The organism is Ensifer sp. ENS03 (genome assembly GCF_014852035.1).
In the GTDB taxonomy this organism is placed as follows: Bacteria; Pseudomonadota; Alphaproteobacteria; order Rhizobiales; family Rhizobiaceae; genus Ensifer; species Ensifer adhaerens.
This window is the reverse complement of record NZ_JACVAV010000006.1, coordinates 170,326-401,011: the sequence shown is the minus strand read 5'-3', so window position 1 is coordinate 401,011 and position 230,686 is coordinate 170,326. Positions and strand designations below refer to the sequence as shown.

Annotated in this window: 195 protein-coding genes and 4 pseudogenes (1 of these 199 cut by a window edge); 76 read left to right on the top strand and 123 right to left on the bottom strand. The window is 60.9% G+C overall.

The features are described from left to right. Positions 1–84: 84 nt before the first annotated feature. Positions 85–351 (top strand): DUF2277 domain-containing protein, encoded by a 267-nt coding sequence (locus tag IB263_RS22145; RefSeq protein WP_034798165.1) that lies wholly within the window; start codon positions 85–87, stop codon positions 349–351. A gap of 30 nt (positions 352–381) precedes the next feature. Here IB263_RS22145 and IB263_RS22140 read toward each other — a convergent pair whose 3' ends face one another. From IB263_RS22140 to IB263_RS22115, 6 genes and pseudogenes are all read right to left on the bottom strand, one after another. Beyond that, positions 382–1,401 carry a sulfate/molybdate ABC transporter ATP-binding protein gene (locus IB263_RS22140; RefSeq protein ID WP_034798163.1) on the bottom strand — a complete coding sequence of 340 codons (1,020 nt, stop codon included), beginning with the start codon at positions 1,399–1,401 and terminating at the stop codon, positions 382–384. Beyond that, complete coding sequence (gene cysW / locus IB263_RS22135; RefSeq protein WP_034798161.1) at positions 1,398–2,276, bottom strand: sulfate ABC transporter permease subunit CysW; 879 nt, start codon at positions 2,274–2,276, stop codon at positions 1,398–1,400. Before cysW ends, IB263_RS22140 begins: the two co-directional genes overlap by 4 nt. A gap of 2 nt (positions 2,277–2,278) precedes the next feature. Beyond that, positions 2,279–3,100, bottom strand: coding sequence for a sulfate ABC transporter permease subunit CysT (gene cysT / locus IB263_RS22130; protein ID WP_060607811.1), 822 nt, complete (start codon positions 3,098–3,100; stop codon positions 2,279–2,281). A gap of 83 nt (positions 3,101–3,183) precedes the next feature. Next, positions 3,184–4,170, bottom strand: a complete 987-nt coding sequence (gene cysP / locus IB263_RS22125) for a thiosulfate ABC transporter substrate-binding protein CysP (RefSeq protein WP_192439003.1) — start codon at positions 4,168–4,170, stop codon at positions 3,184–3,186. Between the two features lie 165 nt (positions 4,171–4,335). Next, positions 4,336–4,626 (bottom strand): annotated as a pseudogene (locus IB263_RS34180) (type II toxin-antitoxin system RelE/ParE family toxin). Further along, on the bottom strand, positions 4,623–4,898 hold the full coding sequence (locus tag IB263_RS22115; protein ID WP_168711270.1) for a type II toxin-antitoxin system ParD family antitoxin: 276 nt from the start codon (positions 4,896–4,898) through the stop codon (positions 4,623–4,625). Before IB263_RS22115 ends, IB263_RS34180 begins: the two are co-directional and overlap by 4 nt. A 135-nt stretch (positions 4,899–5,033) precedes the next feature. Here IB263_RS22115 and IB263_RS22110 point away from each other — a divergent pair, with 135 nt between their 5' ends. Both IB263_RS22110 and IB263_RS22105 read left to right on the top strand, forming a co-directional pair. Further along, entirely contained in the window at positions 5,034–5,486 is a 453-nt protein-coding gene (locus IB263_RS22110; RefSeq protein WP_034798155.1) for a hypothetical protein, read from the top strand. Between the two features lie 33 nt (positions 5,487–5,519). Beyond that, positions 5,520–5,966 (top strand): MEKHLA domain-containing protein, encoded by a 447-nt coding sequence (locus tag IB263_RS22105; RefSeq protein ID WP_060643654.1) that lies wholly within the window; start codon positions 5,520–5,522, stop codon positions 5,964–5,966. 43 nt (positions 5,967–6,009) lie between these two features. Here IB263_RS22105 and IB263_RS22100 read toward each other — a convergent pair whose 3' ends face one another. From IB263_RS22100 to IB263_RS22085, 4 genes are all read right to left on the bottom strand, one after another. Then, positions 6,010–7,452 carry a TRAP transporter large permease gene (locus IB263_RS22100; RefSeq protein WP_110819801.1) on the bottom strand — a complete coding sequence of 481 codons (1,443 nt, stop codon included), beginning with the start codon at positions 7,450–7,452 and terminating at the stop codon, positions 6,010–6,012. Beyond that, the gene (locus IB263_RS22095) at positions 7,449–7,961 is read right to left on the bottom strand and encodes a TRAP transporter small permease (RefSeq protein WP_060607804.1); all 513 of its coding nucleotides are present in this window, start codon (positions 7,959–7,961) and stop codon (positions 7,449–7,451) included. The genes IB263_RS22100 and IB263_RS22095 overlap by 4 nt, the downstream gene beginning before the upstream one ends. Before the next feature lie 78 nt (positions 7,962–8,039). Then, on the bottom strand, positions 8,040–9,095 hold the full coding sequence (locus IB263_RS22090; protein ID WP_110819802.1) for a TRAP transporter substrate-binding protein: 1,056 nt from the start codon (positions 9,093–9,095) through the stop codon (positions 8,040–8,042). Positions 9,096–9,384: 289 nt separating this feature from the next. Then, complete coding sequence (locus tag IB263_RS22085) at positions 9,385–15,087, bottom strand: alpha/beta fold hydrolase (RefSeq protein WP_192439002.1); 5,703 nt, start codon at positions 15,085–15,087, stop codon at positions 9,385–9,387. Positions 15,088–15,433: 346 nt separating this feature from the next. Between IB263_RS22085 and IB263_RS22080 the strand changes: the two genes are divergently transcribed. Beyond that, a complete protein-coding gene (locus IB263_RS22080) occupies positions 15,434–19,447 on the top strand; it encodes an AAA family ATPase (protein WP_192439001.1) in 4,014 nt (1,337 codons plus the stop codon). 8 nt (positions 19,448–19,455) lie between these two features. Here IB263_RS22080 and IB263_RS22075 read toward each other — a convergent pair whose 3' ends face one another. The 4 genes from IB263_RS22075 to IB263_RS22060 form a co-directional block, all read right to left on the bottom strand. Further along, complete coding sequence (locus IB263_RS22075; RefSeq protein WP_060520287.1) at positions 19,456–19,959, bottom strand: NUDIX hydrolase; 504 nt, start codon at positions 19,957–19,959, stop codon at positions 19,456–19,458. A 202-nt stretch (positions 19,960–20,161) separates the two neighbouring features. After that, positions 20,162–21,115, bottom strand: a complete 954-nt coding sequence (locus IB263_RS22070; RefSeq protein WP_034798145.1) for a substrate-binding domain-containing protein — start codon at positions 21,113–21,115, stop codon at positions 20,162–20,164. Positions 21,116–21,178: 63 nt separating this feature from the next. Next, positions 21,179–22,189, bottom strand: a complete 1,011-nt coding sequence (locus IB263_RS22065) for an ABC transporter permease (RefSeq protein ID WP_110819806.1) — start codon at positions 22,187–22,189, stop codon at positions 21,179–21,181. Between the two features lie 70 nt (positions 22,190–22,259). After that, positions 22,260–23,786 carry a sugar ABC transporter ATP-binding protein gene (locus tag IB263_RS22060; RefSeq protein WP_110819807.1) on the bottom strand — a complete coding sequence of 509 codons (1,527 nt, stop codon included), beginning with the start codon at positions 23,784–23,786 and terminating at the stop codon, positions 22,260–22,262. A gap of 162 nt (positions 23,787–23,948) precedes the next feature. On the opposite strand from IB263_RS22060, the gene IB263_RS22055 reads away from it, so the two are divergent. Both IB263_RS22055 and IB263_RS22050 read left to right on the top strand, forming a co-directional pair. Further along, the gene (locus IB263_RS22055) at positions 23,949–24,971 is read left to right on the top strand and encodes a LacI family DNA-binding transcriptional regulator (protein WP_060520289.1); all 1,023 of its coding nucleotides are present in this window, start codon (positions 23,949–23,951) and stop codon (positions 24,969–24,971) included. A gap of 116 nt (positions 24,972–25,087) precedes the next feature. Continuing rightward, positions 25,088–25,387 (top strand): PRC-barrel domain-containing protein, encoded by a 300-nt coding sequence (locus tag IB263_RS22050; protein ID WP_110819808.1) that lies wholly within the window; start codon positions 25,088–25,090, stop codon positions 25,385–25,387. 167 nt (positions 25,388–25,554) lie between these two features. Here IB263_RS22050 and IB263_RS22045 read toward each other — a convergent pair whose 3' ends face one another. Continuing rightward, the gene (locus tag IB263_RS22045; RefSeq protein ID WP_110819809.1) at positions 25,555–25,917 is read right to left on the bottom strand and encodes a helix-turn-helix domain-containing protein; all 363 of its coding nucleotides are present in this window, start codon (positions 25,915–25,917) and stop codon (positions 25,555–25,557) included. 337 nt (positions 25,918–26,254) lie between these two features. On the opposite strand from IB263_RS22045, the gene IB263_RS22040 reads away from it, so the two are divergent. Beyond that, positions 26,255–26,605, top strand: coding sequence for a GFA family protein (locus tag IB263_RS22040; RefSeq protein ID WP_234852828.1), 351 nt, complete (start codon positions 26,255–26,257; stop codon positions 26,603–26,605). An 81-nt stretch (positions 26,606–26,686) separates the two neighbouring features. Here the strand turns inward: IB263_RS22040 and IB263_RS22035 are convergent, their stop codons facing one another. Next, positions 26,687–27,970 (bottom strand): TolC family outer membrane protein, encoded by a 1,284-nt coding sequence (locus IB263_RS22035; RefSeq protein WP_181432643.1) that lies wholly within the window; start codon positions 27,968–27,970, stop codon positions 26,687–26,689. Positions 27,971–28,251: 281 nt separating this feature from the next. Between IB263_RS22035 and IB263_RS22030 the strand changes: the two genes are divergently transcribed. Together IB263_RS22030 and IB263_RS22025 are read left to right on the top strand one after the other, a co-directional pair. Continuing rightward, entirely contained in the window at positions 28,252–28,461 is a 210-nt protein-coding gene (locus IB263_RS22030) for a DUF2892 domain-containing protein (protein ID WP_060520293.1), read from the top strand. Next, positions 28,458–28,976: an RNA polymerase sigma factor gene (locus tag IB263_RS22025; protein ID WP_110819811.1), complete on the top strand. Its 519-nt coding sequence runs from the start codon at positions 28,458–28,460 to the stop codon at positions 28,974–28,976. The genes IB263_RS22030 and IB263_RS22025 overlap by 4 nt, the downstream gene beginning before the upstream one ends. Positions 28,977–29,028: 52 nt before the next feature. Here IB263_RS22025 and IB263_RS22020 read toward each other — a convergent pair whose 3' ends face one another. The 6 genes and pseudogenes from IB263_RS22020 to IB263_RS34170 form a co-directional block, all read right to left on the bottom strand. Beyond that, complete coding sequence (locus IB263_RS22020; protein WP_110819812.1) at positions 29,029–30,414, bottom strand: HAMP domain-containing sensor histidine kinase; 1,386 nt, start codon at positions 30,412–30,414, stop codon at positions 29,029–29,031. Further along, on the bottom strand, positions 30,414–31,085 hold the full coding sequence (locus tag IB263_RS22015; RefSeq protein ID WP_060530510.1) for a response regulator transcription factor: 672 nt from the start codon (positions 31,083–31,085) through the stop codon (positions 30,414–30,416). Before IB263_RS22015 ends, IB263_RS22020 begins: the two co-directional genes overlap by 1 nt. Positions 31,086–31,521: 436 nt before the next feature. Next, complete coding sequence (locus IB263_RS22010; RefSeq protein ID WP_246811063.1) at positions 31,522–32,367, bottom strand: DUF3313 domain-containing protein; 846 nt, start codon at positions 32,365–32,367, stop codon at positions 31,522–31,524. Between the two features lie 471 nt (positions 32,368–32,838). After that, positions 32,839–34,956: a carboxy terminal-processing peptidase gene (locus IB263_RS22005; protein WP_034798128.1), complete on the bottom strand. Its 2,118-nt coding sequence runs from the start codon at positions 34,954–34,956 to the stop codon at positions 32,839–32,841. A gap of 129 nt (positions 34,957–35,085) precedes the next feature. Further along, positions 35,086–35,382 carry a helix-turn-helix transcriptional regulator gene (locus IB263_RS34175; RefSeq protein ID WP_371814179.1) on the bottom strand — a complete coding sequence of 99 codons (297 nt, stop codon included), beginning with the start codon at positions 35,380–35,382 and terminating at the stop codon, positions 35,086–35,088. A 48-nt stretch (positions 35,383–35,430) separates the two neighbouring features. Continuing rightward, positions 35,431–35,712 (bottom strand): annotated as a pseudogene (locus tag IB263_RS34170) (ArsR/SmtB family transcription factor); the annotation flags it as partial. Between the two features lie 175 nt (positions 35,713–35,887). On the opposite strand from IB263_RS34170, the gene IB263_RS21995 reads away from it, so the two are divergent. Beyond that, entirely contained in the window at positions 35,888–36,589 is a 702-nt protein-coding gene (locus IB263_RS21995) for a DUF899 domain-containing protein (protein WP_034798126.1), read from the top strand. Positions 36,590–36,789: 200 nt separating this feature from the next. Continuing rightward, positions 36,790–38,268 carry a hypothetical protein gene (locus IB263_RS21990; protein ID WP_110819815.1) on the top strand — a complete coding sequence of 493 codons (1,479 nt, stop codon included), beginning with the start codon at positions 36,790–36,792 and terminating at the stop codon, positions 38,266–38,268. A 102-nt stretch (positions 38,269–38,370) separates the two neighbouring features. Here IB263_RS21990 and IB263_RS21985 read toward each other — a convergent pair whose 3' ends face one another. Then, positions 38,371–38,871, bottom strand: a complete 501-nt coding sequence (locus IB263_RS21985; protein ID WP_034798121.1) for a DUF1801 domain-containing protein — start codon at positions 38,869–38,871, stop codon at positions 38,371–38,373. 665 nt (positions 38,872–39,536) lie between these two features. Here IB263_RS21985 and IB263_RS21980 point away from each other — a divergent pair. Beyond that, positions 39,537–40,166: a flavodoxin family protein gene (locus tag IB263_RS21980; RefSeq protein ID WP_034798119.1), complete on the top strand. Its 630-nt coding sequence runs from the start codon at positions 39,537–39,539 to the stop codon at positions 40,164–40,166. 30 nt (positions 40,167–40,196) lie between these two features. On the opposite strand, the gene IB263_RS21975 is transcribed toward IB263_RS21980, so the two are convergent. Together IB263_RS21975 and IB263_RS21970 are read right to left on the bottom strand one after the other, a co-directional pair. Beyond that, positions 40,197–40,634 (bottom strand): helix-turn-helix domain-containing protein, encoded by a 438-nt coding sequence (locus IB263_RS21975; RefSeq protein WP_210207592.1) that lies wholly within the window; start codon positions 40,632–40,634, stop codon positions 40,197–40,199. 113 nt (positions 40,635–40,747) lie between these two features. Beyond that, positions 40,748–41,650 carry a LysR family transcriptional regulator gene (locus IB263_RS21970; RefSeq protein WP_060520301.1) on the bottom strand — a complete coding sequence of 301 codons (903 nt, stop codon included), beginning with the start codon at positions 41,648–41,650 and terminating at the stop codon, positions 40,748–40,750. A gap of 165 nt (positions 41,651–41,815) precedes the next feature. Here IB263_RS21970 and IB263_RS21965 point away from each other — a divergent pair, with 165 nt between their 5' ends. From IB263_RS21965 to IB263_RS21945, 5 genes are all read left to right on the top strand, one after another. Further along, positions 41,816–43,021, top strand: a complete 1,206-nt coding sequence (locus tag IB263_RS21965) for an MFS transporter (protein WP_110819816.1) — start codon at positions 41,816–41,818, stop codon at positions 43,019–43,021. 293 nt (positions 43,022–43,314) lie between these two features. Beyond that, positions 43,315–44,655, top strand: a complete 1,341-nt coding sequence (locus IB263_RS21960; RefSeq protein ID WP_192438999.1) for a sugar ABC transporter substrate-binding protein — start codon at positions 43,315–43,317, stop codon at positions 44,653–44,655. Positions 44,656–44,721: 66 nt separating this feature from the next. Next, a complete protein-coding gene (locus IB263_RS21955) occupies positions 44,722–45,753 on the top strand; it encodes an aldo/keto reductase (protein ID WP_034798112.1) in 1,032 nt (343 codons plus the stop codon). Beyond that, on the top strand, positions 45,750–46,694 hold the full coding sequence (locus IB263_RS21950; protein WP_110819817.1) for a carbohydrate ABC transporter permease: 945 nt from the start codon (positions 45,750–45,752) through the stop codon (positions 46,692–46,694). The genes IB263_RS21955 and IB263_RS21950 overlap by 4 nt, the downstream gene beginning before the upstream one ends. Continuing rightward, positions 46,691–47,506 carry a carbohydrate ABC transporter permease gene (locus IB263_RS21945; protein WP_051659395.1) on the top strand — a complete coding sequence of 272 codons (816 nt, stop codon included), beginning with the start codon at positions 46,691–46,693 and terminating at the stop codon, positions 47,504–47,506. Before IB263_RS21950 ends, IB263_RS21945 begins: the two co-directional genes overlap by 4 nt. A 17-nt stretch (positions 47,507–47,523) precedes the next feature. On the opposite strand, the gene IB263_RS21940 is transcribed toward IB263_RS21945, so the two are convergent. The 3 genes from IB263_RS21940 to IB263_RS21930 all read right to left on the bottom strand — a co-directional run bounded on the left by IB263_RS21940 (position 47,524) and on the right by IB263_RS21930 (position 50,598). Beyond that, complete coding sequence (locus IB263_RS21940; protein WP_060530564.1) at positions 47,524–48,411, bottom strand: DUF3313 domain-containing protein; 888 nt, start codon at positions 48,409–48,411, stop codon at positions 47,524–47,526. 178 nt (positions 48,412–48,589) lie between these two features. Continuing rightward, positions 48,590–49,927: a HAMP domain-containing sensor histidine kinase gene (locus IB263_RS21935; RefSeq protein WP_110819818.1), complete on the bottom strand. Its 1,338-nt coding sequence runs from the start codon at positions 49,925–49,927 to the stop codon at positions 48,590–48,592. Continuing rightward, positions 49,927–50,598, bottom strand: a complete 672-nt coding sequence (locus IB263_RS21930; protein WP_034798107.1) for a response regulator transcription factor — start codon at positions 50,596–50,598, stop codon at positions 49,927–49,929. Before IB263_RS21930 ends, IB263_RS21935 begins: the two co-directional genes overlap by 1 nt. Positions 50,599–50,860: 262 nt before the next feature. On the opposite strand from IB263_RS21930, the gene IB263_RS34495 reads away from it, so the two are divergent. Continuing rightward, entirely contained in the window at positions 50,861–50,983 is a 123-nt protein-coding gene (locus IB263_RS34495; RefSeq protein ID WP_255382254.1) for a hypothetical protein, read from the top strand. Positions 50,984–51,093: 110 nt separating this feature from the next. Here IB263_RS34495 and IB263_RS21925 read toward each other — a convergent pair whose 3' ends face one another. Continuing rightward, on the bottom strand, positions 51,094–51,426 hold the full coding sequence (locus IB263_RS21925) for a hypothetical protein (protein ID WP_060581389.1): 333 nt from the start codon (positions 51,424–51,426) through the stop codon (positions 51,094–51,096). Positions 51,427–51,823: 397 nt separating this feature from the next. Between IB263_RS21925 and IB263_RS21920 the strand changes: the two genes are divergently transcribed. Next, positions 51,824–53,014, top strand: coding sequence for a DUF882 domain-containing protein (locus tag IB263_RS21920; RefSeq protein ID WP_110819819.1), 1,191 nt, complete (start codon positions 51,824–51,826; stop codon positions 53,012–53,014). A gap of 198 nt (positions 53,015–53,212) precedes the next feature. Here IB263_RS21920 and IB263_RS21915 read toward each other — a convergent pair whose 3' ends face one another. The 11 genes from IB263_RS21915 to IB263_RS34165 all read right to left on the bottom strand — a co-directional run bounded on the left by IB263_RS21915 (position 53,213) and on the right by IB263_RS34165 (position 67,380). Further along, the gene (locus IB263_RS21915; protein WP_192438998.1) at positions 53,213–55,783 is read right to left on the bottom strand and encodes an SH3 domain-containing protein; all 2,571 of its coding nucleotides are present in this window, start codon (positions 55,781–55,783) and stop codon (positions 53,213–53,215) included. A gap of 236 nt (positions 55,784–56,019) precedes the next feature. Next, positions 56,020–56,871 carry a CoA ester lyase gene (locus tag IB263_RS21910; RefSeq protein ID WP_034798098.1) on the bottom strand — a complete coding sequence of 284 codons (852 nt, stop codon included), beginning with the start codon at positions 56,869–56,871 and terminating at the stop codon, positions 56,020–56,022. Beyond that, positions 56,868–58,085, bottom strand: coding sequence for a CaiB/BaiF CoA-transferase family protein (locus IB263_RS21905; protein ID WP_192438997.1), 1,218 nt, complete (start codon positions 58,083–58,085; stop codon positions 56,868–56,870). The genes IB263_RS21910 and IB263_RS21905 overlap by 4 nt, the downstream gene beginning before the upstream one ends. Then, a complete protein-coding gene (locus IB263_RS21900; protein WP_034798094.1) occupies positions 58,082–59,131 on the bottom strand; it encodes an ABC transporter ATP-binding protein in 1,050 nt (349 codons plus the stop codon). The genes IB263_RS21905 and IB263_RS21900 overlap by 4 nt, the downstream gene beginning before the upstream one ends. 30 nt (positions 59,132–59,161) lie before the next feature. Further along, on the bottom strand, positions 59,162–61,261 hold the full coding sequence (locus IB263_RS21895) for an ADP-ribosylglycohydrolase family protein (protein ID WP_192438996.1): 2,100 nt from the start codon (positions 61,259–61,261) through the stop codon (positions 59,162–59,164). A 16-nt stretch (positions 61,262–61,277) separates the two neighbouring features. Continuing rightward, a complete protein-coding gene (locus tag IB263_RS21890) occupies positions 61,278–62,483 on the bottom strand; it encodes an ADP-ribosylglycohydrolase family protein (RefSeq protein ID WP_060520311.1) in 1,206 nt (401 codons plus the stop codon). Then, positions 62,473–63,894, bottom strand: coding sequence for an extracellular solute-binding protein (locus IB263_RS21885; protein ID WP_110819822.1), 1,422 nt, complete (start codon positions 63,892–63,894; stop codon positions 62,473–62,475). The genes IB263_RS21890 and IB263_RS21885 overlap by 11 nt, the downstream gene beginning before the upstream one ends. A gap of 49 nt (positions 63,895–63,943) precedes the next feature. After that, positions 63,944–64,846 carry a carbohydrate ABC transporter permease gene (locus IB263_RS21880; protein WP_034798191.1) on the bottom strand — a complete coding sequence of 301 codons (903 nt, stop codon included), beginning with the start codon at positions 64,844–64,846 and terminating at the stop codon, positions 63,944–63,946. After that, positions 64,846–65,775: a sugar ABC transporter permease gene (locus IB263_RS21875; RefSeq protein ID WP_051659403.1), complete on the bottom strand. Its 930-nt coding sequence runs from the start codon at positions 65,773–65,775 to the stop codon at positions 64,846–64,848. The genes IB263_RS21880 and IB263_RS21875 overlap by 1 nt, the downstream gene beginning before the upstream one ends. A 38-nt stretch (positions 65,776–65,813) precedes the next feature. Beyond that, positions 65,814–66,863 (bottom strand): LacI family DNA-binding transcriptional regulator, encoded by a 1,050-nt coding sequence (locus IB263_RS21870; RefSeq protein ID WP_192438995.1) that lies wholly within the window; start codon positions 66,861–66,863, stop codon positions 65,814–65,816. 202 nt (positions 66,864–67,065) lie between these two features. Further along, the gene (locus tag IB263_RS34165; RefSeq protein WP_234798824.1) at positions 67,066–67,380 is read right to left on the bottom strand and encodes a hypothetical protein; all 315 of its coding nucleotides are present in this window, start codon (positions 67,378–67,380) and stop codon (positions 67,066–67,068) included. Here IB263_RS34165 and IB263_RS34160 point away from each other — a divergent pair. Then, a complete protein-coding gene (locus IB263_RS34160; protein WP_246811058.1) occupies positions 67,361–67,768 on the top strand; it encodes a GNAT family N-acetyltransferase in 408 nt (135 codons plus the stop codon). The genes IB263_RS34165 and IB263_RS34160 overlap by 20 nt on opposite strands. Positions 67,769–67,855: 87 nt before the next feature. Here IB263_RS34160 and IB263_RS21860 read toward each other — a convergent pair whose 3' ends face one another. The 3 genes from IB263_RS21860 to IB263_RS21850 form a co-directional block, all read right to left on the bottom strand. Then, the gene (locus IB263_RS21860) at positions 67,856–69,073 is read right to left on the bottom strand and encodes an ABC transporter substrate-binding protein (protein ID WP_034798086.1); all 1,218 of its coding nucleotides are present in this window, start codon (positions 69,071–69,073) and stop codon (positions 67,856–67,858) included. 10 nt (positions 69,074–69,083) lie between these two features. Next, positions 69,084–69,449, bottom strand: coding sequence for a hypothetical protein (locus tag IB263_RS21855; protein WP_034798085.1), 366 nt, complete (start codon positions 69,447–69,449; stop codon positions 69,084–69,086). A 72-nt stretch (positions 69,450–69,521) separates the two neighbouring features. After that, complete coding sequence (locus tag IB263_RS21850) at positions 69,522–77,738, bottom strand: S-layer family protein (protein ID WP_192438994.1); 8,217 nt, start codon at positions 77,736–77,738, stop codon at positions 69,522–69,524. A gap of 489 nt (positions 77,739–78,227) precedes the next feature. On the opposite strand from IB263_RS21850, the gene IB263_RS21845 reads away from it, so the two are divergent. After that, positions 78,228–79,154 (top strand): transglutaminase-like cysteine peptidase, encoded by a 927-nt coding sequence (locus IB263_RS21845; RefSeq protein WP_246811057.1) that lies wholly within the window; start codon positions 78,228–78,230, stop codon positions 79,152–79,154. Between the two features lie 59 nt (positions 79,155–79,213). Here IB263_RS21845 and IB263_RS21840 read toward each other — a convergent pair whose 3' ends face one another. From IB263_RS21840 to IB263_RS21815, 6 genes are all read right to left on the bottom strand, one after another. Further along, positions 79,214–79,822, bottom strand: coding sequence for a ribbon-helix-helix domain-containing protein (locus IB263_RS21840; protein WP_110819401.1), 609 nt, complete (start codon positions 79,820–79,822; stop codon positions 79,214–79,216). Positions 79,823–79,825: 3 nt separating this feature from the next. Beyond that, complete coding sequence (locus IB263_RS21835; protein ID WP_060516593.1) at positions 79,826–81,106, bottom strand: HlyD family type I secretion periplasmic adaptor subunit; 1,281 nt, start codon at positions 81,104–81,106, stop codon at positions 79,826–79,828. Between the two features lie 61 nt (positions 81,107–81,167). Further along, on the bottom strand, positions 81,168–83,345 hold the full coding sequence (locus IB263_RS21830; protein ID WP_192438993.1) for a type I secretion system permease/ATPase: 2,178 nt from the start codon (positions 83,343–83,345) through the stop codon (positions 81,168–81,170). A 34-nt stretch (positions 83,346–83,379) separates the two neighbouring features. Further along, positions 83,380–84,741, bottom strand: a complete 1,362-nt coding sequence (locus IB263_RS21825; protein WP_110819400.1) for a TolC family outer membrane protein — start codon at positions 84,739–84,741, stop codon at positions 83,380–83,382. A 448-nt stretch (positions 84,742–85,189) separates the two neighbouring features. Next, positions 85,190–85,951, bottom strand: coding sequence for a GGDEF domain-containing protein (locus tag IB263_RS21820; protein WP_110819399.1), 762 nt, complete (start codon positions 85,949–85,951; stop codon positions 85,190–85,192). Between the two features lie 281 nt (positions 85,952–86,232). Then, on the bottom strand, positions 86,233–87,723 hold the full coding sequence (locus IB263_RS21815) for a PLP-dependent aminotransferase family protein (RefSeq protein ID WP_060607970.1): 1,491 nt from the start codon (positions 87,721–87,723) through the stop codon (positions 86,233–86,235). A 109-nt stretch (positions 87,724–87,832) separates the two neighbouring features. On the opposite strand from IB263_RS21815, the gene IB263_RS21810 reads away from it, so the two are divergent. The 5 genes from IB263_RS21810 to IB263_RS21790 all read left to right on the top strand — a co-directional run bounded on the left by IB263_RS21810 (position 87,833) and on the right by IB263_RS21790 (position 94,276). Next, positions 87,833–89,065 (top strand): benzoate/H(+) symporter BenE family transporter, encoded by a 1,233-nt coding sequence (locus tag IB263_RS21810; RefSeq protein ID WP_034794687.1) that lies wholly within the window; start codon positions 87,833–87,835, stop codon positions 89,063–89,065. 378 nt (positions 89,066–89,443) lie between these two features. Then, entirely contained in the window at positions 89,444–90,676 is a 1,233-nt protein-coding gene (locus IB263_RS21805; RefSeq protein ID WP_192438992.1) for a metallochaperone AztD, read from the top strand. A gap of 252 nt (positions 90,677–90,928) precedes the next feature. Next, positions 90,929–92,737, top strand: a complete 1,809-nt coding sequence (dsbD, locus tag IB263_RS21800) for a protein-disulfide reductase DsbD (RefSeq protein ID WP_192438991.1) — start codon at positions 90,929–90,931, stop codon at positions 92,735–92,737. Further along, positions 92,734–93,558: a TlpA disulfide reductase family protein gene (locus IB263_RS21795; protein WP_060530530.1), complete on the top strand. Its 825-nt coding sequence runs from the start codon at positions 92,734–92,736 to the stop codon at positions 93,556–93,558. Before dsbD ends, IB263_RS21795 begins: the two co-directional genes overlap by 4 nt. 109 nt (positions 93,559–93,667) lie before the next feature. Beyond that, positions 93,668–94,276 (top strand): DsbA family protein, encoded by a 609-nt coding sequence (locus tag IB263_RS21790; RefSeq protein ID WP_060581378.1) that lies wholly within the window; start codon positions 93,668–93,670, stop codon positions 94,274–94,276. Positions 94,277–94,504: 228 nt separating this feature from the next. On the opposite strand, the gene IB263_RS21785 is transcribed toward IB263_RS21790, so the two are convergent. From IB263_RS21785 to IB263_RS21750, 8 genes are all read right to left on the bottom strand, one after another. Beyond that, positions 94,505–94,738, bottom strand: a complete 234-nt coding sequence (locus tag IB263_RS21785) for a hypothetical protein (RefSeq protein WP_034794697.1) — start codon at positions 94,736–94,738, stop codon at positions 94,505–94,507. Between the two features lie 130 nt (positions 94,739–94,868). Then, entirely contained in the window at positions 94,869–95,573 is a 705-nt protein-coding gene (locus IB263_RS21780; protein WP_192438990.1) for a gamma-glutamyl-gamma-aminobutyrate hydrolase family protein, read from the bottom strand. A 103-nt stretch (positions 95,574–95,676) separates the two neighbouring features. Further along, a complete protein-coding gene (locus IB263_RS21775) occupies positions 95,677–96,639 on the bottom strand; it encodes an ATP-binding cassette domain-containing protein (protein WP_192438989.1) in 963 nt (320 codons plus the stop codon). Further along, positions 96,636–97,547, bottom strand: coding sequence for an ABC transporter ATP-binding protein (locus IB263_RS21770; protein WP_192438988.1), 912 nt, complete (start codon positions 97,545–97,547; stop codon positions 96,636–96,638). The genes IB263_RS21775 and IB263_RS21770 overlap by 4 nt, the downstream gene beginning before the upstream one ends. Beyond that, positions 97,544–98,365, bottom strand: a complete 822-nt coding sequence (locus IB263_RS21765; RefSeq protein WP_110819404.1) for an ABC transporter permease — start codon at positions 98,363–98,365, stop codon at positions 97,544–97,546. The genes IB263_RS21770 and IB263_RS21765 overlap by 4 nt, the downstream gene beginning before the upstream one ends. 5 nt (positions 98,366–98,370) lie before the next feature. Continuing rightward, positions 98,371–99,306 (bottom strand): ABC transporter permease, encoded by a 936-nt coding sequence (locus IB263_RS21760; RefSeq protein WP_060517351.1) that lies wholly within the window; start codon positions 99,304–99,306, stop codon positions 98,371–98,373. A gap of 81 nt (positions 99,307–99,387) precedes the next feature. Further along, positions 99,388–100,980, bottom strand: coding sequence for an ABC transporter substrate-binding protein (locus tag IB263_RS21755; RefSeq protein WP_192438987.1), 1,593 nt, complete (start codon positions 100,978–100,980; stop codon positions 99,388–99,390). Positions 100,981–101,035: 55 nt separating this feature from the next. Then, the gene (locus IB263_RS21750; protein WP_060516619.1) at positions 101,036–102,661 is read right to left on the bottom strand and encodes an amidohydrolase; all 1,626 of its coding nucleotides are present in this window, start codon (positions 102,659–102,661) and stop codon (positions 101,036–101,038) included. Positions 102,662–102,865: 204 nt separating this feature from the next. Between IB263_RS21750 and IB263_RS21745 the strand changes: the two genes are divergently transcribed. Continuing rightward, positions 102,866–103,807: a LysR family transcriptional regulator gene (locus IB263_RS21745; protein ID WP_034794728.1), complete on the top strand. Its 942-nt coding sequence runs from the start codon at positions 102,866–102,868 to the stop codon at positions 103,805–103,807. Between the two features lie 54 nt (positions 103,808–103,861). On the opposite strand, the gene IB263_RS21740 is transcribed toward IB263_RS21745, so the two are convergent. Next, positions 103,862–106,312 (bottom strand): FAD-dependent oxidoreductase, encoded by a 2,451-nt coding sequence (locus tag IB263_RS21740; RefSeq protein WP_034794731.1) that lies wholly within the window; start codon positions 106,310–106,312, stop codon positions 103,862–103,864. A gap of 78 nt (positions 106,313–106,390) precedes the next feature. Then, positions 106,391–107,182, bottom strand: coding sequence for a DeoR/GlpR family DNA-binding transcription regulator (locus IB263_RS21735; protein WP_090299829.1), 792 nt, complete (start codon positions 107,180–107,182; stop codon positions 106,391–106,393). A gap of 204 nt (positions 107,183–107,386) precedes the next feature. On the opposite strand from IB263_RS21735, the gene IB263_RS21730 reads away from it, so the two are divergent. Further along, positions 107,387–108,424 (top strand): GlxA family transcriptional regulator, encoded by a 1,038-nt coding sequence (locus IB263_RS21730; protein ID WP_060643676.1) that lies wholly within the window; start codon positions 107,387–107,389, stop codon positions 108,422–108,424. A gap of 73 nt (positions 108,425–108,497) precedes the next feature. Here IB263_RS21730 and IB263_RS21725 read toward each other — a convergent pair whose 3' ends face one another. From IB263_RS21725 to IB263_RS21695, 7 genes are all read right to left on the bottom strand, one after another. Beyond that, on the bottom strand, positions 108,498–110,507 hold the full coding sequence (locus IB263_RS21725) for a putative 2-aminoethylphosphonate ABC transporter permease subunit (RefSeq protein ID WP_034794741.1): 2,010 nt from the start codon (positions 110,505–110,507) through the stop codon (positions 108,498–108,500). A gap of 2 nt (positions 110,508–110,509) precedes the next feature. Continuing rightward, positions 110,510–111,691 carry a putative 2-aminoethylphosphonate ABC transporter ATP-binding protein gene (locus tag IB263_RS21720; RefSeq protein WP_060643691.1) on the bottom strand — a complete coding sequence of 394 codons (1,182 nt, stop codon included), beginning with the start codon at positions 111,689–111,691 and terminating at the stop codon, positions 110,510–110,512. An 86-nt stretch (positions 111,692–111,777) separates the two neighbouring features. Then, positions 111,778–112,800 carry a putative 2-aminoethylphosphonate ABC transporter substrate-binding protein gene (locus IB263_RS21715; RefSeq protein WP_034794747.1) on the bottom strand — a complete coding sequence of 341 codons (1,023 nt, stop codon included), beginning with the start codon at positions 112,798–112,800 and terminating at the stop codon, positions 111,778–111,780. Between the two features lie 362 nt (positions 112,801–113,162). Beyond that, positions 113,163–114,617, bottom strand: coding sequence for a phosphonoacetaldehyde dehydrogenase (gene phnY / locus IB263_RS21710; protein WP_110819394.1), 1,455 nt, complete (start codon positions 114,615–114,617; stop codon positions 113,163–113,165). A gap of 10 nt (positions 114,618–114,627) precedes the next feature. Continuing rightward, a complete protein-coding gene (phnA, locus tag IB263_RS21705) occupies positions 114,628–115,890 on the bottom strand; it encodes a phosphonoacetate hydrolase (RefSeq protein WP_110819393.1) in 1,263 nt (420 codons plus the stop codon). A 15-nt stretch (positions 115,891–115,905) separates the two neighbouring features. Then, positions 115,906–117,108 (bottom strand): 2-aminoethylphosphonate--pyruvate transaminase, encoded by a 1,203-nt coding sequence (locus IB263_RS21700; protein WP_060516642.1) that lies wholly within the window; start codon positions 117,106–117,108, stop codon positions 115,906–115,908. A gap of 102 nt (positions 117,109–117,210) precedes the next feature. Continuing rightward, entirely contained in the window at positions 117,211–118,863 is a 1,653-nt protein-coding gene (locus tag IB263_RS21695; RefSeq protein ID WP_034794759.1) for a Na/Pi cotransporter family protein, read from the bottom strand. Between the two features lie 117 nt (positions 118,864–118,980). On the opposite strand from IB263_RS21695, the gene IB263_RS21690 reads away from it, so the two are divergent. Then, positions 118,981–119,856, top strand: a complete 876-nt coding sequence (locus tag IB263_RS21690; RefSeq protein WP_034794762.1) for a LysR substrate-binding domain-containing protein — start codon at positions 118,981–118,983, stop codon at positions 119,854–119,856. Between the two features lie 27 nt (positions 119,857–119,883). On the opposite strand, the gene kduD is transcribed toward IB263_RS21690, so the two are convergent. From kduD to IB263_RS21655, 7 genes are all read right to left on the bottom strand, one after another. Next, positions 119,884–120,648 carry a 2-dehydro-3-deoxy-D-gluconate 5-dehydrogenase KduD gene (gene kduD, locus IB263_RS21685; RefSeq protein ID WP_034794766.1) on the bottom strand — a complete coding sequence of 255 codons (765 nt, stop codon included), beginning with the start codon at positions 120,646–120,648 and terminating at the stop codon, positions 119,884–119,886. Then, the gene (gene kduI, locus IB263_RS21680) at positions 120,645–121,481 is read right to left on the bottom strand and encodes a 5-dehydro-4-deoxy-D-glucuronate isomerase (protein ID WP_060581367.1); all 837 of its coding nucleotides are present in this window, start codon (positions 121,479–121,481) and stop codon (positions 120,645–120,647) included. The genes kduD and kduI overlap by 4 nt, the downstream gene beginning before the upstream one ends. A gap of 37 nt (positions 121,482–121,518) precedes the next feature. Further along, on the bottom strand, positions 121,519–123,375 hold the full coding sequence (locus tag IB263_RS21675; RefSeq protein ID WP_370689670.1) for a DUF2264 domain-containing protein: 1,857 nt from the start codon (positions 123,373–123,375) through the stop codon (positions 121,519–121,521). Positions 123,376–123,459: 84 nt separating this feature from the next. Beyond that, the gene (locus IB263_RS21670) at positions 123,460–124,743 is read right to left on the bottom strand and encodes an ABC transporter substrate-binding protein (protein WP_063894955.1); all 1,284 of its coding nucleotides are present in this window, start codon (positions 124,741–124,743) and stop codon (positions 123,460–123,462) included. A gap of 44 nt (positions 124,744–124,787) precedes the next feature. Continuing rightward, positions 124,788–125,870: an ABC transporter ATP-binding protein gene (locus IB263_RS21665; protein ID WP_034794772.1), complete on the bottom strand. Its 1,083-nt coding sequence runs from the start codon at positions 125,868–125,870 to the stop codon at positions 124,788–124,790. A 34-nt stretch (positions 125,871–125,904) separates the two neighbouring features. Continuing rightward, positions 125,905–126,798, bottom strand: a complete 894-nt coding sequence (locus IB263_RS21660) for a carbohydrate ABC transporter permease (RefSeq protein WP_034794776.1) — start codon at positions 126,796–126,798, stop codon at positions 125,905–125,907. Continuing rightward, positions 126,791–127,717, bottom strand: a complete 927-nt coding sequence (locus IB263_RS21655) for a carbohydrate ABC transporter permease (RefSeq protein WP_110819387.1) — start codon at positions 127,715–127,717, stop codon at positions 126,791–126,793. Before IB263_RS21655 ends, IB263_RS21660 begins: the two co-directional genes overlap by 8 nt. 143 nt (positions 127,718–127,860) lie before the next feature. On the opposite strand from IB263_RS21655, the gene IB263_RS21650 reads away from it, so the two are divergent. The 3 genes from IB263_RS21650 (at position 127,861) to IB263_RS34755 (ending at position 130,735) form a co-directional block, all read left to right on the top strand. Beyond that, positions 127,861–129,051, top strand: a complete 1,191-nt coding sequence (locus tag IB263_RS21650; protein ID WP_051659314.1) for a glycoside hydrolase family 88 protein — start codon at positions 127,861–127,863, stop codon at positions 129,049–129,051. A gap of 68 nt (positions 129,052–129,119) precedes the next feature. Continuing rightward, positions 129,120–130,184 carry a LacI family DNA-binding transcriptional regulator gene (locus tag IB263_RS21645; RefSeq protein WP_127890390.1) on the top strand — a complete coding sequence of 355 codons (1,065 nt, stop codon included), beginning with the start codon at positions 129,120–129,122 and terminating at the stop codon, positions 130,182–130,184. Positions 130,185–130,435: 251 nt separating this feature from the next. Beyond that, a complete protein-coding gene (locus IB263_RS34755) occupies positions 130,436–130,735 on the top strand; it encodes a hypothetical protein (protein WP_034794785.1) in 300 nt (99 codons plus the stop codon). Between the two features lie 92 nt (positions 130,736–130,827). Here IB263_RS34755 and doeB read toward each other — a convergent pair whose 3' ends face one another. The 10 genes from doeB to IB263_RS21595 form a co-directional block, all read right to left on the bottom strand. After that, positions 130,828–131,838: a N(2)-acetyl-L-2,4-diaminobutanoate deacetylase DoeB gene (doeB, locus tag IB263_RS21640; RefSeq protein ID WP_034794788.1), complete on the bottom strand. Its 1,011-nt coding sequence runs from the start codon at positions 131,836–131,838 to the stop codon at positions 130,828–130,830. A gap of 3 nt (positions 131,839–131,841) precedes the next feature. After that, the gene (gene doeA / locus IB263_RS21635) at positions 131,842–133,023 is read right to left on the bottom strand and encodes an ectoine hydrolase DoeA (protein ID WP_060608010.1); all 1,182 of its coding nucleotides are present in this window, start codon (positions 133,021–133,023) and stop codon (positions 131,842–131,844) included. A 34-nt stretch (positions 133,024–133,057) separates the two neighbouring features. Next, a complete protein-coding gene (eutC, locus tag IB263_RS21630) occupies positions 133,058–134,050 on the bottom strand; it encodes an ectoine utilization protein EutC (protein ID WP_060608013.1) in 993 nt (330 codons plus the stop codon). Next, positions 134,047–135,048, bottom strand: coding sequence for a hydroxyectoine utilization dehydratase EutB (gene eutB, locus IB263_RS21625; protein ID WP_192438985.1), 1,002 nt, complete (start codon positions 135,046–135,048; stop codon positions 134,047–134,049). Before eutB ends, eutC begins: the two co-directional genes overlap by 4 nt. A 2-nt stretch (positions 135,049–135,050) precedes the next feature. Then, positions 135,051–135,827, bottom strand: coding sequence for an ectoine utilization protein EutA (gene eutA, locus IB263_RS21620; RefSeq protein WP_371814174.1), 777 nt, complete (start codon positions 135,825–135,827; stop codon positions 135,051–135,053). Then, positions 135,827–136,489: an ectoine/hydroxyectoine ABC transporter permease subunit EhuD gene (gene ehuD / locus IB263_RS21615; RefSeq protein ID WP_034794801.1), complete on the bottom strand. Its 663-nt coding sequence runs from the start codon at positions 136,487–136,489 to the stop codon at positions 135,827–135,829. The genes eutA and ehuD overlap by 1 nt, the downstream gene beginning before the upstream one ends. A 2-nt stretch (positions 136,490–136,491) precedes the next feature. Beyond that, a complete protein-coding gene (ehuC, locus tag IB263_RS21610) occupies positions 136,492–137,151 on the bottom strand; it encodes an ectoine/hydroxyectoine ABC transporter permease subunit EhuC (RefSeq protein ID WP_110819382.1) in 660 nt (219 codons plus the stop codon). Between the two features lie 68 nt (positions 137,152–137,219). Next, positions 137,220–138,062, bottom strand: a complete 843-nt coding sequence (gene ehuB / locus IB263_RS21605) for an ectoine/hydroxyectoine ABC transporter substrate-binding protein EhuB (protein ID WP_371814178.1) — start codon at positions 138,060–138,062, stop codon at positions 137,220–137,222. A 72-nt stretch (positions 138,063–138,134) separates the two neighbouring features. Further along, the gene (ehuA, locus tag IB263_RS21600; RefSeq protein ID WP_034794806.1) at positions 138,135–138,920 is read right to left on the bottom strand and encodes an ectoine/hydroxyectoine ABC transporter ATP-binding protein EhuA; all 786 of its coding nucleotides are present in this window, start codon (positions 138,918–138,920) and stop codon (positions 138,135–138,137) included. A 122-nt stretch (positions 138,921–139,042) separates the two neighbouring features. Further along, positions 139,043–140,464, bottom strand: a complete 1,422-nt coding sequence (locus IB263_RS21595; RefSeq protein WP_226020914.1) for a PLP-dependent aminotransferase family protein — start codon at positions 140,462–140,464, stop codon at positions 139,043–139,045. Positions 140,465–140,531: 67 nt separating this feature from the next. Here IB263_RS21595 and IB263_RS21590 point away from each other — a divergent pair, with 67 nt between their 5' ends. The 5 genes from IB263_RS21590 to IB263_RS21570 all read left to right on the top strand — a co-directional run bounded on the left by IB263_RS21590 (position 140,532) and on the right by IB263_RS21570 (position 145,500). After that, entirely contained in the window at positions 140,532–141,014 is a 483-nt protein-coding gene (locus tag IB263_RS21590; RefSeq protein ID WP_192438983.1) for an Lrp/AsnC family transcriptional regulator, read from the top strand. 118 nt (positions 141,015–141,132) lie between these two features. Beyond that, a complete protein-coding gene (locus IB263_RS21585) occupies positions 141,133–142,629 on the top strand; it encodes an NAD-dependent succinate-semialdehyde dehydrogenase (RefSeq protein ID WP_112985847.1) in 1,497 nt (498 codons plus the stop codon). Between the two features lie 37 nt (positions 142,630–142,666). Beyond that, on the top strand, positions 142,667–144,055 hold the full coding sequence (locus tag IB263_RS21580; protein ID WP_113293849.1) for an aspartate aminotransferase family protein: 1,389 nt from the start codon (positions 142,667–142,669) through the stop codon (positions 144,053–144,055). Between the two features lie 274 nt (positions 144,056–144,329). Further along, positions 144,330–144,794, top strand: coding sequence for a transposase (locus IB263_RS21575; RefSeq protein ID WP_060516660.1), 465 nt, complete (start codon positions 144,330–144,332; stop codon positions 144,792–144,794). Positions 144,795–144,927: 133 nt separating this feature from the next. Next, on the top strand, positions 144,928–145,500 hold the full coding sequence (locus tag IB263_RS21570; RefSeq protein ID WP_063891210.1) for a hypothetical protein: 573 nt from the start codon (positions 144,928–144,930) through the stop codon (positions 145,498–145,500). Between the two features lie 314 nt (positions 145,501–145,814). Here IB263_RS21570 and IB263_RS21565 read toward each other — a convergent pair whose 3' ends face one another. The 7 genes from IB263_RS21565 to IB263_RS21535 all read right to left on the bottom strand — a co-directional run bounded on the left by IB263_RS21565 (position 145,815) and on the right by IB263_RS21535 (position 155,384). Further along, complete coding sequence (locus IB263_RS21565) at positions 145,815–146,183, bottom strand: response regulator (RefSeq protein ID WP_210188555.1); 369 nt, start codon at positions 146,181–146,183, stop codon at positions 145,815–145,817. A gap of 35 nt (positions 146,184–146,218) precedes the next feature. Then, on the bottom strand, positions 146,219–147,733 hold the full coding sequence (locus tag IB263_RS21560; protein ID WP_192438982.1) for a sensor histidine kinase: 1,515 nt from the start codon (positions 147,731–147,733) through the stop codon (positions 146,219–146,221). A 335-nt stretch (positions 147,734–148,068) separates the two neighbouring features. Further along, positions 148,069–149,127, bottom strand: coding sequence for a response regulator (locus IB263_RS21555; RefSeq protein ID WP_060516671.1), 1,059 nt, complete (start codon positions 149,125–149,127; stop codon positions 148,069–148,071). 8 nt (positions 149,128–149,135) lie between these two features. Further along, entirely contained in the window at positions 149,136–149,702 is a 567-nt protein-coding gene (locus tag IB263_RS21550) for a chemotaxis protein CheB (protein WP_192438981.1), read from the bottom strand. After that, positions 149,699–150,538: a protein-glutamate O-methyltransferase CheR gene (locus IB263_RS21545; RefSeq protein ID WP_034794888.1), complete on the bottom strand. Its 840-nt coding sequence runs from the start codon at positions 150,536–150,538 to the stop codon at positions 149,699–149,701. The genes IB263_RS21550 and IB263_RS21545 overlap by 4 nt, the downstream gene beginning before the upstream one ends. Beyond that, positions 150,535–153,981, bottom strand: coding sequence for a response regulator (locus IB263_RS21540; RefSeq protein ID WP_192438980.1), 3,447 nt, complete (start codon positions 153,979–153,981; stop codon positions 150,535–150,537). The genes IB263_RS21545 and IB263_RS21540 overlap by 4 nt, the downstream gene beginning before the upstream one ends. 377 nt (positions 153,982–154,358) lie before the next feature. Then, positions 154,359–155,384 carry a PAS domain S-box protein gene (locus tag IB263_RS21535; RefSeq protein ID WP_110819379.1) on the bottom strand — a complete coding sequence of 342 codons (1,026 nt, stop codon included), beginning with the start codon at positions 155,382–155,384 and terminating at the stop codon, positions 154,359–154,361. Between the two features lie 315 nt (positions 155,385–155,699). On the opposite strand from IB263_RS21535, the gene IB263_RS21530 reads away from it, so the two are divergent. The 7 genes from IB263_RS21530 (at position 155,700) to IB263_RS21500 (ending at position 159,566) form a co-directional block, all read left to right on the top strand. Next, a complete protein-coding gene (locus tag IB263_RS21530) occupies positions 155,700–156,557 on the top strand; it encodes a TIGR02587 family membrane protein (RefSeq protein WP_110819378.1) in 858 nt (285 codons plus the stop codon). 8 nt (positions 156,558–156,565) lie between these two features. Beyond that, positions 156,566–156,973, top strand: coding sequence for a TIGR02588 family protein (locus IB263_RS21525; RefSeq protein WP_060516686.1), 408 nt, complete (start codon positions 156,566–156,568; stop codon positions 156,971–156,973). Between the two features lie 80 nt (positions 156,974–157,053). Beyond that, the gene (locus tag IB263_RS21520) at positions 157,054–157,506 is read left to right on the top strand and encodes a pyridoxamine 5'-phosphate oxidase family protein (RefSeq protein WP_110819377.1); all 453 of its coding nucleotides are present in this window, start codon (positions 157,054–157,056) and stop codon (positions 157,504–157,506) included. Between the two features lie 245 nt (positions 157,507–157,751). Next, positions 157,752–158,003, top strand: coding sequence for a hypothetical protein (locus IB263_RS21515; protein WP_034794901.1), 252 nt, complete (start codon positions 157,752–157,754; stop codon positions 158,001–158,003). Between the two features lie 168 nt (positions 158,004–158,171). Continuing rightward, positions 158,172–158,492: a PepSY domain-containing protein gene (locus IB263_RS21510; RefSeq protein WP_060530546.1), complete on the top strand. Its 321-nt coding sequence runs from the start codon at positions 158,172–158,174 to the stop codon at positions 158,490–158,492. Positions 158,493–158,513: 21 nt separating this feature from the next. Then, positions 158,514–159,113: a general stress protein gene (locus IB263_RS21505; RefSeq protein WP_060530547.1), complete on the top strand. Its 600-nt coding sequence runs from the start codon at positions 158,514–158,516 to the stop codon at positions 159,111–159,113. A gap of 246 nt (positions 159,114–159,359) precedes the next feature. Further along, positions 159,360–159,566 carry a CsbD family protein gene (locus tag IB263_RS21500; RefSeq protein WP_034803410.1) on the top strand — a complete coding sequence of 69 codons (207 nt, stop codon included), beginning with the start codon at positions 159,360–159,362 and terminating at the stop codon, positions 159,564–159,566. 77 nt (positions 159,567–159,643) lie between these two features. Here the strand turns inward: IB263_RS21500 and IB263_RS21495 are convergent, their stop codons facing one another. From IB263_RS21495 to IB263_RS21475, 6 genes are all read right to left on the bottom strand, one after another. Beyond that, positions 159,644–160,864, bottom strand: coding sequence for an FAD-binding oxidoreductase (locus IB263_RS21495; protein WP_110819375.1), 1,221 nt, complete (start codon positions 160,862–160,864; stop codon positions 159,644–159,646). 180 nt (positions 160,865–161,044) lie between these two features. Beyond that, the gene (locus tag IB263_RS21490) at positions 161,045–161,680 is read right to left on the bottom strand and encodes a BA14K family protein (RefSeq protein WP_110819374.1); all 636 of its coding nucleotides are present in this window, start codon (positions 161,678–161,680) and stop codon (positions 161,045–161,047) included. A gap of 327 nt (positions 161,681–162,007) precedes the next feature. After that, positions 162,008–164,152 carry a response regulator gene (locus IB263_RS21485; protein WP_082566423.1) on the bottom strand — a complete coding sequence of 715 codons (2,145 nt, stop codon included), beginning with the start codon at positions 164,150–164,152 and terminating at the stop codon, positions 162,008–162,010. Beyond that, the gene (locus IB263_RS21480; protein ID WP_246811056.1) at positions 164,145–166,745 is read right to left on the bottom strand and encodes an HWE histidine kinase domain-containing protein; all 2,601 of its coding nucleotides are present in this window, start codon (positions 166,743–166,745) and stop codon (positions 164,145–164,147) included. Before IB263_RS21480 ends, IB263_RS21485 begins: the two co-directional genes overlap by 8 nt. After that, positions 166,732–167,286: a biliverdin-producing heme oxygenase gene (locus IB263_RS34155; protein WP_244546832.1), complete on the bottom strand. Its 555-nt coding sequence runs from the start codon at positions 167,284–167,286 to the stop codon at positions 166,732–166,734. Before IB263_RS34155 ends, IB263_RS21480 begins: the two co-directional genes overlap by 14 nt. Positions 167,287–167,651: 365 nt before the next feature. After that, complete coding sequence (locus IB263_RS21475) at positions 167,652–167,960, bottom strand: hypothetical protein (RefSeq protein WP_090299791.1); 309 nt, start codon at positions 167,958–167,960, stop codon at positions 167,652–167,654. A 153-nt stretch (positions 167,961–168,113) separates the two neighbouring features. On the opposite strand from IB263_RS21475, the gene IB263_RS21470 reads away from it, so the two are divergent. From IB263_RS21470 to IB263_RS21460, 3 genes are all read left to right on the top strand, one after another. Continuing rightward, the gene (locus IB263_RS21470; RefSeq protein WP_034803402.1) at positions 168,114–168,674 is read left to right on the top strand and encodes an NADPH-dependent FMN reductase; all 561 of its coding nucleotides are present in this window, start codon (positions 168,114–168,116) and stop codon (positions 168,672–168,674) included. 982 nt (positions 168,675–169,656) lie between these two features. Then, positions 169,657–170,883 (top strand): low temperature requirement protein A, encoded by a 1,227-nt coding sequence (locus tag IB263_RS21465; RefSeq protein WP_192438979.1) that lies wholly within the window; start codon positions 169,657–169,659, stop codon positions 170,881–170,883. A 297-nt stretch (positions 170,884–171,180) separates the two neighbouring features. Continuing rightward, on the top strand, positions 171,181–172,053 hold the full coding sequence (locus tag IB263_RS21460; protein ID WP_060609818.1) for an alpha/beta fold hydrolase: 873 nt from the start codon (positions 171,181–171,183) through the stop codon (positions 172,051–172,053). Positions 172,054–172,530: 477 nt separating this feature from the next. On the opposite strand, the gene IB263_RS21455 is transcribed toward IB263_RS21460, so the two are convergent. After that, complete coding sequence (locus IB263_RS21455; RefSeq protein ID WP_192438978.1) at positions 172,531–172,788, bottom strand: hypothetical protein; 258 nt, start codon at positions 172,786–172,788, stop codon at positions 172,531–172,533. A gap of 236 nt (positions 172,789–173,024) precedes the next feature. Here IB263_RS21455 and IB263_RS21450 point away from each other — a divergent pair, with 236 nt between their 5' ends. Further along, on the top strand, positions 173,025–173,492 hold the full coding sequence (locus IB263_RS21450) for a sigma-70 family RNA polymerase sigma factor (RefSeq protein ID WP_371814170.1): 468 nt from the start codon (positions 173,025–173,027) through the stop codon (positions 173,490–173,492). Positions 173,493–173,523: 31 nt separating this feature from the next. Here the strand turns inward: IB263_RS21450 and IB263_RS34750 are convergent, their stop codons facing one another. From IB263_RS34750 to IB263_RS34745, 5 genes and pseudogenes are all read right to left on the bottom strand, one after another. Further along, complete coding sequence (locus IB263_RS34750) at positions 173,524–174,162, bottom strand: HD domain-containing protein (protein ID WP_063894978.1); 639 nt, start codon at positions 174,160–174,162, stop codon at positions 173,524–173,526. Positions 174,163–174,164: 2 nt separating this feature from the next. After that, positions 174,165–174,590, bottom strand: coding sequence for a CBS domain-containing protein (locus tag IB263_RS21440; RefSeq protein ID WP_060609849.1), 426 nt, complete (start codon positions 174,588–174,590; stop codon positions 174,165–174,167). A gap of 102 nt (positions 174,591–174,692) precedes the next feature. Beyond that, positions 174,693–174,749: pseudogene (locus IB263_RS34490) on the bottom strand (DUF2934 domain-containing protein); the annotation flags it as partial. Between the two features lie 1,296 nt (positions 174,750–176,045). Continuing rightward, positions 176,046–176,636, bottom strand: a complete 591-nt coding sequence (locus tag IB263_RS21430) for a DNA-3-methyladenine glycosylase (protein WP_371814169.1) — start codon at positions 176,634–176,636, stop codon at positions 176,046–176,048. A gap of 459 nt (positions 176,637–177,095) precedes the next feature. Further along, on the bottom strand, positions 177,096–177,326 hold the full coding sequence (locus IB263_RS34745; protein ID WP_034798762.1) for a DUF2934 domain-containing protein: 231 nt from the start codon (positions 177,324–177,326) through the stop codon (positions 177,096–177,098). Positions 177,327–178,116: 790 nt separating this feature from the next. Here IB263_RS34745 and IB263_RS21420 point away from each other — a divergent pair. Then, positions 178,117–178,437 carry a hypothetical protein gene (locus IB263_RS21420; RefSeq protein WP_146243023.1) on the top strand — a complete coding sequence of 107 codons (321 nt, stop codon included), beginning with the start codon at positions 178,117–178,119 and terminating at the stop codon, positions 178,435–178,437. 796 nt (positions 178,438–179,233) lie between these two features. Here the strand turns inward: IB263_RS21420 and IB263_RS21415 are convergent. The 3 genes from IB263_RS21415 to IB263_RS21410 all read right to left on the bottom strand — a co-directional run bounded on the left by IB263_RS21415 (position 179,234) and on the right by IB263_RS21410 (position 180,502). Continuing rightward, the gene (locus IB263_RS21415; protein ID WP_051659462.1) at positions 179,234–179,851 is read right to left on the bottom strand and encodes a response regulator; all 618 of its coding nucleotides are present in this window, start codon (positions 179,849–179,851) and stop codon (positions 179,234–179,236) included. Between the two features lie 30 nt (positions 179,852–179,881). After that, positions 179,882–180,082, bottom strand: coding sequence for a hypothetical protein (locus IB263_RS33975; RefSeq protein WP_034798756.1), 201 nt, complete (start codon positions 180,080–180,082; stop codon positions 179,882–179,884). A gap of 198 nt (positions 180,083–180,280) precedes the next feature. Beyond that, positions 180,281–180,502, bottom strand: a complete 222-nt coding sequence (locus tag IB263_RS21410; protein WP_082566427.1) for a BON domain-containing protein — start codon at positions 180,500–180,502, stop codon at positions 180,281–180,283. Positions 180,503–180,767: 265 nt separating this feature from the next. Between IB263_RS21410 and IB263_RS21405 the strand changes: the two genes are divergently transcribed. The 4 genes from IB263_RS21405 (at position 180,768) to IB263_RS21390 (ending at position 183,441) form a co-directional block, all read left to right on the top strand. Further along, positions 180,768–181,043 carry a DUF1236 domain-containing protein gene (locus IB263_RS21405; protein WP_246811055.1) on the top strand — a complete coding sequence of 92 codons (276 nt, stop codon included), beginning with the start codon at positions 180,768–180,770 and terminating at the stop codon, positions 181,041–181,043. A gap of 99 nt (positions 181,044–181,142) precedes the next feature. Then, positions 181,143–181,298 carry a DUF3309 family protein gene (locus IB263_RS21400; RefSeq protein WP_110819370.1) on the top strand — a complete coding sequence of 52 codons (156 nt, stop codon included), beginning with the start codon at positions 181,143–181,145 and terminating at the stop codon, positions 181,296–181,298. Then, positions 181,299–182,333 carry a DNA topoisomerase IB gene (locus IB263_RS21395; protein ID WP_060609823.1) on the top strand — a complete coding sequence of 345 codons (1,035 nt, stop codon included), beginning with the start codon at positions 181,299–181,301 and terminating at the stop codon, positions 182,331–182,333. An 895-nt stretch (positions 182,334–183,228) separates the two neighbouring features. Continuing rightward, entirely contained in the window at positions 183,229–183,441 is a 213-nt protein-coding gene (locus tag IB263_RS21390; RefSeq protein WP_146243022.1) for a hypothetical protein, read from the top strand. 242 nt (positions 183,442–183,683) lie between these two features. Here the strand turns inward: IB263_RS21390 and IB263_RS21385 are convergent, their stop codons facing one another. Then, positions 183,684–184,175: a ferritin-like domain-containing protein gene (locus IB263_RS21385; RefSeq protein WP_034798750.1), complete on the bottom strand. Its 492-nt coding sequence runs from the start codon at positions 184,173–184,175 to the stop codon at positions 183,684–183,686. A gap of 582 nt (positions 184,176–184,757) precedes the next feature. Here IB263_RS21385 and IB263_RS21380 point away from each other — a divergent pair. Next, on the top strand, positions 184,758–184,931 hold the full coding sequence (locus tag IB263_RS21380; RefSeq protein ID WP_034798746.1) for a DUF1328 domain-containing protein: 174 nt from the start codon (positions 184,758–184,760) through the stop codon (positions 184,929–184,931). Positions 184,932–185,174: 243 nt separating this feature from the next. Here the strand turns inward: IB263_RS21380 and IB263_RS34135 are convergent. After that, positions 185,175–185,365 (bottom strand): annotated as a pseudogene (locus IB263_RS34135) (hypothetical protein). A gap of 490 nt (positions 185,366–185,855) precedes the next feature. Between IB263_RS34135 and IB263_RS21375 the strand changes: the two are divergent. The 3 genes from IB263_RS21375 to IB263_RS21365 all read left to right on the top strand — a co-directional run bounded on the left by IB263_RS21375 (position 185,856) and on the right by IB263_RS21365 (position 190,371). Next, positions 185,856–187,802: an ABC transporter ATP-binding protein/permease gene (locus IB263_RS21375; RefSeq protein ID WP_246811054.1), complete on the top strand. Its 1,947-nt coding sequence runs from the start codon at positions 185,856–185,858 to the stop codon at positions 187,800–187,802. Positions 187,803–187,922: 120 nt separating this feature from the next. After that, positions 187,923–188,183, top strand: a complete 261-nt coding sequence (locus IB263_RS21370) for a DUF982 domain-containing protein (protein ID WP_082936617.1) — start codon at positions 187,923–187,925, stop codon at positions 188,181–188,183. A gap of 391 nt (positions 188,184–188,574) precedes the next feature. Beyond that, a complete protein-coding gene (locus IB263_RS21365; protein WP_192438976.1) occupies positions 188,575–190,371 on the top strand; it encodes an adenylate/guanylate cyclase domain-containing protein in 1,797 nt (598 codons plus the stop codon). A 219-nt stretch (positions 190,372–190,590) separates the two neighbouring features. On the opposite strand, the gene IB263_RS21360 is transcribed toward IB263_RS21365, so the two are convergent. The 8 genes from IB263_RS21360 to IB263_RS34125 all read right to left on the bottom strand — a co-directional run bounded on the left by IB263_RS21360 (position 190,591) and on the right by IB263_RS34125 (position 201,873). Then, positions 190,591–191,310: a hypothetical protein gene (locus tag IB263_RS21360; RefSeq protein ID WP_090302440.1), complete on the bottom strand. Its 720-nt coding sequence runs from the start codon at positions 191,308–191,310 to the stop codon at positions 190,591–190,593. A gap of 257 nt (positions 191,311–191,567) precedes the next feature. After that, on the bottom strand, positions 191,568–192,737 hold the full coding sequence (locus IB263_RS21355) for a porin (protein ID WP_089045952.1): 1,170 nt from the start codon (positions 192,735–192,737) through the stop codon (positions 191,568–191,570). Positions 192,738–192,870: 133 nt separating this feature from the next. After that, positions 192,871–194,562 carry an aspartate-alanine antiporter gene (gene aspT / locus IB263_RS21350; protein WP_090302438.1) on the bottom strand — a complete coding sequence of 564 codons (1,692 nt, stop codon included), beginning with the start codon at positions 194,560–194,562 and terminating at the stop codon, positions 192,871–192,873. 148 nt (positions 194,563–194,710) lie between these two features. After that, on the bottom strand, positions 194,711–197,437 hold the full coding sequence (locus IB263_RS21345; protein ID WP_034798734.1) for a decarboxylase: 2,727 nt from the start codon (positions 197,435–197,437) through the stop codon (positions 194,711–194,713). 260 nt (positions 197,438–197,697) lie between these two features. After that, positions 197,698–199,389 carry an aspartate-alanine antiporter gene (gene aspT / locus IB263_RS21340; RefSeq protein WP_034798732.1) on the bottom strand — a complete coding sequence of 564 codons (1,692 nt, stop codon included), beginning with the start codon at positions 199,387–199,389 and terminating at the stop codon, positions 197,698–197,700. Positions 199,390–199,779: 390 nt separating this feature from the next. Beyond that, complete coding sequence (locus tag IB263_RS21335) at positions 199,780–200,232, bottom strand: DUF2721 domain-containing protein (protein WP_034798730.1); 453 nt, start codon at positions 200,230–200,232, stop codon at positions 199,780–199,782. Positions 200,233–200,806: 574 nt separating this feature from the next. Then, on the bottom strand, positions 200,807–201,346 hold the full coding sequence (locus tag IB263_RS34130) for an ABC transporter substrate-binding protein (RefSeq protein WP_246811053.1): 540 nt from the start codon (positions 201,344–201,346) through the stop codon (positions 200,807–200,809). Next, a complete protein-coding gene (locus tag IB263_RS34125) occupies positions 201,343–201,873 on the bottom strand; it encodes an ABC transporter substrate-binding protein (RefSeq protein WP_246811052.1) in 531 nt (176 codons plus the stop codon). The genes IB263_RS34130 and IB263_RS34125 overlap by 4 nt, the downstream gene beginning before the upstream one ends. A gap of 529 nt (positions 201,874–202,402) precedes the next feature. Here IB263_RS34125 and IB263_RS21325 point away from each other — a divergent pair. Beyond that, positions 202,403–203,404, top strand: coding sequence for a DUF4105 domain-containing protein (locus IB263_RS21325; RefSeq protein ID WP_034798802.1), 1,002 nt, complete (start codon positions 202,403–202,405; stop codon positions 203,402–203,404). Between the two features lie 286 nt (positions 203,405–203,690). Here the strand turns inward: IB263_RS21325 and IB263_RS21320 are convergent, their stop codons facing one another. Then, entirely contained in the window at positions 203,691–203,837 is a 147-nt protein-coding gene (locus tag IB263_RS21320) for a DUF1127 domain-containing protein (RefSeq protein ID WP_064817045.1), read from the bottom strand. Between the two features lie 472 nt (positions 203,838–204,309). Between IB263_RS21320 and IB263_RS21315 the strand changes: the two genes are divergently transcribed. From IB263_RS21315 to IB263_RS21280, 8 genes are all read left to right on the top strand, one after another. Continuing rightward, positions 204,310–205,056, top strand: coding sequence for a GntR family transcriptional regulator (locus IB263_RS21315; RefSeq protein ID WP_034798725.1), 747 nt, complete (start codon positions 204,310–204,312; stop codon positions 205,054–205,056). 69 nt (positions 205,057–205,125) lie between these two features. Beyond that, positions 205,126–205,812, top strand: coding sequence for an N-acetylmannosamine-6-phosphate 2-epimerase (locus tag IB263_RS34120; RefSeq protein WP_244546904.1), 687 nt, complete (start codon positions 205,126–205,128; stop codon positions 205,810–205,812). 2 nt (positions 205,813–205,814) lie between these two features. Continuing rightward, positions 205,815–206,687, top strand: a complete 873-nt coding sequence (locus IB263_RS34115; RefSeq protein WP_051659466.1) for an ROK family protein — start codon at positions 205,815–205,817, stop codon at positions 206,685–206,687. Then, positions 206,684–208,018 carry an extracellular solute-binding protein gene (locus tag IB263_RS21300; protein WP_090301586.1) on the top strand — a complete coding sequence of 445 codons (1,335 nt, stop codon included), beginning with the start codon at positions 206,684–206,686 and terminating at the stop codon, positions 208,016–208,018. The genes IB263_RS34115 and IB263_RS21300 overlap by 4 nt, the downstream gene beginning before the upstream one ends. A gap of 247 nt (positions 208,019–208,265) precedes the next feature. Beyond that, positions 208,266–209,153: a carbohydrate ABC transporter permease gene (locus tag IB263_RS21295; RefSeq protein WP_060516727.1), complete on the top strand. Its 888-nt coding sequence runs from the start codon at positions 208,266–208,268 to the stop codon at positions 209,151–209,153. Next, complete coding sequence (locus IB263_RS21290) at positions 209,150–209,971, top strand: carbohydrate ABC transporter permease (RefSeq protein ID WP_060516729.1); 822 nt, start codon at positions 209,150–209,152, stop codon at positions 209,969–209,971. The genes IB263_RS21295 and IB263_RS21290 overlap by 4 nt, the downstream gene beginning before the upstream one ends. Before the next feature lie 17 nt (positions 209,972–209,988). Next, positions 209,989–211,050, top strand: coding sequence for an ABC transporter ATP-binding protein (locus IB263_RS21285; RefSeq protein ID WP_090301584.1), 1,062 nt, complete (start codon positions 209,989–209,991; stop codon positions 211,048–211,050). Between the two features lie 318 nt (positions 211,051–211,368). After that, positions 211,369–211,770, top strand: coding sequence for a hypothetical protein (locus IB263_RS21280; protein ID WP_060644495.1), 402 nt, complete (start codon positions 211,369–211,371; stop codon positions 211,768–211,770). Between the two features lie 240 nt (positions 211,771–212,010). Here the strand turns inward: IB263_RS21280 and IB263_RS21275 are convergent, their stop codons facing one another. The 5 genes from IB263_RS21275 to IB263_RS21255 all read right to left on the bottom strand — a co-directional run bounded on the left by IB263_RS21275 (position 212,011) and on the right by IB263_RS21255 (position 217,241). Next, positions 212,011–212,250 (bottom strand): tautomerase family protein, encoded by a 240-nt coding sequence (locus IB263_RS21275; protein ID WP_060609394.1) that lies wholly within the window; start codon positions 212,248–212,250, stop codon positions 212,011–212,013. Between the two features lie 183 nt (positions 212,251–212,433). Beyond that, positions 212,434–213,321 carry a branched-chain amino acid ABC transporter permease gene (locus tag IB263_RS21270; protein WP_176960447.1) on the bottom strand — a complete coding sequence of 296 codons (888 nt, stop codon included), beginning with the start codon at positions 213,319–213,321 and terminating at the stop codon, positions 212,434–212,436. Positions 213,322–213,345: 24 nt separating this feature from the next. Next, on the bottom strand, positions 213,346–214,083 hold the full coding sequence (locus tag IB263_RS21265) for an ABC transporter ATP-binding protein (protein ID WP_226020830.1): 738 nt from the start codon (positions 214,081–214,083) through the stop codon (positions 213,346–213,348). Between the two features lie 91 nt (positions 214,084–214,174). Then, complete coding sequence (locus IB263_RS21260; RefSeq protein ID WP_051659459.1) at positions 214,175–215,338, bottom strand: ABC transporter substrate-binding protein; 1,164 nt, start codon at positions 215,336–215,338, stop codon at positions 214,175–214,177. A gap of 22 nt (positions 215,339–215,360) precedes the next feature. Next, positions 215,361–217,241: an ATP-binding cassette domain-containing protein gene (locus tag IB263_RS21255; RefSeq protein WP_090301582.1), complete on the bottom strand. Its 1,881-nt coding sequence runs from the start codon at positions 217,239–217,241 to the stop codon at positions 215,361–215,363. Between the two features lie 180 nt (positions 217,242–217,421). Between IB263_RS21255 and IB263_RS21250 the strand changes: the two genes are divergently transcribed. The 7 genes from IB263_RS21250 to IB263_RS21220 all read left to right on the top strand — a co-directional run bounded on the left by IB263_RS21250 (position 217,422) and on the right by IB263_RS21220 (position 225,622). Beyond that, positions 217,422–218,303, top strand: coding sequence for a MurR/RpiR family transcriptional regulator (locus IB263_RS21250; RefSeq protein WP_034798710.1), 882 nt, complete (start codon positions 217,422–217,424; stop codon positions 218,301–218,303). Between the two features lie 47 nt (positions 218,304–218,350). Beyond that, the gene (locus tag IB263_RS21245; protein ID WP_082566430.1) at positions 218,351–219,013 is read left to right on the top strand and encodes an isochorismatase family cysteine hydrolase; all 663 of its coding nucleotides are present in this window, start codon (positions 218,351–218,353) and stop codon (positions 219,011–219,013) included. Between the two features lie 38 nt (positions 219,014–219,051). Beyond that, the gene (locus tag IB263_RS21240) at positions 219,052–220,395 is read left to right on the top strand and encodes a glutamine synthetase family protein (protein ID WP_192438975.1); all 1,344 of its coding nucleotides are present in this window, start codon (positions 219,052–219,054) and stop codon (positions 220,393–220,395) included. Positions 220,396–220,413: 18 nt separating this feature from the next. Beyond that, positions 220,414–221,232: an N-formylglutamate amidohydrolase gene (locus tag IB263_RS21235; protein WP_051659457.1), complete on the top strand. Its 819-nt coding sequence runs from the start codon at positions 220,414–220,416 to the stop codon at positions 221,230–221,232. Further along, positions 221,229–222,533, top strand: a complete 1,305-nt coding sequence (locus IB263_RS21230) for an aspartate aminotransferase family protein (protein ID WP_192438974.1) — start codon at positions 221,229–221,231, stop codon at positions 222,531–222,533. Before IB263_RS21235 ends, IB263_RS21230 begins: the two co-directional genes overlap by 4 nt. Positions 222,534–222,711: 178 nt before the next feature. Beyond that, positions 222,712–225,009, top strand: a complete 2,298-nt coding sequence (locus IB263_RS21225; protein WP_192438973.1) for a PBP1A family penicillin-binding protein — start codon at positions 222,712–222,714, stop codon at positions 225,007–225,009. Between the two features lie 385 nt (positions 225,010–225,394). Next, positions 225,395–225,622, top strand: a complete 228-nt coding sequence (locus tag IB263_RS21220) for a hypothetical protein (RefSeq protein WP_192438972.1) — start codon at positions 225,395–225,397, stop codon at positions 225,620–225,622. 375 nt (positions 225,623–225,997) lie between these two features. Here the strand turns inward: IB263_RS21220 and IB263_RS21215 are convergent, their stop codons facing one another. Together IB263_RS21215 and IB263_RS21210 are read right to left on the bottom strand one after the other, a co-directional pair. Next, positions 225,998–226,993: an ABC transporter permease gene (locus IB263_RS21215; protein WP_060516753.1), complete on the bottom strand. Its 996-nt coding sequence runs from the start codon at positions 226,991–226,993 to the stop codon at positions 225,998–226,000. A gap of 46 nt (positions 226,994–227,039) precedes the next feature. Beyond that, the gene (locus IB263_RS21210; RefSeq protein WP_226020917.1) at positions 227,040–227,831 is read right to left on the bottom strand and encodes an ATP-binding cassette domain-containing protein; all 792 of its coding nucleotides are present in this window, start codon (positions 227,829–227,831) and stop codon (positions 227,040–227,042) included. Positions 227,832–227,978: 147 nt separating this feature from the next. Here IB263_RS21210 and IB263_RS21205 point away from each other — a divergent pair, with 147 nt between their 5' ends. From IB263_RS21205 to IB263_RS21195, 3 genes are all read left to right on the top strand, one after another. After that, positions 227,979–228,959, top strand: coding sequence for an NAD(P)-dependent oxidoreductase (locus IB263_RS21205; protein WP_060516755.1), 981 nt, complete (start codon positions 227,979–227,981; stop codon positions 228,957–228,959). A gap of 48 nt (positions 228,960–229,007) precedes the next feature. Further along, a complete protein-coding gene (locus IB263_RS21200) occupies positions 229,008–230,000 on the top strand; it encodes a sugar-binding protein (protein ID WP_060516756.1) in 993 nt (330 codons plus the stop codon). A 179-nt stretch (positions 230,001–230,179) separates the two neighbouring features. Then, on the top strand, positions 230,180–230,686 hold the 5' portion of the coding sequence (locus tag IB263_RS21195) for an NAD(P)-dependent oxidoreductase (RefSeq protein WP_192438971.1). The gene runs 390 nt beyond the window's last position; 507 of the gene's 897 nt are visible here — the first part of the coding sequence; the start codon lies at positions 230,180–230,182; its stop codon lies beyond the right edge, outside the window.

The following is a 230,686-nucleotide window of genomic DNA, read 5'->3' as shown; positions in this document are numbered from 1 at the left end:
GGTAAAGGTCTTTCGCTGACGAGGAACGGGCACTAAGATCCGGCCCTCGACAGGAGCGAGAACGAAGAGGACCGGGAGCCCGTCATGTGCCGAAACATCAAACCCCTGTTCAATTTCGAGCCGCCGGCGACGAACGCCGAGATCCATGACGCTGCGCTGCAGTTCGTGCGCAAGTTAAGCGGAACGAGCAAGCCGTCCAAGCGGAACGAAGCGGCGTTCGAGCACGCGGTCAATTCGATTGCGGCATGCGCGCAAGAACTGCTCGATGCGCTCGAGACGTCACAGCCCCCACGCAACCGGGAAGAAGAAGCAGCCAAGGCGCGCGCTCGGTCCGCCCTCCGCTTCGCCTGACGGCGGCAAGAGGCTGGCCGCGCGCTCAGCCTAAATCGCAAATACCGTTGCCCGCCGCAGCGTCACGTAACCGGTGTCGCCGGCCTTCACGATCCGCTCCGGCTCCAGGTCCAACTCCAGCGGCACGCCACGCTCGGTCGTCGCGACCACTCGGCGGCCGCCAGGGCGATCCATCACCCGGCTGATATTGGCCGCGATACCCGGGCCTCCCGCCGCCCAGTCGAGGTCGACCGGCCGGGCGTAAAGCTCGGCCTTGCCGTCGGCAATCCCTGCGGCATCGATGACCGCGCCATCGGCATAGGCCCGACCATCGCGCACCTCGGCGGGAAGCATGTTGGCATCGCCGAGGAACTTCATGACGAAGGCCGATTTCGGCTCGCGGCAGACCTCCTCCGGCGTCCCCTGTTGAACGATATGGCCATCCTTCAGGATCACCACGCGGTCGGCGAGATCGAGCGCCTCTTCCTGGTCGTGCGTGACGAAGAGCGTGGTGATGCCGAGCTCACTATGGATTTCGCGCAGCCAGCGTCGCAGCTCACGCCGGACATTGGCATCAAGCGCGCCGAAAGGCTCGTCCAGCAGCAGCACCTTTGGATCGACGGCAAGCGCGCGGGCAAGTGCGACGCGCTGGCGCTGACCGCCGGAGATCTGCGCCGGAAACCGTTCGCCGAGCCCTTCGAGGCGAACCAGGCGCAACAGTTCAGCGACCCGCGCATGGATGGCCGCCTTGTCGCGCTTGACCTTCGAGACCTCCATGCCGAAGGCGATGTTCTGCGCCACGGTCATATGCGGGAAAAGCGCGTAGTGCTGGAACACGAAGCCGACGCCGCGATCGCGCACCGGGATGTCGGTCGCATCCTGGTCGCCGAAATAGATGTGACCGCCATCGGCGAATTCGAGGCCGGCAACCATGCGCAATATCGTCGTCTTGCCAGAACCGGAGGGCCCAAGCAGCGCGACGAGCTCGCCGCTTTCGATCTCCAGGGAGACGTCCTTGACGGCACGGAAGGTTTGGAAAGTCTTGACGACGTGGTCAAGGCGGATCTTCATGATGCATTCTCCGCGGAATTGGCAACTGGGCGGACGCGGCCCGCCCCTTGGCGCTCCAGAGCGACCTTGGCGATGATGGTGAAGACGGCGATGAGCGCCAGAATGGACGCCGACGCAAAAGCGCCCGCCGCCTGATAGTCGTGATAGAGCAGCTCGATATGGAGCGGCAGGGTGTTGGTCTGGCCACGGATGTTACCAGAGACGACCGAAACCGCGCCGAACTCGCCCATCACGCGCGCATTACAAAGGACGACGCCGTAGAGCAGCGCCCACTTGATGTTGGGCAAGGTCACCGAAAAGAAGGTGCGGAAGCCGGAAGCGCCGAGGGAAACGGCCGCCTCTTCGAGATCGCGCCCCTGGGCCTGCATCAGCGGAATGAGCTCCCGGGCGACAAACGGCGCGGTGACGAACATCGAGGCGAGCACGATGCCTGGAATGGCAAACAGGATCTTGATGCCATAGGCATCAAGTGTCGGACCAAACAGGCCCTGCAGCCCGTAGACGAAGAGATAGGCAACACCCGCGACGATCGGTGAAACCGAGAACGGGATCTCGATCACCACCAGCAGGAAGCCCTTGCCGCGGAAATCGAATTTGGTGATCGCCCAGGCGGCGGCCACGCCGAAGGCGGTGTTGATGGGTACGGCGATCAGCGCCGCAAGCACGGTCAGCATGATCGCATGGCGCGTGTCGGGATGCAGGATCGTGTCGCGATAGACCTGCCAGCCTTTGGCAAAGGCTTCGACACCGATGATCAGCAGCGGCGCGAGAATGAGGAATGCGCCGATGATCAGCACGATACCGATAAGGGCGCGGCGGAACACGGGGCCGTCACCGACCCGCGGCAGCGTGCGTACGGTCTTTTTGAAACTCATGGTCAAGACCTCCGCGTGTAGCGCAGCGCCCGCGCCTGCAGCCAGTTGGTTACCGCGAGCATGAGGAACGCCGTGAGCAGCAGGACGGACGCGATCGCCGCCGCTGCCTGATAGTCGTATTCCTCAAGCCGGATGAAGATCAGCAGCGCGGTGATCTCGGTCGACATCGGCTGGTTGCCGGCGATGAAGATGATCGCGCCGAATTCGCCGAGCGAGCGGGCGAAGGACAAAGAGACGCCGGCGAGAAGCGCCGGTGTCAGCAGCGGCAGAATGACCTTGCGGAAGATCGCGAGGTCCGAGCCTCCAAGCGACTGGGCTGCCTCCTCCAGCGCCGGATCGAGATCCTCCAGTACCGGTTGCACCGTGCGCACGATGAAGGGCAGCGAGGTGAAGCACATGGCGATCATGATGCCGATAGGCGTATAGGCAACCTTGATGCCGTAGTCTTCGAGGATTGAGCCAAACACGCCGTTGGTCGTGAAAAGTGCGGTCAGCGAAATGCCGGCAACGGCCGTCGGCAAGGCAAACGGCAGGTCGACCATGGCATCGACGATGCGGCGCCCCGGAAAGCGGTAGCGCACCAGCACCCAGGCGAGCGCCAGGCCGAAGAAGAGATTGAAGAGCGTCGCGCCAAGGGCGGCCGTCACGGTGACGCGATAGCTTGCGAGTGCCCGCGGCGACGAGACGATCTGCCAGTAGTCGAGAGGGCCGAGGCTTGCGGCCTTGAACACGAGGGCTGCCAGCGGCAGAACGACGATCAGGCTCACATAGAGCAGCGTCACCCCCAGCGACAGGCGTAACCCGGGCAGGACATTGCGTCTCAAGCGTTCACTTCCTTGTCATGTCATGGTGAAACCCGGCAGACGGTTCGTCTGCCGGGCTGACTGAATGCGAGTTTAAAGAGCGATCAGCGGCTGCCGTAGAGCTTGTCCAGAACGCCGCCCGAGGCGAAGTGCTCTGCCTGGATCTTGCTCCAGCCGCCAAAGACGTCATCGACATTGACGAGGCGAATGTCGGGGAACTGCGCCTTGAATTCGCCGGCAACCTTTTCGTTGCGGACGCGGTGGCCGAACTCGGCGGCGATGCGCTGGCCTTCCTCGGTATAGAGGAAATCGAGATAGGTCTTGGCGAGCGCCTGAGTGCCGTGCTTCTCGGCGACCTTGTCGACGACCGCGACCGGGAACTCGGCGAGCAGGCTGACCGACGGGATGACGGCCTCGACCTTGTCGGCGCCATACTGTTTGGCGATGCTGCGGGTCTCTGCCTCGAAGGTGATCAGGACGTCGCCGGTTTCGCGCTCGACGAAGGTGGTTGTCGAGGCGCGGCCGCCGGTGTCGAACACCGGAACGTTGTCGAAGATCTTGGTAATGTAGGCTTCGATCTTCGCCTCGTCGCCTTCATAGGCCTCCTTGGCCCAGGCATAGGCCGCCAGATAGGTGTAGCGCGCATTGCCCGACGTTTTCGGATTGGGGAAGACAGCGTGAACATCGTCACGGGCGAGATCGGACCAGTCCTTGATGTTCTTCGGGTTGCCCTTGCGCACCAGGAAGGACGGGAAGGAATAGAAAGGCGAGGCATTGTTCGGGAACGCCTTCGCCCAATCCTTGGAGACAAAGCCGTTCTTGGCCAGGAACTCGATATCGGTGGTCTGGTTGAAGGTGACGACGTCGGCTTCCAGGCCTTCGAGGATCGAGCGGGCCTGCTTCGACGTGCCGGCATGCGACTGGTCGATGGTCACGCCCGGATGCTGCTTGGTGAAGGCCTCGTTCTCGGCAACGAAGAGCTCGCGGGAAACGTCGTAGGAGGCGTTGAGAAGCTTCGTCGGCTCCTGTGCCAGCGCAGGGGTCACAAAGTGCGCGACAAGGGTGGCGCCGAGAATGAGGAGGCGTTTCATGCGGTTCTCCGGTGTTGATGCTGACCCAGAACCTATCGGCAGGCGTGTGGGAGCGCGAGGGAACGCGGACCCTGGTTGTGCCAAGCCTTAGAAATTTCGTCTCGTTTCCGCTCAGTTTCGCGGAGTTTTTGCCTCAGCTTTCCCAAGGCAACCAATAGCTTACAGTCAGGGCTTATTCAGCACGCGCCACACGTCGATATGGTCGGCCCGTTGACGATAGAACACGAGGTATGGGTACCTCTTCAGACCGACACTTCGCCAATGAGGGAGCGCCAGTTCGTAGGCAAAGCGCAACGAACCGGATTCCGGACGCGCAACAATCAACGCATAGGCAGCCTGAAACGCGTCGCCAAAAGCGTGAGCGACGTCAGCCCCAGCCTACGTTGCATAACACTCGATCGCCGCCTCGACGTCGCTGCTGGCCGGTTGACGCGAAATGACCGGCTTGTTGCTCACTTGGCCGATCGACCACGAACTCGGTCACGCAAATCGGCGAAGTAGCCAGCGTCGGTCGGGTCGGCTTGTGCGGAAGAGGCACCATCGAGCAATAGCCGACGCAGATTGTGCCAGTCCTGATCCCGGCGGATCAACTCCCGGATAGACTCGCTGCTCGTACCATAGCCTCGCCGGGCGACCTGCTCGTCGACGAAGCTTTTGAGAGAGTCCGGGAGGGAAATGTTCATGGTGTTCATGGGTGGCAGAATAGCGCATTCGGCAAAAACTGGCATGAATGGTGATCTTTAACACCAGAGCCGATCGCCTTACGCGGGGAACCTCTCGGCCGCAGCAATATGACAATCGGGGACTAGATACATCCTTAGCGCTTTGACTAGATAGGCGTTCAAGGCAGGGTTGGCGATTCGATGACGATATACTTCAAGGCAGGAATTTCCGATGAAATGGCGCTCGGGATGATCGAGCGTTGTTTCTCCGATGCGAACGACTATGACGGCTATCTCGACATTTTTGCCGACTACACCGAAAAGACCGTCTCGTGGAGCAAGGGCAGATCCGTCGAGGAGTTCAAGGACCAGATCACCGAGGCGCTGCGCGCGGCCTGGGAAGCTTCGCCCTTCTGGCAGGTCTATGAGCGCCGCGAAGAGCGGGACGACGCCGGCACCAACGAAATTCGAAGGGCAGCGATCGCCCTGACCCGCACCTATGGCGGCGTGGTCGTGATCACGCTCAGCCTGCTTGGAAGGCGCAGCAGCGCAAATGACCTCGAGCTGGTGTTCGTCTGCTTCCAGGAAGATGCGCAACGCCGGAATTTCCGCGTGCGTTATGACGGGAAGTTCATTCCGTCCTTGAACGCCTGACGCCCCTACCCTGGGCCATGGAGTCGAAGGGCGATGACAACCGAATATGATGCCGATGACGCCTTCGCCCTGATCGTTGCAAGTTACCGCCAGGTGACCGGCAAAGAGCTGGTCGACCATCCGTTCGACGGCCGCTGGCTCTACGAGAGCGCACCCTTTGCGCTTTTGGCGCACGACCGGTCGGAGGACCCGCGTTTCTTCTACGCGAACAAAACCGCCCAGGCCTGCTTCGGCTACAGTTGGCAGGAGTTCATCGGCATGCCGTCGCGCCTCTCGGCCGAGGCGCCGAACCGCGAGGAACGGCAGCGTCTTTTAGACAGCGTCTCCACCAAGGGCTTCATCGACAGCTATCGCGGCCTTCGGATCGCAAAATCCGGACGCCGCTTCTGGATCGAGAACGCCATCGTCTGGCAATTGGTGCGGGCCAACGGCGAACATGCCGGCCAGGCCGCCATGTTCCACAGCTGGAAGGATTTGTAAGCGCGCTGCCCAAGGCGGAGGGTGTGCTCCTGTCTGCTTCCTCTCAATTCAACAGCCGGACCAGTGCCAAAGCGACACCGGGCGACAGCGTGATGATCGCCAATCGGATGAGGTCGGCAATGACGAAGGGCATGACGCCACGATAGGTCTCAACGATCGGAACGTCGGTCGCCAGCTTGTTGATGATGAAGACGTTGAGGCCGATCGGCGGGGCGGAAAGACCGATGCCGACGACGATGAGCACGAGAATGCCGAACCAGATGGCAACGTCCTCGGTCGGCATGCCCAAGTCCAGCCTCAGGATGATCGGAATGAAGACCGGCAACGTCAGCAGGATCATCGCCAGTTCATCCATGACGGCGCCGAGCACCAAATAGGTGACGAGCATGCCGCAGATGACGACATAGGGCGGCAGGCCCGACTGTCCGACCATTGAGGCCAGCGTCGCCGGCATCTGCGTTAGCGCCAGAAACGCGCCAAAGACCTCGGCGCCGAGCAGGATCAGGAAGATCATCCCGCTCGTTTCAGCCGTCTGCAGCAGCGCGTTTTTCAGGGCGCCAAGGCTCAGGGTCCGTTGCAGCAGCCCCACCAGCAGCGTTACGGCGGCACCCACCGCGGCACCTTCCGTCGGTGTGAACACTTCGCCATAGATGCCGCCGACCACCGTGACGGCAACCGCCGCCGCGGGCACGATCGCAAAGTCCGCAGCCAGCAGCAGCAGGCCGAATATCGCCAGCAATACGCCCCCTACCGTCCCGAGCGAGCCGAGCAGCCAGCCGATCGCGCCACCGGCAAAGATGATCAGCCCTACGGGCCTCGCCCAGAAAGGACGGGGGGTTCGAACCGCCTCGGTCGCTGTGACCGGCGGTGCGAGATCGGGTTTGCGCCGGACGACGACGGCGATCGCGATCAGATAGAAGGCGGCCGCCAGCAGCCCCGGCACCAGGGCGGCCTGAAACAGCTTGGCGATGTTCTGCTCGGCGGTGATCGCATAGATCACCAGGATGACGGATGGGGGAATGAGGATGCCGAGCGTGCCACCAGCGGCAATCGTCCCGGTGCCAAGACCGACATCGACGCGCGCCCGGCGCAGTTCCGGCAGGGCCGCACGCCCGAAGGTCGCCGTGGTTGCGACCGACGAGCCGCAGATCGCGCCGAATCCGGTGCAGGCGGCGATGACCGCCATTGGCATTCCGCCCTTGAACCGTCCGAAGCCTCGCTCGGCGACGCGAAAGAGCGTTGCGGCGATGCCCGATTGCTCGGCAAGCGCGCCCATCAGGATGAAGAGCGGTATCACGGAAAGCGTGTAGCTGGCAAACTGGCTGTAGGTGTTGGTCTGCAGATAGTAGACCAGCGCATGCGGGCCAGAGAGATAGGCATAACCGGCAGCGCCCACCGCAAGCATGGCAAGGGCGATCGGCATCCGGATGGCGATCAAGAGCAGCATGGCTGCGAATCCGACGAAGGCAATGGCAAAACCGCTCATCGGCCGCCTCCGATTTTCAAGAGGGAAACGGAAACTCCGATGATGGCTGCGAGCGCCGCCAGCGCCGCACAGGTCAGATAGACTGGCCAGATCGGCCAGGGCAGCTGGATCAGCGTCGTCCCGTATCCCCTCGCCTCCAGGCCACCGGTAAACAGACCCCAGGCAAAAAACGCCAGGCAGCCGGCCAAAAGCAGGTCCCAAAGGCCGTCGATGACCCGCGTGACGCGTGCGGGGAGAGCCAACGTGAAGGTATCGACGGCAATATGGCCGTTGCGGGCCTGTGTGTATGCGAGAAAGGAGAAGGCGGCGACGCCGACCGCCACCTCCACCAGCTCGTAGTCGGCCGGCACCGGCCGATTGAACAGCCATCGGCCCAGCACGCTGACGGTGACCAATCCCGCCGCAAGGCAAAGAAGCGTGCCGCCGATCAGTGCCAAACCGGCCGCGAGGCGTTCGACTTCCCTGCGGCGCGGCACCCTCACCGCGTCCTCGTATCCTACGTCTTCCATTGTTGAGGCCTCGAGCTGTTGGTTCATGCAGCGGCGCGTTCAGGCGCCACGTTCAGGCGAGTACGGCCGGCAGTGCGCTCAGGCGCTCGAATATTTCTGCACAAGCGCCTGCGCCGTGGCGATCAGCGCCTTGCCGTCGAGGTCCTTGGCCTTCATGTCCTCGATCCACTTGTCGTGGACGGGTCTGGTTGCCTCCACCCACTTCGCCTTTTCGTCCTCGCTGATCGTGCTGATTGTTCCTTCACCGGATGTCTCGATTGCCGCGCGCACTTCGGCACCGACGCTGTCCCACATCTCGCCGGCCTTCTTGGCGAAGGCCATGCCGCTGTTGGCGTCCAGCACGGCCTTGAGGTCGGCCGGCAACCCGTCATACTTGCCCTTGTTCATCGCCAGGAAGAAAGTTGCGGTATAGAGCGTCGGCGAGCCCGGGATTTCGGTATGGAACTTGGTGAGCTCGTTCACCTTGATCGAGGGAACCACTTCCCACGGGAGCACGCAGCCGTCGATCGACCGCTGGGCCAGTGCTTCGGGCACCTGCGGAATGGGCATGCCGACCGGCGTCGCCCCCAGTGCCGCCAGCGCCTCACCGGCAAGGCGCGTCGGACTGCGAAGCTTCAGCCCGGCGAGGTCCGCTCCGGTCTTCACTTCCTTATTGGTGTGGATCAGGCCCTGATCATGCGCCCAGAAGCACAAGAGCTGGGTATCGCCAGTTTCCTTCAGTACGTGCGTCTGGCCATATTCCTGGCAGGCTTGCGCGTTGACGGTCGCCTCCTTGGCGGCGACGAATGGCAGTTCGAACACTTCCGTGGACGGGAAACGTCCGGGCGTGTTGCCGGGCAAGGTCCAGACGATATCGACGACGCCGTTCGACGCCTGATCGTAGAGCTGCGGCGGCTTTCCGCCGAGTTGCATGGCCGGGAAGATGTCGACCTTCAGCGCACCGCCGCTTTGTTCTGCCAGCAATTTCGCCCATGGCGTCAACAGCCGCTGATGAACGTTGGATGCCGGCGGCAGGAAATGGTGCAGCTTCAGCGTGACTGTTTCCTGGGCGCGCGCCGCACCGATTTTCAGAACGAAGGGCGCTGCAAGCAGAGCGCCGCCGGTCTTCATCAAATTCCGTCTGCTCAGTTTCATAGGTTCCTCCCTGTCGACCCCACATTCACGCGCGGCGAACATCGCATGCACGCACCTGATCCTTCACGGCCATCCGGCGGGCAGATCTCCCCGGTCGCTTGAAACTTCCCTTTGCTCCTCATCGGAAAGCTTCAATCCATTAACATGTTAAGTTTATTTTGAACCGACTGTCAAGCGACGGCATCGGGCGACAAAACGGCATGGCGGATCACCCGGACACGTCCTCGTGAACGGGCCCGCTCGAGCCTTCCCGTAAGGATTTGAACCAGTAACGCGCCAGGAGATGGGATCAGAGCGTGAGCGTCTGCACAGTCCCCGCATATTCGCAGTCGAGCTTCCAATCGGCGCCATCCTGCCGGACGTGGAGAAAAGTCGCACCGTCGCCGGGAGCCGGCCGGGTCGCGTCGACGATGCAGTGATAGCGCTTGGCCTTGTAGTCGAACTCGAACGTCTCCTGCTCGACGATATCCTCGTCGATCCCGTTTGCAAAAGGATAAGGCGCATACATTGCCGCGGTGTGGATCGAATGCACGGTCGTGATCGGCGTGCCGTCCATTTCCGTCAGAAGCGCCGTTGCAATGCAGCCCCGGTGTTCATCACCGGAGAGGAGCACGACATGCTTGATCTTTCCGGCGGCGATGGCGCCGAGAACATCACGCAGACTGTTCGGATAGCCATCCCAGCCATCGGAACGCAGCGCACTCAGGTTGTCCGGGCTGAGGCTGGCATCGCGCTGGATCGCCCGGCGATGACGCGGGAGAAACATCGATGGCGACGCTATGAACTTCGGGCCATTTTTTAAAAGCCACGTCTCCAGGTCGCTCATCGTCTCGCCGACGCCCGTCTTGAACAGGGTCGCATTGGCAAGCCCGGCGCCGATCTTGCGGTGCGTCCTTTCGCTGCGCGTGTCGAGCAGGAAGAAATGGAAGCCCTCGTAGTCGAACGTCTTCAGCTTGGGATCCACTCCACGCTGGTATTTCTCGAAGGCCGCGAAACCCTCCTTCTTCAGCTTGGCATTCGTATCGATATCGTTCGGAGAGGCAAGCGGCTCCCAGTTGTCGTCGATCTCATGGTCGTCGAGCAGCATGAACGACGGTATGCGGCGCAGGACCTCGCGCACGCTGCGTTCCTGCAACCAAGCTTCGTAAGGGAGGCGATACCTGTCATCGCTCGCGGCCGGATCGTAGAGCCCTGCGGTCGGATCCACATAGACCTGATCGCCGACGAGGAGCGCGAACTTCGGCTGGATACCCACCCCCGCCCCTATTCTGTCAGCGACCTCGGCATAGGAGCGATAGGCAACCTTCCTGTCGATGAACCCGGCCGGGTACTGGCACGAAGCCAGGATGAAGCTGGTGCCGGCGGGCGAAGGCTGAACAGGAGGAGCGAGCGGGGAATCGTAGGGGATAACGCCGTCCATCATTGCCCGGTCCTGCTCGACCAGATTTTCCAGAACCGACGCTCCCATAAGGAAGTTGAGGTTCATCGAGGAACTTGCAGGCGTCGCCATCTGCGGAGCGGCGCCGACCGTCAGGTTGGTCGTCGGGGTCGTGTCCTTGTAGACGAGGCGGTTCGGCGAAAATTTCACAGCCTTGCCCGGATTGATGTCGGGCTGCGGCGCATCCATCATCCGCGAGGCGGCCTGCGAGATCCGCTCGAAACGCTGATAGGGAAGTATCTCCAGCACCCTCTCCGGGTTCTCGTTCGACTCGCGAAGCAGCGCCCGATAGACGACGCCATTCTTGGCGAGCGCGTAGTATGTCTCCTCAATGAACGGCGGCAGAAGCTTGTCTTCCGCGTAGGCAAGCAAGACGAGCAACGCGTTTCCCGGGAAGTTCGGATCATACCCCGGCATCGATGTCGGGAGCGGCGCCTTGAACGCATCCCAGTGGTTGTCGCGCAACGCCGGGGACCAGTAGACCATCATGTGGCTGACGATGTAAGGCAGATCCCAGGGTTGGCCATCCGGGCGCTGGATGTCGTCGCCGTTTACCAGCACGCGCAGCATGATCACGCCCTCGGTCTGGCGGATCGACGGCAGCGTGCCAAGGCGAATGGTCAGCTCGCCGTTCTCCTCGGTAATGATCGGCCCGATCCAGGGCGGGTAGGCCGTCATCTCGGTGTCTGCGGCCACAGGCTGGCGTTGGATGTTCTGGTCGAGGAAAGCTTCGATCTTCTGCAAGGTCGCATGCCGGGTCGTCCCGATAAGGGCGTCCTGGTGACCGGCGCCAGGGTTGAGATAGGGTTCCAGGTAGACACGACCTGCATCGTCGAAGACGCGGCGCATGCGGTCGACGGTGGCAGGATCCGTGAGACCGTTGCCCGATCCATGGACGCTGAAGGTGGGGAACTTCCACTTATCCTGCAGGACTTCTCGTGACACCAGTCGGTTTTGCCCCCGGAAGTCGGTGAGCATGGCATTACGCACGAAATGCACCGTCGTGGAGACCGTATTGAGGCTGAGCGCGCCGAAATGCTCGTTGATGAAGCGCAGCATTTCGGGCTCCATGTTGGCGACGTTGAAGTCGCGTCCGTAGAGCGCGTCCATCCGGTGCCGGGTTCTTGTCCACGGCGTCCGCTTCCATGGCCAGATCGGATTTTCCACGTCGAACTCCTCGACCGGGTAAGGAAGCGTCGAAAGCACGCGGTCCCAAAGGTCGTCGGCGAGCGTCGGCTTATCCGGATTGAAGCTGTAGCTGTCGGGCAGGAAGCCGAGAAGGTAACGCACCGCATAGGCGCGGAAGATGTTGGCAGGCGTAAAGACCACCAGCGGACCGACCTGCGTGAAGGCCACCCGGTCGACGAGGTCCTGGATCTTACCCTCCAGTGTGGCGATGCTGAAAACCATCGTGCCCATGCAATGGGCGATGACGTCGAGTTTCGGCACACCGGTCTGTGTGGCGATTGTCCGCAACACCAAGGGCACGTCTTCCTTGCCGATTTCGTCGAAGCTCCAGGCCGCACTTGCGGTCGGGTGCGCCGGGCTGGTTCTGAGGTCGGCGATCCAGACATCACGCCCCGTCTTCCAGAAATGGCTGGCGAAGTTGGGATTGACGGCGTGGTGGGCAAAGGTCGTCCCGCCGGCGCTGTATCCGTGGATCATCACCAGCGGCCGCTTCGTCGTGCCCGGATAGGGATAGCGGGTTAGCAGTACTTTCCCGACAACCGGCGGGCCGCCGAGTTGAGGCTTGCTCGTTCCGACGACGAGCGTCTGTCGTTGCGCCGCGACCGTGCCGCCGCCCTTGATCTTCAACTGCGCCGGCGGGCGGAAATCCACCGCGTCGTTTGCCGGGTCCTTGTCTTTATCGGGTGCACGGAAACTCCAGATATGCATTCCCAAAAGCAGCCGGAGAAAATACCCGAGGAAAGTCAGGAGCGCTCCGATCGCGGCGACGCCGTCGCGCTGTTCCGTGATGCGCACGAGCGGCACGCCGATGCGGGCGAGATAGTCGAGGTCGAGCGTCAGCACGCGCCCGCCGGACGCTGCCTCCAACCCCGGAAATTGCTCCAGCGCGACTTCCATGAGCTGACGCCAGGGATTGGAACGCCGATCATAGGTGAAGCGCTTGGTGCCGACGATACGATCGCCCGCAAGCGAGATGCCACCGGTGATCGGGTCCGGCGCGCCGACCTTCAGATCATAGACGAAGGCGCGGATCTCGCCGGACCGGCTGGCGATGGCAAGACCTGAGCGGACGCGCTCAAAGAAGCCGGGCCCACCGTCGCCGTCGACGATCGCCTGATAGCTGTCGCGCAGGCCTCGGTTGAGCACCCATGCCTTGCCGGCACGCCAAATCCTGCCGCCGACCCACGTCGACTGGCGCTCGAGGACCCGCAGGCTGCCGGTCAGGGGCGCCGTAAAGACGGCGATCGCCTGGAGCTTCTGCTCCTTCAGACCGGCGGGCGCCCATGTCTGATGGAGATTGTCCCACTGATCCGCGGGAAAAATTCGGATCATGCTACGGGCCAACGGCACGGAGGCGTCGGTCGCGACCTCAAGGGTTCCATCGCCACCATTGCTTGGCGCCAAATCGGCCAGCGCCTTCGGCTCGAAACGCAGTGTGAGCTCGACAACTCTCGTTTCAGAGGCCGTCCCGGGCGCTGAAAACCTGAGCCGGCCGGCAAGGCGCTCGATGATCTCGGCGTCGGTATCAGGGGCAGATGCAGCGGCATCGGTTTCACGAAACACCGGGCGGACCAAAGCTAGGCCGGGCGCCGCAGGGGCCGGGGCGACATAATTCCAGGCGGCCGCGAGTGTCTCCGAGGCGCGCAGGGCCACTGCCGCTATGGTGAGCGCCGGATTGGTGCCAAGCGCCGTCGGGATAATCGAGCCGTCGAGGACCACGAGGCCATTATGGAAGTCGTTCGGGAGCTCCGATTTGAAAACACGCCCCAAATGATCGACGACGCCCGTCGCGCCGGTGTTGCCCATCACGCAGCCACCGAGCGGATGCACGGTCGTGAGCGGACCGCGCTTGTTTTGCAGCAGCCAGTTCAGGCTGGCCGGCAGGAGCTTCCAGACGGGATTGGCGATGACGCGCCCGCCCGTATTCTTCGCCAGCCGCGCCAGCGCCTCAACCTCGGTGTCGAAGACCGGCAGGGACGGCAGATCGTCCCAGCGCATCCGCGCCGCGCCGTCATCGCTGTCGGAAGCCGTTTCATCCAGTTCCATACGACCGGCGGCGCCGTCATCGGCCATGACGGCATAGACGGCGGAATGTTCGATCCTGGCGGTCGGCGCCACATAGGCGTCGTCGTCCGGAAAGCCCCGCGTATGCGTCGACCAGTCGAACCGGTCGAGCCCGTGAAGCGTGTTGAGCGTTGCAAAGATCTCGGTGAAGGCGAGGCGCAGGCCAGCTGGAACGGAGAGTTCCTCGATCAGAACACCGGCCGTTTTTCGAAGATCGAGCACGCCGGTGATGGTGGGTCCGATCGCACGCTTGGAGGGCTGCACGGCCTCGTCCGAGACGGTATTGACCGGATTTGACGTGGCATAATCGGTCACCAGCATGTCGCCATTGGTCGAGCAATGGTTGCCGAAATGCACGGAGAGGCTGAGGCCTTTGGCCTGTGAGCGCTTCAGGATTTCGAACGAGCCGAGCGTGCCCGCCGCCAGCACGACCTTGCCTGCGCGCACCTGCAGCACCTCGCCGTCGCGTGCGCGCAGGGCCGCGTCGGTGTAGACGCAATCGACGATCCAGTTGCCGCCGTCCGGCTTGACGCTGAGCACGGTCGCGCCGCTGAAGATCTCTGCCTCGTTGCGCAGCGCCGTCACGAGCAGGTTGACGTCGAGCGAGTTCTTTGCGCCGAAATTGCAGCCCGTCGCGCAGTCGCCGCAGCGCACGCATTTATTGAGCCTGACATTTCCCGAGCTCACCGTGTCGGTCATCGCGACCGTAATCGCTGCCTCGCGAAAACCCGTCGACGCGATGCTGCGGAAGGACTTGTGTTTCTGGGGAATGCCGTCGGGATGTTTCGAGATGCTGTTCGGGACGCCGTTTGCGGTGCCGCCCAGAAGCTCGCCCGCACGATCATAATACTGCCGCCAGGTCGTCAGGTCCTTGAGGTCGTCGGGCCAGCGCGTGTGAAACACGCGCTCGTCGGGAACTTCCATGACGCCGGCATTGATCAGCGAACCGCCGCCGACGCCGTTTGCGACCACCGTGACGACCTCCGGGCCGATCCGCACGTCGACCAGCCCTTCCTTGTTGCGATCGCGGCGGATATGGCGAGGCAGTTCGGCAAGACCTGTTGGAAACGCGCCCGGCAGATACTCCTTGCCCCGCTCGAGCACCCCGACCTTGATCGGAGCGCCTCCCTTCGTGCGGCCGGCCATGGTGGCGGCAGCGATTGCGCCGCCATAGCCACTGCCGACGACCAGAACATCAAAGTGGAGCGCCGCCGGCGTCTTCCGAACCCGGTCGACCAGCCTTTCGAAACCCTGGGAAATCCACGCGGTGTGCGAGGTGTTGTCGAAGTCAATGCTGGCCATGGTCGCCTCCGGGACGTCGGTCTCGGGCACGGTGCGGGTATCCGTAGCTCCAATCGGACATAACGCTCTCCATAAGATGCGTCTGACGCCTGAACTCGGTGTGCGAGCCGCGATGGCTCATGTCTTTCGGTGATCCCCAACAGGGGGCATCGACATCCGGGAAGAATGCAAAAATCCGAAACGTGTGCGGTTTCCGCCAAAGCCGATCGATCGAAGTCGGCTAGCCCTCTTAGCGATTGCTAAATAATATGCGAGAGTCAGCAAATCGGCGAGGGATAAATGCACTTCTGCGCGAAGATGGCCCCTGTTTCGCGCATTTCGTGATCAATCACCGCGCGAAGGAAACATGGAGACGATCGCAAAATCGCTCGAAGGGTTTTTGCCGCTGAACTTGCTTGGCCGGCTTCACGGCTCTCACGGAGAGCGGCCGTCGGCGGTAGAGTTTCCGGCCGCCGTGATCTTTGTCGACGTCTCGCGCTATACGGCCCTCGTCGAGCAACTGGCGCGGCGCGGCAAGGAAGGGCTGGTGCAGATCCCGAAGCTGCTCAGTATTTCCTACGCGCGTTGCGCCGACCATGTCTGCGACCGGGGCGGCGAAGTCCTCCTCTTTGCGGGTGACTCGCTTCTGGCCTATTGGCCCGCCGACGAAACGGGTCTGGCGCGCGCGGTCAAGAGTGCGGCCGAGTGCGCCGAAGCGATCTGCAAGGAGAGCCGCGAGCAGCGAAATCCGGGTGCAGGCGAAATCGGACCTACCCTACATATCGGCATCGGCGCCGGGCAGCTCTGGGCGGCCGCCATCGGCGGCCAGCCGGTCTGGAACCTTGTGGCTGGGGGCGATGCCGTCGTTCAGGCCGCAAGTGCGCAGACACTTGCCCATCGCTGGGAAGTCGTTCTGTCACCAGAGGCGGCAAATGCCCTGACCGATGGCGAGGCAAATGCGCGCGCGCCCGTCGCCGCTCCAGCGCATCCGCACATCGCGCACGAATGGCTCGTCGCATTCCTGCCGATGCAGCTTCAGGAGTTGCTTGGCCCCTCGCCGACGATGATGGGCATCGAGCCCGCATCCCCCAACGCCTTAGCCGAAGGCAATGTCCATCGCGATGCACGGCTGGACACGCTTGCGGAGATCAGACCAGTGTCCGTCATTTTCGTCCGGATAATCGGTCTGCAACATCAAGATGCCCAAGCGCTCGTCCGACACCAGAACCTCTGCGCAACGCTTCAGGCGATTTCGCACCGCTACGGCGGTCCTCCGGGCGAACTCCTCTTCGACGACAAGGGGCTCGTTTACCTTTGCGCTTTCGGGACACGCGGGACGTTTCACCGCGACGACCCGGCCCGCGCCGTGGATGCCGCCCGCGCCATCGGTCGCCATATCACGGAGATGGGGCTTGCCGTCTCGGTCGGCGTGGCGACGGGCGAAGCCCTGTTTCGAGTCGTCGGCAGCACGCGCCGCCGACAGCTGATGGTTCTCGGCACGCCGGTCAATCGCGCCGTGCGCCTCGTCACGACCGTCTCCAATGATGTGCTGTGCGATGCGCCGACCGAAAGGGCAAGCCGGGCGTCCTTCGATTTCGAGCAACGCGGAACCGTCCAGCTGGCGGGACTTGGCGACGTGGCGCCCGTCTTTCGGCCTCTTGAGCCGAAGTCGCGGGCCCTGTCTGCGGCAACGCTGATTGGCCGAGAGCGGGAACTTGCTTTCCTGCAGCATGCTTTCGAGGAGACGCGCGGCGGTTCGAGCCGTCTTGTCGTCATCCTGGGCGAACCCGGCATCGGCAAGAGCAGGCTGGCTGCCACCTTTACCGACAATCTTCACGCCGCGGGAGTGGCGATTGCCGTGACGCTCGCCGAACGGGACGACCGGCGAAGCTCGCTTCTGGCCTGGCGACGCGTTCTTGAAACGCTTTTGGGATTGCCCGTCGAAAGCGATGGCCTCGTCCTGCTCGAAAGCATTACCGCGCGCATCCGCACGGCGCCGTGGATCGCAGACCGCCTGCCCCTTCTTAACGACCTGCTGGCGATCGAGATTGAGCAGAACGAGGGAACGCGCCACCTGGAAGGTGCCCACCGCGCCGATGCGACCATGCGCCTCCTCGGCGATATCCTCGGCGTCTTGGCGCCACGGCCGTTCGCCCTCGTACTCGAAGACAGCCAGTGGCTGGATTCCGCCTCCTGGCGGCTGGTCGAATGGGTGCTCGGTTCTGTGCCTTCGCTGCTGCTCGTGCTCTGCGTGCGCTCCGAAGAGGTGCCCGAGGATCTGAAGCAATTGCGACGACGGGTCGAGGCGGCAGGCGAAGCCGGGACCGAGACAGAGGAGCCGGCCCGGCGCTACCGCATCCTCGAACTCGAAGAGCTCGACGACGGCACTGTTTGCGAACTCGTTTCGCGCACCCTTGGCGAGGTTCCGCCACAACAGGAACTCGCGCGCAGGGTCGCTGCCCTTGCCGGAGGCAATCCGTTCTTTGCCGAGGAGATCGCGCTGACGCTGAAGAGCGAAGGCTTGATCGCCGTGCGCGATGGCCTCTGGCGCTCGATCCGCCCCCTTGAGGACCTCCAGTATTTCGAGGGAGTCGAGCGCGTTATCCGAGAGCGAGTGGATCGCCTCGATTCGACATCGCAGGACGTGATCAAAGCGGCGGCCGTCATCGGACGCTCGTTCACCTTTGCCGAGCTGGAGGCATTGCTGAAAGAAGAGCTGAATGCGGAAGGGCTCGGCTCCGCCGTCGAAAGGCTGGTCGATGCCCATCTGGTGCGCCGGCTCGGCCAAGCCGGAAGCTACGAATTCCGTCACGACCAGACGCGCGATGTGGTCTACGGATCGATGCCGGGCGACCTGCGCAGCCGCCTCCACGCATCGCTCGCCCACTGGCTGGAGCGCAGCCGCATTGAAGCAATGGGTGGAGATCTGGCGGTTCTCGTTCAGCATTTCGAGGCGGCGGACAACAAGGAGAAGGTCGTGAAATACGCGGACCTGGCGGCCGCGAGGGCTTTGCAGGTCGGCGCCTTCCGCGAGGTCGAGTTCTTTCTCGGCATTTGCATGGCGCACGAGCCGAAGCCGCAGGACTGGACGCCCGAACAGCGACTGCAGGCGGTTCGCTGGCGGCGCAAACTTGCCGAAGCGCACTACAGTCGCGGCGACATTCACGCGCAGGGCATTGCCGTCAGGAATGCGCTGAAAGCGGCCGGCCAACCGGTTCCCGTCTCTTCGTCTGCGACGCTGGTACGGCTTGCCGCGCGCAGCTTGCGGCTTGCGGCGCAGCAGATGCTGCCGGAAACAGCGAAGCTTGCCCGCCGCGAGGACCGGCTGTCCTGGGAGAGGGAAATGGCGCGGTGCCTGAACCAGGCAGCGCTGGTTGACTACTTCGAGCTGCGCTTCACCCGTGGAATGTGCAATCTCGTTGGCGCGGTGGCGCGCGCCGAACGGACCGGACGGACGATCGAAATGGCCGTCGCCGCCTCGCAGCTCGGCTGCGGCTTCGGTATGATGGGCTGGCGCTCCGGGTGCCGCTATTTCATGGAAAGGGCGGAGCGGATCGCGACCGAGCTTTCAGACACCGCGATCCATGCGCATGTCTGCAATCTCGACGCGCTCTGGCAGCTCGGGCGCGGAGAATGGGCGGGGGTGGACGCAAGGCTGGAACAGGGCCAGCAGTTCTGCCTTCGAGCCGGCGACCAATTGCGGTGGTGCAATGCCCAGGGCATGCGCTTCTGGTCGCTCTATTACCGTGGCGAGCAGGCCGCGCTCGAACCAACGGCGACCGCCCTGCTCTCGCGCGCGCAGAATGCCGGCAATATCCAGCAGGAAATCTGGGCGTTGCGGTGCAAGGCGTTGTGCGTGCTTCACACGGATCAGCCGCGCGAGGCCGTCGACATTCTCCGGCTGATCGGCTCGGCGATGCTCGGGTCGGTCGATCTGGCCGCGCAGATCTCGGCGAAGGGTGCGCTGGCGCTGGCGCTCGCGCGCACGGGGCGGCATGCGGAGAGTGTCCAGGCGGCCGCCGAAACCTTGCAACTGGTCAAATTGATGCGCCGGCCTTCGTCCCACAGCACTTTGGTTGGCATCTCCGGCGCCGCCGAGGTTTTCCTGCGGGGCCGCGAGGCCGGCCTCGCACACGCTTACGACGAATGGCCGCGCTGGGAGGCCCAAGCGCTACGCGAACTCAAACGTTATGCCCGAGCCTTTCCGATCGGCGTGCCTCAACTCGCGCTGTGGTCGGGCGTATCGCTCTGGCTGGAGGGCAAGGAGGCCGGCGCAATGTCGGTGTGGAAGGATGGCATGGCGGCCGCGCAACACCTCAGTCTTCGGCGCGACGAGGCCATGATCGCCGCCGAGCTGCGTCGCAGGCGGGACCGGCTTTAGGGACGTGACTAATCGGCGCAACTCGCGAGACTATCGTTTCCAAGCCCGCCCAGCCGTTCGGTGAGAAGCGTTTTAAGGCCAGGCTGCCCGACAAGCGACGCCGCGAGGGATGCCGGCACCCAGCGCATCGCGCGCGCGCCCTTTTCCGGAAAGTCGGGCGCCATGGACACAACGGCGATCAGGTGAACCTGGACGTGATAGACGGCGGTCTTGCCGACCTTGCTGTAGGTGTAGCCGCCGATTTCGTCGTTTAACGCCGTTCCGATAACACCGGCCTCTTCGAACGCTTCCCGGACGGCAGCGCCAGGGGTGTCTTCACCATACTCCAGGTGCCCCTTGGGAATGCCCCAGAGCCCGGTGGTGCGGCCGCAAATGAGCAGCACCTCGAACCGGTCCCCGCCGCTTTCCTTGCGAATGCAGATCGCACCAGCCTGGTCGACGACGACCGGCTCTGCGTCGGAAGCGGCTATCGCGTCAGATGACAGACGTGACACAGCGGGTGTTTGCATCATCGCTCTCATGTTGAACTGACTGGAAGCCAAGGGAAGGTCAGGCGGCTATGTGACGGTTTTATGACGATTCATAGTGAAATTCAACAGCATGCTAATGCAATTGAAAGGCCGGCAAGATGGCCGGCCGCGGGGCAGTATTTTCAGCCTCGCCGAGCCTGATGACGGCCCACAAATCGCGGGCCGTCATCACATCAAAGCTTAATCAGAACGGCGAATCCGGGAAGTAGAAGTCCTTCGCATTGTCCTTGGTCACGAGCGTTGCATCGATCGTGTAGACGCCACGCACCGGAACCTGGCCGTAGAAGTTGGCGACGGTCATTTCGAGCGCCGTGCCGACCATTGCCGGCGGATAGAGCACGTCGACCGGGATCATCTTGTCGCCGTCCATGACCTTCTTGATCATTTCCTTCGAGCCTGCGCCGGCGACGACATACTGGATGTCGGTGCGCTTGGCCTGCTCGATCGCCTGCAGCACGCCGACGGCCATGTCGTCGTCCTGGCACCAGACAACATCGATCTTCGGGTACTTGGTCAGGTAGTCCTGCATGACCTTGAAGGCATCGTCGCGGTTCCAGTTGCCGTACTGGCGGTCGAGAACCTTGACCTTCGAGCCTTCGATGCCCTTGTCGAAGCCGTCCTGGCGCTGCTGGTCGATCGGGATCGGCAGGCCGCGGATGACGACGACTTCAGCTTCCGGCGTCGTTGCCTTGATGTACTCGCCAGCGACCTGGCCAAGCGCCGGATTGTTGCCGGCAACGTAGAGGTCACGCACCGAGTTGTCGTTGACACTCGGGGCACGGTCGACGAGAGCGACGAAGGTCCCCTTGCCCTTCACTTCCTTGATGGCGTTGACCAGTGGATCCGGATCGGTCGGCAGGATGACGAGCGCGTCGATGCCTTGCGTCTCAAGATCCTGCACGGCGTTGGCCTGGCTTGCCGGATCGGGTGAGGTCTTGACGATGACGTTCAGGCCGGGATTACGCTCCATCAGGATCTTGGCGACCCGTTCGGCATGGAACACCACGCCGGCCGTCCAGCCATGGTCGGCCGCCGGGATTGAGACGCCGATGGTTACTTTCTTTTCCTCTTGCGCGTGAGACACGCCGGCAAAGGCGGTCATCGCGGCAAGGGTCAGGCCGAATAGCTTCTTGTGCATTAAGTTCCTCCCAAATTTCAGGTCAGCCTGTTCAAGGCCGGGAGACCTGTAGGCCCGGCCGTCTCACGACTTCCGCACCAGCGAACGCTGGACGAGCATCGCAATGATGATGATCGCGCCCTGGATGGCACCGATCAGATATTCGCTGATGAAGTTGGAGAGCAGCATGATGTTGCCGACCAACTCGAGGATGAACGCGCCGCAGATCGTGCCCCAGACGCGCCCTGCGCCGCCCTTCAGCGCCGTGCCGCCGACGACGACGGCGGTGATCGCCTGCAGCTCCCACAAAATGCCCGTCGTGGCCGAGGTCGAGCCGAGGCGCGGCACATAGAGGAGAACAGCGACCGCAACGCAGAGCCCTTGAATGACGAAGGCGATGGTGCGCACGCGATTGACGGAGATGCCCGAATAGCGGGCAACGTCGCGGTTGGAACCGACAGCAACGACGTGGCGACCGTAGCGCGTGCGGTAGAGGACAAAGGCAGCAACAGCAGTCACCACAAGGATGACGACGATCGGAACCGGCACGCCGGCGATCGTGCCGAAATAGGCTGGCCGGTACATTTCCTGCAGCTCAGGCTCCTTGAGCGTGATCGCTCCGCCCTGCGAGAGCCAGGTCGTCAGCCCGCGATAGATGCCCATGGTGCCGAGTGTCGCGATGAAGGGCTCGATCTTGCCGACGGTGGTGATCAGGCCGTTGGTGAGGCCGCAAAGCGCACCGGCGACGATGGCAAAGAGGATTGCCGCCAGGAGCATGAGAACCGGATCGGCAATGACGCCGGAGTTCATGAACAGGATCATCAGGCTGGCGATGAACGCGACCATGGCGCCCACGGAGAGGTCGAGATCTCCGGACGAAATCACGAAGGTCGCGCCAACCGCGATGATCGCAATGAAGGCGCTTCGGGTGGCGACATTGGCGAGGTTGGTGATGCTGATGAAATTGGGATTGACCAGCGCGCCGACCACGAGAAGCAACGCCAGCGCAACGAATGGCGCCACTGCCCTCAGATCAATGTCACGCCAGCTGCGGCGGCGGATGGCTTCCTGGCTGCCTTCCTGGTTCACGCTCATGTCCAATCGAACCTCCCCCATCTGTCGGGAATCTTGTTGTTGTTGCCGTCGGCCGCGCCGCTGATGCGGCTCAAGCCGCCGTCTTTTTCTTCAGGCCTGCGGCGTAACGCATGATCTCCTGTTCGGAGATCTCGTCGCCTTCGAGAATGCCGGCGATATGGCCTTCCCGCATGACCGCGACGCGACTGCAAAGGCCAATGATCTCCGGCATCTCGGAGGAGACGACGATGATCGAGCGGCCATCCCGGGCGAGCGCCGAAATGAAGTGATAGATCTGCTGCTTGGTGCCGACGTCGATGCCCCGCGTCGGCTCATCGATGATGATGATGCTGGGGTCAGTTTCCATGACCTTGGCGAGAAGCAGCTTCTGCTGATTGCCGCCGGACATGCGCCCGGCTACGATCTTGTCGTCCCGCACGCGAATGTCGAAGCGACGCCGCGCCTTGACCAGGGCCGCCTCTTCGCTGCCGGGATCGAGATAGCCGAGGCGGCTGTGGCGGCCGAGCGATTGCAGCGTCAGGTTCGCCATCATGCCGGCATTGAGCAGGAGCCCCTTGGCCTTGCGGTCCTTGGTCATATAGGCAAGGCCAGCCTTGTTGGCCGCATGCACGTCGCCGGATGGCACCGGCTCGCCACGCACCAGCACCTCGCCGGCCGTGCGCGCGCGCAAGCCGACGATCGCCTCCATCAGCTCCGTCCGGCCTGAGCCGATCATGCCGGAAAAGCCGAGGACTTCGCCGCGGCGCACCTCGAAGCTCGCGTCGCGGACATAGCCGGTCGATACCGCATCGACGCGCAGAACCACGTCTTCGTCGACATCCGGCTCGTTCTTTGCGGGATAAAGGCTCGACAGCTCACGCCCGACCATCAGCTGGGCGATCGCCTCGCCGTCGAGAATGGAGGTCGGCGACGTCTTGATCCACTGGCCGTCGCGCAGCACCGTCACGCGGTCGGTCAGTTCCATCACCTCGTCGAGCTTGTGCGACACGAAGACGAAGCTCGTTCCCTTGTCGCGCAGCTTGCGCACCAGCCGGAACAGGAAGTTCGTCTCCTCGCGCGACAGCACAGCCGTCGGCTCGTCCATGAACACGACGCGCGCATCGCGGCTGATGGCCTTGGCGATCTCGACCATCTGCTTTTCGGCAATCGAGAGCGATCCGATCATCGCGCTCTCATCGACATGCGAACCGAGGAGATCGAGCACACGACGGGTCTCGGCGCGCATGAACTTGCGGTCGAGCACGCCGAAACGGGTTACCTCGCGGCCGAGAAACAGGCTCTCGGTAACGGTCAGATGTTCGGCAAGATTGAATTCCTGGTGGATGATGACGATGCCGAGCGCTTCCGCAGCGCCATTGGCCGGCAGCTTCGTCGACTTCCCGTCAAGCAGGATCTCGCCCGATGTCGGCTGCTCGAAGCCCGACAGGATCTTCACCAGCGTGGATTTTCCAGCCCCGTTCTCGCCCATGAGCGCATGGATTTCGCCCTGGCGAAGCTCGAAATCGACGCTGAACAGGACCTGCACGCCGCTGAACGATTTGCTGATGCGGCGCGCCGACAGCACGACGGGAGCCCCGTCGACATGCTCCGTGGTCATTATCCCCTCCCTGCGGCCTCCACCGCTATTTCAATGATGTAAACCTTTACACTCACCGATGTAAAGGTTTACATCGTGATTGCTCGACAATTTTTTTGGCTTCTTCGTTTGACCGTCGGGCGAACCTGTGTAACGTCCTCGCAGCAAATCCCGAGGTCAAGTGTGTCCAATTCCCAGCCCGCAACCATTGAAGACGTCGCACGGATCGCCGAAGTGTCGATCGCGACCGTATCGCGGGCCATTCACATGCCGGAAAAGGTAGCCAAATCGACGCGCCTCAAGGTCAACCAGGCGATCGCGATTACCGGCTACACACCCAATGCGATGGCGCGCAGCCTGCGGCTCGGGCGGTCGAACATGATCCTCGTTGTCGCACCGGATATCGGTGATCCGAACTTTTCCAGCATTCTGGTGGGTCTCGAAAACGAAGCGCGCGCGCATGGTTACGGCGTCCTGATCGGCCATACGCAGAACGACGCCCAGCGTGGCCTGGAATATTTGAAGTTCTTCAATTCCAACCAGGCGGCGGGCATGATCCTGTTTACGGGCATCCTTCCCTTCGGCCATCAGACGCTAACGGCGCGGCTGCCGCCGACCGTCGGCGTTTTCGAGCCGGTCTTTAACGGCGGCATCCCCTATGTCGGGGTCGATGACGTCGAGGGCGCTCGCAAAGTCGTCGATCTCCTGATTTCCGAAGGCCACCGGCGTATCGCCTTCATCGGCGATTCCAACACCCGCCTTGCCTATGGTCGCCGGCGGCAGGGATATGAAGCGGGGCTTGCAGCGGCCGATATTGCCATCAATCGCCGTCTGATCATGGAAGGCGACGGCACCGTGGAAAGCGGCAGGCTGGCGCTCGAACAACTCTTCATGCGTGACGACCTGCCGACCGCCTTCATGTGCGTCAACGACCAGACCGCACTTGGCGTGACGCTTGGCCTGCGCGCCCGCGGCTACGACATCCCAGATGATTTTTCCGTCACAGGCTTCGACGATGTCCCGCAGGCGAGTTTCATGACGCCTTCGCTGACGACCATCCGCCAGCCCCGCACCGCCATCGGCAAACACGCGATGGCGCTGCTTCTGGAACTGCTTTCAGACCAGGCCCCTTCCGAAACCGAAATCCTGCTGCGACCGGACCTCGTCATCCGCAACTCCGTCGGCCCGCCGCCGGCACGGCGATGACGCGACATTCGCAGCCCTTCTGGAAACGACCGCCCGTGCTTCAGCCTGTGACACGGTGATGGAACCGTTTGCGCTCGAGTCGGTTCTCCCCCTATCAAGTCAAAGGAGCAACGAAGATGGATCACACTGGTCACGTACGCCTTGCAGCCACGGAACTGACACCGGCGATTTTGGAAGGGGCAACGGTTTACGGAGCGGACGACGATAAGGTCGGCACGGTCGACCACGTCCACGGCGCCGGCACAGCGAGCACCGTCGTCATCGACGTCGGCGGGTTTCTGGGCATCGGAGCAAAACCCGTTGCCGTGCCGCTTGCCGATCTCGATTTCATGCGTGACGAAGACGGCGACGTCCACGCCGTAACGACGTGGACCAAGGATCAACTCAAGGAAATGCCCGAGCATTACGACTCGTAGCTTGTCCGACATAAAGGCCTGAGGCTTCCAGTACCCAGGCTCACATTAGGATTGCGGCGGCGGCCAAAACATATCCGGCCGCCGCATACGGCTGAACACCCCGTCTCGCTGCGCCATCACTCCTGGAGCGAATGCCAGCCATTCCTCATCACCCAAGGGCTGCAGTTTCAGTTTCGGCCGGGATCGGCGCCATATCCTTCGCCCTTCGCGGCAAGCCTTGCCTGATGTTCCTTGCCCCACGTCGACAGGACCGTGACCGCCTCGTTCAGGGTCTTGCCGAACTCCGTCACCGAATACTCGACCCTTTGAACGGCGCCCGGAAAAACCTCGCGGCGAACCAGACGATCGGCTTCCATTTCGCGAAGTTGTTGTGCCAGGACCTTTTCGCTGATCCCCGGCAGAAGACGTCGCAACTCGCCGAAGCGACGCGGTTCGATGTTGATCTCCCACAATATCAGGGTCTTCCATTTGCCGCCGATCGCGTTCAGCGCCGATGCGAAGCCACAATCGTCCTGCTGCAACCGTTTCACGCGCCCCGCTCCCTACTTTCGAGTTACCGCTTACTTTAAAGTGCGTAATTTACAGGCTCCGAAAGCCGCTCCTATTAGACGGCAGCTTTCAATCGGAGTTGTCGTTCATGACCAATATAGGTGTTGCCGGCGGCGGGCGCATTGGCCCCGCGCGCGCCCGGATATTTCTGAAGCCTGGCGCGTTTGCTTCAAGTTATCTGCCGAGTGAACGCGCGGCCCTGGCCAGGTCGGTGCCATGACCACGAGCGATCGCCTGCAAGACAATGGACGGCCGCAGGCGCTAGAACGTGCCTGCAAGAGAACGGCAAGCTGTGCCTGCGGTGGCCTGAAGATTACCGTGAACGGACCCCCTGCCCGTGTCTACGCCTGCGCCTGTCTGGAATGCCAACGCGCAACGGGATCGGGCTTCGGCTATCGCGCCCGATTTTCCAGAGCGTCCGTCATCGGCATCGAAGGGGAACGCCGGGTGTGGCGACGCGGCAGCGACGCCGGCCGCTGGGTGGACCAGACCTTCTGCCCGACATGCGGAACGCTGGTCTACATGGAGGCGGAGGCGCTGACGGACGCGGTGATGATCTCCGCGGGCTGCTTTGCCGACCCGGACTTCCCGCCGCCCGCCGCCGTCTTCTGGGCCTCGCGCCGACATACCTGGTACGACCTGACGGAAGGCATCGAGACATTTGGATAGGTGGCCGATTTCCCCTCAGACGCAACATGTCGCAATCCACCGCGGCGAGGGCCACGGCGCAACATTAGGGAGCTTGTCCGCTCATCGTGTCTCGGTATCCGCCCGTCGGGCCACGAGGCCCAGGTCCTTGGCCCCGAGCCTGCCGATGGCCGACAGGATGCGGTAGCCTCCGACGACGGTCTCCCGCTCAGCGGTGGCGAGCTTCACCTGCGCCTTCACCACGTCGGCCTGGGCTTCCAGTACGTTGAGTAGCGTGCGCTGGCCGATCGCTTGTTCTGCCATCATGCCGTCTTTGGCCATTTTTGCCGCCTTGACGGCGGCCCGGTTGGCGGACGCGGTTGCGAGCGCTCCCTGGTATTGCGCCCAGGCAGAGGCCGCCTTCGACTGAACTTCGGCGTGCTGAACGTCGACGGTGAAGTTCGATTTCCCGAGGTCCTCCTTCGAGCGCCGTACCTCGGCCGCCGCCTTTCCTCCCTGATAGATGGGTACCTTGAGCTCGATGCCCGCCTTTTGCTCCGTCGCCGATCCGTCGAACGCCATTGCGTCGATCGCGCTCACGCGCTCACCTCTGCCAATCCCGATCGCCCCCTTCACGGTCGGCAGGAGCTTTCCCTCGCTGACGGCAACATTGAACATGGCGCCTTCGGCGAGGTGCCGTTTCGCCAGAAGAGCGGGATGCTGCTTGGCGGCAATCGCCAGCGCCTTATCGATGTTGGCGGGCAGCATTTTCACGGGAACTTTTCCACCGGTTAAATTGCCCGGTTCGTCGCCGATGACCTGCCTGTAGGTCGCTTGGGCACGCTTGGCTTCGGCATGGGCGAGGCTCAGTTCCGCCTGCGCCGCAGCGCGGCGCGCCTCGGCCTGAGCGATGTTTGTTCGGGTCCGTTCGCCTGCTTGGTGGCGGGCGATCTCGGATCGCGTGAGCTCCTTGAGGAAATCCAGATCCTGTTTGCGTAGCGCGACGATGCGGCGCGTCAGCACCACGTCCATATATGCCTCGGTCGCCTCGAACAGGATGTTCTGCTCGGTGTTGCGGGTGTTTTCCTCGGCGGCGCGCTGTCGCGCCTTATTGACCTCGACATTGTTGGTCGTCTGCAGGCCGTCGAAGACGGTCTGATCGAGAACGATACCAAACGTGCCGCGATTGGTCGCCGCACTGGAATTGTACCCGATCCCGCTGCGCCAGGTGATTTTCGGATGCATCGCCGACCGTGCGATGTCGATGTCGTACGCGCTCGCGCGCACTCCGGCCCGCGCTGCATTGAGCGTCGGGTTGTTGTGGTAGGCCTTCGCCAAGGCACTTGAAAGCGGCTCGGCATGAGCCTCAGCCATGGCAATCGGCGCAATCATTGCAACCAGGGTCACCAGTATTCGTTTCATCGAACAGGAATCTCCGTTGGGAACCCGGATGGCTCGCAAGCGAGATAATCCGGATCGAGGGCACGGAGACGCTCGGCGGACGGCGTCAAGGGACGGCCAACGGCCGAACAGCACTTGGCCGGCGCCATGGCAGAAGTACAGCGGCCCAAATTTGGTACCGATGGATCCGCCGTCACGAAAAAAGTCGTGCCGTCGCGAATCCTTTTCCGGGTTCCGCGCCTCTTGTGACTGAGACGATGGGTCTCGGTTTGCACCGGAGGTGTTGCATGACATTTTTTCGCAAGAATATAGGTAAGGGGCAGCAGATCGTGCGGATTGGCCTTGGGGTTGGCGCGGCTGTGATGGCATACAGTTTCCTGAGCGGGTGGATCGCCCTCTTGGTGGGCGTATCGGCCCTCACCTTCGTCCTCACCGGCCTCATCGGCTATTGCCCGGCCTGCGCCGTTGCCGGGATCCATGATCGGATCAAGCCATGAACACAAAGGCGGTGACGACTGAAATTTTCGAAGCCGCCCGCCACGGCGATCGCAATGCGATCGTCCGGCTGCTCGAGCGGACGCAGCCGGATATTCGCCGATATGCCCGAGCAACCTGCCGGACCGCCGATGTCGACGATGCGACACAAGAAACGCTTTGGCTTCTGTCGCGCCATGTCGGCGCGATCCGGGCACTCGCGACCCTGTCGAACTGGTTTTTCAGCGTGGTGCGGCGGGAGTGCCTGAGGCTCGCCCGACGTACCGGCATGATCGCCGCCGTAGACGAGGACGCACTTGAAACAAGTCTGGTGCAGCGGCCCGAACATGTGTTGCGGCTTGATCTGGCAGCGGCCTTCGAGGCTCTGCCGCCGCACTATCGCGACGTGGCTCTGATGCGCGACCTCCAGGAGATGACGATCGACGAGATCGCCGCGGCTCTCGATCTTTCGCGACAGGCAGTGAAAGCGCGGCTGCACCGTGCACGCCTGCTGTTGCGCGAATATTTGGCGGAGTGAGCGAGCCGAAGAGATTGTGCGCGAGCGGCTTCAAGGAACAATGGCGCGGCTATCACGAAAACGCGGATTCCTTCGCAGTTTTCGGAAACGCCAGATCGACGACCAAACCGCCGTTCGCTGCTTCTCCGAGCGCCACGGAGCCGTTGTGTGCCGTCATAATCTGGGCAACGATGGCCAGTCCCATGCCTGTTCCCTCACTCGCGCTGGTATTGCCCCGCACAAACGGCCTCAGCATTTTCTCGCGCTCCGCGGCCGGGATTCCTGGGCCCTCATCGCTGACCCGCACGATCCGGGCTTGCAGAACCTCGACTACAAGCACTTCCGTTCCGCGTGCGTGTCGCATCGCATTGATGATCAAGTTGTCCAAGGCCAGGCGAATGGCCGGTTCGGAACCGGGGACAATGACCCGCCCCTCTGCTTTGAACTCGATGTCCATGCCCTGCTTCATCACGGATGGCACATGCTCGGCAATGGCCGCGCGCGCGATGGCTGCGAGATCTACCATGGTGAAGGTCAGCGCCTGGCCTGACAAACGCGCCAACTGCAACGATGTCGTGACGATTGATGCAAGCCGCGCCGTGTCGCGAACAAGGACCTCCCGCACGTCCGGGTCCTGAACAAGGTCGAGCTTCAACCGCAATTTGGTCAGCGGCGTCCGCAATTCGTGGGATGCGTTGGCAAGAAAGTTTCGCTGCGCTTCGAACGCGTTGTCGATACAACCGAGCGCCGTGTTGAACGCGGCAACCATCGGCTTCAGTTCTATCGGAGTGTCGCGATCCGATATCCGGCGACCATTGGGAAGCCCGTCGATCTGCTCGGCTGAATCGACAACCCTTCTTACAGGGGTTGCGATCGTGCGCTTGACAGCAACGACAGCGATCGTGGCCGTGGCAACAAGAACAATACCCAGAAGATGGTAAAGCCCCTGCGGCCAAATTTCGCGCAGGACCACGAGCAGCGTTTCAGCATTCGAAAATGTCACTCCGCCGACCACAACGAGTTTGGGTGGATCCTCCGCGTTCAGTTTTCGGAGCCCGAGAAATCGCTGCTGGCCCGCCATGTAAGAAAACTCAGAGGAAAATACCTGGGGAGAGGTCGTATCGATGATGTCTTGAACCGATGCCGGCACGGCGCCGTGTATGATGGTTTGGGTTCCGTCACTGACAAAGTACCAGAATTCGGACTGCTCTTCAGAAAGCCTGATAATCTTTTCCGCAATTACGCCTTCGACCTCGAGCACAAACTTGCCGGTGTGATCGTAGCTCACACCATCCTGGAGAAGTTCGACGACACTTTCGACTGCGATTTTTTTCCTGCTCTGCCCATCCGTCAACAGGAACACCGCGACGGTGAGGACGGTGCTGATCACCATCATCAGCGCCATGCCCAAGATGAGCACAATGGCCACCGGAAACGCGATTGAATTCGGACGCCTCATTACTCTTGCACCAGCATGTAGCCGATGCCGCGAATGGTCCGGATCGTTGCGCTGCAATTGCCCTCGCGCAGACGCTTGCGTAGCCGCGAGACATGGGAATCGAGCACGTTGGACTCGATCTCCTCGTCGATATTATAGACGGCAGCTTCAAGATTGTCGCGCTGCACGACGCGCCCTGCCCGCCGGATCAGCGCTTCCAGAACGGCGAGTTCGCGTCTCGGAACGCTCAGCGCGTTCTCACCGATCATGGCGGATCGATTGATGAGATCAAACGATAGATTGCCGAATTGCGTGCAGCCGGTCTCGTCCAGGCTGTAGCGACGAAGAACCGCGCGCGCCCGTGCAATAAGCTCCATGGGCTCGAATGGTTTGCCGACATATTCGTCTGCGCCCTTGTCGAGCGCAGACACGATATCGGTCGGATCGTCCAATGCCGTCAGAACGAGCGTTGCCGGCCTCGGGCGGAGTTGCCGCAGCGTCGGCAGCAGCGACAGGCCGTCACCATCAGGTAGGTTGCGGTCGATGACCACGAGATCGAACTTGAACGCAAGCAGTGCCGCCTCGGCATCCGCAAGCGTTTCGAATACATCCGCAACGCCGATCGCGGCTTCCAGCATGGTCTTGAGCGAAGACGCCAGCTCACGATCATCTTCTACGATCAGAATTCGCATGTTGCCTGCCAGTGTCGACTAGAATTGAGTTTTGAAGATGCGAATATTCATGAAGGAAACAAAAGAGGATTCTAAACAACACGACGTAAGTCAGGTCGCAATCATCCTAATCGAAACAGCCCTCGCTAAAACATCCGTCATCCCTGCGGAATTACTCGTAAGAATACACGGGAGGATCGTAATCGCGTCCTCTACGGCGTTCATCGGACATATCAAGACGTTGTACGCAATTAGCATAAGCATCGGTTCCCGGCACGAATCCGTACTCGGCACAACGGTTTCTGTATTCTACGGTTTCGCATCCCGCCAGCACGATCAGCAGGCCCGCTGCAATGAAAAGACGCATAAAATGACCTCGGTTTATTTCTCGTTTTGTCGATACCTGGATCCCATTGCCACCTTGCGACAATGTTACGAGACACAAGCGTAGTCCGCCTCAGCGGCTGCCAATGGAAGGGATTGTTTTTTCGGCTGAAACGGCTGTTCCGGTTGCCGCGACGGCGAGCTTGCCTCCCCTGTCCGTCCAGGACGGCGGCGCTCCGATGGAGGCGCCGATCATGCCGACCACACCCGGCGCACGCCCGAAGTCCTCACAGATCGCAGAACCGGGTTTCCCACCAAGCGACGTGCGAATGTCATAAACGGACGGCAAGTACAGATCGAAATCTCCAGGTTCTTTGCCGGCGACGACCATTCTTGAGAAATCCTTGCCGAAAGCCGCGGCCAGGTCATAGGCGTCACCAACCTGCGAAACGCGCGCTTCACTCGTAAACGAGTTCGCGCCCTTCGACCAAACGATCGCCGCCGTTTGTTTGCCGGTTCGATCGACGGCCTCCGCTTCGACGGCCAGCCCGCCGAGCCCGAAGGGCAGTCGTGGTATGCCGACCGGCAAGGCAAGCGAACTGCCGATGGAAATCGCCTTGGCGGCACCAGCGACGGACGGCTCGGTCGGGACAATGTCGGTAACAACCGTTCGGACCGTCAGATCTGCGGGCGTACCGAACGGGACGATCCGATACTTCTCGCTCATGGTGATGCAGATCGCGCGGTCAATCGCGTTCGTTACCAGCAGGCGGTCCTTCTGCTTCTCGACACGCTGCAGCGCAGGCGGGGCCAGAGACGTCGGCGCGATGCTCACCGTTTTGACGTCCTTCAGGCCATCCTTGCTGAAATAGACTCTCTTCTTCTCGAACTTCCCCTTCGGAGCACTGAGGTTGCTGTAGGAGGTAAGCGTTCCTGCTTCCTTCAAGGGAACGGTCGTACATCCCCCAAGAGTGAGCATGATCGGCACTATTCTTGCGATTCCCCGACCCCCTGCCACGCCCCTTCTATGGCTGTTCGTCTTCTCATTGCATGTCATTCGCCCAGAACCCTCGTTGTCAAAGACGAGCGCCGATTGGGGTCCTGCACCTTGTGAAAACATTACGAATTCAGCTCAAACGCGCTGACTACCATTTGAATTCAATATCCGGGAAAAATCAGGTCTCTTGCAGCGTAATGTTCCTGCAAAAGAACAATAGGACAAGGATGTACGGTGATTTTACTCGGAGCACATTGATGTACCTTTTTATGTTTTTTAGCGCGATAATCGTATTCAGCATTCTGTTCCTGAGCGCATACTCCATTTACTCGCAGCTCAGCGACGCCAACGATATAGGCTTGTACGTCTGCGCTGAGCGCGGGAAACAAAAAAGGTCGACAAAAGAGTGCTTTGTCGACCTTTCCTCAAGTACCCGCGCATCGGCCGAGCAGACTACTTTCTGGTGGCACTTGCCGGTGGCTGCGTGGCCGCCTTCAACCCACCTTCCTGCAAATCCGCCTCATCGGCCAGAATGGCGGTCGCCTCAGCAAGGAGAACGTCCTTTGCGTTCTTGCGGGCGTTTTCCATTGCGATATCGGCACTCAGGCTGCGTTCGTCCGCATTCAATCCATCGTCCTCACCGGTATCCTCGCCATCGCTTCCCTGAGCTCGAGCCTTAAGACGATTTTCGCGATCCTTCATTTCCTTGCGACGTTCGGCTTCGTTGAGGGAGACAACGCCTTTTTCGCGTTGCGCCTTGATGTCGGCGATGTCTTCGAGGAGGCGCTGGAAATCGGGGTCGCTTGCAATGCGCGCATTATGGCGGTCCTGCAGTGCCGGCAGCAGCGCCGTGACGGTATCGGCCGGCATATAATCCGCAGGCTTGATCTCTGACCACGGCAGGGCGTTATCATAGCTCGTTTCGCCAAAGCGCGTCGGGTCGGAAAGCCCCGGCAGACTGATATCGGGCGTTACGCCGTGCAGCTGCGTAGTGCCGCCATTGACCCGGAAGAACTGGGCGATCGTCACCTTGAGTTCGCCAAACGCAGGCTTGCTGTTGCGGACCATCTGGTCGAGGTCGACGACGGTTTGAACCGTGCCCTTGCCGAAGCTGGGCTCGCCGATGACGACACCGCGGCCGTAGTCCTGGATGGCCGCAGCAAAAATCTCAGAGGCCGAAGCCGACCCGCGATTGATCAAAACACCGACAGGCCCTGACCAGAGAGGCTCAGGAAACTCCGAGCTTGTCACCACGACCTTGCCGTCGCCACTGCGTTGCTGAACGACCGGTCCAGAGCCGATGAACAGGCCGGTCAGGGCAATCGCCTGGTCCAGCGAACCGCCGCCATTGTTGCGAACGTCGATCAGAACGCTGTCGACCTGTTCCTGCTTCAGCTCTTCGAGAAGCTTTGCGACGTCGCGGCTCGCGCTGCGATAATCCTGCTCTCTTTTGCGCCGGGCTTCGAAATCCTCATAGAAGGCCGGAAGAGTGATCACCCCGATCTTGCGGGTGGTATCGCCCGCCTTCACAGACAGAACGCTCTTCTGCGCCGCCTGCTTTTCGAGGCTGATCTTGTCGCGCACGAGGGTGACGATGCGATGGGCGGCGTCTGCTCCCGCATCGGCCGGCAGAACGTCGAGGCGCACGACCGACCCCTTCTTCCCGCGGATCAACTGCACGACTTCATCGATGCGCGTGCCAACCACTTCCTTTATCGGGCCGTCGTGACCCTGCCCAACGCCGGTGATGCGGTCTCCGACCGCAAGCTTGCCGGACAGCTGCGCCGGCCCACCAGGCACGAGCTCGCGGATCGTCGTGTAGTCGTCCCGTTCCTGCAGCACCGCGCCGATTCCAACCAGCGAGAGCTTCATGGCGATATCGAAGTCGGCCGAAGCCCGGGCGCCAAAGTAATCCGTGTGCGGATCGACCGACGTCGTGTAGGCGTTCATGAACGACTGGAAGACGTCGTCACTCTTGTACTTGGAGGCACGCTCGAGCGCGTTTGCATAGCGCTTGTCGAGCGTTTCGCGAATGGCCGCATCAGTCTTGCCACTGAGCTTCAAGCGTAGCCAGTCGCTTTTCACACGTTTGCGCCACAGCTCGTTGCTCTCGGCTTCCGACTGCGGCCAGGGCGCCTTCTCGCGCGACAGGGAATAATCCTCCTGCTTCGTGAAATCGAAGTCCTGCTTCAGCAGTTCGCGCGCGTAGTTCATGCGGTCGACGACACGCTTTCCATAGACGTTGAAGATCGCAAACGGGATCTTCAGGTCCTTCTTCTTGATGGCGTCGTCGATCTCGTTGCGGTCAGGTTTGAAACTGTCGATGTCGGCCTGCAGGAAGAGCCCACGATCCGGATCGAGGGACTCGATGAAGCTGTCCATGATCTTGGCCGACAAGGCGTCATCTAGCGGAACGGGCTTGTAGCTGTAGCGCGTCAGAAATTTTGCGCTCAACTGTGCGGCCTGTGCCTGCTGCTTCAGCGGCTCCAGAACAGGAGGCGAGGCAACGTCGGCATAGGCGGACGGCGCGATTGCAAGAAATGCACCAAGGAAGACGTATGAAATGCGCATTCAGCGTTGACCCAATTCTTAATGCCGAGTGTCGAAGAGGGATCTAGGTGAAGCAATTATGGCTTTTTGGCAACCGGATTGATCCGACGCCGAGGCCGGCCTTACGTCAAGGCAGGCATCCGCCCGGGACTAATGGAGCGAGCCTGCCGCCCGGAATTCGCCCGGCGCCATCCCGTAAGCGCCCGTGAAAAGTCGGTAAAACCTTGCAAGACTATCGAATCCGCAGGCATAGGCGACCTCGGTGACGGGCAAGGCGGGCCGCTCGACGAGAAGCCGCCGCGCCTGCGAAGTCCGCATCGATGCCAGCGTGCGAGCGAAGGTCAATTCCGCGTGTTCGAACAGGACATGCACCTGGCGCACGGAAATACCGAGCTCGAGCGCGACCTTTGCCGGCGTCAGTTTCTGCTGGTATTTGTCGCGCGCCATGATCTCTTCGGCGGCATAGCGCAGGCCCGAACGAAGGGCCGCACGCACTTCGGGCATGCCGGGTTTCAGTCTGTCGAGAATGGTCACCGGGTGGGTGGCATGTTCACTGATCCAGCGGCCGTGAATGCGCTTGATCGGCAGCGCATTGAGATAGTTCCAGCGCTCGCGTCCTGGCCGGCTGACGATGATCAGGTCGGCCTCTTCCAGCACCTTCAGATGCTGCATGACGGTACAGCGATCCATGTCTGAAAAGGCGGCGCAGAGCATGTCGGTGGTCTGCGCCTGGGCCAATGCCCAGAAAACCGAGACTTCTTCCCGCTTGCTTGACATGTTATGGTTTTACAACACATTGCAGCCAGATGCGACGGAGACCGCGCCGGTAAGATCGGATTGAGAGCTTTTCGGGAGCAATCGAACCGAGCCGGTTGGCTGGACGTCGCCGACCGGAGTTCAGCGTTGCAACGATGCCCCCACGCAAGTTGCCCAAAAAGGGAGATCATTGAGAATGTTGCCTAAGATCGTTTCAATGGATGAGTGGCAAGCCGCAATCGAACAACAGATTGCCAGGGAGAAAGCCCTCACCCGCGCACGCGATGACTTGAGCGCCGAGCGACGGCGCTTGCCGATGGTCAGGATCGACAAGGACTATTCGTTCGAAGGCCCCACGGGCACTTTAAGCCTTGCCGACCTCTTCGATGGTCGGCGGCAACTGATCGTCTATCACTTCATGTTCGCGCCCGGATGGAAGGCGGGCTGCGACGGCTGTTCCTGGGTCGTGGACGCGATGACCCACCCGGCGCATCTCAACGCACGCGATACGTCCATCGTGCTGATCTCGCGCGCGCCGCTCGAGAAGCTGCAGAAATATCAGGCTCGGATGCAGTGGCAGCACCCGGTCTGGTACTCGTCCATGGCGAGCGACTTCAACCACGACATGGGGGCCACGGTCGCCGACCCGGATGACCCGACCAGGACCAGCGAGCGTCATGGCGTCAGCGTTTTCCTCAGGGACGGCGACGATATCTACCGCACCTATTTCAACGGTGCGCGTGGCGTGGAGTATCTCGGCAGCATGTGGACGTATCTGGACCTGACGCCCTACGGTCGCCAGGAAACATGGGAAGTGTCTCCCGCGGGATGGCCACAGACCGAACCCTACGTTTGGAACCGGCGCCACGACGAATACGGGACCGAACCGGCCTTCTGATTTTCCCCGGCGGCGAGCATGGAATTGTCGTGCTGCCGTTCCTATGTCTTGTCTTGCCGATCGTCCGACCTCCGTCATTGCTGCGGGCCGGAACAGGGCTCGGGCGCGATGCTGAAGGAATATCGCCGGCCCTGGCTGGAGCGCCGAATTTGTGGATGGATCGCGCCTTGAAGAGGGGCGCTGTTGGGGGCCGTCAATCGATGGGAAACGAGACTCAAATCGGCAAGGAAGGTCCGGCGCCGAGAGGCAAGAGGTTTTGGCGGCGGCGCGGCGTTCGGATTGCATCGATCGCGCTTGCCGCCTTGCTTTTCCTGCTGGTCGCGCCGCTTGCGGCTATTCTCTATCCGACGCTGAAGAGCTATCCCCGAAGCGACTTTCCGGCCGCGACCTTGCAACTGGAGCGCAACAGGCAGGACCTTGCCCATCTGCGGCGCCTGATCGAGGTCGACCGCAGCTTCTCGCCGACCGCCCAGGCCGCGTTTGCCGCCGCCCTCGAAGTGATCGAACAACGGGCCGGTGATCTCGACCGCGCCGGTCTGGCGATCGCGGCTGCAAGAGCGGTCGCGCTCGCCGACAATGGGCACACCAGCGTGGTCGGCCTCGTCGGCGGCCACAGCTTCAATGCGGTTCCCATCCGGCTTGGCTGGTTTGCCGACGGCCTGTTTGTGATCGCCACGACAGGCGAGCAATCGCACCTTTTGGGCGGAGAGATCCTTGAGGTAAATGGAAGAGCGACGGAGGCCTTTGTCGATGCGCTTCGGCCCTATTTCGGCGGCCCCGCCAATCTCGCCAAGGAATTCGTCCCGAATGTCGCGATTTCGCCGGAATTGCTCCATGCCGCCGGCCTTACCGAAAGCCCGCAGGAAAGCGCCTATTTCATCCGTCGCGAGGATGGAAGCGCTGCGCAGATCGCTCTTGTCGCCACGTCCGGTGCGCCGGAACCCTTGAACGCCCATGTCTGGCCACGACGCGATTTCAGTCCCTTGTCACAGACCGGTCGCGGCGCCGGGTGGCGGCACGTGCTCGACGATGTCACGCTACCGGCCTATCTCACGCGCCCCGACGCCAATGTCTGGCACCACTATCCCTTGCCCGATCTTCTCTACATCCAGATCAACCGCATCAGGGATGCGACGCCGGAGGGCCTGTCGCAGGGGCTCGCCAAGGTGCTGGACGAAGCTGAGAAAAAACCGATACGCAATGCAGTCGTCGACCTGCGGTTCAACAATGGCGGCAATTACGAACTGACCGCCGATTTCTCGCGAAGGCTCCCGGCCATCCTGCCGCCGGAGGGACGGCTGTTTGTGCTGACCAGCGCGAACACGTTTTCGGCCGCGATCAGCACGGCGGCGCGACTGAAGTACTTCGGCGGCCCGCGCACGGTACTTGTCGGCGAGCCGATAGGAGACCGGCTGCAGTTTTGGGGCGAAGGCGGCCGCACGGTTCTGCCGAACTCGAAGATCACCATCCGTTACTCGACGGCCTATCACGACTGGGAACACGGTTGCAGCCTGTCGGAGATCAGGACCTGTTTCCTGCTGAATTACGTCTACGACGTCCCGGCAGGTCCCCTTCAGCCAGACGTCGCGCGCTCCACTAGCTTTGCCGACTATGCCGCTGGCACCGACCCGGCAATGGCCGCCGTCATGAAGATACTCATGGTGGGCAATGCCGATTGAGAAGCAGCTTGTGGGGAGGCAGGGCCGCGGCCGTACGCCGCCGTGGCCGCTGACATCCGTTGGCCCGGCCATTCCCGGCGGCGAAGGATCTGCGGCGACGCTTTACATCTTCTCGCCCGGCAGTTCGCTGGCCTGCTTGACCCAATCCATGAACTGCGCCTCGTCGAGTTCGTCCGTCTCATAGATGTCGAGATAACGAACATCCGGCTGTTTTGACGTGCCGGGAGGTAAGGGGCTGAATTGCGCCCCGCGGAAGAAAGCGACCTTCACGTATTTCGTCATGCAATGAAAACTGAGGAACCAGACATCCTTTTCCACGCCATAAAAGGGAGAGTTCCACTTGACCGCTTTTTCGACGCCGGGAACGGTCTTGACGACCAGCCGGTCCAGCCGCTTGCCTAGATCGCTTTTCCACCCCGGCATCGCAGCGATGTACTGCTGCACCGGCGCATTTCCGTAGCCCTTTGCGATCTGCGGATTGCCGCCGGTTAGAAGGACGACGCCATCGGCCGATTTTGTCGGCGGCGTCTTGCGTCCGATCTTTGAGCGTGGCGCAGGGGAAGCGGCTTTCGGTGCGTTCTTTCCGACTTTCTTCTCAGACATCCCGGACCTCGACTGTTCCGTCAGTTCGTTCAGGGTCGGATCCACCGTGATGGGCGCGGAGCCCCATGCCAAATGGCTAAGCACGATACATAGCCATCCAGCTATGCATCGGTCAAGAATAAACCTCCGGTGTCAGCTGCATTGCGGGCCGCAACTCGATCAGAAAGCCGCTTCGCCAAGTATTGGCCATCGGCACGGCATCCCTCCACAGCCGTAGGGTCATGGCATGCAAACGGTCCGGATCCCCTTGCGATCCCGACCTGTGCAGCAGCGGCTCTCGTGACGAGCCATCATTCGGGATCTCGAGCGTGCTCTCCACCAACACCTTGACCGCCGGACAACACCCATGCCCAAACGGCTGTAGACCTGCTGAACTGAAAAGACGCTCTGCCGACACGACTGCGCGCGCTGTTGCAGCCTGCTCCGGTCGATTTGCCACGTGGGCCCAAGGCCACGGCCGCGATCCCTTGTCACCAGCAAGCGCCTCTACCCGGCATGTGCCGAACTGGCCGTCGCGGCTCGAACCGAATAGCGAAAGAGCGAAAGCACCCGCAACATAGGCACCCCAAGGTGCGTACTTGTAGGTGGCCTCTGCGCCCGATAGGCCTGCAGCCAAGCCCTGGAGTTTCCCTTTCCAGGTTGTCCGCTGCTTGAGGAAGATATCGATGAAGGCAATGGTTCTCTGCTCCAGCCCGCGGCGCGATGGAAACTCGACGACGATGGCGAATGCCGTGGCCGATGGCCTGCTTGAGGCGGGCCACGAGGTCGAGACCGTTCACGTCGACGACGTCCTGTCGGCGCTGCTTAGAGACTGTCGCCAATGTCGTATGCCGGATGGCGAATGCGCGATCGACGACGGTTTCCGGCGGGCGTTCTTTGGTTCCTACCTTCCCGCTGACGGCTTTGTCGCCGCAAGCCCGATCTACTGGTATGGCGTCTCTGCGCAGTTGAAGGCGTTCTTCGATCGAATGTTCTGCTACGTCGCCGCGTCGCATCCACAATCGGCGTCCGTTGTCGCGCAGATGACTGGAAAACGGATCGGCCTCGTCCTCAGCTCAGAAGAGACCTACCCCACCGTTTCGTCCAGCCCGCAGCATCAGTTCCAGGAATTCAGCCGCTATACGCGTTCGACCTTCGTCGGCGTCGTTCATGGCCATGGCAACGCACGCACAGATATTTGCCGCGATCCGAGTGACCCGATCGGACGGGCACGCGTGTTCGGTCGGAACTTCTTCAGCGCTCACACCTCCGACTACCAGATCGACACGCCGCGATCAGGTCGCGTCTGGGCGTGAGCCGTCTTGCGTGCGCGCAATATCTTTCGGCTAGGCCAGGCGGACCTTCCGCCGCCTGGCCGCCTTTGCCTCGCTCGCGGCCGCATCGTATTGCTCCCTGAAGTAATCAAGCTCCGGAAAGTTCCGCTCCGCCCATCGGTCGAGGCTGATGAGCGTTTCGCTGAGAGACAGGCCGACCGAGCTCAGACTGTACTCGACATGGGGCGGGTTCGTCTGGTGATCGTGACGCTGCACCAACCCGTTGCGCTCGAGGTCCTTCAACGTCTGGGTCAGCATCTTTTGCGAAATGCCCTCGATCTTGCGCAGCAACGCGCCATTGCGCATCGGGCCCGCCGCGAGCGCCGACATGGTGAGGATCGCCCATTTCGTCGATATCAGTTCGAGCGCATGCCGAGCCGAGCAGGATGCGTCGAACACGTCGGGATTGCTCGCAGGCGGGGCTCCAGCTTGCGGGGGCAGTTTCATCATCACCTCAAGGACATGCCGTTGCGGCCGCCGCTCTTCACGCCTCACAGGTAGTGCGCGTGATCGCGCCCCACAAGTTGCGAGTAGCACAGCCGAAGGCATGAGGGCGCGCCGGGCTACGCCCAGGGCGCACCGGCCGCCCATTCCGCTCGGATGGCCTCAATAAAAAGGCGGACCTTTGGAGAAACGTGCTTTCGTGTCGGATAGACGACGCAAACAGGCGGCTCGTCGCGTTCGAATTCTTCGAGCAGGGGGACAAGCCTGCCTTCCCTGATGTCGCGGCCCACCAGGAAGGCGCCGAGTTGCGCAAGGCCCGTTCCGGCGAGGCAAGCGTCGCGAATGGCCTCGGTGTTTCCGAGACGCAAGTTTCCCTGAACACCGACGTCCCGGTCTCCGCCGCCGACCCTGTAATGCCACGGTACCGGTCCGCCTGCGTGCTTGAACCCGATCCTGTCGTGGCGCGTCAGTTCGTCGATGGTGCGCGGCGTTCCGCGCCGCTTTAAATACTCCGGCGCAGCGCAGGTTATGAGCCGATGAGAGGCCAGGACCCGCCGCACGAGGCGACTGTCGGTGGGCCCGCCGATACGAACGGCAACGTCGATGCCGTCGCCGACGATGTCGCGATACTCATCCGAAAACGAAACCTCCGCTTCCACCTCGGGCCAACGGTTCAGGAAGCGCTGGAGAACGGGCAGAATGTGCAGCCTACCGAGGGCGATCGGCACATCGATGCGAAGGCGCCCTCTTGGGGCCTGGTGCCGTTGTGCCAAGGCGAACTCCGCGTCGTCCACTTCTGACAGGATCCTGATCGCATGCTCGTAGAAGAGCTGGCCCTCCTCGGTGAGGCTGACGCTACGCGTTGTTCTATGGATCAGCCGCGTTGCCATATTGTCTTCAAGACGTGCGACACATTTCCCGACCGCGGAACGGGAGAGGCCGAGCCGTTCCGCCGCCAGGGTGAAGCTCTGGTCATCGGCGACACGAACAAAGGCGCGCACATCGCCGAGATGGTCCAGCATCGCAAGATCCTATTGGGGACGATTCGTCCCTTTTGTTTCCATAAGGCCGAAGTTTATCTGAATATCGGAAACAGTAAAGAATGCCTCGCAACGTCCCGGCAACGGGACATGAAGGATTGGCTGGGCGCCACAACGTGCCTCGCCCAGAATGATAGAGGCAATTAGATGAAACTCCAGGAAGAAACCGACGGACTCCCAAGGAAGGGAGGCCCTGACCGGGAGAATTGGCTACCGGTCTATGCCGCCGGCCTGTCGACCTTTTGCGTCGTGACGACGGAGATGCTGCCCGTTGGGTTAATGACGCCGATCGCAGACGACCTTCAAACGTCGATGGGGACCGCCGGTTTGACGCTCTCGCTGCCGGCGTTGCTTGCCGCGCTCTTTGCGCCCACCGTGGTACTCTTGGCCGGCAGGATCGACAGAAGGCGCATCCTGACCACCCTTCTCTTGCTGCTGGTTGTTGCAAACATCATTTCGGCGCTGGCCAGTACGATCGGTTTGCTCCTGGCGGCGCGTATCATTGTCGGCCTTTGCATGGGCGGCATCTGGGCCGTTGCCGGAGGCCTTGCGCTACGGCTGGTTCCGGGCCGATCGATCGGTGTCGCAACGGCGATCATTTTCGGCGGCGTTGCAGCAGCGTCGGTTCTTGGCGTTCCGGTCGGAGCCATGATCGGTGACGCGGCGGGCTGGCGCTTCGCGTTTGCCGCGATGGCGGTCTTTTGTGCGATCGTGCTTGTGGTCAATCTCTGTGCGTTGCCTGCGCTGCCCGTCCACCAGTCCGTCCGGCTCAGCCAGTTTGGCCATCAGCTCTTGAACCGCCGGATCCAGCTTGGTTTGGCGATCACGTTCCTGTTCGTTGCGGGGCATTTCATGGCCTACACCTTCATACGTCCGCTTCTGGAATTTGTTTCGGGCATCGGCACACAATGGGTCGGGCTCATGCTGTTTGCCTATGGAGCCGCTGGTATTGGCGGAAACTTTGTTGCTGGCCCTGTCGCCGCCAGGCGTACCGGCGCGACCTTGCTGTGCATTGCCGGTGCCCTTGCTGCTGTCCTCTTCGGCTTTGCTCTCTTCGGAAACTCCGCTCTTGGCGGTGCGGTCGTCCTCATCTTGTGGGGCATCGCCTATGGCGGCGTCTCGGTCTCATTGCAAACCTGGATGATGAAGTCGGCACCCTCCGACATCGAAGTCGCAACGGCGCTGTTCGTCGCAATCTTTAATATCGCCATTGCCGCCGGATCCTTTGCCGGCGGTCGCATTGTCGATCAGTTCGATCTCGGCACCAACCTGCTCGTAACGGGCATCCTGCCGTCCCTCGGAATTCTGCTCGGATTGAAAGCCCAACGTGCGGCCACTGGCAAGGCTGACTGATCATCGGACATATATCGAGCGGATCGCACTCACCATCTGTGCACAACCGGATGGACCGGGACGGCTTTCGTCCCGGCTCCGGCGGATCAGAAACAATCGCTTGAGGAAATTCCTACTCCGGCCGGGGGGAGAGAGAAGCAAAATCATTCCGTAATACTACATAAAATACATAGACTATATGTGTATGAGCCCAGGATTCTCACGCATGATGCTGGCAACAACACGTGCGCCGGACCCGTTCCGCCTGCAACGAATGACAACGCTGGCCAGCCCAGATTTCGACGGAGGATCTCATGTCCAGTTCCATTTTCGGCCAGGCCTATCGCCGCCGCAGCGTGCTGAAATCGCTCGCGGCTGCCGGCGCCCTGCCCTTCATCGCGCCACTTGCCTCCTCGACCGCCCTTGCGTCCGGCAACAGATATGCCGGCCGCACGGTCAATCTCCTGATCATCCAGCCGCATGTCGTCACCGGCAAGAAAATTGCCGAGGATTTCGAAAGGCTGACCGGAGCCAAGGTCAACGTCACGGCGGTGCCCTACGACCAGGTCAGCGTCAAGGCGACGCTGGACGTGCAGTCGGGCGCCAACCAGTTCGACGTCATCGACTATTTCTATACCTACAAGGGCCAGCTCGCCGAAGATGGCGTGATCGAGGACGTGACCGATCTCATCGAGCGCGACAAGGCCGAGATCCAGCCGGAAGACTTCATCCAGACCATCTACGACCAGTACACGCTGCATGACGGCCGTCGCTATGGCTTGCCCTATGACGGCGACAGCCATCTGTTGTTCTATAACCGCGAGCTGTTTGATCGCTACGGCCTGAAGGCGCCGGCAACCTGGGACGAATACAACGAGAACGCCAGGGTGATCACCGAGGCGGAAAAGAAGAACGGCATCTATGGTGCTGCGGTTCTGGGCGCGAAGATCCCGGTCATCATTCTTTCCACCTATGCCAACCGGCTCACCGGCTTCGGCGGCAACTTCTTGAAGGCGGACGGCACCTCGGCGCTCGACAGCACCGAGGCCGTCGAAGCCCTGAAGTCGCTGCTTGCGTCGGCTCCCCATGCGCTGCCGACCCCACTTGAAACCCGCTTCGAAGAAGGGCTGCCCGCGTTTCTCAACGGCAAGGCTGCACAGATCGACTTCTGGACCGATCTCGGCGGCTATGCACAGGACCCCAAGGGCTCGAAGATCGTCGACAAGTGGGGGGTGACGCGCATTCCCGTCGGCGGCAGCAACAAAACACCCCGCCTCGCCTTCAATGCCGGCTTCGGTTTTGCGATCACCAGCGGATCGAAAAACAAGGACGTCGCCTGGGACCTGATCAAGCTTGCGACCGGCAAGGACTACCACCAGGAGCTTCTGGCGCTCACCGGCTCGGGCATCGACCCGGACCGCCAGTCTGGCTTGAAATCTAAGAATTTCAGAGACTTCCAGCCGTTGGTGCAACCGCTGCTCGATGATGGCGCATTGGAAAACAGCCTGGCCTGGCCGACCGCCGTCTATGCGCCAAAACTCGAAAATGCGCTGACCGACGAACTGGCCCTGGCGCTCGCCGGCACCAAAAGCGCGGAAGAGGCGATCGCCGATGCCCACCAGGCCTGGACCGAAATCATCGAGACCAACGGCTGATTGCTTGCGGGGTGGCGCTTCCTCCCGGCGCCGCCCCGCCACTTTTTTGAAACGAGGCAAAAGACCATGAGCGCAAGATCCTTGCCGAAACGCAGGCTCGGCCGAACCGATTTCGACATCACGCCCGTTGGCTTCGGCGCCTGGGCCATCGGTGGCCCCGATTGGGGCTGGGGATGGGGAAGTCAGGACGATACCCGGTCGATCGCCGCCATCCGTCATGCGGTCGAGCGCGGCATCAACTGGATCGACACGGCACCCGTCTATGGTCTCGGCCATTCCGAACAGATCGTGCGCGAGGCGCTTTCGACCATCCCACGCTCCCAACGTCCGTTGATCTTCACCAAGGCCGGGCTGATCTGGGACCCGGACAACCGCAACGCCCTTCCCGCCCGCATCGGCAATGCCCAATCCATTCGCCGCGAGCTGGAGGCTTCCCTGAAGCGGCTCGGCGTTGATGTCATCGACCTCTACCAGGTGCACTGGCCTGCCAATGACGGCACGCCGGTCGAGGAATACTGGGCGACTTTTGCGGAGTTGAAGAAAGAGGGTAAGGTACGGGCCATCGGGCTTTCGAACCACGATCGGGCGCTTCTGGAGCGCGCGGCAACGGTGGCGCCCGTCGATGTGGTGCAACCGCCCTTTTCGGCAATCAAGCGCCAGTTCGCTAGAGCAGACCTGCCGTGGGTGCAGGCGCATGGCAGCGGCGTCATCGCCTACAGCCCACTGCAATCAGGCCTGCTCACCGGCGCCTTTACGCCGGCGCGCGCCCGGGCCCTTCCGCACGACGATTGGCGATCGCGCGACGAGGAATTTTCGGGCGAAGCGCTTCACCGCAACCTGGCCTTTGCCGAAGGCTTGAGGCCGATTGCCGCGCGACACAAAACGACCGTCGCTGCGATCGCTGCGGCCTGGGCGATTTCCTGGCCCGGCGTCACCGGTGCCATCATCGGCGCGCGCGAACCGCTGCAGATCGACGGTTGGATCGATGCCGCAACCCTTGCGCTCACGCCCAGCGACCTCGACGATATCGAGGACATGTTGCTGGCCACCCGGGCCGGCAGCGGGCCGACACGCCCGGATCTGGCCGAGGCCGCATGACCACCTTTGCCGTCGAGGTGCTGGAACCCGCCGGCGCGGCGGGTGTTGCCGGGCGCGGCCACGCCTTTTGGGCGCGTCTCGCACGGTTGGCCTGGATCGCACCGGTCCTCGTCGCGCTGATCGTCACGACGCTCTACCCGACTGTCTTTCTGCTGGCGCTTGCCTTCAGCAAGAGCACGCTTGGAAAGCCGTTCCGCGGCTTCGTCGGCATCAAGCACTTCGCAACGGCGCTTCAGGATCCGATCTTCCTCGCGGCCATCGGCAGAAGCGTCGCCTATGCACTTGCCACCTCGCTGGTGCAGCTTGCGCTCGGCTTCCTGATCGCGCTGCTTTTCACTTCCCTGTTGAAGGCCGGCCGCTTTTTGATGAGCCTCGTTCTGCTGCCACTGATGACCCCGCCGGTCATGGTCGGCATCGCTTGGAAGCTGATCTTCGCGCCGGCAGGCGGGCTCCTGAACGGTAGCCTGATCACCTATGGCTTTATCTCCGAGCCGATTTCCTTTCTTGGTCACCCGACGCTCGCCTGGCTGGCGATCGGCGCCGCCGACCTCTGGCAATGGACGCCATTCATCGTCATTCTCTGCTTTGCGGCTCTTTCCACGGTACCCGACAGCGTTCACGAGGCAGCGCTGGTGGACGGGGCCAATGGCTGGCAGCGCTTCTGGCACATCACACTTCCGCTGGTCGCCGCACCGCTTTCGTCGATCTATCTGCTGAAGCTCATTTTGTCGTTCAAGCTCTTCGACCTCATCTACATACTGACCTTCGGCGGACCGGGCTTTGCGACGACATCGGCCGGCTTTGCCATCTATCGGCGGGCGATCGAACAGTTCGACGTCGGCCGCGCCGCGGCCGAAACGATGATCTATGCGCTTGTCATCGGGCTTGTGACCTTGCCCGTCGTACGGCTGCACCAGCACTTCGAAAGGCGAGAGCTGTGAGACCTGCCGCGCGACATCTGTGGCTCGGCCTTGCGACAGCGCCGGTCGTCAGCTTCTTTGCCTTGCCTTTCCTCTTTCTCATCGCGGTTTCCTTCAAGACGAAGGACGACGTGCTCAACGGACGCTTCTGGCCGACGATGCCGACGCTCGCCAACTGGCCGGCGGCCTTCGACGCGGCCAACATCCTCGGTTTCATCCTGAATTCCGTGATCGTGTCGCTGGTTTCGGGCCTCGTCACCATCGCGCTGGCGCTGCCGTCGGCCTATGCCGTCCTGCGGCTGAAGATCGGTGGCAAATGGCTGTCGGACGTAACGCTGTCGAGCTACATGGCGCCGCCGATCGTAGCGCTGATCCCGCTGTTTTTTCTGCTGAAGACAACCGGACTGCTCGATACGCGCGCCGGCCTGATTCTCATTTATGGTTTCGCCAACGTGCCGGTCGCCTTCTGGCTGCTGATGCCGTTCCTGCGCCGGATGCCGATCGAGATCGAACAGGCAGCGGCGATGGACGGCGCCGGTCCATTTCGCACGCTGCTGCAGATCGTCGTGCCGATCATCGCGCCCGGCATCGTTGCGACCTTCATCATCGTCACGGTCTTGTCCTACAACGAGTTCCTGTTTGCTTCCGCCTTCACCTTCTCCGACGCCACGCGGACCTTGCCGGTGGGCATCTCGCTCTTCCAGGGCGACCGTCTGGTGAATTTCGGCCAGATGGCAGCCGCCTCCCTGGCAGGCATCGCGCCGGTTTATCTGGTCGCGCTGTTCATGCAACGCTACCTCGTGAGCGGGCTTGCCCATGGCGGGGTGAAATAAGGATCGCCAACCGCAAGCTATCGCGCAATAGGAGAGTTGAACGCTTGTTGCGCCGCAGCTTTTGGTTTCTTGTCGGTCCATTGAGGCGGCGCGCCGTATTTGGCTGCTATCGCGCCGACCAGGCCCGGTGCCCGACCGAAGGCATCGCATGCGGCATATTTGGGTTTGCCACCCAACCAGGACTGCATGCGTTGCCGGGTCGGCAGCGAGATATTCAATGCCTTCGGCTCCTTGCCGGAAATCAGCACCTGCGAAAACGCGTCGGCGAATTTCGTCGAAAAGCTATAGGCGTCGCCAACTTCCGAAACACGGGGCTTGTCGAGGATCGAATTTGCACCACGCGCCCAAAGCATGGCGGCACTTTGCAGACCGCTGGCATCGACCGCTTCGGCCTCTACAGCCAAGCCTCCCAGGCCGACAGGCAATCGCGGCACGCTGACGGGCAGGACGAACCCCGTACCAATGGTGATGGCCGTGGAAACCCCTGCGAGCGCCTTGTCTGTCGGGACAATATCGGCGATCACGGAGCGAACCGTCAGATCAGCAGGCTGATTGGCAGGAACCATCTGGTACCTGTCGCTGAGCGCGACGCAGAGCGCCCGATCGAGAGCGTTCGAAACCAAATCGCGATCGGCATCGGACTTGATCTTGGAGGCGGCTGCAAAGGAAAACGTCGTTGGTGCGATGCGGACGGTTTTCACGTCGACCAGACGTTGTCCATCAACGTAGAGGCGTTTCTTGGCCACCATGCCTTTCGACGGACCGAGCTTGCCATAGGAGGTCAAAGTCCCCGCCTCCTTCAATGGAACCGATTGGCATCCGATCAGGGTTGCCGAGAGTAGCCCTGCCAGCGCCACCGCGCCGGCCGGGACGAGCGATGAAGAAACCCAGGCAAGCGATTGAATAAAATATTCTTTTAGCACGTTTCATGATCTCCGTTGACATGCAACGGCGACCTTGGGGATGGACAATTGCTACAGAATTACAAGCAGGTTAGAGCTGACACCGAAGGGATGGTGTCTCGAAAACCCTTCAAGCATGGGCGCGGCGGTGACCGCGACCTAAATCCCACGCCTCTCGCGGTCAGAGGTGGACGACCACCTTGGTTCCGCTCGCTGAACTCGTGAGACTGACACGCCCCCCGTGGTTTGAAGCCACCTGTTTTACAAGGCTCAAACCAAGACCCGCGCCCGTGTCCTTGGGAGAAACCCTGTAAAAGGGTTCAAAGACGAGTTCCTGATGCTCGGCAGGTATGCCCGGTCCTTCGTCGGAAACTTCCACGCGCCCATCGCTTGAGACCAAGACGGCAATCATGCCCGAATTGCCGCCGTGATCGATCGCATTTCGGACGAGGTTTGTGACCGCGCGCAACACGGCAGGTGGGTTGCCCTTTCGCGCAAGCGTCTCCACGTCACTGTGGAAAGACACCTGATAGCCAGCCCCTATCGCCAACGGAGCGAGATCGGCAACCGCCGATCGCGCGATGTCAACCAGATCCATCGGCTCGTCCAGAACGAGCGCCTGGTCGTTGCGCTCGAAGTCCAGAAGCTGCTCTGCCGCTTCTGCGAGCCGGGCGACATCATCCATCAGGCGCGTTCTCTCCCGGCCATCAGGCATGCCATCGATGCGCGTCTGCATGATCGCAATGGGGGTTCGCAGTTCGTGGGCCGCATCGATCAGGAAGCGCCGCCGCTTTCTGGACTCGTCCTCGAGGCGCTCAAGTGCGCCGTTGAATGCGATCAGAACCGGGGCGACTTCGTTCGGGATTCCTGCGAGCGGAAGGCGCGTCCCGTGGAGGCGCGGATCGATCCGCGATGCTTCGTCGGCAACCTCGCTCACCGTCGCGAGAGCACGCCCGACGATGTGAGGAACGGCAAGAAAAATCGCCGGGAGGGCACTGGCGATCAAAGACAGGTAGATTGGATAGGCCTTCGCCAAGAGAGCTAGGGCACCCCAACCCTTGTCCGCCACGCCGCCAAACAGAATCCGGACTTCGCCAGCCGGCGTCTTCGCGTTTTCGATCGTCGCAATCTCGCCAGTGGTTGCGGCCCCCCTGATATCCGCTTCGTCGAACAGGTGGATTACCGAGGGCAGCGCGGCATAGGCGGGCGGAACGGATCCATAGGACGCGAAGGCACCGCTGGTGGTGGCGACTACGAACCACAATGCGCTGTTTTGCGCCTTGAGCGTCGTCAGGTCATGGGTCTCGGAAAGCTGCAGTTGACCATCGCTTCCGCGGCCTACGGCACGGGACACGACCGAGACGACCGTCCCCTCCATGGCCGTGTTCGGCGACATGATCGTGGTTGCCCAGATGCAGAGCCCGATGATCACCGAGGCAACGACGGCGATGATGACGAGGCTCAATTGCCAGCTGAGCCGCCACCAGAGCGACGGATTGCGTCCTGTCGTCTGACCCATCACTCTTCCTTCAGGAGGTAACCGACCCCACGGATGTTGTGAATCGAAACTCCGGCCCCAGCATCCGCCAGGCGCTTGCGCAGCCTTGAAATGTGGGCGTCGATCGCGTTCGACTGGATCTCTTCTTCGTAGTTGTAGACCGCTGCTTCGAGCGTCGAGCGGAGAACGGTTTTGTCCCGGCGCCTCGCAAGGGCCTGGAGCACGAAGAGTTCGCGCCTTGGGACGTCAAGCTTCACGTCATCGACGGTCACGGTGAGGTTCAGCGGATCGAGCGCCATTCGTCCCACCTTGATCTGAAGCTCAGCAAGCGCAGCCGGACGGCGCAACACGGCGCGCAGGCGCGCCATTAGTTCTTCGACGAGAAAGGGTTTGCCGAGATAGTCGTCCGCCCCGGTGTCGAGACCTTCAACCCGTTCCATCGGCTCGTTGCGTGCCGTCAGGACGATGATCGGCGCGTCTTGGCCAATGCGGCGCAATTGCGGGATGAAGCTCAGCCCTTCACCGTCGGGCAGGCGGCGGTCGAGAAGAATAGCGCCGTAGTCATTCTGACGCGCAAGTTCGGCTGCATCGGCGAGATGGGTCGTATGGTCGATGACGATGCCATATTTGCTGAGCGCCACAGCCAGTGCCGCCGCCAGCTCCCTCTCATCTTCGATCAGCAGTATCCGCATCGGCACCCCATGGCTTCGACCTTTCGAATCTGCCGCAAGAATTACAGCAGCATTACGGAAACCACGGGGCAGCCGAACGTAACACTGCTGCAATCGTTCAGAGCTAGCGCACGCATCGAGCCGCCCTCGCTCGTATCAGCAGTGATAGCCGCGGCCTTCAACGAACCGGAAAGGCAGGAAGCATGACGACGTCACAAGTGGAGTGCCCTTCCGGGCCGGGATTGAAAACTGTTAGTTCGCGCCATGAGCATAGGGCCGCTCGATGACCCGCGGCCCCCTGCTGCGCTTCCTCATACGCTCGATCCTGTCGGCACTTTTCCTCGCAGCCTTCCTGGCTGGCCCGGCGATCATTCTGATCCTGACGTCCGATCGAATTGCGATGTAGCGCGCCAACGGATCAGATCCCCGACGTGGCGATCTGGTCGATCCAGCCAGTCAAAACGTCGCCGCGCGGATTGACGGCGGACAACATTGTTCGAACTGCTTCGGGCCCATTCACGACCCTTGGTTGCTATCTTCGCCGGATGTGGGTGCCGGGGTGTTCTTCGCTTCCATCGCCGCTTCGATCTGCCTGATGACCTTGACGGCCTCCTGGAGGATTGCCCGCATCTCATCGTCATAGAGATATACCGGCATGCCGCCGGCGCGGATGATGTCCATCGTTTCGGCAGACTCGCTGAGGCGATTGGGCTGCCCGAGCAGCTCCCAACCTTCCTTGATCGCGACATAGGCCCGGGAGACAAGACGGAGCTTTTCGCCCTCCGTCAGCATGTGAACGTCGCGCGCGGCGCGGGTCAGTTCGGCGATGACGTCTTTCGTGCTTTTCATGGGACACCTTGGCTATGCAAGTACCGCGGTGCAACCGACCAATCCATTCATGGTAACTAATGTATAGATTGAGGAAAACAAGAGCCAACACCTTCACGTAAGGGCAAGCCGAGGCCCTGAAATCCATGCAAATCGCGGAAATGCGTCACCGGGGACGCACGTTGGATGGCATCAACCGCTTCTTAATCCTTTGTTGACCATAATCTCCGTCGAAGAGCCGAGCCGCCGGTCATTGCCGCCGGTGGATTGTACCTCGATTGAATCGGAAGCCGCTGTGTCTGAGTATCCTGTAACTGCGTATCCAGAGCCTGCCTCGCGTGCCATCGTCAGAGGCGTGAAGCGTATCGCCCGGTGGGCCGCTCGAGCGGCCGCAATCACCGCCCTTGCAGCATCCGCCATGGCTTTCACCAGCACGGCGTCGTCGGCAGAAGTCCGGTCGCTGAAGCTGTTCTTCACGCACACCGGTGAACGCGCGACGATCACCTTCAAGCGGGACGGCAAATACGACCAGAAGGGGCTCGCGCAGATCAACCGTTTCCTGCGCGACTGGCGCAGGAACGAGCCCGCCCGTATGGACCCGCGTCTTCTCGATCTTGTCTGGGAGGTCTATCAGCGCGCCGGTGGGAAGGACTATATCAACGTCGTCTCGGCTTACCGCTCACCCGCCACCAACAGCATGCTGCGCGGCCGCTCCCGCAGCACCGGGGTCGCCAAGAACAGCCAGCACATGCTGGGAAAGGCGATGGACTTCTATATTCCGGGCGTGAAGCTCACCCGGCTGCGGGAAGTCGCCATGCAGATGCAGGTCGGCGGCGTGGGATACTACCCGACGTCAGGATCTCCCTTCGTACATCTCGACGTCGGAAACGTACGGGCGTGGCCGCGCATGTCGCGCCAGGAACTCGCGCGTATATTCCCCAAGGGGCAGACACTCCACCTTCCGGCAAGCGGCGGGGCTTTGCCGGGGTATGACCAGGCGATGGCCGACTACAAGCGACGGGTCAAGGCCACCTCGATCGTGGCTGCAAACAGCGCCGGCCCAGCCAAACTGAAGGGCGGAGAACCGGCCGGCAACACGCTGTTGACCGCGATGCTTCCCACGCGCAAGAGCCGCGGTGAAGAAGCCCTCGAGCTTCAGACCATGCGGAAGGAAGCAGCCGAAAAGTCGCCGTTCTTCGACCTTGCGGCGATCACCGTGCCGCTGCCGACGCTGCGCGCCACGGCTACCGCCGCGACCGTGACGCCCGTCCCCACGCCCGAGCGCGCGCTACCCACAGACGTCTCGGCTTTCATTCCCTCCTCGTCGTTCAAGGTTGCGCTTGGCGTGGGCATGATGCGCCATCCAGCTGCAGGCGAAAGCAGCCTCACCGGCCCGTCGCCTACAAATGCCGAGTGGACAATTCGCGACGCCGCACTCTTCAAGTGGGCGCTTGCGCCGGCCAAGGAGCTTGAGCGTCTGGCACTTCCGGCGAACCTGGAGCTCTCGGTGGCAATTGCCGACGATACACCGCGCGTTCTAAAGCGGGCGTCCCAGGCCGGTAAGGAAAACAAGAGCTTCAACAAGGAGCGCTTCTGGTCGGACGGTTGATGCGGCAAGCACCTGTCACCATCTCGGCTTAAGGTTCGACCGGCCGGTCCGGCGTGCCACCAAGGCCGGCGTCACAGCGGCAGACGGCCCGATGATCACGCCAAGCTTTTCGGCCGAAGGAGCGGCGACCCCGCACACCTTTTGCCACGTCTTGTAACGCGGCCGCTCGAGAAAGTTCGCCCGAGCGGCCCGGTTTTCTCAGCGACCGCGGCCGCCGCCACCACCACCACGTCCGCCACCGCCGCCGCGGAAAGCAGCTCCACCGCCGCGACCACCACCTCCGTGGAAGCCGCCGCGGTTGCCACCCTGGAAGCCGCCGCCGCTGTAGCCGCCGCGACCACGGTCAAAGCTCTGGAAGTTCCGGCCGGAGTCTTGGTAAAGTCGCCCATAATTGCGGCTCAGTTCGTTCTGGTTGCCGAATTGCTGTCCGGCGCGATCGAAGGACAGATGATCCGGCGCCCGTTGGCGAACCTGCTGGTTGCGGCGTGGTGCGGGTCTCGTTTCAGCACGGTTCTGGATACGCTGCGTGGCTTGGGGCCGGTTGGATGCCGCGCCTTGGGCGGCATTGCGCAGGTTCTCCCCGTCCGGCCTCTGAACCGGTTGCCAGCCATCCGGCGTATGCTTCTGCCATTGGCCGTCCTGACGGCGATAGACGCTGCCATCGCGGCCGGCATAAACGTCACCGCCCTTGCTGCCGGCGATAAAGCCCTTGTCGCCTTCCGAGTTGCGCCAGCGCAGGCCGCCGGCACTCCCGGTTGATCCGCCGCTGATGCGCGCGAACTCTCCGCCGTGCTTGACGGCTACACTGCCCCAGGAGCCGTAAACATTCTGCCCGCCCCGCGCGACCATCGCGTTGCCCGTGCGTGGATTGTAGGCAGAAATGAAACCGCGCTCGCCACCGGGACCCGCCACCGCGCCGCCGCGGAACCGTGTCCCCGTGACGGGGTTATAGGCTGCGCCGAAGACCAGGCCCCTTTCCGGGCCATAGGCGTAGCCATAGCGCCCGAAAGTGCCATAGGCCGGGTTGTACGAGGCGCCGAACCCGTAGCTGATCGGCGGCGGATAATAGGGCCAATCGTCGTCGTAATAGTCCCAATAGGGCGGATAATACCATCCCGAGCCCCAGACGACTGTATCCCAGGCAAGGTAGGTATAGAGATAGCCGAGCGTATAGCCGTACCAGATGGCATCCGGTTCCGTATCGTAGATGCGGACATAGGTCGCGTTATAGACCGGAGACGACGATGGGATCGTGTAGATCTCATCGGCAACGGCGCGCGCAACGGCGAAGGGCCCGGTCGGCGTATCGCCGACGAACCAGATGCCGTCCTTCAAGACGAAATACTTGTCCGCGACCTTGATGACCTGCTCGTTGGCATTGACGGCATAGAACATGGACGTGCCTTCGATCGGCTCGAACTTCGGCTCGCCATTGTAGTGGACGTCCACCTTCAGCGATCCATCCGTCGAAACCCGCGCGAGCTTCGGAATGCTCGCCCGCAGACGCGCCATTGCGCTTTCGGACGTGCCGGGGATCGACGCGCGCACAGCCGAGTAGGAGGCGTCGTCGGGCAGGTTTACGAAATCATCGGGCAGGTCAGGCGTGGCAAAGGTCCAGGGACCTTCGAGTGACGTTGAAGAAAACCACCGTCCGGAAACAAGTGTGTACCACGTCTTGCTGGCCCGATGGAAAAACACCGAACTGCTCGTATTGGAAATCCAATCCAGCCCGGTGCCCGCGATCGGTTCGAGGGCCGGTTTTCCTTCAAAGATCAGAAGCTCCGCCGGCTTCTCCGAATAGAAAACTTTCGGAACCTGGTTATCGCTGAAGGGCGTGGGCGGAAGAGAGGCCTTTACCCCTTTCCAGTTGTCGATTTCCGGTAGCTTGGAAAAGACGTCCGGCACCGATGCCGCTTCAACCCAACCGCTCTCCAAGGTCTTTGTTGTCAGCCAGTTCTTTTCGCTCCGCAGATAGTAGTCTGCCGCCTGATCCACCTTGAAGAGGTCCCAATTCGTATTGACCACGAAGGAGAGGCCCTCAACGCCCTTGACCGGAGCCGTCACCGGCTTGCCGTCCGTCTGCACCAGGATGGCCGGCGTCTCACTGACAAAGATCGGCGGCGGATCGGCCTTGATATCGGGGATATCGGCGAGGCGTTGGAAGTCCGCAAGGCTTGCCGCCAGGCGTTGCTGCGACACGACGATCGGATCGGTCGGGACAAGCTTGCCGATGTCGAGCGCGAGGTCAGCGAGCTGCTGTCGGTCCAGTGCGGAGAAATCGAGCTGCGTGGTGCGAACATCCGTCAGCGTAACATTCTCCGTCGCCTCGTCGGCCACAGTCTTGGCCGAAAGCCCGATGATCCCATAGATCGGCTTGGCGTCGGCGGACGGTTTGAGCTCGGTCGCGACAAGGGCTTCGAGCTCCTTGAAATCCTTCCAGGACGTGATCTGCGGCTGGAAGAGCGTGATCGTCGCGCCTTTTTCGGTGTTGAACATCCTTGGCCAGGCCGGCGCGGTGGCATCGGACTGGTTGAGATACTTGCCGGCAACAAAGCCATTTGCCCCGGCATAACTCACGGCACACCAGGAGGCTTCTGCGTCGCATTCCTTGATGTCGACTTCCTCGCCCTGGGGGATCACGCGCATGGCGTCAAATCCGGTTCCCGGGCCCACCCTGAAGTTCACATTTGCAGTCAGGATGGCGGGATCTGCAAAGGCTGAAGTTGAGAAGAACGAAGCGATCGTCAGGTACGCAAGAAGTCTACGCATGATCACATTCCCTTCCTGGGGTGTCTAAGCTGTTCGAAGTCCCTGCATGCTGGAGTGCTACTGAAAAAAAAACGGACCGCCACGACAAAGTCGCCCGCGTTCGCAGCCGGTTAAAGTCGTTCAATTTCAGGATCATTGCACATTCGGTGATAGGTGCAACTGCGCAGCACGAAATCCTGGCGCGCACCGGCGCGCCTCGCGATCGTGAGGACTCTTCCGCCAAGCTGCGCTGAGCGTCAGCCGAGGTCGCCTGCCTGTTCGAGAACATCATGCGCGCGCTCGATGATCGGCGCATCCACCATGGTCCCGTTCAGCACGAAGGCGCCACGGCCGTCTGCCTGCGCCGTCTTCGCTGCGTCGATCACGGACTTTGCCCAGGCGATCCGTTCTGGGCTCGGGGAGTAAGACGCATTCAGCACCGGGACCACGGACGGGTGGACACAGCTCGCGCCATCGAACCCGTGGGCCTTCGCCTCACGAGCGGCTGCCTTCAAGGCATCCAGTCGCGTATAGTCCGCAACCGTCAAAAGCATGCCGAAGGACAGCTTGCCTTCCGCCTTGGCGGCAAGGTGGACCATCAGTTTCGGAAGTCGCAATACGTCTGGCAGCGGTTCTGCGCCCATGCTGGTCGCGATGTCTTCGCCGCCAGCGGCAAGGCCGACCACGCGGCTGACGCGGGCAATCGCGCGCGCATCGAGAACTGCCCCGGCATCTTCGAGGAGTGGCACGAAGGCGACCGGCGGCCTGCCGATCTGCCGCTCAACTGGTGCGAGATGCGCTGCAATATCCTCAAGCTCCTGCGGCGACCGGGTTTTCGCGACATAGAGACCGAACGCGCCGGCACGGCAGGCGGCCTCTGCATCCGCCATCCGCAGATCCGGCGCCGAATTGACGCGGACAAAGACGGTCGCACCACCGCGTGCCACCTGCGCCACGGCGTCCTTCAACCCATCCCTTGCGGCCTGTTTCTGATCCGGGGCGACTGAATCTTCCAGGTCGAGGATGATCGCATCCGCTCCGCGTTCGTGCGCCTTGGCGATGAATTTTGCGGACGAGGCCGGGACGTAGAGTAGGGAGCGAAGCCTCATGCGGCTTTACCCTGGAGTATCGTCTCGATCGCGCCGCGATCCAGTCCCGCTTCGGCCAGAACTTCCGCCGTGTGTTCCCCAAGCGCTGGTGCCGGCCGCCGCCAGACGCCCGGCGTCTGGGAAAGCCGCGGCACGATGTTGTGCATCGGCATGCTGCCGAACTCGTCATCCTCCACATCGACGATGATTTCGCGCTCGGCGAAATGCGGGTCCGACGCGGCATCTGCGATGTTGTAGATTGGCCCGACCGTCGCGCCGGCGTCACGCATGATCTTCAGCGCCTCGTCATGGTCGTGCCGGGCAAACCAGCCGCCAACGGCCTCGTCGACCAGATCGCGATTTTTGACGCGTTCAGAATTGGTGGCAAAGCGCGGGTCCTGGTTCATGTCGGCACGGCCGATGATCTCGAAGATCCTCCGTGCGACCTGCGGCGTCGATCCCGACAGCGCCACGTACTTTCCGTCGCGGCAGCGGTAGACATTGCGCGGGGCGGCCGTATTGGAGGCGCTGCCCACGCGCTCCTTGATCTTGCCGGTCGTCTGATAGATCGCCGCTTCTGGCCCGAGCACCGAGAACATCGGTTCCAGCAGCGACAGGTCGATGACCTGTCCTTTTGCGTAGCCGCGATCGCGCGCAAGCAACGCTGTCACGGTGGCCGAGCTGCCATAGACACCGGCGATCATGTCGGCAAGCGCCAGCGGCGGCAGCACGGGCTCGCGATCGGGAAAGCCGGTTCTGTAGGCAAAACCGCTCATGCCTTCGATGATGGTGCCAAAGCCCGGGAACTGCGCGTAAGGCCCCGTCTGGCCGAAACCGGAAATGCGCACGATGATCAGGTTGGGATTGCGGGCGTGCAGCGTTTCCGGCGACAGCCCCATGCGCTCCAGCGTTCCCGGCCGGAAATTCTCGATGAAGACATCGGCCGTATCGATCAGTGCCCAGAGCGCCGTCATCGCCGCCTCTTGCCTGAGGTTCAGAACGACGGAGCGCTTGTTGCGGCTATAGGTCTTCCAATAGAGCGAGTGGCCATCATCCTTCCAGTCTCTGAGCGGATCGCCCGCCGGCGGCTCGATCTTGATGACATCGGCGCCGGCATCGGCCAGCTGCAGCGACAACATGTTGCCGGCAACGAGCCGGGAAAGATCCAGAACCCTCGTGCCGACCAGCGGTCCCTTGGCGTCGGGATCGAACTGTCGCTTCGCAAATCCACTCATCGAAGGCGCTCCCCGGTATCCTTGTCGAAGAGCAGAACCTTGTCGGCATCGATCGTCAGCGTCACATCCTGCCCGGCCGAAAGTAGCTTGCCGCCGTGGACGACGACCGAGATATCCTGGCCGCCCATGTCGACGACGATTTCCTGGTCCTCGCCGGTCGGCTCGACGAGGCTGATGCGCCCCGGCACGCCCGTTGTTCCGAGCGTGATGTGCTGCGGGCGGATGCCGCAGACGACCCGCTTGCCAGCCTGCACCTGTCGCCCGAGCGGCAGGGATACGCCGCCCCGGGTCAAGGCCGTCGCTCCCTCTGTGACCGCCTCGATCAGGTTGATCTCCGGCGAGCCAATGAAGCCGGCGACGAAGAGATTGGCAGGATCGTTGTAAAGATCGAGCGGTGCGCCCGCCTGCTCGATCTTTCCGCCGTTCATCACCACAATCTTGTCGGCCATGGTCATGGCCTCGGTCTGGTCGTGGGTGACATAGACCATCGTGCGGCGAAGCCGTTGATGCAGCTTCTTGATTTCGCTGCGCATCTTCACGCGCAGCTTGGCATCAAGGTTCGACAGAGGTTCGTCGAAGAGGAAGGCACGCGGGTCGCGCACGATGGCGCGACCCATGGCGACACGCTGGCGCTGGCCCCCGGAAAGTTCCCGCGGCAGGCGGTCGAGCAGCTTTTCGAGGCCGAGGATTTCGGCCGCCTGGGTAACGCGCTTTTCGATCTCCGCCTTCGGCGCACCGGCGAGCTTCAAGGCGAAGCTCATGTTTTCCGCGACCTTCATGTGCGGATAGAGCGCATAGGACTGGAAGACCATGGCGATGTCGCGCTCCTTGGCCGGCATATCGTTGACGACCTTGCCACCGATGGTGATCTCGCCAGCTGAAATATCCTCCAGCCCGGCGATCATGCGCAACAGCGTAGACTTGCCGCAGCCCGAAGGGCCGACGAGCACGACGAATTCGCCGTCGCCCATTTCCAGCGAGATGTCGTTGAGCACGGCGACACTGCCATAGCTCTTGCCGACGCTTCTAAGCTCTATCTCGGACATGTTTCCTCCCATTCATTCCGCCTCGCGCAGTTAGCGCTCGGCGACCTCAAGCCGACCGATCGACATGCGCCCGGCAGACGCCATGCGAAGGCCAGCCATGCCGTAGCGCAGCGTCCCATCGTCCGCCTGAAGCAGCCGCTCGCCATCGACGGAAAGCGTCAGCTTGCCACCTTCGACAGTGAGATCGACCGCGTAGCTTCGGCCGTATTCGATACGGAACGGGCTGCGCGCGAGGATCTTCGTGCCGTGGTCTTCAAGAAGGATCACGGCTTCGCCGTTCTCGAAACCGGCGGCATAAAAGCGGCTCGTACCCTGAGCCCGGGCCACCACCAGGTGCGAGGCACCCGAGTGCAGCTGAAGCTCGGCCTTGACACTGACGTCGCGGAGATAGGCGTTGCCCGTCCAGGCGTCCGCGTCGGTTGCGGTATGGGCATGGATGCGGCCTTGCTGCAGGCTCCAATGGCCGCGGTTCCAGGTGAAGCGGGTGATGCCGCCCCATTCATGCGCTTCCTTCGACGGGTCGATGACGGCGCGACCCTTGCCGGATACGGAGAAGTCCGCAAGGAACAGCCGGCCGAGGAATTTCAGGCGTCCGAAATATTCGACCAGGATGCCGATCTCGTCGACCGCCTCGCCGTTGCCGTCGGGGATGGTGAACGCGTAGTCCTGCCAGCCGCTCGCAGACGGCACGTGCCAGGCGCCTGTTTCCTGGATGGCGCCTGTCATGGCGCGGCGAACATAGGGCGCCACACGCAGGTTGCCGTCACCGTTCCAAGGGTCGAGCCAGAGCTTGAACGACACCCTTTGGCCGTCATCGGCAAGCGGCGTGAACATCGGGCGGTAGCGCTCGTCGTCGAAGTCGGAGCGGCGATAGAAGGGCTTCCAGAAAATGCGTCCACCATGCCCGCGCTCGAGACGGTCGAGCAGGATTTCCAGCGATCCCTTGGCGTTATCCGTATGACGCTCCGCCGATGCCTTGACGGCGATCTGGTTGAAGGGCTCGGTGCGGAAGCCATGGGTGGCGCCGGGTGCGTCGAAATCGAAGCGAACGCCGCGGCGCTCGAAATCCTCGACCCAGAGCGCCGGAGCCTCCCGTCCCTGCAGGCGGAGCGCCAGCACCGTCAGTTCACGGGCAAAGGAGGGGATGTCGACGACGTTGACCGTACCGGTTACGCCGGAAGCGACGACGAAATCGTTGATCGGCTTGCGGTACTTGTCCCAGCCCGGCTGCACCTTTTGCAGCGTGCCGACGATCGCACCGGCATTGCCGGCGTTGCAGTCCGTGTCCCAGCCGGCCATGGTGGCGATCTCGACGGTGCGCGGCAGATCGCCCTGACCGTAGATCAGGCTCATGATCAAGACGCCGGCATTCGGAATGATGTGGCAGACGCCGGGATAGCGGTCATAGCCCCAATCCGCCGTCAACATGTCGCGGCAGGCACGCCAGTCGTTCCGGTTGCTGTCGTGGAAGCGGAGTACCGCGCGCGAAACCTTGGCATAGAGGGAGTCGGCCGGGATTGTCGCGAGACCCGTCTCGATCACGTCCTCGATGTTCTTGGCAACAAAAGCCTGGGCGATGGCCGCGGCGCAGAAGCGGGCGCCATGCAGGCCCTCGCCGTCATGGGCGACACTTGCCGCACGGGCTGAGGCTTCGGCTGCGTTCTTCGGGTCGGCCGGATGCACCCAGCCCCAGCTGTCGATGAAAATCTGCCCGCCGATCTGCTCGGCAACCGTCGTGCCGTTCTGGGCGATCGAGCCGGATTGCGGCGCCGGAATGCCAGCGCGCAGGTTCTGGTAGGCGGTATGCTCGGTCGAATTGCCGAAGCCGCCCCACCAATACATGCCGTGTTCCTCGGCCGCATAGTTCAGCCAGGTCTTGCCGACCTCTTCGGCGGTGGCGCCGAGACCGTAGTCGCGCAGCGCCCGGATGAAATAGACCGGACCGTTGGTGTCGTCATCGGCAGCGAAATTCTTGAAATCGCGCAGATATTCCGTCACCTCGCCATAGGTGTCCCGGACGCGTTCATAGCTCCAGATCGTCGGTTCGACAGGTGCGCCCAAGCGCACGCCGATCGCCTTGCCGATAAAACCGGAATAGATACGCTCGAAGATTTCTGTGGTGCTGAGCATCGGATACTTTCGAATTCTAGAGACTGGAAACCTGGGTGAGCTCGGGAGCGGCAAAGAGGCCTGCGCGCGCCGTGGCCCGCGCCATTTCGCGTTTGTGGTCGGCCGCCCGGATTGCGGTCACGGTTGCGGTAAAAGCATCGGCCGATCGGTAGAGATCGAGCTTGTTGACACGGTCGAGCTGGGAGACCATCGCCCGGTCGATGATGCTCTCGCCCTGCATGGCGCCGAGGATTGCGCCGGCCATGACGCCGATCGAGTCCGTATCGCGGCCGGAGTTGATGCCGTCGATGATCGACTTGTAGAAATCACCGTCATTGACGACCGCAAAGCCGAGCGCCAGCGGCAGTTCCTCGATCGCGTGCAGACGCGATGGCTGGTAGGCGTCGGTCGCAATGCCGGCCTTCTGCGGCGTGTGCTGCACGTCGTCGCCCATTGGAGAATAGCGCGCGATGATGCGGTGGAATTCGGCGACGACTGTCGCATGATCCGCGCCCTTCAATGAGCCCGCAGCCTCGACGATATCGGCGATCGCATCACGCGTTCCGTCCTTGGCAACGGCCAGCGTTTCTTTGATGACGGTGTCGAGGGTGGTGCCCGGCACGAAAGCGGCGGCGACCGCGGCGGCGAGTACGCCGGCAGCTTCCAGGCCGAAGCTCTGCTGGTGGCCGGAGGCAAAGGCGATCGCCTCATCATAGGCTGCCTTCGGATCACAGGCATTGGCGACGCCGATCGGCGCGATGTACATCGCCGCGCCACAGTTCACCATGTTGCCGACGCCGCCCTGGCGCGGGTCGCAGCCGGAAAGTTGATGGCGCTGGAAGATCCACTTCTCAGGATAGAACAGCCGCTCGATCAGCATCGTCTCGCGCTGCAGCTCCGGCACCCAGCGCGGCGTCCAGGCAATTTCCCGCACCATGCCCGAGGCCATATCCCAGGCATCGAGATGGCGCTTCACGTCGTCGTAGATCGACATCACGCAGAGCGTCATCAGCGTGTCGTCGGTGACGATGCCGCTGCCGCGGACACGGCCGTTGCGGGCCGCCTCACTCTGCTTCATGCGGTGCCACTCTGTGTCGAGCGATGTCACCCGGCCATAGCGCTGGCGGATTTCCGCAGCGGAGAGCTTTTCGACCGGCGCCCCGATGGCGTCGCCGTAGGCGACGCCAAAGAGAAGCGCCCGAACCCGTCCCTTAAGGGAGAGCCCTTGAGCATCATTTGTCATTGAGAACCGTCCTTGCATATTCGGTCATTTTCTCGCCGCCGGCAGCGTTCCACTCGGAAACGAACTGGTCCCACTGGTCCATCTTGGCTTCGCCGGAGACGAACTTGTAAACCCAGGCCCGGTAGACGTTCTCCGTGGCGTCGATGTCGGTGGCGTATTCCGCAGGCCAGACGAAGGCGTTGTCCGGCTTGAAGTCGGCGGAGGTCGTCTTCAGCGATTGCTGCGCGGCATCGCTCAGCCACTGAACCGGCGGCTGCCAGTTGGCGGCAACGAGGAAGCGGGCATACCAGGTAGCGAGCTTGTCGGTCGGCTTGATGGTTTCGCCGTCCTTGGTGTACTGCTCGCCCTCAAAGCCGAGCCGTTCAATCGCCTGGCCCTCGGGGCTGGCGATGAAGTCGAGCAACTTGACCACCTCCTCCTTGTGCTCCGAGGTCGTTGCGATCGCGAGACCGCGCGCTTCCTTGGAGACGTCCAGCGCCATCAGGCCCTGGCCGCCCGGACCCTTCGGCGGCGAAAGCAGGCTGAGGGTCACGCCGGGATGGGCCTGGCGCATCTTGCCGCCATAGATGTCGATGACCTCTGCGGAGGAACCGAAGATCACCCCGGCACGGCCGGAATAGAACTTGTCTTCCTTCACGTCCCACTTGGTGGTGATGAATTCCGGATCATAGAGACCCTGCTCGCGGAGCGATGCGTAGAAAGCGATCTTTGCCTTTTCCGCGGCCGAAACGCGGGCATGGATCCACTCGCCAGCATCGTTCTTCAGCCAGGTTCCGGTGACGCCAAATGCCTGATTGAAGACGGCGTCGAGCTCTTGAGTGTTGTCGGCGGTGGTAACGCCGTAGCTGTCGGCCTTGCCGTTGCCGTCGAAATCGCCGTCCTTGATCGCCTTGAAGAGGGTGACGTAGTCGTCCGTAGTCTTCGGTGCTTCGACGCCCGCTTTCTCGAGCCAATCCGCGCGGATCACCGGCTGCGGTATGCGCGGCGGGTAGACATAGAGCAGGTAGGGATAGTTCTTCAGCCGCTCGACATTGTGCGGGAAGAGCGCGTCCTTGAGATAGGTCGTCTTCGGCAGCCAGGTGTTCCAGTCCTCCAGCACGCCCTGTTCGGCCATCTTGGCGTCGCCGCCCTGGAAATAGATGAGATCGGGGATATCACCGGACAGAAGCATGGCGCTGAGCTTGTCGGCATAGCCAGAGGACGGCAGGTCGACGACCTGGATATGGATGTCGGTGCCCTTGGCCTTCAGCGCCTCCTCATAGGCCTTCATCAGCTTCACGTCGTCAGGATTGCTCGTCGTGAGATCCTTCGAGACGACGCGGATCGTCACCGGATCGGCGAAGGCGGGCATGGCGACGCTCGCCATCAATGCCATGGCGGTGGTTGCGCCAAGGATCAGTTTTCCAAGCATGTTTGTTCCTCCCAATATGCTATGGTTTTTATGGTTCGGTTCTGCATCGTCAGCCCTTCAGCGCACCGCTCATGGTGCCCTTGGTGAAGAACTTCAGAATGAGTGGGTAGATTGCGAGGATCGGCGCGATCGTAAGCAGGATCATGCCTGCCTTCAGCGCGCGAATGTTGATCTGGCTCGCACCGGTGTAGTTGTTGCTGTCGACGACCCCGACCATGGCGAGCTTGTCGCCCTCGACCACGAACTGGCGCAGCACGACCTGCAGCGGCCATTTTGACTGGTCGTTGAGATAGATCATCGCCCGGAAGAACTCGTTCCAGTGGAAGACGAAGTAGAAGAGAGCGATGGTCGCAAGCGCCGACTTGGCGAGTGGTAGCGCCACGTACCAGAAGATCTGGAAAGGGTTGGCGCCGTCGAGCTCCGAGGCCTCGATCAGTTCCTTCGGCACTTCCTCGAAGAAGCGGACGAGAATGATCAGATACCAGGCGTTCACAACCTTGAAGAGGATCAGAGACCAGTAGCTGTCGAGAAGGCCGAGGCGCTTGTTGATGAAATAATCGGGAATGATGCCGGGCTCAAAGACGATCGTCACCAGCACGAAGACGAAAATCGCGCGCCGCCCCGGCAAACCCGGGCGGGAAAGTGCCCAGGCCATCAGCGCCGTCAGCACGACACCAAGGACGGTGCTGACCAGCGTGATGAAGATCGAGTTCAGGAGGCCGCGCTGGACGGCCGGGTTGTTGACCAGGAGGCTCCAGACGTCGGTCGAAAACCCGTTGGGGACCACCGTCAGGCCGCTCATGCCGGCAACCTTGCCCGGATCCGAAAAGGAGATGGCGAGCAGGTTGAGCAGCGGCTGGACCGTCAGTACGACGAGGAACATCAGCGTCGAGACGATGATCGCATATTCGAGCCGCTCGAGCGGCGTTCTGCGAACGTTGTGGGCGGCCATCACCATACCCCCTTGCCGGTAAGACGTTTGGAAAGAAGGTGGGCGGCGACGATCATCAGCATGCCGAGAACCGCCTTGAAGAGGCCGGCGGCCGTTGCCAGCGAATACTCGCCGGTCTGCAGGCCGATGCGGTAGACATAGGTGTCGATGATATCGATCTTGCTGCGCACCACGTCGTTGGAGAAGTTGATCACCTGGTTGAGGTCGGCGTTCAGGAACATGCCGGCGTTGAGGATGAACAGCGTCGCGATCGTCGGCACGATGCCGGGAATGGTGACGTAGCGGATCTTCTGCCAGCGATTGGCTCCGTCGATCTCGGCCGCATCATAGAGTTCCTGGTCGATGGCGATGATGGCGGCAAGGTAAAGCAGGCTGTCCCAGCCGGCCGATCGCCAGATCTCGGAGAAGACCAGCACCCAGCGGATCGAGCCCGTGTCGGTCATGAAGGAGACCGGCTGCAATCCGAAGAAACCGATGATGTCGTTGACCGCGCCGTCGCTCGGCGAAAGCACCGCGATGAACACGCCGGCGATGACCACCCAGGAAAGGAAATGCGGCAGGTAGATCGCCGACTGGATGAACTTGCGGAAAGCGCCGCCCCGGATCTCGTTGAGCAGCAGCGCAACGATAATCGGGACCGGGAAGACGAAGACGATCTTCATTGTCGAGATGATCAGCGTGTTTATCAGCACCTGCCAGAAGATCGGCGAGGAGAAGAGCGTCTGGAAATGCTTGATCCCGACCCAGATGTTCGGCGGGATGATGCGCAACTGCTCGAAGGCGATCTTGGCTTCCCAGATCGGAAAATAGTGAAAGATCACGAAGAAGATCAGCCCAGGCGCCATCATCAGGTAGTAGGGCCACCATTGCCGCACGTTTTTCGTGACGCTTCGCCGATGGACGTTGGGAACGTTCCCACTTCTAGGCATGGCTGCATCCGCTACAAGATCGTTGCTTACGCTCATTGTTACCTCCCTGCCGCCGTGCGCACAGCTACCGAGGCCGAGACATCGGCAAGCGAACCGCGCTCGACCAGTCGGCACGGCAGAAATATCCGGCCGTGCTCCGGGCGGCCGGCAATCTGATCGAGCAGGCATTCGACCGCGCGAATGCCGATCTGCCGGCCAGGTTTTTCGATCGTCGTCAGACCGGGCCAGGAGAACGCACCCGCCGGAATGCCGTCGAAGCCAAGAATGGAAATATCCTCCGGGCACCGGAGCCCCGCCTCGCGCACGGCGATCATGGCACCGAGTGCCATCAGGTCGTTGGCGACGAAGACGGCGCGACTGCCTCTCCACGGCCCGGCGAGCAAACGCCCCATGACCTTTCGGCCACCCTCGACCGTGTAGTCGGATTCCTCCACCAGCAAGATGTCGGGGTCGATGTCGCGCGCGATGCAATGCTCGTGCACGGCGCGCAGGAACCGGGCGCGCGCAAGACGCGACCGCGGGCCGAGCATCAGGGCCGGCGCCGGGTGTCCGCGCTCAACGAGGATATCCATGCCGAGACGGACAGCCTGGGCGATATCCGATCCGACGCTCAAGGTATCCGGAAAACGCTCGGCGCTCGATCCGATGAAAACGAAGGGTAAGCCGAAGCGATCGAGATCATCGAAATTGTCGGCGACCGGATTGATGATCGCGCCATCGACACGGGCGCGCCGCAGGGCGCGAAGATGCGTCGCCTCCGTGCCGGCATCCCAGTCCGACGAGAAGACGAGAAGCGAAATGTCGTCCTTGGCGGCGCGATCCTGGGCGCCGCGGGCGACTTCGGCCCAGAAGGGGTTGGTGATATCGGGAATGACCAGGCCGAGCATGCCGCTGCGCCCCGAACGCATGCCGACGGCCAGATGATTGCGCTCGTAGCCGGTGGCTGCAACGGCCTTCAGCACGCGGTCGCGGGCTTCGTCGGAAATGCTGGCAGAACCCGCCAGAACACGTGCAACCGTGCTCTTCGAGACCCCTGCCCGCTCCGCGACGTCGATAATGGTAGCCCGTTGCCGGGGTCCGTTCTTCATGTTTCCTCCCGGGCCGGAAGCCATCATCAAAGGTGACAGGCCTCAAGCTCGTGGGAACGTTACCATGAGAGTTCACGCATTGGCAAGACATGAAAATCCCGCCTTAACGCAAGGCTCCTTTGTCGCCGATTACGCGCGACCGATCTCGCCGTGGGCATCTTGCCCCCTCACGCCAGGAACGTACTCGACGGATGCGGGGATATTATTGAGCAATCGCCTCATGATACCAGCAAGCCATTGGCTGAAAATAGACTTCCACACATTGTTTCGAACACGCGCCGATCCGGATCAGGCACCGGGCCCGCGCTTCTGGCTCGCCGGATGCGCGGAGGGAAACCTGTGCGAAGCACGCGCGGACCTGCCGGGCGGTCTGGTCGCGGAGCTGGAAGGACTTGCCGCAACCGAACCGCCCTTCGTTCATCCCAGCACGCCTGTGAACCTTGAGTGCTATCTGTCGCTGCTTGGTGATGATGGGCCTGCCGAATACGATTGCGGCCTTGTCTTTGAGTTGCAGCACGACACTCCTCACCAAGGCGATGCGCGGCTCGTTCGCAACGCCCCCGAAGAAGGCGACGGATGGGGTTCCGGAGTCCTGGTTCGATCTTGGCTTCCACGGCGTTGCCGACTTCTGGTCGCCCTGGTGCGCTGCCATTGTCGACGGTGAAGTCGCCTCCCTGGCATGTGCGGCGCGGCTCACCGATTCCGGCGCCGAACTCGGGCTTGTGACCGCCAAGGCGTTTCGAGGACGCGGTTTCGGCGCTGCTGCGACGGCTGGTTGGTCGCGGCTGCCGACGCTTCGCTCTCGCACCTTGTTTTACAGTACCGATCGAGACAACGCCTCGTCGAAGCGTGTCGCCTCCCGCCTTGGCCTCCGGCATCACGGCGCGAGCTTGCGGATAACGTGAGCTTAGCTGCCGTGCCCTCGCCCGCTTCTCTACACCGAATGCAGCGCGGTCGCTCGCCGCATCGGTTTTTGGTCAATAACGCTTCGGTCAGAACGAGCGGGGCGCGGGATCCAGAAGCTTCACGCTGCCGGCGGTCACCTGATAGATGGCGCAGGTTCGCTCTACCGAGCCGTCCTTTGTGAACCGGAAGGTGGCCGCCGCACCGACGAAACCGTTTGGCGCGCGGATGCTTTCCTGATTGATGGCGCCTTCCCCCTGGGACCGCACGAGACCAGCCGCAAGGGCGATGACGTCGAACCCATAAGCCGCGTCCGCACTTGCCGCACGCTCGTAGCGATCGAGGAAGCGCGACGTCATCCGCGAGCCGTTTTCCGGGCCGAAGAGACAGAGGTGGCTTCCGGAAAATTCGGGTCGCTTGTAGGCGGCATTCGTCCAACCGGAAGTTCCGACGACCATTGCATTCGGTTTCAGATAGCCGTTGGCCTTGAGTTGCGACAGAGAACCGACCTCCCCCCCTTCCGATCCGATGAGGAGAACCGCATCAATATCCTTTAGCTTTGCCTTGGCGGCCGCGTCACCGGAAAATGTCGTGATGCCGGTCACGGCGACAAGCGCCGGCTTGATGCCATAGCCCGCAAGACCGCGATCCAGCCTTTGCCGTTCGGCGGCAGAGACATCGCTGGGCAAAAGCACGATCAGCCGCTTGCGGCCGGAGGCAAAAGCATAGGAAGCGCCCTCGACAGCGCTATCGATGCGGTCAGAAACGAAGGCGAAGGTGCCGGCCGGCCGCTCGGCGCCGTTGCCGCGCAACGCGAGAAGTGGCGCGCGGGCAGAGCCAAGTCCCTGGCGGACGGTGCTGACAGGCACGTCCGCAACCGACAGCGCAATCAACGCCGCGTTCTGGCCCGCGAGACGCTTGGCGGCGTCCTGGACTTGCTGCGGCGAACCGTCGGTATTTTCGACCAAAAGCGAAAGCTGGCCACCACCCACCTCGTCCACGGCGAGCGACGCCCCGTCGCGGATGTCGCGTTCGCGCACCGTTTCGCCCGACGGCGCCATCAGTGCAGTGATAAGCCCGACACGCGTTGCGCCGGTTCCGAAGGCCTCCTGCGACTTCACCGCATGCTCGGATGCGCGCCGGGCATGCCTTGCCTGCGGCGATTCGACGTCGAGCACCTCAGGGGCGGTGGGAGCGCCCTGACAACCGGCGAGAACGCCAAGCGCGAGCACGCCGAGTGCCAGCCATTGTCGGCACGACGACACGCGCCGTGCCGGGGAAACCACAACGTGGGGCATGTCGATCATACCGGCTGTCTCAATTCATGAAGTGCCGCATTTTGGCGTAGAAGCAATCGCACTTGGCAATGTAGTCCTCGTCACGCCAGCTCGATTGCAGGTAACCATAGGCCTTGCCGCAGGCGACCTTGGTCTCGGACGCCCAGACGAAGGCCGGCCGCGTCGAAGCGATCCAGCGCGGATCGTCGGCAACGGCAATCGCCTCGTCCATGCGCGCCACGACTTCCTTGGTCAGCGTCGCCACGTCCTGATCGACCGTCAGCGCGGACTGGCTGATCTCGGTGCATTGCCGGGCCGCCGGCGCATAGTCGCCGATAAGGTCGGCCGCGAAACTGGATATGGGCATCAGTGCGAGCATCACCCCCGCCAGCATGCTTCTGCTCATGAAAGCTCCCCCTGAATATGCGGTTCCCGGATGATTGCTGAGAACCGCAGAACTGTCGAGATCGACCTTGCGTTAGTGCACATCCTGCGATGTTTTCGTCCCGTTTTCGTTGAACAGCACCTTCACCACTTCCGTCGAGACATTGAAGTTCTCCAACACGGCAACCGTATGCCAGCCACCACTACCGGCGTTACCTTCGGTGTCCACTTGCAGGTTGGCGTTCTGCCCATCCTGAACCACCTGGAGATAGTCGCCATCAAGCGTCGTTCCCGAAGGCAGGTTACCGAGCAAAGCCGACAAGTCGACAGAGTCGTCGTCGCCGTCGTAGTCGGTGATGACGTCGGCGATGTCGAGTTGCAGGTCTTTCGCATCGAGAACGAAGGTGTCGTCGCCTGAGCCACCAGTCAGCTTGTCGACGCCCGTCCCGCCATACAGCGTGTCGTTGCCGGAACCGCCAACCAGCGTATCATTGCCGGCATCGCCGTAGAGCTTGTCGGCTCCGCCATTGCCCGAAAGCGTATCGTTGCCCTCGCCCCCGGCCAGAATGTCGCCATAACTGCTACCGTAAAGCTTGTCATTGAAGTCGGAGCCAATGACACCTTCTATATTCCTGTAGTCTTCCTCTCCCAGGCCGACGCTGGAAAGATCTACATCATCCTCCCAACTGCTCTGTACCAGCGTAAACGTGACGGGACCGGTCGCATCTGAAAAGTTGAGCAGGTCCACGCCTGCTCCGCCATTAATGTCGTCGTCGCCAGCGCTCGCATAGATGATGTCGTTGCCGTCACCTCCGTTGAGCGTGTCGTCGCCAGCTCCGCCATGGATGACATCATGCCCCGCACTGCCGCTGATCTCATTTGCCGTGGTTGTGGATCCGTCAGACACGAAGGTGAGCGTCGAGGAATTCGACAAATCGCCATCCCTGTCTTCTCCGGTAACGCCAAAAGTCAGCGTCAAATCCGAAGCGGCGACGGTTTCGGTGTAACCTACCGTCGTGAAGGAGACATTGATGCCGTTCTTGCCAAGAACTTCGATGTAATCGAACTTGAATCCGACATCGCTCGGAAGAATTGTAACACTCGTCTGCCCCGCGACGACAGTCTTGGAAAAGGTGTATGGCGTGGAATTGCCATCCCTTACCGTGAACTCAATCGATCCTGGATCTTTAACCGTCCCGAAACGCAAGGTAACCGACGATACATCCTTATCGAATTCAATCTTGAACTTCTCCCCAGTAGAGAAGGCCGGATTGCCGATCCCGAACTCGTTTCCACCGCCTGACGCCGTGTTGGCATTGAAGGTCACTTGCCCCGAGGAGGATGCAAGTGCTGTAAACTTGGCGAAGCCGAAATCGTAGGTCTTCGTTGGGCTATTGGGGAAATCGTTCGCCGCATCAATGGTTACCTGCGTTCCAGGACGTTCCTTCAACTGTTCCAGTTGATAGGTCCCGTCCGCGTTCGTTGTCAGGCGATAGATGTCGGTACCGAAGTTGTCCTTCACGAGCACCTGCCCGGTGCCCGTTCCCGTTGTGGTCCAGCCAGTAGGCAGCCCGCCCACGCTGTCGATCTTGTAAACTTTGATGCCGTCGGCGCCTGGCGTCGCATTGATGACACCTTCCAGCGCACCGGTACCGTTGCCCATGTAGGCGCTGCTGATGGATTGGACGGTCGGGACATCGTCGACGATCCGGATGTTGAGCGTGGCATTGCTCGTCGAACCATCTTCATCTGTCACGGCGACGACGAAGTTATCGAAGACCCCGCTATCGGCTCCAGCCGCAGTATGCGCCAAGCTGTTGTCCTGCAGCAGATAGCTGTAGGTGAAGGTTGCGCCCGTCACCGTACCGTTGACCGTCGTTGGCGTGTAGCCGGTGATCGTCAGAAGTCCAAGTGCCGTGTCCACTGTGGTTCCTACGGCGTAGGCGCCCCCCGTCACGACCGAAGTACCATTAATCTTCAGGCCGGCGAGTCCGTCCGGCGTCGTCACGGAGAAGCTGCCGGTCTGCGTAAGTGCAGCCACATTCGGCGAAGAACCATCCGAGAGATTTTTCTCGTAAACCGTCTCTTCGGCGCTGGACGACAGCCCGTTGACGCTCACGCCATCATCAGTGCCAGTGATCGTGATCGTTACCGTCTGTACCGCCGTGCCGCCATGGCCGTCATCGATCGTCACATCGTACTTCTGCGTCAGCGTCTCACCAGCATTCAGCGAATCCAGCACGTTGTCGGCCACCTGGAAGCTCCAGCCAACCGAGTCGGTCGACTGGTTCAGCGAGCCGAGCGAGAAAGTGCCGAGATAGCCACCGCCCTGCGCCGTGAAGCTGGCGCTGTGGGTATCCAGCGTGTCGACGTCGGAAAAGCCGATCGTGCCGCCGTGCGTGTGCGTGGCCGTATTCTCACCGGTCGCTCCGTCGGCGATCTCCGTCACCGCACCGCCTTGTGAGACCGAGGTGATTACCGGAGCATCGTTCGTGCCGGTGATCGTGATGGTCACCGTCTGGGTCGCCTTGCCGCCCTTGCCGTCATCGACGGTGACGTCATAGGTCTGGGTCAGCTTCTGGCCGGACTGCAGCGAGTCGAGCACGCTGTCGACGACGTTGAAGCTCCAGCCGACCGCGTTGCCGGCCTGATCGACCGTCCCGAGTGCAAAGGTACCGAGGTAGCCGTTGCCGTTCGCCGTGAAGCTGGCGCTGTGCTCATCCAGCGTGTCGACGTCGGAAAAGCCGATCGTGCCGCCGTGCGTGTGCGTGGCCGTGTTCTCGCCCGTCGCCTTGTCGGCGATCTCCGTCACAGAACCGCTCTGGGTGCCCGAGGTGATGATCGGGACGTCGTTGGTACCGGTGATTGTGATCGTCACGGTCTGGGTTGCCGTGCCGCCCTTGCCGTCATCGACGGTGACGTTATAGGCCTGCGTCAGGGTCTGACCAGCCTGCAGCGAGTCGAGCACGCTGTCGGCGACGTTGAAGCTCCAGCCGACCTTGTCGGTTGTCTGGTTCAGCGGATCGAGCGCAAAGGTCCCGAGGTAGCCGTTGCCGTTCGCCGTGAAACTGGCGCTGTGGGTATCCAGCGTGTCGACGTCGGAAAAGCCGATCGTGCCGCCCTGTGTGTGCATGGCCGTGTTCTCGCCCGTCGCCTTGTCGGCGATCTCCGTCACAGAACCGCTCTGGGTACCCGAGGTAATGATGGGCGCATCGTTGGTACCGGTGATCGTAATCGTCACAGTTTGCGTCGCCGTGCCGCCATGACCGTCGTCGATGGTCACATCATAGGTCTGCGTCAGCGACTGGCCGGCCTGCAACGAGTCGATGACACCGTCAGCAACCTTGAAGGTCCAGCCGACCTTGTCGCCCGCCTGATCGACGGGATCGAGCGAGAAGGTACCGAGATAGCCGTTGCCGTTCGCCGTGAAGCTAACGTTGTGCTCATCCAGCGTATCGACGTCGGAAAAGCCGATCGTGCCGCCGTGCGTGTGCGTGGCCGTGTTCTCGCCCGTCGCCTTGTCGGCGATCTCCGTCACGGAGCCGCTCTGAGTACCCGAGGTAATGATGGGCGCATCGTTGGTACCGGTGATCGTGATCGTGACCGTCTGGGTCGCCGTGCCGCCCTTGCCGTCATCGACGGTGACGTCGTAGGTCTGCACCAGGATCTGGCCGGCCTGCAGCGAGTCGAGCACGCTGTCGGCAACCTGGAAGTTCCAGCCAAGCTTGTCGGTTGCCTGGTTCAGAGGATCGAGCGAGAAGGTACCGAGATAGCCGTTACCGCCCGCCGTGAAGCTCGCCGTGTGCGTGTCGAGCGTATCGACGTCGCGAAAGCCGATCGTGCCGTCCTGCGTGTGCGTGACCGTGTTCTCGCCCGGAAAGCCGTCAAAGCGCTCCACCACGCCGCCGAGCTGCCAACCGGACGTGATGACCGGGGCATCGTTGGTACCGGTGATCGTGATCGTCACCGTCTGGGTCGCCGTGCCGCCGTGGCCGTCATCGACGGTGACGTCATAGGTCTGCGTCAGCTTTTGGCCAGCCTGCAGCGAGTCGAGCACGCTGTCGGCAACCTTGAAGCTCCAGCCGACCTGATCGGTTGCCTGGTTCAGCGGGTCGAGCGCGAAGGTGCCGAGATAGCCGTTGCCGTTCGCCTTGAAGCTGGCGGTGTGCGTGTCGAGCGTATCGACATCGCTAAAGCCAACCGCACCGCCCTGCGTGTGTGTGACCGTGTTCTCACCCGTCGCCTTGTCGGTGATCTCCGTGACCGCACCGCTCTGCACGCCCGAGGTGATGACCGGTGCGTCGTTGGTGCCGGTGATCACGATCGTCACGGTCTGGATCGCCGTGCCGCCATGACCGTCATTGATGGTCACATCATAGGTCTGCGTCAGCGACTGGCCGGCCTGCAGCGAGTCGATGACACCGTCAGCAACCTTGAAGGTCCAGCCGACCGAGTTGCCCGACTGGTTGACCGGGTCGAGCGCGAACTTGCCGAGATAGCCTTCGCCGTTCGCCTTGAAGCTGGCGCTGTGGGTGTCCAGTGTGTCGACATCGGCGAAAGCCACTTTGCCGGCGTTGACGTGCACCACTGAGTTCTCGCCGGCCGCACCGTCGCCGCGCTCCGTGACCGTGGCGCTCTGCGTGCCGGAGGTGATGACCGGTGCATCGTTCGTCCCGGTGATCGCGATCGTAACGGTCTGCGCCACGATCCCGCCATGGCCGTCATTGACGAACACGGTGTACTTCTGCGTCAGCGTCTGGCCGGCCTGCAGCGAGTCCAGCACGCCGTCGGCGACCTTGAAGTTCCAGCCGATCCTGTCAGCTGCCTGATCGACCGCATCCAGCGAGAAGGTACCGAGATAACCACGGCCTTGCGGTAAGAAGCTGGCGCTGTGGGTGTCGAGCGTATCGACGTCGGTAAACGTCACCGCGCCGTCCTGCGTGTGCGTCACCGTATTCTCGCCCGTCGCCTTGTCGGCGATCTCCGTCACAGCACCGCTCTGCACACCCGAGGTGATCACCGGGGCGTCGTTGGTGCCGGCGATCACGATCGTGACCGTCTGCGTCGCCGTGCCGCCGTGGCCGTCATCGACGGTGACGTCGTAGGTCTGCACCAGGATCTGGCCGGCCTGCAGCGAGTCGAGCACGCTGTCGGCAACCTGGAAGTTCCAGCCAAGCTTGTCGGTCGCCTGGTTCAGAGGATCGAGCGAGAAGGTACCGAGATAGCCGTTACCGCCCGCCGTGAAGCTCGCCGTGTGCGTGTCGAGCGTATCGACGTCGCGAAAGCCGATCGTGCCGTCCTGCGTGTGCGTGACCGTGTTCTCGCCCGGAAAGCCGTCAAAGCGCTCCACCACGCCGCCGAGCTGCCAACCGGACGTGATGACCGGGGCATCGTTGGTACCGGTGATCGTGATCGTCACCGTCTGGGTCGCCGTGCCGCCGTGGCCGTCATCGACGGTGACGTCATAGGTCTGCGTCAGCTTTTGGCCAGCCTGCAGCGAGTCGAGCACGCTGTCGGCAACCTTGAAGCTCCAGCCGACCTGATCGGTTGCCTGGTTCAGCGGGTCGAGCGCGAAGGTGCCGAGATAGCCGTTGCCGTTCGCCTTGAAGCTGGCGGTGTGCGTGTCGAGCGTATCGACATCGCTAAAGCCAACCGCACCGCCCTGCGTGTGTGTGACCGTGTTCTCACCCGTCGCCTTGTCGGTGATCTCCGTGACCGCACCGCTCTGCACGCCCGAAGTGATGACCGGTGCGTCGTTGGTGCCGGTGATCACGATCGTCACGGTCTGGATCGCCGTGCCGCCATGACCGTCATTGACGGTCACGTCATAGGTCTGCGTCAGCGTCTGGCCGGCCTGAAGCGAGTCGAGAACGCTGTCGGCAATCTCGAAATTCCAGCCAACCTTGTCACCGGCCTGATCGACCGTCCCGAGCGAGAAGGTGCCGAGATAGCCGTCGCCACCTGCCGTGAAGCTGGCGCTGTGCTGATCCAGCGTATCGACGTCGGAAAAGCCGACCGTGCCGCCCTGCGTGTGCGTAACCGTGTTCTCGCCAGCGGCATTGTCGCCAATCTCCGCGACCTTGCCGCTCTGCGGGCCCGTCGTGATGACCGGGGCATCGTTCGTGCCGGTGATTGTGATTGTGACGGTCGTCGACGACCTATCACCATCTCCGTCAGTGATCTCGTAGGTGAACGTATCCGTCACCATCTGGCCCGCGGCGAGACTTTGCACACCGGCCGTCGCGTTGTTGAGCGTGTAGGTATAGCTGCCATCGGAATTCAGCACCAACGTGCCGAACTGACCTGCCGTCGAACCGCCGACCAGACCTGTTGTGCTCCCGAATGAAACGGACGTCACCGATACGCCGTCTGCCCCTGCGATATCCTTGACACCGTCCGTGCCGTTCTCATCCGCACCTCCCGAACCGGTCAGCACGTTGCCATCTGCAAAGACGGCGCCATCTTCGGACACGCTGTCCGTGTCGGCGGCAGCGACCGGCATGTCGTCAGAGACCGCGACCGTCACCGTGCCTTCGGCCCTGTCGCCGTCGATATCGGTCGCAACCACCTTGACCTGGCCAAGATTCGCAAGGTCGTCGGAATTGATGCCGGGATGGCTGGCGTAGTTGCCGTTCAAAGTCGCCGTTACCGTGGCGCTGTCGCCTGCGCGAACCAGGTCGAGCGTGACGACAGCCGTACCGCCGGCCCGGCCGATGATCTGGGTATCGGAAATACGGTCCCAAACCAGCACGCTGGTCAGCCCGCTGGTGTCACCGAACGCAATTGTCGCGATCGCATCCGAACCCGCGACAAAGCCAATCGTGCCGCTGCTCGTCTCGGCGCCACCGACCGGCGTCGAGCCATTGGCAAGGTTCTGGTCATCGAGCGTCAGCGCTGCGGACGCGGCAAGCGGATCAACCGACGGACCTGCGCCGTCCACCACCTTGATCGTCTGGCTGTCGCTCGTTGTATCGTTGTCGCCGTCCCTGGCCGACAGCGAGAACGTCACGTCGAGACCGCCGGCATTGTTAAGATTGCTTGCTGCCGTGAACGACCAGGTCTTGTCCGCATTGACCGTCAGCGTACCCTCGGCGAGCGTGAAGTCCACCTTCTGGCCTGCGGTCAACGTCAGCGTTTGCGTGGTGTTGCCAACCGTCACGTCCACCGTGCCGACGCCGTCAGCGCCTGCCGTCAGTGTCCAGCTGCCGTTCAGTGTCTGCCCCTCAGCAACCTGCGCCGTCTCTGGATTTGTGATGCCGATCACTGGAATGTCGTCAACGATATCGACACGCAGCGTGGCCGTGCCGGTCGCGCCGTCACCGTCGGTGACCGTCAGGGTGAAGATATCCCGGTCCTGTTCGACATTGGCGCCCGGATTGACGCCTGAGCCGATGACCGGGCTCGTCAATTCATAGGTATACTGCGCAACACCGGTCGCGGGATCGTAGGCCGTGATGGTGAGCACGCCGAACTCGCCCGCAACCGACTGCCCGACCAGGCCGCCGATGGGAAAGGTCCGGCCGTTGATCGTCAGGCTGGCGATATCGCCGGCACCATCCGGATCGGAAATGGTGAAGATGCCCTTGACCGACGCGCTGCCGTCACCGGCGCGCGAACCGCTGGCGAGGCCCGCTTCATCGACCTGCCGGTCGCTGACAAAGATGCCGCCGGGGCCGCTGCTGCCGTCGGGAATGATCGACGGTGCGTCGTTGGGATCGAGGGTCGGCGGCAGAAGCTCGGTCGTCTCAAGCGTCGGAAACTGCAGCGCGGTCGGCGCCAGCAAGTTGATGACCGGTCCGGCCTCGCCGATATCGCCATTAGCCCCTGCGAAGTCGCCGCCGCTGCTCTGGTTCGAAACGACGCTGATGCTGCCGTCCGGGCCGGCCGCGACGTTGATGCCGTTTTCTCCGAGCACCGCCACGAGGGTTTCGCGCGGGATTTCGGCGTCACCGATCAGGAAGGTCGGGACCTTCAATGCCGCGTTGTGAATGGTGATCGTGGAACCGTCAGGCTGTTCCAAAACGATATCGTTGCCAACGACCTTGATCTTTTCGATCGACGCGCCCGCAGGCAAATGCACGATATTCGAAGCATCGGCGCTGATTTCCGTCGGCATGGGCGCTGTCTGGGGCACGGTTTCGGCGCCCTTCACAGGGGCACCCGTCGCGGGGTCGATGAGTTCCGGCTCGCCTGCGGGAGCGGCCTGCGCAACCAGGCGGTCAGCCTTGCCGTCGGGCGCGTTGCGGAATTCGATTGCCTCTGCCGACAGAGCTGCGGCGTCGTTGGAAATTGCGGTGCCTTCGGTTGCCATGGAAATACCCCTCGACCTTTGCGGGCGACGAAAACATCAACCCTGCGAGAGCGCAATCGGCACTGAAGAGCCTCACCTAAAACAGCATACTATATTATGCTAATACCCAAAATTGGTGACGTTAGTACAAATTTAGTATTTCTGGTCATCGTTCGGAAACCAACCCTGCTTTCGGATCAGCGCCGCGATGCTGCCACGGCAAAACGTGCGTCATTCAATGACGTGGACGTCTATATCGCCAGGTGCCAGCGCAAGCCTTTTCCGAGACAGGCGAATGTGATCGGCCACCGTCCTCATCAGCAAGGTCAGCAAGTCCACGGCGTCCCCGATATAGAAGTGGCTTGAGCCAAAAGAATACACAAGTATAAAATTTGAATAAAATTTTAGATAAAACGTATCTCTTCGAAACACTCTAAATAATACATACCGCTTTACCGGCATTTTTCTTTTCGTTCGTACAGTGTCCTCAACAAACCGAGAGACACGGCGATGAATAAGACGCGTTGGAAGCACGGCAGGAAATACCTGAAGACTTCGGTCTTCGCGATCGGCCTTGCGTCGCTTTTCGCAACGACACCCACGCAGGCTGGCCAACCGGCCGTGCTCGTCCCCGGCCTGTTACATCAGATGGTGAGCCTGGCAAGCCCGCTCGCCGCCATCGCAACGCAGACCATCGACACCTGGTCGAAGCAGGCTTCCGAAGCCCTCCGGCGCCAGAACGTGCAGCAAGTGGCGCTGGCGACCCGCCCAGATCTCCGGCCCCAGCCGTCCGCTCAGTCGGAACCATCCGCCGTTTTCCACTCGGTTGCGTTCCGGGTGTCGGCGATCCCGGTCGCCCGCAAGTGGAAGACCGTCTACCCGGCGGTGGTGGCTGCGGACTTCAACGATTGCGCACAAAAGAGCGGTTGCGCCGCCCGCGACATTCTCGGCCAGGCGATCGAAAACGCTAATGGTCTTGCCTTTCGCCAGAAGATCAACGGCATCAACCGGACTGTGAACCGGATCGTTCGCTACCAGCCGGACGCGGAAAACTACGGGGCCAAGGATTATTGGGCGACGCCGGACGAAATTCTTGCCCGAGGCAAGGGCGACTGCGAAGACTATGCCATTTTGAAGATGGCCGCGTTGAAGGCGGCGGGACTGCCGTCGGAGGCGATGTCGATCGTGGTTCTGCGTGACGTCAGGCGCAACCTATATCACGCGGTCCTCGCGATCACGACGAGCCAGGGCCACTTCATCCTCGATAACCTCAGCGACGAGGTGAAGCTCGATACCGCCTTGCCGAGCTATCAGCCGCTGTTTTCGGTCAGCGCCGAGCGTTCCTGGATCCACGGCATCAAGAGCACCGGCGACAAGGTCGCCTCCGCCGCACCGCTTGCCGACGTCATGCCCGGAGAAGGCATCGCCGTTCGCTGACTGTGCCCGCCAGGCTCGACTTGGCTGACGGCCTTGTGGTCAGGGCGACCACTACTCAGTCAACCGAGAATGAAGCCGATGATCACGTCCTGATCCACGAGCGGGGCGAGTGCAGCATTGAGCTTGCCGCGCGTAACCTGCCCCTGCACCCCGATGGTGAAGCCCGCCGGCTGCGGCTCGCCCGGAGCCGCTTTCAAGCGCTGGACCAGATCGACGAACTGAACGTCGAACGAAAGCCTCAAGCCACGCGCCGCCTGCGGCTGCTGGGAGCGCAATACGCGCGTCTGAACGAAGGAGAGAAAGGCCGCGTTGTAGGCGACGATGTGCTTGCTGCCCGTGAGCGCAAAAGCTGGCGACGGGCTGGCGCGTACCTGGCTGGCGACGGCCGCCAGGCTGCCGCGCCTTCTGGCCGTCTCAAGCTGATCACGAAGGTGGCGGGTCGCGACATAGCGCAGACGTGCGGTCAGATTGCCGTCGCCTTCGAGTTCCCTTTCGCAGGACGCAACGATATCGGCAAGCCGACAGCCATTCCGTGCGGCAAGCTCGCCCAGACAGTGCCAGTAGATTTCCTCGAGCTTGATGCCCCGGCGTTGACCGCCGACGGTAACGACGCGGAACCGAAGCGCACTCATGTCCTCTTCATCTGCCAGAGGCGGCGTCTCGTTCATCGGTCAGCGCTCCCGCAGCGCTTCCTCGCGGGCCTTGTTGATCGGCTTCATCAGGTAGGCAAGAATCGTCTTCTTGCCGGTCATGATGTCGACCGAGGCAATCATGCCCGGCATGATCGCGTATTCGCGCCCGTCCTTCACGAGGGCGGCCATGTCGGTTTTGACGCGCACGAGATAGTAGGTCTCACCGCTGTTCTGGTCGACGAGGCTGTCAGCGCTGACGGTCTCGACAATTCCGCCGAGCCCCCCATAGATCGAGAAATCATAGGCAGAAATCTTGATCAGCGCCGCCTGTCCGGTGCGAACGAAGGCGACATCCCGCGGCGAAAGCCGCGCCTCGACAAGCAGCGTCTCCGACGTCGGAACGACGCCGCCGATCACCGCTCCGGGCGTCACATAGGCGCCGACGGTGTTGACATCGAGCGTATTGATGATGCCATCGACCGGCGAGCGAATGTCGGTATTGGCAACCCGGCTTGTGGCGCCGCGAATGGTCTCATCGATCACCGAAAGCTGCGAAAGCGCCTCGGTTTTTTCGGCCAGCGCCTCCTGCTTCAGTTGCAGCGAGAGCTCCGTCACCTGCAGCGACGCCTCCCTGAGTGCCGCCTCGAGTTTGCCGACCGATTCTTTCCAGAGTGCGAGCTGTCCTCTGGTGTCGGTCAGTTCCTTTTCGACCCGAAGCAGTTCGGTCTGCGCGACGAGCTTGCGCTTTCCCATCGGCGCGAGCAGCTCCTGCTCGCGCTCGGTCACCTGCATGCTCTCGCTCAGCCGGGTGATGTTGGCCTCCGCTTCCGCCAATTCCTGCTGGCGCTGTCCCTCACGGGCCTGCATCACCGACAGCTTGTTGTTGAAGTTGCCGGCCTTGGCCTGAAGCAACTGCTCCTCGTTGGCGCAGATTGCCGGGGCAACCTTGGCGATATCCTCGGGGCAGATGTACTTGCTGTCGTAGGCCCCGGTCTCCTCGAGTTCCAGCCGTGCGATCTGTGCCCGCAGCGAGCGGGCCTTGGCTTCGAGCTCGCCGAGTGACGAGCCGCTTGCCGTATCATCGAGGCGCAGGATCAGGTCGCCGCGGCGCACGACCTGGCCGGGCTGCACGGCGATCTCGCGTACGATACCGGGCTCGCTCGATTGAATGATCTGCGTTTTCGAGACGGGAATGACCTTGCCTTCGCCGCGGGCGATCTCGTCGACCTCGGCGATCGCCGCCCAGGCGACGAAGGAACTGATCAAAAGGCCGATCACCAACAGTCCAGCGCGCGCGGCCAGCGGCGGTTTCTCAGTCATCTCGGCGCCCTCCGAAACGCGGGGAACGGCATTGCTTCATCGTCATTTAGATAAGGGTGGATCATAGCCCCGCCCCTTCTGCCGGCCCGGCGGGACCGGAACGTCGCTGCAACTGCTCGATAACGGCAGCCTTCGGTCCGTCGGCGACGATGCGCCCTCGGTCGAGAACCAGCAGCCGGTCGACAAGGCTCAGCATGCTATGGCGGTGCGTTGAGATCAAAAGCGTGACGTCGCCGCTGAAGACATTGGAAAGCTTGTTGATCAACTCGCGCTCGCTGGCGAGGTCCATCGCACCGGATGGCTCGTCCAGAAACACCACCTTCGGCTTGCGCAGTAGCAGCCGGGCAATGGCGACCGCCTGGCGCTGTCCACCCGAAAGCTGGGAACCGCGTTCGCCGACCGGCATGTCATAACCACGCGGATGATGCGAGACGAACTCATCGACGCCGGCCAGTCTCGCTGCCGCAACCACCTCTTCGTCGCTGGCGGTCGGGTTCGCCATCAGCAGGTTTTCCTTGATGGTCCCGGAAAAGAGGTCGGAATTCTGCGACACGAACGAGACGGCCGAACGGACGACGGAGGGGTGTAGCTGCCGAATATCGACACCATCGAGCAGGATGCGTCCGGCGCTCGGCGCGTAGAGACCCGCCAGAAGGCGGCCGATTGTCGTCTTGCCCGAACCGATGCGGCCGATGATGCCGACGCGCTCGCCCGCTTTGATCGTGACGTTCATACCGCTGACCACCTTGTGGTCCGTTTGCGGGTAAGCAAAGTCGAGATTCGTAAAGGTGATGCTGCCGTTGCGGATCTCGCGGTTGACGAAGCCGATCGTGTCCGGTCGGTCCTCCGGCTGCTCCATCACGGCATTGAGGATCCGCAGCGACAGAATGGCCTGGCGCAGTCGCGCCAGCGTCATGGCGATCTGCCCGAGCGGCGCGACGGCGCGGCCGGAAAGCATGCTGGCAGCAATGATCGCGCCGGATGAAATCTTGCCCTCGGTAAATTCATAGGCGCCGGCAACGACGATGCAGACCGTGACCAGCTGCTGCACGAACTGCGTCGCATGCGAGGCCCAGGAGGAAATCTCCTTGATCTGCTCGGACGTGTTCGAGGAATGCTTGGCGAGCTCGTTCCAGCGGCGAAGCAACTGCTTTTCCGAGTGCAGCGTCTTCACCGTCTCGATCGCACTGATCGTTTCGACCAGCAGCGCCTGACGCTGGGCTGATTCATTCGACGCGGCGGCGACGCGGTTGCCGATCTTGTATTGCGCGACATAACCGATCAGGAGACTGAAGATGAAGGCGACCGCCGGGACAATGGCGATCCAGCCCGCCACCGCATAGACGGCTGCGATGAAGACGAAGACGAAAAGACTGTCGATGATCGTGCTGAGCGTGTTCGACGTGAAGAATTCCCGAACGAATTCGTACTGCATCGCCCGGTTGGCGTATTCGCCGGTCGAAGGCGGTCGCGACGCCATGGTCGCATGCAGGATCTTCTCGAACAGCATGTAGGAGAGTTTCAGGTCCGCCTTGCGGCCGGCATAGTCGATCAGCGCCGCACGCACAGTCTTCAAAAGGAAGTCGAAGAGAATGGCGGTGCTGATCCCGAGCGCCAGCACCCAGAGGGTCGCGATAGCCTTGTTCGGCAGGATGCGATCATAAACGTTCATCGTGAAGAGCGGGGCTGCAAGCGCCAGCACGTTGATGAAGAACGCGGCGACCGCGACCTGCACATAGGCCTGCCAGAACGGCTTGACCGTGGCGGTCAGCCAATGGCGGCGGTCGATGTTGCGCGCCTCGCCGACGCCGCGGCCAGTCGCGGTGTTGAGGTAGGTGGCCGAGAAAGACAAGGCGTAGGCGAGCCCGCCGACCTCAAGGTCGGACAGGGTGATCGGCATCTCGCGGGGCGCCGCCAGTCTGTTGGAGAGGCTTAGCGTGCCGTCGGGCGCCTCTTCCAGAAGCGCCATGGCACTGCCATCGCGAAAGACCAGCAGCAGAGGGTAGACGAAATCACGATTGCCGATCGCGCGCGCGGAAACGAGCTCCGTTTCCAGGCCGACCCGCTCGGCAATACGGGAGACGTCCTCGGCGCTCGGCAACCGAGGGTCGAAGGGCACGTCCGAATAGAGCACACTATCTGACGAGGGGCGGTTCAAGAAGATGCAAATCTCCTTGAACGCCTCGGAAAAGCCGGTCAGAGACGGGCCAATCTGCACATGCCTGTCAATGCCTTGCATTACCACCGGTTGTGTCCACCCTGACGAGGACTATTCATTTCTGCCGGATCGGCGCCAACAGGTCGAGCGGCAAGTCGTTCGTCTGGCGCGACGGCACACGACGATAGGTTTCCGTGGCCGGCGCATCCGGGACATTGAACTCATTGCGCGCATAGGCTTCCGCCTGCGCCGGCGCCTTGATCTTCATGGTCGGCAGCAGCTGGCCTGTTGCTGCCAGCAGCCGGTACTCGGCAAAAAGCGCGGCATACTGCGCGGTCTTTTCGAGAACGCTGACGTTGAAACGCGAATTCTGCGCGCCGAGCACGTCGAGCAGCGAACGCTGGCCGACCTTGAGCTGCTCGCGATAGGATTCGACGAGTTGCACGTTCATCTGCGCCTGCTGGTTCAGCGTGCGGGCGATGTCGTACTGGCTGCCGCGGCGCTCCCAGGAGATGCGCACGGCTTCCTCGACCTCGCGGTGCGCCTGATGGAAGACCAGGCGCTGTTCGCTTGCGCGGCGCATCTGCTCCTGCTCGTTGGCGACATCGATGCCGCCACGATAGAGATTCCACTTCGCGACGATCCGGCCCTGTGCGTCCCAGGTGTTGCCGGTCGAGCCGTCGATATCGTTGCCTGAGCGCACGCGGCCCTCGGCGAAGACTTCGGGCAGCATGTTCGAGCGTGCCGCCTTGACCTGCGAGTCCGCGACATTGATGTCGGAGTCGGCAGCCTTGATCCGCGGATTGTTGGTGCGCGCAATGCCGATCGCCGTCTCCAGTGTCTTCGGCAGCGCGCCGGCGACCGACTTCGGCATGGATGGATTGGTGAGGGGCTGTCCGACCAGGCGGTTGAAGCTGATCTTGACCGTATCGAAGGCCTCTTCCGCTTCCTGCAGGCGGGCCTTGGCCGCCAGCAGCCGTTCGCTTGCCTGCTGACGGTCTGCCTCGGTGAGAGCGCCGCCCGAAATCAACGAACTGATATCCGACAAGATCGACTGGTGCACGCCGACGTTCTTGCGCGCTTCCGCAACGATCTGCTGCTGGAGAATATATTCGAAATACTCGCGAACGATCTGCAAGCCGATCGTCTCGGAACGCTCCAGCACCCGGAAGGAGGCGCTATCGACGCGCGCTGCTTGACGCTCGAGTTCGGCGCGACGGCCACCACCATCAAAGAGCTTCTGCGTGATGGTCAGCCCGACGTCGGAAGGATAGAGCGGATCGTTCTCGATCGAGGCAAGGCGACGGCTGCTGTCTTCGAGGTGGCGCACACCAGTCGATGCTTCGACGTCGACGCTCGGCAGATAGAGACCGCGCGCCTGCCGCAGTTCGAATTCGATTGCCTCACGGTTTTCGATCGACTGACCGATTTCCGGATTCGATTCCATCGCAATCTGAAGCGCTTCCCTCAGCGTCATCGCTTCCGCAGCACCACCCGCAAACACCGTCGACGCGAGCAGAATAGAAAGCAGCCCGCCTCCAATAAATTTCCCCACTTTCAACTCTATCCCCCTCGCAATCAGTACGACATGCTGGTTAATCCAAACGTACGTCGCAACTGCCTTATTTATCGACAGATAATACAGAGGTAATATAAAGCAGGGACCAATTTTGGGGTGGTCCCTGATAGGCCCAAGCTTTCGCACGGCTATGTTGCAAAAATGGAACAACGGTATTGCGCCAAAAGATTCCAGTAACCTATTGAATTGAAATAAGCTCCACGACAGTACTGCAGATGACAGGCAACCCTTTGCAACAGTGGGGCCCAGCGCAACACAACCCTAAAGAGACAAACGAACTGGCCCTCAGCCGCCGCGAGCGATCGTTGCATACGACTCCGGCACAAGCAACGTTATCGCCAGTCATTCACGCCGAAGGCAGGCGGACAAAATCGACAGGCCGGGTGCCCTCGCTGGCAACTATGACCGTCTCGGAGGCAGCTGCCCGGCGCAAGCGTTCCAGATCGACACTGCCATCGAACAAAGCTCCGCCGACGCTGAGTTCGAGGTCGACCTTGCTGCCATCGGCAGAGAAATGGGCGGACGACAGCGCCGTCGTCAGGCGGTTTGAGACATGTTCCGCATCCGTCTCCGTTGCGCCGACGAGCAGGACGTCGAAACTGGCTGGGCCCGTCCGGGCGACGATATCGTCGCGACGCACGGACGTGCTGATCGTCGAAGCGACGAATTGCAGCAGCTCCTCGCTCCAGGCCGGGCCGAAAGCAACGCCGACGTCATCGAGATTGTTGATACGCAGATGAATGAGCGCGCCATGCAGCTCCTCGCCGGCGCTTTGGCGGCGGCGTTCGAGGCCATTGACCTGCTGTACGAGCCCGCGACCGGTCACGCAGCCCGTCGTGGCATCATGGGCGACAACATGATTGATCTGGTTGCGCAGGCGCTGCGCCCGGCGAAACTGCGTCGCTGCCACGACGATCAGTGGCACGCCCATCAGCAGGGAGATTAGCGCGGCACCGACCATGGCAGCCGCATAAGGCTGGTCGACCAGGGCGACCAGGCTGAGATAGACCAGGAGCTGGGCGAGCACGGCGAATCCAACAATGCCGCCGATGGCATATCGCGCGATCCGCCAATCTTTCTGCCCGTTGAACTGCACGTCTCTTTGCATGCCTCGCTCCCGATTCACGAATGACGATCGGTCTAGCGCGAGTTTATGGATTTTCCATTTCGATGGTACCTACAACTTTATGCAGTGCGCCGGTTCTCCGCAAAAAATGCACCAAAACGGGAATCGTTTTTCCGGCGTCTGCCCGGCGAGGTGCGACGTTCGGTTGCTTATCGCTGCTCGCCTATCTCGACGCCGTCAAGCGCAGCAGATCTCTCGACACCTGGTTCCAGCTCGTCATCCAGGACTGAATGGCGAGCCGTTGCGGGCGACGCTTGGACGACCTATGACGTCGCCGCGGCCCGGAAGGCACCAGCCAGCTTCCGCACCGCCCCCTCGATCTCGCTTGGCGTATAAGCGGCAAACCCCATGAGGAACCCGGGCTCGGGCTTGCCGCCGGCGTGAAGCGCGGACAATCCCATGATCTCGATCCCGACACGTCGTGCCGCATCGACGGCCGCGGCCTCCGAGATCGCACCTGTCAGCGCGCACGGCATCTGCAGGCCGCCATCGGGCACCCGCGCTTCAAGGAAATGCGGCAGATGTTTTATGACAAGCATCGCCAAAAGGTCGAGCCGGTCGGCGTAGATGCTGCGCATTGTGCGCACATGGGCGCCGAAATGCCCGCCTTCCATGAAGCGCGCGAGTGTCATTTGCGCCATCGGAGCGGAGTGCCCGTCAAGCAGAGTACGCGCGACGGTCATCGGCTTGACCAGCTCAGGCGGCAGAACTGCATAGCCGATCCGAAGCCCTGGAAAGAGCGATTTGGTGAAGGTGCCGATGTAGATCGTCCGGTCGTGCGGATCGAGGCCCTGAAGGCAGGCCGTTGGTTTGCCGGCATAGTGGAATTCGCTGTCGTAGTCGTCCTCGAGGATCCAGGCCTGATGGCGGCTCGCCCATTCGATCAGCGCAAGGCGGCGATCGAGCGTCAGCGTGGCGCCGGCCGGGAACTGATGCGAGGGCGTCAGGAATACGGCCTTGACCTTGCGCGTCTCCGCCTTGATCTGGTTGACGGCGATGCCATGGCGGTCGACGCGGATGGGGACGCATTCGAGCCCCGCCGCATCGAACGCCTTGCGCGCGCCGTAATAGGCCGGATCCTCGATGAAGATGCGGTCACCGGGATCGAGCAGCATGTTTGCGCACAATGTCAGCGCCTGCTGCGAGCTGGTGAGGATCAGCACCCGTTCGGCCGTGGTACGGGCGCCGCGTTCTAGGTTCACATAGTCGGCAATGGCACGGCGCAGCTCCTCGATCCCTTGCGGGTCGCCGTGAAGCAGCGCCCTTCTGCCGGTTTCGCGCAAGACCTGCCGTCCGAGGCGCTCCCACAGCGCGAGCGGAAAAGTGCGCGTCTCCGGCACGCCATGGGCGAAGGGGCGGGGCAACAGCTGTTCACTGACGCCGCCGCTGCCGAACATGGCATTGCCCCGCCTGCTCAAAGCCGCTGCCTGGTTGGGCGACTGCGCGCGCCTTGGAGACAGGCGCCTGCCGGGTGCAAACTCCTTCACCTCGGCCACGAAACTGCCGCTCCCGACGCGACGGTCGATGAAGCCTTCGGCATGAAGCTGGCCATAGGCCGCTTCGATCGTATCGCGCGATACGCCGAGGGATTTGGCGAGCACGCGCGAAGCTGGAAGCGGCTTTCCCGGCCCAAGCGCACCGTCGAGGATCAACTGCCGGATCGCCCGCTGGATGCGCGCATGAAGCGGCATCCCAGCCTGGGCGGGCTGGGCAATCCATGCCTTCACGGACTCGAGTTGGGAATGCTTGAACAAATGGTCTGATCATCTTCAGAAAAATGGATGGGCATATCGGGCCAATGACTGGCTATTTGTCAACGCGGCTTGCCAGTCCTCCCCGAAATTTCAGGAGCCCCGATAGATCATGTCATCACATGTTTTCCCGTCATCCCTTCGCTTCAACGACCTTGCCCATCCCATTGTCGCGGGTCTGATCTCCGTCATCGTCAACTATGGCGGCACCTTCATCCTGGTCTTTCAAGCCGCGAAAGTGGCTGGGCTCAGCCCCGAGTTGACGGCTTCCTGGGTCTGGTCGGTCTCGATCGGCGTGGGAATGACGGGGCTTTGGCTGAGCTGGCGCTATCGCGAGCCTATCATCACCGCCTGGTCGACGCCGGCCGCAGCCTTTCTCGTCACTGCGCTTGCGACCACGCCCTATGCCGAGGCCATCGGCGCCTACATGATCTCGGCTCTAGCCTTCGTCGCACTCGGGCTTTCGGGCTATTTCGAGAAGGTCATCCGGCTGATCCCGCCAGGCATCGCCGCGGGCCTGCTCGCCGGTATCCTGCTGCAGTTCGGCATCGGCGCGTTCGGCGGCGCAAGCGTCGATCCGTTGCTCGTCGGCCTGCTGATTGTCGCCTACGTCGTCCTGAAGCGCTTCTCCGCCCGCTATGCCGTGGTCGGCATCCTCGTTCTCGGGCTCCTGTTCCTGCTCGCGGAGGGCCGGGTCGACCTGTCGGGTCTGAAGTTGGAGTTCGCGGCGCCCATTTTCACCATGCCGTTGTTCTCGCTGAACGCGCTGCTTTCGGTCGCACTGCCGCTGTTTCTCATCACGCTGACCGGCCAATACATGCCGGGAATGCTGGTGCTGCGGAATGACGGCTTCAAGACCAGCGCCAACCCGATCGTGACGACGACTGGCTTCGGTTCGCTGATCATGGCGCCTTTCGGCTCGCACGCCTTCAATATCGCGGCAATCACGGCGGCGATCGCAACCGGCAAGGAGGCCCACGAAGACCCCTCCAGGCGCTGGATCGCGGGTATCGCCGCGGGCTTTTTCTACGTGCTCGTCGGCGTGTTCGGCGTTACGCTTGCGGCCGTGTTCATGGCGTTTCCTGCGACCTTCATCGCCACGCTAGCGGGCCTCGCCCTTCTCGGTACCATTGGTGGCAGCCTTGCTGCAGCAACAGCCGACCCGGCCTGCCGCGAAGCGGCGCTCATCACGTTCCTGGCCTCCGCCGCCAACATCAAGCTGCTCGGGATCGGCGGGGCCTTCTGGGGCCTGGTGATCGGCCTTCTCGCCTACATCGTTCTGAACGGCCGCCTACCGCAGCGTCGCGGGAGCAAGCTGCCCCTGAACGAAGGCACAGCGAAGTAGCAGGATGACCGGGTCCCGCCGCGTTTGGCGGCCTTCGTCGCTGATGAAGGCCCTATGGCGGGTTTTGGTCCATCTCGCCCAAAGCCCCCCAGCCCTGAAAATCGGCGAAGCCCACCAACGGAGAAACCGAGCATTTCAAAGGGTGGCGGCAACACATGCCGCCATCCGCCGCTCCAGGCGAAGTCGCGGAATGCCAATCGGTCCGTCAGGACCGAGCTTCACACTCCTTAACGCCAGCGAGGCACGTAGGCCGCCGTCGCGGGCCGCCTGTGACGGCTTCGTTGACGCATGTGCAAACGTCAGCTTGTTGCCGCTGGACAAGGCGAATGTAACGCTATAACACAACACATGTTACGTTATTACATTATAGGAGATTTCATGTCCCGCTCCGGTTTGCCCGCGCTTTTCGCCACCACCATTCTCGCGACCCTCGCCTTTCCGTTGACCTCTCATGCCGAGGAAGAACAGCAGCGCGAGACCTGGCGTTTGTTCATTGCCGACCACACCCAGCCCGTGGTCCGCGCCATCGATTTGGAAACGGACAAGGAAATCGGCCGTTTTGACCTTGAAGGCTACGCCGCCCTTTCCCTGAGCGACACCGGACGAACAGTGTTTGCCGTCCAGGGCGAACAGAACCTGATCCATGCCATCGACACCGGCATAGCGCTTTCCGATCACGGCGAGCACCGGGACATCGAGGTCAAGGAGCCGAGGCTGCTTGAGAAAACCATTCGCGGACAAAAGCCCGGCCACGTGGTTGCCCATGGTGACGATCTCGCCATCTTCTACGATCGCGGTGGCAAGTTCGATCTGCTTGGCGAAAGCGCGCTTCTGGACGGCAAGGCGGAGCTCAAGGCTTACGATACTACCGCCGCACACCATGGCGTCGCGGTTTCGACCGGCAACCATCTTCTCGTTTCGGTCCCGAACCTCGAAGCGACGGTAAAGGAAGGTGAGCTTCCTCCCCGCCTGGGCCTGCGTGTTCTCGACAAGGAGGGCAAGCAGGTCGGCGATGTCGCAACCTGCACGGGGCTCCACGGTGAAGCGACGTCCGCCCGCCTGGCCGCCTTCGGTTGCGCCGAGGGCGTCCTGGTCGCACGCCCAGGTGGGCTCGATGGCCCCAAGCTCGAGATGCTCGCCTATGGCGACAAGCTGCCGGAAGGCAAGGTATCCACACTGCTCGGCGGCACTTCTATGCAGTTCTTCCTTGGGAACTACGGAGAAGACAAGGTCGTACTGATCGACGCCGACGCGAAGGAACCCTACCGCCTCGTCGAACTGCCGCTGCGGCGGGTGGACTTCATCCTCGATCCAGCAAAGTCACGCAACGCCTATATCCTGACGGAGGACGGCAAGCTTCACCTCCTTGACGTCGTGGATGGCGTGATCACCAAATCGGAAATCGTCACGGAGCCCTACAGCAAAGATGGCCACTGGCGCGCCGCAAGGCCCCGCCTCGCCGTCGCCGGCAATCACCTCGCCATCACTGATCCGCGCCAAAGCCTGGTACGCGTGATCGACACGGAAACACTGAAGGAGACCCGCACGATCGCGGTCGAGGGACAACCCTTCGCAATCGTCGCAGCCGGTGGGTCGGGCGCAACCCACTAGGGAACACAGGCAATGAAGTCTGGACGCCGGCCAAAGGGCCGGTGTCCATAAACAGGTGAACCGGCAGCGCCGGTTGCCCCACCATCGTTCGGCCTTTACTTCCGGAATTACACCGAGAGCCAGCGCCAAGGTCTTAGCGGATTAACTTGCGCGGCCCGTTTCTATCCTTCGCCTTGGACAATCATTTTAAGGCTGCCTTAAGGTAGCGGCCTGATCGCTCCGCCCTCGATTGAAGACGAGGACGCAAGAACGATGCGGAAAGCAAGTCTGCTGGCGCTGGTTTGGGTTTTGATTGCGGCCATCCTGCCAGCCCGAGCGCTCGAGGCGCCCCTGCCGATGGACGAGGCCTTCGTACCTGGGATCGCCAGGCAAGACGACGGCCGGCTGGCGATCACATGGACGATTGCTGACGGCTACTATCTCTACAGGGACTTCCTGGCAGCAGAAGATGAGGGTAACCGGCCGATCACCCTGCAAACCGAACCGGGGACAGTCAAGGACGATCCGGGCTTCGGCACAACCGAGGTCAATTACCAAAAGGCTTCGGCCCGGATCGCGAATGCGCCTCCGCTCATTCGCCTCACCTATCAGGGCTGCCAGGATGGCGGGCTTTGTTATCCGCCGACAACGCGGACGATCGATACCGCCGCGATGACCATCAGCAAACCGGTCGGTGGTTTTGCCTTTGCGCCTGCCAAGGACGCACGGCCCGTGGAAGCGCCGGACACAGGTTTTTCCATCGCAGCTGACGGCGGAGAAACGGCGGTCGACCGGCTCATGACCGGTGGCGGGTTTGCGCTGCTTCTTGCAGGCTTCCTCGGCTTCGGACTGCTGCTCGCCTTCACGCCCTGCGTTTTCCCGATGTATCCGATCGTCGCGGCCATGCTCACGCGCGAGGGAGAGGGGCTGACGGCACGACGCGGTTTCATGCTCGCCTCCGCTTATGTGCTGGCCCTTGCGTCCGCCTTCGGTCTCCTTGGCATCGTGGCCGCTTGGTCGGGGCAAAACCTGCAGATCGTGATGCAATCGCCCGTCGCTGTCGGCGTGGTCGCGGCACTGTTCGTCCTGCTGGCGCTCTCCAGCTTCGGGCTCTTCCACATCAAGCTGCCGGCAGTGATCGGCAACCGCCTGAGCGGCGGCCGGCAGAAGGGCGGCTCGGTCGCCGCCGCCGCCCTGCTCGGTCTTTCCTCCGCCTTCCTCATCGGCCCCTGCGTAACCGCGCCGCTTGCCGGCGCCCTCCTCTACATCGCCCGGACCGGTGACATTGCGGTCGGCGCACTCGCCCTTTTCGCCCTTGGCCTTGGCAAGGGCATCCCGCTCATCATCATGGCGACAATCGGCGGCAAGGCGCTTCCACGCGCCGGCGCGTGGATGGAACGTGTCCGGCACGTCTTCGGCTTCGCATTCCTGGGAACGGCGATTTGGCTTGCGACGCCGCTTGTGCCGGAGCGCTTCGTCCTCCTGCCCTGGGCCGTGTTTTCCCTTGCCTTCGGCATCTACGCGGTCGCTCCCGACGGGCTGCGGTCCACAGGCGGCTACGGCGTACTGACGCGCTTGACCGCCGTCGTCTCGCTCATTTGGGGTAGTCTGCTGCTGGTGGGCTTCGGCCTTGGAGCCAGCGATCCGCTCACTCCGCTCGGCCCGCTCAAGAGGGCGGCGAGTGTTGACCAAACAGCCGCCATCCAGAAGTCGGATTTTACCAAGGTCGGCTCGGCCGGCGCACTCTCCCGCCTTCTCGACACCGCAGCCTCCGGGAGGCAACCCACCCTCGTCTATGTCACCGCTGGCTGGTGCGTCACCTGCCGCACGATCGAGCGGTCCGTTCTGACAAAGCCTGATGTCGCGGCGAGCCTTGACGGGATCCGCTTGGTCAGCCTCGACGTCAGCACCCTCGATGCGGAGAATGGCGCACTGATGCGATCACTTGCCGTCGTTGGCCCGCCGACTATGATCTTCTTCAACCGCAGCAAAGAGGAGGCCCCCGGTACGCGCCTCGTCGGAGAAATCACGGCCGGCTCGCTTGCGGAGGCGGCACGGATGGCCAAGGGCAGCGCGCAATGAACGCCGTCGCAATAGGTCCCTTCGCTTTTTCCGCCGATCGCTTTTCGGTCATCGCCGGGTTGATCGTCTTCATGCTTGTCGGCTCGCTCCTTGCCGCCCGCATCCACAACCGGCTTGGCACCTTTACGACGGCTGCCACACTTTTCGGCGTTGTCGGCGCGCGCGCCGGGCATGTGCTCATCCATGCCGAGAGCTTCCTGCAGGAGCCGTTGCGAGTTCTCGCCATCTGGCAGGGCGGCTTTTCCCCGACGGGCGGATTCCTCGGTGTTTTCCTCGCCGCAGTGATGCTCTGGCGAAACGCACCGAAAGCCGCTCCTTGGGCGATCCTGCCGCTTGCGGCCGGCCTCTTCGTCTGGGTCGTCGCCACAACCCTCACCGATAGCGGCGCTGCACCCCGTGCCCCGGAAACGTCCTATGCCGTTCTCGCACGTAACGAGAGCCTCGCCATCGCCGAGCGCAAGGGCCGCCCGGCGGTTCTCAATCTCTGGGCAAGCTGGTGTCCGCCCTGCCGGCGGGAAATGCCGATGATGGCGGAGATGACCGAAAGGAATCCTGAGGTCGACTTTCTCTTCGCCAACCAGGGCGAAAGCCGCGCGGCGATAGAATCCTATCTGCGCCAAACAGGCGTCGACCTGGAAACCATCCTTCTCGACCCTTTCTCGGGCCTATCCCGGCACTACGGCGCGATCGGCCTTCCTGCCACACTTTTCATCAACCCGGACGGTACGCTCGCCGCCACCCATCTCGGCGAAATCTCCCGCGAGGCAATCGCCGAACGGCTCGCCGCCTTTGCATCTGAGGACAGGAAGCAGGCAGAATGACAGCCCCGGCCTTTCCGACTTTCGTCGTTTGCCTGCGCGGCATGATCCTCGAAATCGCCGCACGCGCCGTCGCTCTCGGCCCCAATCCATTCGCACAAGGAGAAATCTGATGTTCACCCGCAGAACCGTTCTGACGGCCACGGTCGCGACCGCCGCCGCCGTGCTTGTCGGAGGCCGATCATCCTTCGCCCAGCAATTGACCAAGGAGGAGGTGTTTTTCGACAAGGACGCGCCCGTCCTTGGCAATCCGAAGGGCGATGTCACCATCGTCGAGTTCTTCGACTATCAGTGCCCTTACTGCAAGAAAGTGCATCCGACGGTCGAGAAGGTGGTCAAGGCCGACGGCAACGTGCGGCTCGTGCTGAAGGACTGGCCGATCTTGGGCGAAGCCTCCGTCTTCGCCGCACAGGCAGTGCTTGGAGCCGCCCAGATCGGCAAATACCAGCCGGCGATGGAGGCGCTGATGAAAACCAAGGCGAGGCTGTCGCAGGACGACATCGAGAAGGCGCTGACCGGGGCGGGTCTTTCGATGAAGGAGCTGACCGCAGCCGTGAACACGCACAATGCCAAGATTTCCGGGCTGCTCGACCGCAACTACAGTCAGGCACTCGCCTTCAATTTCGCCGGCACGCCATCCTTCGTCATCGGTTCGGCGATCATTCCCGGCGTTCTGGATGAAAAAGGACTGAAGGACGCCATCGCCAAAGCGCGGAATTGAAGCACGAACTTGGTGAGCTTACCGGACTGCCGCTTCGAAAGGCGGCCAGAGCCCATTTGCGCGCGACCTGACCGGTTGAAAGGGTCGCGCGCCGAGAGGTTCACCTTGGCAGCCAGCCGACGAGCGGAAACCGGGATCGCTCAGCCTGGTGAGCCACCGCAGTCCGACCAGGCAGGCACCCATTCGGCCACCCGACTGCGGCCTTTCTGGCATCATTGAACGACCTTGTTAGGCCGAGAATTTCACCGTTACGCCGCGCTGCCGAAAGTACGCCTGCATCAGCTTCCGTCCGGAACGGTTGTTTTGCACGAGCCTGGTCGGGTCGAATACGGCCTCTTTCAAACCTGCCCGCATCAATGCTGCCTTGAGGGTCGCGATATGAAGATCGATGTCGGCATTGTCTGCCTGCAGCGATGCGTAAATGCGATCTGTTGCCTCTGCTACGGTCGGTTCGCTCACTATACACTCCTGTTGCTGTCTTGCTGGCGTTTGGCACGCTTGTCGGCTTGGCCCTATTTGCTGGAGCCGCCAACGTCAATCGGGAGAGGGCAGAATGTGCTTCCGACAGAACGCAGCAGGGCCTTGGAACAGGTTATCGAAGGTGTCGGCTTGACGCCTCGACGAAGGCGTCGAAGACGCGAGCGCCCGGATGGCTGTCGGCATCCAGCATTTCGGGGTGCCATTGAAGGCCCATGGCAAAGGTCTGCGAGCCGATCTCGATCGCTTCAACGACACCATCCGGGGCTCGGGCCGTAACGGTCACCGCGCCCGATACCTCCACGATCGCCTCGCGGTGAAACGTGTTCACGGTGAATGTTTCGATGCCGAGGATGTCGGCCATTCTGGTGCCGGGGACAACGCTGACGTCATGCGAGAAATTGGCCTGGTCGTGATTGAGCGCGTCGGGCCACGACGAATGGACATCGGAAACCATCCGGCAAGCGTTGAGGCAGCCGAGCATCTGCATGCCGTTGCAGATGCCGAGCACAGGCTTGTCGCGCGCAAGGAAACTTTCCATCAATGCCATGTCGACGGCTAGCCGATCCGAGGGCGGATACTGCGATTGGTCTCCTTCGACATACCAGCTTTTCGGGAAGTTGATGCGGCCGCCGACGCTTAAGAACCCATCAAACTCTTCGACGACCTGGTCGACGAGATCGGGAACATAGGGGATGCCGAAGGCAAAGGCGCCGGCGCGGCGCAGGGCGGAAAAGTAATTTCGCGAGACGTCATAGCGTCCACCGCCCGCACTGGTGTTTTCATCCATGATCACGGCGATCTTCGGCATGCGTTTCATCGGGTTCATCCTAGATTTCAATGATTCCAAGTTCGGACGTTGAGCAACCTAGCTTATCTTTGCCGCGGGGCGGAACGGGGCTTCGCTCAGCGCATTCCATCGGTTAGGCCAAAGCCATCCGAACCCTATGGTTCCCGCCGATCTCGATCAGTTCGGATCGAACAGGCGCGGTAAAAACATCCGGCGCGGTGCTGCCATCGGAAACGAAGCTGCGGCCGGCAAGTTGCGGCACGGTGGCGTCGCTCGCCTGCCTTTCCGCCGGGTTCAGCGCCGCACCCGGATCGGGAATGGCGGCGATCAGGCGGCGCGTGTAGGGATGGGTGGGGGCTTCGAAAATCTCGCGCCAGCCGCCCTCTTCCACGACTTCGCCGAAATACATCACCAGCACCCGGTCGCTCATGTGTTCCACCACGCTCAGATCGTGGCTGATCATCAGATAGGAGAGGCCGAGTTTTTCCTGAAGGTCGAGCAGGAGATTGATGATCTGCGCGCGGATCGACACGTCGAGGGCCGAGACCGGCTCGTCGAGCACGACGATCTCAGGCTCGAGGATCAGCGCGCGGGCGATGCCGATACGCTGGCGCTGACCGCCGGAGAACTCGTGCGGATAGCGTTCGGCCTGTTCGGGCGTCAGGCCGACATTCTTGAGCATCGCCTCGATGCGGCCTTCGATTTCCGAGGCAGCGGTAATGCCGTGCAGCCGCAGCGGTGCTGCGAGCGAGGTGCGCACGGACTGGCGGGGGTTGAGCGATGCATAAGGATCCTGGAACACCATCTGCACCGCTTTCGCCCGGTCCATCCGGTGCGGCGCGCCGGGCCCCGCGAGCGGCTGACCGCGATAGCGGATCATGCCCTCGGTCGGTTCCTGCAGGCCGAGAATGGAAAGCGCCGTCGTCGATTTCCCGCAACCCGACTCGCCGACGATCGACAGGCACTCGCCCTTGGCAAGCTCGAAGCTGATGCCGTTGACGGCGTGAAGCACACGCCGTCCTTTGCCGAGCAGGCCGCCGCCGGAAATGGGGAAACGGACATGGAGATCGTCCACCTGAAGCAGCGGCGCGGTCATGGCTGGCTCCCTTCCCGTTCGCGTGGCGCGATGAAGCGGCTTTCCGTCAGCTTCGAGCGGTCGGCGATGATGCTGTCGATGTCGACGAGCCGCTGCCGCCCATGTTCGCTGCGGCTGCCAAGGCGCGGCAGGGCGCCGAGCAGGCCGCGGGTGTATTCGTGGCGGGGGCTGTCAAACAGCGCCCGTGTCTCGTTCTCCTCGACCATGCAGCCCGAATACATGACGCCGACGCGCTGGCAGATGCTGGCGATGACGCCAAGGTCGTGGCTGATGAAGAGGACGGCCGTCCCGCGCGCCGCGCAGAGTTCCTTGATGAGGCGCAGCACCTCGGCCTGCACGGTTACGTCGAGTGCCGTCGTCGGCTCATCGGCGATCAACAGGTCCGGGCTGCAGGCAAGCGCCATCGCGATCATCACCCGCTGGCGCAGCCCGCCGGACATCTGGTGCGGATAGTTCCTGGCACGGCGATCAGGGTTGGGCACGCGGACATTCCCGAGCGCTTCGACGGCGAGCTTTTCGGCTTCCGCCCAGCTTTTTCCCTGATGTAGCACGAACATCTCGGCGATCTGTCGCCCGACCGTTGAAAGCGGGTTCAGCGCCGTCATCGGCTCCTGGAAGATCATGGCGATGCGATTGCCGCGCAGGCGCCGCATCTCGCGTTTCGGCAACGCCAGCAGGTTCTGCCCCTTGAACAATATCTCGCCACTGGTAACGGCAAGCGGCCGTTTCAAAAGGCCCATGACGGCAAGCGATGTGACCGATTTTCCGGACCCGGATTCGCCGACGAGGCCATAGGCCTCGCCGGGCATGATCTGGAACGAGACGCCCTTGAGCAGTGGATGGTAGCTGGAACGGCCGAGCGAAACGCCAAGCTGCAGGTTCTTGATGTCGAGAAGCGGCGCGGTCATGGCTTGCGCGTCCTCATATGCGGATCGAGGCTGTCACGCAGACCATCGCCGAGAAGGTTGAAGCCAAGCACCGAAAGGAAGATGGCAAGGCCAGGGAAGAGCGCCGCCCAGGGGGCGAGCTGGATCAGCTGGCGTGCATCGGTCAACATCGAACCCCAGCTCGGGAATGGCGGCTGGATGCCGAGGCCGAGGAAGGAGAGCGCCGCTTCAGACAGCACCGCCGACCCCATGCCGAGCGTTGCCATGACGAGGATCGGCCCCATCATGTTCGGCAGAATCTGCGTGAACATGATGCGCAGGTCGCCATAGCCCAGCGTCTGGGCCGCCTGCACGTAGCCTTGCGATTTCAAGGAGAGAGTCGAGGAGCGAGCGATGCGGCAGGTCCAGCTCCAGTTGGTGAGGCCAAGCGCGATCAAGAGCGACGGCAGGCCGGGGCCAAGCACCGCCATGACGGCAAGCGCGAAGATCAACGAGGGGATGGCGAGCATGACGTTGGTCAGGCCGTTGACCAGATCGTCCCACCAGCCGCCCCAAAAGCCGGCCGTCATGCCGAGCGTGACGCCGATGATCGAGTTGATCACCTGCGACACGATGCCAACAGTCAGCGAGATCTGCGCGCCGTAAAGAATGCGGGTATAGACGTCCCGTCCCTGCCCGTCCGTGCCGAACCAGAAGGTGGCGTCCGGCGGCAGTTCGGAGTTCATCAAGTCGGCATCGAGCACGGGGTCAAAGGGCGCGATCCAATGGGCAAGGACACCGGCGAAGATGACGAGCGCAGTCAGCGTCGCACCGAGCCAGAAGTTGAAGCCGAGGCGCACGGTCGTCACTCCTGCTTGATGCGCGGATCGATCGCGGCATAGACCAGATCGACGGCGGTGTTGATGATCAGGAACCACAGCACGATGACGAGGATCGTGCCCTGCACCACGGGAATGTCGCGGATCGCCACACTATCGACCAGCAGCGAGCCGATGCCCGGCCAGGCGAACAGCTTTTCGATGACGACGGCCTGGCCGATCAGCGAGCCGAACTGCAGGCCGACCGTGGTGACGATCAGCACCAGCGCATTGCGCGCCACGTGCCAGCGCACCACCTTCGCCTCGCTCATGCCTTTGGAATGGGCGGTGCGAATGAAGTCGGCGTTCAAAACGTCGAGCACGCCGGCCCGGGTGGTGCGCGCCAGCAGCGCGAGCGGCGTGACGCCGAGGGTCACGGCCGGCAGGATGAGGTTTCGAAACGAGCCGTCGCCGTAACCGAAACTGGGCAGCCAGTTCAGTTGCAGGGCGAAGAGATACATCATCAGAAGGCCGAGCCAGAATTGCGGCATGGAGAGGCCCGAAACCGCCCCGATCATCGTCACCGTATCGAGGATCGAACCGGGCCTGAGTGCTGCAAGAAAGCCGAGCGGCACGCCGACAACGATGGCGAAGACCATGGCGGCGACGGCCAGCTGAAGCGAGGCGCCCATGCGGTCGTTGATGAGGTCAATGACCGGCTGGCGGGTGCGGAAACTGGTGCCGAGATCGAACTGGGCGAGATCCGTAACATAGGTCACGAAGCGCTCCATCAGCGGCTTGTTCAGACCGAACTCCTCATTGAGGCGAGCGATCATTTGCGGATCGGCGGCACGCTTTCCGTCGGCAAAGAGGCTGGCCGCGAAGGTACCGGGGACGACGGAGAAGATAACGAAGATCAGCAGCGCCACCACGACGATCGTCGGGACGACCTGCAGAATGCGGCGCAGGGTAAAACGAAGCATGAGCGGTTCCATTTTGGCCACCCGGATGGGTGGGACAACTGATGTGTGGGGCGGCCGAAACCGCCCCGAACCTCTCAGGGCTTACTTGCGTGCGTCCGGCGCCGTGTCGTCGATCCAGATCTCGTCATAGGGCTGGACCGCCAGTTCCGTGGCGTTCGGGACAAGGCCGTGGATCCAGGGCTGGTAGGCCATGACCGCCTTGTTGTAGTTGAAGAACCAGACCGGCGCATCGTCCTGCACGATGTTGTTGGCCTGGCGCAGCAGATTGCTCTGCTTGGCAGGGTCGCGTTCCTGCTGGGCCGCCTCATAGAGTTTGTCGAAATCCGGGCTCGCATAGCTCGCGTAGTTGCAGGCGGACTGCGCCGTCTTGGAATAGAAGCAACGCAGTGCATTGAGCGGGTCGGGACCGGACAGGTTCGACCAGATGAAGGCCTGGAAGTTGTTCGACGTCACGGCATCGCCAAGCGCCGAGCTTTCGACCGGCTTCGGCTTCACGGTGACGCCGACCTTCTTCAGCATCGGCAGGATGGCTTCAACGATCGGCACGCCCCAGCTTTCGTTCGGGCTCGCCGTGACTTCGAACTCGAAGCCATCGGCATAGCCTGCTTCCGCCAGGAGTGCTTTCGCTTTCTCTGGATCGAAGGCGTAGGGCACCTTGTCCTTGTCGAAGGCCGGCGAAGACAGCGGCAGCCAGCCGGAGGCGGGGTAGGCCTTGTTCTTGACGAGCCGTTCAATGATCAGCGGCGCATTGATCGCATGGTTGATCGCCTGGCGGACCCGCTTGTCCTTGAAGGGTTCGAAGGCCGGGTTGAAGCCGATGTTGCGCGTATAGACCTCGGCAACTTCGAGCAGGTGATCCTTCAAGGCGTCTTCACCCTGATAGGCCTGGTATTGGGTCGGGCCAAGGATCGAGACATCGATTTCCTTGTTTCGGAACGCGACGTCGCGCGCGGCGTCCTCGGCCATCAGCACGATGTTGATGCGGTCGAGATAGGGCTTGCCCTCTTCGTAGTACTTGTCGAACTTTTCGACAACGACCTGCGATCCCGGCACGTGCTCCTTGAAGACGAAGGCGCCGAGGCCAACGGGGGTCTTGGCGAAGCTCGATTCATCCTTGACATCAGACGGATAAATCACCGTCGTGTTCTGCATCAGCGGGAAGCCGGGGTTGATCGGTCCGGTATAGGTGATCTCCAGCGTGTGGTCGTCGATTTTCTTGAGACCGGAAATCTCCTCAGCCTTGCCGGCGATGAACGCATCCGCACCCTTGATGACGGCAATGTAGCTTGCGCCCGGGAAGGCGTTCTTCGGGTTGGCGATGCGCTTGTAGCTGTAGATGATGTCGTCGGCCGTCAGTGGCTTGCCGTTGTGGAAGACGGCATTTTCGCGCAGGCGATAGGTGTGCACCGTACCATCCTCGGACACCTCTTCCGAGCTAGCGAGTTCCAGGACCGGCTTGTTCTGGATCGAATCCCAGCTGTAGAGCGCGCGGTGGATCGCCTGGGTGATGAATTCCTCCTGGGTGTTCGGGCTTGCCTGAACGTCGAGCGTGGCGAAGCTCGAGCCATAGGGTGCGGTAAAGACGAGCGTTCCGCCGTGGCGTTCGCCGGCAGCCAGCGCTCCGGTTGCCACCCCGAGGCCGAGCATAGCGGCCAATGTCAATCTTTTCAGCATGCTGTTTTCCCTCTCGTGCCGTTTTCGGCTTTGTGTTGATTGGTCTTTCAGGTCGTCAGCGTGCGTCGTGCACGACGCGGCCTGCAAGCAGGGTCATCAGGCAGCGTGTGCCTGAGAGAATGGTATCGGCCGGTGCCTCCAAGAGGTCGTTGTCGAAGACGGCGATGTCGGCCCATTGTCCCGGCACAAGCCTGCCCTTCACGTCTTCGGCCTTCTGAGAATAGGCGCCGTATTCCGTGTAGGCCTGCAACGCTTCCTCGCGGCTCAGCTTTTCCGCCTCCACCATCACGGTACCCTTGCCGGTCTTGCGCGTGATCATGGCGTGAAGGTTCGGGAAGGGATCGGGCGAGCAGACGGGCGAATCCGAGCCGGTCGAGGGCTTGAGACCCATGCGCATCCAGGTGCCGATCTGGTAGGAGGCCTTGCCCCGTTCCTCACCAAGCACGGAAACGTAGCTGTCGCCGAAATCGTGGATGAAGGCCATCTGCGGCGCCGGCAGGATGCCTGCCGCCTTCATGCGCCGATCTTGCTCCGGGCTCGAGAAGCCGCAATGCTCGATGCGATGGCGCCGATCCGGATCGGGATTACCGGCCAGCGCCTTTTCGTAGGCCGTGATCAGCTGCTCGATCGCACCGTCGCCGATGGCGTGGCAAGCCATCTGATAGCCCCGGTCGTGGCAGGATTTGACGATCGCCTCGACGTCGGCATCCGGCAGCATCTGTACGCCGATATTGTCGGGCTCACCAAGATAGGGCTTCGACATCCATGCGGTGCGCCCGCCGGCCGAGCCGTCGAGGAAGATCTTCACGGCCCCGACGCGCAACATGTCGTCGCCCGCACCGGAAATGAGCCCGGCACGCCAGGAATCCTCTACGATCGAGACGCCGGGATCGCCGAGCAGTGTCAGCCAGACGCGCACCGGCAGGCGGCCGGAAAGCTTGGCCATCTCATAAGCCTGGATTTCCGCAAAGCCGGCAAGTTGGCCGACCGCCGCATCCATGCAGCTCGTAATGCCGAGCGACAGAAGATAGCGCCCTGCCCGCTCGATGCCGTCGATCAACTCCTCCGTCGTCACCTCGGGAATAGCCGTCTTGATGAGGTTCTGCGCGTTTTCCGCCAGGAACCCGTTGAGGCGCCCGTCCGTGGTGCCGATTACGCCGCCGTCCGGCACCGGCGTCGCCTCGGTGACATCCGCCAGGCTCAGCGCCAGCGAATTCGCGATGGCCACATGGCCGCAGGCGCGCGTCAGCAGCACGGGATGATCCGGTACGGCGCGGTCGAGTTCCTCGCGGGTCGGATGCCGGCCGACATCGAGCTTGACCTGGTCATAGCCCCGTGCCCGCACCCATGCGCCCTTCGGCGTGACGGCCGCGCGTTCGGCAAGTTTCTCCATAAGGGCGGCAAGCGTCGGCGCAGCGGCAGGGGTCGCGTCGACCCAGCCCATGGTGATGCCGGTGGAGATCAGGTGAAGGTGATTGTCGATAAGACCGGGGCTGGCAAAACGGCCTTCGAGATCGATCACCTTGGTATGGGGCCCCTTGAGGCTCGCCATCTCGGCATCGCTGCCGGTGGCCAGAACCTTGCCCTGCCAAATGGCAACGGCCTCGCTGATCCCCTCCTCCCTGCCTCGCCAGATTCGGCCGTTGTGCAGAATAAGATCAGCGTGAAGCTGGAAGGCCATTAACAATCCCCCTTTTGTTATCAGCCTGATTTCGTGAGCCTCCTCGCTGCCTCGAAATCAGAACTGTTTGCCTTGGGCGCAACGTGGAAGGTTTGTCGGGGTTTGGCTAATTCGCTTTTAGCAAAGGCTGATGCAATATCGGCATAGCGATTTCTTTCCAACGACTTATGATCCCCTCAGCTGCAACGCAGGGGAGATCTGGGCATGGAGATCAAGTGGCTGGAGGACTTCGTGACCCTCGCCGACACGTGGAGTTTTTCGCGCGCTGCCGAGTTGCGCAACGTGACTCAGCCGGCGTTCAGCCGCCGCATCAAACAGTTGGAGCGTTGGCTCGGGGCAACGCTGATCAACCGCGCCACCATGCCGGCGGAACTGACGCCGGCAGGTCGCAATTTCCTGCCCATAGCGCAGGAGGCAATCCGAACCTTCTATGCAGCGCGCGAATCGCTACGCCCGTCTCACGAAGAAGGCCTCATCCGCTTTGCCGCGCTCCATACGCTGACGGTAACGATCTTCCCTGGCTGGCTCAAACTGCTCGAAAACGCAGGTGGCGCTTTCAGCACCTCGCTGATGCCCGACCGCGGCGGCATCGAGGCCAATCTTGACGCCCTCATCGGTGACGAGGCGGATTTCTTCCTGACTTATGCGCATTCGGAGGTGCCATTCCATCTCGACCGCGCACAATTCTCGTCGCTGACGATCGCCCATGATCGGCTGATCCCGCTCGCCGCCGCAAACGTCTCTATCCCCGATGGTACGCTACCGGGGCTGAATATTCTCGACCGGGCTGTGGCGCAGCCGCGGCTCGCTATTCCCTATCTGAGCTACGGGTTCAATTCGTTCTTCGGGGTCGCCCTTTCGCGTCTCATGCTGCGGCGCCCGCCCTTCCGGCGCCGCACGACGCATGAAAACACGATCAGTGCCGGGCTGATGAACATGGCGATGTCGGGTGCCGGCGTCTGCTGGTTGCCCGAAAGCCTTGCCCGTGACGCGATCGATGCCGGTGGCCTCGTACCCGCCTCTACGGATAAGGGCTGGAATCTCGACCTCGAAATTCGGCTTTACCGTCACGCCGCGACGCGCAGCCGCAGGGTCGAGGACCTCTGGCAAACGGCAAAGCTCTTGCTGGAACGCGAGCCCGCCTAGACGGGCTCGCGGGAAGATCAACACGCGCAATTCGTCGCATCGCGAAAAGATGATCTAAATCTTGACCCTCAGCGCACGCGGATCATATGCCGGTGCCAGATGCACCGTCGCGGCATAGCGAATGCCTGCAAGATCGATCTCGAAGCGCTCCCCCTCGAGGAACGTTTTGTCCACGCCTTCAGGGTTTTCAAGCAGGCCGAGTGCGACCGAACGCCCAAGCGTGTGACCGTAGGCGGCGGAGCGGACCTCGCCGACCGGTTTTCCCGCACGCAGGATCAGTTCGCCGCCCCAAAGCATGGGCAAGGGATCGTCCAGGGTAAACTGAACGATGCGGCGCGAGGGCAGGCCCTTGGTCTTTGCGGCCACGAGCGCATCGTGGCCGACAAAGCCGCCGGGTTTTCCCAGAGCAACCGCAAAGCCAAGACCAGCCTCGTAGGGGTTGATGTCGGGCGTCAGTTCCCGGCTCCAGGCGCGGTAGCCCTTCTCCAGCCGCAAAGCCTCAAGCGCATAGTAGCCGCAATCCGTCAGGCCGAAGGCGCGACCGACCTCGTGCAGCGCCTCGTAAACACCGACAGCGAATTCTGTCGGCACGATCAGTTCCCAGCCGAGTTCGCCGACATAGGTCATGCGGTTGGCAAAGGCCGTGGCGTAACCGATATCGATCTCGCGGATAGTCGCGAAGGGAAAGCCCTCGTTCGAGATATCCGCCGAGGTAAGCTTCGAGAGGATGTCGCGCGATTTCGGTCCCATCAGCGCCAGGACTGCATAGGACGACGTCACGTCGGTCAAAGTCACGTGGGCGTCCGCGGCAAGGTTCTTGCGGATCCAGTCCGCATCATGCACCGCTTGGGCCGAACCTGTGATCAGCATGAAGCGATCGGCCGCAAGTCGCATGACGGTCAGGTCGCTCTCGTAGCCGCCCCGCGCGTTCAAGAGTCCGGTATAGACAGAACGGCCGATCTCGCCGTCGATGTCGGCAGCGCAGATGCGGTTAAGCGCTGCTGCCGCATCCCGCCCCTGCACAAGCAGCTTGGCGAAGGAGGTCTGGTCGAAAATGCCGGCGGCCTCGCGCGTTGCCTTCATCTCGCGCTTGACCGCTTCATGCCAGTTCTGCCGACCGAAGGAATACTCGGTGACGGGGCGCTCGCCTTCCGCAGCAAACCAATTGGCCCGTTCCCATCCCATTTTCGAACCGAAGCACGCGCCCTTGGCGGCAAGCCGATCGTAGAGAGGCGAACGGCGGAAGGGGCGTGCCGTATCCAGCTCCCGGTTCGGCCAAGGCATCGCATAGTGCAGACCGAGCGTTTCCTTGACGCGATCGTGAAGCCAGCGCGGATTGTTGTTGAAGCCCGCGAAGCGACGGATATCGACCGGCCAAAGATCCATGGTCGGCGCGCGGTTTACGATCCACTCGGCAAGGGCTCGACCTGCCCCGCCGGCGCTGGCAATCCCCATGGAGTTGAAGCCTGCGCCGACAAAGAAGTTCTTCAGTTCGGGCGCCTCGCCGAGAATGAAATTGTTGTCCGGGGTAAAACTCTCCGGGCCGTTGTAAAACTTCTTCACCTCGGATGTTTCAAGCTGCGGCACGCGCTGCAGCGCATTGTGCATCAGGATTTCGAACTGATCCCAATCGTCAGGTAAGAGGGCGAACTCGAAATCGTCGGGAATGCCTGCCATGCCCCAGGGCTTGGCTTCCGGCTCGAAGCCACCCATGACGAGCCCGCCGACTTCCTCCTTGAAATAGATGTAGCCGTCCGGATCGCGCATGACCGGCAGGTCAGGATGTACGCCCTCGATGCGGCCGGTGACGATATACATGTGCTCGGCCGAGTGCAGCGGCACGGTGACGCCGCACATCTGGCCGACCTTGCGTGCCCATTGACCGGCACAGTTGACGACGATCTCTGCGGCAATGGCCCCCCGATCGGTTTCGACGCCGGTGACGACGCCGTTTTTGGTCGAAATGCCTGTGACCCGGACGCGCTCGATCACGCGGGCGCCGCGATTGCGGGCGCCTTTGGCGAGCGACTGCGTGAGGTCTGTTGGATTGGCCTTGCCGTCGCCCGGCAGCCAGACGGCGCCGACGAGATCGTCGATCGCCATGACCGGCCAGAGCTCCTGCGCTTGCTTCGGCGAGATCACCTCGATCGCGACGCCTTGGGCGCGAGCAGAGGCCGCCGTGCGCTTCAACACGGTCATGCGGTCTTGCGTGCGGGCAACCGAGAGCGAGCCGCAATTCTTCCAGCCCGTGGCAAGGCCGGTCTCGGACTCAAGCTCGCTATAGAGCTTGGTCGAATATTTGATGAGGCCCGTCATGTTGGCGTGGCTACGCAACTGACCGACGAGACCGGCCGCATGCCAGGTGGTGCCGCCGCTTAACTGCCCCTGCTCCAGCAAAACGACGTCGTTCCAGCCGAGCTTGGTTAAGTGATAGGCGACCGAGCAACCTATAATACCGCCGCCGACGATGACGACCTGTGCCTGTGTTGGAAATTCCTGCGCCATGAAACGACCTCCCGAACCCATGGAAGGCCGCACGGTAACAAAACGCGGACAAAGAACAAGACAAAAAGTTACAAAAGATTACATTTGTTGTTCTGCAACGACCAGGGCTGGACCTTTGCGCTCGAGCGCCTCGCGGATCGCCTCCGGCGGATGTCGATCAACAATCACTCCGGCGGCGGCTTCGAAGCGGGGAATGCGAAGCGGCGTCAGCCGTCCGAACTTGGAACTGTCGAGTACGAAATAGGCTTTGGCCGCCGTTGCCACCATGCGCGAGCGCTGCTCGGCGCCGCTGCGGGTAAAGTCGGTCACCTCTCCATCGGGCGACAGGCCCCCGCCGCCTAAGAACGCGACGTCGACGCGGAAATGGCTGATCGCCTCGAGCGCATCGATACCGATGGCCGCTTCTTCATCCGGATCGATCTCGCCGCCGAGCATATGAACGCGCACCTGGGGCTGTCGGCACATCAGCAAGGCGATCGATAGCGAAGTCGTGCAAATCGTTAAGTTTTTTCGCCCAGTCAGGGCATGGGCCACAGCAAGCGTCGTCGTGCCGGAATCAAGGAAGAGCACCATGCCGTCGCGCACGAGACCTGCTGCTGCACGACCGATCAGCGCTTTTGGCCCGGCATTCTCCTCCCGCCGCTCGACGAAGGCCGCTTCCGTCGGCTCGAACAGGGTGGCGCCGCCATGGACAAGATCGAGCTGGCCGCGATCGGCAAGAAGCTTCAGATCGCGCCTGATGGTCTGACGCGAAACATCGAAGAAATCCGCAAGCTCGGTGATACCAACGGTACCGTCGGCTGCAAGCCGCCTGAGGATCTCGCCGTGACGGCGTGGAGCAAGAGCGCGGGCGTTTTGTTGTTCTGACATGTGACTATCTGTGTCCATTTTTGTCCATTTGACAAGCTGCAACGGCTGTCCACGCCGCAGCGCACGCGTAGTGGCCCCTCACCCGCACGGATTTCGAGCGGATTTCTTCGGATCCTCGTTTTAACGGGATTGGCAACGGTCCAATATGTTGCATAATGTAACTATTCTTTCCGCGCACCACTTCGACGCCCTCAGGAAGAGACAATGCAACAGCCATGTACGCAGGCTCGCCACTTCACCTTCTACCTGCTCGATGGATTTACCCTCCATGGCTTCTCCGCGGCGATCGAAGCGCTACGCCTCGCCAATGACGTGGCCGGCCGCCCGGTATACGGGTGGCACCTTGTAGCGGCGGATGGCGCACCCGCCGTTTCATCCTGCGGCACGGGCATTCCGGTAGCGGCGCCGCTCTCGGCCGAACGCAACCGGTTTGGCCGCGATGCAGATCCGGGCTTCATCGTCATCTGTGGCGGCCGCAAGAAGCCATCGGCCGACAGGGCCCTGGAGGCCTGGCTGCGATCAGGCGCTCGCAGCAACGCGCGCCTCGCCGGGCTTGGCGGCGGCGTCTACTGCCTAGCGCGCGCGGGGCTGCTCGATGAGCGTCGCTGCGCCGTTCACTGGGAACACTTTCCAGACTTCTCCGAGCGGTTCTTCATCGCGGACCCGCGCCAGACCGCCTTTGAGATCGACGGCGGGATCTATACCTGCGCCGGCGGCAACGCGCCCTTCGACATGTTCCTGCACATCATCGAAGAGGACCTTGGTCGGGACGTGGCCACCCGTATCTGCGAGGCGGCACTCTGCGAGCGGCTGCGTGAGACCGGCGAGCGCCAGCGATTACCGTTGCAGGCACGTCTCGGCATCGACAACCCTCTATTGATCCGTGTCATCGAAAAGATGGAGGCAAATCTTGCCGAGCCATTGAAGCTCGCCGACATGTGGCCCTCGACCGGACTTTCCCGGCGCCAGATCGAGCGCCTGTTTCGAAGAGAAATGGGGCGCACGCCGGCGCGCTACTATCTCGACCTCAGGCTCGAGCGCGCTCACCTGCTGCTCATAACCTCGTCGCTTCAGGTCATCGAAATCGCGGTCGCCTGCGGCTTTTCCACCGCCTCGCACTTTTCCCGCACCTACCGCGAACGCTACGGCCTTACGCCGCAGCGTTCGCGTCTCAACGAGATGGAGCGCCTGCGCGCAGGAAACGACCGCAAAGTGGTGATGGCGGAGCTCCAGGTGGCGTAGAGTGACGCGGACAAAAGCGCCGCCGTCCTTCAGAACGAAGGACGGCGGCGCTTTGCGAAGGGCTGGTTGCGGGTTAGCGCCAAGCCTGGGTGCGCGCGAGCAGACCGCGCGCGATCAGCGCGTGGACAAGTTTGGCCGCAACATTAGTGTAAAAGATCATCATGCCCATGGCCGCGGCCGGCGCTATATCGCCGGCGTCGTCCATGTTTAGCACGGCGACTGACGCGAGCTTGGTGTCGGTCGAGTAGAGAAACACCACCGCCGAGACGGTCGTCATCGCATTGACGAAGAGATAGATAGCGATGTTGAGGATCGCCGGCAGGCAGACCGGCACCGTGACCCGAAAGAACAGCCGGTGGAAGGGCTGTTTCAGCGACGCGGCGACGGATTCGAACTCCGGGTCCATCTGCTTCAGCGCCGTCAGCGCGGTCAGGTGCGCGACGGTATAAAAGTGCGTCACGGTCGAGACGACGAGGATCGTCATCGTGCCGTAGATCGGGTGCAGCGGATTGGCCGGGTTGTTGAAGAAGAAGATATAGGCAAGGCCGAGCACCATGCCGGGCACCGCCATCGGCATCATCGCCAGGAAGTGAAAGAGGCCACGGCCGAAGCGGAAGCCATCGGCCTTCTCCACCATGTAGGCGCCGGCAAAGACGACGATCGAACCGAAGAGTGCCGTCAAAAGCGCGAGCCGGATCGAGTTGCCATAGGCGGCCCAGCCGCCACCGTCCATCAGGTCGAAGGCAAAATTCTTGGCTGTCAGCGTCAGGTCATAGGGCCAGAACTTCACAACCGCTGCGATCTGGCACATGGCGATCATGCCGAGGATGAAGAGGCTGACGAAGCAGGCAAAGGTGAAGCACAGACCGTCCATGCGGGCATTGGGCTTCGGCTGATAGGGCACGGCGCGCGCCGACAGAAGCGCTACCTGCCGCTTCTGCATGTGCCGGTCGACGTAAAAGGCAAGCACCGCCGGCACCAGCAGGATGACGGAAACGACCGCGCCCATCTCGAAGTTCTGCTGGCCGATCACCTGCTTGTAAATGTCGACGGCGAGCATGCCGTATTGTCCGCCGATCACCTTGGGCAGGCCAAAATCGGTGATGACAAGCGTGAAGACGACGAAGGCCGCAGAGACGATGCCGAAGCGCGCGCCGGGCACCGTGACGGTCGTGAAGGTCCGCCATTTGCTGGCTTTGAGCGATGCGGCCGCCTCATAGTGGCGAGCATCGGCAATCGAGAGCGCCGTCAGGATGATCAGGAAGGCATGCGGCAGGGTGAAGAAAACAGAGCCGATGACGATGCCGATCGGCCCGTAGATCGAATAGCCAAAAAGCCAATCCCTGAAGATGCCCTGATTGCCGAAGAGATAGACGAGTGCAATGCCCGGCAAGAGTGACGGCACCAGGATCGGGATCGTCAGGATGCCGCGGAAAAGCCCTTTGAGCGGCATGCAGCTGCGCGTCAGGCCGTAGGCAAGCGCAAAGGCGACCGAGATCGTGAACACCGTGCTGATCACCGCCATCAGCACGGAATTGTAGATCGACTGCGCAAGCGCCGGCGTCGAGAAATAGGTCGTGAAGTTCGTAAAACCCAGAGCGCGCGCGGGTCGCAGCACGACGCGCCGGAAGGTACCGGAATCATAGTCCCGCCACTCAGTCCCCTTTTCGAGGGTGGAGCCGACCAGGAAGGCGGCATCGTCGTTCGTGCCGCGAATACGGTAGTGAACGGGGCTGCGGAACTTGAAATCCGGGAATAATTTTGTGGCCGCGAGCCGTCCGTCGGAACTGCTGGAAAGCTCGGCTTCCGTCACCGCCCCGAGTTCCCGGTTCAGGTCTTCGGCGGTGACGACCGGCCCCCAGTTCGCCCCCGTCTCGTCGCTCACCTGGAACTCGAAAGCCGAAAGCTCGAACCGGTAGGTCGACAGCGACTTCGACAGCATGACGAAGAGCGGCGCGCCAAGCGCGACGACCAGATATAGCCCGATGACCGCCATGAAGCCGAGCTTGATGCGGTCGTCTTTGGAGGATTCCTGGCGCAGCCGCTTGCCGATCAGGGGAAGGTGGGGTGCTTCCAGAACCATGTTCATCGTCCAGCCCCCCTCGGATAGAGCAGCAGGCGTTCGCGCGGGATCTCCACCTGGATGGCGCCGCCGGTTTCGATCCGGAGGCGTCTCACCGCGTTGACGGAGAAGTCGGCAACCAGCGTGCGCTCGCCGAGACGCGGGGCCGTCAGGCGCGTGCGCCAGAACATGCCGAGGAACTCCATCTCGCGCACCTCGGCATCGATCAGGTTCTGCGGTGTGGCCGGCCGGTCGCTGGCGTTGACGGCATGGGCATCGGCTCCGTGGGGAATGATGTCGACCGGGCGGACGACCGCCGTTGCCGCATGGCCGGCGGAAAAATCCTCCGTCGAACAGCAAAAGGCGGAGTGGCCGATCTCGACTTCGTCATCTCCAAGAACCCGGGCTTCGAACTGATTGGTCTCGCCGATGAAGTCGGCGACGAACAGCGTTTCGGGATGACGGTAGATTTCGGTCGGCGAGCCGACCTGCTCGATGACGCCGTGGTTCATGACGACGATCCGGTCGGCCATGGCGAGGGCCTCCTCCTGGTCGTGCGTCACCATGATGGTCGTCACACCGAGCTTTCTCTGCAGCGCCTTGATCTCATGGCGAAGGTGCACGCGAACCTTGGCGTCGAGTGCCGACAGCGGCTCGTCGAGCAACAATAGCCCCGGCGAGATGGCGATGGCGCGGGCAAGCGCGATGCGCTGTTGCTGGCCACCGGAAAGCTGGGCCGGATACTTCTTGCCGTGCGCCGAAAGGCCGACCGTTTCCAAGAGTTCGGCGACCCGGGATGCGACCCCCGCCTTCGATCGGCCGGTGTTTTCCAGGCCAAAGGCGATGTTCTGCTCGATCGTCAGATTGGGAAAGAGCGCATAAGACTGGAAGACGATGCCATAGTCGCGGCTAGAAGCCGGCAGCGTCGAGATATTGCGGCCGTCTTGCAGGATGGTGCCTTGCGTCTGCAGGTCGAGACCGGCGATGGCTCGCAGCAACGTCGTCTTGCCGCAGCCGGACGGGCCGAGAAAACAGACGAACTCGCCCCTGGCAATCGACAGCGAAATGTCGCGAAGCGCGACGAAATCGCCATAGGTCTTCCAGAGATCCGAGATCTGCAAGTAGGGGGCCGGCTCCGCGGCCGCGTCATCGGCGAAGTGCTGACGGCTGGTGGGCGTCGGTTCGATCGACAGGGCATGCCTCATCTGCAAGCTCCGCTGGCTTGAGGGATTTTCTTTCCGAGAAATGCGATGGGGCGCAGCGCGAAGGCGCTGCGCCCGGCCGATCAGGCTCAGCTCTTCGGTTCAGACTTGGCGTCGTAACGCTTCTGCCATTCCTTGAGGATGTCAGAGCGGTTGTTTGCGGCCCACTCGAAGTCGTTGACGATCATCCGGGAAGCGATGTCGTCGGGCAGGTGCTCGACCTGCTTGGCGACGCCCGGATAGGCAACGACGGCATAGCCGGCATTGTACATTTCGTTCGCTTCCTTGGTGACCGACCAGTCGACGAGCGTCTTTGCGGCTTCGAGGTTTGCCGTGCCAGCGATGATTGCGGTTGCCTCGGCCTCCCAGCCCGAACCCTCGGCGGGGAAGATGATGTCGATCGGTGCACCGGCACTCTTGGCCTTGGCGCCCGGAAACTCGAAGGACACGCCGATGACGGCTTCACCGGCGCCTGCCATCTTGCACGGCTTGGAGCCGGAATGGGTGTAGGCGGAGATGTTCTCGTGGAGCTTGTCCATGTAGTCCCAGGCCTTCTCCTCGCCCCACATCTGCATCCAGCCGGAGACGTCGAGGAAACCGGTGCCCGAGGATGCCGGGTTCGGCATCACCACGTGGCCCTTGTATTCGGGGTTCGTCAGGTCTTTCCAACTCGTCGGCGGCTTGAGGCCGAGCTTTTCGCCCTCGACCGTGTTGTAGCAAAGAGCCGCGACATAGGCGTCCATGCCGACCCAGCTCGGCGGCGTGTCCTTGTCGACGAATTTCGGGTCGAGCGTCTCGACGCCCTTGGGCTGGTAAGGTTCCAGCATGCCTTCGGTCTTCAAGAGAAGCAGCGAGGTTGCAGCGAGCCCCCAGACGACATCGGCCTGCGGATTGTCCTTTTCTGCAAGCAGCTTGGCGGTCATGACGCCTGTGGAATCGCGCACCCAGTTGATCTTGATGTCCGGGTGGGCCTTTTCGAAGGTCGCCTTGTAGCGGTCGAGGTCGACGGCTTCGACGGCGGTGTAGACGGTGAGCTGCGTTTCAGCGGCAGCGATGGCAGGAAGCACAGCGGAAACGGCGCCGGCAAGCACAAAGAGCATGCGTCTGTTCATGATTGAAGTTCTCCTCTGAGGTCCTGGTAAAACCGGGGAAGCGCGGCGGACAATCTTGTCGTTGCCCTGTTGTGATCGGCTTCGGGAAACATTCTGCGCAGCGGTTTCCTGTAAGTAAAATTTATTATTCTTATCGATTAGAAGAAAAAAACTATGGATGTTCTGCCGCAGAACTGGGCATGGAAACCGCGCTTGACCAAGGCGGCGGCAGGTTTCGATACGATTTCGCACAATCTGCCGGATGAAGGAGCAGATCTAAGATTGCGCGTCGCGCAGAGCCCCGCGACGCTGCGGGAGCAAATAAAAAGGGAGCCGCCATGGCGGCTCCCAGAGGGGTGAATCAGCGGGGGAAACGCTTGAGATCACCATGGCAAGGAGAATGTCTTGACGTTGGTAAAGCTCTTCATCGCCTCGATGACGCCTTCCTTGTAGCCGTTGCCGGAATCCTTGATGCCGCCGAAGGGGCTCATCTCGATCCGGTAACCCGGCACTTCCCAGATGTTGACCGTGCCGACCTTCAGCCCGGCGATGTATTTCTGCATTCGCCGGAAGTCATTGGTGCAGACGCCGGAAGAAAGGCCGAAGGCGGTTGAGTTCGAGAGCGCGATCAGCGCGTCGTCATCATCGGGCGCGCGCACGATCGGTATGATCGGCGCGAAGGTTTCTTCCATCACCAGTTCGCTCGAATGCTTAACGCGGTCGACAACGATTGGCGGCAAGAGGGCGCCCTTACGGCCGGGATCGTAGAGGATCTCCGCCCCTTCTTCCGCTGCCCGGTGCACCCGCCGCTCGAAGACTTCCGCCGCCTTGGCATGGACGACCGTGCCAAGGTCCGTCGCCCGGTCCATCGGATCGCCGAACCTCAGCTTTTTCGCTCGCTCGAGCACCAGCGGCACGAAGCGGTCGGCAACGCTCTCCTGGCAGAGGATGCGTTTCACAGCGGTGCAACGCTGGCCGGAGTTCTTCGTCGCGCCGGCAACGGCCAGATCCGCGGCTCTTGCGAGATCGTCGTCCGACAGATCGTTGAGGATGATCAGCGGGTCGTTGCCGCCGAGCTCCAGGATCTGCCGCTTGTAGTGGGCGTGGGCCGCGATCAGCTTGCCGACTGGAACGCTGCCGGTAAAGGTGATGAGGTCGAAGTTCGGATTGGTGATCATCTCCATGCCAATATCGGCGGGCCAGCCGGTCACGACCGAGAGCATTTCCGGCGGCAGGCCGGCCTCATAGAGAATGTCGGCGAAGATAAGCGCCGTCATCGGCGTCAGTTCTGTCGGCTTGAGCACAACGCAATTGTTCGTCGCAACCGCCGGCGCGACCTTGTGTGCCACCATGTTGAGCGGATGGTTGAACGGCGTGATCGCCGAAATGGCGTTGAGCGGTTCGCGCGTGGTGAAGATCTTGCGCGCCTTGCCGTGTGGTGTGAGGTCGCAGGAGAAGATCTCGCCGTCGTCATGAATGCACATCTGGCCCGAGAGCGTCAGCACGTCGAAGGCGCGGCCGACCTCGTAGAGCGAGTCCTGCTTGGAGATCCCGAGCTCCAGCGTGATCAGATCAGAGATCTCCTCCTTGCGGGCAACGAGCAGATCCGCGGTCTTGAGCAGAATGCGCTGACGCTCGTAACGCGTCAGCTTCGGCTGGTAGGCGGCCGCGATCTCGAAGGCCTTGCGCGCATGCTCGGCGCTGCCCGCAGGCACCGTGCCGATCACCGCATCGTTGAAAGGGTAGCGCACCTCGATGCGCCCTTCGGTATCGACTGTCTTGCCGGCGATCCGCATGGGCTCGTGGCGAATTGAAAATGCTGTTTCCACCTTGGTCATCGCTCCCTCCCTAGTTCGTTGTCTGGGCGGCTGCGACGAGCGCGTAGTAGAACGCATCGAAATTGCGCAACGACGCGGATGTCAGCAATTCGGGCAGTTTGCGGTTGGCGATGAAAGGCACCGCCTGTTCGGTCAGGCCGCCATGCGAGCGCAGCGGTTCGTTCAGCGCCGCCAGATCATGGCGATGTTCGCTGGTGCCGAGCGTCTTGTTTTCCGAGGAGATCAGCACGAGATCGCCGATCCGATCGTCGGGCAGCTCGAAGCGTACGCAGGCTTCCGGGCGGGAGAGCACGACGTCGATGCCTTCGATCGCCTGCAGCCGCTCGATGATCTCCTCCTTGTCCGCGCTTTCGGGCAGATAGGCCGTGGCAAACGAGCCGAGCGCGCCGTGATGCACGACATAGGGGTCGGTGATCGGCAGGATGACGCGCGCGGCGTCCTTGCCGAGCCATTGGTCTAGCAGGTCCTGCACGTAGATGACATCCGGCGAACCGTCCGCCTTGTGCTTCGGCTTCATGCCGTGGTCGGCCGTGACGATGATGGCCGCGCCGAGCGCGTCGAGTTCGGTCAGATACTTGTCGAACATCTCATAGAAGGCGTTCGCCTGGGGTACGCCCGGCGCATATTTGTGCTGCACATAGTCGGTGGTCGTCAGGTACATGACATCCGGCCGAAATTCCTTGAGCAGCTTGACGCCGGCGGCAAAGACGAATTCGGAGAGATCGGCCGAATAGACTTCCGGTACGGCGCGACCGAGCCAGGCCGAGGCATTGTCGAGGCCGTTTTCCGCCTCGGTCGTCTTGTCCGCCTTTTCAGACGAGAAGCAGATGGCCCTGCCCTCGTCATACTTCAGCCCGTGGCCGAGCAGCGCCCTGAGCTTGTCCTTCGCCGTCACCACGGCGACCTTCGCACCCGCATCGTAGAAAGCCTTGAAGATGGTCGGGGCGCGCAGGAAGCGTGGATCGTTCATCATCACTTCGTTACCCGTCTGCGGTTCGTAGAGATAGTTGCCGCAGATGCCGTGGATCGCCGGCGGCCGGCCGGTGGCGATGGAAAGGTTGTTCGGATTGGTGAAGCTCGGGATAACGCTGAGCGCGGTGCGCTCCGTCCCGGTCTTGCGGATGCGCTCGAGCGTCGGCATCAGCCCGGCCTTGATGGCTTCGTCGAGATAGGCCGGCTCGCAGCCGTCGAGGCAGATGGCGATGGCCGGGACATTCGGCCAGGGATAGGTGCGACGGTTGGCGGTAACGGTGATCTTGGACATCTTGTTCATCGTAATTTCCTCAGTTCAGGCAGCGAGACGGCGACGTTCTTCAAGGGCGACGGCCGGGGGAGCGGCGCTGTCGACACCCATTTCGGAGAGTGAGTTGCGGGCGGCCTCGACCACGCGGCGCATGACATGCTCGTCCATGCGACCGATGCAGCCGACGCGGAAACTGTCGACCACCGTCAGCTTACCCGGGTAGATGATGAAGCCTTTGTCCTTCATCAGGTCGTAGAAGCGGTCGAAGGCGAAGGCCGGGTGGGCCGGGCTGAAGAAGGTGACGATGATCGGCGACAGCCACTGGTCGGCAAGCAACGTCTCGAAACCGGCCTCGCGCATGCCGGCGACCATGACGTCGCGGTTGCGGGCATAACGGGCTCCGCGACCGGCGACACCGCCCTCTTCCCGATGCAGACGCAAGGCCTCCAGGAAAGCCGCGACAACGTGGGTCGGCGGCGTGAAGCGCCACTGGCCGGTCTTGTTCATGTAGTCCCACTGGGCATGCACATCGAGGCTGAGTGAATGGCTGCGCCCCTTGGCTGCCTCCAGTTCGCTCTTGCGGGCGATAACGAAGCCGAAGCCCGGCACACCCTCGATGCACTTGTTGGCGGAAGAAACGATCGCCTCGTAGCGGAAATCGCCGATACCGGCCGGCACTGCGCCGAAGGCGCTCATGGAGTCGACGAGCAACTTGCGACCGCGGGAATAGACTGTGTCGGAAATCTCCTTCAACGGGTTGAGGATGCCGGAGCTCGTTTCGCAATGGACGATCACGACATGGGTGATCCCAGGGTCGGCATCGAGCGCTGCTGCAACCTCCGGACCGCGTGGCGGCATGTAGTCGCCCTTGTCGATCGTCACATGGTCACGACCGAGATAGGAAAGCGTCTGGGCGATGCGCTTGCCATAGGCGCCGTTCATCAGCACCAGCACACGGCCGTCCTTCGGGACGAAGCTGCCGAGCATCGCCTCGACCGAAAACGAACCGCTGCCCTGCATCGGCACGCAATCGAACTCGCCTTTGGCATCGCCGGCAATCTCGAGCAGTTCCTGGCGAAGCTTGGCGGTCATTGCCCGGAAATCGCCATCCCAGGAACCCCAGTCCCGCAGCATGGCTTCCTTAACCCGATAGGCCGTGGTTAGCGGGCCGGGTGTCAAGAGATAGGGCTCGCCCAGCCTCGGTGTTTCCAGGGGCGCGATGGTTCTTTCAGAAGCGGTGTTTGGCATTGTCCGTCCTCGCGGTTGGCGTGTTCGAGAACGACAATGGGGCGGAAACATCTATCTGTAAAATCGTTCTTTTGTATCAATCTATCGTTTGAATTTATATGTCTAAGCAGCAGGCACGAGCCGGCTTTCCAGGAGGTCCCCGCTCTCGCGCAGGCGCGGATAGGCCATCGTCGTCACCAGCGAATTGACCTCCTTCAGCGCCCGAACGATCTCGAGATGCATGTCGCTCGACAGGATGCTGGTCGCGATGCCCTGCCGAAGCCGCTCCAGATGGCACTTGCTGCTTTCTTCGACCAGGCGACGCACATGTTCCTTCTGCCGAACCATTTCGCGCGCGATCACCGGGTCCGGGGAGACGAGAAGATTGGCCGCCAGCCTGACGTTGGAAGACACGGCCGCATGCAGCAAGGTGAGTTCACGCCATCCCTCCTGCGAGAAGGTCCCTGCGCCCGCAAGCCGCTCCTCGGCCATTTGCAGGAGGCTCTTTGCGACGACGTCTCCGGCATATTCGAGATGGATCGCTGCCTCGGTGAGTTCGATGCCGCGCCGCGATTGCTCTTCGGTCAGGATGCCGCGGTTGACGGCGGCGATGTAGAGCTTGATTGCGCTATGGGCCACGTGGATGTCGCCATCGATGCTTCTGAGCGCCTTGACCGCCTGCGGTGTCGGCGCGTGAATGACGGTCATGACGGGCTCCAGCATCCGGGCGATAAGATTGCCCATGTGCAACACCTCGCGTGCCGCGGCCGCCAGCGCCTGCGCCGGTTTGTCGATCAGCGCCGGGTCAAGCGCGCTGACATGAGCCGCACGATCATTGGCACCGGCGGCCTCCGGCATGAGCAACCGAACGAGGCGCGCCATCGGGCCGCAGAAAATCACCCCGACGAGAACCAGGGCAGCGTTGAAGAGCACATGCAGATTGACCAGCTTGCCGGCCACAGTCTCCCCAGGAAGCCAGTCGAACGGGGAATGCAGCGAAAAGAGTCCGAAGATCGCTGCGGCGAACAGGGCGCGGAAGAGGAGATTACCAAGCGGCAGGCGTCGGCCTTCGACCGGCAGACCGCGGGTCAGCCACAGCGCGATGAGCCCGCCGCCGATGTTGACGCCGAGCACCAGGGGAATGCCGACGTCCAGGGGCACGATGCCCTTCACGGCAAAGGTCAGGATCAGCAGGATCGCTGCCACGCTGGAGTGCAGCGCCCAAGTGAAGAAGGCGGCAAGGATCATCACGCTCAAGGCATCCTTGCCGACGAAAGCGACGACGGAAGGCAGCATCGGGCTCTGAGAGAGCGGCTGCGTCGCATGGCCGATCATCTGCAGCGAGAGCAGCAGCAGACCGATGCCGAGCACTGCACGCCCGGTCTCGACGGACTTGCGGGTCGATGCCTTCAGATGCGCAAGACCGCCAGCGGCGATCAGAAGCGGCGCCAGCCAATGCAAGTCGAAGGACAGGATCTTGACGACAAGCGCCGAGCCGAGATCGGCACCAAGCAGCACCGCCAGGCCGGTATCAAGCGCCAGCGCGCCGCTGACGGCAAAACCGGCGGCAAGCATGGCGACCGCCGTCGAGCTTTGCAGCGCAATGGCAACCGCGCAGCCGCAGATGGCCGCACGCGGTCGTCCACCGGCGCCACCGACGGTACGCGCGACGATGTCGCCTGCCGCCGCCTCAACACCTTTCTTCACGAGGCTGACGGCGTAGAGCAAGAGGACGGTGGCGGCGGCAAGCTCGAGGACGACGGCCGGGAGGTTCATGAGGCGCGCTCCGGATAGAGGTGGAATCCAAAAACTATCCGCGCCCGCTTTACATAAATCAAATCGTTCGTTTTAATCAAACTATCGTTCAAATCTATTCAAGAAGGCGTCGTACGCATGCGCTATGTCCAGCTCCGCGCCTTTCATAACGTGGCCATCCACGGCGGTTTCTCGCGTGCCGCCGAAGCGCTCTTCCTTACTCAGCCGGCAGTCTCGGATCAGGTGCGCAAGCTCGAGGAGGAATATGATGTCCTCCTCTTCAACCGGAACAAGAAGCAGGTGACGCTGACCCAGGCGGGCCAACAGCTCCTGGAAGTCACCCGCCGCATGTTCGACGTCGAGCAGCAGGCCCTGGATCTTTTGTCGGAATCACGGGCGCTGAGAGCGGGAAAACTACGGATCGTTGCCGATGCCGCCCATCACCTGCTGCATATCCTTGCCGCTTTCCGGCGCACCTATCCGACCGTCCAGGTGTCGATCGATTCCGGCAACACCGAAACCGTCATCACCAGCCTGCACGCCTATGAGGCAGACATCGGCGTTCTCGGCGAGATCCCGCAATCGAGCGACTTCGACATCCTGAAACTCAACTCCACGCCGATCATAGCCTTTGCGAGCCGTGACTATCCGCTGCAAGGCAAGAAAAAGGTGACTTTCGCTGAACTCGTGAAGCACCCCTTGGTCATGCGCGAGCAAGGCTCCAAGACCCGCCAAAAGCTCGAAACGATGTCGCAGCAATGTGGCGTGCAACTGACGCCGCTCATCGAAGCCGAAGGTCGTGAGGCGGTGCGCGAGATCGTCGCCGCCGGCGGCGGGGTCGGCTTCGTTTCGTCGGCGGAGTTCGGGCAAGACAGCCGCCTCATTCCCATCGAGATCGAAGCGCCCGAGATGCTGATGGACGAAGCACTCATCTGTTTGCGCGAGCGCAGCAACGGGAAACTGGTCAGCGCCTTTTTCGACATTGCCCGCAGGCTAACCTCTGCGCCGGCCTGATCGCTACCCGGACGGCAGCAACGCAATTTATCGCGCCAACCAGCCGCCATCAACCGGGACGACCGCGCCATGCATGTAGCGGGATGCCGGCGCCAAGAGAAAAACGGCAGCCTCGCCGATATCATCGGGCGTGCCCCAGCGACCGGCCGGGATGCGGTCAAGGATTGCCGCTGAGCGGTTCGCATCCGCGCGCAGCGCCTCGGTGTTGTTGGAGACGATGTAGCCAGGCGCGATCGCATTGACGTTGATGCCCTTGCTTGCCCATTCGTTGGCAAGGATGCGGGTAATGCCCAGCACTCCATGTTTTGAGGCCGTATAGGATGCGACACGAATGCCGCCCTGGAAGGATAACAACGAGGCGATATTGACGATGCGCCCGGCTCGCTTTTCGTCCAGGAGTTTTCGGCCATAGGCCTGGCAAAGAAGAAAGGCCGCCTTGAGATTGAGGTCGATCACGTCATCCCAGTCGGCCTCCGAGAGCTCGGTGGAGGCCGACCGACGAATGATGCCGGCATTGTTGACCAGTCCATCCAATGGGCCGCACTGTCCCCAGACGCGGTCAAGCAACGTTTTGACCGCCTCTCCATCGCTAAGATCGCAGGCAAACGGCTGGATCCGGCCGCCCGCCGCTTCGACCTTTTCGACTGTTTCGGCCATGGACGAGCGTCCGACCGCGACCACTTCGCCGCCAGCCCGGGCGACCGATACCGCGATGCCTTGGCCGATCCCGGTGTTGGCACCCGTAACCAGCACGCGCTTGCCGTCGAGGCTGAAGGCCGAGAGATCGCTCATCGCAACGTCTCCATCGGGACCGGGTCGGCGTCGGTGTAGTCGACATTGTCCCCCGCCATCGCCCAGATGAAGGCATAGCTGGAGGTGCCGCAACCGGAATGTATAGACCACACCGGCGACAGCACCGCCTCTTCGTTCGCCATCACGATATGGCGGGTTTCGGAAGGCTCTCCGAGAAAATGGAAAACCCGCGCCGGCTCCGGAAGGTCGAAATAGAGATAGACCTCCATGCGTCGATCATGGATGTGCGCCGGCATCGTGTTCCACACCGACCCTTCCTTCAGTTCCGTCATTCCGACGACCAGCTGGCAGGTCTCGATCCCATTGGTGAACTGAAAGATCGATCGTTCGTTCGATGTTTCCAGGCTGCCGAGATCGAGACGTTTCGCGCCCGCGATCGTCAAAAGCGCTGTCGGGTAAGTACGGTGCGCGGGGGCTGACAACAGATAGAACTTTGCCGGCTTCGACCGGTCGTCCGACGAGAACACCACGTCCGACCCCATGCCGACATAGATCATGTCACGGGGACCGAGCACATGGCTCTTTCCGGAAACGACGGCCCGCCCCGGCCCGCCGATGTTGACGGCAATCAGCTCGCGGCGCTCGAGAAACGTCTTCGTTCCCATCGGCTTGATGGCTTCGAGCGTCAGCTCCGCCTCGACCGGCATCGCCCCACCGATCACCATGCGGTCGTAATGGGTATAGGTGAGGTTGACGCGATCGCTCGCAAACAAACCGCCAATGTGGAAATTGTGACGCAGCTCGTCGGTTCCCATCGCTGCGGCAGCAAGCGGATCGATGGCGTGGCGGGATGTAAAATCGGGGATCGTCATATCAAGTCTTTCGGTCGTTGTGGCAGGATCGAGGATGTCAGAGCGGTACGCCGCGCATCAGCGTTACGGTTGTCCCCGTCTCGGACACGCGCCGTCGCAGCGCTCCGACGTCGGGTGCTGCAGGCAAGCGGGATAGTTTCCTTGTCCCCTCTGTCGCATCGGCCTGCGCAAGCACGGCGACGGCGAGCGTGCTGACGCCGACTGGAACAGTACCGCGCAATTGCGGAACCAAGGTTTTTGCGGAAACCAGGTTGGTGTTTGGGGCAGCGATATGGCAGCGGCCCTCCCGAGGGTTCGTCGAACCGATGTCGAGGATGGCTGACAGGTCCGTCGCCGTGGCAACGACAGCGCGGCCGGCACCCTGTTTGCAAACTTCGCCGGCGTCTCGCCCGACTGCAAAGCCGCCTTCGATCGTGGCGAGCGTCCGCGGCGTCTCGATGCGGTGAAGCCGAACCTGGAAATCGCCGTCCCAGTAAAGCCAGGTCTCGACCAAGACATCGGCGAAGGGCCGCCAACGCGCATAGAGAAGGTTGTTGGCGACGAGCGCCTCTTCGTTGGTTTCGCGCACGCGGAAATGCACGCCGTCATCGCTGAAGCCGATCATGGATTCGAGCACGGAATTGTCGAACCGCCAGAGATCGTTCTCGATGCTGAAGCCGTATCGCCCCGAATAGGCGAACTTCGCGTATTTCTCAGGCGCGAAGCGGATGAAGGTGTTCTCGGCGCTCGTGTGCTGGCCACAGGAGAGCGCAATGGCATCCCCTGCCGGATTGGCGATCAGGAAACCGATATGGCGCTGCGTGGAGACGGCGGATCGCTGTGGGCAGGCGTCCTCATCGCTCGCCCAGAACGGATGGTCCGCCGGCAGCATCAGCGGAAGGAAGGCCTTCAGCGCCCAATAGGGCGATTGCGCGGAATTGTACGGTTCCGACATGATGAGGTTGGGATAGGCGTAGCCGACGGGCATCACGCCATCGCGCGCGGCGAAGGGGCGCTTCGCCCACCAGCGCAGATGACGCAGGAAGTAACCCTTCTGTTGTCCGAAGGGGATCTCCTCGTCGCCTGCGAGCGCCATGGCGCCGAAGAGGCCGGCAATGGCAAAACGATAGGTCATCGAGCGACCGAAGCAGAGCGCCGGTCCGTCATCGGCAAACCATCTCGCCATGTCTCCGGCGATCAGTCGGGCCCGCTCCCGATACCTTTTCGTCCAGTCGCCGCCATCGAGGGCCGCCAGGATCAGGCCATAGAAGTGAAAGGCGAAGGGAATGTAGTGGTCGGCGCGGCGCGTATCCCCATCGTGATACCAGCCATCGCCGAGGTAGAACGCGTCGAGTTCCTGCCGGTACTGGTCGTCGAGTTCTCGATCACAATCGACCCCGACATGTCTCAAACCCATGCTGACGAGCAACCGGAAGAACTTCCAATTGTTGTCGCTATATTCGCAGGCATGGCCTTTGAGCAGATAGGCAACAACGTTTCGCCGTTCGGCCGTAGACAGGGGCGCCCAGAGCTTGTCTGGAACGAGCCTCAGTGCAAATCCGATCGCTGCGAGTTCCACGAGGCGCTGGCTGCGGTCGAACGGGTCGCCCCAGTATTCCGGATGGGCCGGATCACAGCCATTGGCAAGACCGCGCGCGATCGGCGTCCAATCGATCCACGTTGCGCCGCCGACCTCGGCCGGTGCCAGGCCCCAGAGCAGACGGGAATAGCCCTCCAAGTCGGCGGACGCCTGGTCGAAATGTGCCGCATGCGCATCCAGCCGGATGCGAGCGCCGCCGGCAGACCGATATTGTTCAACCGGCTCCACCAGCGCCTTGAGCGCGGCCTCGACATCGGCGCGGCTTTTGAGCGGATTGCCCGCCCACGGTTTAAACAGGGTTTCGGGGAAGATCATGTCGGTCATGCCAAAGGTTTCCGTTCGAACATTGCCGCGCGGGGGGATGACTTCCCGCGCGGCCCGGCAAAGTGGAGCGGATGCTCAGGCCTTGAGAATGCGGTCGGCCGATGAGACGAGTTCGTTGCCTGCTTCCGCCGGCGTCAGCTGGCCGAAGGCGACCTTGTCGGCGAGCGGCCGGAAGACGCGCTCGTCAAGTTCACCAGCACCGAGCGGCACGGCCGGCGGGTAGGTGCCGACGCGATCCGCAATGCCGTTGACATAGTCGACCGTCTTTTTCGCCGTGGCGTCGATCGAGGGAAGAACGGCGGTCTGCACGTCGGTGTTTACAGGCACGCCGCGCTCGACCTGAAGGATCTTGCCGGCCTCCAGGTCGTTGACGAAAAAGTCGATGAATTGCGCTGCGAGTTCCGGGTTCTTCGCGGTGCTTGCGATCGACCAGTGCAAGCCGGGGCGATAGAAAAGCCCGGAGGGACCATCCGCACTGCTGACCGGCAGCGACGTGATATCGAGCGTGCTCTTGGAGATCTTCTGGAAGGCAGGGAGCTGGTTTGAGAAGGCAATCGCGATGGCCGCGTTGCCGGTCGCCAGCGGGTTGCTGTCGACCAGCACCTTGTCGAGCGCTTGTATCTCGGCGGAGACGCAGCCGCCGTTCTTGGTGAGGCTCTCCCAATAGCCGAACCAATCGGCCGCATCGCTGGCCTCATAGCCGAGCTTTCCGGCTTCCGTGTAGAGCTTCTTGCCGCGCTGATGCAAAAACGCCTCGAAGGCGTATGTGTAGCGCGACGCGTTTCCAACCGCCCAGACGTTCTTCTTGCCTATTGCCTTGGTAAGGTCGATCGAGAACTTGGCGAAGTCGTCCCAGGTGGTTTTGGCCGAAGGCGGGATAAGCCCGGCTTTCGTGACCGCATCAGCGTCGTAGATCATGGCAAAGGCGTTCAGCGACAACGGCATACCGGTCACCTTGCCGTCGACCGTTCCAAGATCGAGCACACCTGGCACCAGCTTGTCCGTGCGGATGACCTTGCCGAGATAGTCGTTGAGCGGCAGGTTGGTGGACCGGCGGCTATAATCGGCAAAGCGGCTGGGCTCGAGCTGGAAAATGTCCGGGGCGTTCCCACCGGCGATCATCGTCGTCAGTTTGGCCCAGTAATCGCTCCCGCCCACTTCGCCGACGATCTTGGCGCCGGAATGCGCCGCCTCGAAGAGCTTGGCAACGCCAAGCGTGCGCTCGGCGCGGCTGGGTGTACCCCACCAATAAAGGCGCATGGAATCCTCCGCAAAGGCGCGGAACGCGGGCATCGTCGCGAGCGTGGCGCCGGCCCCGAAAAGCGCGGCGTTACGCAAAAAATGGCGTCTGTTGATCATGTTCTCCTCCTCCATGATTTGTTCCTTGAGATCTCTCTTTGCGATCAATGGCCGATGCGGTCGCCGGCCCCGTCGAACAGGTGGCAGTTTTCCGCGGCAATCCGGACGTCCAGCGTTGAGCCGGCAGTGATCGGGCGTTGGCCATCGAGAGCAACCGTCAGCGACTGCCCGTCGGTGAGCCGCCCGTAAACGATGGTCTGACCGCCGAGATGCTCGACATGGACGACCGTCAGCGCGCCAAGTTCGAGCCCGCCGGTCGCGTCGATACCGATATGTTCGGGCCGCAGGCCGAGGCTGACCTTTGTGCCAACCGCGATGCGCTCCTCGATCGGGAGCCGCGCAATTCTGCCGGCAACATCGATCGAGATACCGCCGTCGCGGATGTCGCGTGCGACGGCATCGAGGAAATTCATCTTGGGCGAGCCGATGAAGCCGGCGACGAAGCGGTTGGCGGGCCGGTTATAGATCTCGAGCGGCGTGCCGTGCTGTTCGATGACCCCGGCGCGCAAGACGACGATGCGGTCTGCAAGCGTCATTGCCTCCACCTGGTCATGGGTGACGTAGATCATCGTCGCGCCGATATCCTTGTGCAGCTTGGCTATCTCGACGCGCGTCTGGACGCGAAGCTCCGCATCGAGATTGGACAGCGGCTCGTCGAACAGGAAGATCTTCGGGTCGCGCACGATTGCCCTGCCGATCGCTACGCGCTGCCGCTGGCCGCCAGAGAGTTGCTTCGGCTTGCGGTCGAGCAGATGGGTAATCTGCAGGATGTCGGCGGCCTTGCGGACCCGCTTGTCGATCTCCGGCTTCGGCATCTTTGCCGTTTCGAGACCGAAGGACATGTTCTTGTAGACGCTCATATGCGGGTAGAGCGCATAGGACTGGAAGACCATGGCGATGCCGCGCTGGCTCGCCTCCTTCTCGTTCATGCGCTCGCCGCCGATGGAAAGTTCGCCGCCGCTGATCGGCTCGAGCCCCGCAATCATGCGCAAAAGGGTCGACTTGCCGCACCCCGATGGGCCGACGAAAACCACGAACTCTCCGGAGCCGATCGCCAGATCGACGCCGCGGATGATGTCGAGATTGCCAAAGCTCTTCTTGATCTTGCTCAAAGCCAGCGTCGTCATCGTTTCCGTCCCTATCTCTCAATTCCAGTTGGTGTCAGCGCTTCATGCCGGTTGTCGCGATGCCTTCGATCAGCAGTCGCTGGAACAGCATGAAGAGGATGAAGATTGGCAGCACCGTCAGCGTCGACATGGCAAAGAGCGAACCCCAGTCCGACGTCCCGGTGGAGTCGACGAAGGTGCGCAGACCGAGCTGGGCGGTGTATTTTTCGATGTCATTCAGGTAGATGAGCGGCGCAAAGAAATCGTCCCAGGTCCAGATGAACGAGAAGACGGCTGCCGTCGCCAACACCGGCGTTGAGAGCGGCAGGATCACCTTCAGAAAGATGCGCAGCGGGCCGCAACCATCCATGATGGCCGCCTCGTCAAGCTCGCGCGGGATGCCCCGGAAAAACTGCACCATCAGGAAGATGAAGAAGGCGTCGATCGCCAGGAATTTCGGCACCACCAGTGGCAGGATGGAGTTCACCCAGCCAAGCTTCAGGAACATCACATATTGCGGGATCAGCACCGCATGCTGCGGCATCATCAAGGTGCCGAGCATCAGTGTGAACCAGAAACCGCGCCCCTTGAAACGTAGGCGCGTGAAGGCATAGGCCGCCATCGAGCAGGAAATGAGGTTGCCGATGACGACGAGCAGCGAAATCACCAGCGAATTGAAGAACATCCAGCCAAAGCCGATACTCAAGCCGGTCCAGCCGCGGCGATAGGCATCGACTGTCGGGTCAGTCGGGATCAGCCCCGTCGAGGTGAAGATCTCGCTGTCCGGCTTGAACGAGCTCGCGACCATCCAGAGCAGCGGATAGAGCATGAGAAAGCTGACCGCGACGAGCAGCGCATAAAGCAGAGCACGTTTCCACGGGGATGTGCCAGATACGCCGGCGTCGGCGCGCGAAGCGATGGTGGTCGTCGAAAGAGCGGCATCAGTCATCGTAGTGAACCCAGTACCTGGCTGTCAGGAATGACATGGCGGTGAAGAAGGCGATGATGAGCACCAGGACCCAGGCCAGCGCCGAGGCATAGCCGAAGCGGAAATTGGTGAAGGCCTCCTGGTAGAGGTAGAGCGTGTAAAACAGCGTGGAGTCGATCGGACCGCCGGTTCCGTCGCTGATGACAAAGGCCGAGGTGAAGGCCTTGAAGGCATCGATCGTCAGGATCACGGCATTAAAGAAGATCACCGGCGTCAAAAGCGGCAAGGTGATCTTGAAGAACTGCCGGGCCTTGCTGGCGCCATCTATGCTTGCCGCCTCGTACATGTCCTGCGGGATCTGACGCAGACCGGCAAGAAAGATGATCATCGAGGATCCAAACTGCCAAACCGCCAGGAGAACGAGCGTATAAAGCGACGTCGAAGGGTTCGAGATCCAGCTTGGCCCTTCGAAACCGAACAACGCGTTAAGCGCCTGATTGAGTAATCCGTCGCCGGCAAACACCTGTCGCCACAGGACCGCCACGGCGACGCTGCCGCCGACCAGTGACGGCAGATAGAAGATCGCACGAAAGAGCGACAGGCCTTCAAGCCCCCGGTTCAGCGCCACTGCCACGGCAAGCGCAAATAGCAACTTCAAGGGAACCGACAGCAGCACGAAGGTGAAGGTCACGTTCATCGCCGTCCAGAAGCGCGGATCATCGGTCGCGATGCGCACGTAGTTCTCCGAGCCAACCCAGTTTGCTGCGCCAAGGCCGCTGTAGTCGGTCAGAGACAAATAGAACGAGGCGACAGCAGGCCCGAGCGTCAGCAGAAAAAAGCCGATAAGCCACGGCGTGATAAAGCCGTACCCGGCCAGGCTCTCTGCGAGCCTGAACCCGCTGCCGGCAGCCGGCCTTTCAGTTGTCCCTAATGTGGACATTGTATCTCTCTCCAGCGATGCCCGGCTCCTCCCGAGCATCCGACTCCTAGCGGTTAGAAATTTTCCCGTCAACAGAAAGTTTCGTAGTTGACGAAATTATCGTATTTGTGCGAAAACTTCACGAAACCAACGTGAGGCTTATCATGCGCATCGAACGAAACAGCTACTTCAACGCGGTCGAAATGGTTGGCAATCGCCCCAATCGCGAACGTCACCAGCAGGCTTTGGAACGCTGCATTGCCAAATTGCGCCAGACCATGCCGACAATCGGTCTGCGCAATCCGAAGATTGGCCTGCCGGATCAGACGTGGAGCTATTGCGGGCCCTTTGACTGGGTCGTGAGCTTTCACGCCGGCCAGCTCTGGCTTGCGCTGGAACTCACGGGCGATCCCAGCTTCCTGAACGCCGCCCGGGCCCGCCGCGCCATTTTTCGCGACATCTTGCGCCATCGCGATGCGCAAGACCACGATCTCGGCTTCCAGTTTTCTTTGAGCTGCGTTGCGGAGTGGCTGCTGACAGGCGACCAGGAGGCTCGCGATCTCGCTCTTGAAGCTGCGGCGAGGCTGCTTGAGCGCTATCGCCCGGATGCACGATATATCCAGGCCTGGAATGCTCGCTCGATCCACGGTGGCATTCGCTCCGAATTCGTCAATGGGCGCGTCATCGTCGATACGATGCAAAACCTCGCGCTGCTACACTGGGCCCACCGCGAGACCGGCCGCGGCGATTTTGCCGAAGCCGCCGATGGCCACGCCGAAACGACCCTGAAGCACCTGGTTCGCGCCGACGACACAAGCTTCCACACCTTCCTGTTCGACCCTTCAAGCGGTAAGCCCCTGCGCGGGGAGACCCATCAAGGATATGCGGATGATTCCTGCTGGTCACGCGGCCAGGCCTGGCTGATCCATGGCTATGCGCAGTGCGCGGCAACCACCGGCAACCCTCACTTCGCCGACGCCGCCAGACGTCTGGCTGCCAAGGCCGAAGCTCTGATGGGCGACGACGGCGTCCCCGTCTGGGACTATTCGGTTCCTGATGCCAAGTCAGCGCCCCGCGACAGTTCCGCCGGCGCGATCATGGCGGCCGGCATCTTCATCCTCGCCGGGCTTTGTGAACCGGAGGAGGCACAACGCTGGTACGCATTCGGCGATCGCCTGATCGGTGGCCTGCTCGACACTTGCGATCTGACGGGCGATCCCAAGGCCGAAGGGCTGCTCGCCCATGGCGCAGCCCATGCCAGCGCCGGCTATTCCGATGCGATGCTGCCCTACGGCGACTATTATTTCATGGAGGCGCTGATGCGTTCGCTTGGGCACACGCGCTTCTTCTGGTAGTGGACGATCATGACCATGCAGCCGCGATCAATCTCGCCCACTCCGGCCAGATAGGAACCTTCGTCGAAATGGATGACGAATCGAACGCCCCGACACTCAAGGACATCGCCGACGCCGCGGGCGTTTCGGTCGCGTCCGTATCGAAGGTGCTCAACAATCGCGGTGGCGTCGGCGACGAAAGCCGGCGCAAGATCCTCGACCATGCGGAGCGCCTGGGCTACCAGGTCCGGGCGGCCCGCTCGCTCATCCGCGCCGGCGTCGAGAGCACTGTGCTGGTGATGCCGGCACAGTTTTATGCCAGTTCGGCTTTCTACGAGGACGTGATCCAGGGCGTGCTTGCAGAGGCCAGCACAAGCTCGCTCAGGATCGACGTCAGGCTTGTCTCGCTGGATGCGGAGATCGCGATCAGCGAAATCTCTGACATTCTGCGCGACATCCGGCCGGGCGCCCTTGTCGTGCTCGGCATGGACCATCCCGTCATGATCGACAGGATTGTCGATAGCGGCATCCCGGCCGTCATCATCAACGGCATGGACCGGACGATGCGGCTCTCATGCGTGCTGCCCGACAACTGGTCTGCCGGCTGGCTCGCTGCACAAAGGTTACTTGCGGCCGGCCACCGCGAGATCGTGCACGTGACAATTCCCCACCGCCTGTCGCTACGCCGGCGCCTTGAAGGCTTCCGGATCGCGCTGGAGGAGGCCGGAATTGCCTTCGACGAAAACAGACACATCTTTGATCTCGGTCGCATGGGCCTGCAAGAGCCCGACACCACGCCGGCGATACGGCAGGCCATAAAGCAGGGGCGTTTCACCGACACAACCGCGTTCTTCTGCAGCACCGATCTAATCGCGATCAACGTCATGCAAGCTCTCGAAGCGAGTAGTCACTCGGTTCCGGAAGACTTCTCGATCATCGGGGTCGACGATATCGCGATCGCCCGGCACAGCCGCCCGCCGCTGACGACGATGCGGATCGACCGGGGTGAGCTTGGCCGTGCCGGCATCCAACTCCTGCTGGAACGGATCAACGACCCCGAAATCAATGTGCGCCGGGTCAATCTCGGCGTCCGCTTGGTTGAACGCTCCACAGTCGCCGTACCAAGGAGCAGCCCTCACGCGAAAAGAGCGTAAGAGGTAGCAGGATACGAAAGCGCCTCTGCCTGGCGCGCACCACGTTCGACGGACGAGACCTGTGTGTCGGGAGCGCGGAGCCGTAAAATGATGCGGTCAACCACACGGCCACTCTCAAGCGTGGCCGCACCTCACCTGCCATCGATGGATGGCCGCGTCACGCCCCACAAGCCATGTCACGCAACTGTCACGCGCAATAGATCAACGAGACTGCTAAGAAGTAGAAACGTTATCATTGCTCGAGTGGCAACATGCCCCGATACCTCTTTCATATTCACCTGTCCGGCAGGATCAGTCGCGATGACCATGGAGCGTTTCACGCCAATGACAGTCAGGCGGTGACCAATGGCAGGTCGATCGCCGACAAGATCGCTGAAGACGACAGGCACCGTAGCGTCATCGTGACTGTCGAACGAGCCGGCGGCGTCGTTCTGGCCCGCGTGACTGCCAGGAGAGCAATGCCACCCTGGCAATCTGCGAGTTCGAAATTCGAACACGCTTGGAGAGAACTGTCCGACCTTGACGTTAGCCAATTCCGCAGGGCGCGTTAGAAATCCTGGCCCTGTTTTATTGACGTCAGCGAGGCGTCCCCTTTCGGTTAGGGGATGGCTCGCACGCGACGGTCGCCGGTGGTCCATAAGCCCTATGCCGCGACAATAGTTGCGAGCACGCTGACGCAATCACCGGATTTGACGAGGCCGGGGAAATGGCGAGCGACGAGGATGCCGTCCATCTTTGCCCGTATGTTCAGCGGTTCGTCGCCTGTACGGCCGATCGGATAGATGCGGGCGACGATTTCCCCGCTCCTCACCTGGTCGCCGAGATCGACGAACGGTTCAACAAGGCCGCCGTTCTCGGCAAAGCAAAAGCAGTTGCCGTCGGGCATGTCGAGCCACGTGGTTTCGCCGCTTTCGACTGCCCCTTTCAAGATACCTGCCGCCTTCAGCACGTTGGAAACGCCCGCCTTGGCGATACGCGCGCTCCTGGCCGTCGCCGTGCCGCCACCGCCGAGCTCGGTGGTGATGAAGACCTTGCCCATCTCCTCCGCCGCCGTGTCGTACATGCCGACGGCATCGATCTCCAGCATCTTCATCGACCATGGGGCGCCGAAGGCCCTGACGAGTTCGAAGGATTTTTCCTCCTGTGCCTTGTCTGGCAGCACATGGGCGGCGCAGAAAGGCAGAAAGTCGAGCGTCTTTCCGCCTGAATGAAAGTCGAGCACGATCTCGGCAAGCGGTAACAGCGTGCGCTGGAAATAGTCCGCGATCTTCTGGGTGACCGTGCCGTCCGGCGCGCCTGGAAAGCTGCGGTTCATGTTGCCCTTGTCGATCGGCGAGGTGCGGGTGCCGGCCAAAAAGGCCGGATAGTTCATCGCCGGCACGATGATGACGCGGCCCGTGACGTCATCGGCCTTCAGCGTGCGGGCGAGATCGAAGAGCGCAATCGGGCCCTCATACTCATCGCCGTGGTTGCCGCCGGTGAGAAGGGCCGTCGGGCCCTCCCCGTTCTTCACGACTGTCACCGGGATCATCACCGAGCCCCAGGCGGAATCGTCGCGGCTGTGAGGCAGACGCAGGAAACCATGCTGAACGCCCTCGGCCGAAAAATCGACCGTAGAACTGATCGGCGAAGGACGAAGGTTGATTTCCCGCATGGCTCAATCCTTCACGAGCAGTTTGCGCGGCACGTTGGCGAGGCACTCGACACCGCTCTCGGTGATCAGGATGCTTTCCGTGGTCTCAAAACCCATGTCCTCGAGCCAGAGGCCCGTCATGAAGTGGAAAGTCATGCCGGGTTTGAGTTCGCTGCGGTCACCTGGACGCAGGCTCATCGTGCGCTCGCCCCAGTCCGGCGGATAGGAAACGCCGATGCCGTAGCCTGTGCGATTGTCCTTCACGATGCCGTACTTCTTCAGCACGGCGAAGAAAGCGTTTGCGATATCCTCGCAGGTATTGCCGGGCCGTGCCTTTTCGAGGCCTGCCTCCATGCCTTCCAGCGTCGCCTTCTCGGCATCGAGGAACGCCTGTGTCGGCTTGCCGAGAAAGACGGTGCGCGACAGCGGCACGTGATAACGGTGGTAGCAGCCGGCAATCTCGAAGAACGTACCTTCGCCTCTCTTCATCGGCCGGTCGTCCCAGGTCAGGTGCGGCGCGGAAGCCTCCACGCCCGAAGGCAACAGCGGCACGATTGCTGGATAATCGCCGCCGATGCCATCGACCCCTCGGGTACCGGCATCGTAAATCTCCGCGACCAGATCGCATTTGCGCATGCCGACCGCGATCTTGTCGAAGATGCGTTCATGCATCTTTTCGACGATCCTTGCGGCGTTGCGCATGTAGCGGATTTCGGCCTCGCTCTTGACCGCGCGCTGCCAGTTGACGAGTGCGGTCGCATCGATGAAACGCGCATTCGGCAGATGCTTCACTAGTGAAGCGAAGGCGGCGGCGGAGAACCAGTAATTATCCATCTCCACGCCGATCGTCAGCTTGTCGAGGCCCCGTTCGGCGATCTTGGCCGAGAGGTAATCCATCGGGTGGCGTTCGGTGGACTGCACATAGTGGTCCGGATAGCCGACAATGTTCTCGTGTTTGAGGTAGGCGGTGAATTTGGCGCCGTTGGCATCCTGGCCGCGTCCGTACCATATGGGCTCGCCCGTCGGCGGCACGACGACGCATTGGTGCACGTAGAAAGACCAGCCGTCATAGCCGGTCAGCCAGTTCATGTTCGACGGATCGCTGACGATCAGCACGTCGATGCCCTTGGCTTCCATCGCTTTTCGCGTTTTTTGAAGACGCGTTTCATACTCCGGAAGTGAGAACTTCAGGTTCGCTTGTTTCATCGGTTTTTCCTCTATACCCGGCGAAAAGCCGGTCTCAACTCTCGAAGATCGTACCGGCGCCCGCCATTGCCGCGCGGGCGCCAGCAAGCGTAGCTATGGCCGTGTCCTGAATGCCCGTGCCGGTAAGGTCCGCCACGGTGATCTGCTCGGGGCCGCTGCGGCCCGGTTTGCGCCCGGCGACGATCTCGCCGAGTTCGGGGAAGATCGTATCCTCCGTCACGAGGCCCGCTTCGATGGCATGATGCAATTCGCCGAGCCTGCGCGTCTGCTTCAGGCTATCGGCGACATAGAGGCCGGCGGTGGCGACAATGGCGGGTTCGATCTCGTTTTTGTGCTCGGCGTCCGACCCCATGGCCGTGACATGCTGGCCAGGCTGGAGCCATTCGGCCCGAAGCACCGGTGTTTCGGAAGGCGTGGTGGTGACGATGATCTCCGCACCATCGACAGCCGCCCGGCCGTCGGCCTCCGCCCGAACCGGAAAGCCGAGCTTCACCGTCAAGTCCGCAGCGACGGCCTCGGCTTTAGCAGCATCTCTCGCCCAGATGCGCGCTTCGCGGATCGGCCGCACCAGGCTTAAGGCCTCTAGCTGCAACCTTGCCTGCATGCCGGCGCCGAAGATGGCGGCAACCGCGGCATCCGCGCGCGAAAGTTTTCGAGCCGCGACCGCGCCGGCCGCCGCTGTGCGCACATCCGTCAGGTAACCGTTGTCGAGCAGGACGGCCTCTACCAGGCCGGTCTTCGCCGAAAGCAGCACCATCAGGCCGTTGGTGCTCTGCAGGCCGATCTTCGGATTATTGAAGAAGCCGGGGCTGATCTTGATGGCGAAACCATCGAGACCGGGCACGTAAGCCGTCTTAACATCGACCTCACCGCGCTCTTCAGGGATGTCGAGCCTCAGGATCGGCGGCATCGCCACCGCTTTGGTGGCAAGCGCGTGAAACGCCCCTTCGACGCAGGCAATGGCATCGAGATCGAGCGGAACGATACGCCTGAGTTCCGCCTCGGTAAGAATTCTCATCGTCGTCATGCCGCGGCCTCCGCTAGCGGATCGACCCCGCCATTGATGACCCGTCGATGCAGGTCCATGTCGATATTGCGGCCGGAGAGGATGACCGCCACCGGCCCCTCCAGCCGGCCAAACCGGCGGGAAAGCAAGGCCGCGATGCCGACGGCCCCTGCCCCCTCGATCACCTCGCGCTCTTGGGAATACGCATGCCGCATACCGGCCGCGATCTCGGCTTCAGACAGCAAGATCACGTCGTCGAGCAGCGCGCGGCACATTTCGAAGGTCACGGCGTTATCAAGGCCGATGCCGCCACCGAGGGAATCGGCAAGGCTTGCCACCTCCTCGACTTGCACCGGCCGCCCTGCGTTAAGGCTCGCCTTCATTGCCGCGCCCCGTTCCATCGTAAGGCCGATGACGCGGGTCTTCGGTGACCGCCCTTTCACGGCCGCGGCGACACCGGCCGCAAGCCCACCGCCGGAAAGCGGCACAAAAACCGTCGCCACATCCGGCATTGCCTCGACGATCTCCAGACCGAGCGTGCCCTGCCCGGCAACGACCGTTCGATTATCGAAGGGTGGCACCATGACGAGACCCTCTTCAGCCACCAGCCGATCCACCTCAAGCTGGGCTTCGTCCTGCGATTTGCCGACGATCAGGACATTGGCCCCAAGCCTTCGGATGTCCGACACCTTGTTGTTGGGCACGAGTTTGGACACGCAGATTGTCGCGACTGATCCTGCGGCCTTGGCGGCATGGGCGAGCGCCCGGCCGTGATTGCCGGTCGAGGCGGCGACGACACCCCTCGCCCGCTCTTCCGACGTCAGCGAGAGCACGGCATTCGTGGCGCCGCGGAGCTTGAAGCTGCCTGTCGTCTGGTGGTGCTCAAGCTTCAGGCCGACGGGCACACCGAAGCGTTCGCAAAGCGAAGCGGAAAGCACGAATGGCGTATTCAAGACCCGGCCCTTTATGCGCCGCGCCGCCTGTTCGATATCCGTCACTGTTACGGGAAGGTTCGACATCGCTAGCGGTCCAAATAGGCAAGTGTCATGAGTTGCCCGAGATCCGGCCGTGCCGTCTCATTGCCGCAGAGGCGCAGGCAGGCCCAGGCGGTGGCGAGATTGCTGGTAACGACCGGCTTGCCGATGACGGCCTCGATCTCGGCCGCGACGCCTGCCGCGCGCACCGCCGTACACGATATGAAAAGCGCGTCGCTGTCTGGCGCCGTCGCTTGCTTCGCAAAGGCGACGATTTCGTCCGGAGAAATGCGCGCCATCTCCCGGTCGTCATCAAGACCGAGGCAAGTGAAACGGGCGATGTCGAAGCCAAGCGACACGAAATAGTTAGCCATCGGCTCGCTGGTCTCGATCGTGTAGGGCGTCAGTACGGAAATCCGCTTGGCACCGAACGCCTTGAGGCCAGAGGCCGCCGCCGCAGTCGGCGTGACGACGGAAGCACTTGGCTTGGCCGCATGGACCGCCGCCTTGACTTGCGCGTCGCCGATGACGACGGACGCGGAGGTGCAGGAATACATGACGATGTCTAGAGGTTCTTCCGGCAGGATCAGTGCGGCCGCTGATGTCAGCGAGGGCTGCATGGCGCGCAAGTTCTCCGGCGTCACCGGGTTCGCGTAGGGAATGCGCGTCGCATAGACGCCAATCTGCTCGCTTGCAACCATGCGATGGAAGTCCACTTCCGTGGTGTGGTCGGTCGCAAGGATGATCAGGCCGATGCGCTTGTCGAGCGGACGCTCATCCAGCTTCGGCATGCGCGAGGAAAGTGTAAGATCGACCGCTCGCATCAGCGCTCCTCCACTTGGGCGTATCGTTCTTCCAGCCAGCGCAGGAAGACGACGGAGATCAGGCTCATGATCAGGAAGAAGACCCCGACCAGCGTCATCGGCTCGATGTAGCGATAGCTGCTGTTGGCCACGCTTTTCGCCTGGTTCATCAGTTCGAGCACTGTGATGGCGGAAAGGAGCGGTGTCTCCTTGAACATGGCGATCAGATAGTTGGCCAGCGCCGGGATCATCGGCGGGATCGCCTGTGGCAGGATGACGTGGACCCAGGTCTGGCGGCCGGTGAGGTTCGTCGCCTTGGCCGCCTCCCATTGGCCGCGCGGCACGTTCTCGATACCGGCGCGGTAGACCTCCGCCGCATAGGTGCCATAGTGGAGCCCAAGGCCGATGATGCCGGCGAGCATTGCCGGCAGGCGAACGCCAATATCCGGCAACACGAAGAAGATGAAGTAGAGCTGGACCAGGAGCGGCGTGCCGCGAATGAACTCCACGATGAAGCCCGTGACCTTCGCAATCGGCTTAGGCGCGGTCATGCGCAGGATGGCAAAGACGAGGCCGATGATGGCAGCGAGTGCCGCGCCGAAAACGGTTGCCAATATGGTGATCTTCAGACCCTCAAGCAGGGTCGGCATGATTTCCCAAACGAAATTCCAGTCCCATTCCATCGTCAGGTCCTCACGCCATCAAGGCCGCGTGTTACCCGGCGTTCCAGCCAGCGCATGCCGTTGGAGATGGCGAGTGCCATCAGGAAGTAGAGCACGAGAATCGTTGCGAAAGGAACGAGCGTGCTGCCGGTCTGGGCGCGGACCACCTGGGCCTGAAAGGTCATGTCGGTGAGCGAGATCAGCGACACGACGGCCGTACCCTTCAAGAGCTCGATCGCGTTGTTGCAGAAGGTCGGAAGCATCAGCGGCAGGGCCTGCGGAAAGACAACGTAACGCATCGACTGATAGCGCGAGAGATTGAGCGCTATGCAGGCCTCGCGTTGCTCGCGGCCGATCGCTTTGACCGCGCCGCGCACGACCTCCGCCCCATAAGCTCCCACGTTCAGTCCCAGCGCCAGTACGCCGGCCTGAAGCGGCGACAAGGTGACGCCGGCGAATGGCAGCACGAAGTAGACCCAGAACAGCTGGACGAAGATCGACGTGCCGCGGAAAAACTCGATATAGGTGGTGGCAAGCGCGCGAACCACGAAAATGCGGCTGACGCGCCCAAGACCCGCGACGAATGCCATGACGAGCGCGAGCAATGAGCCGAGCACGGTAAGCTCAAGCGTCACGAGCGCGCCTTCAAGGATCAGCCCTATGTAGCCGGACCAGTCGGTCATCGTTCTTCCATATACGAGGGAGCGGACTGCCTCTCCCCGGTTTGGGAAGAGGCCCGATTGCTGCGGCCTTACTTTGCGGCGCAGAGCTTTTCGCGGGTCGTCGACATCGCGGCCGCGGCAGAGAAGCCATAGGGTTCGATGATCTTGGCAAACTCGCCCGACTGCTTGAGCTTTGCGAGTTCCACGTCGAAGGCATCGCGCAAGGCTTCCTCGCCCTTCTTGAAGGCCGCGCCGTCGCAATAGACCGGCGCGCCTTCAACCGGCGCCACGACTTCGACACTGGGGTCGTTCGCCTTGGCGACAAGAGCGTTGATGGAAAGCACCGGCAGCGAATAGACGTCGATACGGCCGTCCTGCAGCATCTTCAGGCCGCTCTGGCCATCCGGAACGACAATGACACGATCGCGCGGCACGCCGGCTTCGAGCGCGAGCCTTTCTTCCGTACCGCCACCTGGCGCGCCGATCTTGGCGTCCGGGTTGTCGGCGATATCCTTGTAGCTCTTGAGCTTCAGCGGGTTGCCCTTTTTCAGCGCGAAGGCTTCGGCGTCACAAAGGATCGGTTCTGAATAGGCAACCGCGTTGCAACGTTCCGGCTTCATGAAGAGGCCGGCAGTGATGACATCATGACGGCCGGCCTGAAGACCCGGGATCATCGCGCCATATTCCGAGATCGAGGCGACGATGTCTTCGACACCGAGGCGCTTGAAGACCTCACGCGCGACGTCCGGAGCTGCACCAGAAACTTTGCCGTCGGCGGCAACTGCCGTGAAGGGCGGTTCGTTGGCGATGGCGACACGGGCGAAACCCTGTTCCTTCAGTTCCTCAAGCTTGCCGTCGGCCCAGGCTGGCGCTGCGGCAACCATTGCCGTGAGGGCGCCCGCGCTGGCGGTTATGGTCAAATAGGTTCTCATGCTCATAGTTGCGAACTCCTCTGGCTGTCCCGGGTTTTTGTTTGGAGCCTTGTTTCCGGGCGGCAAAGCCGCTCAGACGCGGTGCCCTGCCGCGATGATCTTGCGCAGGAAGGTCTGCGTGCGTTCCTGCTTGGGCGTGCGGAAAATCTCGTCCGGCTTGCCCTCCTCGACGATCTTGCCGCGGTCGAAAAAGAGAATGCGATCGGCAAAATCATGGGCGAAACCCATCTCATGCGTGACGAGCAGCATGGTCATGTCTGTTTCGACCGCAAGCTTGCGCATGACATTCAGCACTTCTTCGACCAGTTCCGGGTCGAGTGCCGAGGTCACCTCGTCAAACAGCATGATCTTTGGCGAAAGAGCCAGCGCCCGGGCGATCGCAACGCGCTGCTTCTGTCCGCCGGACAATTGCGCGGGCATGCTCTTTGCCTTGTCGGCCATGCCCACCATGTCGAGAAGCTCCATCGCCCGCTTCTCCGCCGCGGCCTTCGCCATGCCTTTCGTCAGCATCGGCGCGAGCGTGACATTGTCGAGCACGCATTTGTGCGGGAAGAGATTGAAGTGCTGGAAGACCATGCCGATCTTCTCGCGCATCTTGTGCAGATGGCGGTCGTCGGCCGGCGCGAGGCTGCCGTTCTTCGGCATATGATATAGCTGGTCGCCGTCGACCTCGATATGGCCGCCGCTGATCGCCTCCAATGTCATGAGAATGCGCAGGATCGTTGTCTTGCCCGATCCGGAGGGACCGATAAGCGCCAGCTTTTCACCCGGCAGCACGTCCATCGACAAACCGTCGAGTACGGTCAAGGGACCGTAGCGTTTGGTGATGTTGTCGATGCGGATGATCGGCGCTGCCATGCATGTCTCTCCCTATTGAGACAAGTGATGGAGCAACGATGCGCGGCAAACAAAATCATGTCAATGTCAATAATAATATCAGTACAATTATTCTGACATCGCCCATTTGCAAGGCAGTTCACTCAAATCGCGAGCAACAGCGCTTCTGGATTTCCGCTGGCGAGTGAGGCGAGAATGCCAAGTCCGGTGCGCAATTCCTGCTCGGTGGTCGAGCCGAGCGAAATGCGCACCGCCGGCTGCCAACCCTGGTCGGCCGTGCGGAACGAAGAGCCGGGCGCAATAGCGACACCGCGCAGACGCGCCTGGGATACGAAACCTTCCTCCGCATGCCCTTCCGGTAAGGGTAGCCACACATGCAGGCTCTGCGGATGGCTATAATAGGGCAAGCCCGCAAGCGCATCCTCGGCGATCGCGTGACGAACGCCAAGTGCCCGGCGCTGCCAATTGACGAGTTCCATCGCCGTGCCGTCGCTGACCCAAAGTGTTGCGATCTCGGCGATTGAAGGCGTCGCCATCCAGTTGGAGACGAGATGGCGGTTGGCAACCGCTGCGACATAGCGATCCGGAGCGGCAAGATAGCCGATGCGCAGGCCCGGTACCGTGATCTTTGTGAAGCTGGTGACGTAGAGGGTGCGCTCCGGCGCATAGGCCGCAATCGGCGGCGCCCGACCTTCCACAAGCGGCCCCAGGATGTCGTTCTCGATGATCGCGATATCGTGGCGTCGCGCGACCTCGGCAAGCGCCTGCCGGCGCTCAGGCCCCATCAACGCCGCGGTCGGATTGATCACCGAGGGCTGGAGAAAGACGGCGCGGATGACGCCGGTGCGGCAAGCTTCATCCAACGCCTCGGGGATCATGCCTTCGCGATCGATCGGCAAGCCCTCGAGATGAAGGCCAAGGTAGCTGGAAAGCGGCACGAGCGTGTGGTGGCTGATCGCCTCGGTCGCAACGGTCGAGCCCGGCGGAGCGACGCTCATCAGCGCCACTGTCATGCCTGAGGTTGCGCCATTCGTCAGACTGATATTGAGGGGCGATACATCGAGACCGCACCGCGACAGCCACTCGGCCGCGACGGTGCGATGGCGCGGGAAAACCATATTCGGCCGGAAGGAAAGCGCCGAACTTGACGGCAGGTTCTCCGCCAGCCACCCGAAGGCTGCGCGCATGCGCTCCAGATGGAGTTGCTCGCACACAGGTTTCAGGATCGAGAGATCCACCAGTTCGCCAAGACGCTCCGGCAGGTAGGGCGGCTCAGGCTCCTTCGGCCTTGTCTGCACGAAGGAACCTCGACCAATTTCTCCGGAAATGAGCCCTCGTCGGATCAGTTCGTCGTAGGCGCGGCTGACGGTTTGCACGGAAAGTTTCAGGTCGTCGGCGAGCTTGCGATGCGGCAGTAGGCGCGTCCCGTTCGGCAGATGCCCTTCCTGGATGGCGCGGGCGATCTGCTCGGCGAGGGAGAGATAGGCCGGCCGGCGCAACTGGGATATGTCGGGTCGCCAATTTGTCATGATTTCGACAGTGCTCAAAATCAGTTCAATTGACAATGCCAAAATGGTTTCCCATTGTCTTTTCCTCCGCTTTGACACGATCCCCGCCCGGAGGGCGCCCCGAATGAAACTCGACGCCATCGACCTGCGTATCCTGGAGGCGATCCAGCAGAACGGACGCATCACCAAGCTGGCGCTGGCGGAACGGGCGGGTCTCTCACCAACGCCCTGCTGGCTGCGCCTGCGCAAGCTGGAAAAGGCCGGCATCGTCACGGGATATCACGCGCGTGTTGCGGTGCGACGCGTTGCGCCTGTTGCCAGCGTGATGATGGAGGTGACGCTCGCCAATCATCGGCAGGTGGATTTCGAACGCTTCGAACGGGCTGTCGCGACAACGCCCGAAATCGTGGCCTGCTGGTCGGTCGGCGGTGGCGTCGATTACATCCTGAAGATCGTGGCGCGTGATATCGATGCGTACCAGCGCCTTGTCGACAGCCTGCTTGACCGTGAGCTCGGCATCGACCGCTACTTCACCTACATCGTCACCAAGACGGTGAAGGAGGAGACCGTGCTTCCACTCGAGACGTTGCTTCCCCCTTCCGATTAGAGAGATTGTCTACGGCCGGGCCAATCTTTAGCCAAAGTCTCTGACGTCCACCCCGGCAATGGACAATCTGTCCCTCGCCCTCTGGCAGACTTCCTCCAGACACCAAGAGGAGGCTGCCATGACCGCCGTATTTGCCCGCACGACCTTTCACGACGCGCTTGCCCGCCTTGCCGATCCGCACCTCTTAAGGGAGCTCTCCTATGTCGGTGGGCGCTGGATTGCTAGCCGCGACGGCGCAAGCTTCAAGGTGACGGACCCTGCCTCGTCGGCGACGCTTGCCTGGGTCGCAGCCCTTGGTGCCGATGAGGCCGCAGAAGCCATCTCGGCGGCGAGTGACGCACTGCCCGCCTGGCGCAGCATGCTGCCGCAGCAGCGTTCCGCGATTCTTCGCAAGTGGCACGACCTGATACTGGAGGCGCGCGAGGACCTTGCGCTCTTGATGACGCTGGAACAGGGCAAACCACTCGCCGAATCGCGCGGTGAAATCGACTACGCGGCCTCCTTCGTCGAATGGTACGCGGAGGAAGGAAAGCGGCTGAATGCGGAAAGCGTCACCAGCCATCTGCCCGGAGCCGAAATGATCGTGCGGCGCGAGGCGCTGGGTGTCGTCGGGATCGTGACGCCGTGGAACTTCCCCTCAGCCATGATCACCCGGAAGGCCGCAGCTGCCCTTGCCGCCGGCTGCACGGTCGTTGCGCATCCCTCCAGCGAAACGCCGCTTTCAGCGCTCGCCCTTGCCGAACTTGGCGAGCGGGCTGGGCTTCCCGCGGGCGCCTTCAATGTGGTGACCGGCGATGCCGCCACGATCGTCGGCCGCATGAATGCCGATCCGCGTATTCGCGCCATGAGCTTCACCGGCTCGACGCAAATCGGCAAGCTGATTGCGGGCCAGTGCGCTGACACCATGAAGCGGATGGTGATGGAGCTCGGTGGCCATGCACCATTGATCGTCTTTGCCGATGCCGACATCGAGAAGGCTGCCGACATCGCAATGGCGGCGAAGTTCGCCACATCCGGGCAGGATTGCCTCGCCGCCAACCGCATTTATGTCGAGCGCCCTGCACTTGCGGACTTCACGCGGGCCTTCAAGGCTCGCATCGAAGCGCTGAAGGTTGCCTCGGGCCTCGAACCAGACGCCGAGATCGGCCCCCTGATGCACGAGCGTGCCATCGCCAAGGTGGAAGAACAGGTCGCCGATGCGCTGAAGCGCGGCGCAAAGCTGCTGGCGGGCGGCAAGCGCCACAAGACAGGCGCTCTGTTCTTCGAGCCCACCCTTTTGACGGATGTACCGGACGATGCGCTGATCATGCGTGAGGAGACCTTCGGCCCGGTTGCCGCGGTCACCGCCTTCGACAGCGAGACCGAAGTAGTCGCCCGGGCAAACGACACCGAGTACGGCCTCGTCGCCTATGTCGTCACCGAAAACGGAGCGCGCCAGATGCGTCTTGCACGGGCTTTGGAGTACGGGATGGTCGCGATCAATCGGGTGAAAATCACCGGTGGACCGATCCCCTTCGGCGGCTGGAAACAGTCGGGCCTTGGCCGCGAAGGCTCCCGCCACGGCATCGAGGCCTTCACCGAACTCAAATATCTCTGCATCGATACGGCCGCCTGAGCGCAGGCGCCACATTTCATACGCGAAAGGAAAGACCATGCTCGAAAAAAGCAACGAACTCAGCGCCTGGGACCGTGATCACTTCTTCCACCCCTCCACGCATATGGGCATGCATGCGCGTGGTGAAACACCGACCCGGGTGATCGGCGGCGGCGAAGGTGTGTATATTACCGACACCGGCGGCAGGACGAGCCTTGATGCCTTTGCTGGCCTTTATTGCGTCAATGTGGGCTACGGCCGGCAGAAGATCGCAGACGCGATCGCCGAGCAGGCGAAGAACCTTGCTTATTATCACGCCTATGTCGGCCACGGTACGGAAGCGTCGATCACGCTTTCCAAGATGATCATCGATCGTGCGCCGGCGGGCATGAGCCGCGTCTATTTCGGTCTTTCAGGCTCCGATGCCAACGAGACCAACATCAAGCTGATCTGGTACTACAACAACATCCTTGGCCGGCCGGAAAAGAAGAAGATCATCTCCCGCTGGCGCGGCTATCACGGCTCCGGCGTCATGACGGGCTCCCTGACCGGCTTGCATCTATTCCACAACGCCTTCGACCTGCCGCGCGCGCCGATCCTGCACACCGAAGCACCCTACTTCTTCCGACGCCCCGATCGCTCGATGGATGAAGAGCAGTTCTCGCAATATTGCGCCGACAAGCTCGAGGAGATGATCCTTGCGGAAGGACCGGAGACGATCGCCGCCCTCATCGGCGAGCCGATCCTCGGTACTGGCGGCATCGTGCCGCCGCCGAAGGGCTACTGGCAGAAGGTCCAGGCTGTGCTCGAAAAATACGACATCCTGCTCGTCGCAGACGAGGTGGTGACCGGCTTCGGCCGTCTCGGCACGATGTTCGGATCGGACCACTACGGCATGAAGCCCGACCTCATCACCATTGCCAAGGGTTTGACCTCGGCCTACGCGCCGCTTTCCGGCACGATCGTATCGGATAAGATGTGGCAGGTGCTGGTGCAAGGATCTGACGAACTGGGCGCGATCGGCCATGGCTGGACCTATTCCGCCCATCCGATCTGTGCGGCCGCGGGGGTCGCCAACCTCGAACTGATCGACGAGTTGGGCCTGGTTGAAAATGCCGACAGCACGGGCGCTTATTTCCGCTCCGAACTGACGAAGGCACTCGCTGACCACAGACATGTGGGCGAAATACGTGGCGATGGCCTGATGGCCGCAATTGAGTTCGTCGAGGATAAGGACGACCGGGTATTTTTCGATCCGGCAAAGAAGATCGGCCCGCAAGTTGCGGCTGCCCTGCTTGAGCGCGGCGTCATCGGGCGGGCCATGCCGCAAGGTGATATCCTCGGCTTTGCGCCACCGCTTTGCCTCACAAAGGATGAGGCCAATGTTGTGGTGAAAGCGGCGGTCGAGGCCGTCACATCTGTCCTTGGCAAAGCAAAGGCAAGATGAGTGCAGATGCCAATACACGCAATTTGAACCTTGTTGTCGATGGGGAAGTGCTACGCCGCCCCATCGACAACCGTTGAGCCAGCAGTGCAATGGAAGCCCTATTGGCGAACGCCGATCTCGACCCTCGGGTCTAACGTCGAGCTGTTCCGGCATGGAAAACATCTAGCCAATCCGTATACCCTATTGGATCGGCACCAAAAATCGACCGGCAAGTAATGTTGACTCTGGTCTTCACTCGGTTGAAAAAAGGGCGACCATAAAAAAGGGATCACTCATGCCTGACGAAAACACGACGCCAACCACCCTGGTTGCGGAGGACGCAACGACTGTGCACACACCCGAGCGAGCAAAGCGAAGCGCGACGAAGCGTCAGAAAGCGGCTGGGGAAACCACACGGGCGACTTCGAAGGCAACAGCATCAACGCAACCCACCAAGTCCCGTAAGTTCAGCGAACAAGATAAACTCGAGAAGCTGAGGCAGATCGGGGCCCAGGTCGCAGACGGCACGAGCACGATCAAAGATGCGATTAAAAGCGCAGGAATATCCGAGCAGACCTACTATAATTGGAAGGGTAGCTTAAAGGCGGATGATAAGACGAGCAAAAAGCCCGCGTCGGCCAGCGACGAGTTCGCCGAACTGGTGAAGCTCGACGCCGAGAACCAGAAGCTGCGAAAACTCCTGGCGGAAAAACTGCGCACTGAGAATGCCGACCTGCGCAAGAGGCTTGGCATAGATTGAGGCCCGGAGAAGCCACGCGCTGAGCGCTGTGGCTCCACCGCTCCTTTGGCGGGCGGCTGATTTGCGAGGTTGCACCCGACGTTGTGCAGCCGATCATGCCGCAGCACGTCGATCTACATTGGGTTCAAACTATATGAAAACGCCACAACGCAGGTTCGTTGTTGAGTTCAAGTCCGGCCGCCGTCAGCCAAAAGTGCAAGCGGGTTCGATCTGGGGCAACACAGATCTCAAGACCCTTGCGCGCGAGGTTGAAAACGAAGCGGCTCATCTGTTCGGCCGTCAAGAATTGAATGCCGACGGCGGCATTGATCCCGCCTCTGATGCTCATGTCCCGAGTTTTGTTGACGAACCGGCCGTGATCACGGCGCCCGAGCCGGCGAATGAGGTGGCTGACCAGGTCGCTGCGGCGCATTTAATTTCCAATGTCGCTGATGAAGCTCGCGAGACCGCAATCGGCCCGCTCACTGTCGCCAGGACCCGCGGTTTACCGAAACGCGCCAGCGGGAAGCATCCTCCCCGCCCCTCCCCGAGGACCGCTTCGCAACCTACAGAGCAACAGTCGGATCTGGAGTCGAGATCGGCGCCAACGATGCTCTTGGAAGAGTTGGTTTCACTTGATGCGGAAAACAGCCGCCTCCGAAAACTGCTGGGGGAACAACTCCGTGCGCAGAACGTAACTCTCAAGAAGATGCTGGAACGGTTTTAGTTTCCGTTCCTTCGTTGACGCTGAGTTCCGCGACGGCCCGCGTCCAAGTGACGATCATTCGTGTCGATGGCACACAGATTGTAGATCCTTCCTCGATGACGTCGACGGAGCTCGGAGCTGCGCTGGCCTTCTTTTGGAGTGGCCTGCGACGGTCATGGAAACAGACGCCCCCCCGTCAGCGAGCAGGGCAACATTGCCGATCTGTAAGCCGGTGCAGGCCAAGAGCCACCATCGCGCCAAATGACGTTAGGCAATCGCACCAGAGGAGGCCGAAAGGACGGGCAGGCTACCTCGGGGCAGGGCATTCATTCTGATCACACGGATGAAGATGCCTCCCCGTTCTTCTGCTCAAGTACCGCGTCCAGCGCTTCCACCAGGACAGAGTTCGAAAACGGCTTGGAGAGAACTGGAGCTGTGTGGCTGGTCCCAAGCAAGGCCGACGTCCCATATCCGCTTAGGACAAGAAACGGAATCGATTGCTGATAACACGCGTCAGCCACGGGAAGCCCGCTGTGTCCCTGGAGGTTCATGTCGAGCACGACGACGTCGATTTTCGTCGCGTCGTTAAGTAATTGCAGCGCCCGATCCACAGTCGGAGCAAGGCCCACAATCTGCATTCCAGCCGCAAGCAGAGTGTCCTCGATTGACATTGCCACCAGCATTTCGTCTTCAACGACGAGCACTCGACGTCCCGCTAATGTTGTTGAAATTGTCAACTTTACTGCGCTCCCGAGGGCTGTTTGCTACTGAAATCCATGCTCATTGTGCATCTGAGGCCATCCGGTTCGAACCGCAGTTCGACCGGATATCCGAGTTCGTGGGCTAGACCTCGGTTTAGAACCCGTAGACCGAACCCTTGGCGGTCCGGTTCAGACGTCGGAGGTCCGCCGCGCTCCTCCCAAAGAACGCTGCATACCTCCTGGCATTGCCATGATAATGCGACCCGACCAACCTGGTTCGAAAGTGAACCGTGTTTGATCGCATTGGTCAGCAACTCGTTGAACGCCATGGAAAGCGCCAGAGCTTTTTTCGGATCGATGCGGATCGCAGCGCCTTGGATCGAGACGCGGCCGTCCTCAATCCAAGCGGTAAGAACCGTTTGAGCGATATCGCTCAGGTTTACGGCCTGCCAAGCCTCCCGCGTAAGCAAGTCGTGCGCCTTGGCAAGAACGAGCAGACGAGTGTTAAAAGCCTGGGCGAACGCCTCGGGCGTTTCGGAGCTTTTCAATGTTTGCTCCGCGAGGGAATTCACGGTAGCCAGGGTGTTCTTCACCCGATGATTGAGCTCTCCCACCAAGAGCTTCTGCCTCTTCTCCGCCCTTCTTTCCTCTGTTCGATCCCGGAAGATCTTGAGGTAGCGATCAGGCCCGCTCTCCTCGACACGAAGCATGACACCTGAGCCCCAAAACCGTGACCCATCCTTGCGATAGTGCCAACGCTCGTTCGCGGCACGTCCCGTTTCGGCCGCGGTTCGCATTTCCTGTTGTGGGATTTCCAAGGCTCGATCCTCAGGACTGAAGAAAATACTGCCGGAGAGACCAAGGACCTCGCTGTCGAGATAGCCCAAAAGGCGTTCAGCGCCACTGTTCCAGCTTGCGATCCGTCCGTCGGCGTCGAGCGTTATGATGGCATATTCGCTCGCGCTGTCGAGGATGACACGCAACCGTTCATTGGTGCGGCGAAGTCCCTCTTCGGCACGTTGATGCGCCTCTTCCGATTGCTTCCGCTCGATGCTGAACCCAAGTTGCCGGGCGATAGTGAGGCACAGGGTGGCTTCGTCAGCGGTATAGACGTGAGCGACGTCGCGGTAGGTCATGAATTTGCCAACGACGATGCCATCGACGGTCACAGGAATGAATGCGAGGGAGCGGATACCCTCCCCTCGTATGGCGTTCTTGAGCGCCTGAGGCTCGTCAGAAAGCTCTGTGTCGCTTACGAAAATGGGAATAGGATCTCGATCTCCCGGCTTCCACGGCGAGTGTCCATCAACTGCCCGACGATAGTCCTCCGAGAGCCCGCGGGAAGCGACGAATCGCATCACTCCGTGGCGGTCAAAAAGCAGGATCGAAGCCCGCGAACACCCCAGCGCCCGCTCGATCGCATCGAATGTCGCATCGAAAGCATCGGTCTCGGACTCTGCGCGGTATAGTCCGTCCGTCAATTGGAACAGCGCCTCCAACTCGTCGGCCTTCTTAATCCAGGGCGTGTCGTCGGCAGGTTCACGTTGGCTCATATGCGCCCCGCTGGGACGAGCCCGTACGGGCTCGGTTTCGATAGGGACTGCGACAACGAGCGTTTATATTTCCGCAGGCCCGGGTAAAGTTTAGGTGTGGCAGGCAGACCGGAATTCAAGCCCGAGCAGCGTCGAGTCCCATCCGCAGGGCGAATGAATATCTCTGGTCGCGCGCCCTTATAGAATGAGCGATTAACCTATTAAATGGGACGTCGGCGAGTACCGATTTTAGGAGCAACCGGGAATGGGCACTAACCCCGGTAAACTGCTCGATTAGCAGCTTTATGCCAGCACACCACAAACAAAAGTGCGTCAAGCGTCCTTGCGGGGACCGATCAGTTTTTTAAACTAGCTAGCGGGATGCGGAGCGCCAGACAAAGCCCATCTGTCCGCCAATTTCGCGCCAGCGATCCGTTCAATCCCAAGATTGCCGCTTTCTCCAACGTTGTTCCAAATCCCGTCCTTTCGGAGCTCTCGGACAACGGATGTGATCCGTGTTCACTCCACTTGACGTGAAGTTCTTCGTCGAAAGTCGAAAGGTCGATGCTCAATTGCCCCGCAGGGCCGGAAAGGGCACCATACTTGACAGCGTTGGTGGTCAGTTCGTGCAGAAGGAGCGCCATTGACGTCAGTGCCTTGTCGCCGAGGGGAGCGTCCGTTCCGGAGATCAGGATTCGAGAGCCGTGAGCGTGGTCGTGTGGCGCAACGATCGCCTTCAACAGAGCCACAACCGTCGTCGCAATATCTCCGCGATCGTCCTCCCCGACAAGGTCGGGCAGCGTAAGTTCGTGGGCGCGAGACAGTGCGTGTAGCCGCGACCGTAGATCAGCCTCTAGATCGGAAACGGTTGTGGCTTGCCTGGCGCTCACCGAGATCAACCCGGCGGTGAGGCTGAACAGGTTCTTGATGCGGTGATTGATTTCCCGCAGCAGAATATCCTTGTGCTCTGCTGCCTGCTTGAGCGCCTGCGCCTGGGCAGCGAGTTCATCTCGTTGAGCGGCGAGTTGCTGCCTTTGCCGGTACAGTTCGAAGAACACGTCGACTTTGCTTGACAGAACGTCCGGTTCAATCGGCTTTTGGATGAAGTCCACCGCGCCAGCCTCGTAGCCGCGAAAACGGCGTCGGCCGTCTGCAATACCCGCCGTCACAAAGATGATGGGAATGTGTCGCGTGCGTTCGTTGCCGCGCATCAACTCGGCAAGTTCGAAACCGTCCAGACCCGGCATCTGAACGTCGACAAGCGCGAGCGCCACGTCTTGTCGAAGCAGGATCTCAAGCGCCTGATCGCCGGACCGCGCCTTCATGAGAAGGCGATCGTCTCGGCGGAGCAGTGCCTCCAGCGATATGAGATTTTCCTCGAGGTCATCGACCAGTAGAAACGGGACGGGCTCCATAGTTGTTCTCAGACCTCTTTCAAGTATTCGGCAATGGCATCGAGCGACAGGACGAGGGCGCTCGGGCATGATTGGATTGCAGCTTCCGGCATGGCGCGAGCGTGAGCGCCTTCGGGGTTTTGCACGATCACCGTTCCGCCTGCATTGTGGACAGCCGCCAGGCCGTCTGCCCCATCTCGGTTGGCGCCGGTCAGGACAATCGCGATAAGATCCGGCCCGAAGGCATCGGCAGCACTTTCGAAAAGTATGTCGATTGACGGGCGGGAGAAGAGGACAGGCTCATCAGAGGAAAGGGACAGGTTCCTGTCCGTTTCAACGAGCAGATGATAGTCCGGCGGTGCAAAATAGATCGTGCCGTCCTCGAGCGACTGTTTGTCCTCGGCCTCCTCGACAGGCAACCGGCACTTTGCACGAAACAGGTCGGCCATAAGGCTCGGCCTGTCGGATGGAACGTGAACGACCACGATCACGGGCAACGGGAAGCTTCGCGGCAACGCCGGCAGGATTGCCGAAAGTGCTTCGACAGCCCCCGCCGAAGCGCCAATGATCACCGCTTGAGCTTTTGCTGGCGTCATTCGACACGCCTTTGGTAGATCTTCTCCTCACGCACGAAATCCGTGAACGCATCGGCATGAAGGGAAAAGCGCAAATTCTCCTTGGCGCCGAGCCCGAGGAAACCTTTGCGAGCGAGCGAGTCCTTGAAAAGACCCACCGCGCGGTCCTGAAGCGCGCGGTCGAAGTAAATCATGACGTTTCGGCACGATATGAGGTGCATTTCTGCAAAAACGGCGTCGGTCACCAGGCTGTGATCCGAAAACACGACATGGCGGCGCAAGGTCTTATCGAACAGCGCCTTGCCGTATGCCGCCTGATAGTAGTCCGACAACGATGATTTTCCACCCGATTTGCGATGGTTCTCGGTGAAAAGCTGTATCCTGTCGAGTGCATAGACGCCGGCCTCGGCCGCCTCCAGCGCTTCATGACTGATGTCAGTGGCATAGAAGATCGTTCGATCTTCGAGGCCTTCTTCGCGAAACAGGATAACCAGCGAATAAAGCTCCTCGCCGCTGCTGCAGCCAGCAATCCACACCTTCAAGGAAGGGTAGGTCCTCAAGTGGGGAACGACCTTTTCCCGGATCGCCTGGAAGTAACTCGGATCGCGAAACATCTCGCTCACCTGGACGGTCAGAAAACGCAGCAATTGCGGCAGCATTGCCTGATCGTGCAGAAGTCCCTCCTGCATCGCCGAGAAAGTATCGAACCCCAGTTGTTCGCGCGCCTTCTTCAGGCGGCGCTTGATCGAGGCCATCGCATAGTTGCGAAAGTCATAGTGATATTTGAGAAACAGTGCTTCCAGCAGCAACCGGATTTCGATGTCTTCTACCTTTTCAACGGCGGTGGCTTCGCTCATTTGGGCATCCATACACGCACCAGCGACAGCAGCCTGTCGACGTCCAGCGGCTTGGCCATGTAATCATTCGCCCCAGCCTCAATGCAGCGCTCCTGATCGTCCGGCATTGCCTTGGCGGTCAGCGCAATGATCGGCAACTTCTTCCAAGTCGGGTTCCTTCGGATTTCAGCGGTCGCGACCAAACCATCCATCACAGGCATCATGACGTCCATCAGCACGAGCTCAATCGGGCGCCCGGGGCCAGATGAAGCTTTTTCGAGAACCTCCAGTGCCTCGCGCCCGTTGCGCGCGATCTCGACGATCGCACCGCGCGGTTCAAGAATGTTGGTTAGCGCGTAGACGTTTCGGATATCATCTTCCACCACGAGAATGCGACGCCCCTCCAACAGCGCATCGCGGTTGCGCGCCTTGCGGATCATCTTTTGCTGTTCGTCCGGCAGTTCCGATATCACCTGATGCAGGAACAGGCTCACTTCATCGAGCAGTCGCTCGGGGGATTTTGCCCCCTTGATGATGATCGACTTCGAGAAGCGCCTCAACTTCTGCTCGTCATCCGCCGAGAGTTCGCGTCCAGTATAGACGATGACAGGCGGGAAGGCATAAGCGCTCTGTGAGCTCAACGTCTCCAGCAACGAATATCCCGACGCGTCAGGCAACGACAGGTCAAGCACCATGCAGTCGAAAGTCTGGTGCTTCAGGAGGTCAAGGCATTCGGCGGCGGTGCTGGCGGTCACCGTCTCGACGTCCTGGGTGCCGATCAGTTTTGCCACCGCTTCGCGCTGCACCGGATCGTCCTCGACGACCAGGACGCGATGCATTTGTTTCGTAAACCGCGCCTCGAGCTTTTGCAGAACCTTCAACAGTTCTTCTCGATTGACGGGCTTGATGGCATAACCGGCAGCCCCGAGAGAGTAGGCACTCTCGGCGTGATCGCTCCCCGACACGACATGGATCGGGATATGACGGGTCAAGACATCATGCTTCAGCCGGTCGAGGACGGCGAGGCCCGATTGGTCCGGCAACCCTATATCGAGCACGACGGCGCTTGGCATGAATTCCTTCGCAAGCAAAAGCGCCTCTTCGGCGGTTGCCGCGACAATTGCCTGGAAGCCCATTTCCCGCGACAGATCACGCACGATGCCGGCAAAAGTGTCATCATCTTCGATTACCAGCAGCACGCGTTTTGTATTTGTCAGAACATCTCGGTCGTCGTCGATCCGGCGGATCGGCCTGGGCGTAACCGTACCTGCCTTTTGCGCCGTGACCGTCGTTGCGAGCGTTCCTGGACTTGGCGCAAGAGCTGTCGGCTTGGCCACATCGAACCGTTCCCCGATGGTAACGGTAAACGTACTACCCCGTCCCGTCTGGCTTTGAAGCACGATCGTTCCGCCCAAAAGCCGCGCCAGTTGCCGAGAGATGGAAAGGCCGAGCCCGGTGCCGCCATACTTACGGCTGATTGTGCCATCGGCCTGGTGGAAGGCATCGAAGATCGCCCGCTGATGTTCCTGTGCAATTCCGATTCCGGTGTCGCTGACGGAGAAGCTAACCTTGCCCTCGCCAACCGAACCAATCACCAAGGTGACCTTGCCGGTCTCGGTGAACTTGATCGCATTTGAAAGCAAGTTCTTGAGAATTTGTTCAAGCCGCAACGGATCGGTCTCGATAGTGAGCGGACATTCCTCAGCAAGTTCAACGGAAAACCCGAGTTTCTTCTCGGTCGCCAGCGGCAGAAACACCTGACGAAGGTTGCCGGCCAGTCGCTCAAGCGAAACGGTTTCCGGCCGGATTTCGACATGCCCGGCCTCGATCTTGGAGAGATCGAGAATATCGTTGATCAGGTTCAAGAGATCATTGCCCGAGGATTGGATCGTCTTGGCAAACTTCACCTGCTCCTCAGTCAGGTTTTCGTCGGGATTGTCCGCAAGCAGCTTGGCCAAAATCAAGGAAGAGTTCAGCGGCGTGCGCAACTCGTGGGACATATTGGCAAGGAAGTCGGATTTGTATTGGCTTGCCTGCTCTAGTTCCTTCGCCTTGGCCGATATCGATACGTTCGCGCGCTCCAGCTCGTCGCGCTGAGCCTCAAGCCGCTGGGCTTGTGTTTCCAGCTGAGCATTGGTCTGCTCAAGTTCAATTTGCTGCTGCTCGAGGTGCGCCTGAGATTCCTTCAGCGCCCGCCCCTGCTCTTCAAGCTCTTCGTTTGAAACGCGCAGCTCCTCGCTTTGCGTTTGCAACTCTTCGGACTGCCGTTGCGTTTCCTCCAGCAGGTCGTGAAGCTGGCCGCGATAGGTCGCTGCCTTCACGGCAATCGCGATAGCCTCCGATGCGCGGTCAAGAAAGGTGACGATGGTCTCGTCGATTGGCCCAAGAAAGCCGAGCTCGATCACCGAATTCACTGAACCATCGACCTTTCCGGTCTGGATCGCGAGATGGCGTGGTTTGTCCATCCCAAGCCCGGAACCGAAGGCCAGGTAACCATCCGGGACATCGTCGACGACGATTGAACCCCCTTCCGCAACCGCTTGACCCAAGAGGCCTTCGCGGGGTCGAACCGTCATTGGCAAGTTCGCCTCGGGCGGAACGCCACGACTACAAGCCCGCTGGAACGAACCATCACCGCGAATGAAGATCGCACCGGCAATGGCGCCTGCGTAAGGCGCCAGGAAGTCGAGAATACTTTTGCTCAGCTGCTCGATCGACTGATCGCCCATCATCGCCGACGCCAACCCGACCTGACCAGCCTGAAGCCACTCATCCCTTCGGCGGACGATCGTGGCCTTGCGAATGAGGAGGGCGATTGCTGCGGTCAAACCAATTCCGAGAAGACCAGAAAGCAGAGTGCTGAGCCGCGCAGTCTTCTGCGCATTCTCCATTTCGGCCAATCGATCAAGGCGCACTTCCAGCTCAGCGCCCGACATGGCCGCAATCTGCGCGCGGACGGCATCCATTTCGATCTTGCCGCGATCGGAGTTTACCATCGCAATCGCCGCCTCAAGACCGTCGGCCCGTCTCCGATCGATGGTCGCCCCGAGTTCCGCGAGCTTGGCGTCCACATGTTGCCTGAGAGCCACCAGCCGCTGACTTTGGCCCGGATTGCTCGCAGTCAGTTGACCGATCTGATCGAGTTTTGGCCGAATGGCGCGAACTGCCGCGTTGTAGGGGGCAAGGTAGCCCCCACTATTGGTCAACAAAAACCCACGCTGACCGGTCTCGGCATCCTGAACAAGCGACAGCAGTTCGTCGAGAGAAACAATGGCAACGTGGGTTTGTACAATCCTCTCGTTGCCCCGTTGCAGGGCCTCCAGGTTGAGATAGGCAACGACGCTGCTTGCGACAAAAAAGAAGAGGGTGCCTGCCAGGCCGAGGGCCACGCCCGCTTCTAGGCCCAAAAGCGCGCGGAACGAGCGCGAACTCAAGCTCGATCTTCTGGTTGCGGTGGCGGACATTCAGACTCCGAGGAAAGAGCAAGCATTGAGTGGAAACAGGGACCGTGTGCTGACGGTGCGTGGCTGGATTGCGAAGACGTTCTGGTTCAGCGGCGGTTCCTGCCGAAGTCGGAATTCGACCAGCCCTGACGGATTCGCGCTGATTCTATGTTGCATTATCAAACCTGCCCGCCGAAGCGTACAAACTTTTGAAATAACAGGCCGTTTGTTCACCCGTCTGCCCCCAAAACCTTTCCCGCTAAACCGCGGAATGCTGAATTTGCGAGCTCTAACTATGGCTCCCTCGTTCTTTTTCCATCTCCCTGCCGCCACCTCATTCTCGCCAGGCACCGCCTGTCACATTTTGGTGACAGTGCACGGTGGTCACTGCAGTGATTTCACAGAGAGAAGCGCGGCCACTCCAGGAAGCGGTCCGCGGGCCCGACCAACCGCCACCGGGCAAATCCGTCTCCGTGGGCGGATTCCACCTTGGCGTTTAGGGCCTGCGGCACTGTCCTCTTTAGCACGACCGCGCCAAAACCCGAGCGCGGCAACTGATAGTCGCGACCTTCAGGGCCAGGGTGCTCATCCCAAGACATCGAAAAGGCAAGGCCTGCCGGGGAAGTGGCCAGCGCCCAGGTAATTGAAATCGTGCCGGCACGCGACCGCAATACGCCGCCCTTTGACGAATGAAGGGCTAACTCGTGGATCGCCATCCCAAGATTTTCGATTGCAGCTGGGGCAAGCGCGATGCCCGGGCCAGAAATCTGACAGAACGCTTCAGCATGAAACGCTGCGATCTGCTTTTCGACCAGGCCTCTTAGATCTGTTGCTTGCCAATCTGCCGACGCAATCAGGTCGTGGGATGCCGAAAGGGCCCATATGCGGTTTTCAAGGTCCTTCTGGAAAACCGCAGGTTCCGTTTCTTCGCTCCTGCTCTGCCGGATCATCGAAAGAATGATGGCATAGTGGTTCTTGACCCGGTGGTTGACCTCCCGCAGCAGCAGGCGAATTCGCCTTTCACGGTCCTTTGCGGATGTGATGTCGCGCGCAACCTTGGATGCTCCGATGATGCGGCCCTTGGAGTTGCGGATCGGGGAGATCGTCAGCGAAACGGTTACAAAGCTGCCGTTCTTGCGCTGCCTGACGGTTTCGAACGGTTCAATCCTTTCACCTTTGCGCAGGCGCTGCAGCAGATCTCGCTCTTCGTCGTGAAGATGAGTGGGTATGATCGTCAGGATTGATCGCCCGACCATCTCCTCGGCTGAGTAGCCGAACATGCGTTCGGCTGCGCCGTTCCAGGTTCGCACGGTACCATCGAGATCCTTGCTGACGATGGCGTCGAAGGACGACTCCACAATGGCCGCAAGCCTCGCTCGCAAGATATCTTCACTCCCCGCCTTGTCGAAAGAACCCAAGGGCATAGCTTACTGCTCCAACTTCACGAACATTCCCTTTCCCAAGGGCTACCAATCCCGTGGAAAGACGTGGACGTTGTTATTGTTCCAATGCCCTGAGCAACGAAAGCATGAGCGCTACGCGCCGGTCGCGATCACCGGAGTGCGGACGGCTGAACGGGTTCGATGTGCACTTGATCGATGCAAGCAAGGAAACGCCGACATTGAGGGGCTGGACCGGCCGGCTGGACATCAGGAACTTGCGCTGTCTCTCGACGTTACCTCTGTCAGAGAAATGCTGCCGCGTCCTTGCGAGGCCGACAGCAACCTTGAGAGGGAAAGATGACCAAGGGCGGGACGCGGGCCGATTTTGACCATGGCCGCTTTGCGAAGGGCCTCGCACGCGGCTTCGCCGGCGCGTTGCTTTTTGCGCTGCCTATGTTCCTCACGATGGAAATGTGGGAACTCGGCCTCTACATCGACCGCGACCGGCTGCTTATTTTGCTTGTGGTCAACATTCCGCTGCTTGTCCTCCTTGCGCGTCGGATCGGCTTTGAAAATGTATCGACGTGGCCCGAAGCGCTGCGAGACGCAAGCATTGCATACTGCCTGGGTATCGCGGCGAGTGTCTTTGTTCTTTTCATGATTGGCGTCCTAAAGATTGGCCAGGCCCTGCCGGAAGTGCTTGGAATGATCGCCATTCAGGCGGTCCCAGCCAGCATTGGCGCCTTGCTCGGCCGCAGCGAACTGGGGACACGAACCGAAAGCGGCGAGGACGAGAAGGATCCGATCGGCGAGACGCGGGGCGATGGTTACGGTGGCGAACTTTTTATGATGGTCGTTGGGGCTCTGTTTCTCGGTCTCAACGTCGCCCCAACCGAAGAAATGATCCTGATATCCTTTAAGATGTCGCTGTGGCACGCCATTGCCGCAATCTTGGCGTCGATCCTGCTGATGCATGGCTTCGTCTACGCCCTGTCTTTCATAGGCGGCCATGAACTCGATGAGAACACACCTGGCTGGCATGCCCTTATCCGCTTCACAACGCCGGGTTACGTCATCGCATTCGCGATCAGCCTCTATTGCCTATGGACGTTTCATCGGCTGGACGGCCTCGATCCAACACAAGCGATTGTCGCCACGGCTGTCCTCGCCTTCCCGAGCGCAATCGGCGCAGCCGCAGCGCGCCTCATTCTGTAGGTAACGTGATGGCAAAGTCCCCGAAACCAGGCTCCGTTGAAAATCGTCGAGCGCATTGGATCGAATGGACGACCGGTGCGGTTTCCACCATCCTGATCACGGCGCTTATTGGCTGGATCAGCTATCAGGCTGCAACCCAGGCCGATGGGCCTCCGGACCTCTCGGTGACGATCGTCAGCAGCGCGGGGAGTGCTGGCGGATATCTGGTCATGTTCGATGTTAACAATGCAGCCGACCGAACGGCGGCCGCCGTCGTCGTACGTGGCGAAATCACCGACAACGATAATGTCATAGAGACCGCGGAGATCACGCTTGACTACGTGCCTGCGCGATCGAAGGCGCGGGGTGGACTGATCTTTCGCAACGATCCTGCAGGTCGCTCCCGTGTTTCCGCGACCGGTTTCAGCGAACCGTGACCGACGATGTGCGCCAGGGCGGTGTCAAGGAACCTGTTTGTGCTCTCGCGGTTAGGACCTGAACGCCAACGGAGTGCACGATGACTTTGACGCTCAACGACATCTCCAACGAACTGAAGAATATCGACTTCGGCATGCTTTCGACAAAGAAGGCAGACGGAACCATCTCCAGTCGACCAATGAGCAACAATGGCGACGTGGACTATAGGGGGGACACCTGGTTCTTTTGCTTTGAGCAGTCACAAAAAATCACCGAGATCAAGGCAGATCCGAAGGTAGCCCTGACTTACACCGCTCGTCCGAGCCTTCTCGGCAAACCCGGTATTTTCATTGCAATCCAAGGGAATGCTTCGCTCGTGGGTGACAAGCAGACGTTTGCCGAGCATTGGATGAGCGAGCTTGAAAGATGGTTTCCCCAAGGCGTGGACACACCCGGTCTTTTAATGATCAAGGTTCACGCGTCGAAAGTCACCTACTGGGATGGCGATGAGACGGGGAGCATCTTCCCCCCTGACGACCACCCACAAGACTAGCGCGCAAAGCCCTCCGTCCTATTCACCGGCACCCGCGCTCGCTGTCCACTCTCAAGGCGGCCAAAAGCCCATAAAAAGCGCACATCTAGACCCACAGTTGCACGCGCTCCTAACGCACCAAACGCTTGGATGTTCCTTGAAAAAACTTCGCTTTTCGGCCCGCTATCAACGGAACAGAACGACCCGTTTTGCCGTTCAATCGCGGTGAACGCCGGTGTCGTATCGGCCCAATGGAGAACATACAAATGCTGAAACGGATTGCTACTTTCGCCCTCATCGCGGCATTTGCCAGCCCCGCTCTGGCACAGCAAAAGGTCGTTTGCGATGAAGCTTCAATCGCTAAGGCCGAACAGCAAGTCGCGCAAATCTCCGACGGCGCAAAAAAGATCGAGTCCACCAAGGAACTCACCATGGCGAGAGATGCCATGATGGCGAACGACATGGAGAAATGCACGTCGCATCTCGACAATGCCATCAAGGGCATGGACGCCATGTAGAGTCCGTCCGAAGGGAGCATTGATGCTGAAGCGCAGTGTTCCCTCAGTCTGCTGCATATAATCCATCATGCTGCTCACCGGGTCGAAACGAACGGAGATGTGGCTCTTATGATCTCAAATTTTTCCTCCGGATGCCCGCATCTCGAGGATCGAAACGAGGAACAAATCATGAAAAATATCCTGCTAGCCGCGGTCTTCCTCGGCGTATCGAGTTTGGGCGCGCTCGCGCAGACCGCCACACCTCCCGCTACAGCAGATGGTGATACGCCTGCCGTGGCAACACCAGACACCACCAATCCAACAGCGCCCGTCGCCGGCGCCAACAGTTTCACTGAAGAACAGGCCAAGGATCGCCTTACGGACGCCGGCTACACCGATGTGACCGGTCTAAAGCTCGACGACAAGGGCGTCTGGCGTGCAACTGCCTCGAAGGACGGCAAATCCATGCAGGTCGCGCTCGACTACCAGGGCAACATTGTTGCCAACTAACTCCAGAACGAGGAAATCCCCATGAAAACCGTTAGTGGACTTTTTGACGACTATTCGGACGCCCGCGCCGCTGTGTCAGCCCTTGAAGATCGCGGCGTGCCGTCGGACGACATCAGCATCGTTTCCAACAATGTTGGCGATCGGTACGGCACTGCAAACGAAAGCAACGCGGCTGAAGGCGCTGGGACAGGCGCCGGTGTCGGCGCTGCGGTCGGTGGCATTGGCGGCCTTTTGACTGGCCTTGGGGTCATGGCCATCCCGGGTGTCGGTCCGGTGGTCGCAGCCGGTTGGCTTGCCGCGACCGCGGCGGGCGCTGCCGCCGGCGCGGTAGCAGGTGGTGCCGCCGGCGGGATTATCGGAGCGATGACGGATTCGGGCGTTCCGGAAGAACATGCCCATGTCTATGCGGAAGGCGTACGGCGCGGTGGCGCGGTCGTCACGGCACGGGTCGACGACGCGCTCCAGGCGGATGCCGAAGCGATCCTACGCCGCGGTAGCTGGGTCGACCCGGTGCAGCGTCGAGCTTCTTATTCCGAGCAGGGCTGGCGGCGCTTTGATCCGACGCTCGCTCCCTATACTCCCGATGAGGTTGAACAGGAGCGGCGGCGCTACAGGCGCTGATGTCCCCAAGGCGTCTTCTCGGGTCCTAAATTCATCCGTTGCCGGCATACCGGCATAATGCCGCTGGCAACGGATAAGCATTGCCTAAACCAACGAGGCAGGGCCTGCAGTCGGCTAAACTGTCTCGAGGTTCATAGAGCCGCGCCCGACAAACAGCACCATCATTCGTCTCAACAAATAACGGAACAAGTGCGTAGCTCACTCGTTCAAGAAATGTACCTGAAATAGCAATGGAGCGTCCCCAAAATGGATTGGAACCGTGTTGAAGGCAACTGGAAGCAGATTAAGGGTAAGGTCAAGGAGCAGTGGGGCAAACTCACCGACGATGACCTCGACCAGATCAACGGTAAACGCGAGCAACTCGAAGGCAAGATCCAGGAGCGTTATGGATATGCCAAGGATCAGGCGAGGAAAGATATCGACGACTGGTATTCAAACCAGCGTTTCCACTGATCCAAAGCTACCTCCACTCTTTATCTTCAAAGGCCGCCGTTCCGGCGGCCTTTCTGCTTGCTGCCTGGCTTCAAAGCTCAGCGAAAGGCAAACAATTCGCTATCTGGGTCGCGGTAGCCCAAAATCTCTGACGACACGATCTCCGCAGCGATCTGGCTGTAGGTAATGCCATTGCCCCCATAACCCATCACAGCATAGACATTCTCCAGCCCCGGAACGTTTCCGATAAGCGGCAATCCGTCAGAGGTAATGCCAAAAGGCGCGGCCCAAAGATAATCCGGTTCGCCGATTGGTATTTCCAGGAGCGCCGACAGCTTTGCGCGCAAGATCTGGGATTTGGCTCTAAGCTTGATAGGGTCCGCAAATGCGGTGGCGCTTTCTTCGTCCTCCCCTCCAACAATCACGCGACCATCCTTGGTCGAGCGAAAATAGAGGTATGGATCGGATGCCTCCCAAAGAACATAGTTCTTAAGCCAGTCAGGCCGTGGATGGTGCGGCTTAGTCGCAAGAGCCCAGGTGGATACCATCCGATGGCCTTGGTGGGCCACGACGTCGAGAAACTCGTAGCCCGTGCAAAACACAACGTGCTTGGCCAGTATGATTTCGCCTGTCGAGGTCGCAGCGGCGTTCCATCCTTCAACGCTGCGTACGTCGGTAATCTCCGTGTCGCCTATGAGCGAAACACCGTCCCTCTGGGCTTTGCGCCACAAGCCGGCTGTCAATTGCGCCGGATTTGCGGCTGCAGAAATATCGGACTCGATTGCCGCAGTCCGATTGAGACCGAACTCTTCGCGCAAGCAAGCAGACTCGAGAAACCTTGCTGAAATGCCAGCGGCCTGCCGCGCGTCGATTTCCAAGCGAAGCGCGCGGGCACCATAGGCATTGCCGGACAGATAAAGAGACTTCTTTTGTTCAAAGCCACAGTCGATTCCAAGACTGTCGATGAGCGTGATTAGTGTTTCCACTGCTCTTGCGGAGCGTTGCCATGCGCGCCGCGCCTTGTCCTGCCCAATCATCGTGGTGAGCTGGTGGAGCGGCACATCGATCTCGTGCTGGATCATCGCAGTGCTCGCCAAAGTGCTGCCTTGTACCGGCCAGCGTCGGTCGACGACGAGAATTTTCATGTCTCGCTTGGCAAGGGACAACGCCATCAGCGCCCCTCCGATGCCGGCGCCGACGATCAGCACATCGACTTTGTCAACGGAGATGCGACTTTGCGCGACAACCTTGATATGACGCGTGTTGGACCACAGTGGCCGATTGGACCGCAATTTGCGCTTTCGCGTGATTTTCTCCAACTCTTTGCATCTCCATGTTCCGGTAGAGGTTGGATAGCCGGACGAACGCTCATTCTTCCGCTTTACTCTCGCTATCCATCGGGATCGCGATCCCTTGAATGCCTCAGCCGTCGCAACGCACGCCCGGGAGAGGCCGGTGCCGCCGAAGAATGTTCGTGCCGCAGTTGACTTGCGGGCTGCTCATCGCCCCGACACGGGCCGCACGCTGTTGCTCGCTTCGAGGCGCGCATCTTGGGATGGATAAAGGCAGTGCCTTCGAGGGCCGTTGTAGGGCTGGTAGGTGTTGTCATCGGCTCGATACGACTGATAGCGGACGGTACACGAGACGGTACGCGGTTCGGCCGTCGCGTAGCCCACGAACCGCCGATCGATTTGCGCCGTCCGGTCTTTGTGGATCGGGTACATGACCGCGTAAGGCGACTGGCACGTTCGTATTTGTCCACCGTATGAGCGGTACGCGTTGGTTTCGGGGTTATAGGACCGGTAGCGGCTTGAGCACCAATCGCGGTGGGCTATCGAGAGGCCGGTATGGGAGGTCACCAAGGTTGGAGCGGTGAGTGCCAGACGCCCCGATGTTCGCTTCGCCGAAACCGGGTTCGTGACGTAAGTGGAATAGACGGGCGGCAAACGCTGGTAGTTCTGCTGGCTCCGGTCGATCCGGACCGGTGTTGCGGTCCAAAGATCTGGAGCCGAAGCCGACTTCAGCAGAGGAGATTCGGTGGGCTTGGCCAGCACGAGTGAGGCGACGGACGCAGCCGCGGCGCTGGCGCAAACGGACAATGCGATGCCAAATGCCAGCGATCCGATCGCTTTCATGGTTTTGCTCCTCTGCCCGTCACTGGCAATGCCTTTTGGTATCAGCGCGAAATCGAAAGCGATTGAATTTCCAACGAAAACGCCTTGCCGCGACGACCGTCGCCGCCGACAGCTAAATGCGGAGGTTGATTTTTTGTTCCCCTTACGGGCTTTGGTCGGACGGAAATTCAGACCAAGGGCGTAGCTTGACCAGAACGAGGGTTATCGAGCACTTCGAAACTCCTGAAAAGAGCGCGGACTTGCAGATTGCCCGGTGGTCCCGTCAGCTGAGCGCAGTTGGCTGTCCATCGGCGAAATGCAGCAAGCCTGGCGCGCCAGACCCAGTTGTCATTGGCGGATCAAGCTTTCGACCCGCCGCGCCAGCACGTCAGCTGTGAAGGGTTTGGTGACCACTTCCATGCCATGGTCGAGGTGCCCGTGGTTGAGTACTGCGTTCTCCGCATACCCTGTGACGAAGAGTACGTTAAGACCGGGACGCTGGACGCGCACCGCATCCGCAAGCTGCCGTCCGTTCATGCCGTTCGGCAGCCCGACGTCGGTAACCAGAAGATCGATTGTGGGGCGTGCATCAAGCATTTTAAGGGCGGAAGGGCCGTCGCTCGCCTCCAGCACTTCGTAGCCCAGCTCTTCGAGAATTTCGACCGCGACCATCCTGACCAGGGGTTCGTCGTCCACGACTAGGATGGTGTGAACTCCGGTCGCTGCAGGCGCGGGCCCCGCGTCGGCTGGTATGTCGGAGCTATGATCTTCGGCCGCGTGGCGGGGCAAATAAATGCAGATCATCGTGCCCTTGCCCACTTCGGAGTATATGCGCACGGCACCACCGGATTGGCCGGCAAAACCGTAGACCATGGAAAGGCCAAGCCCCGTCCCCTGTCCGATCGGCTTCGTCGTGAAAAAAGGATCAAAGGCGCGGGCGACCACATCCGGCGACATGCCCGTACCGGTGTCGCTGACGCACAAGGAGACATATTGCCCCGGCGGCAATCCACGTTGGGCCGCAGCGCGTTCGTCGAGCCACCGATTGCCGGTCTCGATCGTCAAGCGTCCACCATCCGGCATCGCGTCGCGAGCGTTGATGCAAAGATTGAGCAGAGCGTTCTCGAGCTGGCCAACATCGACGAAGGCCGTCCACAGCCCTCCTGCTCCGACAGTCTCGACCGCCACCCCAGGACCGACGCTTCGGCTGATCAGATCTTGCATACCCGCGACGATGCGATTGATGTCCGACGGCTTCGGATCGAGCGTCTGCCTGCGGGAAAAGGCAAGGAGGCGCTGAGTTAGGCCCGCGGCCCGCTTCACCGCCCCTTGTGCTCCCGTCATATAACGGTCGATCTCACCCACACGGCCCTGGGCGAGCCGAGTTTTCATCAGATCAAGGCTGCCGCTGATGCCGGCGAGGATGTTGTTGAAGTCGTGCGCCAGGCCCCCGGTTAGTTGCCCGACAGCCTCCATCTTCTGCGCCTGCCGCAGGGCGTCTTCCGCCTGGACAAGGGCTGCGGTGCGTTCCTCTACCCGTTGCTCTAGCGTTTCGTTGAGCGTGCGGAGGGCCGCAAGGGCATGGTCACGTTCGGCTTCGACCGCGCGCCGCTCCTCGATATCGATCAGGACACCCGGAAATTTAAGCGCAACACCGTCACTGCTGCATTCCACGCGACCGTTCGCCTCGAGCCAGCGATACCTCCCGTCCTCGCGACGCGTCCTGTATTGGTGGGCATAGGCTCCGCCTTTTGCCAGGGCCTCTCTGACCGAGGCCGTCACTCGTTCCTGATCGTCGGGATGAACGGCGCCGACGATATCGGCAAGGCTCAGGCCTGAGCGCCCTTGCTGCGGATCGAACCCAAACGCGGTCGCAAAAGCTTCGTCGACCGTAAAGCGATCGGTAGGCACGTCCCACAGCCACGTGCCGATGATCGCCCCTGCGGCCATCGCCATTTGCACACGCTGTATGTTATCGCGCGCGTGGCTTTCGCTCTCGCGTAGCGCCGCTTCGGCCTTCTTCCTCTCGGTTACGTCGCGAAATAGGACCGCCACCTGGCGCAGGCCTGCCGGCTCGATGCGGGTGGCCGAAACTTCGATATGCCTGGCGACTGATTTGAACTCCTGCTCGAAGCGCACTGGTTTGCCGGTGCGCAACACGCTGCCATAGACGTCCAACCAGACATCCGCGTTGCCGGGTTCAATCTCCCGAAGCCGTTTGCCGACGATGTCCGAGATGCCTGTATGCCGGCCATAGCCGGAATTTGCTTCAAGGTGTACGTAATCGCTGAGCGGACCATGTGGTCCGTCGATGAAGCCAATAATGCAGAAACCATCGTCGATCGCCTCGAAAAGGGCTCGATAGCGTGCCTCTCGCGCGTCGTCGTCGCTGGCGTTATGGACCTTCAGCGCGGCGCCTCCCTGCGACAGGGCCCTCAGCCTCAGGATCTCGTCTTCGAGTTGCTCGCGAGACAGCGACTTGATGTCAGACATCGATTTCGGTCTTTCCCTTCGTCGTTCCTGTCACTGCCCTTTGCGCGTCTCTGGACTGGGTCTCGTCCCACAGCAGTGAAAGCGCTCCGACGATGGCATTTCTGCTGTAGGGTTTGCGCACGATCGGCACGCCGATAAGGTCCGGCGGCAGTTCTGCTCCCTCGCCATAGCCTGTAGCAAAAACGAATGGAGTGCCTCTGCGCATGAGTTCGCCGGCGATCCCGAACGAATTGATCTGCCCGAGATTGATATCGAGAATCGCCAGTTCCGGAGCAGTCCTCTCGATATGTGCCATGGCCTGCTGCACGGAGCTCGCCGTCGAAACCTCCGAGAACCCTTCGTCCGACAGCATCGCTTCGAGATCAAGCGCTATGAGCATCTGATCCTCAACGATCAGAACCCTGGGGTTTGCACGGCCAAGGCCGCTTTGTTCGGGAGCGGCGGTACCGACCGTATATGTTTCCATTGTCGGACCTAACGCGGTGAGTTTGACGTGTGGGGAGGGGATGCTGAACTCTGCCTCAAGCCCCGATGGTTCGAAGCGGACGGAGCTGCGCCCATGAAGATCGTAGGGGACGCTGCGCTCGATGAGGGCACTACCGAATCCCCTGCGTAACGGCAGAGTGACGAGCGGACCGTTTCGCTCGCGCCAGGAGACGTCGCAATCGGAGCCGGTCATCGTCCAGCGCACCTCTACTTCGCCAGCCGTCACCGAAAGCGCGCCGTATTTGGCGGCGTTGGTCGCGAGCTCGTGAAACACCAGCGCCATTACCGAAAAAGCACGGCTGTCGAGCCAGACGGCAGGACCTTCGAGCGTTATTGTCGACAGATTTGTCCGGTAAGGCTGGAGTTCGGCCTCCAGGAGATCCGCCAGGATCCCGCCCCCATCGCCGCGCACGACCTGGTCATGCGCGATTGCGAGCGCCTCGATGCGACCCTGCAGCGTCGAAACATATGCTTCGAGCGAATTCTTGTGCCGTTGGGGGCTCGTCACCAGAGATTTGATGACGGCGAGGATGTTCTTGACGCGGTGGCTAAGCTCCTGGTTCAGCATCCGCTGCCGAACCTCGGACTTGCGCCGCTCGCCCGCCATCAGCTCATTGTGTCGGAGCACCACCTCGACGATCGCGACCCGGACGATCTCGGCGATTTCCCGCTCGGCCTCCGACCAGGGCTGCGCCTGCGCCTGGACTGTCTCCTTCCAGATCGCAAAGCTCTTGCGTGGTGTCAGGCGGTCGCCGAGTGGACCTGCCTCATAGGTCTTTTCAGGATTGCCGGCCCAGTTGAGGGTCTGGACCAGTTCTTTGCGAAAAAACACCAGGCAATCCGAGCCGGTTTGCGAAAGGGGAATGGCGAGAACGCCCGAAAGCCGCTCGCTGTAGGCCGATGCCTCCGGGAACTTCTGTGACAGGGCATGTGTCGCCCAAACGCGCCCTTCGCTGACAGTGCGGATGAAGTCCAGAAGAGCGGCTCTTTCTTCGTCCGGCGGAGCGGTGCCGATCCCCGCCCATTTGCCATCGACCATGACGCCGATGCCGTCGTTTGCCAGCAACTGCGAGAATTCACGCAGGCTTTGGCGCAACAGCTCACCCACATCCTCGTGATGGGAGGACAAAATGAGAAAACGGTCGAGCGCTTCGCGTGTGCCGGCGACGGCCGCAACCCGGCGACGTTCCTTCAGAGATTTCAGGTGCAGCGAGAAAAATTCGCCGAACACTTCAAGCGCAACGCGTTGAGCCATCGGCAGGGCGCGCGGCGAATAATGGTGGCAGGCGATCAACCCCCAGAGCTGGCCGTCCAGAACAACCGAAATCGACATCGACGCGGCGACGCCCATGTTGCGCAAGTATTCGCAATGGATGGGCGAAACGCTGCGCAAGTGCGCGAAACTGAGGTCCAATGGTTCGCCGGATCCGTCCAGAACCGGCTCGACCGGGACGCGCGCACCGCTCGCGTCCGAAATGACGCGAATGGTGTTCTTGAGATAAAGTGCGCGGGCCTGCTGGGGGATATCGCTTGCTGGAAAATACTGGCCCAGAAAACTCTCAAGATCGGCGCGTTTCGCTTCGCTGACGACCTTGCCTGATCCGTCCTGCTCAAAGCGGTAGATCATCACGCGGTCATAGCCGATGGTACCGGCAACGATCCGGCACGCGCGCTGCACGAGACGGTCGACGTCGGTGATGTCCTTGATACGGCCAATCATCTCGCGCGCGATATGCAAGGGCTGACCGATCGACGGCGCCGGCTCGAACTCAATGATGACGGCCGACTTGTGAAGGTGGACGGCAATGTCGAACACGCGGTCGCCAAAAGCGACATCGAGCAAAAGGGCCGGTCGTGAGGCCGCTCCCGCGGCCGCAAGCGCATTGCGCAGATCATGCAACAACTTTGGGCCGAGCACGTCGACAAGAGGCCGCCCAAGGAGGCTGCCCTCCCAGGCGAGCATCTTCGCAGCGTTTGCCGATATGCGTTCGATCGTCGTGAACCCGACATTGCACGCCAGAAGACAACCGTGCGGTTGGATGCTCCCGGGGATATGAATGGGCTCCCTGTCGCAAGTCTCGAGGGTGACGGGTTCAACTGGCGACAAGATATGTACTTTCAAAGCAAGTTTGGGCGAGAGCAAACACGGCGTTCGCCGTGACGGCAGACCGAACGACGTCAAAATCGCGGGTTCGTTCGAGGAGCGACAGGAAGGACGGCCATCGGGTCGTGTCGTTCGCCATCGAAGCAAGGTGCTTCGCGCCGAAGGTTTCATCGAAACCAAGCTTCAACGCCCTCTGACGCAAGACCCGCGCACCGAGAGACGACCCTTCCACCACGTAGAGGGCACCGAGCAGCGCGCTTGGGTCGGAAAGATCGAAATCAGGCCGAATGCGGCGCGCCGGTGCCAAGCCGAGATCGCACGCGTCCTGAGCAAGCAGCTCTGCAACCCCTGATGGTCGCCAATTCCAGCCTTCAGGCCAAGAGACGTTCCTCAGCGCTTCGTCCATTGTCGCACGAAACGGCAACACGCGCGCTACGTACCGGCGATAGTCCTCGATAGTGCTGAGCTCGCCGACCGCCGCGTCTACCCGCTGATGTGCATCCCGCGTCCTATTCCTCAATTCAACGCGTTCACTTCCGCGCATGCATTTTCCGCCTAATCATAAAATACGACCCGTTCTGTGGCACGTGGCCGAGGCAGGCCCAGACTAAAATCGCTTCAAGAACTAGGGCATGGCCACGATTGCGACAAGGCAATCGCGTTCTGTTTTTGGAGACGAGAGTGAAGGGCACGGCGCTCGAACATCCAAGGCTGAAAAACGGCTTTCAACGAAACGGCCGCGCAGGCATGGGAAAATTCCTATGATCGAGCGGTTCTATTGATGCACCCCGCAAGCGATCCAGGATCTCTCCGGATCGTGTGTAAGATGGCTCCCTCCTTGGGGACCGTCTTTTTTCAGCCACGTCTTTTCGAGTGCGCTGCACCGTCGCAGAAAGCAGGTGGGCACAGTTATCGTCGCCTCAAGAACGCGCTCCAGATATAACCTGCAACACCCGCGGTGATCAGAACCGGCGTGAGATGACGTCTGATACCGCTTTCTACCGTTTCTAAAACAACGGTCGCCTCGAGCGCCGCCAGTCTGGAAGTCCCCTCCGCTATGGCGATGAGGCGCTCGCCAAGCCGGGCCACGTCGGCCCGCAACACATCAAGCTGCTCTCTTTGCGTCGCCAAGCGTGGTGTCTTGAGAACAAACTCGGCCTTTGGCAGCGGGTCGTCACTCAACGACAAAATATCGCGTTCGCGCGGCTCGTCACTCATTGTTTGGTCCTCCTCCGCCCGGTTTTTCTCAACGAGGAAAGGCCGCCCGTTGTTCCCTCGTTTTACCTTCCTCACCGTTGACAATGTGCTTTTGAAAGCGGCGCCGCGTCCACGATGGCTTGCTGGCTGCGGAATTTTCACTATCCTTGAGGAATGAGGATCCTAGGAATTTCAGGAAGTACGCGTCGGCTTTCCACCAATTCGGCCTTGTTGAGGGCTTTCCAATCCCTCGCTCCAGCCGATATCACCATTGAAGTCTTTGATAATATTGGTGAGCTGCCGATCTTTTCTCCCGATCTGGAGGGCGCAAACGCCCCAGAAAGCGTCATCCGCTTCGTCGAGAAAATTTCGGCAAGTGATGGGCTAATCATCTCCAGCCCCGAGTATGTTCGCACCATTCCCGGAGGCCTCAAGAACGCCATCGACTGGCTTGTCTCGGGGGAGGCCGTAATCGCAAAACCGATAGCCCTCATCCACGCTTCGCACCGAGGCGACGACATGCTCGCAGCGCTGCGCACCGTCCTTTTGACATTAAGCTCAAATTTCTCCGAGACGATTTTCTTCCGGCTTCCCGTTATGAAGGAGACGCCAGACGCAATCATGGAAAAGCTCATGGACCCCGCTCATCGTCCGGCGGGGGAGAAATTCCTCAAGGATTTTGCATCGTTTTGCCGAAGCCAGAACGGGGACGTCCCTGACGTGATCGCTATTTGACCAGCGGCGAGACGGACCACAACCCAGAGCGCTGTGGCTCCGTATTTCGAAAGTCGCATAAAGGCTATTGTTCCTGCGAAATATCCTGCCCCAAACACTTCCCCGGCGCAGCTGAACGTGGCAAAACGCGCCCTTCCCGCCTCCCATACCAGTAGCGGCCACTTCCCGATCAAGCACCAATTCAGATGAGCCGATTTCTCAGCCCACAGGTTAATGCCTGTCAAGCTACTCATCTGCACTCAAGGGATTTCATCGCGATATCCTCATTAGCCACAGGGTTTAGCCCGGATGGGCAAATAGAGTTCCGGCAAGCGGTGTGATAGCGAGCACCAGTCGTCTTCGGACGGGGAGGAGACGGCCAGAGGCCTGGCGCTCCAATCATAGCGACAGGCCTCGCCTGGGGATCCTTTGGCTAGTTTCCACGAGGACGCAAACGTTTTACGTCCTCGACAGGAAAAGAGACGACCATTCCCAAGCGGCATGATCCCGACAGGGGAGCAAAATGGGCTATGATTGGAACGGCACGCGGGTACGTTGGATGAAGGCTTTGCGACTTGGGACCGTGGTCGCGTTGGCGGCTGTGTTGATATCGGTAGCAACTCAGGTTGTATCCAACGCGCTCTAACCTGCAGACCGAGGCCTTCCGTGCATATGCGTTGTATCGCGGTGACTGTAATGTGGGCGCGTGAAGATCGTTGACCCTGCTCAGCGCTTAGACAACCCAGAGTACCGCTTTGCGCCTTCTAGTTCGGATCCCGCATGAAATGGAGTGTGTGGACGGCTCTCGAGGGGCGGTTTCTGTCGAAGAGGGCATCATCAACGCCCCGCTTTGCAAGCGAGCGGCCCCTTCCAACAGGGGGAATAGTTGTAAGCAATCGTGCTCCTCTCCAATCCCTTCAGAGGCCTTCTCCTCATCGAGTGGGATATTGCTGGAACTCCGTCCCGCTCTACCTCTTTCTCCATCTCGGGCGGAGGAACAATAATGCACCCAGCGTCGCGACATCGAGCGGCAGAACCGACAGAGGCCAAGGGGGCGGCAACTGGAAAGCAATGGATAAGGAAGGCCGACACCGACCAGACCAGAGCAAGCTTTCCCGAACTGTTCTTCGATCTCGTTTTTGTGTTCGCTTTGGTCCAGCTCGCAAAGACACTTGCAAGCGACTTCGGCCCCACAGCCCTTGTCGAGGCGGCGCTGCTCATTCTTGCGATCTGGTGGATCTGGATTCACTCGACCTGGGTTACAAACCTTCTCGATACCGAGCAAGATCCAGTACGGCTGATGCTCTTTCTCCTGATGTTTGGGGGTATCCTGCTGGCTATCGCCTTGCCGGACGCGTTTGGAGACCATGGATTTGCATTTGCGGTGATCTACTGCGCCATTCAGATAGGGCGTTCCTTTTTCATGCTCTACGCCTATCATCGCGTCGATGCGGCCTCTTTCCTGACGTTCCTGCGGATTACCCTCTGGCTAGTCCTTGCAAGCGCCTTCTGGCTTGTGGGTTCTCAAATGGAGACGACTCCGCGAATTGCATTTTGGAGTACCGCTCTTCTCGTCGAATATCTGGCTCCGGCCCTGCGGTACTATCTTCCCGGCCTGGGGAAATCAGCGCCCGAGACGTTGGACGTTTCTGGCAAGCATATGGCAGAACGTTGTGCGCTGTTCGTAATCATCTGCCTCGGTGAAACGATCCTGACGACCGGCCGCAACGCCGCAGAGCACATGGCGGACGACATGACCTTCGCTGTCTTCTGCAGCGCGTTTTTAAGCACCGGTTTCATGTGGTGGATCTACTTCCATCACGGCCAGGAAAAAGCCGCCAACAAAGCGGAGGCTACGTCGAAACCCGAGACATTGGCGCTCAATCTCTTCACATACGGCCATCTGCCAATCGTTTCTGGCGTCATCCTGACGGCAGTCGGAGAGGACTTCAGCCTGTCCCATGCCAAAGATGAAAGCACGATGCAAACCGCTCTGGCGATACTCGGAGGCCCGGCGCTTTTTTTGGCTGGCAACATCTGGATAAAGTTGGCCGCGGCGCACCAGTTCCCGATTTCGCACATTGTCGGGTTCGCGATCCTTGCCCTTGCAGGAGTCCTTTCTGCGCTTGCCGCCAATTATCATCTCCAGTTTCTGGCGACAGCGACCCTCTTTGGCGTTGCCATTTGGGAGTATCTGGCATTGCGTCGTGCTTCGGCTTCGACGGCATAACCGGAGCGCGAAGACGGCCGGCATAGCCGATAATCGAGACTGGGAAGGCGCGCCGGCGTCAGCAACATTAGGGCGCGGATCATCTGTCGCTTCAAGATATATGCGCAAGATATTGAAATTGAATGCGCTGTCGCCCTTGCGGCAACCTTCGGGTATCCAGCATATTCGCTCGCCGGTTCCCCGAAAGGGAACAACCGGCGATGGTACCAGTTATCTCCCGGTCACGAGCGGCTGCGCTTGTTGGTGATCGGTCGATGCCCTTCGAAAGCAGTCAGCTCATCGTGTGGAGGATTAGCTATGGACACGCTGGTACGGCATCGGCGGATCATGGTTGCCGGCATTGAGGTCTTCTATCGGGAAGCTGGACGACAAGATGCTCCGGTTGTCTTGCTACCACACGGATATCCGTGTTCATCCTACGAGTTTCGAAATCTAATGCCGCGGCTTTCCGACCGCTGGCACCTGATCGCTCCGGATTTCCCCGGTGCGGGCTACAGCGGGACGCCGGAGGATTTCGACTACAGCTTCGACGGATACGCAGCCTTTCTGAGCAGCTTCATCGACGCACTTAAGATCGATCGCTTCGTTCTGTATCTGCATGATTTCGGATCGCCGATCGGAATTCGCATGGCCATTCTACGGCCGGCATCCGTCGTCGGGCTCATCATTCAGAACGGCGACATCCCCTATGAAGATGCCTTGGGCCCCAAATATGCAGACATTGAAAAGACCTGGGCGCTTCCGTTGCCGGAAATGAAACGCGCATTGGCCGAGGCGGTGACCGAGGAGATTTTCCGGGAAGAGTTCCTGAACGACCTGGAGCCTAGTCTCGCAGAGGCCATTCCTCCCGACCTATGGAAACTGCATTGGTCCCTCATGACACCAAAGCGGAAGGAAATCGCCGTCAACCTGATCGCAGGTTTGAAGGAGAACCGGTCATGGTTTCCGCAACACCGCGGATATTTGGCGGACCATAAGCCCCCTGCCCTCATCGTCTGGGGACACAACGACCACTACATGCCGGAGAAATCTGCCCGAGCATATCTCCGCGACTTGCCGGACGCCGAACTTCATTTCATCGATGGCGGGCATTGGCTCCTAGAGACCCACCTCGATCAGGTAGCGCTGCTTATCCGTGATTTTCTCGCGCGGATTCACAATCGGCGGTAACCTGCCGGCCAGCTTCGACAATCGCGCTTTTTACGGCGCCGTGCGTTCCAACAAATCGCTCAAAGGATGCGAGGCTGCGCGACTGCGCAGATGTCGGCTGGAACAAGCTGTCCATCTGGCAGTTAAACGCCTTGGAGCCACATCGATCTACAATCTTAAGGTTAGTGATGCAGCTGCATCGACGAATGCCCGACGCGCTGCGTCCGGCATCCTGGACACTAGAAAGCCCGTCTAGCAGGTGGCAATAGCCATCGCATATGCCGGCCCTTCGTGCAGGGACCAATGGTTTTCCAACACAGATAAGCTCCGCGTGCTTTGCACCCGGAGCAAATGCCCCTCGCGATCCAGTATCACCGGCTCGTTCCAAAGCCGGTCAACCTCCAAATCCATCATTCCGAATGCCTCCTTGGTGGTCGCCGGCGCATCAGACTGCTCTGGGACCGACGACCGCGAACAGGTTGAAGAAATGAAGCTTGGCTATTCCGAGCTAGTCCGATCGCCGGCGCGTAGTTCGGCACGGCTGACAATGGTCCTCAGCGGCTCGCTAAGAGCATTTTGGGAGGCGAACGCCATTCCCGGCACGACACCTGGATCTTCCTCGTGGCCTTGGATGACAAGGTCATCGCGAAGGTGTTCCATCAATTTGTGCCAGTAATCCGGATCGCCTACCGCGATCGTCATAAGCGCGGTCAGGATCTTGCGGTGGGCCATCAGTTGCAGTTCAAGCGCTTCCATCGGGAACCTCGCTTTCCGTTCGAGCAGCCTTCAAGATCTTCGTGCAGGCACATCCACGACACGAAACAAAACAAGCGCAGGGGGCGTTGGTTCCCGGCCGGCGCTGCCTTAAAACCCAAGGGAACTTAATTGTCGGCCACGCATTGACTAACATTGAAATCCGGCAACCCCGAAAGGCAGCTACAATGCCTTCTATTCCAGTTCTCGACGATCAGACGCGGCCGCTTGAGACGCAGGTGGTCGATCTGATCCCGGCCTTGCGCGCATTTGCGCGAACCTTTGTCAGTTCAAGCTTCGAGGCTGACGATCTCCTGCAGGAAACGCTGTTTCGCGCGTTGCGCGGTATCGATGGTTTTCAACCTGGAACAAATCTCAAATCCTGGCTTTTCACAATCATGCACAACGCGTTTCGCACGCAGTACAAGCTGCGTAAGCGCGAGGCGCCGGGTGCCGTCAACTGCGCCGACCTTCCAATTCCCATTCCGGCCCCGCAGGATTGGTGCGTGTTGAATGGCGAGTTGCGTACCGCCCTCGAGGGGCTAGCACCCGACCACAGGGAAGTACTGGTACTCGTTGCCGGATACGGCCTCAGCTACAAGGAGGCAGCTGATATGTGCGATTGTGCGATCGGCACCATCAAGAGCAGGCTCAGCCGTGCGCGCGACGAACTTGCCTATCGCATGAATGGTGTTCCCCTCGAGTGATCGAGCCTTGCGCCCCGCTGACGACCATCTTTCAGAACCGGAGAACAAGATAGATCAAAGCGGCCGCTGCCATTCCCAAAAGCAAAGCGAGTCGTTTTGCAACGCGATCGGCGGCTTCGCGGCGGATCTCGCCAGCCTCACCCCGAGCTGATGACGCGGCGATCTTTCGGTCGGCGGACTCACTTTCCGCCCGATGACCGTCGTACGCTGCCGCAGCGTCGAGCAGAACCAGTCTTCGCCTATACTGCGTCCCATCCTTGCCTTGCCTTTCCACTTGGGAGAGATTGTCCAAAAGGTCGGCGCGTTTTACGACAGCTGCAAGCGCGTTTGACGCAGCGCGGATCGTTAAGGCATCCTTAGTTTCCCCGGTGCGGTGCGTCAGGCTTTCAACGGCGGCCACCACCTCCGGGGAAAAGCCAGAATCAAGCAGTCGCTCCGATGTCCAGCCAGGCGCCTTTTCGACAACGTCATGAAGAAAGGCAACACTCTTGGCTTTGTCGCCGTCAACGGCCTCGGCCACCCGTTGGCAGTGGCGGATATAGGGTTCTCCAGCCTTGTCTAATTGGCCCGCGTGCGCGTGAAGGGCGACTTCTCTCGCCCACACACGCTCCTCGGATGCAGAGAGAACGGGAGGGCGCCACGAGGGGCGCTGTTCGCGGACGCCGGCCATCGCTACTGAGTCCGGTTATGTAGCCCATCGGGGCTCGTCACGCTCCGCAAGCCTATCCCGGCAAGGGAAGGGTCCCGTCGCGCTGCGTCAGCCAGCGAAACGATGCCGACAAGCCGCTTGTTGCGGTCAACGAACGGCAGGTGCCGGTTCTGCGCGTCGCCCATGTTGGGCGCAACATCGGACACCTCCTGGTCATCGAAGCAGTATTTGACGCCGGCCGTCATGATCTCGGCCACGCGCGCACGATCGTCACGCCCGTCACCCACACAACGCTCTGCGAAAGCCCGATAGGTTATCATCCCAACCAACCGATCGTTGTCGCCAACGGGAAGAAGGCCGATACCGCTCTCGGCCCCTTCCAGTGCGATGGTGGTATCCTCGGGGCTCGCAACGCACACATCCTTGGTCATAATGTCAGCTACTCGCATGGGTCTACTCCGCTCGATGACGGTCCATTGATAGGCCGTCCGGCCCTCTGGTTCCGTCTGTTCCGCCGCTCGGTCGTGCGAGCGCTCTCTCGTCGGTACATCACCCTCCGGCCGTCCCTCGTTCGCCCAGATTTCATAGGCACGCCGGCGAATGAGTTCTTCAGGCTTTGACCCACGGCCAACCGGTCAACCGCGTATTTGTTCCAGGTGGGGACTATCGGACCGTTACCGGAACAATCAGAGCCGCGACGTTTCGCTGTGCAACCCGTTGGGCAGTTAAGAAAGAGAGCGGAGGTTTTGATGACTGTTGCTATTGCTAGTCATAAGATTGGAATTGCATCCGGACGCTGCGAGGTCAATCTGCGCCAGCGGCAGGTCGATCTACGCGACAATTACAAATATTCGCTCCCGGAAACGCCATCGCCAAGGTAAGCGGGGGGCCGGAGTCGAGGAAACGGGCCGCGAGACTTCGTTCGCCGAGGCATCCAGATCCAGGACGCTGTCAGCGACCGCCTCACCGATGCCACCTAGATCGACGCCTCTGAGATCGGCAGCGTGTCCGGCGTAACTTTGGTTCAGAACGATCTGCGCATCACCCGGCACGTCCGCGAGGTGTCGGGACGGCCGGGAGGCGCTCATTGCTATGTAGAACGCAATGCTCAGCAGGTACTGCGGTATATCTGCCCATAGATCAGCCCCTGATGGATTGCCCCCATTCTTCTTTCAGCGTCCTCGAGCGAATAGGCCTCGAGCGTCAACGCCCAAAGTCGGTCGTCCATCCAGTACTCCACTCCGTAAAGATACATCGGCCGGCCAAGGCTATCATGTGAGGCACAGTCCGGGTCAGGAGCATCTCGTGTGGCACGTGCGGATTGGAGATCGATAATCACTGGTAAAATCCTCTTTCGACCCGCCTAAAACGATCTGCCGGGGCGACCTGCGCGGCGTTTATCAAGATCAAACCGGCCGGGGGTCTGATGGTTCCGACATTTCCCACGTGCCGGCTCTCATATCGCCTAATTGACCGAGCCACTCCTAAGGGTCGCAAGCTCAAGTTGGACCCAGAAGCGTTGCCAAGCAGCTGAAGAGAGGCGTCGCTTGTTTGGTCGAGCTTTAAACGCCGTCCTTCGAGACGGTCACCTAGTATCCAAGATCGATTGCGCCGAGCATCGTCGCCATTACGAAAACGTCCGGCTCGCCTCCTGTAACAACAACCGTTCCGACACTTCCAAGCCCGAGTGTTCTTTCCAACCTCCCCGTGATCCCGGGCGAATAGGTGCACTTGTCGAGAATGCGAGCGGGCGGAATCAGGATTTGCAGGTTGGGGCGCATATCAAATCGCTTCAGTCGTTCTCGAGGATCATCGGGATGGCTAAATCTGGAAAGGAAACATCGAACAAATCTTCCAGCATTTATGACGAGAAGCTCTACGCCCCCGCAAAATCCCGGCCAGTTCTAAACTGGAACGGGATCGGGAAACGGGTGGCTCAAAAAGGCAGAGCCTTGCGCTCCGAACCGCCACCGCACGTCGGCAGCCCTCGTGACCCCAATACGAGGGCCTCGGCAGACATCCGTTTCGCCCTCCCCAACAGTGAGATAAAAAGGGGCCGCAAAGAGCGATCGTCCGTCAAGATGGCGGGTCACTCCGAGAGCTTGGCAAAGGCGTCCCGGCCCCGCGCACAAGACGGTTTCCCTGGCTGTCCCGCGCCTGATCCGCATCGTTCCAAGGCCCGTTTGCGGCTCGATCGCTCGGAGCAATACCGCGCTTGCGTTCTCGCAGACGAAGTTGAGGCACCAATGCAAACCGTAGGACCGGTAGACGTAAGCGGTGCCGGCGGGGCCGAACATCGCGTTGTTCCGGGCAGTTTTTCCAACGTAACTATGAGAGGCGGGATCCTCCCGCCCGTAAGCTTCCGTTTCCACGATCTTGCCGCCGATCCCATTTACTTCCAGAATGACGCCAATCAAAGCCTCCGCGACGGAAACGGCATCGCGCCCAAAAAATGCTGGAGTGATCCTTTCCATTTGGTTGGGGTCGTGTCGCATGTTTACTCGCTAATCTTTTGGACTGCTTCAAGGCGTGGCATTGTCGAAGGCGGCGTTCGGCTGGTGCCAGAACCGTCTCGATACTCGAATACGTAGGCCGTGGGGCCCTCATTGCCGGCCACAGCGGCAGGAGCGACTGCACCCATTGCTTCGGGCATCGGATTCATTCAGCGCCGTAGCGAAAGAGGCGGTTTGGACAGCAGCGCCTTGGCATGGGCGATAAGCGGCTTCGTCATCCAGGCCCATTCGATTTGGCCAGGTCGGGTGATGGAATCACCGCCTCTTTCCCGTGTGTACCTCACGCACAGGAAACTTCGATGCTAATGATCTGCACGAAGATCAACCTGCATTGCCTAGGGGTCCTAGGAAACAAGCGCCTGCTCTTTCGATCGCTCTTCCCAATGCGCCGACACCGCTTCGATACTCAGGTCCTTTCCCAGTCAGGTCGTAGGAAGAACACTACTCCGCGTCCTCCGACGGCCGCCCGGCTTCCCCGCGTGGCGCGGTGGATGGAGCAACAATGGTGCCAGTTTGATCATCCCCGGTTTGACTGTTGGGAGGCAGACGCTCATGTTCCGCAATCTCCCTGCTTGCTTGCTCCCAATGCCGGCGCTCCTGGCCCTCGGGGCGCCCCTCACGCTCCCAAATCTCGTAAGCGCGTCGCCGGATGAGTTCGTCTTTATCGTTCATGTTCAAGTACCTCCCTGCAGCCGTTGATCACTGAACCGAATACCGTCGCGTTTGTTCCAGCGCAGGCACAAGGTTGCTAGGAATTCATCGGGCACCGCCTCAGACGAGGCGCCCGGGCATCCTTATCCAATATGTAATCGGGGGGCTGAAGGGGGTTTCGATGACCTTGACAGAGCCAGAGTTCCTAGGCCGTAATTTTTCGAGAATGCGGTATACTGGCTGAGCGAGTTCGGCTTCGATGGCTGCGGCTCGATGCCGTCCAGGCTTGGGGCGGGGACGTAGCCGGGGAGATCATACTCGATGGCGACTGGACGAAGCGCGCACCCGTATCCTCCCACACGGCGCAGTGCTCCCAACGTCAGTAACATCCCCGGGTGAGGCAATAGGCGGGGTCAAATCTTCATTTCGCTTGACACCTCTCGTCGTTGGAGACGAGGAGCGCAGGCGTGATGTGATCCCTTATCGACTGCCGCACAGGCCGACCAGGTTTTCATTCAGTTGGAACGACGATTTTCCTTACGCCATCCATAAGATCGCAACCGGCGAAACCGGCGGTCACTACCGGCCCGATGCTGAGGCGCCGTCGCGCAAACTGACCGCCCTATGGCATTTTTCGCGCATTTCCGGGTCCTGGTTACGATACACCCGTCTCTTCTGAGGATCCGCGGTCGGAGATGGCGGAGCACGAACGTGCCCGCCTCATCGACGATCTCGTGCTTATGCCGAGGGCGGTTAAGGACAGCGGGCTGGAAAACCAGCATCCATATCCCGCGCTAAAGAAGGGAATCTGGTGGCTCGAAATGCACCTCTTGGAGGCAATATTTTTCTGCTCATCTTGTTTTTCGTCGCAGGCACTCTCGTGCAGCGGGCGATGGGACAGGACACGATTACCCGAATGAAGCTCTGCTCGCTCAAACCTCCGCAGCACCATATCGCTCCCAGCATACAGCGGACCGGCCGCTCGTTTCTGCCGCCATTGGGAACCTTTGGCGACGGCAGCGATTGGATATTCGTTGTCCCGGCCTGGCGGGTCGAAGGGATGATGACCTTCGAGCCGAGGACGGCATTGACGGAAATGGCAATGGAGAAACGCGATGGCCGAGCAGCTTGATGAACGAGGCGAACCCGAGAGAACGACCCACGGCGCTAGCCGGACGAGGTTCTCGGCGCGGGAAACCCGTCAGGCGGGAATGGGTGTCCGTGTTTTCCTGGTGCTTGCCGCAAGTCTTTTCCTGGCGCTGCTCGCATGGGGATTTGTAGAATGGAGCCAGCCCGACGCCAGTCAAACAGGATCGGTAGAGCCCTCGCAACAGGCTCCGATGGAAAAGCCGCGGAGCACTGAACAGCTTCCGAGCACCGAGAGCCCGCAAGGCACGGTTCCGACAGACCGCACCCCAACCCGGCAGTCAGGCTCGGGCGCACCGAGGGAGAATTAACCCCAAACGATACCAACAGGTAAATGGGTACGAGGCCGCGCGGTTCCGCTCATAGTCGAATTGACCCCGACATAGCCTTGAAGGGTCTGCGCCCCGGCCAGGGAGGGGCCAGGCAAATCTTGCGGTTGCGGCGGAGGACTTGCGGACGTTGTGCCGGATAAGGTCATCGCGTCGTTGGATGCGGTCAAAGTCCTTCGAAGCTATGACGCGGTATTCGCCGTCAAGCTCGATCGAACGCGCAACTTCTCGGAACCAAGCACAGTGCACCTTGTTCTCCTCATGAAACGAGGAGCAAGGACGTGAACCCTCAACCCCGCGATCCGGGCGAGCGATTGCCGCCTGTACCACCGCCGAACGAGGGGCCGCGCCCGATCAGGGAGCTCGACCCCGAAGACATGCCGGATGAGAAGAGAACGCCAAATCCGGCCGCCCATTCACACCCATCACGGCTTTCGCACCGCGTCAAATGTCTTAATTCAGTCCATACGGGCTCTCGTCATGGATGGCCGCCAATAGATCGTGCAACCAGGCATCGAGGCCCTGAGACCTGCGCCTTGTCCCGGCTAGCGCGATAGCGCGCTCAAGCGTACGCTCAACGAGCAGGTCGGCGGCCTCGGGAGGCGCTCCGGCCATCAGGAGCCGCGCCCTGTAGCGCAGCTCCGGTATAAGTTCACAGACCGATTGATCGGTTAGTCCGACATATAGTGGCGCCAAGTTTGACAGATTTTGGAGGTGTTGCTCAAAGACAGCATTTACGAGATCCGACGCGCCTGCACACTTGCTTAACCGTGCGGCCGACCGGAACCGTTCGGGCACGCTCATGTCGTCGTAACCACTAAAAAAGACCACGGGTACCGATCTGAGCGCGAGTTCGTCCGCCACGGGAAAGATCAGCTCGCCATTGAGGTTAATATCCAGAACAGCAACTTGAACGTCGAAAGCCTGAGCAAGGCTCTTCAACGTTTCTTTTACTGTGGGCGTTGGGCCAATTATTGTCGCACCGGCCTTTTCGAGCCAAAGTGCGATATCATTTGCGACAAAAAATTCGTCCTCAGCAACTAGCACCCGCAATTGCTGCAGGTCCGGCATCACAAGCCATCCTTTTGCATTCTGACCACCTCAGTGTTTCCGGCGCGAGGGCCTGCTGATCGATTTCGTCGCCTGCCGTTTGTCCAGGGCTCGTTGCAGCCTAATGGCAAGGATCAGCAATCGATCCGGTACGTCATCAACTGGCACCGCATCGCTCTCGACCGGTCGGGACGCCACACCGCCTACCAGCAACTCCTCGTTTTCATCCTCGGCTTTTTTTCCCGGTGCCATCGTCTCAAACCTTGGTTATCCGAATGCCGCTCTTTCGGTCGTCCTCGCCGCCTATGGCGGCGCTTAAGAAGGATACGCTGTCGACAGCGAGAAGCCAAGCTTCCAAGCCCCAGGACATCCTGCGCTGGCAAATGGGTCACGAAAAGTCAGCGAGCATACCGGGCATCCGATGAATCCGAACGCCGCTCGCCGCTGTGGTCAGGGGCGCTCGAACGAATGCGGCTGTGCGACCTTATCAGGTGGGTTGCCCAGGGGCACGGTCACCGTCTTTGTCGTTGAGCGGACCCGTAAGTTGTTTTGAACGTGGGGAACTCCGGAGAACAATTCGGCACAATCTTCAGCCCGGTGTTTGGCCTGCCTGCTCGATACTTCCCACGCAAGCGTCACCTCGCCGCTAGCAACCGCTACGTCGGAAGACATCGAGTCCCGACGGTCGCGGTAGCGGCATCCAATTGCTTCCTCGCGTTCATCCTCCTTGTCTAGCAGCACTTCCGAGAGCTCCCACCTTCAAGACGCTGAAGCAGGTGCTCATGACGCCAGGACTTTAAAGCCGCTGCTGTGACCTCTCGCGTCGAAGAGACATCGTCACCGACCTTTGGCGTCAGGCGGTATGCAGCCGCTCCGGGAGCGCATTGGAACCAAATGCTCTAAAACGGGTTTGAGGGAACAACTAGGAGAGCTGATCATGAAGAGAACCGTCATGGCGAGCTTGCTGGCGAGCCTGTCTTTCGGCGGCGGCGCCGTTGCGCAAACTGCAACAGTCATCGTACCGGGCGAAGCTCAAACCTACCTACTTGACCAGAGCAGCCCTTCGGACGTGTATCAAGGCGACATCGCTGTAGGCACCCGTCTGCCTGATACCGTCGAAATCCAAACGTTCAGCCGGACTATGGATATGTCGTTCAAACGACCAAGGGGTGATGATCAATCGGCAACGACGCGCGGTGATCGCGATCCTTAAATGACCCTCCTCCCGAGTTTCGATGCTAGAGCCCCCGCTCGGCAAGTACGGGGGCAAACCGACGAAAACGACTTTATCGCTGTGTAAGGAGACCGCAAAATGCTTGGAACCGTACTTTTAGTCATTCTCCTCCTGCTGCTCATCGGCGCTTTTCCGGCCTGGCCCCATTCATCCGGCTGGGGTTACGGTCCGTCTGGCGTTCTGGGTGTGGTGGTGGTCGTTCTTGTGATCCTCCTTCTGATGGGACGGATCTGATTGAGCCGGCGGGAAAGTCCGCAGGTAGGCGATGGCGCCGACCTCATCTACGTCTCCGACACTGAACCGGGTTACACCCGGTTTCGTTCCTCAAGCGGCTTTGTCTATCGGCGTCCGAACGGTGAACAGCTAAAAGATTCCCGCGTTCTTGCCCGTATCCAAGCGCTTGGCTTGCCCCCAGCTTACGAGAACGTCTGGATCTGCATGCAGCCAAACGGTCATCTGCAGGCGACAGGTTATGATGCGCGTGGTCGAAAGCAATATCGATATCACCAAGCATGGCAGGAGATGCGAAGCAACGCCAAATACAGCCAGCTTCCAGCTTTTGCTAAAACGCTCCCCCGCCTGCGACGCCGGATCCGCAAGCATATGGAGGGGCCTGTGGACGACCCTTTCACCGTACTTGCTGCCCTTGCGGCGCTGCTCGACCACGCGCCCCTTCGCATTGGAAACTCGACATACGTGAAGGAGAACGGGAGCTATGGCGCCTCAACCCTTCTTAAGCGCCACCTCAAGATTACCGACGATAGCATCGAGCTCAACTTCAAGGGCAAGGGCGGGCAACGTATCCGAAGACGGCTGAGAAATCCGCGACTGCAACGCTTACTTGAGGGAATCGCCGAACTCCCGGGTCGCCAGCTCTTCGTATCCGTGGGGCAAGACGGAAAACCCGAGCCAATCGAGTCGGGGCGCTTTAACCGCTATCTCGCAGAGATCAGCGGGGCGCCAATTTCGGCCAAAACGTTCAGAACTTGGGCAGGGAGCGTTGCCGCATATTCTGCCGCTCGCCAAGCATTCGCTCAGGGTCGACGCCCGACGATCAAAGAAATGTGCAACGCGGCGGCAGAGGCGCTGCACAACACGCCGGCCGTTTGCCGTAAGAGCTACGTGCATCCGGCAGTCCTCGCTCTGGCGCAAGCCGAGCAGAAAATCCCGCGGGTAAGGCCAAACGCAAAAGCCGTACCCGGACTTCGCGCCGACGAAATGCAGTTCCTGCGCTTTCTTAATTGGCTCGCCCGGCACGCACAGGGTTAGGGCTGTCCATTGTGCCTAAGTCTGCGGACAATGGCAGCCTCATCAGATTTCCAAAGCTTGCCGCAGAGTCTGGTCGATCAGCTTCTGCACCAGAAAGCCCATTTTACGGTAAGACTCGCGTGCCGAAACTCCTGCGGCGCCGCTTATCGAGTTGTTTCAGTCCGGGCCGCATAGCCTGAAATGACCAGGCCTACTCTCAATGCGCGGTGGTTCAAGTTTTGGATTGCTCTGTTCGCGATCCCGGTGAGTGCATCTTCTTGGCTCGCGCGGGGGAAAGCAATATCGCAAGCCGCGGCAGTACCTCCCCCTTTTCTGCTGCACCTTCGGACCGCCGTCAGCCAATGCCGGTTTGTCGGCTAGGCTCCTCTACCCCAGTCGCGACCTTCGAGGCCAGTGAGGATGCTCTCGATCAATATCGCTCAACGACAATATCCGGACTGCGTGCGTGCTAACGTCGACGACGACGAGGCGACGAAACTTCGCTCCCAATCGCCCTTTCGTAGATGGTTCCTCATTCGGGGAAGCCGCGGCGCAAATCGCTGGAACGAAACTGTGGTTTGTATGTTTGGCTGGCCGAGGAGTGCACGGAGATGCGCATGGACACGTCGGCGCGAGATGTCAGCCCGCACAACACACCGGATTCCGATGCAGACGGCGTCGTCTGGCCGGAGAAACCGTTTGGCTCGGTCAAAGCTGATGACTGAGTGAGCTCGGGCTTTAGATCGACGGCATCACAGTCGGCCAACGAATGCTCAGCGCTTGTAACCGGAAAACGCAAGAAGCTTGTCCGTCTACAATCCCATCTGGCAAGGTTCACCGAATGCACGGACCGCGCCGACGGAAGGTAGACGTGAGCTCGGCTCGCCGGCACCTCTTCGATAAAGGAGGTTGAAAAATGCCCATGCTATTACGTTTTCTCATCTGGCATTTGTCGTCTGGATTTGCACTGGGAGCCCTCACCGCACTGGTAATCGCCGTTAGCTTCCCGCACGCGCTCGGTCATGATCGTGCGATCGAGCCCGTTGCTCTTTTCCTTCAGATATATGCCTTCGGGGCGTCGTTTGCTCTCGGCAGCCTCGGCACCGCGCTCACGGGAAAGATCGATTGATTTCGTGGCGCCGAGCCGAGTATCGTCGCGCTTAGCGACGCCCAGTCCTGGTTCGAGTATTTTCCGAACCGGCGATTGTAGTTTCGACGCTGATGCTTGTGTTGCAGTGGATATTCTTGCGCTATCGCGGCTCGCCCAAATCAAAGAAGGTCGACGCGGCAAACCATCAGATCACAAAAGACTAGCTGTTACGGGGTCTGGGGGCGAAGGGCGCATCGGCCCTCCGCCTAGAATATCGTAAGTTAAGCTGCAGCCTTAATATTTGCAGCGGACAAAGCCAACTTGCTCAAAGCCTTGTCAGTCGCACCCTCTTCCTGAAGGGTCTGATCGAGCAAGGCGACGGCGGCGTCCAACCCAAGCTGCTTGGCCCAGGTCTTCAGGGTGCCATATCGCGCAATCTCATAGTGTTCGACCGCCTGGGCCGCAGATATCAGCCCGGCGTCAAGGGCCGGACTTCCCTTGAACTCCTCGATGATTTCTTCGCCTTCGGCAATCAGGCCTTGAATAGCTTCACAGGTTTTACCCTGTGCGCGCTTGCCGATAATCTCGAAGACCTGTTGCAAACGCTCCACGTGGCCTTCCGTTTCATCGCGATGCTTTTCGAAAGCGGCCTTGCTATCAGGGGATTGCGCAGCCCGCGCCATTTTAGGCAGTGCCTTTAGTATCTGCCGTTCGGCGTAGTAAATGTCCTTCAACGTTTCGTGAAACAGCATGTCTAAAGTCTTCTCCGGCATGGCAACCTCCTTCGCCTTGGTGGGGAGCGGTTCTAACACCGTCCGGCTTCAAAGGTTCCGCAGTGGAACAAAAAGCACGAGTCGCTCTTTGAGGGGTTTACGCAAACCTCAAAGCCGGGTGATCCGCCAAACAAAGGATACGTCGGCAATCACGGGAAAGAACCAATCGATCTCGGGCAGTGGCGAGCCGGTTTCAGCGGACGTGCCAAGATCATAAATCCGGTCTCGCGGAATTCACTGCCGCCTTGGTTTGCCCGCTTGGACGGCTGCCCGCCGGAACGGACCAAGCCGAAGGAGAAGTCGTCGCGGCAGTTGGCATGGCTCTTCGCGCGATAGAGGAGCGCATAACACTCCGCGAAAAATGGCTGACGATGCGCGCGGCAGTGACCGTACTGCCGCCGCGAGAGCCAGTAAATCGGCGGGCGGAAGAGAGAGCAGGGATGCCGCGGCCTTGCGGCATGGATTGGACCAGGAGTTTGCACCGATCCGGCGTGACGTCACAACTTAAAGGCGCCTGGAACAATACTCACGGCTGCGGGTTCAATGCCCAGATGATTCGTTTCGGCCGTCGGGGAGAAACATATGCTAAAGTGGGCTATTATATTTTTTGTAATCTCGGTCGTAGCAGGCTTGCTTGGCTTCTCGGGTGTTTCTGCAGCAAGTGCTGGTATAGCGAAGATCCTCTTTTACGTCGCTCTGGCGATATTCGTGCTGTTTCTCGTCCTTGCCTTCATGGCAGGAAGCATTGCCTTCTAGCGCGAAGGTTCTGCGCCGAGGACGGCGCAGAACCTTGTCCTGAGACCTGAAGATTGTGAATTTGGCTGTTACTCGGCGCGATCCGGCTATTTTTCGTCAAAGCCCACATCCCATTATTTTTCGGAGTATTATGGCCCGGCGCCTGACGATGGCCTATCCTTAGACCCGGTCACGCAGTTGGTTTTGCGCTTGCAACGCCGCTGCTTTTCCGTCCGCCCGCGAAGGAACGCATTGCCCTTCGCTTCATTTTTTTGTCTTCAACGCATCGGATGGACGCTCCGGTTCGCGGTTGTTTTCGCCCACGGCGTCGCGATCGGAATCTGGTCCGTCTTTCGCTGGGAGATACCCCCGAGGTCTGCTCTCCTCCGGGCCTCCCAACGAGGAGACTGGTCGGTGGTGCCCGGTGCACCGTTTTTCGGTTTGTCAATGCCCATATGCAACTCCTCTCCTCCCACCCAACCAGAAAGCGGCGCACAGGTTCCGTGCCGCGGCCTCCCGTGGGACAAATCAGGTTTCACGACGAGAAGCGCGGTCTCCCCGCCTCAACAGAAACTGCGCCCGCTTGCCGGACACTTTCGAAAAAACCGCTGCGCTGAAGTGGAGGACCGATTCCCGCAGGGAAGCCTCTGTAACTCGTCCAGCAGCCTCAGTTGATAATCTGAACGACACTACGAGTGCCAGTGTCCAGCACCGCGCGGTTGCCGACTACGACGTAGCGATACTTGATGTCTGGCCTCCGATGTTGAACTCACGTTCCGGCGTCGCCGCTTAGCTATCGGCCCTACGGCGAGTAGGCTGCCGGCCTTAAGATCCTCCTGATCACCTGTCGCGACCAAATCGCTTGCAAGGACCCTGCTTTTCGTCGGCCATCAGATCATCAGCATTTGACAAGTCCGATCCTTACTCCAATTCAGGAAGATGAGCTTGAGTGAAGTCGTGCGCGGCAAGGCGCATCGGGCAACAGCACGGGTTAAACGGTTCTTCGGCGAGAAACGGCGGCGCCCAAGCAGCCCCGTATCCTCGATGCGTAGCTTCTGGGGGCTGTTGCTCGCTTACTGGCTCTCTAATCGTTGGAGAGACGCTTGGGGCCTGACCATTCTCATCCTGCTGCTTACCGGATTGTCGGCTCAGGCAAGCGTATGGTTCGCGCTGACCTCAGGCGAATTGGTCAATCGGATCGCGAATTTCCACCACCCTACGGTACCGACAACGCCTGCGTCGCTTCTAAAGACCGCAGCGACGCTTGCTGCGATCGCGATCACAAGGGACGCGGGGTTTACTGCGGTCCGTCACTTCCTTTCGACCAGCCTACACCGAAAATGGCGCCAGTGGTTGGATGAACGCTTCAATCAGGCACTTCTCGATTCCAGTCACACCCACTTCCACTTGCAACAAAATGGCTTTGGTGGAGCGGGTGAAGGGAACACGTCATCGCCGGACAACATCGATCAGCGGGTGCAGGAAGCAATAAAGGGCATGACCGGCGGTGCAATCGGTCTGGGCATCGGCATCGCCGGGGTGGTGCTATCGCTCGCGTTCGTTGGCGGTAAGCTGATCGAAACGTCGAGCCCGATCCGAGGGCTTGACGTTCTTGGGGGCTACGGCAGCGCCTTCCTGACGCTGCTGGCGATTGCGATCTACGTGCCCCTCAACACATTCATTGCGGCCAAGCTGGGAGGTATCCTTCAGGGGCTGTCTATCCGCATTCAATCGGCGGAAGGCAGTTATCGCAGCGAACTCAACCAGTTCTTGCGCCGCAGTTTTCACGTTGCGGTTATCAGAGGGGAGCCAGCGCAAAAGGCGCTCAATGTGCGCCGGTATCAAGATATTGACTACACATGGGCGAGGCTCAATCGGATTACCGCCGGCTATATGGGCTTTGAGCTGGTGCATAATTTCATCGGCTCACGCATCGTGGCTTACGCGCCGGGCCTGCTTCCCTATGTCGACAAGACCATCAGCCTACAAGACTATGTCACCGGTGCCGAACTAGCGACGGCCCTCATCAACGAATGCTCATGGTTTATTCATGCGATGCCTGACATCGCGACACTGCGGGCGGACGCGCGGCGCATAACAGAGCTTGCGGAAGCGATAGAAACGGTGCAGCGACCACAAGACTACTATGCTCAAAGTGGACCCGCCGCGTTTGAATATACCATAGCGGAAGCCGTAGAAGGCGGCTTGACCATCGATTCGGTCGAGCTCCTCCATACTGGTGAGGACGAGCCCTTTTTGACCGCCATTGAACTCAATTTCGCTCCGGGCGAGTGGACTTTGGTGATGGGTGAATCGGGGAGTGGAAAGACCTCACTTCTCAAGGCGATAAACGGTCTTTGGCCGCACGGTCGGGGCAAGATCACGTTGCCGGACGGTTTGCGAACTCTCTTTGCGGCCCAGGAGGTCAAACTACAGGGCGTTTGCCTGAAGGATCTCGTCTGTCTTCCGGATGACGCCCGTGAGCATAAGGACGCTGCGGTTTCCACGGCGCTTGAAGAAGCGGGGCTCCATGAAATTTCTGGGGAGCTCTTTGATGAGGGACGCGAGGGGCAGCAGTGGGACAAGCTGTTGTCCGGGGGGGAAAAGCAGAAGCTCGTTCTTGCGAAAGTCCTGTTGCTGAAGCCGGGTTTGCTCTTCCTTGACGAGGCAACAAGCGCTCTTGATGGGCAGGCGGTGCAAGCGTTTTATCAAGCGATCAAAGAGAATTGCCCGGAGGCGACGGTTATTGCCATTATGCACGATACCTCCTCGATCCAATCGGAGGGCGGAATTGATTTCTTCGATAGCGTGCTGGTGATTGAAGGAGGCATTGCTGAAAAGATGTCTATTTCGGCGTGGCGTTCTGCGCAGACGAACGCCCCACTTCGGTGATGCGGCAAGGCGTCGGCGGCACGTGACCATCGTGGCGAACCCGTGTCTCTCAACTACCAAAGCGATGGTTGGAACAATGCTTCCCGCTAGACGTTCTGTGCCGAACCGGAGTCAACGCAAATGCAAACCATCATTTGGGATAATCCTGTCAGGATTGGCGTGAATGGCGAGCGGTGTATCCACGGACCACAGGATGCCCTGCAATATCTGAGTGAGTTGCCCCAGGGCGGATGGTTCTATGAACGCGCAAGGAATCGCTGCCATGGCGCATTAGAGCGCGGCGAAGCGCTGGATCTGTCACGGAAAGCCTTCATTGGCGCAGCGATTGAAGGTTCATTCCCGATCCTCGATGACGACGTTCCTGCTATTCGGGAACCCTGATCACGAGTGACGGCGATTTTGCCCCTCGCCGTCGACGCTAGCTCTTCCCATCGCTCGCGCGAAATTGACCTGAGATCATTGACCACCTGAATATCGGCGAACAGACCGATGAGCAATTGCATGGGCTTTGCCTGGCGGCAAAGTGGGCTTGCATTTCCTGATCGATTTAATCGCGTTCAGATCCAAAGGTGGGCCAGATAGGGGCATTCGACCCAGGGTGAATCAAAATCGATCACGGCGCCCGTTCCGAATTCGAGTCCTACACGCTTCCAGATCTTTTCGACCAGCACAGTCTCCAAATCAAGAGATGGCCGCAGAGGCGTCGCTGGGCTATTGTTGTTGGGTTCGGTTTGTGTAGCCAAGAGCATTTGGCATCATCAGGGGCGAGGAGATGAGCATCCTCGGAGAACGCAGACTGGCGGCAATCTTCGTTGCCGATATTGTCAGCTATTCACGTCTCGTCGAATTGGACGAGGCGTCAACTCTCGTGGCAGTCACGGACCTGCGCCGGAGACTGTTCGAGCCTCTCTTGGCGCAGCATCATGGGCGTCTCTTCAAGCTGACGGGCGATGGCCTGATCGCCGAATTCGGTTCCGTCGTCGAGGCTGTAGCCTGCGCCGCTGCGGTTCAAAAGCAATTGCCTGATTGGCAGGCGCGAATACCGGCTGAGCGCCGGATTGTCTTGCGTATCGGCATCAATCTTGGCGACGTACTGGTGGATGATCAGGACCTTTTGGGAGACGGTGTCAACGTGGCGGCCCGATTGGAACAGTGTTGCCCGCCAGGCGGTCTCCTTATCTCCGGGACAGTCTACGACCAGCTCTCTGGGAAACTCGACTGTCGGTTCGAGTTCGCGGGCGAGCAGCGTCTGAAGAATATTTCACGGCCGGTGCGGACTTACAGCTTGGTATTCGACAACGTCCTTGAGGGTGCGAAAGTCGCCTGGGCGTCGAGCGATAGACCTACGGTGGCGGTCTTGCCGTTCGAAAACATGAGCGGCGATCCCGAACAGGTCTATTTCAGCGACGGTATCAGCGAAGACATAATTACGGAGCTGTCGCGCTTTCGCGAGCTCATGGTCATCGCGCGAAACTCTTCCTTCTCGTTTCGGGGGAAAAATGTGGACGCTCGCGAGATAGGGCGTTCGCTCGGGGTTCGATACCTCGTCGAGGGCAGTGTCCGTCGCGCAGGCGAGCGCGTTCGCATCACGGCCCAGCTCATTGATGCTGGAAGCGGTGCCCATTTCTGGGCGGAACGATACGATCGCGCACTGGAGGACGTCTTCGCCCTTCAGGAAGAAATCTCCCAGAGCATTGTCGCAATGGTGGCCCAACGAATTATCCAAGATAGCGAGGTGACAGCCCGGCGACGTCAGCCGGAAGACATTCGGGCCTATGACCTCTTCCTCCAGGGGAATAGATTTTCCGACGTATTCACGCCTGAGGCCCAAGCACGTGCGCAAGCACAATTCGAAGAGGCACTCCAGATCGATCCAGGCTTTGCCCGCGCCCATGCGGGCCTCGCCTGGATTTATCTCAATCGTTCGGTCGAGATGAGCGTCGGAGTACCACGAGAGAAGGACGAGAACCGGATCGAGGCGTTTCACCAGGCCAAAGAAGCACTGGCGAAAGACCCCAACGATGCCCGGGTGCACTCCACCTTCGGATACATGTGCTTGATGTGGCGCGACTTCGAGCGGGCCGAGCGGCATTTGGGCCTTGCCCGGACCCTAAACCCTAACGATCCGCTGATCCAGATTTTCTGGGCCTGGGTCCAATCGTGCATCGGAAAGCCCGAACTGGCTCTGCACGCAGCCGAGATTGCTTTTCGACTCAACCCATGCCACCCGCCCTGGTATAATTATTATCTTTCGCACATCATGTTTCGGCTCAGGCGCTACCAAGAGGCGGCCAGTCTATTGGAACAACTAATACTGGACGCACTAGGCCGGCGACACCCGCGGTACATGGCTTTGCGCGCGGCTGCCTTCGGTCACTTGGGGCGTCTCGAAGAGGCGCAGCAGTGTGGCAAGGCTTGCATCGCAGCAGTCAGCGCGTTGTGGCAAGGCGATCCGGCTGCCGGCCCAAGCGAACATGTAGATTGGCTCGTGGACGCTTTGTATCTCCAAAGGGCCGAGGATGCAGATCGACTGCGTGAGGGCCTGCGCCTCGCCGGCTTACCGGCTTGAGTATCAAGTCTGGCGATGGCTGGCCCGACCAAAGGAGAGCCTAATCGCCCTGTCAAGGAGCACTTCGCAATTCAGTGGCCGCGGCAATGCCATTCGAGAGCTTCCGCTCGTCACTTGGGTCGGACAGTCCGAGCGATCGAAACTCGCTCCCGGGCTGTGCCTTATTCGACACGCCAGCGAAGCCGGGCGCGTTGCCTGAAACCGGGCTGCGAAGGCCCTCTACCGGCAATCGTCACCATTGCCTTGCGCGACCAATTCACCTTCGCGAAACCTCAAACAGTCGATCGAGCTGCCTGCATTCAGGATGCGGACTCTGTATGGACTGGACATGACGCTGATCATGGTTCCACCCGTTGGCCGCCTGCACTGGTGCGCTGAACCGGTCCACATGCACTCCATCTCTTCGGCGCTTTCAAAAATGGTGTAACCATTTGCCTGAAGTGCACGCTGGACGTTCTCCCGCACGTTTAGTGAGACGGAGTTCTCATTCTCCTCGCGCGGATCGCTCCTTTCGGTCGTGGGTGCCTTTGCCTCCTGCCGTTCGCGTTGCTGTTCCTTGAGGATTGCGATCTCGGCCTTGGCTCGCTCTGCCGCGGCTTCCGCAGCGATCGCCCGCCGCTCCGCCTGCTCCGCCCTTTCGGCTTCGCTTTCAGCGCGTTCAGTTGCTTCACGCTGCGCATTTGTTGCGGCCTCGAGTTCGTTGACACGGCTTGTCTCAACGCCATTGAATATCGCTTCAACCGCAGCCGTTTGCGCCAAACACTCATCGACAAGCGCGGAGACACGGGACCGGGCCTGCATCGGGCTATTCACAAGATCGGCAGAAAACTCCTTCTTCAGGGTTTCGGCATTTTCCTCGGCTTCGGACGTTTCAACCCTGCTGCGCATGAACGCGAGCGCGCCACTCAGCGTCCCGCGCGTCGGCAAATCCGTCGACATAGCTCTCGTAGCTCCTGCCTGCTTCCAATCGAGCCGCGCAAGACGCAAGCTGAGCGACGATATCTGCCTCTGCGGTTGCGGCCGAAACCGTTTTTGGAACGAGGAACGCGGCAGCAATCAATGCTGTGCAGACACCAGTCCCTGCAGTGGTCAATTCATCACCCATTTGCTCAGATAACGAGATCCTGGAAATAAGCGGCGGAAGAAGGAAGCGGCGCGAAAGATCATGGACCGATCTTGCTTCGCCGGTTTGTTCCTTAAAACTTTATTCTGGCGCCACCCAACACAGCGAAGCTATCTTGAAGATCGGCGGTCTCCTGGTCGAGCGAATAGGTCCGGGCTCCAAGGTAGAGTTCCGTCTGTAGATAGTCGAGGTTCTGGACAATCTGCGCGCCGAAGGAATCGCTCTTGCTGCCCCTGCCCGCGATGTCCTTGCCAAAATAGGCGTCGACCGAAAACGCGGTTTTGCCGACATCGAAGATATCCGCCTGATAGCCGATCTTTACGTAGCCGTAGCGTCCATCAACCGTCTCCTTGTCCGAGTAGCCCGCTGCAAGGGTGAGGCTGAGTCCGGTATCGAGATGCAGGACCGAAACGGACGCATCGTATATCGAGTTGCCATCGCCGGGCCTTGAAAAGGCAAGTGCAGCTGCGACCTTGAAGGCGTCGTAGGTCTCATTGTATCGAACCGCCGCGTCCCAGACGGTGACGTCGGTTTCCTCCGGAACGACTTGTGTTCCGACCGACGTCGCAAAGCTGAAGCCGCCAAAGGCCGGGGTGTCGTAGCGGACGCGCAGCTTGCGGCTAAGGCCGTCATAGTTGGTGAACGCGTCCTTTACGCGGACCGTCGACAGCGTACCGTCGGAGTTTCGGAAAAACGGTCCGCCGGCCATATCCGACACCAGCGAGTAACCAACAACGTCCGTGCCGGACAAATCCACCTCGGCGGTCGTATCCGACGCCATGCTGCCCTGGCCGAACCAGAATTTGCCGTAGTCCTTCGAGTTTAGATAGATTTCCGCCTTGCGCAGCAGATCAGTCCCCCAGTCGAAGTGATCCTCGTTCAACTGGTTCACATTGGTTGTCGAGTAAGGGTTCCACTCCCATTCGAGATTGGCCCCGAAAGACCAGTCGTTTTCCATGAGGCTGTAGATGCGAAAGCCCGCGCGTGACGACGAGTTCCCATTGTCGGCCGGAAAATAGTTATCCGTTTGCCCGCCGTCATCGTAGCTCAGCAGGCCTTTGTTGATCTGACCGTAGAATTCGAAATAAGCATTGTCGTCGCCGAGCCGCAGCTTCGGTATCCAATGCTCGGCTTCCTTGCTGGCCTGCGCCGGCTTTGCTGGCTCCTGGGCCGAAGCAGGTGCCGCAACCCCCAGTGCCACGCTGAAAAGTGCGGGTGAGACTACGTGTAATACATGCCGCATCAAAAGCACCTTTCAGTCACGGGCGATTCGCCTTGTCGGTCCGCAGTCAGTATTCGCCACTTTACTTTAGAAGTCTGTTGCAAATTCTCGTCGTGCACTTGTTTTGCCGCTGATCGATTAGATTATTGGCTTCTTATCCGGCGATGATACCCACGATCACCGTCCCCCATGTGGTGAGCAGTATATGGCCGATAGGGACTGCAGGCGTGTAACCAAGGACTGCTACCGAGCTCCCCGACCTGTCCTGGACGGCGGCCATGCCGGCCGTCATGGTCTGCGCGCCGGCTAGTCCACCCAACAACAGTATGGGGTTCATGCCAAGCACGTAGCGTCCAAAGTAAAGGCCTACGATCAATGGAACCATTGTGACGATCATGCCGCCGACCAGGAGCCCGACACCCGCTTCCGCGATAGCGGGGCCAAATACCGGACCTGCATGAAGGCCAGTCATCGCGACGAAGCCGGCAAGACCAAGCGCGGTCATGAGTGACACCGCAGCATCCGGTATGCGACCAAAAAGTGGAAAGCGCGTGCGCAGGTGCCCCACCACCAATCCGGCGAGGAGTGTGCCCACACTGGTGCTCAGCGAAATCCTCATGTCTCCGATGGGAAACGTGACGAGAACGCCGACAAGCCCGCCCAGGAAGATCGCAAGGCCGAGGACCAGGAAGTCCGTTGCAGTGGCCGGCGCGACCACGACACCAATGCGCTTGGCGGCGCTCACCACGACCGGTTCCGGGCCGACGAGGCGAAGGATATCCCCGCGCTGCACTGTGATCCCTGGCGCCAGAGGAATCTCCTGGCCGCCACGACTGATCGTTCGCAGATAGAGGCTTCTTGTCCAGCCTTCTGTCGCCACATCCGCAATGCTTCGGCCATTAAGTTCAGGGCTCGTCAGCAACACGTCGGTCACCGATATCGGCACGTCCAACAGCTCACGATCCTCGACTTCCTCGGAGCGCTGACCAAGGACGGTGACCAGCACCTCTCGTGTTCCGGACACCGCAACGATATCGCCAGGTTCAATCACAAGCTCGGGAGCGGCCTCAAGGATTAAGCCCCCGCGTCGCAGGCGTTGAATGAATAGTCGATGCTCCGGAAATGTTGCCTCGGCATCGACGACCGATCGACCGGCGATGGGCGCGCCCTCCGCTATCCGGTAGGCGCGAATTTCGAACCTGTGCCAGGCGGACGCGACCCCGGTGGCCTTTCGGGTTATCCCGTATTCTTTCTCAAGTTTTAGCGCCTCGGCGACGAGGTCGATGCCAAGCAATTTTGGACCGACAACGCTGCAAAACAGGATGACGCCAACAGCGCCGAATACGTAGCAAACTGCGTCGGCCACGGCGATGTGGGCGACAAACCGTGCGCGATCCGCCTCGGGCAGCGGCAATGCGTTGATCGCTTCGGTGGCAGTGCCCATTGCCGGACTTTCAGTGAGCGCGCCCGACAAAAGCCCGGCCGCAAATCCAGGATCCAAGCCGAGGATTTTCGCGACCACAACGGCTGTGACCAGCCCGGTCACACAGACGACCACCGCAAGCAGAACAGGCTTCATGCCGTCCCGTTTCAAGGCCTGCAGGAACTGCGGCCCGACCGAGTAGCCGATACCGAAAAGGAACAGGAGAAAAAGCAGCGATTTCGCCATCCCGGCAATCGGAACATCGGCGAACTGACCGATGAGGATACCGGCGAACAACGAGCCGGTGACCGGACCCAGACTGAAACCTCCGAACTTGAGGCCGCCGATCAGATACCCGATGCTAATTGCAAGGAATACGGCAAGCTCAGGATACTTGACCAGGAATTGCTCGATCCAAATCATGACCAGACGAACTGCCTCCCACCTCAATCAAGGGCCAAGGCAGCTTTACCGCCGACGCCAAACGTCCATGCAAACCGGCAATCCATGAAAAGCATGGGGGGTCGAATTCGTCCGGGTAGCAGCCCGCGGACCCGTGCAAGCTCCGGCACTACCGTGCTTTCGCCGATCGTTTCGCCTTGGCCGCAACTGCATCAGGTTTGACTAGCTTCAGACCCCTTGCCTTCTCGTAGCCATGGATCTCCTTCACATCCAGCTTCCGCATGAAGTCGATCGTCTCCTGCGTCAGGACCTGACCCGGCACCATGATGGGGAACCCCGGGGGATAGGGGATGACGAAGTTAGCCGAGACCATTTCCGGACCTTCCTTCAGCCGCTTGTCGCACTCGGCTCCGATCAGCGGTACGTATTCGCAGACCGAAGCATCATAGGCGTGGAAGAAGGCGGCTCGCATGTCGCCTTCGGGCGACGTGCGTCCCGCGTCACCGCGATACAACGCGTGGAAGTGACTGAAATTTGGAAGGTCCGGCACATCCGTCATCAGCGACTTTACCCGTGCAGCGAAGGCAGCCCGCTCGCCCTCGCCGCCATCGGCAAGCCGTTTTTCGATACCACGGCAGATCTCGACCAGGACGCGAACGAGATGCGCGATATCACTGCGGGTATTGTTGATGTTGGACTGCAAAAGCACGCTGTTTCGCGACGTCTTGTTCAGCTGGATATCGTACTCGTTGGCCAGCAGCCCCTTGAATTGGGTTCCGTCAAAGCCAGCCGTTCCACATACCAGCGTCATACGCGTGGGATCGAGGTAGAATTCGTCTTCGTTCATGGCTTTCACCGCCGTGGCCCAGGTCGCACCCGGTGCCAGGTAGTCCTTGAACCCTGACTGGCGATACTGCGCAGGGATCATCTCATCCGCACCGAGAACGCGGAAATACTTCGAAATCAGCGGATGTTCGTTGATCGCCCGACGGATCTTGAGAGCGATCTCGATCGCGTTCATCACCAACCCATACCCATCGAGCTCCATCTGCCGGCGTGCAACGTCGAGACTGGCGATCAGCTGCTGGTTCGGACTTGTCGAGGCATGGGTGAACACCGCCTCGTGGAACTGGGCTTCGACGGTATGAAAATCGACATCCTTGACGAGCAACATTGAGCCTTGCCGGATCGCTGACATCGATTTGTGCGTCGAATTGGTCTGATAGACCCGAAGGCGAACAAGACGCGGATCGGGAAGTAGGCGTGCGGCGAGCAGCGCTTCGTCGGACGGCTCATCGCCAAGGTCCGCACGCTGCTTTTCGTAGGCACTGACCGACGCCGGATCCTGCAACCAGCTTTCGATATCCGCTGCTGCCCCCATGGCCGTGCGTGGCCGCAGGAAGGGTGAAAATCGGGCAAATCCGGACCACGCTTCATCCCAGAGGAAGATGAGGTCCGGCTTGATGGCGAGACACTCCTCCATCACGCGCCTGACGTTATACATGTGCCCGTCGAAGGTGCAGTTGGTGAGGTCGAGCAGTTTCAGCCGGTCCAGACGCCCTTCCGCCCTTAACGTCAAAAGCGCTCGCTTGATCGTCGCAAGCGGCACGGCGCCGTACATCGAGTACTCGGTCATCGGGAACGCTTCGACATAGTAGGGCTGCGCGCCGGTCAGCACCATGCCGTAGTGATGCGACTTGTGGCAGTTGCGATCGACTACCGCAATGTCGCCGGGCGCCAGAAGGGCCTGCACGGCCATCTTGTTGGAGGTGGAGGTGCCGTTCGTCACAAAGAAGACGTGGTCAGCGCCAAAGGCACGTGCCGCCAGCTCCTGAGAGCGTTTGATCGTACCTGTGGGCTCCAAAAGGCTATCGAGACCACCCGTCGTCGCACTGCTTTCCGCAAGGAACAGATTGAGCCCATAGAATTCGCCCATGTCGCGGATCCAGTCAGACTTGAAGACGGATTTGCCGCGCGCGATGGGGAGCGCATGAAATGTACCGATGGGCCGTCGCGCATATTTCTTAAGATTGTCGAAGAAGGGCGTTTCATAGCGTGCCTGCACCCCTTCGAGGATCGCGAGATGCATCTCCAGCGGCTCCTCCACCGCGTAAAAAACGCGCCGCACCGCATCCGCCGTCGGATCTCCGGCGATCTTTTCGACTTGCCGGTCGGAAAGCAGATAGACGTCGAGTTCGGGCCGGATGCGCTTCAAGCCGCGCGCCAGGCGAAGCGCCGACATGTCTGGTCCCTCGGTTTCTCCCAGCGGATCAAGCACCGATCGAAGCACAGGCGCGTCGTGCCGTGAGCGGTAAGGAAAACCTTCAGCGAGCACGATAGCGATAATATCGGGGTTCAGGGCAGCCGCGCAGAACGCATCCTCGAAGGACCCGACCAGCACCGGCTCGTAAATGAAACCGTCCTCTGGCCGGCGCAGCCTCCTAATCTCTGCGGCGAATGCCTCCCAACGCGTGGCCGGCTGACTGTTGACGAACAGAACTTCGAAATAGGGCCGGCGCCCGCGAGCCTCTCCGGTTCCCGGCGGCATGATATCGGTCACTTCGGCTCCTGACATTTCGTCATGCACGTCCCATTCACTTTGGCGGCCGCGATAGGAATGGCTGAGCAGCCCATTGGAGATGCGTCGTGCAAGCCTTGCCGCTCCACCGGCATCGTCGGTGGCAATACGCTCTGCCAGAACCGAAAGCAGCCGTCTGCCCGGATAGGCGTAGTATTCCTCCGCCGGTGCCACAGCAGAAATCGCCGCTTCCAGGGCAGCCCGCGCGCCGCGATTGGCGGCCCAGGCGTCTGCCAGCGTCGTGATCTCACGCCAATTGTCGGCGCGTGCCGAATGGATGAGCAGAAACTGATCTACTTGTGCGGTCTTGTTCGGCATAGCGCGCTCCCAACTCGGCTCGTATGGGCTACCCGCGGCCACCGATCTGCGGTTTTCGTCAGTGGTCTCGGCTATTATTATCGACGCAATAAATGGGACGAAGCAGTCTCAAGAAAGGGTCTCTGATCCCGCTGGCCAGGGCTTCGAAAGACGAACCATCCCGGTCCGATAAGAAGCCGCCTACTGGAAAAGATGCGAGATACATGCCTGTAGTCGAAGGGACGCGGCACCTCCGCATCCCCATTTAACCCGGAGATGCGCTAGGTCATCATCATCACGAGCACCATGCCCCAGATCGTCAACAGGGTGTTGCCGACGGCATAGGTCACAGTATAGCCGAGGCCTGGTATCTGGCTCTTGGCGCGATCGTTGATCATCCCGAGCGAGGCAGTCGTGGTGCGCGCGCCGGAACAGCATCCCAACAGAATAGCAGGGTGGAACCGGAACACATATTTTCCGACATACATTGCCAGCACGAGCGGGACGGTCGTTGCGAATATGCCCCAAAGGAACAGGCTGAAGCCAAGCTGCTGCAAGCCAGCTACAAATCCTGGACCCGAGGAAATACCGACCACCGCGATGAAAACGTTGAGACCGACGGAGTTCATGAACCAGACCGTCGATGTCGGTATTCGTCCGAATTTCGGCCGCACGGAGCGGAGCCAGCCGAAGAAAAGCCCGGATATCAATGCGCCTCCAGACGTGGACAGGGTAAACGGCACATCGCCGACCTTGTAGACGAGCGCACCGAGCAAGCCACCGATGGCAATTGCGGCGCCGATGAAGGCGACATCGGCAATGTCACTCGGCCGGTCGGCCACACCCAGTGCTTTGGCGGCAGCCGCGGTGTCCTGCGTTCGCCCGACGATCGTCAGGATATCGCCGCGGTGGACTTGCGTGTTCGGAAGGATCGGAATTTCCGTCGCCGTAGCGCCACGGGCGATCCGGCGCAGGAACACGCCACGGGACGTTGGCCATTGTGCCAGTTCCGCCAGCGTCTTGCCGTTCGCCTCCTTGGTTGTGACAAGAACATCGACCCCTTCGACCGGCACGGCCAGCAACTCGCGGTCGTCGACTTCCTCTGCCGTTTGACCGATCACGCTTACCAGCACTTCGCGCCGCCCGGCCACGGCAACGACGTCGCCTGCCTGGATCACCGTGTCTGCCGTAGCATCCTCGATCTTTCCCCCGCGACGAATACGTTCAATGAAAATCCGCTGCTCAGGGATCATCGATTCGGCTTCACGTGCCGTCTTGCCGACGACCGGCCCGCCCTCGCGGACCCGATAGGCGCGCAACTCGTAGTGGTGCCAAGCGGTTCCAGCGCCCCCCGCTTCCTTCTTGCCACCCTGCTCGGCCTCGTAGCGTTTGCATTCCGCCTCCAGGTCGATACCCATGAGCGCAGGACCGATCAACGCCAGCACGATGGCCGATCCGATCGTTCCGAAAATATAGGTGACGGCATAGGCGACCGGCATGGCGTCCAGAAGACGTTTGGTTTCTTCCGGCGCCAAACCAAGGCGATTGATGGCATCCGTTCCCAATCCCATCGACGCCGAGATGGTCTGCGAGCCTGCATAGAGCCCCAGCGCGGAACCCACATCATAACCGGCTATCTTGGCAGCGATATATGGCGCTCCCAGGCAAAAGACACACACAACCGCCGCGAACAACGCTTGCGGGAGGCCATCCTTCGCGATGCCCCGAACGAATTGCGGCCCGACGCCGTAGCCGATCGCAAACAGGAACATCAGAAAGAACGTGGCCTTGAGCGGCGGCGAAATGGTGATCCCGAGTTGACCGATGATGACGGCAGCGATCAGCGTCGCAGTCACCGCACCGAGGCCAAGGCCTTTGTAGGTGAATGAACCGAAGTAGTATCCCAGCGCCAATGAGAGAAAGATTGCAATTTCAGGATATGTGCGAAGCGTGCTTACGAACCAGTCGATCATAATAACATCCCCAAAACGTGGTAATCGGGACAAAATCAGACTAAGCGCTCATCGCTATTTACGCGAGAATACACCCATGCCCACCCGTTACAAGACATTATTTGTTTATAGTAATACTAGTATGAAAAACGCCGCGGTAACCGCCAGAACGAAGGACATCTTACGCTCTTTGTGCCCGTTCATGCATTCCTGGAGGAAACTGTTAGATGGCCTTTATCCGGGGGCGGCCCTGTCGCTCTATTAGCAGTCTGCGACTCTGCGGAAGAAACCAGAGGCGATCGAAACCTTAAATGCTCCGGTTAGAAGCCGCAGGTCGGTCCAACGGTCGCCTGCGCGTCCCCGAGATCTGGCTGCGAAGGCTTCCTGTCTTTGAACCTTTGGACTGTCCGATCAATCGCGTTCCGGGGTGGTTTCGTCCATCCGTATCTGGCGCAACATGCTGCGCCCAGCAATAAGCATCTCGACAAGGAATGCGACAAGCGATCCGATAAGCGACAGGATCGCACCGCCGAAGAACCAGAAGAGATTTTCTTCACGAAACCCGAACTGAAGCGCACCGGCGAGTAGATTGAGGATTGCCCATCCAGTGCAAATCGCGGCAAACGTCCCGAGTGCGACAGCTATTTCCAGGGCAAGCGTACGGCGGCGCAGATAGTCCAACTGCGTGCGTCGCCCGCCCCCTCGCTCACCTTTTTCCTGTATCGCATTGAGCCGATCGGAAACCCTGCCAAGACGCATCTCGTAGACACCGACGAAACCTGCCGTACCAGCGAGGAGAAATACCGGCGCCAGAGCAGTTTGGACAATAGAGGCAAGATCCGTGACGATTGCTGGTGTTTGCATGTGTGCTCTCAACAACTTTCGCGCAATAGAACATTAGCAATCTGTAGCGGCCTCCCCAAAAGGCAAATCACTATAAGCGGGCTCGGGGGGGCGGTCACTTACGATTGAAGGCCAAAATGGCCGCAGCCACTCCAGGGCAAATTCACCCTTTCGTGTGCTCGTGAAAAGAACAGGAAGCACGACCTTTGTTACGTCAAAAGAAGCGGAGAAGGCCAAAGGCAAGCACGGCCTGCCAGAACATTTGACAGAAAATCTTGCACAGCTGAGAAGCTCGTTGCCAGCGCCGGCGGCGCCCTGAAGAGGAACGACGTCAACACGAACTACGCGGCCTGGCCGTGAGCCACCTGCACTTTTGGGTACGTGCGCCAATAGGGACCGCGTCTTGGTCCTTTAAGTCAGCAGTTCACCCATGGAGAGCCTGCGAAACGCGAGGCAGACATTGGCGACAAGCGCCTCCTTTTTGGGGCCACGGTCTGGGTAGCGGGTCATGTTGTCCTTGTGCATGAAGACGTAGCCGCCGCGCGCCGTCGTCGTCGGGTACTGCCAGATCCAGTCCGCAGGCTACAGGTCGCCCTTACTGGAAGAGCTCGGCATATCTGCTCGCAGGCGCATTGCTTTCAGTTTCAAGGATCGCAGCGACCTGGTCGTCTTTCAGTTCGGCGCCGTAAATGAGCTTGTAGTTGTCGAGGATCTGCTTCTTGAAGGTGGGAGCAAAATCGGCCCCATGGGCGACCGCCGCCAGCCATTCCGATGTCAGGAAGATTTCCGGCGCATCGGGGGTGCTGGCAAAGATCGGCTGCTTGTATACGCGCTTCTCCTTCAGGGCCTTCAGGCTGGCAAGGACCGGGTTGTTGAAGAAATCCTTGGGGTTGAGGTCGGTCGCATAGGCGGGAATGATGATGATGTCCGGGTTCCAGACGAGCAACTGTTCAAAATCGACGGTTCGCCACCATTCACCGGTTTTATCCGCCGCCGGGTTGGTGACGCCGCTGAGGGAAAGATCCTGCGAGCCATTGGCGATGACCTGGATCTGGTCGGCGACCTTGTCGATGTGAAGGACAGAAGGAAGCGCCGACTTGTCGAGCTTGGCAACCTTTTCATTGAGGGCCTTCAACGTTTCGGACTGTGCTTCAGGATTGCCTGGGCGCGGTCGTTGCGGCCGGTCATGTAGCCACTGAGCGTGACATAGTCGAGCCGGTCCTGCTCGGAGCAGCATTGCCAGCCGACGACAGTGAGCCCCACCCGCTCCAGCGGTTCGATAAGCTTCTCGTCATGGGTCCACTGGATCACCACGTCGGGTTTTTCCGCAAGGATCGCCTCGACATTCGGTACGAAGCCATCCTGGGCGGCACTGGCATTGATTTTGGCCATTTCCGGGAGCATCTCGGCATAGATGCCGCTGGTAAAGTACCTCACCAGCGAATCCTTGTTCATGCCGACGATGCGATCGGCCTTTTCGTCCACGGCACGATAGATGATCGGCGCCGAGCGAACTGTCGTCACGACGCGTTCCGGCGGTTTTGCAAACATGACCTTCTTGCCGCGGTGGTCGAGGAAGGCCGTTTCGGTCGACGCCGCGGCCGGCAGAAACGCCGATAGGGACAGTACCAGTACAGTGAATGTCTTGAGGCGGCTTGACATGTACGCTCCATCGCAAGGTCGGTAGGTTCGGACCAAGTTCTGCCAGTCAAGTTATCGCGCCGTGTCCAGCGCTCCGTAAATTTTTAGGGAGATTCGCCAGAAGATGCTGCTGCACCGGACGAATAGCGCGGTCTGCCTCCAGGCACCAAGGCAGTTTAGTAAACCGCATCGGTCGCGCGAAGATGCCGAGCCAGTCTACGGTTGGCGGCGGTTGACGATTTCCGGAGGTCTTCCCCGTCAATAATTGACGGTTCCCTCCTCACCGCGGCTGCAACGCGCTCGTGCGGAATGTAACCGTTACGTTCTTCAGTAGTACGATATATTCGACATAATGCTGACGAAGAGCGAACCTGGGGAAATACTGTGTGGTTTAAGCGGCTCTTGAAATGGGCCAATCGAGAATGTGACGAGAGGAGTCAAACATGAGCAAGCGGCAGCCCAAACAAAGCGGCTGGCAAACTACGCGGGACCTGAAGTGTTGAGGAATCCAGGTTGGAACAAGCAAAGGAGTGGCTGGAGTCGCTGGGCTCTGGTTGTTCTGACTGTTCCGCCGGCGATTCTGCTAGCCGTGGCAGCCGCATGGGCCTCGCTTGCATTATGGTATCGTCTTCCCGTTTCCGAATTCACAAGAGGTTTTATCGCCGGACTCTTTGCACTTGTCGGGCTTTTGACGGTCGCCGCGCTGTTTGGCCGCTGGCGTCTCAAAGCTCTCCTGGTATTTGCAGTTGCGTTCGCAGTTGTCTTGATTTGGTGGAGGACGATCAAACCCGTCGAAGACGGTTCGTGGGCACCTGATGTTGCACGACAGGTTACAGGCGAATTTCACGGCGACCTGCTGACACTAACCAATGTTCGCAACTTCGAATGGCACAGCAGCACGGAATTCGTCGAACGGTGGACCACGCGGACCTACGATATGAGGAAGCTCCGAACAGTCGACCTGTTCATGTCCTATTGGGCGGGGCCAGAGATTGCCCATGTAATATTCAGCTTTGGATTTGAAGGCGGCGAGCAGCTCCCGTGGTCGGTCGAAGTCCGTCGGCGGGTTGGCGGCGCGTTCTCGCCGCTCGCAGATTTGTTCAAGAGCAATCCTTTGGTGATCATCGCAGCCGACGAACGGGACGTGGTGGGCGTCCGGTCAAATTTCCGCAGCGAGGATGTTCAAATCTATCGCCTGAAGGCGTCACCTGACCAGGCGCGTGCGCTTCTGCGCGAGTATGTTACAGACGCCAACGCTCTTGCCACAACGCCGCTCTTCTACAACTCGCTTACGACCAACTGCACGACGACGGTTGTCAAGATGATGCGCGTTGTAGGAGACTCGATCCCGTTCGACTGGCGTCTCATCGTCAACGGGTATCTTCCCGACTACGCTTATGATCGGGGGGCGGTCGATACGTCAGTGTCGCTCGCAGAACTCAGAAATGCCAGTCATATCGGCCAACGTGCTCGGGACGACGGGTTGTCGCCAAATTTCTCAAAGGCAATAAGACTCGGCGTGCCTTCGCCAGTGCCGCAGGGCTCGCCTTGAAGACGGCGAACGGTCATCAGGGAGCTCATCAGCAATCCGCAACAGCCTGTTTCATTCTTCGCTACGTGCGCATGTCAGTCTTCTGATGGAGTTTCTTCCCCGAGCCAACTGGGCGTGAGCCTTGCCCCGCCTTCCCCGGCGGGGTTTTCTTTTGGACGATTTTGCGGGGCGCGCCAGCCTGGAACATATGGTGTTCCCTACGCCCCAACAAACTCCATGACCTCAAAAGCAAAAGCGCCCGCAGGAGATGCAGGCGCTTGGCAATTCTTCAGTCTTTAAGATCGCCTTAGCGGGCGAAGGCCGTACGTGCGACGCGGTCGATGTCGGCGCGTTCGATGCCGAGGTCGCGAAGTTCGCGGTTCGACATGCGGCCCAGCTCGGTGACCGTCTGACGGTACTTGCGCCAGTTGTTGATGGAGCGTGCTATGTTCATTTGATCCCCCTTTCAATGGGCTTTCGAAGCCTGGCTGCCAGTCCGTGGCGCCTCGTTTCGCTTCGATGAACACCTTATAGCTCAGGCTTTCCCTAAGTTGCAGCGCTCAAAACTCAGCGCTCCCATGTGGGAAATGCATAGGCGGTCGCCAGCCGACGGTTCAGCTGCGATGGCCATGAACCATCATGAGAGCTGTGCGTTACATGTCAGATCGTGAGGTAAAGAACATGGCGCGAACTTTTAGAAGCCAAAGCCACCGGGCGAACCTACTCCATCTTGCACTCGCGGTGCTCGCAATGCTGTTCATCGCAGCGATAGTGGCACTGCTTTAGGCTCGTGCAGGACGCCATTTGCCGCCACGGATCGGCGCCACACATTGGCCCGGCATGTGTCGCTGAGGCCGATTACGACAATACCAGTTTAAAACCTATGAAAAATTTTGCATAAGGGGTCATCCGGAAAGGTGATCCCCATGAACGATCAGACAACGCTCGAGTTTCTTGCCAGCCAAATGTCGGGCGACAGCGGCGAGCCGCTCTATCGCCGCCTTGAAGAGGCGATCAAACAGGCCATCAGCGCCTCGACACTCCGCCGCGGTTCGGTCATCCCCAGCGAGCGGGACTTGAGCGAGGGCCTTTCGATTTCGCGCGTGACGGTGCGCAAGGCGATCGAAGGGCTCGTCGCTGATGGCCTGCTTGACCGCCGCCAGGGGGCAAAGACCGTTGTTTCATCACGTGTCGAGAAATCCCTGGCCACGATGACGAGCTTCTCCGAAGATATGCGCTCGCGCGGGCTGGAACCCGGTTGCACCTGGATCTCACGTGAAATCAGCCGCCCGTCACCCGCTGAAATGATGGCGCTTGGCATTCCGGCGGGAGAAAAAATCGTACGCCTTAGACGATTGAGGACGGCCAACGACACGCCGATCGCGATCGAAACGGCATCGCTTCCCGCCCGCTTTGTGCCGGATCCGGACGCCATCGGCGCGTCCTTGTACGAATATCTCGCAGCCCACGGCGCTTTGCCTGTCCGGGCACTGCAGCGCATGCAGGCAAAGCCTGCAAGCGATGAAGAGCGACGCCTGCTCGCAACGCCCGAAGACACGAGCCTGCTCGTCATGGAGCGGCGCTGTTTCCTGGCCGATGGGCAAATTGTCGAATTCACCCAGACCAAGTACCGGGGTGACGTCTACGACTTCGTTATCGAGCTGATGAGGTAATACCAGTATAATTCCTGTTGCAATCTGGTCTTACACTGTTACCGTGAGGCCTCCATTGGGAGAGCCTGCGTGACCTTCGACATCCATAGCCTCAAGCACGGTCTGATCGTTTCTTGCCAACCGGTGAAAGGCGGCGTCATGGACAATGCCGCCATGGTTGTCGGTTTCGCCTTGGCCGCGCTCGACGGCGGCGCAACCGCCCTTCGCATCGAATCTGCAGACTATGTTCGCGCCGTGCGCCAGGCGACCGATCGGCCAATTATCGGCCTCGTCAAACGCGACCTGGAGACATCGCCGATCCGCATCACCCCCTTTGTCAAGGACGTCGATGCTCTGGCGGCAGCCGGCGCCGATATCATCGCCTATGATGCCACTGCTCGCGAACGGCCGGTTGCGACCAGGACGCTGATCGAGCGCATTCACGCCGGCGGCAAGATCGCCATGGCGGATTGCTCTGTTTTCGCCGACGCCGAGCGCGCGCTTGCCGAAGGTGCCGAGATCGTCGGCTCAACCCTTGCTGGCTACACCGGACCGGTCGAGCCGACGGAGCCGGACTTCGCGCTCATCGCCGCCATGCGCGGCCTCACCCCTCACGTGGTTGCCGAAGGCTGTGTGCGCACGCCCGAACAGGCCGCTCAGGCGCTGCAGGCGGGGGCCTTCACTGTCGTCGTCGGTTCCGCGATCACGCGTCCCGAACATGTGACGGCGTGGTTCCGGCAGGCGCTCGATCAAACGCTTGCCGGAAGCGAGGCTTGATCATGACTGAGCCCCGGACCGTTCTTTCGATCGATGTCGGCGGCACGAAGATGCTGGCTGCCCTTATCCGGGGAACAGAGATCGTCGACACGCACCGGATGCCGACGCCCCGCCAAGGCGACCCGACCCAGTGGCTCGCCGCACTCTTCGGTGCGATCGCGTCCTGGCGCGGTGCGTACGGCTCGGTCGGCGCCGCGGTCACTGGCATTGTCGATAACGGCCAATGGTCAGCGCTCAACCGCAACACACTCGCCATACCTGATCGGTTTCCGCTGACAGCGACGATCGAACGACTGGCTGACGTGCCGGTACTGGCTGCAAACGACGCCCATGCGGCCGCCTGGGGTGAATACGCCTTTGGCGCAGGCAACCGCGAAGACATGGTCTTCCTGACGATCTCCACCGGCATCGGCGGCGGCATCGTCCTGAACGGGCGTCTGCTCGAGGGCCTCGCCGGACACTTCGGCCAATCGCGTAGTGCCGAATGGGCTGATGATGTGCTCGAAGATCGCGTGTCCGGCCACTGGATCGCCAGGGAGGCATCCCCCCACCAATCCGGCGCCACCGCGCGCGACGTCTTTGCCGCCGCCCGAAATGCCGATGACTGGGCCAGGCGCATCATCGAAACATCCGCGGGGCGAACCGCGCTGCTCTGCCGCAACATCCAGCTCACGTTGGACCCGAAACGCATCGTCATCGGCGGCAGCATCGGCCTGGCCGAAGGCTATCTCGCCGCCGTCGAACGCGCACTGGAACCGGTGCCGCCACGCCTTCGACCATCGCTACACGCCGCCGCCCTTGGGGAGAATGCAGGGGTGATCGGCGTTGCTAATCTTGCAGAGTGTCAACAAAACTTGAGGGAGAACCAAAAATGACATTTGCGACAACGAAAAGACGTGCGCTGCTCGCCGCAGCGGGTATTGCGAGCCTGCTGGCGGCCACGCCGGCCCTTGCGGAAGTAACGGTGCTCGGCTGGCCGGGCGGCCCGGAAGAAACGGCACTGCGGGCTGCCGCCGACGCCTACAACGCCAAGTCAGACGTTGCCGAGAACGACAAGGTCGAACTTCTGTTCTTCAACCGAGACGGCTTCTGGGACAAGCTGCAGGCCGATCTCGCCGCTGGCTCGAAGGCCTTCGACCTCAACCTGCTCGCTACCTATTCGATCGGCCGTTACGCGCCGTTCATGGAGCCGGTCGAACTTTCGGGCGAAGCCAAGGCGGTCTATGGCGATTCCGTACTGTCGACCATGCAGTACCAGGGCAAGCAATATGGCGTGCCAACCGATCTCTCGCTTCACTTCATGTATTTCCGCAAGGACCTGATCGAGGCCCTGCTGAAAGATGACGCCGGCAAGGCGAAATATGCCGAGATCTCGGAGAAGTATCTCGGCAAGAAGCTGGAGCCCAAGATCCCGGACGAGTGGACCTGGGACGATTACGCCGCCACCGCGCTCTACTTCACTCAGGCGGTCAACCCGGACAGCCCGACCCGCTACGGCACGGTGCTGCAGCTCAAGAACCTTCTCTTCAACATCATGGTCTGGCAGTCGGTACCACGCGCCTATGGTGCGAACTGGATGGACGACAGCGGCAAGATCACCGTGAACTCCAATGCCTATCGAAAGGGCCTCGAGATCTACAAGCTGCTCTACGACAATGGCGCATCACCGAAGGACTCACTGTCTTACGAATTTGCCGAGGCGAATGCCGCCTTTGCGTCTGGCCAAGTGGCCGCAATGCTGCAATGGAATGCGGCAGCCGGCGACCTGACGAGCAAGGAGAAATCCCCTGCTGTGGCAGACGTGACCGAAACGGTCGCACCACCTGCAGGTCCTCAAGGGCGCTTCACCCATATCCACGGCCTCGGTTTCGGCCTCAACAAGAATGCCGAAAACAAGGAGGGTGCGGCCAAGTTCGTGAAGTGGCTGTCTTCCAAGGAAGCCGCGCTGATCTACGCCAAAAACAACGGCGCACCAGCCCTGACGCCGGAAGTGGTCGTCGAGGTCGCCGATTCCCGGCCTGATCTCGTCAAGCTCGGCGAATTCGCCGGCAAGTACGGTTACGTCATGAACGGTGCTACGTCAGCCAAGGCGCTGTCGGTCTACGAACTGCAGGCCAAGGAGTTCACCGGCTACTGGTCCGGCCAGCAATCGATCGAGGATGCGCTCGCTAGCACCGAAAAGGGCATGGCAGACCTGCTGAAGTAAGTGAAAGGGTTGCGGCGTCCACCAGGAGGCCGCAGCCCTCAACGACAAGCGGGTACCGGGGAATCTTTCTCCACCCCACTTGCCAGTGCTCCACACGGGATCCAGGTGCGCCGCGTCCGCGGTGCCAAAGAGCCATCCAGCTCAAGGATTTGGGCTGGCTAGATCTCCTGTAACAGGCACTGGGAAGTGGACCGAGGAAACACCTTGCGTCCCCTTGCCCGACCGACAACAGACACAGATCGGTGCCATGACGATAGCCAGACCGCAATCCAATGCCCCTGAGTTCCGGCTGCTCGCCACGCCGCTCGTCCTCTTCCTGCTCGTTTTCCTGGGCTTCCCGGCCCTCGTCAACCTGATCTATTCGGTCTCCGAGGTCTCCTTCGAGACGCTACGCCAGCCGACGTTTACCGGGCTCAAGAACTTTGTCTCGGTCTGGAGCGATGCGGCTTTCTGGCAGGCGAGCTGGTTCTCGCTGCGCTTCGGCCTCTTGACCGCTATTCTCGAATGCCTGCTCGGGCTGTCGCTGGCGATCTTCCTGTCGCCGCTCATCGAAAAACGGAGCTGGCTGATGGCGATCCTGATGCTGCCGCTCATGGTCGCGCCGGCACTGGTCGGCCTGATGTACCGCCTTGTCCTGCACGAATTCGTCGGGCCGGTACCTTATTATCTCTGGACCTATTTCGGCGCCAGCATCTCGTTCCTTGGGCCCGGCTCCGCCTTCTGGACCCTGGTCGTCGTTGAGACGTTGCAGTGGACACCATTCACGCTGCTGCTTTTCTACATGGCCTATCAGGCGATCCCTTCCGAGATTGCCGAAGCATCCGCAATGGACGGGGCGCGAAGCCTGCAGCGCCTGTGGTTCATCGAACTGCCGATGATGGGCCCTACGATCGCGGCCGCGTTGCTTATCCGCTTCATCGACGGCTTCCGGGTCTTTGACAACGTCTATGTGTTGACCGGGAGCGGTCCCGGCGGATCGACGGCATCGCTGTCGATCTACATCTATGAGGCCTTCTTCAAGCAGGGCGCCATCGGCAAGGCGGTTGCCGCCTCAGTCGTCCTGTTCGTCGCCTCCTTCGCCGTGCTTTATGGCCTCAATGCTCTCGCCAGCCGGCGGAAAGGAGCCAAGCGATGATGTCAGCACTCCGTTGGTTCGTTTTCGCTGTTGCCGCCATCGGCTTGAACTTTCCGGTGCTGGTGACGCTTTCCACCTCGTTCAAGAGTGCGCGCGAGCTTTCCGGCAACCCCGGTCTCTGGGTCCAGGCCCCGACATTTGAGAACTACCGCGCCGTGTTCGAGGTCTCCGATCGGCTGAACATCTTCCTCTATCTGTTCAACAGCCTTGCTGTGGCGCTGATGGGAACGGTACTTGCCGTGGCGCTGGCGCTCCCCGCAGCCTACGCGATTGCCCGCGGCAAGATTGGCGAACGCACACTCCTGCCCTTTATTGTCAACCTGCGCGCCGTGCCGCTGATCATCTTCGCGATCCCGCTCTACATGATGTTCCAGTGGCTTGCGCTGCTTGATACGCGCCTGGGGCTGGGGCTGATCCTGACGATCGTCAACCTGCCGCTTGCGCTCGTCATCCTCGTCAACGCCATCCGTGACCTGCCCGCGGAACTCGACGAGGCTGCCCTCATGGATGGTGCAAACCGCACGCAGATCCTCATCAAGGTCGTGATGCCGCTCTGCCGGCCGGCGATCGTCACCAGCCTGATCTTCGGCTTCATCACCGCGTGGAACGAATTCCTCTTCGGCCTGATGCTGACGACCTCCAAGGCAGTTCCGGTCACGGTCGGCGCATCCTTCTTTTTTGCCGCAAGCGGCGGCGGTGTGCAGTGGGGCGTAGCATCGGCAGTGATGGTCGTCGGCGCTTTGCCGCCAATGCTGCTCGGCCTCGTGATGTACCGCCAGATCAGTGGATCGATGACCGCCGGCGCGGTCAAGGGTTGATATTCCAGGAGACACGCATGGGAACGATTTCGCTCAGGAAAGCCGGAAAGCGCTACGGCGCAGTTGAGATCATCCGGGAGCTCGACCTTGAGATCGCCGACGGTGAATTCGTCGTCATCGTCGGGCCCTCCGGCTGCGGCAAGTCAACGCTGTTGCGCATGATCGCGGGTCTCGAGGCAACGACCGACGGCCAGATTTTGATCAATGGGCGGGATGCGACGTCCGCTTCGCCGGTCGATCGTCAGCTCGCCATGGTCTTCCAGTCCTATGCGCTCTATCCGCACATGACGGTGCGGCAGAACATGGGCTTCGGCCTGAGGCTCGCCAAGGTGCCGTCGGAGACCGCAAGGGCCAAGATCGAGGCAGCGGCGGAAACGCTGAAGCTCACGCCCCTTCTGGACCGCTATCCGAAGGAGCTCTCGGGCGGCCAGCGCCAGCGAGTCGCAATCGGGCGGGCAATTGTGCGCGAGCCGGTCGGCTTTCTCTTTGACGAGCCGCTTTCAAACCTCGATGCGGCGCTGCGCGTCGATATGCGACTTGAGATCGCCAAGCTGCATCGCACGCTTGGCGCCACCATGATCTATGTGACCCATGACCAGGTGGAGGCGATGACGCTGGCCGACCGGATCGTCGTGATGAAGGACGGGCGGATCATGCAGCAGGGTAGCCCGAGAGACCTCTACGAAAAGCCGGCGAACCTTTTCGTCGCGCAGTTCATCGGCAGCCCAAAGATGAACCTCCTGCCATGCCGGCGCGACCAGGGCGGCCGCCTCGACCTGAGCGGCGAAGGCGATCTAGCGCTTCCCATGCCAGGGACGGTCGAACCCGAGAAACTGGGCGCAAGGCCCGAGCACTTGGCGCTGGTTGCTCCGGAAACTGGGCATTGCCGCGGCGTCATCGAGGCGAGCGAGTATCTCGGCGGCAATATGAGCGTCTTCGTTCGCGCCGGCCGGCTCGGCCTGATCAATGTCAGCGCACCGGCCGACACACCTTTTCGCGTTGGCGAAGCCGTCGGGATCCGGATCGACGAGAGCCGGTCCTCGCTGTTCGATGGTACGGGCGCAGCAATTGGTGCCTGACACTGGGGGATCCCTCGAAGGCCTTTGAGCTAGGCAGGCGCTCAAGCGATCGGCAGCGTTCAGATGGCAAAAATCGGTTCATTGGCCGATTTCACATCAAACGCTGCGGACCCTGGCAGACGAAAGAAAAGCCTTCGATTGACCCAACAGCAAGCATGCACAATGGGGAACAGTTGAAATTTGTCGGTCGGACAGCCGACAGTGCGATTTCACATAGATACCCAGCAATCATGAGCGATAATGGTACCGAATGCCGACGAGCAACAGGGTCGTCCTGGCCGGGATGGCCCAGCGAAGTGCTCGTCGCTGTAGCGCTGAATGAAAGCCGATGAAATGTCGCGAAAGTATCTAGCACTCCAGGCCGACGGCGCCGTTGGAAAGATGGAGTTGAACCAAGAGATCGCGGCCGCGCTCGAAAGGTTGCCGGAGGATCCTTCGCTCTACTTCGATCTTGGAGAAGCACATCTGCTTATTCCGCTCGAGCAGCTTGTTAACGCGCGAATGCGCGAACGAGGCATCATCAGCGCGAACCGCTATATGCTTGCGTCGGCGCGCGGCAAGCAGGAGAAGCGAAAACCCCTCACTGTACACGCCCTTGGCAACGGGCTGTGGCTCGTGGTGGACGGGAATTCAACGCTGCTCAATGCTCGTCATTCCAATTGGCGGGCTGTACCTTGCACCACGGTTGACAAACCGACGTGGGATCCGAGCTCAGCCTGACGATCACAAGTGCAGACGTAGATCCGGGTCGCGGGGTTGGCGCCTACGGAGCCAGCGCAGGTGCCTGGTGCGCCACCCCATCCTGAATAGCGCGCTCTTCCGCTGGCAGCGCCAGCAGATGAATGAACATTGGACACTCCAATCCTGTCAGCATGCCGGGCAAAGTGGCCGTGTGGCCGAGGCGAGCGGGGTTTGCATGGCACCCCCGCTTCATTCAAAAACGCCCTCGGCGATCACCCCCTACGACTGTGAGAGAGCCCCGTAACCCGGCCGTTTATAGAGCGTGCTTTCGTTCGCCACTATTTCCGGGTCGTAGACACTCGCATCCCACTCCGCCGGATCCACTTCTAAGATGGAAACGGAAAGCGAAGCGTCGCTTGAGCCTAGGATGGTTTTCGCAGCTTCGACCACTTTCGCGGCGAATTCCTGTTTCTGCTCCTCGGTGCGGCCAGGGAACATCTTTACGACTATGTGCGGCATTTCCATTCCATTCGTTGATACCAAGTGCCATGACGGGAAGACGACAGGGCCCAAGGGCAAGCCGCAAATCCTGCCGACCTCGACGAGTCCACAAGGTGATTGCGGACGATCAATGCCAACTCATTGCCATTGCTTGCGTCTGCACTGACCCTATCATCCCGATACTAGGTGCTTTCGCGAACATCAAAGCTTGATGACGGTCTTCTTTGCAAGCAACCCCTGCGGAGCAAAGAGCAGAACCCCGATGACGAGCAGGATGGTGAAGGCGTCGCGGTAGCTGAGCAGGCTTTCCGGCAGATAGGCTTGCAAGAACACTTCGATGAAGCCGAGCAGAAAGCCGCCGGCGACAGCGCCGGAGAGGCTGCCGAGCCCACCGATAATTGCGGCGATAAAGGCTTTGAGCACTGGCAGGAAGCCCATCAACGGATCGACACTGCCGCGCTGGGCCACCCAGAGGATGCCGGCGACGCCGGCAAGCAGGCCGGAGATCGCAAAGGCGGTAGCGACCACCGCATTGGCGCGGATACCCATCAGCCGAACGATAGCGAAATCTTCGGATGCAGCACGCATGGCACGACCGAGCACGGTCGTGCGAAGGAAGAGGTTCAGGCCGACCAGCATGATGATCGTGACGAGGATCGAGGTTCCCTGAATGAGGCCCAGATGCAGGCCGCCGATCTCGATCGTGCCAGAAAAGCTCTCGGGCATCGGCACCGGCTTCGGACGGGCGGAAATGAAGTTCTGGAAGATCACGCGCAGGATCGCGCTAACGGCAAAGCTCGTTAGAAGCAGCGTCGTGCCACTGGCGCCGCGCACCGGCCGAAAGGCGATGCGCTCCATCAGCATGGCAAGCACGATGGCGATCAAAAGAGCCGCACAGACAGCGAGCGGAAACGGCAGGCCCAGCAACAGGGCAAAGCAGAGGCCGTAGCCGGCAGCCGTCATCAGTTCGCCATGGGCGAAATTGATGAGCCCCATGATCGAAAAGACGACCGCAAGGCCAAGCGCCAGAAGCGCATAAGTGCCGCCGAGGCTGAGCGCATTGACGAGTTGCTGCAGGAACATATCCATGAATTGACCCTCCACGCGCTCGGCTCAGGCGCCGAGATAGGCGCCCTGGATTTCGGTTGAATTGCGCAGTTCGGCGGCCGTGCCCGAAAGCACGACCCGGCCATTGGCCATGACGTAGCCCGCGTCAGCAATCTCGAGCGACAGAGAGACGTTCTGCTCGACCAGGAGGATCGTCAGGCCCTTTTGTCTCAGCCCGGCGATCAGGTCGAAGATCAGATCCACCACCTGCGGCGCCAGGCCGAGCGAGGGCTCGTCGAGCAGCAACAAGTCAGGCGACGACATCATCGAGCGGGCGATCGCGAGCATCTGCTGTTCTCCCCCTGAGAGCGAGCCGGCCTTCTGGGTGAGGCGTTCTTTCAGGATCGGGAATCGCGAGAGCATGTCTTCGCGCACCTCTGATATCGCGCCGCGCGCCTTGTGCATGGCACCGCCGAGCAGCAGGTGTTCGTCGACGGTGAGGCTCGGGAAGATGCGCCGTCCCTCGGGCGTCAAGGTCATTCCGAGCCGGACAATCTGTTCCGGCGCGAGGCCGGAAACATCCCGGCCGTTGAAAGACACACGTCCGGCCTTCTTTCCCGCCAGACCGACAAGCGCGTTCAGCGTCGAGCTCTTGCCAGCGCCGTTGGCGCCGAGCAACGTCACGATCTGCCCTTTGCCGACGGCGAGATCAACACCCTTCAGGGCTTCGACCGCACCATAGGCGACCTTAAGGCCGCTCACTTCCAGAAGCGGCTTCAGAACGGGAATTTCACTCATCATCATCGGGCAAAGTCCTTGCCGTGGATTGCAAAGCGCCGCCGGCGCAGACAGGCACGATCCCCGGGGAAATCCGGGGACCACCACAGGTGATCGATCAGGGGGCTGGAACGTCGGCGGCCGCCGGAACGCCCTGACTGATCAGCTGGCGATTGCCGCTTTCGATCTGCACCAGCGATACCGAGCGCATCGGCATCCCTTGCGTGCCGGCATAGCTGATCGGGCCGGTCACACCCTGGACGTTTTCGAGCGAGGCGATCGCGTTGCGTATGGCAACCGGATCGATACTGTTTGCCTCCGTCACCGCCGCGTCGATCACCTTGCCAAGGTCGTAGCCGTTGGCGATGTAGACCGTATCCGGCACCTGACCGTATTTTTCCTTGTACTTCACATTGAAGTCAGCAAGCGGGCTGCCTTCGCTGGCAAAGCCTGCGGTTGTAAAGACAACCCCGTCGACGGTGGCACCAAGGCCGAAGGTCGTGGGCGAATCGATGCCGTCGCTGCCGAGGATCGGCGTGGCCACCCCTGCACCGCGCAGCTGACGGATGAAGGCTGGGAAATCCGGCTCGTAGGCCGCCGTCATGATGACGTCGGGCGCCGGGTTCATCGCCTTGATCTTGGTGACCTCGGCGCCGAAGTCCTGCTGGCCCATGCTGTAGGTGCCCTCACCGAGCAGTTCGCCGCCCTTGGCTTTGAACGCAACGGCGAAATACTCCGGCAGCTTCAGAGTATAGGCGCTATCCGGCGACTTCAGGATGTAGGCCTTCTTGTAACCCTTCTCGAACGCGTAGGTCGCAAGAACAGAGGCCTGGACGTTGTCGGCCGGATAATTGCCAAACATGTAGTCGCCCACCGCAAGCGGCATGGTCGGCGTCGTGGCGCAGAAGGAGAAGGCGGGGATCTGGGCTGCCTGTGTCACCTGGCCGGCAGCAATCGACGGATCGGCATCGCAAGGCGTGATCACGATCTTGACGCCTTCGTCAACCAGTTCCTGCGCCACCAGCGCCGTCTGCGCCGCATCCGAGCGCGTATCCTTGGCGACGAGCTTGATCGGGAATTTGCCGGCAGCACCACCGGCCGCATTGATCTCCTCGACCGCCATTTCCAGACCCTTCAGCGACGGCTGGTCATAGGGTGCAAGACCGCCGGTCTGTGCGGTCGCAAGACCGATAACCAGATCGTCTGCAAATGCGGGTAGTGGCGACAACGCGATACCGCCAAGCATGGTTGTAAGGCACAGGGCCGTGACGTTCTTCTTCATCCGAAAAGCTCCCTCTTTTGATTTATGCTGGTTTATGCAGGCCCGGCGCGCCGGACGGCAGAACGGGGGTCCCGACGGGCGCGTTGCGCGCCTGCGCCGCTGAGCGGCGGCGGCCGATGTAGGCCTCGATGACATCAGGGTTAGCCTGGATTTCCGCCGGTGTGCCGATGGCGATCTGCTGGCCCTTGTTGAGCACGACGACAACATCGCAGAGCCGCATGATCAGCTTCAGGTCATGCTCGACGACGAGCAGGCCGAGGCGGTATTTCGTGCGGATGCGGTCGAGCACATGCATCAATTCCTCGGTCTCGGCCGGGTTCATGCCGGCAGCCGGCTCGTCGAGCAGCAGGTAACGCGGCTTCAGCGCCAGCGCGCGGGCGATTTCTAGCCGCCTCTGCGCACCGTAGGAAAGCGTGCCGGCCAGCCGGTCGGCAAATTCCGCGAGGCCCACTTCCGAAAGCACCGTCAAGGCACGGGCAGCGGGATCCTCACCGCCCGCCTTCAAGGCGCTCGCCGCGACCGTGACGTTCTCGATGACCGTTAGGTTCTTGAAGAGACGGATGTTCTGGAAGGTGCGGGCAAGGCCCGCGACGGGAACCGCGTGAACGGCAAGCGACGCCACATCCTGGCCATCGATCAGCACGCGGCCCGTCGACGGCGGCACGACGCCGGACACACTGTTGATCAGCGTGGACTTGCCCGCACCGTTCGGGCCGATAAGGCCAGTGACGATACCGGGCTTGATCTCGAAATTGGCGTTCTCGAGCGCCACGAGGCCGGCAAATTTCTTGCCGAGATTTTCGACCCGGAGAGAGCCGTGACCGGCTGCAGCGGCCTCGGACGCAGGCACGCTTTTCACCGGCACAACGTCCTTCTCTGTGGAGCGCTTGAACCAGCCGAAGCGCTCGTCAAGTTCGCGCACACCGAAGAGGCCATCCTGCAGGCGGTACATCACGACGAGGATTGCCACGCCGATCCCGATGTCGGTGAGGCCGAAGACGGTCGGCAGCTTGAGGAAGCCGAGATCGACGCCACCCTCGAGCTTGCGCAGGAGTTCGACAATCAGCATGATTACGGCAGCGCCGCCGACGGCACCCGAGACGGTGGTGATACCGCCGAGGATCAGCATCGCCAAAAGCATGAAGGTGAGGTTGAAGTAGAAGTCCTTCGGCGAAAACGCGCCGAGGAAATGGGCCAGCAAGGCGCCAGCAGCGCCTGCAAGCACCGCACCGAGAACCCAGGCGAAGAAGCGCTGCAGTTTGACATTGACGCCGACGGCGCTCGAGGCGATCTCGTCTTCGCGCGACGCCCGAAGCTTCAAGCCAGCACTCGAATCCCGATAGAGACGCGCAACCACCACGGCAGCGATAGCAAAGGGCACCGCCACCCAGAGATTGACCGCGCGGGGAATACCAAAAAAGGTCTGGCTGCCGCGGGTGAAATCGGTCGAGGCGACGAGCACAACATGCACGATGACGAGGAAACCAAGGGTCGCGATCGAAGCCGATGAGCCGCCAAGGCGCGCCACGGGAATGCCGATCAGCACCGCGACGAGCGCAACCACGACAAGCGCAATCGCAAGTGCCGGAAGGAAGGGCATGCCCATCCCGGCCAGCCATTCCGGGAGATGTGGCAACGCTGTCTTTTGGATGATCGGATTTAGCGTCAACAGACCCGACGCATAGGCACCGATCGCCATGAAGCCGACATGGCCGAAGGAAACGATACCGGAATTGCCGGCATAGATGCCGATGCCGAGCACGGCGATGACGTTGATCATGTAAAGCGTCACCAGGCGCTCGCCGCTGCCCGGAAAGAACAACGAGGCGATGGCGGCAGCGGCCAAAAGCGGCAGCGACGCTACAAGGATACCAACGACGGTTTCTCGCCTGACGCGCACCATCCGCATTCCCCCAGATTTTGGCCCGGCCGCGTATTTTTTGGCTCGGGCCCGTTCCCGACATGAACGTTATCGCAGATCGACCAAATGTCAATCTTGTTTCAAAAAACATTATCTGCTAGCAATTATGTAACAAAAATTAGAAATCGGAATTCACGCCATCGTTTTTGGGAGGCAGAAATCGTGGCAATCCGGGACCGACTGACAGACGGCGCAATTACCTTCACGCGCTCGGAACTGAAGATCGTCAGGCAGCTTCTGTCGAATTATCCGGCAGCAGGGCTGAACACGGTCGCGCATCTCGCGGCCGCTGCCGGCGTCAGCAATCCGACCGTCGTGCGCTTTGCCAACACACTGGGCTTTGAGGGTTATCCGGAGTTCCAGAAGGCGCTGCTCAGTGAAGTCCAAGAGCGCATGAGCTCGCCGCTCTCCATGCTCGACGCGCGCCGCCCGTCGCTGGAACAAGAGAACTTCTACCAGTACTTCCTTCGCGCCAGCATCCATGCGCTGGAGTCTTCGATGCAAATGCTGCCTTCGGAAGACTTCGAGGCAGCCGTGGATGCGGCGGCCGACATGAGCGCTCGCATCCATTGCCTCGGCGGCCGCTTCAGCGGCTTTCTCGCGGGCCTCCTCTGGTCGCACATGAAGCAGCTCAGGGGCGACACGCGCTGGATCAACGGCAGTCAGGCCGACCAGGTCGATCAGCTTGTCGACCTCGGCAAGCGCGACGTGCTTTTCGTCTATGACTATCGCCGCTACCAGAACGACACGATCCGCTTTGCTCGTCAGGCGGCCGAGCAAGGATCGCGCATCGTGCTCTTTACTGACCGCTGGCTCTCGCCGATCGCCGATTTCGCGACAGTGACGCTGACGGCACCCGTCGACACGGTCTCGCCCTACGACACGATGGTGCCGGCGATTGCCCAGACGGAGGCGGTGATTGCGGCACTTACCGCCCGCCTTGCCACGCAGTCACGTGGTCGCATCGAGCGCATGGAGGACCTGCGCCGCGGATACGCCATCACGGAGGACGCCTTCAATCCAGCCGTTGAAGACGACCGCTGACCCTTTCCGCCGTCCCGGCGAACCAAAATAAACCGAGGAGAATTCGAATGAGTGCAGTCACTGTCAAGGTTGGCGACGATCGCTTGAGGCGCGACAGCGCCTATGAGGCTGGCCGCACCTCGCTGCTGTTCGTCGACATGCAGCGCATCTGGTGCGAGCCGAACCTCGACCCGACCCACCCGCAGGACGCCGAGAGCTATTATCACAGGCGCCTGCGCCAGACCGTCATCCCAAACCAGGTACGCATTCTGGAGGCGGCGCGAAAGGCCGGTTGCGATGTGCTGCACACGATCATCGAAAGCCTGACGCTCGACGGCCGCGACCGCTCGCTCGACCACAAGCTCTCCGACATGCACGTGCCGAAAGGTTCTCCGGAGGGGCAGGTCATTCCGGAACTTTCGCCCATCGACAACGAGATCGTGCTGCCGAAGACGTCGTCGGGCGTCTTCAACTCGACCAACATCGACTACGTCCTGCGCAACCTCAACACCCGCTACCTGATCATCGCCGGCGTCATCACCGACCAGTGCGTCGACATGGCGGTGCGCGACGCCGCCGACCGCGGTTACCTTGTCACCGTCGTCAACGACGCCTGCGCCACCTATAGCGAGCAGCGCCATGACGCGGCCCTTCGTGCCTACTCCGGCTATTGCTGGACGACCGACACTGAGACGGTGGTCAGCCGCCTCGGCACTTTGCGCCAAGCCTGAGTCGCCGCCTAAAAAATGAACGAATAGAGGGGAACCCCATGACGGAAACCAACAACGGCAAGGCGGCCGCCGCACTGACGGAACTTGCCACCTTCGTCACGACCGACATCGCCGGCATCACGCGCGGCCGCAGTTTTGCGGCTTCCGAGATCGACAGCTACCTGCGCAAGGGTGTCGGCTGGGTGCCGGCCAACCTGGCGCTCACGCCCTTCGACCTGATTGCCGAGAACAATCCCTGGGGCTCGGCCGGCGACCTCCGGCTGATGGCCGACCCCGACAGCAAGGCGCGCGTCACCTGCCTGCCAGACGAGACGCCGCTGCATTTCTATCACGCCGACATCACCGACCTCCAAGGCAATGCCTGGGACTGCTGCGTACGCAGCTTCCTGAAACAGACGCTGAAGGAATACGAACAAGTCGGCCTCAAAGTCATTTCAGCCGTCGAGCAGGAGTTCCAGTTGCTCGGCGTCGACTGGCCGGATGCGCCGTCCTTCGGCCTGCGCGCCCAGCGCCGTGCCGAACCCTTCGGGTCTCTGCTGATTACCGCTTTGCAGGAAGCCGGCGCCGAGCCGGAAATGTTCCTGCCGGAATACGGAAAGGACCAGTTCGAAATCACCTGCCGTCCCGCCGACGCGCTGACCGCCGCCGATCGCGGCGCTACCATCCGTGCAATCACCAAGGAAGTCGCCGCCCTCTTCGGCTGGAATGCGAGTTTTGCCCCGAAGACGGTCTCGAATGGCGTCGGCAACGGCGTGCACCTGCATGTGAGCTTCACCGATCTCGACGGCAATCCGGTGACCTTTGACGCCTCGCGCCCCGGCAGGCTCTCCAAGATCGCCGGCGCCTTTGCCGCCGGCGTCATCAAGCATCTGCCGGCGCTGACCGCCTTTACCGCTCCGTCGGTGCTTTCCTACATGCGGCTCGTGCCGCACCATTGGAGCGCCGCTTACACCTGCCTTGGCGAAAAGAACCGCGAAGCGACGCTCAGGATCTGCCCGACACTGGACCTTCGCGGCAGCAATCCGGCCAGGCAGTTCAACATGGAATACCGCGCCGCCGACGCATGCGCCAGCCCGCATCTGTCGCTGGCCGTCTTGTTGAAGGCCGGCCTCGAAGGCATCAAGGCCGGGCTCGAACAGCCGCCCTTGATCAATTCCGACCCCTCCGATTTCTCGGCGGCAGAGCAGGAGAAGCTCGGTATTCGTCGTCTGCCCGCGAGCCTGCCGGAAGCTCTGGATACGCTCGCCGCCGATCCGGTCGTCACGGGCTGGTTCTCTCGAGATTTCCTTGACTGCTACATGGCGATGAAGCGCAAGGAGATCGAGATCGTCGATGGGCTCTCGCCGGACGAACTTTGTGCCCGCTATGCGGCGGTCTACTGATTGACGGATGGGCAACCCATGACCTCGACAACGGCCATCAAGAGCCTAGAACCCGGCGCGCGACACGACCCGAGCGCGCCGCTGCTTTCGATCGACGAACTGCCGCCCTATGCGGTCTTCAACCCGGACGGCACCTCCCCGATCCTGCTCTTATGCGAGCACGCCTCCAACCGGATGCCACGCGCGCTCGGCGATATGGGGCTTCCGCTGCACGAGCGCCAGCGCCACATCGCCTGGGATATCGGCGCCATGGCGCTGGCTCAGCACCTAAGCCTCAGCCTCGATGCACCACTGTTCTTCACCAACTATTCAAGGTTGGTGATTGACTGCAACCGGCCGCTTCCCGCCCCCTCGATGATCCCCGAGATCAGCGAGACGACGGAGATCCCCGCCAACCGAAACCTGAGCGACGAAGAGCGGCAGCAGCGGATCGATACGCTGTTCACGCCCTTCGCTGAAGCGGTCAGCCGCCGTCTCGACCGGCTCGAAGGCGAAGGCAAGCGGCCATTTGTCGTCGGCATCCACAGCTTCACGCCGGTCTATTTCGGCAAGCCGCGCCCCTGGCAGGCCGGCATCCTCTATCGCGACGCCGTCGATTTTGCCGGTTCGCTGATCCGAGAACTGGCCAGCGAAAGCCAGCTGACGATCGGTGACAACGAGCCCTACAACATCCATCCCGACGAGGATTACACCGTGCCGGTTCATGCCGACGCGCGTGGGCTTCCGGGCGTTCTGGTCGAGGTGCGCCACGATCTGATCGATACGGATGCGGGCGTCACTGCCTGGGGCGAGCGTCTCACCCGGTGTCTTAAAGCTAGCGTAGGGGAAGCCCCGTGACCGCACTCTACGAGAGAGACCAAGCGGCAGTCGCCAACCTACAGAAGCTGCGCTTCTTCCCGCTTGCAGTGACCGGTGGCCGCGGCGCGAGGCTGACGGAGGAAAACGGCCGCGAACTGATCGACCTCTCCGGGGCATGGGGGGCGGCGAGCCTTGGCTATGGCCACCCGGCGCTGGTTGAGGCAATCTCCGGTGCTGCGGCAAATCCCGCCGGCGCCAGTGTTCTTTCTGCCGCCAATGGACCGGCGGCGGCCCTTGCCGAAAAACTCCTCACGGCCTTTCCCGGATCGGGCGACAACAAGGTCTGGTTCGGTCATTCCGGATCCGATGCCAACGAGGCGGTCTTCCGCGCTGTCACCAAGGCGACGGGACGGTCGGGCGTCATCGCCTTCGTCGGCGCCTACCACGGCTGTACCGTGGGCTCGATGGCTTTTTCCGGCCACAGCGTCCAGGCGGGCGCGACCAAGGCGGACGGACTGCTCCTGCTACCGTACCCCGATCCCTACCGGCCCTACCACGACGACCCGACAGGTGGTGCGATACTCGCAGAATTACGGGAGCGACTTGAGGCGGCGCCGGAGCGTTTCGCGGTCGCCTTCATCGAGCCGATCCAGTCAGACGGCGGCCTGATCGTTCCGCCAACCGGTTTTTTTAAAGCCTTTTCCGCGATCTGCCGGGAATACGGTGTGCTCGTCGTCTGCGACGAAGTGAAGGTCGGGCTTGGCCGCAGCGGCCGCCTGCATTGCTTCGAACATGAGGATTTCGTCCCCGACATCCTGACCATCGGCAAGGGTCTTGGCGGCGGGCTGCCGCTTTCTGCCGCGATCGGCCCGGCACGCATCCTCGATTGTGCCAGCGCCTTTGCCATGCAGACGCTCCACGGCAATCCGATCTCTACTGCCGCCGGCCTTGCCGTTCTTGAAACCATTGAGCGCGACGAGCTTGCGCAGGAAGCGGAGCGCAAAGGCAAACTGCTGCGCGACGGCCTGGCAAGGCTTGCCGAACGATATCAACTGATCGGCGATATCCGCGGTCGAGGTCTTGCCTGCGGCGTCGACCTCGTTCTCGATCGGCAGACACGGGCTCCAGCGCGAGCGGAAGCAGCAAAACTTATCTATCGGGCCTATGAACTCGGCCTCGTCGTCTACTGTGTCGGGATGAACGCAAATGTTCTGGAGATGACTCCGCCGCTGACCGTCCCGGACACCGACATCGTTCAGGCATCAAACGTTCTGGATCGAGCTTTCGCCGAAGTCTCCGACGTTCCGGATACAGTTGTTTCGCAGTTCGCGGGCTGGTAAAGGCAGTCTCAAGACCTAAGCTCGCGCCCGCCACGGTTGGGATTTTTAGGTCCCACCTGTCGTGACGCGCGCACTGATGATGGCGGCGTATTTCCTTTGGCTGGAACCAGCGTCTTTGCCGTACGTTGAGAACCCGCCACAGTGCTCTAAGTCATTAAGGGTTTGAGCGTCTTAAAAAATGCCCCGCAATCCTCACGTCTCTACACGAAGTGGCACTGGGTCGGACGACCATCAAAAGGCGGAAGTGCTCGCCCAGAGAGCCCCCGCGGCAACAAAAGAGGCGGATCACAGCGCAGACGCTGACCCGTTCAACCGAGCTGGAACGAGCGAACATCTGCCTCTGCCGTTTGAGCAGACCCGACAGGCAGCGCACGCTCTGCTTCGTGCGCTTCACGACGATTTGCGGGCTATCTCAACAGCGGTCAAGGTCAAGGTCCGGGCGGCTGCTTCGTCCGTAAAGACCAAGGTCCAGGCTGCGGATAAGCAAACTCTTTCATTTCTGCTGAAAAATCTCGGCGGGGCACTTGCGAACGCTCCCAAAAAGGCAGGACGAGCGCTTCGCCGGTCTAGCCAGCCTGTCTTGCAAAGGAAAGCCAGGTGGAAATCGGCGGTGCGGCTGACCGCCGTTTTCTGTATTCTGGTTGGTGTAACGGGCTTGGTGTGGGCGCTAAAAGATGTCCCTTGGGCCGAGATCAGGGACGGTACACTAAAGCCTATCGTGGTGTTGGAAACCGCGGACGGTCAGCCGCTGGTCAGACAAGGACCTTATCAAGGACCTTACGCACAGTTCGACCAATTCACGCCACAACTGATCGATGCGGTACTGTCTGTTGAAGACCGGCGGTTCATGGACCACTTCGGCATCGATATCAGAGGCATCGGACGAGCGCTTCTTCGAAACCTCAAGGCAGGGTCGGTTGTGGAGGGTGGTAGCACGATCACCCAGCAGCTCATCAAGTTGCAGTATCTCGACAGCGATCGTACGGTAAAACGAAAGATACAGGAGTTTGTGATTGCCCTGTGGCTGGAGTGGAAACTCGGAAAGCAGGAAATCCTGACGCGTTACCTCAACAGCGCCTATCTTGGCGCTGGCGCAACGGGTATGCCGGCCGCCGCACGCATTTATTTCAACAAGGATATCGGAGCGCTAAACCTTTCGGAATCGGCGCTTCTGGCGGGATTGTTGCGGGCTCCTAGCCTATGGAACCCGATCGACAATCTTGAAGGTTCCCGAAAGCGCACATCGGTCGTCCTCGACGCGATGGTTGCGAACGGCAAGGTTGACGCGTCAAAGGCTGCGCAGATCAAGGCGAGCTTTGCTACCCTCCACCCGACAACGCCAACGCCCCGATCCGGCAGTTGGTTTGCGGACTGGGTCTCACCGCAGGCGAGCGAAATCGCCGGGACTTCGCCGGGCTCGACCACAGTTCGAACGACGCTTGTTCCCCGGCTTCAGGGGATTGCCGAAAGGGTCATCAAGAGGGCCTTGGATACTGAGGGAAGAACTGTTGGTGCATCTCAGGCCGCATTGGTGGCAATGACCCCGGATGGGGCGGTTGTGGCCATGGTCGGCGGCCGCGATTACAAAGAGAGCCAGTTCAACCGTGCCGTCACGGCAAAACGGCAGCCGGGCTCCACCTTCAAGCTGTTCGTTTACTATGCCGCTCTGAAGGCCGGACTTTCCTTATCCGACCGGGTACTGGACGCACCGATCGAAATCAACGGCTGGTCACCAGAGAATTCCGGCGGCCGCTATCGCGGCTGGGTCACGATCGCTGAGGCCTTCGCCCGGTCTCTAAACGCGCCAACAGTGGCGCTCGCCCAACATGTCGGCCTTGACAAGGTGATCAGTGCCGCGCGTGAACTCGGGATCGACGCGCCACTTGTCGATACGCCTTCGCTGGCGTTAGGCACGTCCGAGGTCAGCTTGCTTGACCTGACAAGTGCCTATGCGTCCGTGCAATTCGGCAAGGCCCCCGTTGAACCCAGGGGAATTATCGAATTTCAGGCTTCGAACCAAGCAACGGCTTTTCGAGTCGGGGCAAAAGATACGCCAAGCGTGGATCTGGCCCCGTATCGGCGCGATCTCCTTTCCCTTCTACAGCTTGTCGTGGAACGCGGTACCGGGCGCGCAGCCGACCCCGGCGCGTTTGCTGCTGGCAAGACCGGCACCAGCCAGAACAATCGTGACGCTTGGTTTGTCGGGTTCACCGAGCCACTTGTCGCAGGGGTCTGGGTCGGCAACGACGATGACACGCCGATGAAAGGCGTAACGGGCGGGGATATGCCAGCGCAGATTTGGCGGGATTTCATGCGGGAAGCGTTGGCGACCCCCGCAGCGGGCGTTCTGGTTGACGACAGCGCTCCGCCTCAGAGCTGCAACATCACCGCTTGCTCTCGCAGCTATCGCTCCTTCCGGCCATCGGACTGCAGCTACCAACCCTATTTCGGGGAGCGAAGGCTCTGCGAAAAATGACGAATACGTCGGATCAAATGCGAACCGCCCACAAAGGCGGCAAGCCTCGATGCCTTCCCCTCTCGGAACCGGCCAAGGCGGCCCAGCAAGCGGGAACCTTTTCCGTACATTCGTGTTTTTGGTTTGCTGATGATCTCGGATCCCTCCGGATCAAGGTAGGAGCCCCATCATCGCTCCGGCGAAGGTGGGGCTTTTTCACAACGCCGTCAACGCTTCGTGACAACACCGCGTAGCCGAGGGCCGCCGCCAGGCCGTGCGCAGGTCGTGCAACTGGAAGAGCTCGATCCGCTGGAACAGCTCGATCCGCGGACCATGGTCATAGCGATGACGGCAGACGTGCAATGGCCATGAGACAATTCTGCCCGAAGAGCGTTATGTAGTTGGTATGAGCAGATTCACGGAAACCGAAATCGCATTGATCGAGCGCCTACGCGCATTGAAGGCTATGCCGGACATGTCCATCAACGTGTTTGAACTCGGCGATCCTTTGACCTCGGCAGGATTCTCGCAGGATGAAATCCTGCAGGTGCTCTACGCTCTTGAACAGGACAAAATCATCGCTCTGTTGCCTGGAAACCGACTGACAATGCTCAAAGAACTGCCGAATGGCTAGTGTGGCGCTGCGGGTTTGGCCGTAAATTGCCTCACCAAGTGCAACACCGTCGAGCTTGCCCTCGACCAAATCTCGACCTTTTTGCCCTCGGTCATAAGTATCCCCGTCTCCTGGCCCTGATGGCCATAGGCGCTGGCTCGTATGCCTATGGGTAGCGAGCACCCCGAGCCACAGCATGCTGGATCCGTCATGCCTCTCCTCTCCAGTGAGACGCATAGGTCCGAGCAGCCTTCACGACCGCAAGCGGCCTTCGAAGAATGGTAGGCGGGTGATGAACGCGTTCTCCACCGGGAATAGAACACAAACTCGCACTACCGCGCGCACTGGCGTGCGCGACCAACGCGTGAGAAAATCGCGTGCTGCAGGGCGTGTGCGCTACTCGCTTTGGCGGAAATTGCGGATGCGATCGAAAAGGACTGCAAGGATTATCGCGCCGCCGATGAATGTCCCCTGCCAGAACGCATTGATGCCGAGAAGTCCGAGGCTATTGCGGATCACCTCGATGAGTGCCGCACCGACAAGTGCGCCGAAGGCAGTACCTGCGCCGCCAGCGAGATTAGCGCCCCCAATCACTGCCGCAGCGATGACCTGCAACTCCATGCCCGCTCCAATATTGGTCGTCACAGCACCCAGCCAGCCGGTCTGAATGATGCCGGCGATGCCAGCCGACAGCGCCGAGATCATATAGACGCAGACCTTGATGGGTCGTACGGGAAGGCCCGTGGCAACGGCCGCCTTTTCGTTGCCACCAATGGCGTAAATGTAGCGGCCGATCCGCGTCCACCGCAGCACGAAGCCGGTCAGGAGCGCCAGCACGATCATGTAGATCACTGGATTGGCGATACCGAAGACCGCCCCACCGCCCAGCGCCAGCAGCTTGGCATGATCGGGGCCAAATTCGAAGACGACAGTATTGTTGGACGCGACCATGGCCAGGCTCCGGGCAACCGAGAGCATGCCGAGCGTTACGACAAAGGGCGGAAAGCCGAGATAGGCAATCAAGATGCCATTGAACGCGCCGATCACTAATGCCGTGGCGACCGAGACGGCAATGCCCGTCCCTATGCCGTATCCCGCATGCATCGTGACTGCAAGTACCATACTGCACAGGCAGAGCACCGACCCTACCGATAAATCAATCCCACCGGTGATGATGACAAGCGTCATCCCGAGCGCGATGATTGCGATGAAAGTGACGTTGCGGGTGATGTTGTAGAGGTTCTTTGCCGTTGCGAAACTGTCGGTGGCGAATGACAGGAAGATGCAGGCGAGAATGACGGCGACCAGTACCCAGAAGGTCTGGCTGCCCAGGACTGTTGCTGCGAGCGTGCGCTGCCTATGGGCTATCGTCTCGTGCAGCGTCGTTGCCATGTTAACCTCGCGTTCCTCCGGCGCAAAAGACCCAGATCGTTTTCCTCTATCCACCCTCAATGGCGCCAGTAATAAGCCCTGTCACCTCTTCCGGAGAGGTCTCGATGATTGGCTTGTCCGCCACCTTTCGGCCTCGGCGCATGACAACGACGCGATCGGCGACATCGAATACGTCGGGCATGCGATGGCTGATAAGCACAACCAGAATGCCACGATCGCGCAGCTGTCGGATGAGATGGAGCACTTCAGCGACCTGGCGCACGGAAATGGCCGCGGTCGGCTCGTCCATCAGAACGATTTTCGCCTCCGAAATCATCGTACGCGCAATCGCCACCGCCTGGCGTTGACCGCCCGACATCTGTTTCACGAGGTCGCGTGCTCTGGTCTCGGAACGGAGTTCCTTAAAGATCTCCGCGGCCCTCCGGTACATTGCCTTGTAGTCGAGCACGCCCAATGGGCCGATGCCCCGCCTCAGTTCGCGTCCGAGAAAAACGTTCGCCGCCGCGGTGAGATTGTCACAAAGGGCAAGATCCTGGTGCACGATCTCAATTCCGAAGTGCCGCGCCTCGACCGGGCGATGCAGCACGATTTCGCTGCCATTGAGGCGCATCGTGCCTTCGCTCGGTCGAAAGTTTCCCGCAATCATTTTGACGAGAGTCGACTTGCCGGCGCCGTTGTCGCCCATCAATCCGACAACCTGGCCTGCCTCTAACGACAGCGAAATGTCATTGACGGCCTGTATGGCCCCGAAGTGCTTGGAAATATTGCTGAGTTCTAGCAGCACGACCAGCCTTCCAAACTCCCAAGACGCGCGGCCTTCACCAAGGCGCGTCACAATATGCCCGCCCCTTGAGTGAGAGATTGCTTATTTACGCAAATCATCACAACCGCGTCAATGATCTCTCGTCTGATAAACCTTATTTGTATGACAATTAGACATTGACGAAAGTCGCAATCATATATTAGCTACTACTGGGAGATAAGCATGCTTATCCTTGTCACCGGGGCAACGGGCAAGGTCGGGCAGCACCTCATATCCACGCTGCTTGACCGACCACGTTTTTCGAAAGCGCGCATTCGCGCGCTCTGCCACAACCGCGTGCTCAATCCAAGCGAGCGCCTCGAGATTATCCGCGGCTCCATCGCCGATCGCGCGGTCGCTGACGCCGCGATTGCCGGCGCGACCCATATCGTGCATCTGGCGACCTGCAAGGAAACGCCCGCCGACGTCATGGATGTGACCGTCAAAGGTCTCTTTTGGCTGCTCGAAGCGTTCAGAATGAGCCCAACAGCCCGGCAGTTCATTCTGATCGGCGGCGACGCCGCGGTCGGCCATTTCTTCTACCGCCATGAAGGACCGATAACCGAGGTGACACCGCATCGCGCCTATCCCGGCAGCTACGCGCTCTCCAAAGTCCTCGAGGAGGTGATGGTCGAGCAGTACTCAGTCCAATATGGGATGAACGTGTGCTGCCTGCGTGCGCCGTGGATCATGGAAAAGGACGACTTCAGGCACTCGCTTTCCTTCGGCGACGACGTTTTCGGTGGACCGGACTGGAAGACGTATTTTCCGCCCCATGAAGCCAGGCGCCACGCAAAGGCCGGAACCGTACCATTACTGCGCGATGCCGACGGAAGACCGCTCAAGCGCAACTTCGTCCACGTCAGCGACCTTGTGTCAGCGATCCTCAGCACGATCGACAATCCGCACGCAGAGCGTCAACGTTTCAACATCGCCATGGATCGTCCGGTCGATTACGGCGAGGTCGCAAGCTATCTCGAACGCACGCGCGGCCTGCCGTCGGTCGATGTTCCAAGCCATTTCCACTCAAACTGGTTGGACAACAGCAAGGCAAAATTCCTGCTGGACTGGCAACCGGAATACGATCTCGAAAAGCTTATCGACCAGGCCTTTCAATACGAGCGTCCACCAAGTGACCCTCGTATCGTCTGGTATCCGGGTTGATTTGTGCCGCGGACAGAGGGTGTCCGCTTGTTTCAACGGGAGGATAAAATGAGGAAAGCATTGGTGCTTGCAGTCGCAGCGCTGGCGCTGGCCGCCGGCCCCGCCGGCGCCCAGACGAAAAAGCAGCTCGTCATCGTCGTCAAGGGTCTCGACAATCCCTTCTTCGAGGCGATCAATCAGGGTTGCCAGAAGTGGAACAAGGAAAACACAAGCTCGGAATATGAATGCTTCTATACCGGCCCGGCGTCGACTTCCGACGAAGCAGGAGAAGCGCAGATCGTCCAGGACATGCTCGGCAAGCCCAGCACGGCTGCGATCGCCATTTCGCCTTCCAACGCCAAGCTGATCGCCCAGACGTTGAAGTCGGCAAACCCGACAGTCCCGGTCATGACGCTTGACGCCGACCTTGCCAAGGAAGATGCAGGCCTGCGAAAGACCTATCTTGGTACCGACAACTATACGATGGGCGCGCGGATCGCGGACTACATCAAGAAGGCAAAACCGAACGGCGGCAAGATCTGCACGATCGAAGGGAACCCTGGCGCTGATAACATCCTGCGCCGTGCTCAAGGGATGCGTGACGTGCTGACCGGCAAGGACGGGCTGGCCGAGCTAAAGGGTGAAGGTGGCTGGACCGAGGTTGCTGGCTGCCCGGTCTTTACCAATGACGACGGCGCCAAAGGCGTGCAGGCGATGACGGACATTCTTGCGGCCAATCCCGATCTCGACGCCTTCGGCATCATGGGTGGTTGGCCACTGTTCGGTGCGCCGCAACCCTATCGCGATCTGTTCAAGCCGATGGCAGACAAGATTGCGAAGAATGAATTCGTCATCGGCGCGGCCGATACGATCGGAGAGGAAGTGGCGATCGCCAAGGAGGGTCTCGTGACCGCACTTGTCGGCCAACGACCCTTCGAAATGGGCTACAAGGCGCCATCGGTCATGCTCGACCTCATCGCCGGCAAGCCGGTAGACGATCCGGTATTTACCGGTCTCGATGAATGCACCAAGGATACGGCCGATACCTGCATCCAGAAATAGGAACGGTGGCCGGAGCGCCCTTTGACGGCCTCCGGCGCCTCCGCCCCATGAGCAGCGAGCGCGGTCAGCACGCTTGACGGCCGGCCGCGACTCCTTGCAACGACCCCGCTTGGAAGTTCCCTTCGGCGAACTATCATCGACAAGACCATTCCCCAATTTTGCAAAGCACGGAGAGCGCAATGACCAAGCGGATCATCTTCACCGGAGGTAGCGGCAAGGCTGGCCGCCATGTCGTGCAATACCTCCTCGAGCAGGGCCATCAGGTGCTCAACCTCGACACGAAGCCCCTCGATAACCCGAAAGTACGCACGCTGATCACCGACATTACCGACAGCGGCCAAGTGTTCAATGCGCTGTCGAGCTACACCGGCCTGCACGAATTCGACCCGTCGCTTGCGCCGCAACCGATCGATGCCGTTGTTCATTTCGCGGCGATCCCGCGCATCCTGATCGCGCCTGACAATGAACTCTTTCGCATCAATGTGATGGGCACCTACAATGTCATTGAGGCCGCGACGAAACTTGGCATCCGCAAGATCGTCATCGCATCCAGCGAAACGACCTACGGTCTCGTCTTCGCCAATGAGCCACGAAACCCGCACTATTTTCCGCTCGATGAGGACTATGACGTCGATCCGATGGACAGCTACGCGCTCTCCAAGGTGGTGAACGAAAGGACCGCGCGC

What these genes read in the sequence shown, in the direction of transcription:
- IB263_RS21905 (WP_192438997.1), bottom strand. Translation starts at nt 58,085, where the DNA reads ATGAGTGGATTTGCGAAGCGACAGTTCGATCCCGACGCCAAGGGACCG.
- IB263_RS22105 (WP_060643654.1), top strand. Translation starts at nt 5,520, where the DNA reads ATGACAACCGAATATGATGCCGATGACGCCTTCGCCCTGATCGTTGCA.
- IB263_RS21900 (WP_034798094.1), bottom strand. Translation starts at nt 59,131, where the DNA reads ATGTCCGAGATAGAGCTTAGAAGCGTCGGCAAGAGCTATGGCAGTGTC.
- ehuD (WP_034794801.1), bottom strand. Translation starts at nt 136,489, where the DNA reads ATGGAATGGGACTGGAATTTCGTTTGGGAAATCATGCCGACCCTGCTT.
- aspT (WP_090302438.1), bottom strand. Translation starts at nt 194,562, where the DNA reads ATGATTTGGATCGAGCAATTCCTGGTCAAGTATCCTGAGCTTGCCGTA.
- IB263_RS21790 (WP_060581378.1), top strand. Translation starts at nt 93,668, where the DNA reads ATGTTCACCCGCAGAACCGTTCTGACGGCCACGGTCGCGACCGCCGCC.
- IB263_RS21885 (WP_110819822.1), bottom strand. Translation starts at nt 63,894, where the DNA reads ATGCTTGGAAAACTGATCCTTGGCGCAACCACCGCCATGGCATTGATG.
- IB263_RS21470 (WP_034803402.1), top strand. Translation starts at nt 168,114, where the DNA reads ATGAGGATCCTAGGAATTTCAGGAAGTACGCGTCGGCTTTCCACCAAT.
- IB263_RS34125 (WP_246811052.1), bottom strand. Translation starts at nt 201,873, where the DNA reads ATGTCAAGCCGCCTCAAGACATTCACTGTACTGGTACTGTCCCTATCG.
- IB263_RS34155 (WP_244546832.1), bottom strand. Translation starts at nt 167,286, where the DNA reads ATGCGCGGAAGTGAACGCGTTGAATTGAGGAATAGGACGCGGGATGCA.
- IB263_RS21860 (WP_034798086.1), bottom strand. Translation starts at nt 69,073, where the DNA reads ATGATCGACATGCCCCACGTTGTGGTTTCCCCGGCACGGCGCGTGTCG.
- IB263_RS21380 (WP_034798746.1), top strand. Translation starts at nt 184,758, where the DNA reads ATGCTAAAGTGGGCTATTATATTTTTTGTAATCTCGGTCGTAGCAGGC.
- IB263_RS21745 (WP_034794728.1), top strand. Translation starts at nt 102,866, where the DNA reads ATGGAGATCAAGTGGCTGGAGGACTTCGTGACCCTCGCCGACACGTGG.
- IB263_RS21950 (WP_110819817.1), top strand. Translation starts at nt 45,750, where the DNA reads ATGACCACCTTTGCCGTCGAGGTGCTGGAACCCGCCGGCGCGGCGGGT.
- IB263_RS21505 (WP_060530547.1), top strand. Translation starts at nt 158,514, where the DNA reads ATGAAAACCGTTAGTGGACTTTTTGACGACTATTCGGACGCCCGCGCC.
- IB263_RS21965 (WP_110819816.1), top strand. Translation starts at nt 41,816, where the DNA reads ATGAAACTCCAGGAAGAAACCGACGGACTCCCAAGGAAGGGAGGCCCT.
- IB263_RS21830 (WP_192438993.1), bottom strand. Translation starts at nt 83,345, where the DNA reads ATGCAAGGCATTGACAGGCATGTGCAGATTGGCCCGTCTCTGACCGGC.
- IB263_RS21225 (WP_192438973.1), top strand. Translation starts at nt 222,712, where the DNA reads ATGCCCCGCAATCCTCACGTCTCTACACGAAGTGGCACTGGGTCGGAC.
- IB263_RS22050 (WP_110819808.1), top strand. Translation starts at nt 25,088, where the DNA reads ATGGATCACACTGGTCACGTACGCCTTGCAGCCACGGAACTGACACCG.
- IB263_RS21550 (WP_192438981.1), bottom strand. Translation starts at nt 149,702, where the DNA reads ATGACGCCAGCAAAAGCTCAAGCGGTGATCATTGGCGCTTCGGCGGGG.
- IB263_RS21490 (WP_110819374.1), bottom strand. Translation starts at nt 161,680, where the DNA reads ATGAAAGCGATCGGATCGCTGGCATTTGGCATCGCATTGTCCGTTTGC.
- IB263_RS22095 (WP_060607804.1), bottom strand. Translation starts at nt 7,961, where the DNA reads ATGGAAGACGTAGGATACGAGGACGCGGTGAGGGTGCCGCGCCGCAGG.
- aspT (WP_034798732.1), bottom strand. Translation starts at nt 199,389, where the DNA reads ATGATCGACTGGTTCGTAAGCACGCTTCGCACATATCCTGAAATTGCA.
- IB263_RS21670 (WP_063894955.1), bottom strand. Translation starts at nt 124,743, where the DNA reads ATGATCAACAGACGCCATTTTTTGCGTAACGCCGCGCTTTTCGGGGCC.
- IB263_RS21750 (WP_060516619.1), bottom strand. Translation starts at nt 102,661, where the DNA reads ATGGCCTTCCAGCTTCACGCTGATCTTATTCTGCACAACGGCCGAATC.
- IB263_RS21805 (WP_192438992.1), top strand. Translation starts at nt 89,444, where the DNA reads ATGTCCCGCTCCGGTTTGCCCGCGCTTTTCGCCACCACCATTCTCGCG.
- IB263_RS33975 (WP_034798756.1), bottom strand. Translation starts at nt 180,082, where the DNA reads ATGGCACCGGGAAAAAAAGCCGAGGATGAAAACGAGGAGTTGCTGGTA.
- IB263_RS22085 (WP_192439002.1), bottom strand. Translation starts at nt 15,087, where the DNA reads ATGGCCAGCATTGACTTCGACAACACCTCGCACACCGCGTGGATTTCC.
- IB263_RS21455 (WP_192438978.1), bottom strand. Translation starts at nt 172,788, where the DNA reads ATGGAAGCGCTTGAACTGCAACTGATGGCCCACCGCAAGATCCTGACC.
- IB263_RS21295 (WP_060516727.1), top strand. Translation starts at nt 208,266, where the DNA reads ATGACGATAGCCAGACCGCAATCCAATGCCCCTGAGTTCCGGCTGCTC.
- IB263_RS21960 (WP_192438999.1), top strand. Translation starts at nt 43,315, where the DNA reads ATGTCCAGTTCCATTTTCGGCCAGGCCTATCGCCGCCGCAGCGTGCTG.
- IB263_RS21315 (WP_034798725.1), top strand. Translation starts at nt 204,310, where the DNA reads ATGAACGATCAGACAACGCTCGAGTTTCTTGCCAGCCAAATGTCGGGC.
- IB263_RS21675 (WP_370689670.1), bottom strand. Translation starts at nt 123,375, where the DNA reads ATGATCTTCCCCGAAACCCTGTTTAAACCGTGGGCGGGCAATCCGCTC.
- IB263_RS21665 (WP_034794772.1), bottom strand. Translation starts at nt 125,870, where the DNA reads ATGACGACGCTGGCTTTGAGCAAGATCAAGAAGAGCTTTGGCAATCTC.
- IB263_RS21510 (WP_060530546.1), top strand. Translation starts at nt 158,172, where the DNA reads ATGAAAAATATCCTGCTAGCCGCGGTCTTCCTCGGCGTATCGAGTTTG.
- IB263_RS21895 (WP_192438996.1), bottom strand. Translation starts at nt 61,261, where the DNA reads ATGCTCAGCACCACAGAAATCTTCGAGCGTATCTATTCCGGTTTTATC.
- IB263_RS21870 (WP_192438995.1), bottom strand. Translation starts at nt 66,863, where the DNA reads ATGAAGAACGGACCCCGGCAACGGGCTACCATTATCGACGTCGCGGAG.
- IB263_RS21575 (WP_060516660.1), top strand. Translation starts at nt 144,330, where the DNA reads ATGCCTGACGAAAACACGACGCCAACCACCCTGGTTGCGGAGGACGCA.
- IB263_RS21440 (WP_060609849.1), bottom strand. Translation starts at nt 174,590, where the DNA reads ATGCGAGTAGCTGACATTATGACCAAGGATGTGTGCGTTGCGAGCCCC.
- IB263_RS21580 (WP_113293849.1), top strand. Translation starts at nt 142,667, where the DNA reads ATGCTCGAAAAAAGCAACGAACTCAGCGCCTGGGACCGTGATCACTTC.
- IB263_RS21985 (WP_034798121.1), bottom strand. Translation starts at nt 38,871, where the DNA reads ATGTCTGAGAAGAAAGTCGGAAAGAACGCACCGAAAGCCGCTTCCCCT.
- IB263_RS21820 (WP_110819399.1), bottom strand. Translation starts at nt 85,951, where the DNA reads ATGCAAAGAGACGTGCAGTTCAACGGGCAGAAAGATTGGCGGATCGCG.
- IB263_RS22090 (WP_110819802.1), bottom strand. Translation starts at nt 9,095, where the DNA reads ATGAAACTGAGCAGACGGAATTTGATGAAGACCGGCGGCGCTCTGCTT.
- IB263_RS21970 (WP_060520301.1), bottom strand. Translation starts at nt 41,650, where the DNA reads ATGCTGGACCATCTCGGCGATGTGCGCGCCTTTGTTCGTGTCGCCGAT.
- eutA (WP_371814174.1), bottom strand. Translation starts at nt 135,827, where the DNA reads ATGCGAGCGGTCGATCTTACACTTTCCTCGCGCATGCCGAAGCTGGAT.
- IB263_RS21410 (WP_082566427.1), bottom strand. Translation starts at nt 180,502, where the DNA reads ATGTCTTCCGACGTAGCGGTTGCTAGCGGCGAGGTGACGCTTGCGTGG.
- IB263_RS21535 (WP_110819379.1), bottom strand. Translation starts at nt 155,384, where the DNA reads ATGCCCTTGGGTTCTTTCGACAAGGCGGGGAGTGAAGATATCTTGCGA.
- IB263_RS21540 (WP_192438980.1), bottom strand. Translation starts at nt 153,981, where the DNA reads ATGTCCGCCACCGCAACCAGAAGATCGAGCTTGAGTTCGCGCTCGTTC.
- IB263_RS21465 (WP_192438979.1), top strand. Translation starts at nt 169,657, where the DNA reads ATGCACCCAGCGTCGCGACATCGAGCGGCAGAACCGACAGAGGCCAAG.
- IB263_RS22030 (WP_060520293.1), top strand. Translation starts at nt 28,252, where the DNA reads ATGACATTTTTTCGCAAGAATATAGGTAAGGGGCAGCAGATCGTGCGG.
- IB263_RS21855 (WP_034798085.1), bottom strand. Translation starts at nt 69,449, where the DNA reads ATGAGCAGAAGCATGCTGGCGGGGGTGATGCTCGCACTGATGCCCATA.
- IB263_RS21215 (WP_060516753.1), bottom strand. Translation starts at nt 226,993, where the DNA reads ATGGCAACGACGCTGCACGAGACGATAGCCCATAGGCAGCGCACGCTC.
- IB263_RS21875 (WP_051659403.1), bottom strand. Translation starts at nt 65,775, where the DNA reads ATGCCTAGAAGTGGGAACGTTCCCAACGTCCATCGGCGAAGCGTCACG.
- IB263_RS22015 (WP_060530510.1), bottom strand. Translation starts at nt 31,085, where the DNA reads ATGCGAATTCTGATCGTAGAAGATGATCGTGAGCTGGCGTCTTCGCTC.
- kduD (WP_034794766.1), bottom strand. Translation starts at nt 120,648, where the DNA reads ATGAGCGATCTCTCGGCCTTCAGCCTCGACGGCAAGCGCGTGCTGGTT.
- IB263_RS21650 (WP_051659314.1), top strand. Translation starts at nt 127,861, where the DNA reads ATGCGCATCGAACGAAACAGCTACTTCAACGCGGTCGAAATGGTTGGC.
- IB263_RS21320 (WP_064817045.1), bottom strand. Translation starts at nt 203,837, where the DNA reads ATGAACATAGCACGCTCCATCAACAACTGGCGCAAGTACCGTCAGACG.
- IB263_RS21515 (WP_034794901.1), top strand. Translation starts at nt 157,752, where the DNA reads ATGCTGAAACGGATTGCTACTTTCGCCCTCATCGCGGCATTTGCCAGC.
- IB263_RS21850 (WP_192438994.1), bottom strand. Translation starts at nt 77,738, where the DNA reads ATGGCAACCGAAGGCACCGCAATTTCCAACGACGCCGCAGCTCTGTCG.
- IB263_RS22020 (WP_110819812.1), bottom strand. Translation starts at nt 30,414, where the DNA reads ATGAGGCGTCCGAATTCAATCGCGTTTCCGGTGGCCATTGTGCTCATC.
- doeB (WP_034794788.1), bottom strand. Translation starts at nt 131,838, where the DNA reads ATGCGGGAAATCAACCTTCGTCCTTCGCCGATCAGTTCTACGGTCGAT.
- IB263_RS21485 (WP_082566423.1), bottom strand. Translation starts at nt 164,152, where the DNA reads ATGTCTGACATCAAGTCGCTGTCTCGCGAGCAACTCGAAGACGAGATC.
- IB263_RS21460 (WP_060609818.1), top strand. Translation starts at nt 171,181, where the DNA reads ATGGACACGCTGGTACGGCATCGGCGGATCATGGTTGCCGGCATTGAG.
- IB263_RS34495 (WP_255382254.1), top strand. Translation starts at nt 50,861, where the DNA reads ATGACCCGCGGCCCCCTGCTGCGCTTCCTCATACGCTCGATCCTGTCG.
- IB263_RS21530 (WP_110819378.1), top strand. Translation starts at nt 155,700, where the DNA reads ATGACCAAGGGCGGGACGCGGGCCGATTTTGACCATGGCCGCTTTGCG.
- phnY (WP_110819394.1), bottom strand. Translation starts at nt 114,617, where the DNA reads ATGACCAAGGTGGAAACAGCATTTTCAATTCGCCACGAGCCCATGCGG.
- IB263_RS34755 (WP_034794785.1), top strand. Translation starts at nt 130,436, where the DNA reads ATGCCCCGATACCTCTTTCATATTCACCTGTCCGGCAGGATCAGTCGC.
- IB263_RS21990 (WP_110819815.1), top strand. Translation starts at nt 36,790, where the DNA reads ATGGGAAACGAGACTCAAATCGGCAAGGAAGGTCCGGCGCCGAGAGGC.
- IB263_RS21255 (WP_090301582.1), bottom strand. Translation starts at nt 217,241, where the DNA reads ATGGTGCGCGTCAGGCGAGAAACCGTCGTTGGTATCCTTGTAGCGTCG.
- IB263_RS21260 (WP_051659459.1), bottom strand. Translation starts at nt 215,338, where the DNA reads ATGAAGAAGAACGTCACGGCCCTGTGCCTTACAACCATGCTTGGCGGT.
- IB263_RS22100 (WP_110819801.1), bottom strand. Translation starts at nt 7,452, where the DNA reads ATGAGCGGTTTTGCCATTGCCTTCGTCGGATTCGCAGCCATGCTGCTC.
- IB263_RS21775 (WP_192438989.1), bottom strand. Translation starts at nt 96,639, where the DNA reads ATGACCGCGCCGCTGCTTCAGGTGGACGATCTCCATGTCCGTTTCCCC.
- IB263_RS21655 (WP_110819387.1), bottom strand. Translation starts at nt 127,717, where the DNA reads ATGTCCACATTAGGGACAACTGAAAGGCCGGCTGCCGGCAGCGGGTTC.
- IB263_RS21205 (WP_060516755.1), top strand. Translation starts at nt 227,979, where the DNA reads ATGCTTATCCTTGTCACCGGGGCAACGGGCAAGGTCGGGCAGCACCTC.
- IB263_RS21925 (WP_060581389.1), bottom strand. Translation starts at nt 51,426, where the DNA reads ATGAAAAGCACGAAAGACGTCATCGCCGAACTGACCCGCGCCGCGCGC.
- IB263_RS21345 (WP_034798734.1), bottom strand. Translation starts at nt 197,437, where the DNA reads ATGCCGAACAAGACCGCACAAGTAGATCAGTTTCTGCTCATCCATTCG.
- IB263_RS21415 (WP_051659462.1), bottom strand. Translation starts at nt 179,851, where the DNA reads ATGCCGGACCTGCAGCAATTGCGGGTGCTAGTTGCTGAGGACGAATTT.
- IB263_RS21335 (WP_034798730.1), bottom strand. Translation starts at nt 200,232, where the DNA reads ATGCAAACACCAGCAATCGTCACGGATCTTGCCTCTATTGTCCAAACT.
- IB263_RS21955 (WP_034798112.1), top strand. Translation starts at nt 44,722, where the DNA reads ATGAGCGCAAGATCCTTGCCGAAACGCAGGCTCGGCCGAACCGATTTC.
- IB263_RS21810 (WP_034794687.1), top strand. Translation starts at nt 87,833, where the DNA reads ATGTCATCACATGTTTTCCCGTCATCCCTTCGCTTCAACGACCTTGCC.
- IB263_RS21715 (WP_034794747.1), bottom strand. Translation starts at nt 112,800, where the DNA reads ATGAACAGACGCATGCTCTTTGTGCTTGCCGGCGCCGTTTCCGCTGTG.
- IB263_RS21920 (WP_110819819.1), top strand. Translation starts at nt 51,824, where the DNA reads ATGGCTTTCACCAGCACGGCGTCGTCGGCAGAAGTCCGGTCGCTGAAG.
- IB263_RS21760 (WP_060517351.1), bottom strand. Translation starts at nt 99,306, where the DNA reads ATGCTTCGTTTTACCCTGCGCCGCATTCTGCAGGTCGTCCCGACGATC.
- IB263_RS21980 (WP_034798119.1), top strand. Translation starts at nt 39,537, where the DNA reads ATGAAGGCAATGGTTCTCTGCTCCAGCCCGCGGCGCGATGGAAACTCG.
- IB263_RS21880 (WP_034798191.1), bottom strand. Translation starts at nt 64,846, where the DNA reads ATGGCCGCCCACAACGTTCGCAGAACGCCGCTCGAGCGGCTCGAATAT.
- IB263_RS22005 (WP_034798128.1), bottom strand. Translation starts at nt 34,956, where the DNA reads ATGCGCATTTCATACGTCTTCCTTGGTGCATTTCTTGCAATCGCGCCG.
- IB263_RS21400 (WP_110819370.1), top strand. Translation starts at nt 181,143, where the DNA reads ATGCTTGGAACCGTACTTTTAGTCATTCTCCTCCTGCTGCTCATCGGC.
- IB263_RS21500 (WP_034803410.1), top strand. Translation starts at nt 159,360, where the DNA reads ATGGATTGGAACCGTGTTGAAGGCAACTGGAAGCAGATTAAGGGTAAG.
- IB263_RS21645 (WP_127890390.1), top strand. Translation starts at nt 129,120, where the DNA reads ATGGATGACGAATCGAACGCCCCGACACTCAAGGACATCGCCGACGCC.
- IB263_RS21700 (WP_060516642.1), bottom strand. Translation starts at nt 117,108, where the DNA reads ATGCCAAACACCGCTTCTGAAAGAACCATCGCGCCCCTGGAAACACCG.
- IB263_RS21585 (WP_112985847.1), top strand. Translation starts at nt 141,133, where the DNA reads ATGACCGCCGTATTTGCCCGCACGACCTTTCACGACGCGCTTGCCCGC.
- IB263_RS21545 (WP_034794888.1), bottom strand. Translation starts at nt 150,538, where the DNA reads ATGAGCGAAGCCACCGCCGTTGAAAAGGTAGAAGACATCGAAATCCGG.
- IB263_RS21560 (WP_192438982.1), bottom strand. Translation starts at nt 147,733, where the DNA reads ATGAGCCAACGTGAACCTGCCGACGACACGCCCTGGATTAAGAAGGCC.
- IB263_RS34750 (WP_063894978.1), bottom strand. Translation starts at nt 174,162, where the DNA reads ATGGCCGGCGTCCGCGAACAGCGCCCCTCGTGGCGCCCTCCCGTTCTC.
- IB263_RS34745 (WP_034798762.1), bottom strand. Translation starts at nt 177,326, where the DNA reads ATGAACGATAAAGACGAACTCATCCGGCGACGCGCTTACGAGATTTGG.
- IB263_RS22065 (WP_110819806.1), bottom strand. Translation starts at nt 22,189, where the DNA reads ATGAGCGTGAACCAGGAAGGCAGCCAGGAAGCCATCCGCCGCCGCAGC.
- IB263_RS21660 (WP_034794776.1), bottom strand. Translation starts at nt 126,798, where the DNA reads ATGACTGATGCCGCTCTTTCGACGACCACCATCGCTTCGCGCGCCGAC.
- IB263_RS21520 (WP_110819377.1), top strand. Translation starts at nt 157,054, where the DNA reads ATGACTTTGACGCTCAACGACATCTCCAACGAACTGAAGAATATCGAC.
- IB263_RS21200 (WP_060516756.1), top strand. Translation starts at nt 229,008, where the DNA reads ATGAGGAAAGCATTGGTGCTTGCAGTCGCAGCGCTGGCGCTGGCCGCC.
- IB263_RS22110 (WP_034798155.1), top strand. Translation starts at nt 5,034, where the DNA reads ATGACGATATACTTCAAGGCAGGAATTTCCGATGAAATGGCGCTCGGG.
- IB263_RS21525 (WP_060516686.1), top strand. Translation starts at nt 156,566, where the DNA reads ATGGCAAAGTCCCCGAAACCAGGCTCCGTTGAAAATCGTCGAGCGCAT.
- IB263_RS21910 (WP_034798098.1), bottom strand. Translation starts at nt 56,871, where the DNA reads ATGAGGCTTCGCTCCCTACTCTACGTCCCGGCCTCGTCCGCAAAATTC.
- IB263_RS21365 (WP_192438976.1), top strand. Translation starts at nt 188,575, where the DNA reads ATGAGCATCCTCGGAGAACGCAGACTGGCGGCAATCTTCGTTGCCGAT.
- IB263_RS21935 (WP_110819818.1), bottom strand. Translation starts at nt 49,927, where the DNA reads ATGGGTCAGACGACAGGACGCAATCCGTCGCTCTGGTGGCGGCTCAGC.
- IB263_RS21555 (WP_060516671.1), bottom strand. Translation starts at nt 149,127, where the DNA reads ATGGAGCCCGTCCCGTTTCTACTGGTCGATGACCTCGAGGAAAATCTC.
- phnA (WP_110819393.1), bottom strand. Translation starts at nt 115,890, where the DNA reads ATGAACAAGATGTCCAAGATCACCGTTACCGCCAACCGTCGCACCTAT.
- IB263_RS21570 (WP_063891210.1), top strand. Translation starts at nt 144,928, where the DNA reads ATGAAAACGCCACAACGCAGGTTCGTTGTTGAGTTCAAGTCCGGCCGC.
- IB263_RS21755 (WP_192438987.1), bottom strand. Translation starts at nt 100,980, where the DNA reads ATGCTGAAAAGATTGACATTGGCCGCTATGCTCGGCCTCGGGGTGGCA.
- IB263_RS21835 (WP_060516593.1), bottom strand. Translation starts at nt 81,106, where the DNA reads ATGACTGAGAAACCGCCGCTGGCCGCGCGCGCTGGACTGTTGGTGATC.
- IB263_RS22070 (WP_034798145.1), bottom strand. Translation starts at nt 21,115, where the DNA reads ATGCACAAGAAGCTATTCGGCCTGACCCTTGCCGCGATGACCGCCTTT.
- IB263_RS22115 (WP_168711270.1), bottom strand. Translation starts at nt 4,898, where the DNA reads ATGCCAGTTTTTGCCGAATGCGCTATTCTGCCACCCATGAACACCATG.
- IB263_RS21275 (WP_060609394.1), bottom strand. Translation starts at nt 212,250, where the DNA reads ATGCCGCACATAGTCGTAAAGATGTTCCCTGGCCGCACCGAGGAGCAG.
- IB263_RS21930 (WP_034798107.1), bottom strand. Translation starts at nt 50,598, where the DNA reads ATGCGGATACTGCTGATCGAAGATGAGAGGGAGCTGGCGGCGGCACTG.
- ehuB (WP_371814178.1), bottom strand. Translation starts at nt 138,062, where the DNA reads ATGAGAACCTATTTGACCATAACCGCCAGCGCGGGCGCCCTCACGGCA.
- eutB (WP_192438985.1), bottom strand. Translation starts at nt 135,048, where the DNA reads ATGTCGAACCTTCCCGTAACAGTGACGGATATCGAACAGGCGGCGCGG.
- IB263_RS21355 (WP_089045952.1), bottom strand. Translation starts at nt 192,737, where the DNA reads ATGCGGCATGTATTACACGTAGTCTCACCCGCACTTTTCAGCGTGGCA.
- cysW (WP_034798161.1), bottom strand. Translation starts at nt 2,276, where the DNA reads ATGAGTTTCAAAAAGACCGTACGCACGCTGCCGCGGGTCGGTGACGGC.
- IB263_RS21890 (WP_060520311.1), bottom strand. Translation starts at nt 62,483, where the DNA reads ATGACAAATGATGCTCAAGGGCTCTCCCTTAAGGGACGGGTTCGGGCG.
- IB263_RS21235 (WP_051659457.1), top strand. Translation starts at nt 220,414, where the DNA reads ATGACCTCGACAACGGCCATCAAGAGCCTAGAACCCGGCGCGCGACAC.
- IB263_RS21475 (WP_090299791.1), bottom strand. Translation starts at nt 167,960, where the DNA reads ATGAGTGACGAGCCGCGCGAACGCGATATTTTGTCGTTGAGTGACGAC.
- IB263_RS21780 (WP_192438990.1), bottom strand. Translation starts at nt 95,573, where the DNA reads ATGAAACGCATGCCGAAGATCGCCGTGATCATGGATGAAAACACCAGT.
- IB263_RS21795 (WP_060530530.1), top strand. Translation starts at nt 92,734, where the DNA reads ATGAACGCCGTCGCAATAGGTCCCTTCGCTTTTTCCGCCGATCGCTTT.
- IB263_RS21385 (WP_034798750.1), bottom strand. Translation starts at nt 184,175, where the DNA reads ATGCCGGAGAAGACTTTAGACATGCTGTTTCACGAAACGTTGAAGGAC.
- IB263_RS21975 (WP_210207592.1), bottom strand. Translation starts at nt 40,634, where the DNA reads ATGATGAAACTGCCCCCGCAAGCTGGAGCCCCGCCTGCGAGCAATCCC.
- IB263_RS21840 (WP_110819401.1), bottom strand. Translation starts at nt 79,822, where the DNA reads ATGAACGAGACGCCGCCTCTGGCAGATGAAGAGGACATGAGTGCGCTT.
- IB263_RS21730 (WP_060643676.1), top strand. Translation starts at nt 107,387, where the DNA reads ATGCAACAGCCATGTACGCAGGCTCGCCACTTCACCTTCTACCTGCTC.
- dsbD (WP_192438991.1), top strand. Translation starts at nt 90,929, where the DNA reads ATGCGGAAAGCAAGTCTGCTGGCGCTGGTTTGGGTTTTGATTGCGGCC.
- IB263_RS21770 (WP_192438988.1), bottom strand. Translation starts at nt 97,547, where the DNA reads ATGACCGCGCCGCTTCTCGACATCAAGAACCTGCAGCTTGGCGTTTCG.
- IB263_RS21370 (WP_082936617.1), top strand. Translation starts at nt 187,923, where the DNA reads ATGCAAACCATCATTTGGGATAATCCTGTCAGGATTGGCGTGAATGGC.
- IB263_RS21695 (WP_034794759.1), bottom strand. Translation starts at nt 118,863, where the DNA reads ATGAACCTCCCGGCCGTCGTCCTCGAGCTTGCCGCCGCCACCGTCCTC.
- IB263_RS21735 (WP_090299829.1), bottom strand. Translation starts at nt 107,182, where the DNA reads ATGTCAGAACAACAAAACGCCCGCGCTCTTGCTCCACGCCGTCACGGC.
- IB263_RS21690 (WP_034794762.1), top strand. Translation starts at nt 118,981, where the DNA reads ATGCGCTATGTCCAGCTCCGCGCCTTTCATAACGTGGCCATCCACGGC.
- cysP (WP_192439003.1), bottom strand. Translation starts at nt 4,170, where the DNA reads ATGAAACGCCTCCTCATTCTCGGCGCCACCCTTGTCGCGCACTTTGTG.
- ehuA (WP_034794806.1), bottom strand. Translation starts at nt 138,920, where the DNA reads ATGGCAGCGCCGATCATCCGCATCGACAACATCACCAAACGCTACGGT.
- IB263_RS21995 (WP_034798126.1), top strand. Translation starts at nt 35,888, where the DNA reads ATGTTGCCTAAGATCGTTTCAATGGATGAGTGGCAAGCCGCAATCGAA.
- IB263_RS21740 (WP_034794731.1), bottom strand. Translation starts at nt 106,312, where the DNA reads ATGGCGCAGGAATTTCCAACACAGGCACAGGTCGTCATCGTCGGCGGC.
- eutC (WP_060608013.1), bottom strand. Translation starts at nt 134,050, where the DNA reads ATGACGACGATGAGAATTCTTACCGAGGCGGAACTCAGGCGTATCGTT.
- IB263_RS22145 (WP_034798165.1), top strand. Translation starts at nt 85, where the DNA reads ATGTGCCGAAACATCAAACCCCTGTTCAATTTCGAGCCGCCGGCGACG.
- IB263_RS21270 (WP_176960447.1), bottom strand. Translation starts at nt 213,321, where the DNA reads ATGGATATGTTCCTGCAGCAACTCGTCAATGCGCTCAGCCTCGGCGGC.
- IB263_RS21590 (WP_192438983.1), top strand. Translation starts at nt 140,532, where the DNA reads ATGAAACTCGACGCCATCGACCTGCGTATCCTGGAGGCGATCCAGCAG.
- IB263_RS21220 (WP_192438972.1), top strand. Translation starts at nt 225,395, where the DNA reads ATGAGCAGATTCACGGAAACCGAAATCGCATTGATCGAGCGCCTACGC.
- IB263_RS22060 (WP_110819807.1), bottom strand. Translation starts at nt 23,786, where the DNA reads ATGACCACGGAGCATGTCGACGGGGCTCCCGTCGTGCTGTCGGCGCGC.
- IB263_RS21300 (WP_090301586.1), top strand. Translation starts at nt 206,684, where the DNA reads ATGACATTTGCGACAACGAAAAGACGTGCGCTGCTCGCCGCAGCGGGT.
- IB263_RS21720 (WP_060643691.1), bottom strand. Translation starts at nt 111,691, where the DNA reads ATGAGGCATGCCCTGTCGATCGAACCGACGCCCACCAGCCGTCAGCAC.
- IB263_RS34175 (WP_371814179.1), bottom strand. Translation starts at nt 35,382, where the DNA reads ATGGCGCGCGACAAATACCAGCAGAAACTGACGCCGGCAAAGGTCGCG.
- IB263_RS21405 (WP_246811055.1), top strand. Translation starts at nt 180,768, where the DNA reads ATGAAGAGAACCGTCATGGCGAGCTTGCTGGCGAGCCTGTCTTTCGGC.
- IB263_RS22010 (WP_246811063.1), bottom strand. Translation starts at nt 32,367, where the DNA reads ATGCTCACTCTTGGGGGATGTACGACCGTTCCCTTGAAGGAAGCAGGA.
- IB263_RS21290 (WP_060516729.1), top strand. Translation starts at nt 209,150, where the DNA reads ATGATGTCAGCACTCCGTTGGTTCGTTTTCGCTGTTGCCGCCATCGGC.
- IB263_RS21360 (WP_090302440.1), bottom strand. Translation starts at nt 191,310, where the DNA reads ATGTCGACGGATTTGCCGACGCGCGGGACGCTGAGTGGCGCGCTCGCG.
- IB263_RS21915 (WP_192438998.1), bottom strand. Translation starts at nt 55,783, where the DNA reads ATGCGTAGACTTCTTGCGTACCTGACGATCGCTTCGTTCTTCTCAACT.
- doeA (WP_060608010.1), bottom strand. Translation starts at nt 133,023, where the DNA reads ATGAAACAAGCGAACCTGAAGTTCTCACTTCCGGAGTATGAAACGCGT.
- IB263_RS34115 (WP_051659466.1), top strand. Translation starts at nt 205,815, where the DNA reads ATGACTGAGCCCCGGACCGTTCTTTCGATCGATGTCGGCGGCACGAAG.
- IB263_RS21845 (WP_246811057.1), top strand. Translation starts at nt 78,228, where the DNA reads ATGAATAAGACGCGTTGGAAGCACGGCAGGAAATACCTGAAGACTTCG.
- ehuC (WP_110819382.1), bottom strand. Translation starts at nt 137,151, where the DNA reads ATGACCGACTGGTCCGGCTACATAGGGCTGATCCTTGAAGGCGCGCTC.
- IB263_RS21240 (WP_192438975.1), top strand. Translation starts at nt 219,052, where the DNA reads ATGACGGAAACCAACAACGGCAAGGCGGCCGCCGCACTGACGGAACTT.
- IB263_RS22075 (WP_060520287.1), bottom strand. Translation starts at nt 19,959, where the DNA reads ATGATGCAAACACCCGCTGTGTCACGTCTGTCATCTGACGCGATAGCC.
- IB263_RS22025 (WP_110819811.1), top strand. Translation starts at nt 28,458, where the DNA reads ATGAACACAAAGGCGGTGACGACTGAAATTTTCGAAGCCGCCCGCCAC.
- IB263_RS21430 (WP_371814169.1), bottom strand. Translation starts at nt 176,636, where the DNA reads ATGCGACACGACCCCAACCAAATGGAAAGGATCACTCCAGCATTTTTT.
- IB263_RS21265 (WP_226020830.1), bottom strand. Translation starts at nt 214,083, where the DNA reads ATGATGATGAGTGAAATTCCCGTTCTGAAGCCGCTTCTGGAAGTGAGC.
- IB263_RS22140 (WP_034798163.1), bottom strand. Translation starts at nt 1,401, where the DNA reads ATGAAGATCCGCCTTGACCACGTCGTCAAGACTTTCCAAACCTTCCGT.
- IB263_RS21285 (WP_090301584.1), top strand. Translation starts at nt 209,989, where the DNA reads ATGGGAACGATTTCGCTCAGGAAAGCCGGAAAGCGCTACGGCGCAGTT.
- IB263_RS21245 (WP_082566430.1), top strand. Translation starts at nt 218,351, where the DNA reads ATGAGTGCAGTCACTGTCAAGGTTGGCGACGATCGCTTGAGGCGCGAC.
- IB263_RS22080 (WP_192439001.1), top strand. Translation starts at nt 15,434, where the DNA reads ATGGAGACGATCGCAAAATCGCTCGAAGGGTTTTTGCCGCTGAACTTG.
- IB263_RS21725 (WP_034794741.1), bottom strand. Translation starts at nt 110,507, where the DNA reads ATGGTTCTGGAAGCACCCCACCTTCCCCTGATCGGCAAGCGGCTGCGC.
- IB263_RS21825 (WP_110819400.1), bottom strand. Translation starts at nt 84,741, where the DNA reads ATGACGCTGAGGGAAGCGCTTCAGATTGCGATGGAATCGAATCCGGAA.
- IB263_RS21280 (WP_060644495.1), top strand. Translation starts at nt 211,369, where the DNA reads ATGAAAGCCGATGAAATGTCGCGAAAGTATCTAGCACTCCAGGCCGAC.
- IB263_RS21390 (WP_146243022.1), top strand. Translation starts at nt 183,229, where the DNA reads ATGCCCATGCTATTACGTTTTCTCATCTGGCATTTGTCGTCTGGATTT.
- kduI (WP_060581367.1), bottom strand. Translation starts at nt 121,481, where the DNA reads ATGACGATCCCCGATTTTACATCCCGCCACGCCATCGATCCGCTTGCT.